The organism is Dyadobacter flavalbus (assembly GCF_006149045.1).
GTDB classification, from domain to species: domain Bacteria; phylum Bacteroidota; class Bacteroidia; order Cytophagales; family Spirosomataceae; genus Dyadobacter; species Dyadobacter flavalbus.
Map to the genome: position 1 here is coordinate 807401 of NZ_VBSN01000027.1, position 226242 is coordinate 1033642.

174 protein-coding genes and 3 tRNA genes (1 of these 177 running past the window's edge) are annotated in these 226242 nt (G+C 44.5%); 83 read left to right on the forward strand and 94 right to left on the reverse strand.

The features are described from left to right. The 5 genes from FEM33_RS08650 to FEM33_RS08670 form a co-directional block, all read left to right on the forward strand. Positions 1–1234: the 3' portion of a T9SS type A sorting domain-containing protein gene (locus tag FEM33_RS08650; protein WP_229214150.1), read on the forward strand. Its footprint begins 1034 nt before the window's first position; 1234 of the gene's 2268 nt are visible here — the last part of the coding sequence; its start codon lies beyond the left edge, outside the window; it ends in the stop codon at positions 1232–1234. Between the two features lie 94 nt (positions 1235–1328). Further along, positions 1329–2411, forward strand: coding sequence for an L-rhamnose/proton symporter RhaT (gene rhaT / locus FEM33_RS08655; RefSeq protein ID WP_139011631.1), 1083 nt, complete (start codon positions 1329–1331; stop codon positions 2409–2411). A 153-nt stretch (positions 2412–2564) separates the two neighbouring features. Further along, positions 2565–3770, forward strand: a complete 1206-nt coding sequence (locus FEM33_RS08660; RefSeq protein WP_139011632.1) for an FG-GAP repeat domain-containing protein — start codon at positions 2565–2567, stop codon at positions 3768–3770. A 42-nt stretch (positions 3771–3812) separates the two neighbouring features. Beyond that, positions 3813–4658: a sugar phosphate isomerase/epimerase family protein gene (locus tag FEM33_RS08665; protein ID WP_139011633.1), complete on the forward strand. Its 846-nt coding sequence runs from the start codon at positions 3813–3815 to the stop codon at positions 4656–4658. 164 nt (positions 4659–4822) lie between these two features. Beyond that, entirely contained in the window at positions 4823–5416 is a 594-nt protein-coding gene (locus FEM33_RS08670) for a Uma2 family endonuclease (protein WP_139011634.1), read from the forward strand. Positions 5417–5452: 36 nt separating this feature from the next. Here FEM33_RS08670 and FEM33_RS08675 read toward each other — a convergent pair whose 3' ends face one another. The 3 genes from FEM33_RS08675 to FEM33_RS08685 all read right to left on the reverse strand — a co-directional run bounded on the left by FEM33_RS08675 (position 5453) and on the right by FEM33_RS08685 (position 11021). Further along, complete coding sequence (locus tag FEM33_RS08675; protein WP_139011635.1) at positions 5453–8377, reverse strand: TonB-dependent receptor; 2925 nt, start codon at positions 8375–8377, stop codon at positions 5453–5455. 243 nt (positions 8378–8620) lie between these two features. Continuing rightward, positions 8621–10147 carry a malate:quinone oxidoreductase gene (locus FEM33_RS08680; RefSeq protein ID WP_139011636.1) on the reverse strand — a complete coding sequence of 509 codons (1527 nt, stop codon included), beginning with the start codon at positions 10145–10147 and terminating at the stop codon, positions 8621–8623. A gap of 325 nt (positions 10148–10472) precedes the next feature. Next, on the reverse strand, positions 10473–11021 hold the full coding sequence (locus tag FEM33_RS08685; RefSeq protein WP_139011637.1) for a collagen-like protein: 549 nt from the start codon (positions 11019–11021) through the stop codon (positions 10473–10475). Positions 11022–11405: 384 nt separating this feature from the next. Here FEM33_RS08685 and porU2 (FEM33_RS08690) point away from each other — a divergent pair, with 384 nt between their 5' ends. Together porU2 (FEM33_RS08690) and porU2 (FEM33_RS08695) are read left to right on the forward strand one after the other, a co-directional pair. Next, positions 11406–14381 (forward strand): putative type IX secretion system sortase PorU2, encoded by a 2976-nt coding sequence (gene porU2, locus FEM33_RS08690; protein ID WP_139011638.1) that lies wholly within the window; start codon positions 11406–11408, stop codon positions 14379–14381. A 71-nt stretch (positions 14382–14452) separates the two neighbouring features. Next, a complete protein-coding gene (gene porU2 / locus FEM33_RS08695; RefSeq protein WP_139011639.1) occupies positions 14453–17770 on the forward strand; it encodes a putative type IX secretion system sortase PorU2 in 3318 nt (1105 codons plus the stop codon). A 24-nt stretch (positions 17771–17794) separates the two neighbouring features. Here porU2 (FEM33_RS08695) and FEM33_RS08700 read toward each other — a convergent pair whose 3' ends face one another. The 8 genes from FEM33_RS08700 to gcvT all read right to left on the reverse strand — a co-directional run bounded on the left by FEM33_RS08700 (position 17795) and on the right by gcvT (position 27249). Then, entirely contained in the window at positions 17795–19732 is a 1938-nt protein-coding gene (locus FEM33_RS08700) for an asparagine synthase-related protein (RefSeq protein ID WP_139011640.1), read from the reverse strand. A 33-nt stretch (positions 19733–19765) separates the two neighbouring features. Beyond that, entirely contained in the window at positions 19766–19918 is a 153-nt protein-coding gene (locus FEM33_RS08705; RefSeq protein WP_139011641.1) for a lasso RiPP family leader peptide-containing protein, read from the reverse strand. Positions 19919–20043: 125 nt separating this feature from the next. Beyond that, entirely contained in the window at positions 20044–20769 is a 726-nt protein-coding gene (locus tag FEM33_RS08710; protein WP_229214152.1) for a hypothetical protein, read from the reverse strand. Between the two features lie 39 nt (positions 20770–20808). Continuing rightward, positions 20809–21456: a uridine kinase family protein gene (locus tag FEM33_RS08715; RefSeq protein ID WP_139011642.1), complete on the reverse strand. Its 648-nt coding sequence runs from the start codon at positions 21454–21456 to the stop codon at positions 20809–20811. 55 nt (positions 21457–21511) lie between these two features. After that, complete coding sequence (locus tag FEM33_RS08720) at positions 21512–23341, reverse strand: PorZ beta-propeller-like domain-containing protein (RefSeq protein ID WP_229214153.1); 1830 nt, start codon at positions 23339–23341, stop codon at positions 21512–21514. An 80-nt stretch (positions 23342–23421) separates the two neighbouring features. Then, positions 23422–25398 carry a hypothetical protein gene (locus tag FEM33_RS08725; RefSeq protein ID WP_139011643.1) on the reverse strand — a complete coding sequence of 659 codons (1977 nt, stop codon included), beginning with the start codon at positions 25396–25398 and terminating at the stop codon, positions 23422–23424. Positions 25399–25420: 22 nt separating this feature from the next. Next, complete coding sequence (locus FEM33_RS08730; RefSeq protein ID WP_139011644.1) at positions 25421–26131, reverse strand: 2-phosphosulfolactate phosphatase; 711 nt, start codon at positions 26129–26131, stop codon at positions 25421–25423. 35 nt (positions 26132–26166) lie between these two features. Next, positions 26167–27249 carry a glycine cleavage system aminomethyltransferase GcvT gene (gcvT, locus tag FEM33_RS08735; RefSeq protein ID WP_139011645.1) on the reverse strand — a complete coding sequence of 361 codons (1083 nt, stop codon included), beginning with the start codon at positions 27247–27249 and terminating at the stop codon, positions 26167–26169. Between the two features lie 161 nt (positions 27250–27410). Between gcvT and FEM33_RS08740 the strand changes: the two genes are divergently transcribed. Beyond that, a complete protein-coding gene (locus FEM33_RS08740) occupies positions 27411–28580 on the forward strand; it encodes an FG-GAP repeat domain-containing protein (RefSeq protein ID WP_139011646.1) in 1170 nt (389 codons plus the stop codon). A gap of 84 nt (positions 28581–28664) precedes the next feature. On the opposite strand, the gene FEM33_RS08745 is transcribed toward FEM33_RS08740, so the two are convergent. The 4 genes from FEM33_RS08745 to panD all read right to left on the reverse strand — a co-directional run bounded on the left by FEM33_RS08745 (position 28665) and on the right by panD (position 31347). After that, entirely contained in the window at positions 28665–29345 is a 681-nt protein-coding gene (locus FEM33_RS08745; protein WP_139011647.1) for a zinc metallopeptidase, read from the reverse strand. A gap of 7 nt (positions 29346–29352) precedes the next feature. Continuing rightward, on the reverse strand, positions 29353–29841 hold the full coding sequence (rfaE2, locus tag FEM33_RS08750; protein WP_139011648.1) for a D-glycero-beta-D-manno-heptose 1-phosphate adenylyltransferase: 489 nt from the start codon (positions 29839–29841) through the stop codon (positions 29353–29355). A 75-nt stretch (positions 29842–29916) separates the two neighbouring features. Beyond that, positions 29917–30951, reverse strand: coding sequence for a lysylphosphatidylglycerol synthase transmembrane domain-containing protein (locus tag FEM33_RS08755; protein WP_139011649.1), 1035 nt, complete (start codon positions 30949–30951; stop codon positions 29917–29919). A gap of 45 nt (positions 30952–30996) precedes the next feature. Next, on the reverse strand, positions 30997–31347 hold the full coding sequence (panD, locus tag FEM33_RS08760; protein ID WP_139011650.1) for an aspartate 1-decarboxylase: 351 nt from the start codon (positions 31345–31347) through the stop codon (positions 30997–30999). Between the two features lie 300 nt (positions 31348–31647). Here panD and FEM33_RS08765 point away from each other — a divergent pair, with 300 nt between their 5' ends. Further along, positions 31648–33120 carry a Gfo/Idh/MocA family protein gene (locus tag FEM33_RS08765; RefSeq protein ID WP_139011651.1) on the forward strand — a complete coding sequence of 491 codons (1473 nt, stop codon included), beginning with the start codon at positions 31648–31650 and terminating at the stop codon, positions 33118–33120. 46 nt (positions 33121–33166) lie between these two features. Here FEM33_RS08765 and panC read toward each other — a convergent pair whose 3' ends face one another. Continuing rightward, on the reverse strand, positions 33167–34009 hold the full coding sequence (panC, locus tag FEM33_RS08770) for a pantoate--beta-alanine ligase (RefSeq protein WP_139011652.1): 843 nt from the start codon (positions 34007–34009) through the stop codon (positions 33167–33169). 205 nt (positions 34010–34214) lie between these two features. On the opposite strand from panC, the gene FEM33_RS08775 reads away from it, so the two are divergent. The 4 genes from FEM33_RS08775 (at position 34215) to FEM33_RS08790 (ending at position 38509) form a co-directional block, all read left to right on the forward strand. Next, entirely contained in the window at positions 34215–35021 is an 807-nt protein-coding gene (locus FEM33_RS08775) for a glycogen/starch synthase (RefSeq protein WP_139011653.1), read from the forward strand. A gap of 202 nt (positions 35022–35223) precedes the next feature. Then, positions 35224–37062, forward strand: a complete 1839-nt coding sequence (glmS, locus tag FEM33_RS08780; protein ID WP_139011654.1) for a glutamine--fructose-6-phosphate transaminase (isomerizing) — start codon at positions 35224–35226, stop codon at positions 37060–37062. Between the two features lie 64 nt (positions 37063–37126). Continuing rightward, positions 37127–37717 (forward strand): gliding motility lipoprotein GldD, encoded by a 591-nt coding sequence (gldD, locus tag FEM33_RS08785; RefSeq protein WP_139011826.1) that lies wholly within the window; start codon positions 37127–37129, stop codon positions 37715–37717. 75 nt (positions 37718–37792) lie between these two features. Then, the gene (locus FEM33_RS08790) at positions 37793–38509 is read left to right on the forward strand and encodes a hypothetical protein (RefSeq protein WP_139011655.1); all 717 of its coding nucleotides are present in this window, start codon (positions 37793–37795) and stop codon (positions 38507–38509) included. Position 38510: 1 nt separating this feature from the next. On the opposite strand, the gene FEM33_RS08795 is transcribed toward FEM33_RS08790, so the two are convergent. Beyond that, a complete protein-coding gene (locus FEM33_RS08795; protein WP_139011656.1) occupies positions 38511–39305 on the reverse strand; it encodes an SDR family NAD(P)-dependent oxidoreductase in 795 nt (264 codons plus the stop codon). A 54-nt stretch (positions 39306–39359) separates the two neighbouring features. Continuing rightward, positions 39360–41078, reverse strand: a complete 1719-nt coding sequence (locus tag FEM33_RS08800; protein ID WP_139011657.1) for an IlvD/Edd family dehydratase — start codon at positions 41076–41078, stop codon at positions 39360–39362. Positions 41079–41192: 114 nt separating this feature from the next. Here FEM33_RS08800 and FEM33_RS08805 point away from each other — a divergent pair, with 114 nt between their 5' ends. Beyond that, a complete protein-coding gene (locus tag FEM33_RS08805) occupies positions 41193–42443 on the forward strand; it encodes a serine hydrolase (RefSeq protein WP_139011658.1) in 1251 nt (416 codons plus the stop codon). A gap of 5 nt (positions 42444–42448) precedes the next feature. Here the strand turns inward: FEM33_RS08805 and FEM33_RS08810 are convergent, their stop codons facing one another. Next, positions 42449–42844, reverse strand: a complete 396-nt coding sequence (locus FEM33_RS08810) for a MerC domain-containing protein (protein ID WP_139011659.1) — start codon at positions 42842–42844, stop codon at positions 42449–42451. 183 nt (positions 42845–43027) lie between these two features. Here FEM33_RS08810 and FEM33_RS08815 point away from each other — a divergent pair, with 183 nt between their 5' ends. Beyond that, positions 43028–43441: a Fur family transcriptional regulator gene (locus tag FEM33_RS08815; RefSeq protein WP_139011660.1), complete on the forward strand. Its 414-nt coding sequence runs from the start codon at positions 43028–43030 to the stop codon at positions 43439–43441. 6 nt (positions 43442–43447) lie between these two features. Here FEM33_RS08815 and FEM33_RS08820 read toward each other — a convergent pair whose 3' ends face one another. Together FEM33_RS08820 and FEM33_RS08825 are read right to left on the reverse strand one after the other, a co-directional pair. Continuing rightward, positions 43448–44002: a hypothetical protein gene (locus FEM33_RS08820; protein ID WP_139011661.1), complete on the reverse strand. Its 555-nt coding sequence runs from the start codon at positions 44000–44002 to the stop codon at positions 43448–43450. Between the two features lie 29 nt (positions 44003–44031). Next, positions 44032–46326 carry a TonB-dependent receptor gene (locus tag FEM33_RS08825; RefSeq protein WP_139011662.1) on the reverse strand — a complete coding sequence of 765 codons (2295 nt, stop codon included), beginning with the start codon at positions 46324–46326 and terminating at the stop codon, positions 44032–44034. A 248-nt stretch (positions 46327–46574) separates the two neighbouring features. On the opposite strand from FEM33_RS08825, the gene FEM33_RS08830 reads away from it, so the two are divergent. Then, positions 46575–47303 (forward strand): hypothetical protein, encoded by a 729-nt coding sequence (locus FEM33_RS08830; RefSeq protein WP_139011663.1) that lies wholly within the window; start codon positions 46575–46577, stop codon positions 47301–47303. A 19-nt stretch (positions 47304–47322) separates the two neighbouring features. On the opposite strand, the gene FEM33_RS08835 is transcribed toward FEM33_RS08830, so the two are convergent. The 4 genes from FEM33_RS08835 to FEM33_RS08850 all read right to left on the reverse strand — a co-directional run bounded on the left by FEM33_RS08835 (position 47323) and on the right by FEM33_RS08850 (position 51883). Next, complete coding sequence (locus FEM33_RS08835) at positions 47323–48384, reverse strand: NHL repeat-containing protein (protein ID WP_139011664.1); 1062 nt, start codon at positions 48382–48384, stop codon at positions 47323–47325. 78 nt (positions 48385–48462) lie between these two features. After that, positions 48463–49422, reverse strand: a complete 960-nt coding sequence (locus FEM33_RS08840; RefSeq protein ID WP_139011665.1) for a 1-phosphofructokinase family hexose kinase — start codon at positions 49420–49422, stop codon at positions 48463–48465. Positions 49423–49618: 196 nt separating this feature from the next. Then, complete coding sequence (clpX, locus tag FEM33_RS08845) at positions 49619–50863, reverse strand: ATP-dependent Clp protease ATP-binding subunit ClpX (protein WP_138282932.1); 1245 nt, start codon at positions 50861–50863, stop codon at positions 49619–49621. A gap of 345 nt (positions 50864–51208) precedes the next feature. After that, positions 51209–51883: a ClpP family protease gene (locus FEM33_RS08850; protein ID WP_139011666.1), complete on the reverse strand. Its 675-nt coding sequence runs from the start codon at positions 51881–51883 to the stop codon at positions 51209–51211. Positions 51884–52123: 240 nt separating this feature from the next. On the opposite strand from FEM33_RS08850, the gene FEM33_RS08855 reads away from it, so the two are divergent. Beyond that, positions 52124–52501 carry a helix-turn-helix domain-containing protein gene (locus FEM33_RS08855; RefSeq protein ID WP_139011667.1) on the forward strand — a complete coding sequence of 126 codons (378 nt, stop codon included), beginning with the start codon at positions 52124–52126 and terminating at the stop codon, positions 52499–52501. 63 nt (positions 52502–52564) lie between these two features. Here FEM33_RS08855 and tig read toward each other — a convergent pair whose 3' ends face one another. Together tig and FEM33_RS08865 are read right to left on the reverse strand one after the other, a co-directional pair. Next, positions 52565–53914, reverse strand: a complete 1350-nt coding sequence (tig, locus tag FEM33_RS08860; RefSeq protein WP_139011668.1) for a trigger factor — start codon at positions 53912–53914, stop codon at positions 52565–52567. 165 nt (positions 53915–54079) lie between these two features. After that, positions 54080–54161, reverse strand: a tRNA-Leu gene (locus FEM33_RS08865). A gap of 169 nt (positions 54162–54330) precedes the next feature. Here FEM33_RS08865 and FEM33_RS08870 point away from each other — a divergent pair. The 3 genes from FEM33_RS08870 (at position 54331) to FEM33_RS08880 (ending at position 58622) form a co-directional block, all read left to right on the forward strand. Next, the gene (locus tag FEM33_RS08870) at positions 54331–56619 is read left to right on the forward strand and encodes a RelA/SpoT family protein (RefSeq protein ID WP_139011669.1); all 2289 of its coding nucleotides are present in this window, start codon (positions 54331–54333) and stop codon (positions 56617–56619) included. Positions 56620–56745: 126 nt separating this feature from the next. After that, the gene (locus tag FEM33_RS08875; RefSeq protein WP_138282937.1) at positions 56746–57249 is read left to right on the forward strand and encodes a Fur family transcriptional regulator; all 504 of its coding nucleotides are present in this window, start codon (positions 56746–56748) and stop codon (positions 57247–57249) included. Between the two features lie 77 nt (positions 57250–57326). Then, a complete protein-coding gene (locus tag FEM33_RS08880) occupies positions 57327–58622 on the forward strand; it encodes an adenylosuccinate synthase (protein WP_139011670.1) in 1296 nt (431 codons plus the stop codon). Positions 58623–58716: 94 nt separating this feature from the next. Here FEM33_RS08880 and FEM33_RS08885 read toward each other — a convergent pair whose 3' ends face one another. After that, positions 58717–61665: a DEAD/DEAH box helicase gene (locus FEM33_RS08885; RefSeq protein ID WP_139011671.1), complete on the reverse strand. Its 2949-nt coding sequence runs from the start codon at positions 61663–61665 to the stop codon at positions 58717–58719. Positions 61666–61985: 320 nt separating this feature from the next. On the opposite strand from FEM33_RS08885, the gene FEM33_RS08890 reads away from it, so the two are divergent. Next, entirely contained in the window at positions 61986–62459 is a 474-nt protein-coding gene (locus tag FEM33_RS08890; protein ID WP_139011672.1) for a hypothetical protein, read from the forward strand. 70 nt (positions 62460–62529) lie between these two features. Here FEM33_RS08890 and glgX read toward each other — a convergent pair whose 3' ends face one another. The 5 genes from glgX to FEM33_RS08915 form a co-directional block, all read right to left on the reverse strand. Continuing rightward, positions 62530–64641, reverse strand: a complete 2112-nt coding sequence (gene glgX / locus FEM33_RS08895) for a glycogen debranching protein GlgX (RefSeq protein ID WP_139011673.1) — start codon at positions 64639–64641, stop codon at positions 62530–62532. A gap of 213 nt (positions 64642–64854) precedes the next feature. Beyond that, the gene (locus FEM33_RS08900) at positions 64855–65526 is read right to left on the reverse strand and encodes a DUF6766 family protein (protein ID WP_139011674.1); all 672 of its coding nucleotides are present in this window, start codon (positions 65524–65526) and stop codon (positions 64855–64857) included. A 185-nt stretch (positions 65527–65711) separates the two neighbouring features. Then, complete coding sequence (locus FEM33_RS08905) at positions 65712–67166, reverse strand: baeRF7 domain-containing protein (protein ID WP_139011675.1); 1455 nt, start codon at positions 67164–67166, stop codon at positions 65712–65714. A 199-nt stretch (positions 67167–67365) separates the two neighbouring features. Continuing rightward, a complete protein-coding gene (locus tag FEM33_RS08910) occupies positions 67366–68385 on the reverse strand; it encodes a chemotaxis protein CheB (RefSeq protein ID WP_139011676.1) in 1020 nt (339 codons plus the stop codon). A 128-nt stretch (positions 68386–68513) separates the two neighbouring features. Then, positions 68514–69305 carry an NIPSNAP family protein gene (locus tag FEM33_RS08915; protein WP_229214154.1) on the reverse strand — a complete coding sequence of 264 codons (792 nt, stop codon included), beginning with the start codon at positions 69303–69305 and terminating at the stop codon, positions 68514–68516. Between the two features lie 240 nt (positions 69306–69545). Between FEM33_RS08915 and FEM33_RS08920 the strand changes: the two genes are divergently transcribed. After that, positions 69546–70823, forward strand: a complete 1278-nt coding sequence (locus FEM33_RS08920) for an MFS transporter (protein WP_139011677.1) — start codon at positions 69546–69548, stop codon at positions 70821–70823. An 84-nt stretch (positions 70824–70907) separates the two neighbouring features. Here the strand turns inward: FEM33_RS08920 and FEM33_RS08925 are convergent. Together FEM33_RS08925 and FEM33_RS08930 are read right to left on the reverse strand one after the other, a co-directional pair. Continuing rightward, a tRNA-Leu gene (locus tag FEM33_RS08925) sits at positions 70908–70996 on the reverse strand. 70 nt (positions 70997–71066) lie between these two features. Next, a tRNA-Gly gene (locus FEM33_RS08930) sits at positions 71067–71139 on the reverse strand. Positions 71140–71499: 360 nt separating this feature from the next. Here FEM33_RS08930 and FEM33_RS08935 point away from each other — a divergent pair. After that, positions 71500–72573: a TerC/Alx family metal homeostasis membrane protein gene (locus tag FEM33_RS08935; RefSeq protein WP_139011678.1), complete on the forward strand. Its 1074-nt coding sequence runs from the start codon at positions 71500–71502 to the stop codon at positions 72571–72573. 25 nt (positions 72574–72598) lie between these two features. After that, positions 72599–76588, forward strand: a complete 3990-nt coding sequence (locus tag FEM33_RS08940) for an AAA domain-containing protein (RefSeq protein ID WP_139011679.1) — start codon at positions 72599–72601, stop codon at positions 76586–76588. On the opposite strand, the gene FEM33_RS08945 is transcribed toward FEM33_RS08940, so the two are convergent. Beyond that, the gene (locus tag FEM33_RS08945) at positions 76583–77293 is read right to left on the reverse strand and encodes a 3-keto-disaccharide hydrolase (RefSeq protein WP_139011680.1); all 711 of its coding nucleotides are present in this window, start codon (positions 77291–77293) and stop codon (positions 76583–76585) included. The two genes, FEM33_RS08940 and FEM33_RS08945, sit on opposite strands and share 6 nt — an antisense overlap. Before the next feature lie 132 nt (positions 77294–77425). On the opposite strand from FEM33_RS08945, the gene FEM33_RS08950 reads away from it, so the two are divergent. Then, positions 77426–77815 (forward strand): HIT family protein, encoded by a 390-nt coding sequence (locus FEM33_RS08950; RefSeq protein WP_139011681.1) that lies wholly within the window; start codon positions 77426–77428, stop codon positions 77813–77815. A gap of 22 nt (positions 77816–77837) precedes the next feature. On the opposite strand, the gene FEM33_RS08955 is transcribed toward FEM33_RS08950, so the two are convergent. From FEM33_RS08955 to aspS, 23 genes are all read right to left on the reverse strand, one after another. Beyond that, positions 77838–79319, reverse strand: coding sequence for a capsule assembly Wzi family protein (locus FEM33_RS08955; RefSeq protein WP_229214155.1), 1482 nt, complete (start codon positions 79317–79319; stop codon positions 77838–77840). A gap of 109 nt (positions 79320–79428) precedes the next feature. Further along, positions 79429–80850, reverse strand: a complete 1422-nt coding sequence (locus tag FEM33_RS08960) for a capsule assembly Wzi family protein (RefSeq protein WP_229214156.1) — start codon at positions 80848–80850, stop codon at positions 79429–79431. Positions 80851–80913: 63 nt separating this feature from the next. Then, positions 80914–82329: a capsule assembly Wzi family protein gene (locus FEM33_RS08965; protein ID WP_139011683.1), complete on the reverse strand. Its 1416-nt coding sequence runs from the start codon at positions 82327–82329 to the stop codon at positions 80914–80916. A gap of 44 nt (positions 82330–82373) precedes the next feature. Next, the gene (locus FEM33_RS08970; protein ID WP_139011684.1) at positions 82374–83375 is read right to left on the reverse strand and encodes a sugar transferase; all 1002 of its coding nucleotides are present in this window, start codon (positions 83373–83375) and stop codon (positions 82374–82376) included. 984 nt (positions 83376–84359) lie between these two features. Then, positions 84360–85448, reverse strand: a complete 1089-nt coding sequence (locus tag FEM33_RS08975; RefSeq protein ID WP_139011685.1) for a glycosyltransferase — start codon at positions 85446–85448, stop codon at positions 84360–84362. A gap of 430 nt (positions 85449–85878) precedes the next feature. Further along, positions 85879–87051 (reverse strand): glycosyltransferase family 4 protein, encoded by a 1173-nt coding sequence (locus tag FEM33_RS08980; protein WP_139011686.1) that lies wholly within the window; start codon positions 87049–87051, stop codon positions 85879–85881. An 84-nt stretch (positions 87052–87135) separates the two neighbouring features. Next, entirely contained in the window at positions 87136–88128 is a 993-nt protein-coding gene (locus FEM33_RS08985) for an SDR family oxidoreductase (RefSeq protein WP_139011687.1), read from the reverse strand. A 73-nt stretch (positions 88129–88201) separates the two neighbouring features. Next, positions 88202–89467, reverse strand: a complete 1266-nt coding sequence (locus FEM33_RS08990; RefSeq protein WP_139011688.1) for a nucleotide sugar dehydrogenase — start codon at positions 89465–89467, stop codon at positions 88202–88204. A gap of 109 nt (positions 89468–89576) precedes the next feature. Next, positions 89577–91730: a glycoside hydrolase family protein gene (locus FEM33_RS08995; protein WP_229214157.1), complete on the reverse strand. Its 2154-nt coding sequence runs from the start codon at positions 91728–91730 to the stop codon at positions 89577–89579. A 202-nt stretch (positions 91731–91932) separates the two neighbouring features. Beyond that, on the reverse strand, positions 91933–93039 hold the full coding sequence (locus tag FEM33_RS09000; RefSeq protein ID WP_139011690.1) for a glycosyltransferase: 1107 nt from the start codon (positions 93037–93039) through the stop codon (positions 91933–91935). A 46-nt stretch (positions 93040–93085) separates the two neighbouring features. Continuing rightward, the gene (locus tag FEM33_RS09005; RefSeq protein ID WP_139011691.1) at positions 93086–94417 is read right to left on the reverse strand and encodes a right-handed parallel beta-helix repeat-containing protein; all 1332 of its coding nucleotides are present in this window, start codon (positions 94415–94417) and stop codon (positions 93086–93088) included. A 171-nt stretch (positions 94418–94588) separates the two neighbouring features. Next, positions 94589–95707 carry a glycosyltransferase gene (locus tag FEM33_RS09010; protein WP_139011692.1) on the reverse strand — a complete coding sequence of 373 codons (1119 nt, stop codon included), beginning with the start codon at positions 95705–95707 and terminating at the stop codon, positions 94589–94591. Then, complete coding sequence (locus tag FEM33_RS09015; protein WP_139011693.1) at positions 95673–96965, reverse strand: hypothetical protein; 1293 nt, start codon at positions 96963–96965, stop codon at positions 95673–95675. Before FEM33_RS09015 ends, FEM33_RS09010 begins: the two co-directional genes overlap by 35 nt. Before the next feature lie 20 nt (positions 96966–96985). Then, positions 96986–98029 (reverse strand): hypothetical protein, encoded by a 1044-nt coding sequence (locus tag FEM33_RS09020; protein WP_139011694.1) that lies wholly within the window; start codon positions 98027–98029, stop codon positions 96986–96988. Between the two features lie 18 nt (positions 98030–98047). Further along, positions 98048–99349, reverse strand: a complete 1302-nt coding sequence (locus FEM33_RS09025) for a lipopolysaccharide biosynthesis protein (RefSeq protein ID WP_161597086.1) — start codon at positions 99347–99349, stop codon at positions 98048–98050. A gap of 87 nt (positions 99350–99436) precedes the next feature. Beyond that, entirely contained in the window at positions 99437–100474 is a 1038-nt protein-coding gene (pseI, locus tag FEM33_RS09030; protein ID WP_139011696.1) for a pseudaminic acid synthase, read from the reverse strand. Continuing rightward, complete coding sequence (pseG, locus tag FEM33_RS09035) at positions 100474–101904, reverse strand: UDP-2,4-diacetamido-2,4,6-trideoxy-beta-L-altropyranose hydrolase (protein ID WP_139011697.1); 1431 nt, start codon at positions 101902–101904, stop codon at positions 100474–100476. Before pseG ends, pseI begins: the two co-directional genes overlap by 1 nt. After that, complete coding sequence (pseF, locus tag FEM33_RS09040) at positions 101894–102583, reverse strand: pseudaminic acid cytidylyltransferase (protein WP_139011698.1); 690 nt, start codon at positions 102581–102583, stop codon at positions 101894–101896. The genes pseG and pseF overlap by 11 nt, the downstream gene beginning before the upstream one ends. Next, positions 102576–103754: a UDP-4-amino-4,6-dideoxy-N-acetyl-beta-L-altrosamine transaminase gene (gene pseC, locus FEM33_RS09045; protein ID WP_139011699.1), complete on the reverse strand. Its 1179-nt coding sequence runs from the start codon at positions 103752–103754 to the stop codon at positions 102576–102578. Before pseC ends, pseF begins: the two co-directional genes overlap by 8 nt. 10 nt (positions 103755–103764) lie before the next feature. Further along, on the reverse strand, positions 103765–104781 hold the full coding sequence (pseB, locus tag FEM33_RS09050) for a UDP-N-acetylglucosamine 4,6-dehydratase (inverting) (RefSeq protein ID WP_139011700.1): 1017 nt from the start codon (positions 104779–104781) through the stop codon (positions 103765–103767). A gap of 42 nt (positions 104782–104823) precedes the next feature. Continuing rightward, positions 104824–105879: a Wzz/FepE/Etk N-terminal domain-containing protein gene (locus tag FEM33_RS09055; protein ID WP_139011701.1), complete on the reverse strand. Its 1056-nt coding sequence runs from the start codon at positions 105877–105879 to the stop codon at positions 104824–104826. A 5-nt stretch (positions 105880–105884) separates the two neighbouring features. After that, positions 105885–108317: an SLBB domain-containing protein gene (locus FEM33_RS09060; protein ID WP_139011702.1), complete on the reverse strand. Its 2433-nt coding sequence runs from the start codon at positions 108315–108317 to the stop codon at positions 105885–105887. 138 nt (positions 108318–108455) lie between these two features. Then, positions 108456–110216 carry an aspartate--tRNA ligase gene (gene aspS / locus FEM33_RS09065; protein ID WP_139011703.1) on the reverse strand — a complete coding sequence of 587 codons (1761 nt, stop codon included), beginning with the start codon at positions 110214–110216 and terminating at the stop codon, positions 108456–108458. Positions 110217–110308: 92 nt separating this feature from the next. Here aspS and FEM33_RS09070 point away from each other — a divergent pair, with 92 nt between their 5' ends. The 5 genes from FEM33_RS09070 (at position 110309) to FEM33_RS09090 (ending at position 118917) form a co-directional block, all read left to right on the forward strand. Continuing rightward, a complete protein-coding gene (locus tag FEM33_RS09070) occupies positions 110309–111226 on the forward strand; it encodes a YjiK family protein (protein WP_139011704.1) in 918 nt (305 codons plus the stop codon). Between the two features lie 10 nt (positions 111227–111236). Further along, the gene (locus FEM33_RS09075) at positions 111237–113126 is read left to right on the forward strand and encodes a CocE/NonD family hydrolase (RefSeq protein ID WP_139011705.1); all 1890 of its coding nucleotides are present in this window, start codon (positions 111237–111239) and stop codon (positions 113124–113126) included. 35 nt (positions 113127–113161) lie between these two features. Beyond that, a complete protein-coding gene (locus FEM33_RS09080; protein ID WP_139011706.1) occupies positions 113162–115252 on the forward strand; it encodes a prolyl oligopeptidase family serine peptidase in 2091 nt (696 codons plus the stop codon). A 209-nt stretch (positions 115253–115461) separates the two neighbouring features. Next, complete coding sequence (locus FEM33_RS09085) at positions 115462–117585, forward strand: bifunctional aldolase/short-chain dehydrogenase (RefSeq protein WP_201747710.1); 2124 nt, start codon at positions 115462–115464, stop codon at positions 117583–117585. 48 nt (positions 117586–117633) lie between these two features. Further along, positions 117634–118917, forward strand: a complete 1284-nt coding sequence (locus FEM33_RS09090) for a sugar isomerase (RefSeq protein WP_139011707.1) — start codon at positions 117634–117636, stop codon at positions 118915–118917. Between the two features lie 60 nt (positions 118918–118977). Here FEM33_RS09090 and FEM33_RS09095 read toward each other — a convergent pair whose 3' ends face one another. After that, positions 118978–119997 carry a GntR family transcriptional regulator gene (locus FEM33_RS09095; RefSeq protein ID WP_139011708.1) on the reverse strand — a complete coding sequence of 340 codons (1020 nt, stop codon included), beginning with the start codon at positions 119995–119997 and terminating at the stop codon, positions 118978–118980. A gap of 152 nt (positions 119998–120149) precedes the next feature. After that, entirely contained in the window at positions 120150–121454 is a 1305-nt protein-coding gene (locus tag FEM33_RS09100) for a DUF6600 domain-containing protein (RefSeq protein ID WP_229214158.1), read from the reverse strand. 261 nt (positions 121455–121715) lie between these two features. Between FEM33_RS09100 and arfB the strand changes: the two genes are divergently transcribed. Both arfB and FEM33_RS09110 read left to right on the forward strand, forming a co-directional pair. Further along, positions 121716–122123 (forward strand): alternative ribosome rescue aminoacyl-tRNA hydrolase ArfB, encoded by a 408-nt coding sequence (arfB, locus tag FEM33_RS09105; protein ID WP_139011709.1) that lies wholly within the window; start codon positions 121716–121718, stop codon positions 122121–122123. Positions 122124–122155: 32 nt separating this feature from the next. Further along, entirely contained in the window at positions 122156–123397 is a 1242-nt protein-coding gene (locus tag FEM33_RS09110) for an MFS transporter (RefSeq protein ID WP_139011710.1), read from the forward strand. Positions 123398–123415: 18 nt separating this feature from the next. On the opposite strand, the gene FEM33_RS09115 is transcribed toward FEM33_RS09110, so the two are convergent. From FEM33_RS09115 to FEM33_RS09125, 3 genes are all read right to left on the reverse strand, one after another. Continuing rightward, complete coding sequence (locus FEM33_RS09115; protein ID WP_139011711.1) at positions 123416–123751, reverse strand: DUF6984 family protein; 336 nt, start codon at positions 123749–123751, stop codon at positions 123416–123418. Continuing rightward, entirely contained in the window at positions 123744–124802 is a 1059-nt protein-coding gene (locus tag FEM33_RS09120) for a hypothetical protein (RefSeq protein WP_139011712.1), read from the reverse strand. The genes FEM33_RS09115 and FEM33_RS09120 overlap by 8 nt, the downstream gene beginning before the upstream one ends. 265 nt (positions 124803–125067) lie before the next feature. Further along, complete coding sequence (locus FEM33_RS09125; RefSeq protein WP_139011713.1) at positions 125068–128496, reverse strand: DUF7133 domain-containing protein; 3429 nt, start codon at positions 128494–128496, stop codon at positions 125068–125070. A 237-nt stretch (positions 128497–128733) separates the two neighbouring features. Here FEM33_RS09125 and FEM33_RS09130 point away from each other — a divergent pair, with 237 nt between their 5' ends. After that, positions 128734–130026: a hemolysin family protein gene (locus FEM33_RS09130; RefSeq protein ID WP_139011714.1), complete on the forward strand. Its 1293-nt coding sequence runs from the start codon at positions 128734–128736 to the stop codon at positions 130024–130026. A gap of 235 nt (positions 130027–130261) precedes the next feature. Here FEM33_RS09130 and galU read toward each other — a convergent pair whose 3' ends face one another. The 7 genes from galU to FEM33_RS26905 all read right to left on the reverse strand — a co-directional run bounded on the left by galU (position 130262) and on the right by FEM33_RS26905 (position 136970). Further along, positions 130262–131125, reverse strand: coding sequence for a UTP--glucose-1-phosphate uridylyltransferase GalU (gene galU, locus FEM33_RS09135; RefSeq protein ID WP_139011715.1), 864 nt, complete (start codon positions 131123–131125; stop codon positions 130262–130264). A 103-nt stretch (positions 131126–131228) separates the two neighbouring features. Further along, the gene (locus tag FEM33_RS09140; protein ID WP_139011716.1) at positions 131229–132224 is read right to left on the reverse strand and encodes a mevalonate kinase family protein; all 996 of its coding nucleotides are present in this window, start codon (positions 132222–132224) and stop codon (positions 131229–131231) included. A gap of 151 nt (positions 132225–132375) precedes the next feature. Then, positions 132376–132906: a YceI family protein gene (locus FEM33_RS09145; RefSeq protein ID WP_139011717.1), complete on the reverse strand. Its 531-nt coding sequence runs from the start codon at positions 132904–132906 to the stop codon at positions 132376–132378. Positions 132907–133046: 140 nt separating this feature from the next. Further along, positions 133047–133778, reverse strand: a complete 732-nt coding sequence (locus FEM33_RS09150; RefSeq protein WP_139011718.1) for an outer membrane lipoprotein-sorting protein — start codon at positions 133776–133778, stop codon at positions 133047–133049. A 131-nt stretch (positions 133779–133909) separates the two neighbouring features. After that, the gene (gene atpG, locus FEM33_RS09155) at positions 133910–134794 is read right to left on the reverse strand and encodes an ATP synthase F1 subunit gamma (RefSeq protein ID WP_139011719.1); all 885 of its coding nucleotides are present in this window, start codon (positions 134792–134794) and stop codon (positions 133910–133912) included. Positions 134795–134931: 137 nt separating this feature from the next. After that, positions 134932–136509 (reverse strand): F0F1 ATP synthase subunit alpha, encoded by a 1578-nt coding sequence (gene atpA / locus FEM33_RS09160; protein WP_139011720.1) that lies wholly within the window; start codon positions 136507–136509, stop codon positions 134932–134934. Positions 136510–136790: 281 nt separating this feature from the next. Next, entirely contained in the window at positions 136791–136970 is a 180-nt protein-coding gene (locus FEM33_RS26905) for a hypothetical protein (RefSeq protein WP_310588816.1), read from the reverse strand. Between the two features lie 7 nt (positions 136971–136977). Here FEM33_RS26905 and bamJ point away from each other — a divergent pair, with 7 nt between their 5' ends. After that, positions 136978–137565: a BamJ family beta-barrel-assembly machinery protein gene (bamJ, locus tag FEM33_RS09165; protein ID WP_310588817.1), complete on the forward strand. Its 588-nt coding sequence runs from the start codon at positions 136978–136980 to the stop codon at positions 137563–137565. 11 nt (positions 137566–137576) lie between these two features. Continuing rightward, positions 137577–139697: a carboxy terminal-processing peptidase gene (locus tag FEM33_RS09170; protein WP_139011722.1), complete on the forward strand. Its 2121-nt coding sequence runs from the start codon at positions 137577–137579 to the stop codon at positions 139695–139697. Between the two features lie 63 nt (positions 139698–139760). On the opposite strand, the gene FEM33_RS09175 is transcribed toward FEM33_RS09170, so the two are convergent. The 6 genes from FEM33_RS09175 to FEM33_RS09200 all read right to left on the reverse strand — a co-directional run bounded on the left by FEM33_RS09175 (position 139761) and on the right by FEM33_RS09200 (position 147860). After that, positions 139761–140795 (reverse strand): nucleoside hydrolase, encoded by a 1035-nt coding sequence (locus FEM33_RS09175; RefSeq protein WP_139011723.1) that lies wholly within the window; start codon positions 140793–140795, stop codon positions 139761–139763. A gap of 16 nt (positions 140796–140811) precedes the next feature. After that, entirely contained in the window at positions 140812–141069 is a 258-nt protein-coding gene (locus tag FEM33_RS09180; protein ID WP_139011724.1) for a helix-turn-helix domain-containing protein, read from the reverse strand. 339 nt (positions 141070–141408) lie between these two features. Beyond that, positions 141409–142851, reverse strand: coding sequence for a TolC family protein (locus FEM33_RS09185; protein WP_139011725.1), 1443 nt, complete (start codon positions 142849–142851; stop codon positions 141409–141411). A 69-nt stretch (positions 142852–142920) separates the two neighbouring features. Next, a complete protein-coding gene (locus FEM33_RS09190; RefSeq protein ID WP_139011726.1) occupies positions 142921–146076 on the reverse strand; it encodes an efflux RND transporter permease subunit in 3156 nt (1051 codons plus the stop codon). A 36-nt stretch (positions 146077–146112) separates the two neighbouring features. Further along, positions 146113–147264, reverse strand: coding sequence for an efflux RND transporter periplasmic adaptor subunit (locus FEM33_RS09195; RefSeq protein WP_139011727.1), 1152 nt, complete (start codon positions 147262–147264; stop codon positions 146113–146115). Between the two features lie 176 nt (positions 147265–147440). Further along, the gene (locus FEM33_RS09200; RefSeq protein ID WP_139011728.1) at positions 147441–147860 is read right to left on the reverse strand and encodes a hypothetical protein; all 420 of its coding nucleotides are present in this window, start codon (positions 147858–147860) and stop codon (positions 147441–147443) included. Between the two features lie 272 nt (positions 147861–148132). Between FEM33_RS09200 and FEM33_RS09205 the strand changes: the two genes are divergently transcribed. Next, positions 148133–148693 (forward strand): GNAT family N-acetyltransferase, encoded by a 561-nt coding sequence (locus tag FEM33_RS09205; protein WP_139011729.1) that lies wholly within the window; start codon positions 148133–148135, stop codon positions 148691–148693. A gap of 29 nt (positions 148694–148722) precedes the next feature. Here FEM33_RS09205 and FEM33_RS09210 read toward each other — a convergent pair whose 3' ends face one another. Continuing rightward, positions 148723–149061, reverse strand: coding sequence for an avidin-fold protein (locus FEM33_RS09210; protein ID WP_139011730.1), 339 nt, complete (start codon positions 149059–149061; stop codon positions 148723–148725). 454 nt (positions 149062–149515) lie between these two features. Between FEM33_RS09210 and FEM33_RS09215 the strand changes: the two genes are divergently transcribed. The 4 genes from FEM33_RS09215 (at position 149516) to FEM33_RS09230 (ending at position 153403) form a co-directional block, all read left to right on the forward strand. After that, positions 149516–150370, forward strand: coding sequence for a cupin-like domain-containing protein (locus FEM33_RS09215; RefSeq protein ID WP_139011731.1), 855 nt, complete (start codon positions 149516–149518; stop codon positions 150368–150370). 440 nt (positions 150371–150810) lie between these two features. Beyond that, positions 150811–152829, forward strand: a complete 2019-nt coding sequence (gene uvrB, locus FEM33_RS09220) for an excinuclease ABC subunit UvrB (protein ID WP_139011732.1) — start codon at positions 150811–150813, stop codon at positions 152827–152829. A 59-nt stretch (positions 152830–152888) separates the two neighbouring features. Continuing rightward, the gene (locus tag FEM33_RS09225; protein ID WP_139011733.1) at positions 152889–153107 is read left to right on the forward strand and encodes a DUF2281 domain-containing protein; all 219 of its coding nucleotides are present in this window, start codon (positions 152889–152891) and stop codon (positions 153105–153107) included. Beyond that, positions 153092–153403 (forward strand): type II toxin-antitoxin system PemK/MazF family toxin, encoded by a 312-nt coding sequence (locus tag FEM33_RS09230; protein ID WP_139011734.1) that lies wholly within the window; start codon positions 153092–153094, stop codon positions 153401–153403. The genes FEM33_RS09225 and FEM33_RS09230 overlap by 16 nt, the downstream gene beginning before the upstream one ends. 17 nt (positions 153404–153420) lie before the next feature. Here FEM33_RS09230 and FEM33_RS09235 read toward each other — a convergent pair whose 3' ends face one another. After that, entirely contained in the window at positions 153421–153951 is a 531-nt protein-coding gene (locus FEM33_RS09235) for a 5' nucleotidase, NT5C type (RefSeq protein WP_139011735.1), read from the reverse strand. Between the two features lie 112 nt (positions 153952–154063). Here FEM33_RS09235 and FEM33_RS09240 point away from each other — a divergent pair, with 112 nt between their 5' ends. Next, entirely contained in the window at positions 154064–154813 is a 750-nt protein-coding gene (locus FEM33_RS09240) for a DeoR/GlpR family DNA-binding transcription regulator (protein WP_139011736.1), read from the forward strand. Here FEM33_RS09240 and FEM33_RS26300 read toward each other — a convergent pair. The 5 genes from FEM33_RS26300 to ileS all read right to left on the reverse strand — a co-directional run bounded on the left by FEM33_RS26300 (position 154810) and on the right by ileS (position 160394). Next, a complete protein-coding gene (locus tag FEM33_RS26300) occupies positions 154810–154962 on the reverse strand; it encodes a hypothetical protein (protein ID WP_161597087.1) in 153 nt (50 codons plus the stop codon). The genes FEM33_RS09240 and FEM33_RS26300 overlap by 4 nt on opposite strands. A 575-nt stretch (positions 154963–155537) precedes the next feature. Continuing rightward, positions 155538–156317, reverse strand: coding sequence for a 3-hydroxyacyl-CoA dehydrogenase (locus FEM33_RS09245; RefSeq protein WP_139011737.1), 780 nt, complete (start codon positions 156315–156317; stop codon positions 155538–155540). An 11-nt stretch (positions 156318–156328) separates the two neighbouring features. Further along, on the reverse strand, positions 156329–156496 hold the full coding sequence (locus FEM33_RS26305; protein ID WP_161597088.1) for a hypothetical protein: 168 nt from the start codon (positions 156494–156496) through the stop codon (positions 156329–156331). Between the two features lie 122 nt (positions 156497–156618). Beyond that, positions 156619–156960: a DUF6934 family protein gene (locus tag FEM33_RS26990; protein WP_374756422.1), complete on the reverse strand. Its 342-nt coding sequence runs from the start codon at positions 156958–156960 to the stop codon at positions 156619–156621. Next, positions 156960–160394: an isoleucine--tRNA ligase gene (gene ileS, locus FEM33_RS09250; protein ID WP_139011831.1), complete on the reverse strand. Its 3435-nt coding sequence runs from the start codon at positions 160392–160394 to the stop codon at positions 156960–156962. The genes FEM33_RS26990 and ileS overlap by 1 nt, the downstream gene beginning before the upstream one ends. Before the next feature lie 312 nt (positions 160395–160706). On the opposite strand from ileS, the gene FEM33_RS09255 reads away from it, so the two are divergent. Then, complete coding sequence (locus FEM33_RS09255) at positions 160707–161873, forward strand: PepSY-associated TM helix domain-containing protein (RefSeq protein ID WP_139011738.1); 1167 nt, start codon at positions 160707–160709, stop codon at positions 161871–161873. Here FEM33_RS09255 and FEM33_RS09260 read toward each other — a convergent pair. Then, a complete protein-coding gene (locus FEM33_RS09260) occupies positions 161870–162664 on the reverse strand; it encodes a glycoside hydrolase family 16 protein (RefSeq protein ID WP_229214159.1) in 795 nt (264 codons plus the stop codon). The genes FEM33_RS09255 and FEM33_RS09260 overlap by 4 nt on opposite strands. Positions 162665–162923: 259 nt before the next feature. On the opposite strand from FEM33_RS09260, the gene FEM33_RS09265 reads away from it, so the two are divergent. From FEM33_RS09265 to FEM33_RS09300, 8 genes are all read left to right on the forward strand, one after another. Then, positions 162924–163943: a bile acid:sodium symporter family protein gene (locus tag FEM33_RS09265; protein ID WP_139011740.1), complete on the forward strand. Its 1020-nt coding sequence runs from the start codon at positions 162924–162926 to the stop codon at positions 163941–163943. Between the two features lie 6 nt (positions 163944–163949). Further along, on the forward strand, positions 163950–164573 hold the full coding sequence (locus FEM33_RS09270) for a DUF4230 domain-containing protein (RefSeq protein WP_139011741.1): 624 nt from the start codon (positions 163950–163952) through the stop codon (positions 164571–164573). Between the two features lie 26 nt (positions 164574–164599). Next, positions 164600–165976, forward strand: coding sequence for a glutamine synthetase family protein (locus FEM33_RS09275; protein WP_139011742.1), 1377 nt, complete (start codon positions 164600–164602; stop codon positions 165974–165976). Positions 165977–166115: 139 nt separating this feature from the next. Continuing rightward, positions 166116–166577 carry an IS200/IS605 family transposase gene (tnpA, locus tag FEM33_RS09280; RefSeq protein ID WP_139011743.1) on the forward strand — a complete coding sequence of 154 codons (462 nt, stop codon included), beginning with the start codon at positions 166116–166118 and terminating at the stop codon, positions 166575–166577. A gap of 592 nt (positions 166578–167169) precedes the next feature. Then, positions 167170–167943 (forward strand): glucose 1-dehydrogenase, encoded by a 774-nt coding sequence (locus FEM33_RS09285; protein ID WP_139011744.1) that lies wholly within the window; start codon positions 167170–167172, stop codon positions 167941–167943. A 160-nt stretch (positions 167944–168103) separates the two neighbouring features. Continuing rightward, a complete protein-coding gene (locus FEM33_RS09290; RefSeq protein WP_139011745.1) occupies positions 168104–169495 on the forward strand; it encodes an aldehyde dehydrogenase family protein in 1392 nt (463 codons plus the stop codon). 8 nt (positions 169496–169503) lie between these two features. After that, on the forward strand, positions 169504–170205 hold the full coding sequence (locus FEM33_RS09295; protein ID WP_229214160.1) for a glutamine amidotransferase-related protein: 702 nt from the start codon (positions 169504–169506) through the stop codon (positions 170203–170205). 59 nt (positions 170206–170264) lie between these two features. After that, entirely contained in the window at positions 170265–170783 is a 519-nt protein-coding gene (locus FEM33_RS09300) for a phosphoribosyltransferase family protein (protein WP_139011747.1), read from the forward strand. A 125-nt stretch (positions 170784–170908) separates the two neighbouring features. Here FEM33_RS09300 and FEM33_RS09305 read toward each other — a convergent pair whose 3' ends face one another. The 3 genes from FEM33_RS09305 to FEM33_RS09315 form a co-directional block, all read right to left on the reverse strand. Beyond that, a complete protein-coding gene (locus tag FEM33_RS09305) occupies positions 170909–173074 on the reverse strand; it encodes an alpha-galactosidase (RefSeq protein ID WP_139011832.1) in 2166 nt (721 codons plus the stop codon). A 61-nt stretch (positions 173075–173135) separates the two neighbouring features. Next, on the reverse strand, positions 173136–175082 hold the full coding sequence (locus FEM33_RS09310) for a KUP/HAK/KT family potassium transporter (protein ID WP_139011748.1): 1947 nt from the start codon (positions 175080–175082) through the stop codon (positions 173136–173138). 87 nt (positions 175083–175169) lie between these two features. Continuing rightward, positions 175170–176522 (reverse strand): Nramp family divalent metal transporter, encoded by a 1353-nt coding sequence (locus FEM33_RS09315; protein ID WP_139011749.1) that lies wholly within the window; start codon positions 176520–176522, stop codon positions 175170–175172. 147 nt (positions 176523–176669) lie between these two features. Here FEM33_RS09315 and FEM33_RS09320 point away from each other — a divergent pair, with 147 nt between their 5' ends. The 11 genes from FEM33_RS09320 to FEM33_RS09370 all read left to right on the forward strand — a co-directional run bounded on the left by FEM33_RS09320 (position 176670) and on the right by FEM33_RS09370 (position 189003). Beyond that, positions 176670–177332, forward strand: a complete 663-nt coding sequence (locus tag FEM33_RS09320) for a metal-dependent transcriptional regulator (protein WP_139011750.1) — start codon at positions 176670–176672, stop codon at positions 177330–177332. Between the two features lie 13 nt (positions 177333–177345). Beyond that, positions 177346–178428 (forward strand): LptF/LptG family permease, encoded by a 1083-nt coding sequence (locus FEM33_RS09325; RefSeq protein WP_229214161.1) that lies wholly within the window; start codon positions 177346–177348, stop codon positions 178426–178428. Between the two features lies 1 nt (position 178429). Then, positions 178430–179347: a DMT family transporter gene (locus FEM33_RS09330; protein WP_139011751.1), complete on the forward strand. Its 918-nt coding sequence runs from the start codon at positions 178430–178432 to the stop codon at positions 179345–179347. A 98-nt stretch (positions 179348–179445) separates the two neighbouring features. Further along, on the forward strand, positions 179446–180405 hold the full coding sequence (locus tag FEM33_RS09335; RefSeq protein ID WP_139011752.1) for a glycosyltransferase family 2 protein: 960 nt from the start codon (positions 179446–179448) through the stop codon (positions 180403–180405). Beyond that, entirely contained in the window at positions 180389–181816 is a 1428-nt protein-coding gene (locus FEM33_RS09340; protein WP_139011753.1) for a DUF6056 family protein, read from the forward strand. The genes FEM33_RS09335 and FEM33_RS09340 overlap by 17 nt, the downstream gene beginning before the upstream one ends. Positions 181817–181844: 28 nt before the next feature. Continuing rightward, positions 181845–183497, forward strand: coding sequence for a glycosyltransferase family protein (locus FEM33_RS09345; protein WP_139011834.1), 1653 nt, complete (start codon positions 181845–181847; stop codon positions 183495–183497). Between the two features lie 72 nt (positions 183498–183569). Next, positions 183570–184514, forward strand: coding sequence for a glycosyltransferase family 2 protein (locus tag FEM33_RS09350; RefSeq protein ID WP_139011754.1), 945 nt, complete (start codon positions 183570–183572; stop codon positions 184512–184514). A 4-nt stretch (positions 184515–184518) separates the two neighbouring features. Next, positions 184519–185988, forward strand: coding sequence for an MBOAT family O-acyltransferase (locus FEM33_RS09355; RefSeq protein WP_139011755.1), 1470 nt, complete (start codon positions 184519–184521; stop codon positions 185986–185988). Positions 185989–186087: 99 nt separating this feature from the next. After that, a complete protein-coding gene (locus FEM33_RS09360) occupies positions 186088–186468 on the forward strand; it encodes a co-chaperone GroES (RefSeq protein WP_139011756.1) in 381 nt (126 codons plus the stop codon). Between the two features lie 92 nt (positions 186469–186560). Then, entirely contained in the window at positions 186561–187583 is a 1023-nt protein-coding gene (locus tag FEM33_RS09365; RefSeq protein WP_139011757.1) for an aldo/keto reductase, read from the forward strand. Between the two features lie 100 nt (positions 187584–187683). Then, on the forward strand, positions 187684–189003 hold the full coding sequence (locus FEM33_RS09370) for a DEAD/DEAH box helicase (protein ID WP_139011758.1): 1320 nt from the start codon (positions 187684–187686) through the stop codon (positions 189001–189003). Between the two features lie 190 nt (positions 189004–189193). On the opposite strand, the gene FEM33_RS09375 is transcribed toward FEM33_RS09370, so the two are convergent. Then, positions 189194–189385, reverse strand: a complete 192-nt coding sequence (locus FEM33_RS09375) for a cold-shock protein (RefSeq protein ID WP_026630672.1) — start codon at positions 189383–189385, stop codon at positions 189194–189196. A gap of 113 nt (positions 189386–189498) precedes the next feature. Here FEM33_RS09375 and FEM33_RS09380 point away from each other — a divergent pair, with 113 nt between their 5' ends. The 13 genes from FEM33_RS09380 to FEM33_RS09440 all read left to right on the forward strand — a co-directional run bounded on the left by FEM33_RS09380 (position 189499) and on the right by FEM33_RS09440 (position 207802). Beyond that, positions 189499–190491 carry a YheT family hydrolase gene (locus FEM33_RS09380; protein ID WP_201747711.1) on the forward strand — a complete coding sequence of 331 codons (993 nt, stop codon included), beginning with the start codon at positions 189499–189501 and terminating at the stop codon, positions 190489–190491. A 295-nt stretch (positions 190492–190786) separates the two neighbouring features. Beyond that, the gene (gene serA, locus FEM33_RS09385) at positions 190787–192694 is read left to right on the forward strand and encodes a phosphoglycerate dehydrogenase (protein WP_139011759.1); all 1908 of its coding nucleotides are present in this window, start codon (positions 190787–190789) and stop codon (positions 192692–192694) included. 32 nt (positions 192695–192726) lie between these two features. Continuing rightward, positions 192727–193800 (forward strand): aminotransferase class V-fold PLP-dependent enzyme, encoded by a 1074-nt coding sequence (locus FEM33_RS09390; protein ID WP_139011760.1) that lies wholly within the window; start codon positions 192727–192729, stop codon positions 193798–193800. A gap of 122 nt (positions 193801–193922) precedes the next feature. Further along, a complete protein-coding gene (locus FEM33_RS09395; protein ID WP_139011761.1) occupies positions 193923–195083 on the forward strand; it encodes a cellulase family glycosylhydrolase in 1161 nt (386 codons plus the stop codon). 172 nt (positions 195084–195255) lie between these two features. Beyond that, positions 195256–196293: a T9SS type A sorting domain-containing protein gene (locus tag FEM33_RS09400; RefSeq protein ID WP_229214163.1), complete on the forward strand. Its 1038-nt coding sequence runs from the start codon at positions 195256–195258 to the stop codon at positions 196291–196293. Positions 196294–196470: 177 nt separating this feature from the next. After that, positions 196471–196956, forward strand: coding sequence for a lipocalin family protein (locus tag FEM33_RS09405; protein WP_161597089.1), 486 nt, complete (start codon positions 196471–196473; stop codon positions 196954–196956). A 142-nt stretch (positions 196957–197098) separates the two neighbouring features. Beyond that, entirely contained in the window at positions 197099–198337 is a 1239-nt protein-coding gene (locus tag FEM33_RS09410) for an MFS transporter (RefSeq protein WP_139011763.1), read from the forward strand. A gap of 158 nt (positions 198338–198495) precedes the next feature. Then, a complete protein-coding gene (locus FEM33_RS09415) occupies positions 198496–199017 on the forward strand; it encodes a gluconate 2-dehydrogenase subunit 3 family protein (RefSeq protein WP_229214164.1) in 522 nt (173 codons plus the stop codon). 66 nt (positions 199018–199083) lie between these two features. Next, positions 199084–200796, forward strand: a complete 1713-nt coding sequence (locus FEM33_RS09420) for a GMC oxidoreductase (RefSeq protein WP_139011764.1) — start codon at positions 199084–199086, stop codon at positions 200794–200796. Positions 200797–201055: 259 nt separating this feature from the next. After that, positions 201056–201730, forward strand: coding sequence for an RNA polymerase sigma-70 factor (locus FEM33_RS09425; RefSeq protein WP_139011765.1), 675 nt, complete (start codon positions 201056–201058; stop codon positions 201728–201730). A gap of 50 nt (positions 201731–201780) precedes the next feature. Then, a complete protein-coding gene (locus FEM33_RS09430; RefSeq protein ID WP_139011766.1) occupies positions 201781–202791 on the forward strand; it encodes a FecR family protein in 1011 nt (336 codons plus the stop codon). A 17-nt stretch (positions 202792–202808) separates the two neighbouring features. Continuing rightward, positions 202809–206273 carry a SusC/RagA family TonB-linked outer membrane protein gene (locus FEM33_RS09435; RefSeq protein WP_139011767.1) on the forward strand — a complete coding sequence of 1155 codons (3465 nt, stop codon included), beginning with the start codon at positions 202809–202811 and terminating at the stop codon, positions 206271–206273. A 26-nt stretch (positions 206274–206299) separates the two neighbouring features. Then, positions 206300–207802: a RagB/SusD family nutrient uptake outer membrane protein gene (locus tag FEM33_RS09440; RefSeq protein ID WP_139011768.1), complete on the forward strand. Its 1503-nt coding sequence runs from the start codon at positions 206300–206302 to the stop codon at positions 207800–207802. 65 nt (positions 207803–207867) lie between these two features. On the opposite strand, the gene xylA is transcribed toward FEM33_RS09440, so the two are convergent. From xylA to FEM33_RS09455, 3 genes are all read right to left on the reverse strand, one after another. Continuing rightward, positions 207868–209196 carry a xylose isomerase gene (xylA, locus tag FEM33_RS09445; protein WP_139011769.1) on the reverse strand — a complete coding sequence of 443 codons (1329 nt, stop codon included), beginning with the start codon at positions 209194–209196 and terminating at the stop codon, positions 207868–207870. Positions 209197–209409: 213 nt separating this feature from the next. Beyond that, the gene (locus FEM33_RS09450) at positions 209410–211530 is read right to left on the reverse strand and encodes a peptidylprolyl isomerase (protein ID WP_139011770.1); all 2121 of its coding nucleotides are present in this window, start codon (positions 211528–211530) and stop codon (positions 209410–209412) included. A 94-nt stretch (positions 211531–211624) separates the two neighbouring features. After that, positions 211625–212107, reverse strand: coding sequence for a hypothetical protein (locus FEM33_RS09455; RefSeq protein WP_229214165.1), 483 nt, complete (start codon positions 212105–212107; stop codon positions 211625–211627). A 155-nt stretch (positions 212108–212262) separates the two neighbouring features. On the opposite strand from FEM33_RS09455, the gene FEM33_RS09460 reads away from it, so the two are divergent. Continuing rightward, the gene (locus FEM33_RS09460; RefSeq protein WP_139011771.1) at positions 212263–212565 is read left to right on the forward strand and encodes an SCP2 sterol-binding domain-containing protein; all 303 of its coding nucleotides are present in this window, start codon (positions 212263–212265) and stop codon (positions 212563–212565) included. 84 nt (positions 212566–212649) lie between these two features. On the opposite strand, the gene FEM33_RS09465 is transcribed toward FEM33_RS09460, so the two are convergent. Further along, positions 212650–213369, reverse strand: a complete 720-nt coding sequence (locus tag FEM33_RS09465) for a pyridoxine 5'-phosphate synthase (protein ID WP_139011772.1) — start codon at positions 213367–213369, stop codon at positions 212650–212652. Between the two features lie 146 nt (positions 213370–213515). On the opposite strand from FEM33_RS09465, the gene FEM33_RS09470 reads away from it, so the two are divergent. From FEM33_RS09470 to nadB, 6 genes are all read left to right on the forward strand, one after another. Next, complete coding sequence (locus FEM33_RS09470) at positions 213516–213965, forward strand: GatB/YqeY domain-containing protein (RefSeq protein WP_139011773.1); 450 nt, start codon at positions 213516–213518, stop codon at positions 213963–213965. Beyond that, positions 213962–214528: a CvpA family protein gene (locus tag FEM33_RS09475; RefSeq protein WP_139011774.1), complete on the forward strand. Its 567-nt coding sequence runs from the start codon at positions 213962–213964 to the stop codon at positions 214526–214528. Before FEM33_RS09470 ends, FEM33_RS09475 begins: the two co-directional genes overlap by 4 nt. A 125-nt stretch (positions 214529–214653) precedes the next feature. Next, the gene (gene rlmN / locus FEM33_RS09480; protein WP_139011775.1) at positions 214654–215706 is read left to right on the forward strand and encodes a dual-specificity RNA methyltransferase RlmN; all 1053 of its coding nucleotides are present in this window, start codon (positions 214654–214656) and stop codon (positions 215704–215706) included. A 162-nt stretch (positions 215707–215868) separates the two neighbouring features. Further along, positions 215869–217290 (forward strand): inorganic phosphate transporter, encoded by a 1422-nt coding sequence (locus tag FEM33_RS09485; protein ID WP_139011776.1) that lies wholly within the window; start codon positions 215869–215871, stop codon positions 217288–217290. Positions 217291–217445: 155 nt separating this feature from the next. Next, complete coding sequence (gene nadA / locus FEM33_RS09490; RefSeq protein ID WP_139011777.1) at positions 217446–218441, forward strand: quinolinate synthase NadA; 996 nt, start codon at positions 217446–217448, stop codon at positions 218439–218441. A 31-nt stretch (positions 218442–218472) separates the two neighbouring features. Next, positions 218473–220047 (forward strand): L-aspartate oxidase, encoded by a 1575-nt coding sequence (gene nadB / locus FEM33_RS09495; protein WP_139011778.1) that lies wholly within the window; start codon positions 218473–218475, stop codon positions 220045–220047. Here nadB and FEM33_RS09500 read toward each other — a convergent pair. After that, the gene (locus FEM33_RS09500) at positions 220026–221393 is read right to left on the reverse strand and encodes a vanadium-dependent haloperoxidase (protein WP_139011779.1); all 1368 of its coding nucleotides are present in this window, start codon (positions 221391–221393) and stop codon (positions 220026–220028) included. The two genes, nadB and FEM33_RS09500, sit on opposite strands and share 22 nt — an antisense overlap. 557 nt (positions 221394–221950) lie before the next feature. Here FEM33_RS09500 and FEM33_RS09505 point away from each other — a divergent pair. Together FEM33_RS09505 and FEM33_RS09510 are read left to right on the forward strand one after the other, a co-directional pair. Next, positions 221951–225163, forward strand: a complete 3213-nt coding sequence (locus FEM33_RS09505) for a SusC/RagA family TonB-linked outer membrane protein (RefSeq protein ID WP_139011780.1) — start codon at positions 221951–221953, stop codon at positions 225161–225163. Further along, a partial coding sequence (locus FEM33_RS09510; RefSeq protein ID WP_229214166.1) for a RagB/SusD family nutrient uptake outer membrane protein occupies positions 225150–226242 on the forward strand: 1093 nt, incomplete at its 3' end. The genes FEM33_RS09505 and FEM33_RS09510, both read left to right, overlap by 14 nt.

A 226242-nucleotide genomic window follows, 5' to 3' on the forward strand; every position in this document is an offset into this window, starting at 1 on the left:
TGTTTCCTCCAATGACGGGAACTTGACCGATTTCAGATCTTCCGGCTGGTTTTACCACAATGCGGGCACAAACGTAAAGCCCGATTTCAAATTACAGCAGAAAAACTTTCTTCAGGATCAGATGATTGATGTGGGGGAAAATGCCGCACCGACGTTTTTTGATGTGGACGGCGACGGCGATATGGATATGGTGATTGGAACCGGCGGCATGCCGGGCGATGCAGGGTTCAGAGGAAGTTTGTGGTTTCTGGAAAATACCGGAACCGCAGCCATGCCGGCGTTTAACCTTGCAACTGAAAATTACCTGAATATCACCGCCGCATTGGCCGTTTACAACCTGAAACCGCAATGGGCTGATTTTAACGGAGACGGCATTACCGATCTAGGATTTGCGGCGACTTCGCCTGCCAGTCAGAAGCTGGAATATCGCTACATTCCCAACAAGGCCGCTGCTGGCGCTGCTCCACAGTTCAATATTGCTGATGCAGTAACCATTGCTTTGCCGTCAGACGTGCAGATCGGCGATTCACCCTACTTTTATGACGGCGATGGCGACGGCGATCTGGACCTGCTCCTGGGAAAGCCGCAGGGAAATATTTATTATTATACAAATTCAGGAAATAGCAAGCAATTTACTTTTAACCTTGAAACAAACGCATTTGCAGGCGTCGGCAATAATGATTTTACAGGCGGTTCGCCGCAGTTTGCTGTAATGGATTTTGATCTGGACGGACAGCCGGATCTGCTTACAGCTGATAATAGCGGAACAATCCGCATTTTTCACGGCGCAGCCTGGGGTAAATGGACCCAAAGAGAAAGCCTGCTTGTGGCCGGCAACGGCAAAGCTACTGCGCCTGTATTCGGGAATTACCTTGCCGTTGCTGCGGGTGATTATAACGGGGACAGAAAAACGGATCTTGCCATCGGGAACAATGCCGGGGGCATAAGGCTGCTGACCAATGTTCTGCCGATTACGGTAACAGGAACAGAGCCGCCTCAAAGCATTGATTTTAAGGTATATCCCAATCCGGTAGCTGATTATGTGAGCGTACATTCTTCCCAAGGCGGATCTTTGCGCATACTGGCTGCCAACGGCAAGCCGGTGCTTGAAAACCTGAATGTAAAAGCAAACAAGACAGCGGAAATCTCTACTTTAAACTGGCCGGCAGGACTTTATTTACTGGAACTGGAAAATGGCAGCAGCCGGAATGTGAAGAAGATAGTTGTTCGCTAAATTGCCTTTTTTAATGATCTGACTGCATTTGGAAGGCAATTTTATTGAGTAGATACCTTTTGATTTTAGCTTAAAAGTATAAAATCCTGTCTTCATGCAAGCTCTTCTAGGTGTTATTTTTCATTTTATCGGCGGTTTTGCTTCCGGTAGTTTCTATATTCCCTACAAACAGGTTAAAGGCTGGGCCTGGGAGTCATACTGGATTGTAGGCGGGCTTTTTTCATGGCTTATTGTGCCGCCGCTTGCTGCTTACCTCACCATTCCGGATTTTACAGAAATCATAGCCCATACCAACGACGGAGTTCTCTTCATTACTTATCTGTTTGGTGTTTTATGGGGAATCGGAGGACTTACTTACGGGCTTGGCGTCCGTTATCTGGGCGTTTCTCTCGGCAGCTCCATTATTCTGGGACTTTGTTCGGTTTTCGGGGCGCTTATACCTTCGGTTTATTATCAATATGCTCCAAAGCCTGGAAAAGACACGATTTCGGATTTAATTACCAATAGCTGGGGCCAGATGGTTCTGCTTGGCCTGCTCGTTTGTGTGATCGGGATTGTCATCTGCGGGAAAGCGGGTGCAATGAAAGAAAACGACCTTAAAAAAAGCGGTTACATGCCGGACGACAAGACAGAGTTCAAGATCGGGCTGGGTCTTACGGTTTCCATTATTTCGGGTATTCTCAGCGCATGTTTCGCCTTCGGGATTGATGCCGGCAAGATTATGGCGGAAGATGCAAACGAGCTGTGGAAAGCCATGAATCCGGGTCAGGGCGAATTTTTATTCCAGAACAACGTCACTTACGTTATCATTCTTTTAGGCGGACTTACAACCAATCTGATCTGGTGCATGATCCTGAATGCACGCAACAAGACTTTCAGCAACTATACCGACAGCAGCACGCCTTTGCTGAACAATTATATTTTTTCTGCCCTGGCCGGAACAACGTGGTTTATGCAGTTTTTCTTTTACGGAATGGGCGAAAGCAAACTTGGAAACGGGCCGAGCTCGTGGATTCTGCATATGGCATTCATTATTCTGGTCGCCAATTCCTGGGGATTGATCCTGAAAGAATGGAACGGGATCAGCAGGAAAACACTCCGGACGATCATCATCGGAATTCTGGTCATTGTGCTTTCCGTACTGATTGTCGGCTATGGAAATTACTTGCGCGAGTGATTTTCAGTAAATAGGATAATTTGACAAGTAATTTCCGGAAATCAGTTGAAATTACCCGTTTTTACAATTTGTTTTTCATTGCATATAACTATTCCTGAGAGCTTGAAGCCAATTGCCAACAGCTGTTTGATAAATTCTTAAACCTTTTACCCGATGAAAAAAATGCATAGTCAAATAAAGGTGCTTTGTTTGTTGCCACTTGTGTTCCTGGGCATGCAGACGGTTCAGGCACAATCCAGACAGAAAAAAGGAAAAGAAGTCACATTTAAAAAGCAGGAGCTTACCACAAAATTCATTTCCGAAGGCGCGGCATTTGGGGATGTGAACAAGGACGGAAAAAAAGATGTGCTCGCCGGCGCTTACTGGTTTGAAGCACCCGACTGGAAAGCACACGAACTGGCCAAACCCGATTCCTTCATCGTAAACGGAAGTTATAGCGATTCTTTTCTGGATTTTGCCATGGATGTAAATCAGGACGGCTGGATTGATCTGATCCGTATTGACTGGCCGGGAAAAGCGGCGGTATGGCATGAAAATCCACAAGGCAAGCCGGGTTATTGGCCAACGCATGTCATTCATTCGTCCGTAGGAAACGAGTCTCCGCAATTTGTGGATATGGACGGCGACAACCGGCTGGATCTGTTATGCAACGATCCGACGGCCAAAAAGGTAATCTGGCTGAAATGCCCTTCCAGAAAAGGCGAAACGGAATGGGAAAAATACATCATCAGCAACGATGAGAAAAATGCAACGCATATGTACACGCACGGCATCGGTTACGGCGACATCAATGGCGACGGCAGGAAAGATGTATTGGTCAAATCGGGCTGGTGGGAAGGCCCGAAAGAAGGCCCGGCAAAGCACCCCAAAGATGCAGACTGGACTTTTCATCCCGCAGATCTTGGCGAGGATTGTTCGCAGATGTACGTTATGGACCTGAATGGCGACGGCCTGAACGACGTGCTGAGTGCATCCGCGCATAATTACGGCATATGGTGGCATGAGCAGGGAAAAGACAATGACGGAAAAGAAACCTGGAAGCACCACGAAATTGACAAGACCTTTTCTCAGACACACGGCCTGGCTCTGGCGGATATCAACGGGGACGGAAACATGGATTTTGTTACCGGAAAAAGATATTTTGCGCACAACGGCAACGACCCGGGCGAATTTGAGCCTGCTGTGATCTGCTGGTATGAGTACAAGCCGGGAAAAACGCCCGAGTGGATCAAACATGAAATTGACAATGATTCCGGCGTCGGGCTGCACGTTACTGTGGAAGACATCAATAATGACAAGCTTCCGGATATAGTGACGGGAAATAAAAAAGGAGTGCGGATTTTTACACAACAAAAATGAATTGTGTTTGTGCAACGGCAATAATCTGTTAAATCCAAAGGAATGAAATTCGGCATCAACACGTACCTGTTTTCTTCACCGTTTACAAACGAAAGCATTTCCTATTTTCCACTTTTTAAAAAATGGGGCTTTGACTTTGTTGAAATTGCATTGGAAGATCCGGCAAACATTGATCCCGAGCTCGTCAGAAAAGCGTTGGATGATAACCAACTGGAATGCCGTTCTGTATGTGCGGCAACCGGCCCGGGCCGTGACCTGCGCGGCAACCGCAAGGAACAGATTACTTCTATGGAGTACGTTCAGGAACTGATCAATATTGCGCCGGTTCTGGGCAGCAGCCTTGTTGCCGGGCCTATCTATTCAGCGGTCGGAAGGGCAGATCTGGTTCCGGAAGAAAAGAAATCAAGACAATGGAACCTGGTGGTTGAAAACCTGAAATCACTGACTTCCTATGCAGAAAAACAAAAGGTGAAACTGGCCATTGAGCCGCTGAACCGCTATGAAACCGATTTTATCAACACCTGCGATCAGGCGCTTCAACTGATTCAGGATGTCGGAAGCGATGCTTTGTTCGTGCATCTGGATTCCTTCCATATGAATCTGGAAGAAAAAGATCCGGCGCTGGCTATCAAAAAAGCAGGCAGAAAACTGGCTTTACTGCATGCGTCGGGCAGCGACAGAGGAACGCCCGGCGGCGATCAGATCAACTGGGAACGGATTTTTGCAGCATTGGACAACATAAATTATCAGGGAGATATTGTCATTGAATCTTTTACGCCGGATGTCAAGATCATCGCAAAAGCAGCTTCCATCTGGCGAAAAATAGAACCTTCAAAGGAAGCCATTGCAATCGACGGCCTGAACTTCCTTCGATCGCTTGCATTCTGACAGATCTTTTTTCTGTTCATTACAACTATGAAAATCTTGTCGGGTCCAGCTTTTCCCAACAATATAACAGAACACAAAGCTTGGCAGGGAACTTTCGGAAACAAGGTATTTAAGCAAAATATACCTATCTTAAATTTGGGTATTATTGTAAAAATAAAATCGGAATGACAATAAACACACTTGAACAACTGGATGTCAGCAAGCAATATTCATATGCTGATTATTTGAAATGGCATTTTAAAGAGCGTCTTGAACTGATACGGGGCTATATATTCAAGATGTCACCAGCCCCGTCGAGGCGGCATCAGTCCATTGTATGGAACCTGAATGGAATAATATGGAATTATCTAAAGAAAATGCCTTGTCAGGCGTATTCTGCGCCTTTTGATGTACGTTTGCCGATCCGGGATAAAAGGAGCAATCAGGAAATTACGACCGTTTTACAGCCGGACATTTGCGTGATCTGTGACATTTCAAAGCTGGACGACCAAGGCTGTGTTGGTGCGCCGGACCTGGTTATTGAGGTGCTTTCTCCCGGAAATTCCAATAAGGAGATGAAGTATAAATATGACGTTTATGAAGAAAGTGGCGTCCGGGAATACTGGGTTGTTTATCCAGATTATGAACATTTTCTGATTTTCACATTAAACGAATCGGGGAAATTTGTAGGGCAGCACCCAAAAGTGAACGGAGACGTTTTGAAATCTGCAATATTCCCGGATTTGATTATAGACTTGTCCGAAGTATTTACAGATTAATGGCGCCAGTGATTTCCGGCGCCATTAATTACAGTTTTAATTCAATAACCCGTCAAATGTAAGTGCAACGTAGTACAAGCCACCCAATGTCGGGCCGCCGGCATACTGTATATAATTTCTGTTGAAGATGTTGCTGCCGCCTACTTTGATATTTGCTTTTATCTGCGGCACCTTGTAAGTAACCTGTGCGTCAAAGGTATGGATTTCAGGAACTTCGCCGTTTACAAGGGGACTTTCCCACATAAAAGCCTGCTGCCATCTGTAAACCACGCTGAACCCAAGATTCTTCACAATCTGGCGGTTTCCAAACTGAACGTTGGCCGTCCATTCCGGCGTATTAAAGCCGGTTACAAATATATCCGTAGTCGCATTGGACTTGATTTTGTTAAAGCTTGTATTTCCTGAAATTGTAAAGTTCTTATAAAAATTGTAAGTCAGGCCAAGTGCCGAGCCGTAATTTCTATATTGGTTTTTTGCATTCGTATAAACCCGGTAACGATCCTGTCCTGCATCGCGGTTTGCATCCAGCATGGCAAGCACTGCGGCATCCGAGCCAACTGTTTGTCCGCGCGGAACATCCACTTGTACCTGGCCGAGAAAACCGTCGTAAGTATTGGTATAAGCGTCAAAGTCCAAAACCAGCGTATTGTTCAGGAAAACACTTTTGTACCCGAACTCGTAAGAATGAATCTGCTCCGGACGGCCTTTGTCAAGCTGTGCTTTTACGAGTAAGTTCCGGTTTGCAAGCGCTGCATCGTTACGGTTTGCACCGGCTGCAACCGCCGCATTGACAGCCGCATTAAAAATAACGCCGGATGCTCTTGTATAGCTGTTATCCAGATACCCCAGACCTTCATTGATATACGATAAGCTGCCGACACGCTTTACACGGCCATTGTTTACGTAAGAAAGTGCTTCAAACAATCCCGGAAAACGGTAACCCTGCTGATAGGTAAAACGGAAATTGTTGTTCGGAGTAGGGGAGTAAACGGCTGCAAGGCGCGGCGTCAGCTTAGGGTCAAATTCAGGATTGTAATCATACCGCAATGAACCGAACAATTTCAGTCTGTCCTTAAAGAACTGCTTTGTAACCTGTGCAAAAGCGCCTACTTTTTTATAATTGATCTTGTCACCAAATGTGCCGTCTTCAAGCTGTTTGCCACGATCTGCAATCGGTCTGGAAAAATCGACAAACGTATTGCCGTCAGGAGTAATGCTGTAATTTCTTGCATCACCACCGATCAGCAGGTCAAAGTATTTGGTGTATTTGGAAAGATCCCATTGTCCTTCAATGTGATACAAATGGCTTTTCTGAATCAGAGCTGCACCGCCGGAAGCCGGAGCATCCGGAATTGTAGACGATTTGATATCCCAGTTATTAATGCTGCGGATCAATGCTTTCTGATCTTCAAATGCCTTTGTGCCCGGAACTGCGCGGTTCGCATCGGCAACGCCACGCGCATACTGCGTTGCAGCGGCAAGATTTGCATCCGTGAGCGCGCCGCCATTTTGTTCGGCATACGTGTTCAATGCTGTTTTGTACGCAGCTCCCCACGTACTTCCGCTTCCGCCTGTGGACAAGTCCATATTATCCGCAAGCGGCTTCACATTGAAAGAATCGCCTGAATTCTCCGATGAAATGTAAGCCCTTACCAGAAAGTTACTGCCTTTCAGGTCCAGTTTATGGTTTTGAACAATTACATTGTCCAGCTGTATTTTGTTTCCGCGCTGAAAAACGCCGTCCATTTTACCCACTCTGTAACTATATGAAATTTCCGCCTGATCGCTTAGTCTGTAATGCAAAGCTGCATCAAATTTCAGGTTGTCCACATGCGGGCTGATCAGGTCTTTTTCCCAGTATCCGGTGCGGGCAACATTCAGCGTTTGATTGGCCTTTCCGTTGATGGTCAATCCGCTTACCGAAACCGTATTACTTCCGGCCAGTACATCGTCACCGTATTTGTTCCAGCCGTCAAAAGCCACGTTGTTGGCTCCGTTCAGCGACGGAAAGCTCGGGTTGGCACTTTTGAGATTGTTCGGGTTTTGATCCAGTCTTGTATCGGCAAGCCAGTCCGTACCTTTCATGTAACCGAAATTCAGCTTGAAGGCAATTTTGTTGTTAAATGCTTTGGCATAGCGAATGGCCGTTTCGGTCAGGATACTTGCATCACGGCCGGTTCCGCCCACATGGTTTACACCCGTTTTCTGATAAACGCTTAAACCTTGGTAAAAAAAAGGACTTTTGGTTAAAAGGTTCGACATTCCATTGATTGCATTCAAACCATAAAGAGCGGAAGCTGCTCCCGGTGTAATTTCAACACTGGCAATATCCAGTTCGGTAGGCCCGATGGAGTTCCCGAGCGGAACGCCGAGTGTAGCTGCCTGCATGTCAATACCGTCAACAAGCTGCATAAACCGGTAATTGCTGGGAATGTTGAAACCGCGTGTGTTGGGGATTTTAAAGGTGAGGCTGGATGTTGTCATCTGCACGCCTTTAACGTTTTCGAGTGCATCGTAAAAGGAAGGAGAAGGAGATTCGCGTATGGCACGGATATCCAGTTTGGCAATAGCAACCGGTGATTTCAGGATGCTTTCTTCTACTCTGGAAGCGGTAACCACTATTTCCTGAGCAAGTTGCGTTTGTGTTACAAGTTCCACATTCAGGTTGGAGCCGGGGCCTGTAACTTCAAATTCCTGCGTCTGGAAACCAACGCTTGAAACAATAATCGTAAACGGATACTTGGCTTTGGACCTTAATTTGAAGCTTCCGTCGGTTTCCGTTGTTGTTCCGGTTACCGTTCCTTTTATAAGAACACTGACGCCGGGAAGGGAAGTTTTATCGTTCTTGTCTACGATTTTACCGGATATTTCAATAAAGTTATTTCCTTGGGAAAATGATAAAACAGGAAGAAGTAAAAGAACGAGGACGAAAAGATTCCTTGCAGTAAAATTGGCTTTCATAAAAACCGGCAGGTGGTTGTTTAAATTGATTTACAAATGTTTAATCTATCGGATTAGTAGACAAAAGTAGTTTAGTTTTGTTAAGGATCAAATTTTTAAAGATCAATTTGTAACAAAAGGGAAAATCGGGAAATGAGTAAAAGCTAATTATAGAGGCAAAATAAACAGATGGAATCACAGACATGCATATGAAAAAAGCCCCTGAATGAATCAGAGGCTTTAAATAGCAAATATGATTTATACTCAGGCAGTAATTCCTTCTTCAAGCTGCGATGCGCTCAGCTGCAGAACTTCGGTTGTTCTTGCACGCGTTTTAGCCGCCAGATTTGCATCCTTGGCCAGTGATTTTCCAACAGACGGAATGATCTTTTTCAATTCTTCCTGCCATTCCTTGGATTTTGCCTCTTTAAAGCATTTGTTAATCAGTTCCAGCATAATGGAAACGGACGTAGAAGCACCCGGAGATGCACCCAGCAGGGCAGCCAGAGAGCCGTCGGCAGCTGTAACCATTTCCGTACCAAATTCCAGCACGCCGCCCACTTTCTTGTCTTTCTTTATTACCTGAACACGCTGGCCGGCCATTTCCAGGTCCCAGTCTTCCAGCTTGGCTTCCGGCAAATAATCTTTCAATGCCATCAAACGATCCTGCGGGGATTGTCTTACCTGATCAATAAGGTACTTTGTCAAAGGTATATTGTGAATACCGGCAGCCAGCATTGGCCGGATATTATTTAACTTAATAGAAAGCGGAAGGTCAAGGAACGATCCGTTTTTCAGGAATTTGGTAGAAAAACCTGCATAGGGCCCGAACAGCAATGCTTTTTTGCCTTCGATCATACGTGTATCCAGGTGCGGTACCGACATCGGAGGAGAGCCGACAGAAGCTTTTCCATACACTTTTGCCTGATGTCTTTCAATGATTTCGGGTTTGTTGCAAACGAGCCACTGGCCGCTCACCGGAAATCCGCCGAATCCCTTGCCTTCCGGAATGCCTGATTTTTCTAGCAGCGGAAGAGAGCCGCCGCCGGCGCCAATGAATACGAATTTGGTTTTGACTTTGGTTTCTTTTCTCGTAGTACGGTCTTTTACCTCAATAATCCACGAACCGTCTTTCTGACGGTCGAAATCATCTACTTCATGATTCAGGTAAAGATTGACCCCTTCCTGTTTTTCAAGGTAAGCAAACATGAATTTGGTAAGTGTCCCGAAGTTCACATCCGTTCCCAGTTCCATTCTGGTTGCTGCCACTTTCTCATTCGGATCTCTTCCATCCATCACAAGCGGAATCCAGTTACTTATTTCCTTGCTGTCTTCACTGAACTCCATTTCCCGGAATAAATGATGCTTTGTAAGCGCTTCGTAGCGTTTTCTCAGATATTCCACATTTTCCTCGCCCCAAACAAAACTCATGTGCGGAATGTTATGAATAAAGGCATCCGGAGATTCAATAATCCCGCTTTCGACAAGAAAAGACCAGAACTCTTTGGAAACTTCGAAAGATTCGGCGATTTTGATGGCCTTTTTTGTTTCAATGGAACCATCTGCAAGTTGCGGCGTGTAGTTCAGTTCGCAGAAGGCAGAGTGTCCGGTTCCGGCATTATTCCAGGGGTCCGAACTTTCGGCAGTAACACGGTCAAGGCGTTCGAAAATGGAAATTGTAATAGAAGGGCTTAATTTTTTAAGCAAAACTCCAAGAGTTGCACTCATGATACCGGCCCCAATCAAAACAACATCAGGGGAGATCGTTTTTGAAGATTTTTTGGTAACCATCAGGAAAAAGTAGATATGTTAAAAGGGCATCAGCCCGGAAAAGTACAAAATACTATCTGATAACAATTTAAACAGCACAATTTGTTTCGAAAATAGTATAATTCTTAAAAATAAAGTCAAGCCAGGCGGCAAGTTCTTTTTTTGTCCCTATTAAAACTTTTTTAGTTGCTATTGTAAATATCCTTTCCTGTTACGAGTAGCATAAAAAAAGGTTACTGTAAAAACAGTAACCTAAATGAAGTTAATAGAAGCAGTTTGCAACTATTTAGTATTTCTAACAGCATGTTTGTGTAACTACAAAATGCCAGATTGTAATTTCATTTTACTATTCCTTCAAACCAAGTGCAGCCATTGTTTCCTTGTAACTGGTCCAGTCAACATTTGCATTTGTGCGTAAGCTCTCGGAAGGAATAATAACGGCTTTTATAGCTTCAAACTGACGTTCTGGTGCTGTTGCTTGATCTGTTTCTGACCAGCTTACAGGACGTATGTCAACATAAAAGTTTGATCCGCGCAAAAGTGTTACAAAGTTAAAGTTTGTGAACTTGCCTTCTCCGAATTCCACTTTGCCCGGTTGTGCCCACCATAGTCCCTGGCTTTTTATAAAAACAACCACAACACTTTTGGAGATCATTACAGAATCTTCAGATGATAAGTTCGCTTTACCAAGGGTGTACCCGCCTTTTGTACTTTGTACAGCACCAGTAACAATTTCTTTAGCCATTATGCCGTCTTCCCCATTTGCTCCTGCAGCTCCAGTTTCTCCTTTGGGACCTTGTGGGCCTGCAGGTCCAACATCACCTTTTGGGCCGTCGCACCCTATTCCTACACCAACAATTGCTATCCATGCAATAATCATTAATTTTTTAATCATAGTAGTACAAGTTTTAGTTAAAAGGTAAAATGGGAAATTGTGAATAATGGATTTAAAGGCAAATTAAGTAGTTATTGTTTCAATTACCTAGGAAATTTAGCCAGGTTTAACTTTGCATATGCAACAAATGATCCAGATAGAACGATATGATTCATATTGTTTAACTAAATTTGAAAGTTGTAAGTTAGCAATTGCCCAGCTGTATCTCAAGGCACTACTTTAGCACTGTAATAAAATGAATAATATTTTATAAGCTAAAATGTGTCAAACCTCGTTAGATATCGTAGTTTTAATTCTAATATGTAAGTAGTAAGGGTATTGGCTAACTGCAAAAAATTAGCTTTATCAATCTAATAAAGAATACACTATATCAAAAACAGTTTTATGAAGACAAAAAATTTTACTAGGTTCATTTTTCTTTTAGCAGTATGTATTCAGGTACAAATAACTGCAGGGAAAGCGCAAACGCCATGGAGTGGTAAGTATGGAAATGAATGGCTGGAAGGAAAATATGGCCAGTCTTGGTTGCGTATTGGTGTTTCTAAAAATGGGATTTACAAAGTAGCCCTGCCAGCCGCTTTTCAGAATAAGCCTAATTTACTACATTTATATCACCGGGGTGTTGAAGTTGCACTGGTGAGTGCAACCAATACAGAAATAGAATTTTACGGTGTGCTCAATGATGGTGCCTCGGATGCTTTGTTGTATCGTTTGCCGACAAGCAGAAAAAATACTAATTTCAGCATTTACTCAGATGAAAGTGCATACTTTCTGACATTTGATTCTACACCCCGTACAGCAACAGTACAGGTTTCTCTTGTTCCTGATCAGACGGTAACTCCACAGCAATTTCATTATGCTACCTATTTTAAAGAGTTTACAATCGAAAACTCGCATATGACCACTTATCCGAGTCGTCCTGCAACCCTTAACAGCTATTTTGAAGAAGGAAAAGCAGGAACCGGAACAAGGATAGCAAATAATTCTGCGGACATTAAAACTTCCAATCCAAAACCTGTTATTTTTTCAAACTCGTATGTAGCCGAACCATTTATTTATCAGCTTAATTCAAGGTTTGGATCTGCTGCGCCGAAAGTTAACGTTCGTCTGAAAGGTCGTGGCTTTTTGTTTAGCGCAACCTCAAATGTTGGCATATATGCCGGTAAAGACAACACTCCGGCTTCTTTGAGGTTAACCGGATCTACAACAGTTACAGGATTCCTTGATCAGGACTATAATTTTGAATTACAGGAAACAGACATAGAAAATGGGCAGGGTACACTTGGTTTCAAATCGACAGGTGGTGCTTCGGACGGGTTTTCTGTGTCTTACTATTCTGTAACATATGAGCAGAAAATTGATATGCAGGGAGCAAATTCTTATGAATTCAACTTTCCGGCTTTTAATTCCAATACAAGATTTACCATACTGAATACACCGGCTGGAAATCTCAGGTTCCTGGATATTACCGACGCAGATCATCCAAGAATCATCAATGGAAATGCTTCTGATCTGATGGTTTCACGAAATGGAGGTGTGATGAAACTGCTTGCTTCAAATGAAAGCACAACAGTTACTCCTTCTTCGGTAACCTTTCAGCAAATAAACCCAGCTGATTTTGATTATCTGATTGTGACGAACGAAACGCTATCGTCAGGAGCTCAAACGTATGCCGATTATCGTAAAAATGAATCGCCAGGTAAAAAGTATAAACCAATTGTCAAAAAAATTACTGATGTCTACAACCAATTCAACTATGGTGAGCCAAGTGCTGTTGCAATCAGAAGGTTTGTTGATTTCATGATTTCCGATGAGAATAAAGACAAGTATCTGCTGCTTTTAGGAAAATCAATAACGTACTACGAAAGAAGTACAAGAGAAATTCCGGATGAAGTTCCGACTGTCGGATTTCCTGCTTCTGATTTGTTGCTCGTTGACGGACTTGGCGGTACGCCTGATGATGTTCCTTCTATTCCTTATGGAAGGATTTCTGCAATTACCAATCAGCAATTAATTGACTATTTAAATAAGGTAAAGACCTATGAAAGCCAGACTGATGTTTCCTGGAGGAAAAATGTACTTCATCTAAGCGGAGGTAAAGGAAACCTGCAGGTTCAGGAATTTGCCAAAAATTTGTCCGACATTGCTTCTGCATCGAACCTGACGAATGCGCCTTATTATGGTAAAGTTATTGCTATGCCGAAAGCTCTTGATTTAGCAACCAATGCAATTCAGGAAATTTCTATAGCACCTTATGTAAACGGAACGATTGATCCGTCTGTAACCGGGATCGGAATGGTTACTTATTTCGGGCACGGAGGTGTGGATGTAACCGATCTTAATTTCGGATATGCTACGGATCCGGCAAAAGGCTATGCAAATACCAATAAGTATCCGATTTTGTTCTATAATGGCTGTGGTGTAAATAACGTGTTCAGTAACCGTTTTAAGTTATTTTCAGAAGCACCTGGAAGTCCATCGTTCAGACGGCCGATGTCTCTGGATTGGTTGCTGGCGGCTGACAAAGGAGCCATAGCTGTATTTGGTAATGACTGGGATGCCTATGCTACTACTTCCAATGAATACTTGGATAAGCTTTATCTGGAAATTTTCCCAAAATCAGATTTGGAAAGAAGATCGATTGGAGGAATTATTCAGGATGTTGCCCTGAAAACAAAGCTTGAAAAAGGGTATTCATACGATCCTATTACAAACGGCAGAGTAGCGTCTTATTATGATTACGACAGAGCGAATATTCATCAGATTATTTTGCAAGGAGATCCGGCACTCCGCATTCTTGTAACAGAGGGACCGTTACCAGTCGGATTAATCTCATTTAATGCAACACTTGCCGGAGAAAGCAAAGTGGATGTAACATGGAAAACAACGTGGGAAAAAAATAACAGCCATTTCATAGTAGAAAGAAGTTACAACGCCAAGAATTTCGAAGAAATTGGATTTGCAGAAGGTAAAGGAGATTCCAATACCGAAAGTACTTATCTATTTAGTGACACAAGCCCTTTAGCTGGCACTAGCTATTACCGTCTGAAGCAAATTGACTTTAAAGGAGATAAGGCATCGGATCAAAAAGTAGAATACTCACAAATCGTTTCGGTTAACAGGCCGGGAACAAGTATGCTGGTTATTTCACCTAATCCTGCAACGGATCTGGTCGAAATTGTTCTTGATGCTCCGGTAAAAATAAAAAACTGGGACATATTAAATCAGCAAGGAAAAGTATTCAAAAGGGCGGGAACAGGAAATAAAGTAAATCTTGCCAATTTCCCTGCCGGAGAGTACATTATTAAAATCCTTACTGAAAATGAAGATATATATTTTAAGAAAATTGTGAAAATGTAATAGAAAAGCACGGACAAACGTTCTAGCAACAATGTCCGTGCTTTCATTATTTCATACTAAATACACACGATTTGAAAACTTTTCTATCTTCCATTCTACTAATTCTTTTACTTTCTGTTAATCAACTGTTTGGGCAGGAAAGCGCTTCTTTCGCAAACAGCTGGATTTCTTATGGCAAACCATATGTGAAAATCGGCATTACTGCCAAAGGATTATATAAGGTACCATTTGCTTCTCTTCCGGCAGGTTTTTCAACCGGCCAACCATCTAATCTACAACTTTGGCATCGTGGAAAACAGGTTGCAATCCTGAGTACGGATAATAATGAAATCCTCTTTTTTGGTGTGCCAAATGACGGATCAAGCGATTCCGTATTTTACCAGCCAACAAGCTCCCGATTGAATCCGTATTTCAGCATGTATTCCGATGAAAGTTCTTACTTTCTGACAAATGGAGAAACAGCAGGATTACGGGCGGAAGTCATTAACAAACCGGCAGATACCAGCATTCCTGTACAAACTTATTTCAGAAAAACCAATCTGAATGTATTCAAGGATGTATATTCGATGACAACAGAAGATCCGAATGCTCCTAATTTACGAAACAGCTTTTTTGAATTTTCTGCGAGCAAAACAGGACCTGCCATTATTGATGGTAAAACAGCAGTTTACCCTTTTGAGCTTTCAGGTATAAAAAAAACTGAATCAGAGAAAGCTACGGTTAAGTTGCTTTTACATGGAAGAAGCAGCAATTCCCGGAATATTGAGATTTCAGTAGGAAAAAATGAACAATCATTAAGGCTTGTGAAATCCCTTTCCAGTGCAGGTTTTGGGGCAACAGAATACACCTTTGAACTTGAAGAAGGTGACACAGATGAGAACGGAAAGGGCGTATTTACATTCAAGTCGGGAAGTACAGAAGATAAACTAAAAAGATTTTCACTCACTTATTTCCGTATTTCTTATCCGGCATCTCCGGCCATTCAGGGAAAGACCAGCTACTTTGATCTGCCTCCTGTTTCGCAGCCTTTTAGCCGTATTTCGTTGTCCGGCAATCCTGCAAATGCTAAGTTTCTTGACATTACGGATTCCGACAAGCCCAAGATTATTCTGGGCAAAGCAGATGATCTAGTAATTTCAAGAACATCCGGAAAGGTGGCGAATATGCTGGTTACCGATGAAATAAGCCTTGTAAATCCAGCCAAAATCAGTAATGTACAATTTAACAAACAAGATGTAAATTCAGCCAATTACATTATTGTTTCCAGTGAAAATTTACTGCAAGGAGCAAACAGTTATGCAGCTTACCGTTCATCTGTTAGCGGAGGGGGCTTTAAAACGGCTGTCGTAAATATTAAAGATATTTACAATCAATTTAACTATGGAGAACCAAGCCCTGTTGCCATTCGTAATTTTGTAGATTTTGCACTGTCGTCGGGATCAAAAGATAAGTACCTTTTACTCTTAGGGAAATCGGTCACACACAATGAGAGAATGGTAAGAGAATTACCGGATGAAGTTCCGACAGTAGGCTATCCGGCATCTGATATACTGCTTGTTGAAGGACTTGCCGGAGCACCCAAGAACGTTCAGGCAATTCCTGTTGGAAGAGTATCTGCAATTACTAACCAAAATGTTCTGGATTACCTTCAAAAGGTTAAAGATTATGAATCAAATATTTCCGGAGAATACGGATGGCGTAAAGAAGTGCTTCATCTGAATGGCGGTAAATCAACCGAAGAGATAACGCAGTTGAAAAATGAACTGGCATCTCTTGAACCTTTTGTCATTAACGGAAGTATTGGCGGTAAAGTAACACCATTTGCCAAGCAGCAGGCAATGGCTGAAGTCGAATCAGTAAATATAACGCCTCAGGTAAATGAAGGTGTAGGACTGATTACTTACTTCGGACATGGATCAACGATACGTACAGACCTGAATATGGGATATATTACGGATGGAGACCGCGGGTATAACAATTCCGGTAAATATCCGATGATGTACTTTAATGGTTGCGGAGTAGGAAATATTTTCAGTGCGCGCTTTAATCCAAACCCGAACGCTACTGACCGTTATGCTTTATCGCTCGACTGGTTACTTGCAAAGAATAGAGGCTCGGTAGCAATTGTTGCAAATTCCTTTGAAAGCTTTGTCAGTCCGTCAGCCAAATATCTGCAGGTTCTTTATGAGAAAATGTTTTCAGATCCAGCAACTGTTAACTTGTCAATAGGTAAGATATTGACTGCAGTATCCAACCAGGTACTTACGTCAGATAATGGTGTGTACGCTATTGCCAATATTCATCAGTCCATACTTCAGGGTGATCCGGCATTAAAGCTTATAACAGTAAGCAAGCCTGATTATTCTCTTGATGTTAACAATAGCATAAAGATCTATTCAAAATCTCCTGACAAAACCATTGGATCTTCTGATACATTAAAACTACAGATTGATATTTTCAATCAGGGAAGGTTTTTGAAAGATGATAAATTACCAGTTAAAATAACTTTTCACTTTAAGGAGGGAATCAGTTCTCAAACAGAAAATATTGCAGCTTTTCCTTACCAAAGTACATTGGATATTATATTTCCAAATAAAAATCAAAATATTCAGAGAGTGGAAGTGCAATTGGATCCGGACAACATGCTGGATGAACTGAATGAAAAGAATAATCTGGCCGAGCTGGAAATCAACTGGGAAATAGCAGCGAACGAAACATTGTATCCAGTTGAAACGATAAAGGACATTATTCCTCCATTACTTAATGTCGAGGTAAATAACAGAATGATCAGGAATGAGGAAATATTACTGCAAAATCCACTGCTAAATGTTACAGTGAATGATGATCGTCTGATTGTCGGGGATACGGCGTTGGTAGATATTTTTATAAAACCCTGCTGGAATGGAAACTGCGAGTTTGAACCGGTAAATTATACTGCCGGTAAATATGATATTCAGTCCTTAACTGCTCGTTCTTTTCAGATCAACTACTATTTTGATAACCTTATAAAAGGAAAGTATGAACTGCTGATTAATGTTCGGGATCAGTCAGGAAATTCATCCTTACAGCCTTACAGAATACGTTTTGAAATTAGTGAAGAGGTATCACAATGGAGTGTTACAAGTAGTCCTAATCCATCTTCATCTTACATTCGGTTTGAAGCTAGAACAGTTGATTTTGAACAGATCCAATCTCTGGAGTATTCGGTTTACAATCTGAAAGGAATCAAGGTTGGGGAAAAGATTATTGATAAAGTGCAAGCAGATGTAAATGAGTGGTACTGGCAGCCTGATGATCAGCCTTCCGGATTATACATTTATAAAGTTATCCGAAAAGGAAAGGACTCAACAAGTAAGCAGTTGACCGGAAAAATTCTGATTGTTAAATAACTTTAACAATCAGAATATCCTGCCTTAAGATAGTTTTTTCTCATTAAACCATTCCAGCCAAAGTGCAAGTGATATGGTTCTGGTAATATGAAACCACGGCCTGACTTTATGCGTATAAGGAATACGGTCATTTTCAAGAATGACAGTTTGCTCATTGAACTTTTTCCTGTCTACATATTCCCAAACTAGCTTCGTATCATTCAGGAACTCTTCGGCTTGTTTGTAAAGCCGTAGCGTAATCTCCTGTCCATGCGATGATGCTAATGTAGCTTTGCTGCTGCGGCCAAGTACCTCATCGGACAACAATCCTTTCATTGCTTCCCGGAAGTGTTCACGGCCTTTGCCGCTTCCATATTTAATGACATTCGGCACTGCCATGCATACTTCAAACAAGTCTTTATCAAGAAAAGGAGATCTGTTGCTTATTCCGTAATGTTCACCAAGTACAAACTGTTGCTCTATTGCTGTAACTGCTCTTGGCGTAAATACATCTTCAAACAACGGTTGAAGATGTTCTGGTAAATTGCTGCGCAAGGATGTAGGTAATACAGGCTCTCCTGAAGAAAGAAACCTTTTTTGTAAATGCTCATCTCTTAAAATGGATAATGGCGCATTTACTGCCTGTTGCCGCAATCTGCTAATGAAGTTGCCAACACCGCGTTTTAAAAAATAGGAATTTGAAATTCCCAATGCATTATGTACTTCTTTGTATACCGAAAATATATCTTTCCAGGACAGATTCCTTACCTCTGAAATACGGTTATAAAGAAAATTTTGAAGAACAAGATTATACTTCTGTTCAAAGGAGTATTTATTCCACTCTGGATATTGTTCAGTCAAAGAAAAGTAAGGTACTCTTTTACGTAAAAGGTTTTCAAATTCATTCCATCTTTTTTCTTTAAAAGTCTCCGATAATACTTCCATTCCACTACCAATTACAGAATCACCGCCACTCCCACGTAAAAGTATTTTGCAATTGAGATCTCTTGCATAAGGCATCATGGTTGTAATCAATGCAGGAGAAAGTGTAGAAACTTCCGGTTCACCGTATAATGCAGTATGTATTTTGATCAAATCAAAATCTTCTTTTGACTGATATACTTCGTGATGTATAGATCCTATTTTGTTTACAACACTTTTGGAATAATAACTTTCATCCATTTCCTTGCTTGCACTTTTGTGATATAGAGTATGCAAAGGCCGGGATGGAAAAATATGTTTAAACATTGTACTTACTGACGAAGAGTCCAGTCCGCCACTCAAATGAGAAGCAACATTCAATGACTCATTTAAAGCAGATGATCGTACTGAATCTTTAAAGGTATTGTAAACCGCATCGCCATAATCTTTTAATGATGATAAATGAGACCATTTTTCAGGATTAAAGGTTACGTAAGGCTCCGCAACAACTTTGTTTTCAAATACCGTTAGTATATGGCCGGGAAGAACGGACTTTATCTGATCATAAAATGAATCATAGGAGTGCTTGGTCGTAAGATCCATCCTGAAACGATGGTACGAGGTAATTGCACTGTCATTAATGTTTAAATACGGCTGAACTTCTTTATTTGAAACAAGCGAAGCAAGGCTTGTTGAAAAAGCAAAGAACTTTTTAGGAATGTGCAGGTAAAATAAGGGAATTGTGCCGAACAATTCACGAGCCAACAGTATTTTGTTGTTGACTTCATCATAACAAATGGCGAGCCTTAATTTGTTATCACAATTTTTTAAGATTTTACGGCAAAAATCAAAAGAGAGTACTTCATCATGTAAAAAATTACTTAATGAAGTACTCTCTTTATTATTAATATCGAAACTTGCTACAAGAAATTTATTGAAGGGATCATGGTTTAAGTGCTGAGTGCGGATTAGACCATTGTTAAATTCAATTGTTTTTTCAAAAAAAGGCTTGTTATTATTATAAGTTACAAATTGATAATTTATAAAGCCTTCAATCAGCAAAACTCAAATCTTTAAGCAAATCAAAATTATTTTTCAACCTTCAGAAGAAAAGTCATCAGGAGGAGTAAGGTCAGGAAGACTTCCCAATTTTCCTTTTGTTAACTTACTTACATTGCCATGTTTTTTTAAAACCGGCTTGCGGTAAGCCTTTTTGGTCTGTGTAGAGTGCGAAGTCACTGTTCTCATTTTCAAATGTTGTTAATATGATTAATTGCAGTATCCAGCGTAAATTTAGTTAGATAAACTTAATTAACAAATAATTTGAGCCCGGATGAGAAAAATCAAAGTTGTATTTTACTTCTGATGGGCTGCTATTTACTTCCGTACTCAATTATCTTCCTGATTTTGTGCATTCCCGATTCAATCTTGCCTGATCCGATGCAGTTTTCACTCTGACAAAGTTCCAGTGCTGTCTGATCATCCGAGATTAATCCCACGCCAAGCGCATATTGCTTTACACCAATGTATTTGTTGATAATGGATGTGTCTCTGCGCTCTTCAATGGTAAGGGTTTTGGCAAAAGACTGCGCATCTATGCTCGCAGGCTGGCTGATATTCTGATAATGATAATTTTCTTCGTCCAGGTCATTATAGCTGTTGCCGTTCCATTCCAGGTTTGCGTCCACCGGAAACGCCATGGAAAAATAAGTCCGGTTATCGATGTTGGTCAGGATCTTGTCCGGATATTTCTGTACCGTAAATTCCTTTACTTTCTGCCAGTAATCTGCTGCGGTGTTCCGGGTAGAACGGGAAAAGGTGTAAGTCGAAATGCCTTCACTGGTTTCTACTCTGATTACTTCATCTTTTTCCTGCCATGCTTTTATCACCGGATCTTTCTGGCTTGTGGAATAGGTTTCTTCCCGAACCTGATAAACGGAATACCTTCCTGCTTCCAGTGGAAAATAGTTGTAATCATCAACAGGCTCCGTCGTTTTTGAATCACACGAAAAAGCCGCAATCGTAATCAGCAGCAGCACTGCGTTCCTGAAATTGGTTATTCTATGCAATTGATTATTAATGTGTGTACCGGTTTTCATAATCGGAATAAATGATGTTTGCTTATGTAAAATAGAAAATTAGTCCAGCGCTTTTCGCTCTTCAAGTTTCCCTTTGAGGAAACCGATTAACACCTGAAGGCCGGTATCAAAACGTGAATTGTTGTTGATAATTACATCTGCTTCAGAACGCAGCGGCAAAATAAATTTATCATAAGTCGGTGCAACGTGATGTTCCCATCTGTACAAAACGTCATTCAGATCATACCCGCGTTCATTATTGTCACGGATAATCCTTCTTTTTATTTTCACATGCTCCTTGGCGTCCACAAAAATTTTCAGATCAATCAGTCTGGAAATTTCCGGAAAATAGAAAACAAAAATCCCTTCTACAATGATGATCGGCCTTGGCTCAAAAACCAGGATTTCGGGCTGGATGAGCGGATTATTAAAGGTATATTCTTTTTGATGGACTTCTCTGCCGGCGCGGAGAACGGCAATGTGTTCCGCAAATAAATGATGATCTATGGTTTCGGGCAAATCAAAATTTTCGACGCCGTTTTCATCTTTGGGTATTTCATGAATCGGACGGTAATAATTGTCCTGCGAAATGCGTGTGATTTCATCTCTGCCAAAAGCGTCGATCAGGCTTTTCATGAAAAAAGTTTTTCCGGACGCGCTGCCGCCGGTAATTCCTATAATATAAGGTAGTTTTTCGGGGGTTATCATAAAGGTTGAGCATGAAATCTGGTTTTGTCTCAGATTTCATAAATTTTATATATACTTATTCAATAACGGCGAGTTTACCGGCAAATTTTTCGCTTCCATCATTTGAAACAATGAAAACCATATAAATTCCTCCTCTGGCCCGGCGCCCGGTGTAATCATTCAGGTTCCAGGAAGCTGTTCCGCCCTGTGAAGCGGTTTCATAAATTAATCGCCCGGAAAGTTCGGTAATTTTAACAATGGATTTATCCAGAAGCCCTTTTATTCCAACCAACCCCGCAAAACCCGGTCTGACGGGATTCGGAAAAATGGTTACAGCAGAAAGGTTTTCCGCTGAAGCAGATGCGTTGCTCCGGTAAGAGACCATGCCGTTGGGCGTATCTATAAAAACAATTCCGTTTTCAGGATCAAACCGCAATGCATTGATGTGATCCGACGGAAGAGGAGAGTCCGCTGCTGTAAATTGCCGGATCAGTTCCGTTCCGTCGGCACTGAAAAGGTATAATCCGTTCGTAGTTCCAATCCATTTTCTGTTTCCGGGTTCAACGGCTATCGCTGTACATTTTTCATTGGCAAAAAGCCTGCGTTGGCCATAAACCGGCAATACGGCATCTGCACGGCTTGTATTCAGAATATCATCCGTCATAAAATAGCCGACTCCCTTGTCACTGGCAAACCAAACGTAGCCGTCCTGATCCAAAGCAAGGCTGCGGATGGAAGATGACGGCAAACTTCCATTTCCAACCGAAGCAGAAAGAACGCGCTGTTTATTGTTTTCTTTATTTTCAACCAGAATGCCGCCGCCAAGATAATCCGGAAGCCGTGCCCAACTGATTCCGTTGTAATCCATTATAACGGAATCGGGACGTGGTGAAATAATCGTGTCTTTTTGCTCCGGAACAAAAGATGTGAAATCCGGGCCCGAGTTACGGATCAGGCCATTTTTATAATCTGCAATCCATAATGTTCCGTCAGCAGTTTGTAATGCTTCAGCCGGCGATTGGATTAAAGTGTTGTTCGTAATGGTTGCATTGTTGTTTTCATCAATCGTAAGGATTTTATCATCCAGTGCGACAATCAGGGACTTTTCATGCTTCCTTATCGAGTAACGTTTGCTTTCGGAAGAATAAACCTTATTCCATGCTCCGCTGGCTCTTTCATAAATTCCTTTTCCGGGAAATCCTGCATAAATTTTATTGTTGAACTGGCATATGGCCACAGCGTTGGCCGGCGTTCCGACCGGTTTCCAGTTGGCAAAATACTGGCGGTTAACAGCAGGCTGCATGGATGCAGCAAGGACTCCGTTTGAAGTGACTGCATAAATGGAATCATCGGAAAAGGCAATGTTACTGACTGCTGCTTCCGAGCCGTTTGAGCCGATATAACGGTACGTTTCTTCAACCTGGCGCAGTTCTGTATCAAGAACAATAATTCCGAATGTTGTGGATAAATAAGCAAGTTCCTGATGAAAAGTAACTTGTCTTACTTCTTTATTGTCGGGAAGCCCGGCGGCATTCTGAAGAACAGGCCATGGAATGATTTCTTTTGGTTCTGCATTTTTGTCCAGATACACAAGATCAATAAAGCCGCTGCGGTAAGCAACAAACAGCAGGCTGTCTTCGGAATTGTAAGCCATGCTGCTGACTCCGTTCTCACTTAATCCGTCCGATTTCGACCATATTCTGATCTTTTTATCCGCAAGGTTTACGCTGAAAAGGCCGTTGTAAGTGGAACAGAAAATATGGTCGTTAACCTGAACAACATGTTTTGCAGAAAGATAACTGAAATACGTTTCCCATGATCCGAGCGGCACATGCTGTGCTTGGATAGGGCCTTTTACAGTCATAAAAAGAAAAGCAAGCGCCACAAACCGTCCCATTTTTATCATTTAACTTTTTCTTTTATTCCTGTTTCAAACCAGAAATGAAAAATTGGTGTTTCCCGAATCGGTTAGGCCAGTGCTGTCTTTCAGTTTTCTACGGTCACCAACGCAGATCCTTTTCCAGTACCTGTTCCGCAGCCGCTTTTCAGGGAACTGATCTTGAATTCCGTTGTGGATGCAGGTGAAACCGAGATCAGGTATGGATTGAGAAATGTTCCGTTAATGGCCGTTCCGTCGGATAATGTAAATGACCATGGCGGCATTCCGTTCCTGAATTTCAGCTGGATACGGGTCGATCTTCCTGCGGAAACGGTACTCTTTCCGGATACTTCGCCCACTGCTTTGTCCGGTGCCACGACGTCAATTTCCTGAATTGCGCTGGAAACGGCAGGAGAGGAAGAAATGATGCGTATTTTCTGTGTACGGATTGTGTCTTCCGACGAAGAACCGCCGATCTTTACTTTCATCGTAGCGGGCGTTACAGTAGTGGGCAGGTCTACGAATCTTCCCGTTTTATCTGTTATCTGCACTACAAAACGGTTACCCGGATTATAGCGTCCTTCTGTTTTGTACGGTATTTCAATGGAAGAGCCGGAGCAAACCATATTCTGGGGAAGTTTTTCGAGCGTAATGCTTGCCGGCGCACTTTTCACCGTAATCTTTGCCGATCCTGAAAACTTGCCGACGCCGCATAATCCGCCCGCAGACGTAATCTGGTAATTGGTGTCATATATGGGCTTGACCTTGATCTTGTAAACCGGTTCCTGAATATTGTTTTCATAAGTTCCGTCGGATAGCAGCACAAACCATGGGCCGCCGCCGGTGAATTTTACCGTCAGTTCGCCGGATTCATTTTCTCCGAGGTGCAAAGAATCTCTTTGTAAAATGGCCGTAGCAGGTGAAACAATCGTTACGTTGGTTGTCTGGCTTACAAGGTACGGCGCTGAGGAAATTACCCTGAGCTTGTATTCGCCGGGCTTGTAACTGTTCGGGATCTGCGTAACGATCTGGCCGGTTGTATCGGGTGTGGAAATGGTTTTGAAAGCGCCGGTTCTTTCCGCGATCTGCACTACAAAATGATTGCCTTCCTTGTACTTTCCGGTTGCATTGAACGGCACCTGAAAAGGTACTCCGCTGCAAAGTCTGGCAATTTTCTCAGCTTCTTTCAATTCCAGTTTCGGCTCCGGATTGTTGTTGACATTCACAATGGCTTCGCCGGACGTTGTTCCGCTTCCGCAGGCATTGGCGACAGCCGTCAGCTTGTATGCTCTTACGTCTTTTGGTCTGACCGAAATATAATGCGGATTGGACAATGTTTGTAAAACCGTGGTGCTGTCCGAAAGCCGAAAAGACCACGGCGCTGCGCCGGTGAGATTTACTTTAAGCAAAGCTTCCTGTCCGGGCATAATCCGTACTGACTGCGTTCCGTCGGCAATTTCAAGGCGGGCAGCGGGCAATTGCAGCAAGCGAAGCGGCACTTCCTGACTTTTGATAATCGGCTGCGTACTTACAATTTGTATACGGTATACTTCTCCACCAATTTTGTATGACGGAATTACTGCTTTTACCGGACTCTTTTTTACGGGTAGTGAAATGGGAACAGACTTTCCGTTCGCATCAATCATATGCGCAACAAAAGTATTTTCTTCATCAAACGGCCCGACTGTCGAGAACGGAATGGTGATGGCCGTTCCGGGGCAAACCGTGAGAAAAGAAATATCGTCAACTATTATTTTATAGGATTGGATGCTGTCTGCAAGTGTCTTTGCCGGTTTTCCAAGTTTTTCTTCGGCTGCCTGCTCCGTCAATGTATCCTGTGAGGCGCCGGATACATGCTCCGGTTGCTGCATTCTGCCTGAAGAATCAATCCGGGCCGAATCAGCAGCTTCGGCAGTGTTCAGCCGGTTTGTGTCTGGTCTGGCCCGTGGCGATTGTTTTGCAGGAGCATTTACAGCACGCTTTGCTGAAGACTGTTTTTTGGGCGTTGTGCTTCTTTTCTGTGCAATTGCAGCATTCGAATAAAACAGCAGTCCGAAAAAAATGAAAAAGACGAATCTTGACATGTACGATTTTAATTAAAGAAAATTAATGCATTGCCACCAGCTGGCTTCCCCGCAAAACGGGAACAATATCGTAAAGGTCGGTCTGTAAGCAATAGGAAATATCTTTCTGGATTCCGAGCCGCTGCAAACGCCTTACGTGCGAAGAGTTGGAAACGCTTGCCAGCAGGTTGTTACGGCTTTGTTCATACAAGCGTTGAGCCATAAGCGTGCCGTCTTCCAAAAGCATATACTGATCTTTCAAAGCATGTGCGAGCGCGCCTGCAAAAAGCGTATCTTCCAGGTTGGGCCTTCCTTTCCAGCCGGCACAGAGAACGAGTACGTCATACGGTTCGGACCTCAGATGATTGGCCAGTGCGCCGAGATTCAGGAAGGATCCGACCATTACTTTTACTGCCGAGATTTTTGCTTTGGCAATAGATAACGTTCCGTTGGTTGTAGTCATTGCAATTTCAGCACCGATCAGGCGCTCGTTCATATAACTGAACGGCGAATTGTCAAGGTCAAAACCTTCCACTTTGCGTGCATCACGTTCAGCCGCCGCAAAATAACCTTTGTCCTGTAAAAATTTACATTCTTCAATCGTGGCAACAGGCGTGATGCTTTTTACGCCATAAGCCAAGCCGGTAACCATACATGAAGTTGCTCTGAAAACATCGGCGACAACAACAATAGAATTATCAAGTTTATGTAAATGAAGTAAATCAGGTGTCAGACAAATATCAAGGTGTTTCATAAATGCAATCGGAACGATGGAAAACGGTTGAGGGGTTAGTTTTTGACAAAAGGCAATTTTACTACTTTGGCTTTCAGTAATCTGTCACGGACTTTTACAAAAATTTCCGTGTCAGGCTTGCTGTACGCGGCTGGAACATATCCCATACCGATGCCTTTCTGTAAAGTAGGCGATTGGGTGCCGGAAGTAACTTCGCCCAGTTTGTGGCCGTCTGCATCGCACAGTTCATAATGGCCTCTCGGGATTCCTCTGTCGATCATTTCAAAACCGATGAGTTTTCTTTTCAGACCGGCTTCTTTCTGTTGTTTCAATGCAGCCGAACTGATGAAATCTTTGTTGAATTTGGTAACCCAGCCCAATCCGGCTTCCAGCGGAGAAGTCGTATCGTCAATGTCATTTCCATAAAGGCAAAACCCTTTTTCCAGCCTCAAAGTATCCCTTGCACCCAATCCGACGGGCTTGATCCCGAATTCTTCCCCGGCTTCAAAAATGGCATTCCACATTTTTTCAGCATCCTTTTTATCCACATATATTTCGAAACCGCCGGAGCCAGTATACCCCGTTGCCGAAATAATAACATTTTCAATTCCGGCCATTTCTCCGATTTTAAACGTATAATATTCCATGGCAGCCAGGTTTTCACTTGTCAGTTTTTGCAGCGTAGCCGTTGCATCCGGACCCTGAACCGCAAGCAGGCAAAGATCATCGGAAAGGTTATCCATTGCTGCGCCTTCCGTATTCTGGCTCTGGATCCAGTTCCAGTCTTTTTCTATATTGGAAGCATTTACGACCAGAAAATATTCATCGTCACTGACTTTATAAACCAGCAGGTCATCTACAATTCCGCCGGCAGCATTGGGCAGATAACTGTACTGTACTTTTCCGTTATACAAAGCCGAGGCATCATTGGAAGTAACTTTCTGCACAAGAGCGGTTGCATTCGGCCCTTTGATGCTGAATTCGCCCATATGCGATACGTCAAAAACGCCGACATTATTTCTTACAGTGTGGTGTTCATCAAGATCCGAGGAATAGCGCACAGGCATTTCAAAACCGGCAAAAGGAACCATTTTGGCACCAAGCCGGACATGGACATGATGTAGCGGGACAGTTTTCATGAATGATTAATTGGTTCACATTAATTTACAAAAGTAGGTAAAGCCGGTCAAAGCGACACAAAAAACTCTTTTTTCAGAAACAAGGATGTGGTTTTTTGAAGTATATTGTGAAAATATAGGTTAAAAGGTTTATTTATGAGCATTGATTACATTTCGGAAATATGAAGAAATACTTGTTGATCCTTTCGGTTATTTGCATGGCCGGAAAGTTGTATGCGCAGACTGCCACTTTCAGCGGTGAAGTTATTGATGACAACATCAGCATTGGATACGGCGTAACGACAGGCGATGTGGACGGTGACGGAAAGCAGGATATTTTGCTGGCTGACAAAAAGGAAATTGTCTGGTATAAAAACCCGGGTAAAAAAAGTGAAAAATGGGTCCGGTATATCATTGCAAAAGACCTTACCGATCAGGATAATGTATGCATTGCGGCCAGAGATATTGACGGCGACGGAAAAGTGGAGGTAGCGGTCGGGGCGCAATGGAACCCTTCGGAAACCAAGGATGCAAAAAAATCCGGAGCCGTATTTTACATGGTTTCTCCCGATGACAGAACGCAGCTTTGGGAACCTGTGCGCCTGCACCACGAAGTGACGATTCACCGCATGCAATGGTTGAAAAAAGCAGACGGCGGATTTCAGCTGGCCGTACTGCCGTTGCACGGTGAAGGAAATACCGGCGGACAGGGCGCTGGCGTAAAGCTCATAACATTTGACGTGCCTGAAAACCGGAAAGGCATCTGGAGCTACGAATTGCTGGAAACCAATATGCATATGACGCATAACATGAATCCGATGGAAGTGCCGGGAAGGATTCTCGGACTTGCCGTTGCAGGAAAAGAAGGCGTGCAGGTTTTTCTGAACGGGGCGGATGGATGGGCTGCATCTGGAAACTGGATGGTTCCAAACAAGGGCGTCGGGGAAATCAGAACGGGAAGTCTGAGTAAAAACCAGCTTTTTACGGCAACGATTGAGCCCATGCATGGGAATTCTGTTGTCGTTTATTCCAAAGACAACCGGACGGTGCTTACAGACAAAATAAAAGAAGGCCACGCCTTACTGTGTGCCGATTTTTTCGGACAGGGAAGGGATCAGATCGTTATGGGATGGCGGAATCCGGACGAAGGCGGCCGCACAGGCGTTCGCATCTTTGTCGGTTCTGATGCTGAGGGCAAAAAATGGCAGGAATATGTACTGGATGAAAAAATAAAGATTGCCTGTGAAGATATTTCATCCGACGACCTTGACGGCGACGGTGATCTGGACATTATTGCTTCCGGACGAGCCACAAAAAACGTAGCGGTTTACTGGAACCAGCTTAAAAAGTAACCGGATTATAGTTGTCATAATAAAAAAGGGACCGCAGTTGTATGCAGTCCCTTTTTTATTGTATTCAAAGTTTCTTTTCAGGTCTTAATCCCTGCGGCCCATCAAAATGCTTACATAATAAAGCAAAGTAGCCAGCGAACCGATTGCGGCAACGAGATACGTACGTGCTGCCCATTTCAATGCATCGGCAGACATGATGTATTCTCTTTCATTTACAATCCGGTTGCTTTTGATCCAGGCCAGCGCGCGGTTACTTGCATCGTATTCCACCGGCAGTGTAATAAAGCTGAACAATGTAGTCGCTGCAAACAGTGCAACACCAATTGTTAAAGGAATCACTGTTGTATTGATCAAAAGGATTCCGGCCAGAATGACCCACTGCATGTAGCTGGAAGCTATGCTCAGAAACGGTACCATTTGCGAACGGAACTGCAGCCATTTGTAAGCCGTCGCATGCTGCACGGCATGTCCGCATTCGTGCGAAGCAACTGCCGCCGCCGACACACTGCGTCCGTGATACACATCCGGGCTTAGGTTGACTGTTTTATCCTGTGGATTGTAATGGTCAGTGAGTCTTCCTTCAACTGACAATACTCTTACATCGTAAATTCCGTTTTCACGAAGCATTGTTTCGGCAATTTCCCTGCCGCTCATTCCGTTGCTCAAACCAACTTGTGAGTATTCTTCAAATTTACTCTTCAGACGCCATTGCACATAAAAGCTAATGCCCATGACGAGTATACCAATCAAATATATGCCGCCCATAATTTTTCTAGTTATATCCCTGTTTTATTTTTTCAATCAGTGAACTGGTCGAGTAACCCTGTACAAGGGCAATCGTTTTAACTTCACCTCCATTACTTAAAACAAAATCCGCGCCAGCAATGTTTTCAATCGAATAATCATCTCCTTTTACCAAAATGTCAGGTTTTACTGCCTCAATAAGCTGACTTGGCGTCGGGTCGTCGAACAAAATGACAGCATCAACGAATGAAAGTGCTGCCATCAGGCGTGCTCTTGCATATTCGTTCACAACGGGACGCGAAGGCCCTTTCAGGCGGCTTACGGATGCGTCTGTGTTCAAACCTAAAATCAGTCTGTCGCCCAGAGCGCGTGCTTTTTCGAGATAATCAATGTGCCCGAGATGGACAATATCAAAGCATCCGTTCGTAAAAACAACTTTCTGTCCTGCCCGCTGCCAGTCTCCGATTGTGGTAATTGCTTCTTCCAGTCTTAAGATTTTGCTTTCGGTATGATTCATGGATAAGTTGGTTTTCAGAAGTCGGAAATCTGTCAAAAATTAAAATTTGCCGTTAATGCCAATATCAGAAATAATCTAGCTTTTGGCGGTAACATGTGCTTCCTGTTCCACAGGTTTCTTGCTTTTGGTCAGCACATACAGGAATGCCAGCGCGCCTGTAATCAGCATAAAAATCATTTGTGCGCCGTGAATGAAAGTCGCAAGCGTAATTCCGTCATTCTGGGAAAGTCCGTAAAGCACCATGACGTTGCCAACCAGAAGATGATAGGCGCCGATTCCTCCCTGCGTAGGAGCCGTCATGCCAATGGCACCGACTACAAGCAAAGTAAGACCGGCAAGCGGACCCAGATCCGAAGTTTCCGGAATGCAGAAAAAAAGCACGTAAGAAACCAGATAATACATGACCCAGATGGCAATGGTGCTCAGAATGAACAATCCGGGACTACGCAGCTTTCTGATGCTCAGTAATCCTTCAAGCATTCCTTTCACAAAAAGCAGTATTTTCTGAATAATAGCATGCTGCTGAAGTTTGTTCCGGAAAGCCAGGTTCCTGTAAATAAATACGGCAGCAGCTGAAATCAGCACAATTCCTGCGAGCAGAACGATCAGCAGCATACTGCTGCCTGAGCTTCCTTGTCCGCCGGCAACTTTACTCTGAAAAAAATCGGTGAAAAAAGTACTCAGGCGATTGAATTCAAGAACAAAGTTCAGGCCGATCATGACGAGCAGAACAAGCACATCAAAAATTCTTTCGGCCACGACCGTACCAAAACTCAGGTTTACAGGAATGCGTTCAAGTCGGTACAATGTGCCGCATCGGGTAACTTCGCCCATTCTGGGAACAATGTAATTGGCAAAATAACCCGTAAGAACGGAAATGATGCTGTTCCAGAGCCCGGGTTTATGTCCGAGCGGTTCCATCAGCATTCCCCAGCGCCACGCCCGTATCATATGTGCACAGAGCAGAAAAAAACAGGAAACAGCAATCCATCTCCAGTCCGACTCCGCAAATCTGTCCAGCATTTCTGCAAGGTTGATATCTTTGAATACAAACCAGATCAGACCGCCTGCAAGCAAGAGCGATACCGCATAGCGTAGTATATTTTTCATTGGCTATAAAATAGTGAATGTTAGTGCAATAAAAATAAATCTACATTAGACTACCAAACGGTTGTTATGATCCGGGAAAACAATCATGGGTTTAAAGGTTTTTGCTTCTTCCTGCGATATGGAACCATAGGCTATAATGATAATAATGTCGCCGATCTGGACTCTTCTTGCTGCTGCGCCGTTAAGGCAAATCATGCCGCTGCCGCGCTCGCCTTTGATGACATAGGTTACAAAACGTTCGCCGTTGTTGTTGTTTACAATATGCACCTGTTCATTTTCAACTAATCCGGCGGCATCTATAAGATCTTCATCAATAGTGATGCTTCCTACATAATTCAATTCAGCCTGGGTTACTTTTACCCGGTGAATCTTCGATTTCATGATTGTTATTTGCATTCCCTTTTAGGTCGAGATTCTGATTGATTCGCATTAATTCCCAAAGTTACAGGAATAATATGCAGCCTTCAAAACATCAGTATGCTGCTTAGGGTTCCAATCCGTTCTCTGCCGGCATCCGGTATGGAGATGTGAAATAAAAACGGGCACAGCCATGCGGGATCAGCCGCTATTCATTCATACAGTGCCTTTGGCCCTGCCAAGACATTATTATATTCCGGCGCTGATCCATAGCATAAGTAATAATTCGAATATGGATGCTTTATCCTTATTATCAACTTTTTTCCATTAAAAGATCCAATGAGTACAGAAAATAAACCGAAGGATGTTTCTCGCCGTGACTTTTTACAAAAGAGTACGGCAGCGGCAATTGGCAGTTTTTTTATAGTTCCCCGTCATGTTTTAGGTAAAGGATATCGTGCACCGAGTGATAAACTGAATATTGCCGGAGTCGGGGTTGGAGGTAAAGGTTTTTCGGATACAAATAACGCATGGAACAAAGGAGCTGAAAATCTGGTCGCATTGTGCGATGTGGACTGGGGACAGGCTAAAAAGAATTTTGAACTGCATCCGGACGCCAAAAAATACAAGGATTTCCGCAAGATGTTTGATGAAATGGAAAAGGACATCGACGCGGTTACGGTTTCAACCACAGACCATATGCATGCCATTATTGCCATGGCAGCCATGCAGAGAGGAAAACACGTTTATGTTCAGAAACCTTTAACGCACGATATTTACGAAGCGCGCATGCTGACCGAAGCTGCACGGAAATACAAGGTTGTAACACAAATGGGAAATCAGGGCGCGTCAAACCCTGCACAAACCCAGATGAAAGAATGGTTTAACAAAGGCCTCATCGGAAATGTACATGAAGCGCACGTATGGACAAACCGTCCCGTGTGGCCGCAGGGCATTCCGGTTCCTACGGGCAAGTTTGACGTGCCTTCGGACATTGACTGGGAACTTTGGGTCGGCTCGGCAGAATGGGTGGATTACAACCCGGCATGGCATCCTTTCAAATGGCGCGGCTGGTGGAATTTCGGAACGGGCGCTCTGGGCGATATGGGCTGTCACCTGATCGATCCGGCTTTCCGTACGCTCGGACTTGGTTATCCAACGGAACTGGAATGCAGCGTAGGCCAGGTTTTCATTAAAGACTGGACTCCGGAATATATTCCTGAAGGCTGCCCGCCGTCTTCACGTGTACAGCTGAAATTTCCTGCCAACAAAATAAACAAGTCGGAAGTTACGCTTACATGGCACGACGGCGGTCTGCGTCCTTTCCATCCGGAACTGATCCCGGCAAACGATCCGCTCGGAGAACCGGACAGCAGCAACGGCGTTCTGTTAATTGGTGAAAAAGGCGTGATGACCTGCGGTACGTATGGAATTGACCCGAAAGTATATCTGAAAGACGGTACCAAGCTGGAATACAAACAAGGTGATTTCGGTAACAAGTATACCGTTATGCCGGAGTTTGGCCATCATGTTTCCTGGTCCGATGCCTGCAAAGCCGGTTTTAACAGCAAGGAGCACAAGGCACTTACATCTTCTTTCGACTACGCAGGTCCTTTGACTGAAACCGTTATCATGGGAAATCTTGGTATCCGCAGTTATAACCTGCGTGAAGCGAAAGCAGACGGAAAAGGGTTTAACTATCCGGGCCGCAAGAAGCTGTTATGGGACGGCAACAACATGAAGATAACCAACTTCGACGGTGCAAACCAGTTTGTAAAACGCAAATACAGAGGCGACTGGAAATTGTCCTAAATATAGAACATCCGTAACGTTGCAGCTTTTGCAGCGTTACGGATGTTTAAAAAACGATGTTGTCAATCAATCGTACCGGGCCGAGGAAAACGGCGATGCAAATGGCATTGCTTCCTTCCGGGCCAATGCGCTCTGCAGACTGCAGCGTTTTAAGGTCAACAACCTCTATATAATCAAGTGTAAATCCGCTGGTTGCAAGCAATTCATTTTTTGCGAGTTCAGTAACGTCATCAACCGGTTTGCCTGCAAGCAGGTTTTCTTTTGCTGATGTCAGCACTTTGTAAATGGCCGGAGCAATATTTCTTTCACTTTCATTGAGCCGCCTGTTTCTGGAAGACATGGCCAGTCCGTCCTGCTCGCGTACAGTCGGGCATACGACGAGTTCCAGATCAAACGAAAGGTCCGCTACAAGCCTTTTAATAATGGAAACCTGCTGCAGATCTTTCTGCCCGAAATAAGCCTTATGCGGCCGGACGATATTAAAGAGCTTTGAAACCACAATTCCGACCCCATTGAAGTGACCCGGCCGGGAAGCGCCTTCCATAACCGTTTCAAGCGTTCCGAAATTGATTTTCAGCACAGCTGCTTCGGGATACATTTCTTCGACGGACGGGGCAAAAACAGCCGAGCAGCCGGCTTTTTCAAGCATGGCATAATCTTCTTCGGGCGTTCTGGGATATTTCAGAAGATCTTCGGGATTATTGAACTGCGTGGGATTGACAAAGATGCTGCAAACCGTAATGTCCGTCTGCCGGATAGCGCTTTCGATCAGTGAAATATGTCCTTCGTGCAAGGCGCCCATGGTAGGAACAAGGCCGACGGTACGTTGCTTTAAAAGCTGCTGATCGAGATAATTTCTGAGGCTTTTGACTGAAGTAAATACTTCCATTTAAAATATAAATCAGGGGCAGTAAGCAAATCCTTTCCTGTGCTTTTTAACCTGGGCAGGAACAACAGGCAGGATTCAAGAATATCTGAGGCAGGCAATCCCAATCTGAACGCAATATTACATTTAGTTTGGAATATCTTTTGAAAATGCGATTTTTTTTGTATAATTTTGCAAAACTTTTTTTCACAAACTGCTAAAAGGATCTATGGAGAAACTACGAATTTTGTATGTAGCCAGTGAAATCAATCCCTTCCTTCAAACCACAGATGTTGCCGATTACGTAAGAAAACTTCCTCAGGCAATGCAAGAACTAGGTGCAGAAATCAGAATTCTGGTTCCCCGTTTTGGTTTAATCAATGAGCGCAAAAACCGGCTTCATGAAGTAGTTCGACTGTCTGGAATAAATATTACTGTAGGAGATGAAGAAAAGCCGTTGATCATTAAAGTAGCTTCCATTCCGAATGCCAAGTTACAAGTCTATTTCATAGATAATGATGATTACTTTCACAGAAAATCAGTATTCTTTGATAAAGAGAATAACTTTTTTGATGATAACGATGAGCGTGCCATTTTCTTTTGCAAGGGGGTGTTGGAAACCGTAAAGAAACTGGGATGGGCTCCGGATGTTGTACATTGTAATGACTGGATGACTGCTCTGATTCCGTTATATTTAAAAACCACTTATCGCAACGATCCGATGTTCAAGGATACGAAAAGTGTGTTTACTGTGCATAATAATGCTTTTGATTACAAATTTGATGCTGATCTGCAAAGCAAGGCCAAGGCAATGGATGTAAGTGACGAAGCTTTGTCACATCTGCATTCGGCGGATTTTGAAGGCTTTGTTAAAATCGGCTGTGCTTATGCGGATGCCGTTATCAAAGCGGACGATCACTGCAGCGAAAGCCTGAACCAGATTTTCAATAATGCTCCGAAGCGTGTCGAGCTGGACGAGCACAATGAGAAATTCTCCGAATCGTATTACAATCTGTATACGGACCTGATGAATTGATTCAGATAAAAATTTACTAAAAACGGCGGCTTCATCAAGTCGCCTTTTTTTTGTGCCGGATTTTTTATGCTGATGTGTTCGAACACTCTTGAAGGAATAAACCAATTTCATTTTTCCGGGAAAATATAGTTTGTGAAGCAAGGCTGATTTCTATTTATTTGCACATTCTTATTTACATACACTTAAACTTGAAACTTCTGATATGTGTGGAATTGTAGCTTACACCGGCAGCAGAGAAGCATGCCCGTTGATCCTGAAAGGCCTGAAAAGACTTGAATACCGCGGTTATGACAGTTCGGGAATTGCGCTGCTCGAAAATGGCAACTTGAATATTTACAAGAAAAAAGGAAAGGTTGGTGATCTGGAAAACCAGCTTACCGAAAAGCAATTTTCTGCAACAACCGGAATCGGCCATACCCGCTGGGCCACACACGGCGAACCCAATGATGCCAATGCGCATCCTCATTTTTCCAACAACCGCAGACTTGCCATTATCCACAACGGGATTATTGAAAATTATGCAGCCATCAGGCAGAACCTGACGCAGAAAGGACACGTATTTCACAGCGACACGGATACAGAGGTTCTCATACATTTTATTGAAGACATTCAACAGGAAACCGGCCATTCCCTTGACGCAGCAGTTCGTCTGGCTTTAAAGGAAGTGGTAGGCGCTTATGCGATTGTTGTCATGTCTGCGGATCATCCCGGGCAGCTGATCGCAGCCAGAAAAGGCAGTCCGCTGGTGATCGGCATCGGAGAAAACGAATACTTTTTAGCTTCTGACGCTACACCGATTATTGAATACACCAAAAACGTGGTTTATCTCGATGATTATGAAGTGGCAATCGTAAGTAAAGGAAAACTGAGCATTCAGAATCTGGACAGTACAGAAACAGTACCTTACATCCAGATGCTTGAAATGGAGCTGGATACCATTGAAAAAGGCGGTTATGACCATTTCATGATCAAAGAAATTTTTGAACAGCCCCGTTCCATTGCGGACAGCATGCGCGGAAGACTTCGTGCAGCGGACCTGCATCTGCAACTGGGCGGACTGGACAGTTATCTTGACAAACTTGCCTGTGCCGAGCGGATTATCATTGTAGGCTGCGGAACTTCGTGGCATGCCGGGCTTGTGGCCGAATATCTGTTTGAAGAGCTTGCACGCATCAATGTGGAAGTGGAGTACGCTTCGGAATTTCGTTACCGCAATCCCGTTATCAGGGAAAACGACATGGTAATAGCCATTTCGCAATCCGGAGAAACGGCGGATACACTGGCTGCCATTGAACTTGCGAAGTCGAGAGGAGCTTCGATATTTGGCGTATGCAATGTTGTAGGATCTTCGATTGCACGTGCTACGCATGCGGGCGCTTATACGCATGCCGGCCCGGAAATAGGCGTTGCAAGTACAAAAGCTTTTACGGCACAGGTTACGGTACTGACCTTGATTGCCATTGCCGTCGCCAGAAAGAAAAACACGATCACAGAAGAAAGTTACCGCCAGCTGCTGACGGCACTTGAAGCCATGCCCGGCAAGGTTGAAAAAGTGTTTGAACATGCTTCCAGGATCAAGGAAATTGCCTATATATTCACATATGCGCGAAATTTTATTTATCTCGGACGCGGCCTTAACTTTCCTGTTGCGCTGGAAGGAGCCCTTAAGCTGAAAGAAATTTCCTACATACATGCAGAAGGTTATCCCGCAGCTGAAATGAAACACGGGCCGATCGCATTGATTGACGAAGACATGCCGGTTGTATTTCTGGCAACCCGGGACAGTTCCTATGAAAAAATTGTCTCCAACATTCAGGAAGTGAAGGCAAGAAAAGGACGGGTTATTGCGATTGTGACGGAAGGAGATACTTTGATTCCGGAAATGGTCGATTTTGTAATTGAAGTTCCCGAAGTACATGAAAGTCTGACACCGCTGGTTTCGGTGATTCCCTTGCAGCTGCTTTCCTATTACATTGCGGTCATGCGCGGAAGAAATGTAGACCAGCCCAGAAATCTTGCAAAATCGGTTACAGTAGAGTAGGCGGGAAATATTGTTGCAGGCTTTTCGTTAATTTTGGACGCTCATTTACCGGTTACTCAGCATGATGTTAAAGCATTCCGTTTTGTTGCTTGTCCTTTTTGTTTCTGTTGCCATTTTTTCTTGTGGAAAAGAGGAGCAAAGTTATGCCCCGAAGCCAAAAGGTTATAACCGGATTGAACTTCCCGGCCATCGGTACCAAAAGCTTTTACAGGAACATCCTTACAGCTTCGAATTTTCGAAATATGCAGTTGTAGTGCCGGATACTTTTCCAATGGCAGAAAAAGACTGGGTATTTATCAATTATCCGCAGTTCAAAGCCAGTATACAGCTTACTTACAAAACGATCCGGAACGATCCGAAGCGTTTGAGCGACTTTATAAACGATACGTACAAACTGACAAGCAAGCACCAGATCCGGGCTTCATCCATTCAGGAACAGCGGGTTTTAACACAAAGCGGAAAAACGGCGATGCTGTTTAAAATAGAAGGAGACGTCCCGAGCCCTTATCAGTTTTACACAACCGACAGTACGACGCATTTTTTAAGAGGCGCCATTTATTTTCCTACTGCAACGAAAAATGATTCGCTGGCTCCGGTTATCGATTACCTGCAGAAAGATATGCTTCAGCTTTTAAATACACTGGAATGGAGATAAAATCCGGAACGATATTGCAGTGAAAATTGTAAGCATGTATCTTTGATATCATGCATCTCAGCTTCCTTACAGATTATGCCAAGAAAACCGCCAAAAAACCAGCTGCCTCTCGATTATTCGGTTCGTGGTGACAGGATTGTCCTGCATCTTGGAGAAACTGAAGGCCGGAAAGTGGCAGACCGGCTTTTTGAAGGTTTGGTAAATGGCAACTGGATGATTGAGCCGGCTGGCGAAGCTGCGGATATTTCCTATGCACAGGATATCGTAAATCAGATCGGGCATAAACTTCCTTATCCAGAGGTGGTCAAAATAGCTCAGATGCGCAATGCTGATCCGGTATTTAAAGGGTTTTCTGCCATTTTTGATCAGAAAGGCTGGATTTTTGTAAATGCGGCAGCGGATATCAATGAACGGAATTATCACATTCATCTGCTGGCTGTGTCACTTGGACTGCATGCTTCTTATGCCAATCCGGAAACGCTGCTGCAACGTTCCGAAAAACTGATTTTTGATGTAATGCTTCCGTTCAAAGAAGTAGAAAGTTTTTTTCGTACAGGTATTTCCAGAATTCCGGCAAGTTTGGCCGCAGAAATTGCCGGATTCTTTAAAGTACCCTTCGCAATCGTTTTGAAAAGAGCTTTGGCACTGGAAATCATAACGAACGAACAATACAGCAGTTTCATAACTGTAAAGCCTGCCGTTCCTTCCAGACAGCGTGAACTCTTTGTTTCCAAAGAAGGAAATATGGACGATCTTGAAACACAGCTATTTTCCCGGGGGCTGGAAGAATAAGCTATTTGACCGACTCCAGATTACTCAAATCTGGCAAAGGACTAACGGAAGTCCAGCCGCCGTCTACAACAAGGCTTTGTCCGGTAATATGCCCTGAAAACGGTGAAAGCAGAAACAGCGCTGCGTTGGCAATATCTTCACAAATTGCTGGCCGGCCCATGGGCGTTATGGCTGACCATATTTTTGGATAGGACGGATCTTCGGAAAGCGTTCTTTCTGTAAGCGTTGCACCCGGAGCAACTGTGTTTATGGTGATTCCATGCGGGGAAAGTTCCAGCACCAGATTTTTGGCAAGCATTTCCAGACCCGCTTTCGTCATCGCATAAGCACCCAGAAACTGATGCGCCTGATGCCCGACCACTGAGGACATCAGCAGAATTCTTCCGCCTGATTTTTGTGATCGCATTTGCCTTGCTGCTGCTTGCGTAAGCAGGAATGAACCCATCAGATTTACTTCGAGCACTTTTTTCAGGTTTTCCGCAGGGTATTCAAAAAAATCTCCGAACAAGGTGATGCCGGCATTGGCAACGGTAATGGTCAGTTTTCCAAAACAGTGAATTGCTTCATCCACCATTCCGTCAATTACATCCTGTTTTGATGCGTCACCGGCAAAAGCAATGCATTCACCTCCCTTGTCACGGATCTTGCGTGCAGCGTCCGCTGCAAGTGTCTCGTTGGCATCATTCAGGATTACACATGCGCCCTGACAGGAAAGTTGCTTGGCAATCTCGAATCCAATTCCCTGGCCGGCACCGGTAACAATGGCAGCCTGATTGTCAAATAAGTGGCTATTCATCTTTGCTTTATGTTTTAAACTTTCCGGGATGCCGTATGCATCCCGGAAAGCCTGCTAGTGTGAATCTCTTGTAACTTTATCGCCCGAACCGCCCCGCAGGAAGTCCAGATCTGCGCCTTCGTGCGCCTGCATCACGTGATTTATATGAAGGTTAACGTAACCGCGGTTGTATCCCATATCCAGTGGTTTCCAGTATGCCCGCCGATTATTCAGTTCTTCATCGGAGACTTCCAGATTCAGTTTTCTGTTTTCAACATCCAGCTCAATGATATCTCCATCCTGTACAAGCGCGAGCGTTCCGCCTACGGCTGCCTCCGGAGAAACATGCAAAACAACTGTTCCAAAACCTGTTCCGCTCATGCGTCCGTCCGAAATACGGATCATGTCCACAATTCCTTTTGCAAGGATTTTCTTGGGAAGCGACATATTTCCGACTTCCGGCATTCCGGGATAACCTTTCGGGCCTACGTTCTTAAGTACGAGAATGCAGTTTTCGTCCACATCAAGGTCCGGATCGTCAAGCCGGTGTTTGTAATCATCAATATCTTCAAAAACAACCGCTCTTCCGCGGTGCTTCATCAACGCAGGATTTAACGACGCAGAAGGTTTGATAACGGCTCCGTGCTCACAAAGATTTCCTCTTACAACCGCCAAACCCGTCAGGTTTTTAACGGGTTCTTCCAGTGTTGCAATTACTTCCGGATTGTAGCATTCTGCCGTACTGCTGTTTTCGGCCATGGTTTTCCCATTTACCGTAATGACATCTTTATGCAGAAGACTGATCATTTCCTTGATCACAACGGGCAGGCCGCCGGCATAGTAAAAGTCTTCCATAAAATATCCGCCCGACGGCTGAAGGTTCAGCAGCAGCGGTATTTTGGCGCAAAGGTCATTGAAATGATCCAGCGAAAGATCCACGCCGATCCTTCCGGCAATGGCCAGCAAATGGATTACAAAATTCGTAGAACCTCCGATTGCCGCATTCAGCATAATGGCATTTTCGAAAGCTTCTTTGGTCAGGATCTGCGACATGCGCAGATCTTCATTCACCATCTGGACAATCCTTCTTCCGGACAAATGGGCAATTACTTTCCGGCGCGAATCAGCAGCGGGAATTGCTGCATTTTCGGGCAAAGTGAGTCCGAGCGATTCCACCATGCAAGCCATTGTGGAGGCCGTTCCCATCACGGCACAATGGCCGTTGCTTCTGCACATGCAGGCTTCTGCCGTTGTCAGTTCTTCCTGCGATATTTCACCTTTCCGGTACATTTCACTGAACCGCCAGACATCGCTTGTGCCGATGTTTGTTCCGCGGTATCTTCCGGTGAGCATCGGGCCGCCCGAAACGACAATCGTCGGAATGTCTACGCTTGCGGCGCCCATCACGAGCGAAGGAGTCGTTTTGTCACATCCGCAAAGCAGCACAACGCCGTCGATCGGATTGGCGCGGATGGATTCTTCTACATCCATACTGGCCAGGTTGCGGTAAAGCATGGCCGTTGGTTTGATCAAGGTTTCTCCCAGTGACATAACAGGAAATTCGAGCGGAAAACCGCCGGCTTCCCAAACGCCGCGCTTTACAGATTCTGCAAGTTCACGAAAATGCCCGTTACAAGGCGTAAGCTCTGAAAAAGTATTGCATATTCCGATTACGGGCCTTCCGTCAAATTCATCAGCCGGATAACCCTGATTTTTCATCCATGCCCTGTATATGAATCCGTCTTTCCCTGATTTGCCAAACCAGCCGCGGCTGCGTAACTTATTTTCTCCCATTATTTGCCATTGTTTACATGTAAATAAGTAAAGGCCGGCAGCAGTAAAATATAATTCCGGCAACCCTTTAAAATAAATATTGTATATTCGTTTTGCACGTGCCCGGGATTGTCCATGATTTTGAAGAGAGATTATAAATTGTTGCTTTACTTGCTTTTACAGCTGATTGCATTGCCTACATTTGCTCAGTACCAGAATGACAATTTCATTGAAAGGCTGTTAAAAAAACATCCTGAAAGGTTCTCCGAAATTCTTGATCATCCTGAAAAATATCAGATTCAGGTCCTTTATACCCGCATTGACCGTAACCGGAAGAATGAACCGCATTTAACGACGCATGGCTATCAGGTCAGCAGCTCCAACTATTTTTATCCGGCCAGTACGGTGAAGCTGTCGGCGGTGGTTCTGGCACTTGACAAGTTGAACCGTCTTGGAATTGACAAGTATACGCCGATGATTACACTGGCCGACAGGCCTGAACAAACGGCAGTTTCAAAGGATACGTCATCAGAAAACGGCCTGCCTTCAGTAGCGCATTATGCAAAGAAAATACTGCTGGCAAGCGATAACGATGCCTTTAACCGGCTGTATGAATTTATCGGACAGGAAGAGTTCAATGAATCCATGCATAAAAAAGGCTACACGCATGTGAGAATTCTGCACCGGCTGGAATCGCCGCTTAGTGCCGAAAATAACAGATACACCAATCCGGTCCGGTTTGAAAAGGATGGAAAAGTAGTTTATGAGCAGCCGGCTCAGTATTGCAGTAAGGATTACAAATCTGAAAAACCCATCCTGAGAGGAAAAGGATTTATTAAAGACGGAGAACTGATCAATGAACCTTTTGACTTTTCCACTAAAAACTATTTTGCACTGGAAGATCAGCACCGGCTTTTGCAGGCCATTATTTTTCCGGAACAGGTTCCCGTTGAACAGCGGTTCAATTTAACCCGTGAAGATTACCGTTTTATTTACCAGTATATGTCTCAATTTCCGGTGGAAACCAGCTTTCCTGCGAGCTACACGGATGATTACTACGACGGATATGTAAAATTCCTGCTTTTTGGCGCAACAAAAACGCGTTTGCCAAGGCATATCCGGTTATTTAACAAATCAGGTGATGCATACGGCTATTTGCTCGACAATGCTTATATCGCTGATTTTGAAAAAGGAATCGAATTCATGCTGACAGCCGTTATTTACTGCAATGAAGATCAGATTTTCAATGACGATAAATATGAGTACGACAGCAAAGGTTTTCCTTTTATGGTCAATCTGGGGAAAACGATTTTTGAATACGAACTTAACCGCAAAAGAACAGTGAGGCCCGATTTAAGCCGGTATGAAGTGGAATATGATAAATAAAAATTTCAGGAAACCCTGAATTTCAGCCTCGGCGCAATCTGGCAAATGTAGATATTGATAAGATGGCCGATAATCAGTAAAGCCGAACCTGCATAGCTGAGCCACGTAAAAACCGGGCTATAACTTTCCAGTATCAGCGAAACGGAGAACAAGGCCAAAGCGCCCCAGAGCAGTATGCGTACCGACAAGGATTTGTGATCACGCGTAGCATAATAAACTGCAATGCCGTTTACGATTATAAACAGGTAATCCAGAGAAAGCAGGCCTTCATGCGTGTGAAACTTCTGCAGAAAACCGGAGCCGAATGCCAGCGCAGGCATAATCAGGCAATGTATGATGCACAATACAGAACCCAGAATTCCAAAATAGTCGGCCTTGCCATGTGAGTGTGTTGCTTTCATACCAGATACAATCATGTTGCAAAAATAGGGTTATCGACATCAACATGCAACAGGGTTGCAAAATATTTTATTTTTGCCTTTACTTTTAACCTTTGTTAAAGATCCGAAAGTTCCGAACTTAGAACTTAACTTTGGCAGGAAAGGTTTTATAGTCACCACACAAATAACGATCTGTTTTAAGCAATGGAACAATTAAGAGAAATGCTGAAAGGACATCAACTTCGCACGACAACATGCCGGGAAGACGTACTTTCAACATTTATAAGCAAAAAGAATGCCCTTTCGCACGGTGACCTTGAAGGAATGCTGGGCGAGAATTATGATCGTGTGACGATTTACCGTACGCTGAAAACTTTTCTGGAAAAAGGAATCATTCATAAAGTCCTTGATGACGAAGGCCTGCGTTATGCCCTTTGTTCGCAGAATTGTTCCGAGGAAAAGCATCAGCACGATCATATTCATTTCAAATGCAATGAATGCGGCGAAACCAACTGCATTGAAAACCTGCACATTCCTGCCGTGAAACTGCCGGAAGGTTACATGCCGGAAAACTTTAATTTGCTGATTCAGGGAATTTGCCCGAAATGCAAATCGTAGTGACAATCATTTGATCGTCAACGTGAAATCAAGGTTTACGTCATCGCTTCCCGGCGCAGCTGAACCGTTTTTGGTGCCCGGCTGATGACGGAGCTGTACTTTTAGCACGCCGGTCCCGGCTGCGCCCGTAAGCGCCTCGCCTTTCAGTCCGATGTTGAAGTTGTTGGCATCTTTATCGCCGTAGGTATAAGTAAGCAGGGTAGCAGGAGCAGGCGTGTAAATCAGCAGGTGCTCCTCCGCTTTTTCCTGAATTTCTTCGGTAACGTCTTCGGCCGGCGTTTTACTTTCATCCTTCATTTCTACGGTCAGCGTGTAAGCTGTATTCGGTTTCAGCAAAATGGCGTCAAATTGTACCGGAGCATTGCCCCCGTCGCCGTCTGTATCCTTGTAGGAAAATGAATTTACCGTAGTCGTTCCTTTTTCTGCAAATTTTAGTGTAACCGTTGTAATCAGTTCATTTTCATCATCCGGTTCCACGTCTTCTCCTGCATCCTTGCACTGGGTAAAAGTCAATGCTGTAAATAGGAGCAAAGCCAGCGTCAGTTTTTGGTTTATTTTCATAATCAAGGTTTATGGTTGGTTAATGTTTTTTAGGCTCCGAAACTGTATTTGAAGCGTACGGAAATATTCCGGCCCATTTCGTCGGCATAGTAACGGAAGCGGTTCAGATAATCTCGATAAGCGGTATTGAACAGATTCTGAACTGTAATGCCCGTTTCAAGCTGATGTTTATTTGAAAGCCGTATGGACGAGCCTGCCTGAACGGTCCAGATCGAATAAGCTTTGGGCGGGGGCGCAAAATCACTTTCCGGAGGAACCCGCTTTTGCCTTGCTACAAATAAATTTCCTGCTGAAATGTAAGTCTGATGCCAGTTTCCAAAATCCGGCAAATCGTATTTCAGCTGATTATCAATCCTGTTTGCAGGGATCATGACAAGATAATTGTCATTGCGGCGGTCATATGCCTGAAGATAACTCAGCTTGCTGCTGAAAGTCGTCGTTTTAACAAATTTCCAGCTTGCGGAAACATCCACTCCTTTGAATGTTGCGTCTGTTTGCGTGTATTTGAAATAAGGAAAAGAACCTCTGATCGTCAGGATCGGCTCCGGCTGCGGTTTCAGGTAAATGTAATCCGAGATGAAATTGTAATAGCCACCAACTTCAAAAGTCAGTCTTTCGCCAGCATACTTGACACTTCCGATTGTATTAATTGCCGTTTCAGGCTGTAAGGAAGCATCGCCTTTTTCATAAGCTGCGGCTCCGTGATGCACGCCGTCACTGAAAAGTTCGCTTACATTCGGTGCCCGCCAGGCCGTTCCGACGTTTAATCTTGCAGAAAGCCGTCCTGAAAAATTCTTTGTTGCGCCGAGCGTTCCTGAAAAGTTTTTGAAATTAAAATCATCCGCCAGTTTTTCCTTGCTGACAATCCGGTATGTTTTCAGCTTGCGGTAATCGTACCGTACGCCTGCTTCCAGTTCCCAGCTGTTTCTGACGTACCGTTCCATCCAGAAAATACCGACATTGAACTGGTTAAAGTTGGGAATCAACGGTCTTCCGCTCATCAGGTTATACTGATACAATGTACTTACGCCCACTTGCCCGGCCAGTTTTCCGGCAATGGGTTTATGGTCCCAAACGACATCATTGGTCAGCGTGGATAATTTGAATGTGAGCTCCGGATGGTTTAAAGCAGCTATGGAATCATTTCTGGACCGGTGCAGATCATATTCGTTCCGGTTATTGATCTGCCGTGCAGCAGTCCACTGAAGTTTGTTGCCATTCTGAAAATGATAATGCGTTTCTGCTTTGATGAGGTCGTGTGTAACATTCTGGTTTGGCCTTGCAATGGCGTAGCTGAAACCGGATTTTATAAACGGTTCTCCATTTCTGATAACGTTCAGCAAATCAGTTACACTGCCAATATGAGAACCGGAAAAAATACCGATTTTCGTATCAAAACGGCTGTAAAACAAATCAATTCCAAAACCTTTATTGCGGTAACCGGCTGCCAGTGAGAAGTTCTTTTCATTGGTTCCGGTATTATCCAGATAATAATCCGGCGTTCTGATGTTTCCGCTTTTCTTGATTGTTCCCTGCGCTCTCCAGCCAAAACCTTTGAGCATTTTTATGCCGCCCTGCACAGTTCCCGACAAAACGCCCTGACGGCCGTTTGAAAAACCGACAGTATTCAATTCGCTGCTCAGCGGTTTGTCAAAAGGAAGTTCTTCCGGTTCCACCAGAATGACGCCTCCGATTGCATCCGAACCATAGCGTACGCCGGCAGCACCTTTTACAACCGAAAGCCGGGTTGCAATGAACGGATCAATTTCGGGTGCATGTTCCGATCCCCATTGCTGGCCTTCCTGCCGCACGCCGTTGTTCATGATCAGGACGCGGTTGCTGTGCAATCCATGAATAACCGGTTTGGAAATGGAAGAGCCTGTTTGCAGAGAAGTTACGCCGGGCAACCCTTTCAGGCTTTCGGCCAAGCTTCTGCCTCTTGTATTCTCAAGCTCGTTTCCGCTGATCGTGCTTAATGGCTGTGAGGAAGGTTCCTGCGAGCGGTGCGCTGTTATTTCAACATCTTTCAGGTGAATTTCCTGTTCCTGCAGGCTGAAATCTTCGATATGTCCTGATGTAAGGTCAAGTGTCTGCCTGAATGAATTGTAACCGACAATCCTGCACTCGAGCGTATAAGTTCCGGGGCACAGATTGCGGAGTTCATAGCGGCCTTTTTCATCTGTAAAAACCCCGCTGTTTTGTCCGATGATCAGAACGGTCGCGCCGACAACTGGCTGACTGGAATGTTTGTCTCTGACAATGCCTTTTACAAAACAGGCGCAGTTGCTGTTTTGTCCGAAAACAGATATCGAAAATGCAGTCATTAACAAGCCGAATATCAACTTGCTGAATAGGTTATATTTAGTCTTTGCACTTGAAAACCCGGAAAAACTCATTATCCTGTATGTTACAACGTTGCAAACTTACAATTACTGCAACTATGTTGCAAGAAGTATTTTCAAGTATTTTGTTATTTTAAGGCCAATCTGATGCCTGGAACTTAACTTTGTTCTTTATTCAGCGTTTCCTTTTTCCTGCTTTGTCTGATCTTCTTGTTGCAAAAATCGTTTTAATGCCGCCACTGATTGCAGGCGTAACGCTGGCGGTCCGAAAATGGGGCGAGGGAATCGGCGGATTGATCGGTGGATTTCCGTGGGTTGCAGGTCCGATTTCCTTTTTTATTGCCTTGGAGCACGGGGCATTGTTTGCTGCGTCTACAGTTACTTCTGCATTGCTCGGCTCAATCGGAACTACTTTGTTTGCACTTGTTTATGCGCTAGTAGCTTCCAGATTTTCCTGGCTGCCAACGGTTTTGATCAGTTATGCGGCATTTTTTGCCGTTGCTTTTTTATCCTTGGGACGTACGGTTTCACTGCCCGCAGCTGCCGGCCTGAATTTGCTTGTGCTTACACTTGTCCTTTATTTCTTTCCGAAATCCCGGTCTATAACAGAAACAAAAAAGCAGCCTTTATACGACATTCCGTTAAGGATGCTTGTGGCTACGTTTTTTGTCGTTTTGCTTACACAGGCCGCGGATTATCTCGGCCCGACATGGAGCGGGATTTTAACGCCTTTCCCAATCATGACTTCTACGCTGGCCGTTTTTACACATGCACAGCGCGGTGCAGACGCGGCAAGCAGGATACTGCACGGACTTTTACTGGCGAGTTACGGATTTGTAGTTTTTCTGATAGGCGTTTCCTGGCTGGTTCCTCAGATTCCGATCGGCCCGGCATATTCAATTCTGATGATCGTTACAATGCTCGTTAACTTTGTAACAATAAGGGTTGTAAAGAATTAATCAGGAATTTCAAACAGAATCAAACTCTTTCCAGTTTTACGGGATATGTTTTCTTTGCATTCCACTGGCAAACGTAGATGTTTTCGTCTGTATCGACACAGACGTCATGGCAGTGCATGAAAATAGGCTTTTCCTGAAGCATGAGCTGTAATTTCCCGTTTCTGTATTCCGGTTTGGTTCCGCCGGGGTTAGAAATAACTTTATTGTTTTTGTCCAGAATCGTTACAAAGCCTGAATTTGGCGTCTGATTTAAATAACGCAGTCTGGACCAGCAGACACCGGCAAAAAGCTGTTCTCCTTTAAAAACCGGACGGCATACAAAAGCGCCCGGCAGGAAAATGGTACTCAGATATTTGCCGTCCAGCGTAAACCGCTTGAAAGCATTGTGTGCTCTTGAAGTGATTAAAAGCGTGGGATTGGATTTGTCGCGGTAATCAATAGCTATTCCGTGCGCTGTTGAAAACTGTGCATCCAGATCGCCCGAACCGCCGAACTTGTCTATAAATTCACCTTTTGGCGTATATCTTAAAATCCACTGGGAACCATAACCGTCGGCAACATAAATGGTTCCGTCCGGCCCGATCGCACTCTCCGTAGGCTTGAAAGCATCACTTTCCTTGTATGCACCCACTTTTGAAGGATGTTCGATGGTCAGCAGAACTTTACCTTTAAGGTCTGTTTTAAATACTTTTCCGATATTCGGATCGCAGATAAACAAAAATTCTTCGCCGTTTGCATTCCATAATGTAAGTCCGTGGCCGCCCGGAAATTCATGTCCCCAGGATTCGAGCAGCTTGCCCGAACGATCGTAAATCAGAATATTGTTTTTGATCTCGTCGCCCACCATAATCAGCCTTCCCTTGCTGTCCTGAACCATTTCATGACAATTATTGACCGGGAATTTGGAAGCGTCCAGATTGCCCCAACCCTGATGAACCTTATATTGATAAGATCCGTGGCCAATGGTTTCGCCGTCCGGTTTCGGTTTTGCTTTCAGTATATAGAATGGCTTGAACGTTATGGCGGCAGCGGTAAGGGCTGCCATTTTGGAAAAATGACGACGGGATTGTTTTTCTGCCATAAAAAATCTTTTTTACAAAAGACATGACATACTTTTTCTTACTATTTACATTAAGCCGGAATTTTCATTATTCCGGTTTTAACTTGCAGAATAACGTTTTCCGTAACGGTTCAGCCAATCCATCAATCTGTTTACATCCTGCATTTTAAACAGTTCACTGCCGGCATTCATGGTTGCAGCCGTTCCGCAGGCAACGCCCATACGCACAGCTTCCCGGAAAGATTTGCCCTGATAAAGCGTCCAGATTATGCCTGCAAGCATGCTGTCGCCGGCACCCACAGTACTTTTGGGCTGCACCGGAGGTGCAGGAATGTGTTCCACCTGATCTTCGGTTACGAGCATGGCGCCCATGGCACCCATGGAAACCACAACAACTTCACACTGGCCTCTGATAATCAATGCGCGGGCAGCATCGTCCACTTCGTCCATTTCCAGCTTGTCAACGCCTACGAGTTCGCTAAGTTCTGTAATGTTCGGTTTCAGCAAGTATACGCCCGCTTCTGTTGCATACCTCAGTGCATCTCCGGAAGTGTCAGCAATGAATTTTGCTCCCTGTTTATGCGCGATTTTGGCAATTTCTCCATAAAAATCCACAGGTACGCCGGGCGGAAGGCTTCCGCTGGCAATGATATATGCGGGCTTTGGGTCCAGTTCTTCCATCGTTTCCAGAATGGAGCGCACTTCGGTCGGCATCATTTCGGTACCGGGCATTCCAAAACGGTATTGAAAACCGGTGCTGGTTTCCAGTACATGAAAGTTTTCTCTTGTCCATTGTTTGGTTTCAATCACCATCGTGCCGACGCCTTCGGCTTTAACGAGCTTGTGAAGCCTGTGACCGGTCGGGCCGCCGATGGTAAAAATGGCCACAGGATTTCCGCCCAGCCGGTGAATTGCTTTGGCAACATTGATCCCGCCGCCGCCAGCTTCAAAGTTTGGTGCGTCGCAGCGAAGTTTATTGTCAGGCACAATGCGTGCTACATTGGAACTTTTGTCAAGAGCAGGATTTATTGTAAGCGTTACAATGGGTCCGGTTGCCATAAAAATATATTTATCTGTTCGCAGGTTAATAGGATGAAATTACGCTAATAAAATAAAAAAAACTGTTTTTACAGCTTTCATTACGAATTCTTCACGGAACAATGCAACTGGTAATCCGGAAAACTGTGGCGTAAAATAAAAGCCCTCTGCATTTACTTTACAAATACAGAGGGCCTTTTATGAAAAAACGGCTTGATTAAGCAACAGACCGGAGAAGAGACATGGACGACTTTTCAAACTTGTCTTTTGCGTAATCCAGTGAAAGCGTAAATTCTTTAATGTCTTTCTGAGAAGGAAGGTCAAACATGGCATCCGTCATAATGGATTCGCAGATGGAACGCAAACCGCGCGCGCCCAGTTTGTAGCTCATTGCCTGATCTACAATAAAGTCCAGAACTTCCTCTTCAAAATGTAAAGTAATTCCTTCCATTGCAAACAGCTTGCTGTATTGTTTTACCAGAGCATTTTTGGGCTCGGTAAGGATACGACGCAGCGTTTCACGATCCAGCGGGTTCAAATGCGTAAGTACCGGAAGACGGCCGATCAGCTCAGGAATCAATCCGAAAGATTTAAGGTCCATAGCCGTTACATAGCGCATCAGATTGCCTTTGTCAAATATTTCAATGATTCTGTTATCGCCGGAAAAACCAATCGGACGCGTATTGATCCGTTTTCCGATATGGCGCTCGATTCCGTCAAAAGCACCGCCGCAGATAAAAAGAATGTTTTCGGTGTTCAGCGTGATCATTTTCTGGTCCGGATGCTTGCGGCCACCCTGAGGCGGAACGTTCACAATCGAACCTTCCAGTAATTTCAGCAGCGCCTGCTGCACACCTTCACCGCTGACGTCACGCGTAATCGAAGGATTATCCGATTTACGGGCGATTTTATCAATTTCATCAATGTAAACGATTCCTCTTTCAGCTGCTTCCACGTTGTAATCTGCGGCCTGCAGCAAACGCGTAAGAATGGTTTCAACATCTTCTCCGACATAACCGGCCTCCGTTACAACCGTTGCATCCGCAACACAGAACGGAACCTGAAGAATGCGTGCGATGGATTTGGCAAGGTACGTTTTCCCGGTTCCGGTTTCGCCTACCATAATGATGTTTGATTTTTCAATCACCACATCGTCATCCGTATGAAGCTGGTTCAGTCGTTTGTAGTGATTATAAACCGCAACCGCCAGCGAACGCTTTGCTTCGTCCTGTCCGATTACATATTGTTCAAGAAAATGCTTGATTTCAGCAGGCGGAATTGGTTTAAGCTTGGGCAGCTTTGTTTTCTTTTCTTTTTTATCCTCCTTCGATCCTAATTCCTCACTGATTACCTGATGTCCCTGTGCAATGCAGTGATTACAAATATGTGCATCTATTCCGGAGAGTAATAAATCTACTTCGTTTTTCTTACGTCCGCAGAACGAACAACTTACTTGTGCCATTGATTCGATATAAACAGTTATTAATTTTTCCGTTTCACCTTTGCAGTAAAATCGCCTGGCCGGAAAATCATGTTAACAAGAAGACGAAAATTAATGTTTCAAAATCCGCCTCAATCGTTTTGATTTATATTAAAATGATTCTTAAAGCCAGTTTGATACAGATCATTTTTGATGCCTTAACTGAAAACAGAATAACTTTTGGGTTATTGTAATGTGCTATAACTTAATTTGCCTTTGTACAAATTTCCAACTTTTTGACCGGCTTACCAAATACCGCATAGGCCACAAAATAAAAACCGTCCTGTTCAAAGCAACAGAACGGTTTTTTACTTTTATAAATCCGGATTATTTGTCTCTTGTCAAAACTTCATCAATCAATCCGTATTCTTTGGCTTCAGTAGCGCGCAGCCATTTGTCGCGGTCCGAATCCAGAGCGATCTGCTCGGGCGTTTGTCCGGTATGATGAGCCAGGATTTCGTACAGTTCATGACGCAGTTTTACGATCTCACGTGTTGTGATTTCAATGTCCACCGAAGTTCCCTGAGCTCCGCCGGATGGCTGGTGAATCATGACGCGGGCATGCGGAAGCGCGGAACGCTTGCCGGCAGCACCGCCCGCCAGCAATACGGCACCCATGGAAGCCGCAAGGCTTGTGCAAACCGTTGCAACGTCCGGACGTACATACTGCATGGTATCATAAATTCCCAAACCGGCATAAACGGAGCCGCCCGGGCTGTTGATATACATCAGGATATCTTTTTTGGCATCTGCAGATTCGAGGAAAAGAAGCTGTGCAACAATGATATTGGCAATATTATCATCAACGCCGGTTCCCATAAATATAATGCGGTCGGCCATAAGGCGGGAAAATACGTCCACTTCGCGGAAGTTCATCGGACGCTCTTCAATGACCGAGCGGGTCATATTTTCAACTGTGTGGTTTACGTAGCCGTCAACTGTAAGACCGTTCATACCAAGGTGATGAACGGCGTATTTTCTAAATTCATTTCCGTAGTTCATGAATAAACTTTAATTTAATTTACATTTAATAGGTAAATGACTGAAAGAACAAAAAGCAATATAGGTTAGTTTCTATAGATCATGATGCGCATTTATTCTTTGACTTTTACAAATTTGACTAAATCATTGAATAATCCTTGTCAATGCTGGTGATAAATTATCGAAAATTGCGACAGTCACCTGTAAAAGATGTCATTACATTGGTAACAAATTGTTCTGAACAGTAAAAATATATACACTATGAATATTGCATCTCATTTATCTGAAAAAATACGTCAGATCAGACTGCAAAAGGGCCTTTCTCAGGAAAACATGGCCGATATGCTCGGACTGTCCACAACGGCATACGGTGATCTGGAAAGAGGCCGCACGGAATTGTCCGTTTCCCGTCTTGAAAATATTGCCCGGTTACTGGATGTTCCGTTGGCCGGACTGCTCGGCCTGGAATCCGCAACAATGTCGGAAACCGAATGGCTGCGCCAGGAAAATACAAGGCTTCTGGCTGCAAATAGCCGGTTACAGCATGAGCTGGAACAATGGAAGCTGAAATTCAGGCAATGGTTCGGAGAAGGAATGATACGGGAAATAGGGCAGCAGCGCGAACGGATCGGCTTCTAAAATAAAACACCGCCCCGAGTTTGAATCCGGGACGGTGAAAAAATGCTTTTATAACGGTTTGAATCAGGCTTCTGTACTTTCTCCTTTGGCCAGTTTCTCAAATTCACTGATTTCGATCGTCTGCTCATCGGTAGCAACCTGACTGCGGATCAGATCCAGAATTTTATTGTCAAAAACCTGATTGAAAACGTTTGTATAATTATCACGTTCCTTGTCGGCCAGATAGCCCTGCGCAACGCGGTCAATGGTTTCTTTCATGTTGTCGTCGTCGCCGTAAATGCCAAACTGACCTTTAACCATTTCGCGTGTAAAGTCCAGAATTTCAGGATATTCCACTTTTACGCTTTCCTTATCGGCAATCTTGTTTTTGATTAGGCTCAGTTTCAGTGATTTCTGGAAATCTTCAAACTGTTCTTCAATTTGCTCACGGGTAAATTTGCCTTCGTTGGTACGTTCCAGCCAGTCTTTCAGGAATTCGCCCGGAAGATCAATGGAAATGCTGTCCAGCAACGCCTGCTCGATGTCGCGGCGCAAAAGTGCTTCCGTTTCACGTTCGTAATTGCTTTTTATAATTTCCAGCACTTTCTCGTTGAACTGCTCTTCGTTTTCAACCTGGCCCGGGCCCAGCACTTTGTCAAAGAATTCCTGGTTGATTTCTGCCGGCTCCTGACGTGTGATATCTTCAACGATCAGAGTATATTCTCCCGAAAGCGTTCCGATATCTTCTTTCTTCTTTCCGGTTACGTGTGCAATCGCCGCTTCGTCCACGAAAGTATCCTGAATGTCAAAAGTAACAACGTCGCCTTTTTTGATTCCGATAAATTTGGCCTGAACGTCTTCTTTAACCTGTTTTACAGGAATTGCCGTGCGTGTCGTAAATTCGGTCGATTCCTGTTTCAGTTCACCAAATACCATATCGCCTGCTTCGCTTGTTTCCGGATGGGCGTTTTCGGCAAATCTTTCACGCAGACTGGCGATTGTTTTTGTCAGTTCGTTATCGTCAACATTGATTGTGTAACGCTTTACCGCCGGAAGTTCGCTCAGGTTTACTTCAAAATCGGAAGCAACGCCCAGGTTATAGCTGAACTCAAAGCCGTTCGGATTATCCCAGTTTACGGCTTCGGCCTTGTCGCGGTCTGGAACCGGATCGCCTACAACCTGCAATTTGTTTTCTCTGATGTAGTTGCTTACCGCGTTGCTCAGAAGGCTGTTGACCTCATCAACCAGAATGCTTTTTCCATACATGCGCTGAATGACATGCGATGGTACTTTTCCAGGGCGAAAACCTTTCAAATTAACGCGTTTAGAATAATCCTTTATGGTTTTATCAACTTTTGACTGATAATCATCCTTGGTTAGCGTTACTTTGAGAGAGGCTAATGTAGGTGAATTTTTTTCTAACAAAACTTCCATGAGTCGCTTATGATATTTGGTAAGTACCTTTTAGATTAATAGAAAAGAAAAAATAAAAATGCCCTCAAAACGATGTCCTGAGGGCATTTGACGGGTTTTACTACGGAGCAATCCATTTTTCTGAAAAAACAGGAATCTGACGCCCCGTCATTCCCTTGTTATTTGTACGGGCGGAGGGAATCGAACCCCCACGCCTTGCGGCACTAGATCCTAAGTCTAGCACGTCTACCAGTTCCGCCACGCCCGCTTGCTTATCTCCTTTTTGCAACGCCTATCGTTGAATTGGGAGTGCAAAGGTATTTTAATTTTTTATATACATGCAAGTTTTTTTAAAAATTTTATCTTTTGGTAAAATGATATTGAAGAATGTCACTAAAATTTGTTATTTTGGTGAAGCATACTAATTAAATATAGCAGTGGAGCAACTCGTTGAATCCCTCACCATTGATCTGGAGCAGGAGCGAAAGGATATTCTTAAGAAATACCGTAGATTGCTACGGACAGCAAAACCTTTTTTAAAGGATAATGATGCGAAACTAATCAAAAAAGCTTTTTACACTTCCGTGGATGCGCATAAGGACATGCGCCGCCGGTCGGGAGAACCCTATATTTATCACCCGCTTGCCGTTGCCCAGATTGTCGTGGAAGAAATCGGGCTGGGTACGACGGGCATTGTGGCGGCATTGCTTCATGACGTTGTCGAGGATACCGACATGCGCATTGAAGATATCGAACGCCTTTTTGGCAAGAAAGTAGCCAAGATCATTGACGGACTGACCAAAATTTCGGGCCGGTTTGAATACGGAACTTCGCAGCAGGCGGAAAATTTCCGTAAAATGCTGCTTACGCTTTCGGACGACGTACGGGTTATTCTGGTAAAACTGGCAGACAGGCTGCATAACATGCGGACACTGGACAGCATGCCGCGCGACAAGCAGCTTAAAATCGCTTCCGAAACGATTTTTATCTATGCTCCGCTTGCGCACAGGCTTGGATTGTACAGCATCAAATCCGAACTGGAAGAGCTATACCTGAAATACACCGAACCGCAGGAATACCGTGCAATTGCAAGGAAACTACGGGAAACAAAAGGCATTCGTGACCGGTTTATCGCCAAATTCATGGAGCCGATTGCGCAGGATCTGGAATCGGCCGGACTGAATTTTATTCTGAAAGGCCGTCCGAAATCCATTTATTCCATCTGGAACAAAATGCGCAAGCAGAACAAGCCTTTTGAGGAAATATATGACCTTTTTGCGATCCGTATCGTGCTGGAATCCACGGCTGAAAATGACCGTGAAAAGGCGATCTGCTGGCAGGCGTATTCGATTGTGACGGATCATTACAAGCCCAATCCGGACCGGTTGAAAGACTTTCTGAGCACGCCGCGCGCCAATGGGTATCAATCGCTGCATTCCACGGTGATGAGCAAGAGCGGGCAGTGGGTGGAAGTCCAGATCCGGACGACGCGGATGGACGAAATTGCGGAAAAAGGCTACGCGGCGCACTGGAAATACAAAGGCAACGATACCAAAGTGCGCGGCAATATCGAGCAGTGGATTACGCAGGTCAGGGAAACGCTGGAAAACGGTTTTGGCGACAAAACGGCAGCCATTGAATTTCTGGATGAATTCAGGAGCAATCTGTTCAATGAAGAGGTTTTTGTTTTTACACCCAAAGGAGAGCTGAAAGTACTTCAGAGCGGCTCAACGGCGCTGGATTTTGCATTCGATATTCACTCGGAAGTTGGCGCGCACTGCATGGCGGCAAAAGTCGGCGGGATTCTGGTCCCGATCAGCTATGTGCTGAACAACGGCGACCAGATCGAGATCATTACGAGCAGCAAGCAGAAACCCAATGAAGACTGGCTCCGTATCGTTGTAACTTCAAAGGCAAGGGCCAGAATAAAGGATTTTCTGAAAGAAGACAACCGCCGTCACGAAACGGACGGCCGGCAGATGGTTGAGAAAAAGCTGAAAGTGCTCGGAATAGACCTTAATGCCGAAGTAACCAATCAGCTGCGTGCTTTTTTTGAGTGTAAAACGGCTGCGGACTTTTTTTACCGGATCGGAAAAGGGTATATACATCTTGACGAATTAAAAAAGTTCAAAAAGGACAAAGAGGCAAAAGAACGCAAGGCTACGGATAACAATGCGGCAAATGCTGCGCAGGTGCCTGCAAGCGACGGAAAGACGTTGACCAAATACCTGAAACACATTCATGGCGACCGTGCCGACAGCGATACGCTCCTGATCGGCGACGATATGGACAAGATTGACTATAAACTGGCGCAATGCTGTAATCCGATTGCCGGTGACGACGTTTTCGGTTTTGTAACGATCAACGAAGGCATTAAAATTCACAGGACCACTTGTCCGAACGCTGCGGAACTGATGTCCAAGCATGGCAACCGCATTATCAAGGCAAAATGGGAATCCGGAAAAGAAGAAGCATTTCTGGCTGGCCTTTACCTTTCCGGAACGGACCGCGTGGGACTTGTCAATGACGTGACAAGAATTATTTCCAATGAACTGCATATCAACATGCGGGGACTGACCATTGATACCAAAGACGGCGTTTTTAAAGGCGATATCAAGCTTTATGTGCAGGATACCATGCACCTGGACATGCTGATCAATAAACTGGAAGAAGTAGAGGGCGTGTACAATGTGCAGCGTTTTGATACGAATCTGAACGCCAAGTAGCTTCTTTGAACGATTCTGTTTCTGCTGTGTTTATAAATTGTTATTTGTAAGGCAGTAACAGGAAGACTGTCGAAGTAACTGTGATTTAAGTAAAAAAGCGTATTTTCGCGCAAGAATATTAAAGATATGCCACAAGCCAGCAAACCGAATTTTGAAGCCGCAAAGAAAATCCTGACGGCTTACCTGGAAAACAAGGGACTTCGTAAAACGCCTGAGCGTTTTGCGATATTGGAGGAGATTTATACCAGGGAAGATCATTTTGATGTGGATGAACTTTACATCAGCATGAAAAACAAACGCTACCGGGTCAGTCGTGCAACTGTTTACAATACGCTTGACGTTCTGGTGGATTGTGATCTGGTTACCAAACACCAGTTTGGCAAAAACCTGGCACAGTTTGAAAAATCATACGGCAACAAGCAGCACGATCACCTGATTTGTACGGATTGTCATAAAGTAATGGAATTCTGCGATCCAAGAATTCAGTCTATTCAGAATATGGTTGGTGAAATGCTGAATTTCAGCGTTATGCACCATTCTCTGATTTTTTACGGAAACTGCACTAAAGAAAACTGCCAGAACCGGAATGAAATTTCCAAGGAACCGACGGCAGTTTACGAGGACAGATAAACGGATTCATACCGGAACAGGCTGCTTATTTAGGTCGTTCCAACCTTACCATATTTATTTCAGTAATCAAAAATTGAATGAAAGTTGACGTATTACTTGGTCTTCAGTGGGGAGACGAGGGAAAAGGTAAAATTGTGGATGTCCTGGCACCACGCTATCAGGTTGTAGCCCGTTTTCAGGGTGGCCCGAATGCAGGGCATACGCTTGAATTCGACGGTATCAAGCATGTTTTACACCAGATTCCTTCCGGGATTTTTCGTAGCGATATCCAGAATATCATCGGAAACGGTGTTGTGCTGGATCCCATTGTGTTCAAAAAGGAAATCGATAATCTTGCCAAATATAATCTGGACCTGATCAGCAATCTTTTTGTGTCAAAAAAGGCATCGCTGATCCTTCCCACGCATGCTTTGCTGGACGCTGCCTACGAACGCTCCAAAGGCGATTCCAAAATCGGATCGACCCTGCGCGGCATCGGGCCGACTTATCAGGATAAAATTGCAAGACTGGGCCTCAGAGTCGGTGATATTTTATCGCCGAGATTTGCAGACAAGTACAAAAAACTCGTTGACGCACATAAAGTAATTCTGGATTTTTATTCTTTTGATTACGCTGATCTGTTACCGGCAGCAGAAGAAAACTTTTTCGCAGCAATTGAATTCATGAAGCAGTTTACGCTTGTAGACAGCGAATATGTAGTCAATGACGCACTGACGGAAGGTAAAACGGTTCTGGCCGAAGGCGCTCAGGGCTCGTTGCTGGATATTGATTTCGGCTCATATCCGTTTGTGACCAGTTCCACAACCATGACGGCAGGCGCATGTACAGGTCTTGGAATTGCGCCAAGTCAGGTAGGGGAGGTTTTCGGGATTTTCAAAGCTTACTGCACCCGTGTCGGAAGCGGCCCTTTTCCAACGGAGCTTCTGGAAGAAACCGGTGAGAAAATGCGTCAGGAAGGACGTGAGTTCGGTGCTACAACGGGTCGTCCACGCCGCTGCGGATGGCTGGATCTTCCGGCACTGAAATATGCCATTATGATCAACGGCGTTACGCAGCTGATTATGATGAAAGTGGACGTTCTTACCATTTTTGATTCCATCAAGGTTTGTACAGATTACCGCTTGCCGGACGGATCGCTCACGAATCATCTTCCATATGATTTGTGCGACGAAACCGTTACGCCTGTTTACAAAGAATTTGCAGGATGGCAGCAATCACTGGACGGCATTCATGATTTCGAAGCAATTCCCGATGAACTAATGGCTTACGTGAAATTTCTGGAAGAAGAACTTAAACTGCCGATTACGTTTATTTCTACCGGCCCGGACAGAGAAGCGCTCATCAGCCGCGAAACTTCTGCACTTTTAAGTTAAGTATTGGAGTAAATACTGGAACGGATTCATATTCCATTTGTCAGTCTGAACGGAGCCGAAAATATTCAGCGTTCCATTCAGACTGACAATTTTTTTAGGTCAGCAAGTTCAGAACATCTTCCCTGGAAAGTGATTTTATAAACCCGTCTTCATTGGAAATCAGGTCGTCTGCAAGCTGCTTTTTGGTTTTCTGCAAAGCCAGGATTTTTTCCTCTACCGAATTCTTTGTTATAAACTTGTACGTAAAAACCGTCTTGTCCTGCCCGATCCGGTGCGCCCTGTCAACGGCCTGCGCTTCAATGGCCGGATTCCACCATGGGTCCAGAATAAAAACATAATCGGCAGCAGTCAGGTTGAGGCCCAGACCGCCGGCTTTCAGTGAAATCAGGAATACTTTGATAGCATCATTTTCCTGAAAAGTTTCCACTTGTTCCTGGCGGTTTTTTGTCGAGCCGTCCAGATAGGCAAAAGGGATGTCTTTCTCCTCAAGGTAATTCCTGAACAAATCCAGATGTTTGATGTATTGGCTGAAAATCAGAATCTTATGTTTTTCGGCCATTACGGTCTGCAACTTGTAAATAACGTCTTCAAATTTACCCGAGCCATGTTCGTATTCCGGATTCACCATTAAAGGATGATTGGCCAGTTGCCGCAATTTGGTCAGGCCTTGCAAAACGACAAGCTGCGATTTGGAAATTCCTTCTTTGTCAATGCTTTGCAATATAAGATTGCGGTAATATGCCTTTGCTTCTTCATATGCTTTTTCCTGTTCTTCAGACATGTCGCAGTATTGTACACTTTCTACTTTTTCCGGCAGATCCGTTGCAACCTGTGATTTTAAGCGCCTGAGAATAAATGGCTTGATCAGGTTATACAACCTTTTCGTTTTCTCTTCATCACCGCGCTTTTCAATCGGAACCTGAAATTCGTCCCGAAAAAACGACTGGCTACCCAGAAGGCCCGGATTCACAAACGACATTTGCGACCACAGGTCCAGGGTATTGTTCTCGACCGGCGTACCCGTCAGTATCAGCCGGTAAGCGGCATTCAGGTTTTTTACCGCTTTGGTAATAATCGAAGCAGGATTTTTAATGGCCTGCGATTCGTCCAGAATGACATAATGAAAGCGGTATAAACGGAGCAAATCAATGTCAAGCCGTACAATACCGTATGAAGTCAGAATCAGGTCGTACCCGTCAAACTGGGCTGTATCTTTTTCCCGGTTTGTTCCGGTGTAAACGAGCACTTTCAATTCCGGCGTAAAGCGTTTTGCTTCAAGCTGCCAGTTATAAAGCAGCGAAGTGGGCATGATCAGCATGGAAGGCTCGGTCGTACCGGATTCTTTTTGAGATTGCAAGAGCGCAAGTGTCTGCACCGTTTTACCCAACCCCATATCGTCTGCAAGACAGCCTCCAAAACGATACTGTTTCAGAAACTGCAGCCAGTCATAACCTGCTTTTTGATAGGGGCGCAACGTTCCGTTGAAATGGACCGGCGGTTCGGCTGGATCAATGTGATTGAAATTCCTCAGATTTTCCAGTTTTCTGCTGATAATGGCCGTTGCAAGATTTTCTTCCTTTAGTTCCTGAATCAAAGCAAGATGATGCATGTGCAATCGAAGATGGCCATCGTCATTTCCATTTTCGGTAAACGAGAAGAATTCAGAATATTTTGTAAACCACCATTCAGGAATAACCGCAGTTTCTCCGTTTGGCAGCAAAAATTCTTTTTTCCGGTTCAGAATGTAATTCCTGAGCTGAATAAACGGGATTTCAAACTCTCCGAACCACACTTTTGCATTAATATCAAACCAGTCACGGCCTTCCTGAATGGAAATGTCGAGCGAGGAATAGCCCAGAAAATAACGTTTGGCGTCGCTTGTATTTTGTCTTACGGCAATGCCTTTTTCCGTAAGCAATGCTGCATTGATCTGAAGCCAGCCAAAAGCCTGCGATTTCGGCATCTGTATTTTGCCGTTTTTAAGTTCAAGACCGTGTTCCCGCAGCAGATTCGCAGTAGCATTTTCAACGTCGATTCTGCGCCTTACTTTATTGAAAAAATAGTCGTTTCCTTTTTTTTCCATGTACACGCTGGACGCATGTGCCACATTGTCATAGTTGAAGCTGAAATTTGCATACTGGAATGAAAGCTCGAATGCGACGTCATTGTCGTCTTCTTCCATGGTGACAACTTCGTCATTGTCCGAATTTGCAAACAGCAATGGCGCTTTTTTGGGAGCGGAGCTGAATTCAGAAATGGTCAGAACCGTTTTCGGCTGTGAAGACACATTCCGGATTTCAAACCCGCGGGCTACAACATCGTAGGAAGCAATCAGCGGAGCAACAAAACGTTCATAATACTGCTCTTCAACCTGTCCGGGAATGGCGATGAATTTTTTGGCAAGAAACGGCTTTATTTTTTTTCCGTCCACATGGCCTTCAAACTGGTATAAATGGCCTTCCAGTACAAGCCAGGCGGGTTCTTCGCAAACCAGAAACGCATTTTTATACTGAAAATCAAGCTTCTGGAGTTTATGGCGGATGGCAGGAAAATAATGCGTGTTGTCTGCATTGCGTATAAAATGGAAGCGGATGGTTGCTTTTTCATTTTCCAGAATAACCGGTTTCCACAACGGGTTCCCATCGTTGCCCATAATGAATAAATCCTTGTCCGTCAGCCTTTCCAGAATTTTTTTCTTGCAACTTTCCACATAGCCCGCAATGGATTCCTGAACTGTTTTATCGCCTTTGTTGGGATCGTAAACTTTAAGGAAAAAATCTACAGTGCCCAGTTTCTTGGGGTTAAACTTGCGTAGAATATTATCCTGCTGAATATCATCGATCAATTTTACAAGCTCGAAATCCCTCGCATCCAGTCCTGTCCTGAATTCTTTAACGTTTTTGGAAGAAATACTCTGAACCTGAAATGTAAATTCTCCCTGCGCATTGAGCTGCACTGCAAACGATTCAAATATATATCCCAAATACTCATGATTCAGAATAGAATAGACAATTTTAAAGGGTTCGGCAGGAGAAACTTTCATTGTATGATCTTGGACTGGAAATGAAGCTTTTACTTGAAATAGATCACTATTCAAATAAAAAACTGTCTTTTTTAATTTTAAGAACTTTAAATATAATTCAAAGCCCGTCAATAAAAAAGTTTCTTGCCTGGAAGTAGCTTCACCTGCGCCGATTCAGCAGATAAAACAATCACGTTTAAAGCCATGTTGTAGGGAAATTTCCACGTATGTAAATGGTCTTATATTTGCTTGGGTATAAATGACAATAAGTCAGTCGCTTGGTAAAGAATATCTGCTGGAATGGATTTTAATACAAATGGAGCCTCACAATTTTAGGAATCATGGAAACCAACCAGAATTTATTAGTGAATGTTGCAAGACTATGGAGAATGCTCAACAAAAGCGAATTGTTCTACAAAACGGTTATGAGCATAGAAGAACTGGGATCGATAAGAAAGCTGTGCAGTCAGGGACATATGACTTCCGTCCTTTTTAAAAAGGAATTGTGTTCAGTTTATGACTACAACAAATGTTACCTTCACGATCCCGACCTGAGCCACGTTACTGTGGATGTAAACGTTGATCACCTGTTAAGCAACCGAAAAAATCCCGGCCTTGTTATCTCTTTGATTATTGAGCAGTACGACAAGATTCTGGAAAGTTATAAAAACGTTCTGATTCATCTGGACGAGCATAGTAATCTGGCCAAATTACTCAATGAACATATGGATGTAATAAGCAGCAGGAAGGCGTTGCTGTATAATGAAATCAGTAATCTGGGAAGCCAGGAACTGTCCGAACTGAATGTCGCATAAAAGACATTACGGACCGGCATTCCTGACAAAAAAACAGAGCGGTGCACAGCCGCTCTGTTTTTTATAAATCTTAAATCCGGCATTTCAGCACCATTACGGAACGTGCCTGAACTTCAATGTTTTCTCCCGGCTTGAATTCCTGTTCATCTTCGCCTAGAAATCCGTCACTCGTATCAATGACTTTGTGCCATGCATTATCGTTGACATCAACCGGAAGTGTGTATTTATAAGCATCTTCATGTGCATTGAAAATGATGAAAAAACTGTCGTCATAAATTCTTTCACCATCATAATTCACACATCGTATTCCTTTGCCGTTCAGGTAAACACTCAAAGATTTGGCCATGTCATGCTGCCAGTTTTCTTCGGTCATCTGGCTTCCGTCGGGCATAAACCACATGATATCGTCGCGGCCTGCGCCGGTAACAGGCAATCCCTGAAACCATCGTCTGCGCCGGAAAGACGGATGTTTTTTAATGAAGCGGATAATGCCCTTTGTAAACTCCAGTAATTCACGGTCAGCAGACTGCCAGTTCAGCCATGAAATCTCATTATCCTGGCAGTATGCATTGTTGTTTCCGTTCTGGGTCCTGCCAAGTTCATCGCCGGCAACCAGCATGGGAACGCCCTGTGATAAAAACAAGGTAGTGAGCAAGTTGCGTTTCTGTCTGTTGCGGAGTGCAACAATTTCCGCCAGATCCGTTGCACCTTCCACACCGCAGTTCCAGCTGTTGTTATCATTTGCGCCGTCGTTATTGTCCTCGCCGTTTGCTTCATTATGCTTGTCATTATAGCTCACAAGGTCATTTAGTGTAAAACCATCGTGTGCCGTAATCAGGTTTATACTGGCTGTCGGCCTGCGGTAACCGCCTTTGTAAAGATCAGGGCTTCCTGTAAACCGCATGGCAAAGTCAGCAAGCATACTTTCGGATCCACGCCAGTAATTACGGATACAGTCGCGGTACATGCCGTTCCATTCCGCCCAGCCCCCCGGAAATTTGCCTACCATATAGCCGTCGGCGTTAATGTCCCAGGGTTCAGCAATCAGTTTTACCTGAGAAATTACAGGGTCCTGATGAATAATGTTGAAAAAGGAGCTCAATGTATCCGTATCGTGCAGTACCCTGGCAAGCGCCGAAGCAAGGTCAAACCGGAACCCGTCCACATGCATTTCTGTAATCCAGTAACGCAGGCTGTCCATGATTAAAGCCAGTGCATTGGGCAACCGGGCATTGATGGTATTGCCGGTTCCGGTATAATCCATGTAATATCGCGGTTCATCGTCTTTCAGGCGGTAATAGGATGCATTGTCCAGACCTTTGTATGACAGCGTTGGGCCCATGTGATTTCCTTCTGCGGTATGGTTGTACACCACATCCACTATGACTTCAATACCTGCTTTATGCAGCTCTTTCACCATATTTTTGAACTCCGCAACTTCTGCTCCTCTACCTTTTGTACTGCTGTAACGATTGTCCGGGGCAAAAAAGCAGAGCGAGTTGTAACCCCAGTAATTGGTCAGTCCTTTTTCAAGCAAATGCCTGTCCGCAATAAAGTAATGGACAGGCAAAAGTTCTATGGCCGTAATGCCAAGTTCTTTCAGATATTTGATGGTTGCCGGATGCGCCAGTGCGGCGTAAGTTCCGCGTATTTCTTCGGGTATTTCATTGTTCAGTATGGTGAAACCTTTTACATGCGCTTCATAAATAATGGTGTCATGATAAGGAATATTTGGCCGGCTGTCATTTTCCCAGTCAAAGGAATAATCCACAACGACGGACTTTGGAATAAAAAACGCGCTGTCCGTTTCACTGAAACTCAGGTCCTCTGCTTCGTGACCTACTTCATAACCAAACAATGCATCGTCCCACTTGATCGTCCCGGCGAGTGATTTGGTGTAAGGATCAATCAACAGTTTATGATGATTGAAACGATGTCCGTTTTCCGGTTCATACGGCCCGAATACACGATAGCCGTAAAGCTGGCCGGGTTTCAGATCAGGAACATAAACATGCCATATATGATGGCTGACTTCTTCAATTTTGATCTTGACGTATTCTTCTGCATCATTTTCATCATTGAAAAGACAAAGCTGAACACTTTCTGCATTCTCGGAAAAGACTGCAAAATTCACTCCTTTTCCGTCCCAGGTTGCGCCCAGCGGATAGGGGTGGCCGGGCATTACTTACAGACTTGATGATTCGGGATAATCCAGTAACTCATTTTCGATATGCTGATCCATTAGTGCGTAGTATTTTTTTGTTTAACAATTCGGATACGGTGCACTTTTAAATTTGTGCCAGATGTTTCAAAAACCGGTTCTGATCATTATTCAGGTATAATTCTGAAATTAAAAACTGAAATGGATGCTGTTTCTGTTTGTGAAAAATCTTGATCATTTTCCCGTCTGCATATCCGGCGCATCCACAGGCTTGGATTCAGGAGAACCTTTCTGGCGCAGGAATATGGTGAAAATCACAATAGAGGCAATGGAAAGAAATTCGCTTTGCCAGTTCTGAAAGGACTCAAACCAGAAATTGGCCTGCATCAGATAATCTGTCATACTGTCCGGCGGCTGGTTGTTAATGGCATTCTGGTCATTATGATCCAGCCAGCTTCCGTACAAATGTAGGTACCAGCTTACAAGAAACAGAAGGATAAAAGTAAGCGATAAGGAACCTTCATATAATTTCAGGATCCAGCCTCCTTTTTTTACTGCCCATGGCGCATCCTTATGTGGCTCAGGTTCTTTGTCAACATCTTCGGGTTCATCCAGTGATTTGGATTCGGCAGAACCGATTTGTCTGAGCTTGATTGTAAGAAGAACATACAATGCCATTTGCAGAAATTCACTTTCGAAGTTTTCAAAGGTGGCTGAAATAAAATGGCCGCTTTGAAGGTAAGTTGTAAAATCGATCGGAGGAACTTTGTCTTGCTTGCGCTCTGCATTGTTTTCATACCAGCCGGTAACAGCTTGCGCCAGCAGGGTTAAAACAAACAGCGATGTAAATACAATGCTTAGGCCGTTTCTGTAAAAAAATGTCTGCTTTGGTTTGGATGGGTTCATATTTGTGGAAAAAGCTTTGCCGTTAATGTTCAATATGGTTACTACGGTAATCTTGTGCCAGTCTTTATGTATATACGAAACGGGATGTGGAATTTAACTTGTTGATCAAAATATACGAATGCCTCAGGCCAAAAAAAGGCAGAAACCCTATGCGGTTCCTGCCCTTTTTATAGAATTTCCGTTTATTAATATCTGAAAACGCCGGCGATTACAGAATCAGCTGGCATTTCTTCTTTTTCCAGCAGAAAAACTTCACCTCCGGTCATCAGGGTTTTGATCAGTGCCTGTCCTGCAAGATCTTCCGCTTCTTCGGATTCACTTTCATGAAGTGCCAGTTCGGTTGTATTTTCATCAAAAGTACCCCAGATATGTGAAGCCTTCTGTACAAAAATATGAGATAGCCTGCCATAGTAGGCCGCCGGAATTACATCGGCGGGAATGGAAGAAGTAAGCTCCGTTGCCGACTGGTTTGCATAAATGGTAAGTGCCTTGTCCTGTGCCTGAAGGAAAAACGGCTGCATGACTTCTTTCGCAAGCTTGTAAAGCTCACTCTTGACGTCGTGCTCATGGCTTCCTGTAAGCGCCTCGCTGTAAACGTTGTGATAATCGCATACAGATCTGTAAATCGGAATGAGGTATTCAACGCCGGCCAAGAGCAAAGGTGCGTTTTCCTTGTTGAATATCTCCTTGAACAACACATCGTCCACTGCTTCAAAATAGGCAGCGATCAAATCCTTTTCTTCTGGATTGCCGCCACCGATTCCGTGGAAATTGGCGCCTCCGTTTCCGCCTCTACCGCCGGCACGGAAAGTACTGGCGTCTTTGTCAGGGAAATCCTTTACATCTTCCATGCTGCCGGGAAGGCCGGGAACGTCAATGTATTCCATTCCGAATGCATCGGCACGGAACAGTTTGCAATGATGTTTTGTAATCACCAGCAAATAGAAATACTCTTTGCGGGCAAGAATTGGAACCAGAGGAGTTACATAAAACGACGTATTGCAGATGATCTCATTTTCAGCAGGAGCAACAGGCATTTTGATATACTTGAAATAGCCTTCTGAAATAAAGACCGCCAGTCCCGGCGTAAGGCTTGCCCAGAAATCGTCCTGGTTCAGCAATTCATAGCCAGGCGTAAGCATGTTTTCAATCAGGCTTTCAGGAATTTCCTTTTCAACAAGCGTTGCCCTTAATTCCTGAAGCATGTTCTTGAAGCGGATGGCGTCTTTTTTTTCATTCACTTCCACGCCCGACTCGTGTGTGCCGAAATATAAGGATGCTGCGCAGGAAGATCTGAAGTTGGCCAGCTCTACAAACAATTCTTTTTCAAGAACACCGGGCAGTTCTTCCGGTTCCGTTTTGACTTCCTCATCTATGGCCAGTTCCACAGTTTTGTCACTCTCCGGTTTATTATCCTTGTTTTTAAAAGTCTGTTCTTTTTTTGAAACGTTCCGGTTAGGATGCCTTACCGGTATGGAAGCTGAAATTGTCTGATCGTCATCTGTATAAGTATCGGACAGTTCCAGAAATTCTTCTACTTTATCGGATGGAGATGTAGGAATCCCTAAACCTTCTTCCTTGTTGATCGCCGTTGGCTTTCCTTTCGCGGGGTGAAACCCTCCAGATTTATCTTTTCCCATAATCGTAATAAATTTTTTTTTAGCAGGGCAGGCAATTAACATGCCGGAGAAGTTTTTCTATCTCAATTAAAGCAAAGATTTTTTGAGAATAAAAGGATTATGATTTCAGAATGGTACCGGCTTTTCAGCATGCGCCCGCTTGTGGATATTTTTCTACTATGGGCATGAACGACGGTTCACAACGGAATTTTACAAAAAGTTACAGCCCGGAGTTTCCTGTGCCTTTGTCAAGCTGTTCAAATATAAAACCCCGCAGCAGGTTTGTTGCTTCCCGGGTTTTTTCGGCTTTCTGAAGAAAATTTCCTGCTGTATCTTCATTTCCTGCTTCCTTCGATTTTTCTGCGGACTTTTGCAGCAGCATAATGCGTTCTTCAAGGCTTCTGATGGCCTGCCACACTTTTACTTCTGCTGTTTCGGATACTTCTTCCAGCAGGGACTCCGAACTGTAAGCATGGCCCGTATGACATCGGTAGCGCGTAATTTTGCCTTCGGTCAGAGCATTGAGTGCTCCTCCGCATTCCGGGCATGTTAACAAAGATGGTGTGCCCATGCTGATTATTCCTTTGTCAAAAGAATTCTGCTGGGCGGCAATGTCAATTTCCATTTTCATCAACTCCTTGTTATGATCCTCTTCAACGGGCAGTTCTTCCATCTCGATAGTTGTTAACCCAATCAGCAGCTCAGGAATATAAGCCAGCGGAACAATATAATCTACATTAACGTGTTCCAGAACATTCTGAGGCATGCTCTGGTACATGGCATCCAGCGGGTCCTGTACAATGGTAATTCCTTTCATCTGGTTTATTGCCCACATACCGGAAGTGCCGTCATCCAGCATACCCGTCAGAACCACACCTATAACTCCGTTTTTATAAGTATAGGCAGCCGAACGGAAAAGCGCATCAACAGAAGGGCGGAAACGGTTTTCCTTGGGCCCTTTTTTAACAAGTATATGGTCGTCTTCAATAAGCATGTGATGGTCCGGCGGTGCGATGTAGATATGCCCGTTCCGGATCTGTTCTCCGTCGTCCGGATGTTTGGCTTTCAAATGGCCCGCATGGTTCAGGATCTCGGGCAAATAGCTGTGTACTTGCGGAGCAATATGCTGGACAATAAACACCGGCACTTCAAAATCAGCCGGTAAAGAAGCGACCAGTGCTTTAAGTGCAATCACACCGCCTGCCGAAGATCCGATTACGATAACTCTGCTTTTTTTCATTCAGGTAAGGATCAGACAATTCTTGGATAATTATATAAATAACAAGGCCGGAGCTACTTCTCATGATCATCATTCAGTAACTCCGGCCCGCCTGGATTTATGACAGTATACAGCGCTTCAAAATACGGTTATATATCGGAAAATGCCGTTGGATGAAGAAGGTATATATCTGCCCGCAGAAAATTATGCGCATATTCAGGCTGTGCATTCAGCTTTGTCCATGCAGGATCGCTGCCGAAAGCTTTCCAGTGCGCATCGCGTTCCGCCTTGTTTTCAAATGAAGACATGTACATCAGGCTCGGCATTTTTCCGCCTGCTTTTACCTGACCGCAAAATACGACATTGAAACCCAGCCTGCTGAAAATGTCAAGTTCTCCGTTATTGAACTGACTGATTTTATTTTCATGCAGTTTCTCACTGGCGGCTTCATACCTGCGCAGTTCATAAATCCTTTCGGAATGGCCCGATTGCAGTGCCGGTACTTTCAGGGCAGGCATTCCTGCAAATGCTTCCATAAAAATGGATTCAAAACCCGCGTGCACCGGATTGTTATATTCGGTTTCAATGTAATCTTTTCCGGCAGCCACATATTGCTTATCCTTCGAAATGGTTTCCGGCAAGGAAAGAAACTGGTCTGCCGATTTGAAAGGAATCAGCACATACAACAGTGAATCTTTATCATCGGCAGGCTCAAATACACCTACTTTTTTAATACCCGCGCGGTGCAATGCAGGCAGGTAAGCTTCTTTCAGATATGTTTCCAGCCGCTGACGTTGGCTGTCTTCCTTAAAATGATAGATTTTAATCTGATAAAATTCACGTTTCGCAGCAAAGCCGAACGCGGTATTTTTACAGATGATCAGGATGAAAAGTAAGCTGAGCAAACGGAATCTGGAACTGGAAAAGGTACAGGACATCATGCATTTTTAGGTTAGTGTAAAACTTCTGAAACTTTATCTGAAAATCAGGTAGCAGAAAGTACGTATAATAAACGCGATCGTTTACAGCTAATATTATGCCACCGGAAATGGCAAATAGCAAACCTTGAACATAGCCGGCTGCAAAATGCAGTATGAAAGCGGGTAAAATGTGTTTAGTAATTATATCCGATCCTATTTCTAAATCAGCAAGACAATCCTTTTGTCTGTTAACACTGCATAATGAAGCCGAAACTAGCTCCCGCCCGTTGGTACCGTATTATTCCAATTGTATTTGTTACTTACAGCCTGGCTTATCTCGACCGTGCCAATTTCGGTTTTGCCGTAGCCGGAGGAATGGCGGAGGATCTGAATATCACCAAAGGCATTTCTTCATTGCTGAGTTCGCTGTTTTTTCTGGGCTACTTTTTCTTTCAGATACCCGGCGCGCATTATGCCGCGCATAAAAGTGCAAAAAAGCTGATTTTTATTTCGCTGATCTGCTGGGGCGCACTGGCCGCTGCATCCGGAATGGTCAGCAACGTCAGCGTGCTCATTGCCGTACGCTTTATGCTCGGTGTCGTGGAAAGTGCCGTCATGCCGGCGATGCTTATATTGTTAAGCCAATGGTTTACAAAAAAGGAGCGTTCCCGGGCCAATACTTTCCTGATACTGGGAAATCCGGTAACGGTATTGTGGATGTCTGTTCTGTCGGGTTATCTGATTGATTCCATGGGCTGGCGCTGGATGTTTATTGTGCAGGGATTACCGGGAATTGCCTGGGCTTTCGTATGGTGGAAAATGATCGATGAAAAACCGGAAGATGCCGGCTGGCTTTCGGATACAGAAAAAGAAGAAGTAAGAAATGAGCTTCTGGAAGAGCAGGCGGGCATCCGGCCGGTAAAGAATTATGCTGAGGCTTTCAGGTCTGTTCCGGTTATCCTTCTTTGTCTGCAGTATTTGTTGTGGAGCCTGGGTGTTTACGGATTTGTCATGTGGCTGCCGTCTATCATAAAAGCAGCGCCGGATGTGGACATTGTAACCACCGGCTGGCTTTCGGCTGTTCCGTATGTGCTCGCGGTCATCGGAATGCTTGCCGCTTCGTACTTTTCGGATAAAACCCTTGACCGGAAAATCTTTATCTGGCCGTTTCTTCTGGTTGCTTCTGTTGCATTTTTCGGAGCATACTGGCTTGGAACGAGTAACTTCTGGGCGTCGTTTGTGCTTCTGGTCATTGCCGGCGGTGCTTTGTATGCGCCTTATGGTCCTTTCTTTGCGGTAATCACTGAAATTCTGCCAAAAAACGTTGTCGGCGGAGCGATTGGACTTATCAATAGCCTGGGCGCTTTGGGTTCTTTTGTCGGTTCTTATCTGGTCGGTTACCTGAATGCCAGTTCCGGCGGTTTTGAAGCTTCCTATATTTTAATGGCAGTTGCATTGCTGCTTGCTGCCTTGCTGACAATAATTGTTGTAAAGTCGCCGGACCGTTCGCCCAGAAAACCGGTTTCGTTGGCCGGTTAATGGCAGCACCCGGATTCCGGATATAAAGGATCAGGCCGGATGCAAACAAAAAGAGGATGCACATGGAAATGTACATCCTCTTTTTGGTACCGGGGACGGGAATCGAACCCGTACGAGCGTTTCGGCTCACAGGATTTTAAGTCCTGCGTGTCTACCAGTTCCACCACCCCGGCATTGGCTATTGTCAAAAAACGATAGCACCTATGAGAAAAAAAGCACCGTTTCCGGTGCTTGAACTCTCTGAGCGAAAGACGGGGTTCGAACCCGCGACCTCGACCTTGGCAAGGTCGCGCTCTACCAGCTGAGCTACTTTCGCATAACCATTTTCGATTATCGTGGTGCAAATGTATGCACCCGTATTATTCAACGCAAGTGTTTGAATGAAATATTTGATAAAAAATCTTCGAGTTTTAATTAACAAATTGTTAATCAGGGAAATGATTTGGACAATTTTTTTTGAAACTTGTTCATGCAGGTTACAGGAACGATATTTTATCAACACTTCTGAAAAATGCCTGAACCGGAACGTGGACGCTTCTGCCATCCATCCCAAAAAATCGCAGCACTTTATATTTTGCTTAACTTTACCTTCATGACAGGGAATATGATTAGTTTAACAGCGTACAAACCGTTTTCCTTGATTCTTAACTTTACTACTCATTAACTATTTAATTACATGTTTTCCAACGAGGTTTTATTTTTTGGAGGGTTTATTCTGGTCATCAGCATCATGCTGCTGCTGGACCTTGGCGTTTTTAATAAAAAAGATCACGTTGTAAAGTTTGGTGAAGCTGCCGCCTGGACCGTTGCCTGGATTGCCCTTGCCATGGTTTTTTACTTTGTGATCCGGACGCATGGCGATCTGGTGCACGGCATGGACAATTATGCTGAACTGGAAACGATAAAAAACAAGTATGCGCCCGGCTTGCAGCTTGTTGCAGGAAACTATGCTGAAAGCGTCGAAATTTACAGAAAGAACATGTCACTGGAGTTCATTACCGGTTACCTGCTCGAATATGCGCTTTCCGTTGACAATATTTTTGTCATTATCCTTATATTTTCTTCGTTCGGCGTAAGGCCGATCTATTATAAAAAAGTGCTTTTCTGGGGCGTACTCGGCGCGATCATCATGCGTTTTGTATTCATTTTTCTGGGTTCGGCGTTGATGCAGCGTTTTGAATGGATTATTTATATATTCGGTCTCCTGCTGGTTTATCAGGGCGGAAAAATATTCTTTGAAGGCGGTGAAGACGAAAAAATCGATCCTTCCAAACATCCTGTTGTCCGCTTTACTTCCAGATATCTGCCTGTTTTTCCACGGTACGTACGAGAACATTTTTTTGTTCTGAAAAAAGGAAAATGGCTGCTTACTCCTTTGTTCGTCGTCGTCCTCATTATTGAATTTACAGATCTGATATTTGCCGTCGATTCGGTTCCGGCTGTTTTCTCGGTGACCAAAGATCCGTATGTTGTCTTCTTTTCGAACATTTTTGCCATCATGGGGTTGCGGTCCATGTTCTTCTTTCTGAGCAATATCATGGGACTTTTCCGTTTCCTGAAATACGGACTTGGCGTTCTGCTTGTGTTTATCGGAGGCAAAATGCTGTTCCATACACAGCTGGAAGCCATCGGATTTGAAACGGTTTATTCGCTGTACGTAATTCTTGGCATTCTGGCTGTGAGCATTCTTGCATCAGTCGTTATTCCGGAAAAGAAAAAGGAACTTACGCGTGTTCCTTCCAATAGTTAAGTAATCAGAACCGTTTTAAGTGTCTATGAACCGGATTCTGAAAGCTTATTTAAAAAGACTGACCAATTTAAGTACCCGTAACAAGTCATTGCTGCTGACCAATTTATCTGCAGAGCAGTTTCTGGATTTAAACGACGCGGATTTTTTGCTGGAAAAACCTTCCATTGAACTGATCCGGCAGATTGTCCAGAAAAAATCGCGCATTGCGCTTTGCGACGTAGCAGATTCGCGTTTTGAAAAAGTCAATGAAACCAGTAAAAGGCTGAGAAAAATTGCGAGAACCGAACATTTCATTGAAGAGGAGCGGGGTTCACGCGATTTGTACGTTGGTTACCCGTTTGTAAAAGGGAAATTTTCTGACGGCACGCCCATTCACGCACCGTTGCTTTTCTTTCCGTTTACCCTGAAAATGGATAAAGAGCAATGGTGCCTTTTTGAAAGGGAAGAAACCGCCGTTACTCTAAACCAGAGCTTTGCGCTTGCTTATGCGCATTTCAATGAATCGCCGGTTGCGGATGAAGTTCTGGAAAAATCGTTTGAGGATTTTTCCAGAGATTTCCTGGAATTCCGTACGCAGCTTTACGAATGGCTGAAAACCACTTCGCTGAAAATCAATTTCAATCAGGAGTTGTTTGAAGACAAACTTGCTGCTTTCAGTGCTCAGAAAAGTTCGGATCTGCAAAGCAGTGAACGAAACGGTGAACTGAAACTTTATCCGGAAGCCGTTCTCGGGATTTTTCCGCAGGCCGGTTCCTATCTCGTTCCTGATTACAATAATCTGCTTGAAAATTTTGAGGAAAACCCTTTTGCATTTCCGCTGATCGGAATCGAACAGGATGAAAATCGGTCTCCGGAAAGTTCTGAAAACCTCGTTTCCAATATAACAGAAGTTAAAGAAGAAGAAATCCTGACGCCGTTTGCCATTGATGAATCGCAGGAAGAAATCATTCTTTCGGTAAAATCGGGCAAATCCGTTGTTGTGCAGGGACCGCCCGGAAGCGGCAAGTCGCAGCTGATCTGTAACCTGATGGCGGATTTTGCTTCCAGAGGAAAACGCGTTTTGCTGGTTTGCCAGAAAAGGGCTGCACTGGATGTCGTTTATCAGCGTCTGGAAACAATCGGAATGAGCAATTTCGTTGGCCTGATCCATGATTTCAAAAATGACCGGCCCGGATTATACCGCCAGATTGCCTCACAAGCAGAAAATGTGGATGCTTACCGACAGCAGAATTACAGTCTGGATGCCGTTATTCTGGAAAGACAGTTTACGCAGGAAAGCCGGGCAATCGACCGTATTGTAGACGATCTTGATATTTTCCGCAAGGCGCTTTTTGAAGAAAGTGAATGCGGGATCAGCATCAAGGAACTTTACCTTACGAGCGATCCGGACGCGCCGCATGTGAACGCCAATGAATTTTTCAGGCATTTCCGGATGGATAACTGGGATCATTTCAGGAGGCGGCTGAATGTTTTCAGCCAGTATTCGCTGTATTTCAAAACGGATCATGCATGGGCGAAACGCGTCAGTTTTGCGGATTTCGGCATAACCGAACTGCGTAAAATGGAAAGTATGCTGACCGACTGGCCGGATGCTTTTTCCAGGCATCAGAGTGCCTTTTCGGATTTGACCGGAGTTATGTTTTCCAGTGATTTTCTGGAAAACCGTAAAGAAGTTCTGGAACGGCTGAACGACATACATGCGCTTGTTCAGGAGAATACAAGCTTTGCTTTATTTAAAAAATACTTGTCTTCAGGCACCAATCATGAAAGACTGGCATTTATCCGACAGACTGCGGATGCACTCGAAGGATTTCTGAAAGAAGACGGAATTGAATTTTCGCTTGGACGGGAACAACTTACGGCATTCGCAAAATCGCTCAGAAAAGCGATCAGCGCAAAGCAATCCAGCGTTTCAGGATTATGGTGGAATATGTTTGGAGATGAGCGCAAAGAGATTGAAAAAACAGCTTCTGAAAACAATCTGGGCACTTCCTTTGAAGATCTGACCAAACTTGAAATCCGGCTTAAAAACAGAATCGAGCTGGAAAGCTGGCTTGAAAACCCGAATCTGGGATTCAGCCGGAAATACATGGAAGGTGCTTCTTTGCAATTTGGTGAACAGTATACTGCCTTTTTCAGGAATGCAGAAGAGGCAGCGGACGCAGCCGTAAGGGCTTCATTGAAACCATGGTCGGCAGTTTTGACCGCATTGGCTTCTGAAACAGATGAAGTAAGCTCATTTCAGAATAAAGTTGCCGGATTGATCCAGTGGCTGGAAAAATGGGACCGGATCGAGCATGTAATGGCTCCGTTTCTTTTGCCTGAACAAATCAAAATGCTGATCAGTGAGCCGGAAAATTACAGCCAGAAATTGCTCGAACCGCTGAGCAAGGATTTTGATTCCATTGTGGATATGGACAAACTGGCCAAAGAAATGACGCCTGCGGAGCGATCGGTAACAAAATCCGTTATCCATGAAGGCAGGAAATTGGGTCTAAAAAGTTCAGCAGAAATAGTCAGTCTGTTTGAAAACAGCATACGGCTGGCCTGGATCGAGCATATTGAAGCCAAATATCCGCATCTGAGATCGGTGACTTCACTGAAAATGAAGCAATGGGAAGAGCAGCTTCAGGATAGCATTAAAATCAAGCGGAAACTAAGCACGGACATTACCGGAATCAAGTTACGGGAAGCTACTTATGCCGATATTGAAAAAAACCGTTTGGGAAACCGCGTAACGTACCGGGAACTGGAACATCAGGTTACGAAAAAAAGAAAGATATGGCCGATCCGGAAACTGCTGGAAAACTATACCGATGAAGTTTTTTCACTGATTCCTTGCTGGATGGCGTCGCCGGAAGCAGTATCGGCCATTTTTCCCATGCAGCAGGCAATTTTTGACCTTGTGATTTTTGACGAAGCATCTCAATGTTATGCGGAATACGGGCTGCCGGCGGCTTATCGGGGCAAACAAATTGTTGTGACCGGCGACAGCAAACAGCTTTCTCCAAGCGACTTATACCGCGTCCGTTACGAGGACAAAGCCGAGGAAGAAGATTATTCGGCTGCCATTGAAATAGAATCTTTGCTCGATCTTGCAGCCCAGTCACTTGATCAATATCAGCTTACCGGCCATTACAGAAGCTTGTCGCTGGATCTGATTGATTTTTCAAACCGTAACTTTTATAATGATACGCTGCGTTTGCTTCCTGATTTCAGGTATGTAAATGGTGCGGTCCCGGGAATCCAGTATATAAAAACAGAAGGTATCTGGAAAAACAATACCAATGCCGTGGAAGTGGAAAAAGTAACCGAACTCGTAAAAGAGCTTAGTGCAACAGGCAGCAGCATCGGGGTGGTCACGTTCAACTTCTATCAGCAGCAGGCCATTCAGGATAGTTTGGAAAAGGAAAAAATCGTAGTTAAGGATTTGTTTGTCAAAAATATCGAGAACGTTCAGGGCGATGAACGCGATATTATTATTTTTTCGATGGGTTATGCGCCGGATGAAAAAGGCAAAATTTCGATGCAGTTTGGAAGCCTGAATATGCAGGGCGGGGAAAACAGGCTCAATGTAGCTGTGACAAGGGCAAGGGAACGCATTTATTTTGTAACCAGCTTATGGCCTGCGCAGTTGCAGACGGACCAAACTGCAAATACCGGCCCGAAAATGCTGAAACAATATCTTCAGTACGCACTGGACGTTTCTGAAGGCAAATTCCGGCCTGTTCCGTTTTATTCAGGAAAATTCAGGACCGACTGGCTTTTGAAAGATCGTCTGCTGAAAGCTGCTCCGGAATATGAAAAAGAACTTCCGTTCGGCGACATTACCATAAAAGAAGAAGGGGTTTACAAGGGCTTGATCCTGACCGACGATGATCTGTATCATAACAGCAAATCGTCAAAAGAACCTCACGCTTATTTACCCCTTCTGCTCCGACAGAAAAACTGGCCTTTCAGGCGTGTTTACAGTCGTGAATACTGGTGCAATGTGCTGAATTCAGCAGTACTATAATTCTTTGATACGGATATTTCTGAAAGAAACCTTGTCGCCGTGATCCTGTAAAGCGATTTTGCCTTTTGAAGCAGCGCCAAATCCTTCCCAGGTTTTGAATTTGCTGTCGGCAACCAGTTTTTCCCATTCAGCGCCCTGAGTCGGGAAATCAACTACTTTTTTGCCGTTCAGCCAGCTTTCGCCTTTGCCGCCTTTGATAACAATTCTGGCTTTGTTCCATTCACCTGCAGGTTTTACCGCGTTGAAGTCATTTGCCGGAATCATATCATACAGCGAGCCGGATTTGTGGTTTCCGTTTTTACCCGCTTTGGAATCAGGGTGCTTTACATCGTCCAGAACCTGGATTTCAGGGCCGGTTGAATAAGGGCAGCAATATTTTTTGTCTTCAATCACATGGTAAATAATGCCGCTGTTTCCGCCTTCGGCTATTTTCCATTCCAGTTCCAGTTCAAAATCGCCGTACTCTTTATCCGTAACCAGGTCTTTTCCTCCTTTTTCGGAAAGAACAATGGCATTGTCCTCGATTTTCCATTGAGGTGAAACCTTGTCTGACTGCCAGCTATGCCAACCGTTCAGGCTTTTTCCGTCAAATAAAGTAACCCATTTTCCTTTACTCTGGGCGTCAGCATTGTTTGCGGAGGATGTAACAGCGATAAGGGCAATAAAAGCGGCTTTTAAAAAAGATAGCCTTCCTGTGCAATTCATGTCTTGTTTGTTAAAAGTTTTGGATCGCAATATTAAGTACTTTTAGGTTTCCAATTACTTATTTTGGCTGAAACTTCGGAACGGTTGTTTTCAGTCTTTCATCAAACGAAAACTTGTATCTGATCTTGTAAAATGGCTTCTATATTCTCAAAAATCGTAAACGGTGAAATCCCGAGTCATAAAATTGCTGAAAATGATGAATTTCTGGCATTTCTGGACGCTTTCCCGATTGTACTCGGACATACGCTGGTGATTCCGAAAAAGGAAATTGATTATATTTTTGATCTGGACGATACACTTTATTCCGGATTGTTTCTTTTCGCAAAAAGCATTGTTCCCGCGCTTCAAAAGACAGTACCGTGTGTGAAAGTCGGATTGAGTGTAATCGGGCTGGAAGTTCCGCATGCACATGTTCATTTGCTGCCGATCAACAGCATGAAAGACGCAGATTTTGGCAACAAGCTGAAAATATCGCAGGACGAGCTTGCAGAATTAGCCGAAAGGATCAGAAGTAATATGTAACTGATTGATGTCATGTCGGGAATCAGAAGCTGGAAAAATCCTTTCTGATTCCAAGCATGAATCCATGCGTTTTGGGGTATAAATCGCCTATATCGGCAGCATAAGAACCTTTTAAAGTCATTCCGCCAAGCAAATTAACTTTGGTATGAAGCGCCAGCAAGCCGGAAAATTGTTTTGGCGTACCTATAAAAGGTTCGTTATAAGCACCCGCATTGCTGGAATAGGAAAGTTTGGTTTGCCAAAGAACTTTACGGAATAACGATCCTTTTAATCCTAGATGCCAAACCATTACGCGGTTATTGCTTGTAAAGTTATTGGAATAATTCGGCCATTTCCATTTTGTCTGGGAAGTTGGCGGTATAAAAGGAGTTCCAATCGTGCGGTCAAAATAGGACCAGCCGTCACGTACTTGCTGATTGTTAAAGTAATCATCAATCCCGCGTTTTTTGCCATCGCCGATCACAAAGACATTTCCGCCCTGATTTTTGGTATAAAGCAGTTCCAGCACTCCTTCCGTAATTTCAAAATTGGAACCGTAGGAATTTTTCCGGCGGATACGTACTCCGGTCAGACCGTCAGAGAGCGTGGTCAGATAAAACAAAGATCCGTCTTCATAGATAAATTGCCTGTAAAGTAAAATACTGCTGGCGAAGGTTTCAATTTCAAGTGCAATATCAATGGATCCCAGATGGTTACCAATGCGGCTTGTGCTGTCAAAAAATGTAACGGCGTCCCCGCTGCCGCCGATAGTACCAAATACGGCATGCACATAATTACTAAATCCATCGGGTAATTTGCCGCTTTGAGTCAGGTATGGCGATTTTCCACCCCATTGAACCTGATGATTGAAACCGCCGTATAATTTTACTTTCGAATCTGCTTTCCCGAGACGCGCATACAATGCTTTCTGATGAAATTTCAGCCCGCTTGTAACCGGCCGGTTTTTTTCAAACAATCCGTCCGAATAAAATGCATTGAATGAAAGCCAGCCTTTGGTAAACGGCACCGGTACAAAGCGGGTCGTTCCGATGAAAATCTTGGGAATCGGAAGTGCATTTCCGGACCATGCATAAGAACCCGATCCCATTGTGGAATCTGCCAGACCAAGCCATTGCTTTTTTCGTCCTACATATAATTCCCAGTTTTTAAAACGAAGCGTTCCATGCAGTTGCGGAAGAAGCACTTTGGTGTTGTCATAAAAATTGGCAACAGCTTCAACGCCTATGCCGGCCCGCCATTTATTGTCTGTTTTTCCGCTTTGTGAAATGGACCAATATTTTTCAAATCCGCCGCGTACACTGCCGGAAGGGCTTGTTAAAGGTACTGTACCGAACTGATTGGCCTGCATCCAGAACGGCGTACGTGAACCGGTGCTTCCAATGCCCGACACTTCTATATAATTGGAAACGGAATCGGAAAACGTTTCCTGCTGCTCAGATTCTGATTGTGCGTAACAAACACATGACATTGCAAGCAGTAAAATAATATTAAAAATAAATTTCATAAATACGTCCTCAAATTTTTTCGTCATGTGTATAATGTAATACTCCCAATAGCTGAATAGTAATTGTTTGCTTGTGTTCAAACTGTTTCAAGGCAGCTATCCACACTATTTAATCCAGAAAACCTGCTTTCCGAAAACCAATCAGCAAACCGTAGGAATTTGGATACAATTCTCCAATATCGCACGATATACTTGAATAAATGCTGCATTCTTTCAATATTTTTAATTTTTTTTCTGCCGATAGTATGAGCGATATCTGTTGCTTTGTTGAATCAAACTTGCCAAGCAGCGAGCCGTTATTACGCGAATATGTACCTTTAAAACGCAGGCTGGTACGCAGCCAAATTGCCGTAAAACCCGAATGAAATGCCCATAAATGATTGTTGTTTGTAAATTCTGAATCGTTACGAGGCAAATTTTTTTTTGTTGTTCCGGATTCCGGAATTAACGGCGTTCCGATTTCTTTTCCTTTATACGACCAGCCACGACGGTAAATATAACTGTTGTAATAATCCCCGTTTTCATAAACGGACTGATCTTCAAATGGCGATCTGTTAATCTGATTATTGGTGCCCAATACTTCAAGCAGAAAGCCGGTAAATACAAAGTGCCTGTTTTGTTTATCATAAGGTTTGTTTCTCCGGATTCGCAGACCGTTAAGCCCATCCTGGTAATTGATGATCCTGAACAAGGAACCCGTTTCATAAATATTTTGACGATATACAAAATAGGACCAGTTTCTGCCTTTCCATTCTCCCGCAATATCTACGGTTCCAAAATGATTTCCGATCTTTTTAAAGTGGAAAGTTTTTCCGGTAACGGTGTACCAGTATGCTTTAAGCGGTGCAAGATTATACAAAGGCGTAATTTTCGCTTCTCCGCCCCACATGGCCTGATGATTGAATCCGGTATATACATGAAGCCGGCTGGCGGCATTGCCAAACTTCAGATAAAAAGTTTTCTGATGAAAATAAGTGCGGGGAATCTGGCTGGCAATTCCGTAATTTATTTCACTTGGGCCGATAAAACCATCTGAGTAAGACAACTTGAAGGAAACAAGATCCTTTGTAAAATGAAGCGGATAATAATCCGGAACCGCAAGCTGCAATCTCGGGAAAGGACGTGCATTTCCTGCCACGGATAGTGAGCCGGACGTCAAAGTTGTATCCATTAATCCGGTAACTCCATTTTTTTGTCCTGCCAGAACTTCCAGTATTCCGATTTTACCAGTAACATAAAGGTCTGAAAAAAACAGGTTGGTTTGTGTGGAATAGCTTGCTGCAACTTCCGCCCCTGCACTCCATTGAAGCAGTTTTGAATGATTGGAATCGTATCTTTTGTAAATTCCGAGATTGGCAAATGCAAAATTTCCTTCCAGCGGAATATTGCCGTTCTGATTGGCTCGTACCCAGAAGGGGGTCTGGTCCGTAGCGCCGGACAAAGCGAATGAAGTTTTATAAAATACAGTAGAATCCTGAGCGTAGGAACCAGACGCGAGACATAGCATAAGAAAGATCAAACAGACTCGCATCTGACAGGTTAAAGCTCCTTTATGTGTTGAATAATATCTTGTTAATTTCGGGTTTGAAACCATTTATTTTGTAAAGCCGGCCTTCTTCCAACCAATCATGACAGCAGCATTGTTGGGATACAGTCCGCCAATATCGGCTGCCAGGCTTACATTTACAAAATCTTTTTTTCTTGAAGGCAGCGGGGTTTCCGCTCTGATTAAAAAGGAAGTTTGATGTATTGTATGCCTGAAACCAGAACCATAAGTGCCATAGTTGGCAGAATAGCTTCCTTTGAATGTCAGATTTATTTCATGGATGCTGGCACTGCTCCCGATATGGTATGCAATGATCCTGTTATTCAAAGTGTAATTGGATGTAGCAGTATTCCATTTGTCCCTTAACAGCTGTTTAGGTCCAATAAACGGCGTTCCCAACGACCTGTTTCTGTATGACCAGCCTTGACTGTATACATAATGGTTGAAATAATTATCCTGGCCGAATGTGCCTGTTGCAAAGTCAAATACTGTTCCGCCCTGGTTTTTGGTGTAAAGCAATTCGAATAAAAACGTTTTAAACTTGAAAGGCGTAGATTGGTAACCCGTTCTTTTCAGCCTGAAACCGTTCAGGCCGTCTGCAATGTTGGAAAAGTTGCTTAAAGAGCCGTCTTCGTAAATATTCTGCCGGTAAAGAAAAGCAGTCCAGTTTGTGAATTTCCACTCTACGGCCAGATCAATGGTTCCAAAGTGGTTCCCGACCCGGCTAAATTGCCACGGCTTTCCAAAAACCACATAGCGGTAAGCCTCCGGTCTTTTCAAGCCGGAACTGAAAATCTTGTCTTCTCCGCCCCACATGGCCTGATGGTTAAAACCGGCAAACAGGTTCAGTTTTTGTTTACGTCCGCCAAAACGGAAGTAAATGGATTTATGATGAAGATAAATGTCAGGAACCCTCTTTACATTCCCGTAATGTACTTGTGCAGAGCCAAGTAACCCGTCGGAATAAGCGAATTTCAGTGATATTATATCATTGGCCGGTATAATACTGAAGTAATCCGGTGTTGAGATCCGGATTTTGGGATACGGGCGGAAATTGGCAGACATCGCGATGGGTCCGCTGGTTAAAGTGCTGTCGGATAGGCCTGTAAATTCTTTTTGCTGCCCGATGCTTACTTCAACAGGGCCGGCTTTGCCGGCCAGGTACAGATCAGTAAAAAAGAAAGAAGAATTTTTTCCGGCATTTGCTATCAGTTCAGCACCGGCAGACCATTGAAAAAAGCGCGGATTATTTATGTTGTAAATCTTATGGATTCCGCCTTTTGCCAGCAGGAATGATCCGTTAACAGGAATTACACCATATTGATTTGCATTTAACCAGAATGGCGTGTTTTCTGTAGAAGCAGCAGCTTGCAGTTCAGCAGAATAAGTTAAAGTTGAATCCTGTGAAAGCGCGTCAGAATGATAAATGAAGCATATGGATAACGCAAGAATTAAGTTCCTCATTCAGTATGGGTTACTGATTCCTATAAAGATTTCCGGAATTGGTCTTAGCGTCCTCTTCTACCAAAAATGACAAAGGCAGTTCTCAGAATAATCTTGAGTTCCAAAAGCAGGCTCCAATTTTTGATATAGTACAAGTCATACATAAGTTTGTGCCGCGCATCGAACACGCCTGCACCATATGTATACATTACCTGAGCGTATCCTGTAATACCGGGTTTGATGTTATGCCGCATATTGTAATACGGAATCAATTCATCAAATGTTTCCGTAAAAACCTGACGTTCCGGCCTTGGCCCGATCAGTGACAAGTCTCTCTTGAAAATGTTAATGATTTGCGGAAGTTCATCAATCCGGCTCAGACGCATGTACGAACCGTATGAAAAGGTTCTGGAATCATTCTTTTTCGAAAATGAAGCGCCGTTAAGTTCCGCATCAAGTCCCATAGACCGGAATTTGATGCAATTAAAAGAAACGTTATTCATGCCGACCCTTTCCTGAAAGTAAAAGACAGGTCCGGGTGACTGTATTTTAATTTTGAAGTAACTCAGTATCCAGAGCGGAAAAGTAAAAAGAAAGAGAATGATAGAAATCGTGACATCAATAATTTTCTTGGGGTATCGGATTCTCCGTCCGAATGTCGGGATCGTAAGAAGATTGGGATTTATCTCGGAAACGTTGTCAGGAATGTAAACCTTTTTAAGACTTTTTTCGCAGAAGTCATAAACTGTTGTTATCCGGATTGATTTGTTTTTTTGTACTACGAGTTCATATATAATCCTGTTACGCTTGTCATATTGCGGATTCGTAACAAGGTGGATTTTTTCAAATTTGTCCAGCAGCGGTCTGACAGTATGGTTGAGAAGATAATCGTCGTCGTTGGAATGCGGTATGAGAATCACCTCCTTGTATTTCTTCAGAAGCAGGGCAAGATCGTGCTTCTGAAGAAAGTAATCATAGCTTGTTACTATCAAAACCTCCTTTGAAGTTGCCGTTTTACTTAAAAGCCGGTGTATATACCTGCGGTTCGTTACGTAAGTGTTGTTCATATGTGTGTATTAAGATGAATAAAATAGTGTGGTTTTTTAGGGAATTTTGCATTGTAATCGCAAGTTTAGGTATAAACTTTTATAATATAAAATATTAATTTAACTGAAGCGGATCACCGTAATTTTTATAAAAATACAATCATTACTATTTGGAGCAGATTATGTAAAGTTACAAGTACAATGCACGTATAAGTATTTTATTAAACTAAATTCCGGTTTTCGATCATTTAACAATACTTTTTATTCATGTTTTAGAACCAAACCGGAAAATTTTAAAACCTTAAGTCAGGAATAAATTTAATTCTTCAGGGAAGGCTTTTTTAAAATTTGTGCGTGATCAGATTGGCGCTGCAAACTTTAATAAATATAATAACAGGTTCAAGGGTTAAATGAAAAAGCAGCCTGATTTAATAAGCATATGAAACGTATAAGCATATAAATAACTAATGGATGTCCCTGATACAATTTATTTCCAGATTGATCAAAAAGTTCTGAATTCTGTTATCCGGCCTGATCTTTCTTTCTGATCAGACATGAATTTTTTAAAAAAAGAAAAAATTTCTGTTTTAATCAGTCTGTCATAGTGCCAGTATTCACTAGTATATACCGCAAAAGGAAACAATGTAATATTCAGAATTGATTCTATTGCTAATTGATAATGGTTTTAGCATGATTATTGTAATTTTTTAGAAGTAATAATGCATTGATTCTAGTATAAATTCTATATCAATACATTGGCTGAAGAAATGAAGAATGTAATCATTCAATTTTAATTATGTAAGTGTGTTTATAATTAATATTAAGCTTGTTTGGCATGCAGGAATAATTCGTTTTTGACTGCATTACATTATACGTAAGAATGGTATAAAACAGAAGAACGTTTTCAGTTTTAAAATCCGTTCCGGTGATAAAATATAGACGCATTTTCCGGTTACATAAGGAATTAAAGTGTACAATTTATCAGGAAAGCAGTGTTTCTGATATTCAGCTTTTACTGTTCTTTAATACATGAGTTGAATGATATAAATCCAGATATGCATTGTACATGGATTGAATAGTAAAATACTTTTCGTACGATTTCCTTGCTTCTCTTTTTGCCAGTACAAGTTCGTCTCTGTTATTTATATATTTTAATATTGCTTCTGCAAAATACGAAACCTGGTTATCAACTGCCTTTCCGTTGGAGCCATTCAGTACTTCTGAAATTCCGCCTACATCCGATGCAATTACGGGCACTGAATAGCACAAAGCTTCCAGAATTGACATCGGCATTCCTTCGTAATCGGACGGCAGCATAAAAACGTCGGCATGTTCCAATAATCTGTGTGCTTCTTCTGCTTCACCCAGGCAAAATACATTGTCCGGAACATCTGATAATTTTTCTTTATTGCCAATCCAGAAAAAATTTGCACCATGTATTTTAAGCTTTTCTGCAACTTCACAAAATAAGTCAAACCGCTTTGGCGGTGAAATACGAGCAATGCAGATTACCTTGAAACCCGGTTTTGCCTGTATTATGCTTTTCAATCGATTGTGGTTTTCAGATTCAGGTTTGTCGTAAGATGTATGGTAATCTATTATGCCGTTATAGACAAACCCTGTGTTGTCCCGGATGCCTTCCTTACGCAGATTGTTGTAATCATACTGGCTGACACCTACAATATGCCGTGCTCTTTTCTTTAAAAGCTTTTCTAAAAATAAAAACTTGCGGTATGCAACGCGAATGGAATCAAACCCGTGAACGGTGTATATGATCTTGGAACTTGGAAAAGCAAGACGTCCCAGGATTCCAATCTTGGAGGAGTGTAAATGCACAATATCAGGGTTGAAGGCCGCATCTATTTTGCCTAGTTCTTTCACTACCTTGATTTCTTTGAGCAAACTTATACTTCTTTGCAGATATGGTATTTTCCATTGTTTTACTTCTTTCGGCAAAGTATTCCACAGCTCGCCACCGGCTGATGATGCAACCATAACCTCATGTCCGTTCCGAATAGACTCTGCTGCCAGATTTAACACAACTGACTGTGCCCCTCCAAGTTCGGCAAGGGTTATAACGTGTAATATTTTCATAGATACTGAAGGCACATATCAACCATATTATCAATTAACCTGTTTAAAAGAGTCAAATTATTCCATGTTTCTATATTTACCTTTAAAGATTACGGCTTATTGTAGTTTACGAGCTTCAATATAATTCAAAATTTTCTCTAATGTACGCTCAATCTATTACTACTGTCAACATGAATATCAGGAACTACATTCTATTCACTTGCCAGTAAGTGATAAATCTTGTTTGCGGTCAAAGGTAAATTTTTGGCACAGTTAAATATTATCCACAAACATGAATCGAACAGGTTTTTTTACCGAATGGCCTTATCCGATTTTTCAGCGGTGCATATTGGGTAAAAGAGAAATTCTTTAATGTATGCAAGGAAGCAAAGAGTTGAAGTATCCTGAAAAGCAGATTTACTGAATTTATACGGAAATATTGTTTTGTACTTTATTCCAGCTTCTTTTTCGGCAGATGTGAATGGTAAAAAGTGTGAATCGCTTTCCATAACTGCTGCTGCTCAAAATTTTCAAGCACAAACTGCTGTGCCAATTTCCCCATCTTTTCGCTGGCCTGACGATCTTCGATCAACCTTTCGCATGCTTCAACAATTGCTTCAACATTCTTGGGCTGAATAAGAATTCCTGTTTTGCCGTTCTCGATCATTTCATTGCAGCCGTTAATGTTCGTAGCAACGCAGGGAATACCCATGGCATTGGCTTGTAACAGTGCCTGCGGAAAACCTTCCCGGTAACTTGGAAACACAAATATGTTGGAAGCAACCAGGAATTTCCGCACATCATTCTGATGTCCGACTGCAATGATGGATGGATTGTTAATGATCTCACGATCCGTATCTTCTTCAAGCGGATTCAGGTCTTCGGGCGCACCGATCAACACCAGTTTGAGATGCTGATGGCGCTTTTGGAGGACTTTAAATGCTCTCACCAGCTCATTGATGCCTTTGTAATTGGCAAGCCTGCCCATGAAAGCAAGTACGATATCCTTCTCACTGATGTTATGACGCTTTTTAAAATCCTTGCTCTCAGCCAGTAATTGCGGATTGATGGAGAAGTAATTGAGGTCGATGCCATTGCTGCTGCCATTTCCCAAAACCTTCACTTTCGACTTGTTTGAACTCAGATTGTTGTCCAGAATAAATTGTTTGAGCTCCTGGGAATTGGGCAGGACCCAGTCTGAACACCAGTAAGTAAGGGATTCTACAAAATTGAGCAACTTCCTTTTCGGGCCGGTAACTTCCATGAGCGGCAAGCCGGCAACGGTGTGCATTTTTAGCGGGACATTGCAGATGTAAGCCGCCAGCATTCCGATAATTCCAGCCTTTGGTGAATGTGTATGCACAATTTCAGGTTTGATCCGCCTGATTAGTTTGATGGTATCAAACAGCGCAATCAGATCTTTGAAGGGCGTCAGCTCCCGGGAAAGATGCAGCGGGTAGAAATGCGCATTCTGACTTTCCACCATTTCCGGGACATGCTCATCAGGAGTGCTGGCCATATACACATCCATCCCGTTTTCTGACATATATCTCAGTTGTCCTCTAAGCAATATACGTAGCGAATAAGTTTCAGTAGTAATCCTAAGTAATTTGATTTTGTTCATCGAAATAAAGCGCCTGTGACGTTCAGAAGTGTCAGTTATTATGGCTGAATGTTCACGATTATGTCAGTTTTAAATGATCATTGATCAGGAAGCGCCGATTAGTTCCTGAAAATAAGTTATGGTTTCCTTCAAACCGTCTTTAAACAAAACCTCGGGTTGGTAATGCAACTGATTGCCGGCTTTGGAAATATCGGCAAGGCTGTGCTTCACGTCTCCTTTTCTTTCCGGCTTGTAAACGGGTTCCAGCGAGCTTCCCAGATTTTCAGTAATTGCAGATACAAGTTGGGTCAGTGACGTTTGCTCATTGCAGGCAACATTGAAAACTTCATGCTTTACAAGATTATCCGCCAGCAATGCTTTGATATTCGCCTGGACTACATTGGACACAAATGTAAAATCCCTTGAAGTAAGCCCGTCACCATTAATAACCGGCCGCTCGCCGTTCAGAATTTGTGTAATAAACAGGGGAATAACAGCAGCATAAGGCCCGTTGACATTTTGCTTTGGCCCGAAAACATTGAAATACCTCAGGCCGATGCTGTGAAACTGATAAGTACGCGAGAAAACATCGGCATAAAGCTCATTCACATATTTGGTGACAGCGTAAGGCGACAAAGGATTTCCTATAACAGCTTCCTGCTTTGGCAGCAAAGGACTGTCGCCGTAAGTCGAGGACGAAGCGGCATATACCATTCGTTTTACGCCTGCTTCTTTGGCTGCCTGCAGAACATTCAGGAAACCGCTGATATTGACTTCATTGGTTGTGATCGGGTCATTGATACTTCTCGGAACCGAACCCAGTGCCGCTTCATGCAGGACATAGTCAATTCCCTGCATGGCTTCCGTGCAGGTTTTGTAATTCCGGATATCGCCTTCAATAAACCGAACCTGTCCGTTACTGATAAATTCTGCAATGTTTTCCAGATAGCCAGTGGATAAATTATCCAGAACTACAATCTCTGCGGCTTGATACTGCGCCAGATATGCAACAAGATTTGAACCGATAAATCCGGCACCTCCGGTAACCAGAAACTTGGAGGATGATATATCCTGCTGATGATATTTATTGAAATTCATGATATTCAGGGCAGCAAAATAAGTGCTGCGAAAAGCAGTTTGAAATGGATATAAGACTGACAGTCAAAGCTTTTTACAGCCTTGCGTACATTTTTTCTCTGGGAAATATTCCTTTTACATCGTAAACGATCGGGCCGTTTTCTCCGGATGGAATGGGCAGATCAAGCAACTGGTCATGCCCTACAGCGGCAATAATTCCCTGGTATTTTTCAATTTCCTCCAGATGATCGATTAAAGTAATCCCGTATTCGTGCTCGACTTCCTTTTTGTCGGCCCAGGGATCATATACATGAACATTCATCTCGTACGATTCCAGTTCCCGGATAATGTCGATCACCCGGCTGTTGCGAATGTCGGGGCAGTTTTCCTTGAAAGTAATCCCGAGCACGAGCACATCCTGGCCCTTTATCTTACGTTCGCTCTGAATCAGCAATTTGATGAACTGGGTAGCAACGTAGGGCCCCATGGAATCATTTAACCTGCGGCCGGCAAGAATAATTTCCGGATGATAACCTACTTCCTTGGCCTTTTGCGCCAGATAAAAAGGGTCTACGCCGATGCAGTGCCCGCCTACAAGCCCGGGTTTGAACGGAAGGAAATTCCATTTGGTCCCGGCTGCTTCCAAAACCTCGCTCGTATCGATTTTCAGCAGGTTAAAGATTTTTGCAAGCTCATTTACAAAGGCAATGTTGATGTCGCGCTGTGCATTTTCGATCACTTTGGCAGATTCGGCAACTTTTATGCTCGAAGCTTTGAATGTGCCTGCGGCGATAATTGAGCTGTATAATTCATCCACTTCCTCCGCAATCTCCGGCGTTGATCCGGAAGTTACTTTCCTGATTTTTGTCAGCGTATGATGCTTGTCACCCGGATTGATCCGCTCCGGAGAATAGCCGCAGAAGAAATCCTGATTGAATGTCAGCCCGGAAATCTTTTCCAGGATCGGAACACAGTAATCTTCCGTAACACCGGGATAAACCGTTGATTCATAGATAACCAGGTCGCCAGCTTTCAAATTGCGTGCAACCGTTTCCGTCGCTTTCCGGACAGGCGTAAGATCGGGATTATTGAACTGGTCAACCGGGGTAGGGACAGTGATGATGAAGATGGAGGCTTGTCGAATATCGTCGGGATCTGAGGTAAATCTCAGTTTGTCGGCCGATTTTAGTCCTGCCGCATCCACTTCAAGCGTTCTGTCGAACTGATTGTTTAATTCGTTTATTCTCTGCTGATCAATGTCAAGCCCGATTGTTTTAAAAATTTTACCAAATTCAACTGCGAGAGGCAGCCCTACGTAACCCAGACCAATGACGCAAATTATCTTATTTTGTAGGTGCATATAGTTGTTTATAATTGTCAGTGATTGACAAAAATAGTCGATGTGCACAAAATAAGGTTGCTCCGATCTGAAATCTTGCGGAAATGTTCCCTCTCGCAGCTGATAAAAGTTAAGGCTGAACGGTCCAGGTTCCTACCATTCCGTCCACTTGCCAGGTGTTCGTTGCAATTTTCCGAAGTGTGATTTTGCTTCCCACTACATTACTTTGGATGTACTTTCCCTTGGTTGCGGAAATAGGCAGGATCGTGTCATTAATTAATGGTATGAGCCTCAATATCTGTCCAGTACGTACTTCGAAAGTTATTGCAGGATAGTTAGGCGGCAGCCCGTTAAGCGAAATTGTTCTTAAACCTGTTGAAGTGGCATTGTGAAACACTTTTTTAAAGAAGCCGTAAGTCAGTAACCGGTTTGCCTGCGCAATATCAAAAGTCAGTTTTTCATGCCTGTCGGATAAAGCAAAATTATCCACAACCGCCATGTGCACATATTTCAGAGCATCCAGTCCTTCCAGCACGGCAGGATCGATCAGACTGCAGTTTTTAACGGTTCCTTTTTTGGACACATCTTCAAATGCAAATGCCGAAACCATCTTTTTGACACTTCTTGTATCGTAAACTTTTGGACGGACAATGTGGACATTGCCGATATTGGCATCACCTATCGCACTTGCTTCACGATAAACCAGCATAGCGGAGCCAAACAGCGCATGCGTCGAGCCGGCATTATTGCAATCGATCACCGTGGGATCATTGATCTGAACAGCGCATGCACTGGAACTGTAGTTGCTGGCGCAGAAGCCGTTGGCTTTATTGTTTTTCCAGATCGGATTCTGAAAGGTGATCGTTCCCGTAATAGCTCCCGTGGCTCTGGAAATATATGCGCCGTAAAAGCTGCCATCATCTATATGATTGGTAATGGCAATGTCCACAACACGGTTTGTGCCTTTGAAATCATCAATAAGAATGACGATACCGGCTCCAATATTGTTTTTCGTAATCGGATTGGTGATGCGGATGCCTTCCAGAAATTCGTCAGGGTAGTTTGGCTCAATGTCGATTCCGGCGCTCGGAGCCGTTCCGTTTGTGTTGGAGAAGACGGGACTGATTACCTCAATGTTTTTACCGGATATAATGGAAAGGCCTTGTCTTCTGTTATTGTCCGCACTGATGTTGATCAGTTTTACATTTTCCGAAAATTTCTGAGTCGGGCTGGAACCGATGTAAAATCCGTCACCGCCGCTGTTGTTGGCCGCAATTCCTTCGATCGTTACATTTTTGACACCAAGCATGATGAAAATATGCCGTTGTTCTCCGCTTGTGTATTTTGCCTTCTGATCTTTGAATACAACGTTGTTCCCCTTAATGGAGACATTCTGAACATTGTACATCATGATCATTCTTTCTTCCAGACCCAGTGTACCAAACCCTTCTACAACGGTGCCTTCTTCAAGGGTAAGCGTTTTGTTGGAGCGCATATTCAGATTTTTAATCCGGTAAGAAACAGCCGGTTTTGGAAAATAAATGCTGCTGATATCCGCCCGGTCAAGCATTTTCTGCAATGTTGCCGTATGATCTGTTGCGCCATCGCCGACAACCCCAAACCATTCTACATTCACCGGGCCTGAAAACACGCGCTCATATCGTTTGCCGGAAGCAACTATGGTCAGCGCTCCGTCGTCTGCCTTGGTGGAAGACGGATTATGCTTGAATATTCCCGCACGGGCCGGATCTGTGATAAAAACAGTTGTGGCTGTATCAGTAATTGATCTTAATTCCGCCATACTCAGGTACGGAACATATGAAATCTTTCCTGCCAGTGCGATACGGGCATTGGATGATCCTTCCTGTACGCCTTCACTCATACCAAATGAAAGCCTGTCCACCTCGATAAAGTCGCTTGCACTATTTGCAGACTTGTGGCTTCTTAGTAACTGAAAGACACCGGCTCGTTCGGCACTGACGAACTTTCCCCTGAGCGTGTAAAATGCTGTTGGCTTGCTGCCGCTTAGTTCACCTTCGATAAAGTCATGGTAAGATCCTCCGGTTTGTTGAAATCCGTCAGGAAAGATTACCTTCAGGCGAAATGCACGGGCAGTTTCAAAAACATAAACAGTGTTGGCGGGTATGTTCAGAAGATCGGCCTTTATCTTGATTTCAAACTCTTCGTTAACCGAAACCTCTTCTGCAGATGTACTGATGGAAAAACGGATGGGATCAATGGCGTTGGTGTGTGCGGATAATAGTGTCAGAATTCCAACTAACACGAGGCAAAGGAATTTTGTTGACCAAGTTGTCATGCTGTAATGTTTGATTAAAATTGTTTTACAAAAAAACAGAACTAGTTTTAGTTTTCGTAAAACAATTCTAATCATAAAACAGTTGCATTCAGCAAAAAGTGTAGCATTCCGGCGGTAGGTTTTACCGAGTAATTTTGGCCGCTGCGGCAGATTACAGCATAAAAAATTTTTACTGATCCAGTAATTTTTTGTAAAGTAGAATGTATTTATCTACCATATTTTCCATACTGAAGCTTTTTACAAATATGACTGCTTCTGTGGCCATTTTTTCAGACAAGCCCGGTTCCTGAAAAACAGGTCTGATTTTATTTGCCAGATCAACTTCGTCGCCGGGAACAAACAGAAAGGACTTGTCCGGTACGATTTCACGAATTCCGGCAACATCGGAACCCAGAAACGGAACGCCGGCTGCAAGTGATTCGAGTGTAACCCCGGACATGCCCTCATAAGATGAAGAAAGGACATTCAGATCAACGGTCTTCATCAACGAAGAAATATCGGTACGAAAGCCCAGGTAATGGACCTGATTTTCCACGCCGCATTCAACGGCCAGTGCCTTCGTTTTTTCCTTCAGTTCGCCTTCACCGGCAAGTAACACATGATACTCTTTTCCCAGGATTGCACAAGCCTTGATCAGCGCGCCCTGATCCTTCGGATACCTGAAACTGGCCGCCATGAGTATTAATCGGGCATTAAGCGGAATATTTAGTTGCGCGCGTAATGCTGATCTGTCAAGCTTTGGAGCATCAGCAATGCCTGTAAGGTCTACGCCGTTATGGATTGTATGGATTTTTTCGCCCTGGCCGATCCACGCAACCAGTTTGGTATTGACGCTATCCGTAATGGCGATGATGGCCGAATAGGGTTTGTATGCAGCGCGCTCTATTCCTTGCAGATACTTTTTCTCCCGCCTTTTGTTATGGTTACTGTGTTCCGTAAAAATCAAAACCGGCCTGACCATCATGGAAGAGACAGCCAGACTAGCCCAGTATTGGGCCGGAAACAAGTGAACATGAACGACATCGAAGGTATTAGCTGTAAGAAACGTCCGTATTTTCCATGCGCACAACGGATTGTAAAAACTATTTATGCCAAGGTCGTGAATGGTGATTCCGGCTTTTTTAATGTCTGACAAGAATGAAGGCACAGATGCTTTTCCATTAAGTAGCAACAGCGCAATATCGATGCCTTTTTTTTTGAAAAACGGAAGAGAAGAGGCTAAGAGCTTTTCTCCACCGCCCTGGGATACGTCATTGATAATTACTAAAACTCTCATTATAAAATTTGGTACCAGTTACTGCTTGTAGTAAAGATGCAATAGATCAGTCTACGAGCACATTGTTTTCAAAGACATTGGAATCAGGAGCGGTTCTTAACGACTTTTCATTTTTTGATGCGCCCGGCGTTCTGGTGCTTTTTGGCAAGGCTTTATCCCGGATATCAATCTGTTTATCTTCGACAACAACGATTTTGGAGCCGCTAATTTTATTATTTACGAATCTGTAACCCTTATTTTTTCTGCCCAGATTAATTGCGCGGCTGCTGCTTTTAATATCACACCCTTCGAAAGTAACGTTGGAAGAGCCCAGCCCGAATTTGGCCAGAATTTCACCGGAACTGTTGTTGCTGAAACTACAGTTGGTGAATTTGACATTGGTAACCAATTTTTCTTTCCGTTTCGCGTCAACCTCTGCTTCAATGTCTACCCCGGTTCCGGTAGCAGCGTACAAACACCGTCCGGTATTCGTCAGTGACGTACCGGTAATCTCCATTTTATCGCCGCCCGTCAGGGCCAATGCCGTTCTGGCGTTGAAGTCAAGTTTGCACTGAATGATCCTGACATTCTTCTGACCCGGCTCGGTATGGGAATTTGCTATCTGCATGCCATCCAGGCCAAAACGCTGAACAGTTACTTTCCGCAGGGTGACATTCCCGGAATGCGAAACGTAAACGCCATAATGCGCCAGCTGAATGCCGCAGTCGCCATAGCCGCCGCCTATATTGATCTTCTTCGGGTTAAAGGACGGGCTTTTCTCATCCATACACTTCATTTTGTACGTATTCATGTTATTCAGTGTTTCTGTATAGAAATTGCCATCCAGTTCCAGGTTTTCAACGGTAACATTGCTGCTGTTCACGATCAGGATGCATCTTCCCAGATCAGCCCTTTTATCGGAAGTTGTTTTGGTTTTCGGAGTGCATTCCATCGTAATGTTCGTACTGGAACCGTCCTGCGGATTAAAAGTGCCGAATCTGAAGCCGGTGTCATATTTCAGTAAGCTGCCGGCCACGCCCTTGATCTTTACGTTTTTGGCATTGATAATCTGGATAACATCCATTCCGCGGTAGTAATAGTCCCGGTTACCCAGCTTCTCCTGTTTACCGACGATGTATTTTCCTGCTGGTATGATCAGTTCACAATAGCCTTTCCGACGATTGATAAAGTCCGATGCAGCCTGAAAAGCGGCGTGATCATTGATGGTGTCATTCGGAATGGCGCCGAAATCCTTTTGAATATCTAATTTAAGAATGGTTTTGCTGACCCTGCTGGAATGTCTGGTCGAATCGTAGGAAAGGACTTTATGTTGAGAATAGGCGGCTGAACTTAAAAATGACAAGCCGATAAACGTTGCCCAAAGTGCTAGTACTTTCATAAAAGAATGTTTCGGTTTTCAATGCGACAGATGAATGCTTTGCTGATTTTTGAAAATCAAGGCAGTTGCAGACGTTTAGCCATGCAGCGAGTATATGATTTTGTGCCTGATTTTATGCTTAAAACGATAACAATCGTGCCAAATTGGCCCGTTTTGCTATGCCGGTTTCCTTCACTGCAGCTTCATTTTTTGTTTATACAATCCGAGGTATTTTTCAGCAGTTGAACGAATGTGGTATTTTTGAAGAAATGTATCAACGCAATTCTCTGCCATTTTCTGCTTATCAATAAAGTAATGAAATGCCTTGATGGCTTCGAAAAACGCTGTTTCTGTTACATCCTTACTTAAAAATCCATTTACCTGATCCGTAATCATTTCGGGTATGCCTCCTACGGGCGTGCAGATCGGAATACATCCCAGAGACAATGCCTCAATCAGCGAAATGGGCATTCCCTCATAAAGGCTTGACATGCAAAAAGCATCGGCAACAGACAGATAATCTACGATATTATCTTTTGCGCCAATCAGCTCTATGTAAGGATCACCTTCTGCAAGGTTTTGCAGGCGGGCTGCAACCTTTTGTTCTCTCAAATCACCGATAATCAGAAGCCGGCACTTTTTATCCGTCATTTGCTGATTAAACATCTGAACGGCTCTGACCAGCATTTCCTGATTCTTGACTTCAACCACACGGCCGACATTAAGCAGCAGGTATTCATTCTCTTTTACACTGAATCTCTTTTGTATTTCAGGAAATTCCGGCGTTGTTTCTAGCACAGGGCGGCCATTTACAATCGTAATGTCGTTGCCCAGACCGTAATATTCCTTGAAAGTTCTTTTTCCGTCCTCAGAGATCGTAACCGGAGTTACCCGTTCTTTTTTATAGTAATGGCTGCGGGCTATTTTAAGTATGCCGATAGGACATTCCTGAGCTGCCTGCGAATGGAGTGTATGAAAATACTTTGTACGGGAAGGGAATTGAAAGAATACATTAAGGTTGATATATTCAAATGCATTTATATGTGTATTTACAATATCCGGTTTGATCTTGTTTATCCATTTGGAAACGCTTAGTAAAGTCTTTGGGTCAAACCCGCTTTTCTTTTTAAAAGAAATATAATGAACCTCATTGGCAAGTTCCGACAGGAATGAATCCGAAACACTATTGTCCTTCAGTGAGAGCAGGTATACATCGACGCCTGGAATCCTGGCCATTTCATTACATAAATCGACGACAAATCTTTCTGCGCCACCCCTACTGAGTGATGGAGTAATGTGTGCTATCTTCATTCTTGGAATCTAGTTTTTTAGAATTAAATCGGGCCTGCATTTCAAACAGTTCAAGACCGACATACACCAGTAAAAAATAATTGATTGAGTACAGCATGGGTCTTTGGAAGAAAACAAGCATTAAAAGCAGCATGGAAATGCAGCTGAAAATGAAATATCTTCGCCACGGGTGGAAATAGGCAAAGAGAAAAATCAGATAAAAAAGGATGAGAATACCACGTTCCAGAACAAAAACCCTGTATGATAATGTAGAACCGCCGTATACCTTCAGCATATAATCTTTTCCTTTTCCTGTAAGCAAATCCGTGTTGCTTTCCGAAAGAAAACCCTGATACAGGGACTCGAATCCCCGGATCGCTGTATCTCTGTTATTAACGATACCCACAATCCAGCCGTTTTGCCATTCAAAACGATTGTATATTTTGAGAGATAATATCGGGTCATCTTTAGTGCTTCTTGCTGCAAAAACAAATAAAATATAGGAAATGCAAATGAAGACTACAGAGAAGGCCAGACGGAAGATAAGTTCTTTCGCCTTTAACAGCCGGGTATTCGAAAAGTATAGGATGGGTAGAAATGTAATAAGGAAAAAGAGCGATAAAGAGAGAATTCCCGATATAACCAGAACCCAGTATTCAAACCGGCTTAACATCCGCCGGTAATAAAACAGAATGATCGGAATGATGGTGCCCACTACGCCGGGCTCATCAAAAACCGAGCTGAACCGATTCTTGACACCAAGTCTGGTCCAGTAAAAAAAGAAATAGTTGTCGTAAATCCTGCCTCTTCCAGCTTCGCCGCGCTGAATAGAGAATAGCGGAGGAATATTGACCAGGTTGATAAGAAAGTAAATGGGTAATCCGACAATGAGCAGAAAAATGAAAAATTTGATATACCAATGGGCAACCTTGAAACGCTCTTCGTCTCTTAACAGCGTGAATGTCAGCACCGGAAGAATACCGGAATACAGCAACTGAATGGAAATAAGTATCGAGCCTTCATTATAATAAGCCCACCACACAGGCAATATCAGGGCCGCAAGAATGTAATTCTTGTAATTGTTCTTGATCAGCAGTGCGAGGAAAGCATATAAGTTCAGAAATTTCAAACCATACACAAACACACGAACCGGCACAATGGTACTATATACTGGATATGAATCAAAAAATGCAATCAGGACAAGGTTAATACATATCAGTTTCCGGATATCGATTTTGCGATCCTTCTGAACTGAAATATGCAATGCCGGTATTTTCATACATCAAATGTCGATGAAAATTAATGAAGTAAGACTGATTTTAATTCCTCAGGGCTTTTGATCTGATCGAATCCCCAAATGTAATTGGCCAGCTTGTACTGATCTGATGTAATTCTTTCCTCAAATACACTGAATGCATCGTAAAGTAGCTGATTGTCCCGTTCTTTCGTACTTGTTACTTCCGGCTGATAGTGGATGTTCAACAAGTTGTCCCCGCTTTTGGATTTCGATACAAGGGCTACGTGCTGCTTGAACAGATAATTGGGTTTGTTCAGGAAAAGGCTGTAACCAATATGCGTGCCGGGGCTATTGGATATGACCATATCGGAAAGCGAGATAATTGACTTCAACCGGTTCAGAAAATACAGATCGTCCCGATGCCCGGCAGTTGTAAGTTTGTACCCCATGTTCCGGTAATATTCATGGTCGCCGTTTTGTGTATCTTTCCAGTACATACAAACCAGCACGGTATCGTATCCGGTTTTCCTCTTTTCAATCTCGGTACAAAACTGCTTTTTATCGTATTCTGACGCAACCGCGCCAATGGAATGACTCGGAAAAACGAGCAGAACTCTGCCCAGGTCCTTTTTGATTTCTGACAAAGCCTTTGCATCAAGAAGCCCTTCGCAATAATGAATGTAAGGTCCAACCTGAATGGGTACTTTGCCTGTTTTCTCCTGGATGAATTTTGCCCTGTAACTGCTGTAAGTCAGCGTTTTCTTTGCAAGCATGACCGAATCGGCACGAACAAGGTTGCCTATGACAATGCCGTGTTCCAGGTAAATTTCATGCAAAGGAAGATTTTTGTCATCGATTTCAATATTTGCATATTTCAGGAATTGAAAGAGGATGCCGTAATAATTGCAATCTTCAAAATAAAATTGTGGAAAATATGGCAGTGGAGCACTCAGCTTTGAAAGATCAAAAATATCGGCTGACTGCCGCGACTTCACCTGAGCAGGAAAATCTGTGGCTCCGGATCTTTTGTAAGCGCAATATATGCTCCGAAAAATTTTCGTTTTTTCGGCTAGCACTACAATCTGTCTTTTAAGGTCGTTAATCATAGCAAGTTCAATGAAATTCTAGTTGGTCTGGGAATTGCGAAAGCTGAACCAGGGCATTGGATAAACCTTTGAGCTGAGCATCATAACGACGAGACAATTGAGCAGACTGATTGCAAAATTTGAATAAGCAGCGCCAAGCGGCCCGATGCTGCTTACCAGATAATAGGACAAGGCAACTTGCAGCGCAGAACATAAAAAAGTTACAATTGCCAGTGAAGCAGATCTTTTTACATAAAAAATGTACGTAACATACATCAGATAAATACCTTGAAACGCTTGTGAAAACAAGGCCCAGCCTACATACATTTTTGCATCACTGTATTTTTCCGACAGAAAGTGATCAATCAGGATATCCGATGCCAGGGTTGCAGCGAATGTAAGCAGCAGCAAAGACACAATGTACAAATAGGTGAGCTTAACCAGCTTCCGCTTCTTTACCGCAAGGACTTTCGGATCAGAAATGGAAAGTGTCTTGTAAACAAACGGTGTAAATGCATTGTTGAATGCCAGTGTCAAAAAAGAAATAATCAGGCTGAACTGAAATCCGGCTGCATAAATACCGCTTTCGGAAACACCCGCCAGATTGGATATGATGAGTCTGTCGGCGCCGGCGCGGGCCCAGATGCTGATGGCATGCGGTATTAACGGAAGGCAAAACCTGAAAATATCTTTAATGTACTGCTTGTTATACGAGATATTCAGATAGCCGCGCTTCCATAAAAGGATCACACTGATCAATGCATAAAGAACGGAACTGGTGCCGATCCCGATGATTCTGCCCTGCCAGCTCAACTGAAAAAGTATGATCAGGATAAGTGAAAGTGTGACGTCACAAACGGTTTGTGAAATCTGATAACTTCCAAAATACAGCGGTTGCTCTTCAAGTCTCCAGATGATCAGATTGATATTACTGATTACCTGAGCAGTTGCAATGATCAGGCCGCTGACTACAAAAGCTGTATTGACTGAAAGGTAGCTCCTGATTGGTTCGATAAACCAGAAAACGATCAGCCCGCAAACTGCAAGCGTGATAGCCAGTACAAACAAAATATTGAAAATATACTTCCCGATTTCAACCTTGTCCAGTCGGTAGAAGTTGACTGAAACAATACTCTGAACGTTGATTCCTATGAAAATGACGAGAAGATTAAGATAAACATTGTAATTGGCAACTTTACCATAATCCTCAGGTAGCAGATAATGAGTAAGTAACGGAAGAATTAAAAAAGGAACCGCCTTGTTTACAGCGTCAGTAATAACGTAAAGTACGCTGTTCCTGACAAGTGGATGTTTTCTTAAATTTTCAATTTTACTCCTCAAAACCGGCTTTCCAATTAGTAATCCAATATGATCTTTTCAATGTACTCTCTTGCATGTATTTCATTTGAGAGTGTATAGCAGATAGAGCTATGCGATTTTATCCAGCGTCATCCGGGACCCTTTCTTAAGATCCTCTTTGGCCGGCTTTCCGATAATGTCTTTCAGATATTTGGGATGCAGACCGAAGCCCGGGCGAATGGAACGTACATTCGATTCCGTTATGATTTCTCCTGCTGCAATGTCCTCAACCACATATAAGGATCTTGAAAAGTCTTTGCCTTTTGCCTGCTTTTCGGTCAGTTTATAATCCACTATGCCGATGGCCTGTTCAGCTTCTCTCACCGATTTCACCATTTCCGAGAATTCCGCTTCATTCATGGAAAAGGATGCATCGGGGCCGCCGATGGCTCGGTCCAGAATGAAATGCTTTTCAATGATTTTGGCACCAAGAACCGTGGCAACAACCGGAACGGTACTGCCAATGGTGTGATCGGAAAGGCCGCTGATTACATGGAACCGCTCTGCAAAATCTTTAACCATCGTCATGTTTGCCTCACCAATCGGAGCCGGATAGCTCGATGTGCATTTCAGCAAAGCAATCTGATCGTTGCCCTGCCTTGCGCAGGCATCCAGGGCGAGCCTGATATCTTCTTCGGTGGCGATGCCGGTGGAAATAATGACGGGCTTTCCTTTGGAGGCAACAAGCTCGATCAAAGGGATGTCAGTAATTTCGAACGAGGCAATTTTATAGGCGGGCACATCCAGCGTCTCCAGAAACGCAACGGCTGTTGGATCAAACGGAGAAGAAAAGCAAATCAAGCCTTCTTCCTCCGCTACACGGAATAATTCCGCATGCCATTCCCACGGCGTATAAGCCTCTTGATATAAGTCAAATAAATATTGTCCGTCCCAGATCGTCCCGCCGATACGAAAATCGTCCATGCGGGAATCGATGGTGATTGTTTCGGCCGTATAAGTCTGCAGTTTGATACAATCCGCGCCAGCTCTTTTAGCAGCTCTGATCGTTTCTATCGCTGTTTCCAGACTGCCATTATGATTGGCCGACAGTTCTGCAATGATAAATACAGGACTGTTTTTATTTATTTCAAATGTTCCTATTCTCATCAGATATTCATAGTGTATTTGTAGTTCTCACCTTCCATTTCTTTCGTAAAACCAAATCGCTCGAATGTCTTACACGACGAAATGTTATCAGGCATTACAATTCCTGAGATTCGTGTTATCATTTGCCCTGTATTTTCACAAAGCGATAAAATTCCCTTTTTCAGCAATACGGCGCCCAGGCCCTGGCCATGATAGTCCGGATCCAGCAGATAACTTATAACCGCTTCTTCGCCATGCAGGTCAAACCGGATCGAACCGACAGGCTTGCCATAATACAATGCAATATAGAATATACATTCAGGATCCGTTGATTTTCGTGAAAGCCAGTCAACATGGTCTGCAAAGTGTATGGTACTTTTATTAAGGGAATACCTCCGAACCTGCTGATCCGAAGCCCAGTGATAAGTTATTTCTGCATCGTTATTTGTTAATCTGCGCAGTTGAAAATTTTGCTCGGAAACCAGCTGCTGAAAAAGTTTTTTTATCCGTTCTCCCGATTTTCCATCAACCAGTTTAGCATTTTCAGAACTTTGCTGAGAAAAATATTTCTCTACTGCGGAAAGAATGTTTTCTTCTGAAAAATCTTCAGCGCTGATAAAGGCATTTGCCTTTTTATAGTTTTCAAAAACAAACCTCTGATTATCAACGTACATTCCGGAAATAATTTTTGCTCCCGACGTAAGTGCTTCCGTCAGGATCCCGCTTGCCGGAACAATGCATAATTCAGCTTCAGACATTTGTCCGGCCATATCCTCGGCACTGATGTTACTGTAATGAATTACGTTGTCGTGTTCATTTAGAATGGCCGCCAAAGATTCCTGATGACTGTATGCAGCACCGGTTACGATGCATATTTTGCTAAACTGACTGAAGGTCAAGACAACATTCAGTGCCGTTCTGGTTAAGTTCCGGCTGTCCGAGCCGCCGAAACAGATCAGAACCGAGCCACTTGCAGTTTGCTGTTTTTTCATCCTGGCCAATTCGAGAAATGCCGGACGGATCAATGCATAATCGGGGCCAAGCGCGAACTGCGTGTACGGCTGTGCGTCGTATTCATTCGGAGAAACGCAGGGTGTATGATTTAAAATCAAATCTGCAAAGCTGGGCTTTTCATGCAAGTCGTCTATACTCACTAGCTGACAGCCTATTTTCTTGACAGCAAGTTGATAATCACTTTCAAGTTCATAGCTGTCCACGACAACCAGGTCTTTTGGTGACAAAACAGCCAGGAGTGCTTCGTCATTTTGAAGGCGCATAAAGGCAAAACCGGCATGCCGTATTTCGTCGATGATGCTATCCGGAATTTGTTTACAGGCAAAATGAATGTCAAAGTTTTCAACAAGCATTTTTGCCAAAGCTATACACCTGACAAGATGGCCGAGGCCAATGCTGGAACTTCCATCCGTCCTGATATATAGTTTACTTTTCATAAAGCAGTTTGTATTTCATTTCCGCCATCAGCCAGTCAGAGGCCGTATCGATATCCTGCACTTCTTCTTCCGACAAGATGATGGATGCCGTGTTTGACGTAAAAAGAGAATCCGTAATTTTTGCTGGATTGTACCAGTACCATTGGCCGGCATCATGATAAACCGGTTTCAGGTCCTGCGACCTGACATTCCGATTTTCCGGCCAAACCATCTGTACTTTTCCGTCCGTTATTTCCAAACCCCGCCAGATCGGATAGGAGAAAGGAACAACCGGAAACACGGAGTCAAAGCCGGATTCGCTCATCATTGACATTCCGGCCCGCAAATGCTCGGTTTTAATTAAAGGTGCTGTGGGGTAAATGCAGCAGATCTTATCGTATATAACCGAAAAACGAGTTTCATATTCCTTTTCTACTTCCTTGATAACGTCCACGGTGGATGCGAAATCGTTTGCATTGCCTTCGCTTCTCAGAAACGGGACAGATGCACCATGATTTTTTGCGATTCCAGCAATTTCAGGATCATCCGTTGAAACCATTACGTCACTGAATAAGCCGGATTTCAGTGCGGTTTCGATGGCATAGGCAATAATCGGTTTTCCCAGAAAATCCCTGATGTTTTTTCTTGGAATACGCTTGCTGCCGCCCCTTGCCGGAATAATTGCCAGGGTTTTATCCATGATGGTAATAACTGTTAACAGCGTCAATGACAAACGACTGTTCCTCTTCGGTCAGTGTCGGGTACATCGGCAGGCTGATACATCCCCGGTAGTACGCTTCCGCATGGGGCATATCACCCGCTTTCCAGCCAAGATTTTGATAATAGGGCATCAAATGGCACGGAATGTAATGGATCTGGGCAAAAATGTCTTTGCTTCGCAGGTGATTATACAAGCCCAGGCGATCCTCCACTTCTATAATATAAAGATGATATGCATGGCCTGTGACTACGCCACTTTGTCCATATACAAATGCCTTGTCAGAAAACCCGGCCTGATAAGCAGCCGCAATCGCCCGGCGTTTTTCAAGGCCGGCATCCGCTCTTTTTAACTGACTGACGCCTAGTGCAGCCTGAAAATCCGTCAATCGGTAATTATAACCCAAAGTCTGCATTTCCATATACCAGCCCGGATACTGCTCGGCTCCACCGGCCAGCTCGATGCTGTTTACATACAGGTCATTTGATTTTACAATCCCGTGCGTCCGGAGTGCAAGCAATTTTTGATACAACTCGGCATCATTGGTTGTAATCATTCCGCCTTCCCCGCATGCAATATGCTTTACAGGATGGAAGCTGAAAATCGCAAGATCCGCAAAGTTGCTGTTTCCGCAAAGCTGTTCATTGCCAGCCGAATCTGTAAAAAAGCCCCCGGGTGCATGGCAGGCGTCTTCAATCATCCACAGACCGTATTCATCAGCCAGTTCTTTAAAAGCTTCCAGATTGACTGTATTGCCTGCAAAATCGACCGGAATAATTCCTTTATATGTTCCTTTCGGGGCACTTTCCAGCAAGTTGCGTACCGAATGAATATCAATCAGATAGGTTGACGGGTCAATGTCGGCAAATACAACTTCTCCTCCGCAGTAACGGATGCAGTTTGCCGATGCTGCAAATGTAATGGGTGTTGTTATTACTTTATCGCCCGGGTTCACGCCTAACGCAAGCGTACACAAATGCAGCGCCGCTGTTCCATTTGCCACCGCAACAGCATATTTTGAACCCACATATTCTGCAAAAGCAACTTCAAATTGCCGGATATTAGGTCCTTGGGTGAGATAGTCAGACTTCAATACGTCTGTCACGGCCTTAATGTCCTCCTCGGTTATGTTCTGCCTTCCGTACGGTATCATTCAAGAAAAATTAAACTGTGAAGTCGGGATCTACGTGCTCAACGATTAAAGCCCGCAGACTTTCAACTGTTTCCCATTCTGTATTGTTTCCGGAATTATAGGAGAAACCGTCCGGCACTTTTTTGGCATTGAAGTGACTGACAAAATCAGAAATGCTCCATGTCGGTGTCTGAGGCACGATTGCATAATATTTGCCCAGATCATAAGTGAAGAATGAATCGGATGTTGTGATCATTTCCTCGTGAATCTTTTCGCCCGGACGGATGCCGATCACCCGGTGCTCACATTCCGGTCCGATCGCCTTTGCGATATCGAGAATATTGTACGATGGGATTTTCGGGACAAAAAGTTCTCCGCCCCACGCTGTTTCCAGCGCATGCAGCACCATGTCCACACCACCCTGCAGAGAAATGTTAAACCGGGTCATGCTTTCGACTGTTATCGGCAGTACGCCTTCTTTTTTCTTATTGATAAAAAAAGGAATAACCGAACCGTTGGAACCCATTACATTTCCATATCTGACAACAGAAAATTTGATAGGATTCTGTCCGCGAATGTTATTGGCTGCAATAAAGAGCTTGTCCGAAGTGAGTTTTGTGGCACCATACAAATTGATCGGAGCTGCTGCCTTGTCCGTCGAAAGTGCAACTACATGGCTTACTTCGGTGTCCAGCGCTGCATTAATAACATTTTGTGCTCCGTTGATATTGGTCTTGACACACTCGCTGGGGTTGTACTCAGCGATAGGCACATGCTTCATTGCAGCCGCATGTATCACAAAATCAATTCCTTTAAAAGCTCTCCGCAAACGTTCTTCATCTCTTACATCACCAATAAAAAAGCGGATCTGCGGATACTTCTCTGGTGTGTATTCCTGTGCCATCTGAAATTGCTTCTGTTCATCTCTCGACAAGATGACGAGCCTTTTCACGTTTGGCCATCTTTTAAAAATAGTTGCAGTTAATGCTTTACCTAAAGAACCAGTTCCTCCGGTTATAAGTATTGATTTACCGGTCAAATCTAGCATGTTCATTTATTTTAGTTGAAAATAATTTACAGATGTATAGTGCTAAACAAGTTGCTTGTGAAGTTTCTCTTTAAAGAAAATGATGTAGGTGAGTGTCAGGAATATTCCCAGAACCGAGAAGATAACACCGATAAAAAGGCGCTTCGGGCTGCTTTTCGCCAGTGGAACCCGGACCGGCTCCAGAACTTTAAAAACAGGTTTCTCTTCCTTTTCACGTATTTTGGATTGTTCCAGCTTGATAGACAAATCCGAATGTATTGCCTCCGAAAGAACGTATTCAGCTTGTAGCCTTTGTTCTTCGATCCTCGCTACGTTCAAAAAGGTGTTTCTGTGCGTATCCCTGTATGTTTGCAGGGCATATTCTGCTTTCTGCTGTCTTTTTCGGGCTTCCGCCACTCTTTTCTGAAGGAACTCAACCTGCTGGGTCGTTTTGGATATGGTGTAATTGCTGACGTAATTGATCAAGTATTTCTCACCTGCATCAACAAGCATCGCTGCAACTACCGGGTCAGTCATTTCGCTTTCAATTGTAATAATTCCATCTGTGGTCCCGACCGTAGCATGCACGAGATTTTTTGCAGCCATTACCATTTTTTCCTGTTTGGGATCAAATGAAAGAATTTTGATTTTGGGGTTAGGTAATTTGGGCTTGGTTTCTTTCTTTTCCGTTTTTCCAAATGAAAACAGGCCCGACAGGAAAGATTGTGAGCTCTTTCTTGTCAGGTAACTTTCCAGCGTAGGGTATGATACATTATTTATATCAACAACCGGCGTCTTTAGCAAATACTGTCCGAAAGGAATTGTTGAAAGGATGTTCGGGTATAGCTCTGGCACCAGTTTACCGTTGGGATCAGCACCAGCGCCCAGTGCCATGCTGAAAAATGAATTGTTTCTGCTGGATCCCAGTTCGGGCAGCAGGATTGTCTGAGCGGTATATCTCTTGGCAAGCAGGAAACTGAATGCAACTCCGATCATGGCGGACAGCACGGCAGCAGCTATAAGAACCGGTAAATATTTCTTGAAAAACCCTACAACTTCAAAAATGCTTATCTCAAGTGTGTCGGTGTTTTTATCAGCTTGTATTTCGGGATTAGTCATTGATGTTATCTGCTCAAAGTAATGATAGCGATGGATAATGTGCTCACCATAGATGCAATGAATGAAAACAGCGCTATACGTTCACCGGGTGTCCTTTCACGGTCAGGTTGTTCTGCTTTTACCGGGATTGTGACTACTGAGCCGGGTGCAATTGCCGGATAGGAGCGGAAAAACAGAAAGTTTTTGGTTCGGTAGGTCCGTCCGTTCGGATGCGACACGTAAACGCGTTTTTTCCAGCCCTGCTCCGTATAACCGCCCGCCTGTGAAATGTAATCTTCATATTCATATTTCGGATCGTAATTCATCACTGAAGGATTATGTACCCCGCCCTGAATCCGTACCGTTTCAGACCTTCTTGGAATCATCAATGTATCTCCGTCTAACAGTAACAGGTTGGATGGCAGTGACGGTTTTTTCATAATGGTTTCAATATCCACTGCAAGCAATTCCCTGTTCCGGTAAAAACGCACACCCGGCAGATAAGCTTCCGGTTTAACGCCGCCAGATTTTGTAAACAGATCGGATATGCGTTCGAAGTTGCTGATGATGGTGTAATTTCCGGGAAACTTCACTTCCCCCATAATCGTTACCGTTTTCTGAGCTTCATAACGCGGGGATTTGCGTACGATTACCATATCGCTCGGTTCCAGTTTGAACTTCTGGTCTTCCGGATTAAGAATCAGATTGTCCGCAACATCCATGGTGTAAATGCGCACGTTCTGTGATGTTGGCAAGTCAAGCGTATCATTTTTGACACGTCTGGAAACTTCAATCCGGTACGGAACACCGCCTTCTGTATAGCCGCCAGCCTGAAATATCAAATCCGCAATTGAAATATCCTTGTAATAGAAGTAATTACCCGGATTGATAATAGAACCTGATATCGACAAAAATGTAAATTCTTTAAGATCTTCAACGGATTTTACAGTCAGGATATCACCCGGAAGCAGTTCGATATCTGCAATCTCGCCATTGATGAGTTTACGCAGGTCAAACGCCACAATTCCGGTCTGGGTGTCACCGCTGGATCTTTCGAGAAGTGCACGGTTCAGAAAGGCACGCGGGCTGAGTCCCTGAGACATCTGAATAAGTTTCAGTACGGTATTGCAGCGTTCTTCCAGTGCATAAATGCCCGGCAAAGTCACAGCACCTTTTACTTCAACCTGATTGCTTACGATGTCAAGAATTTTCTTGATGTTGAAAATATCTCCGTTTTTAGGTGTAAAAGAGGCAATCTGTGCAGAATCAAGACTTCCGATTACATAATTGGTTCCGGTATTTCTCTGGTACGTTAATGTTCGGGTATAAGCTTCGGGCGTGAATCCGCCTGCATACCGGATCAGGCTGGAAATGGATTCGCCTGTTCTGGCTTCAAAAATGCCGGGCCGTTTCACTTGCCCGACCAGCTCAATCCTGCTTTCAAAAGGTCGTATCAGGATGATATCCTGATCCTGCAAAGCGATGTTGTCTTTAAGGTCCGCATCCACCAGGAAGCGGTAAAGGTCGATTTTCCTGATTACATTATTGTTTCGTATAACCTCGATATTTCGGTATGACCCGTTTTTGTTGGGGCCGCCGGATAAGGACAAAGCGTTAAAGGCAGTCGCAAGTGAAGAAACAGTGTAAGTTCCCGGACGCGTTGCTTCGCCTGTTATCATGACGCGGATGCTCCGGACATTTCCAAGCGTAATGGAAGAGTAAGTGCCTGATCCCGGCCGGTTTAATGTAGAATAGGCTTGCCTGAGCCGGTTTACAATGCGCTCATTGGCCTGCTCGATTGTAAGGCCATTTACATACACAGGTGCCAGATTAAGCATTTTTACAGTTCCTTCCGGACTGATCTTCATTTTGAAATTGTCCACCGCATTGCCATAGATATCCACTACAATTTCATCTTCCGGGCCGAGAATGTAATTTCTGGGTGTTGCGATACGCAGGTTTGGCTCGAAAGTGGATGAAGGCTGTGCGAAAAACGAAGAGCCGAAAGTACGGTTAATGCGTCTTCTCGTAACTTTTCTTGCGTTCGTTGAATCCCTTTCGTTATTGGTCTCATCTTCAAGTTCGTCCAGCTCATCCTGTTCATCCTGATCCCGGGTTTCATCCAGTTCATCACGGTTCGGATCAGCAACTTCTTTCTCCTGAGTCTTTTGCGCCACACGCTTACGCATGGCTGAAATCTGGTCCAGCGTATAACCTCTTTGCAAGGCCGCTTTCTCAATGTCCATATCAGACATGCCCGTTGATTTGGCCTGGTTGTAAAAATCTGTTGCCTGCTGATTGGTGATCTGCGAAGGATCTACCTTTTGCGTTGGGGCTGGCAATACAGTTGCAGGCTTGGATGGATCAGTGTTTTGAGCAGAACCGGAAATGCTTACAAAGAAGAACAGCGTAAAAGATATAACACTTAAGTATAACCTCGAAAAGAAATGATAATGCATGCAGTGTTTTTTAATTACAATCAACAACTACTCGGTGAAAAGCAGCGTCGGGTTCAAATTAGGATTTTTAAATCGGGGTAAAACTACTAAAACTAACTGTTAAACTCTTGACTTATTGAAATATAGCCAATGCATAATCTATAATGCAGTCTGGATTGAAAGTTCTTTTAACTGCCCTTCTGAAATAGTAGACGGAGAATCGATCATTACGTCACGTCCTGAATTATTTTTCGGGAAAGCAATGAAATCCCGGATGGAATCCGCGCCGCCGAAAATGGAGCACAGCCTGTCAAAACCAAATGCGATTCCGGCATGCGGAGGCGCTCCGAATTCAAAGGCATTCATTAGAAAACCAAATTGTTCCTGTGCTTCCTGTGGAGAAAATCCCAGAATCTCAAACATTTTCTGCTGCAGCTCTTTTTCAAAAATCCTTACGGAACCGCCGCCCACTTCAACGCCGTTAATAACCATATCATATGCATTTGCCCTGATCTGACCCAAATTGCCGTCCAGCAGCGCAATATCTTCAGGTTTCGGACTGGTGAACGGATGATGCATGGCAAACCATCTGTTTTCAGCCTCTCCGTATTCCAGCAGCGGAAAATCAAGAACCCATAAAACCCGGTATTCGTCCGGATTCCGTAAGCCGAGCCGCGAACCCATTTCAAGGCGCAGTTCATTCAGTTGCTTGCGCGTTTTATCCGCCTGGCCGGACATCAACAAAATCAAATCTCCGGGCTTAGCGTTAAACGCATCAACCCATTTTTTAATATCCGGTTCAGAGTAGAATTTGTCAACGGACGATTTGATTGAACCATCGGCATTGTAACGGACATACACCAATCCCTTCGCACCGATTTGCGGACGTTTGATCCAGTCCGTCAGTTCATCAATTTGCTTGCGTGTGTAAACGGCACAACCCGGCGCACAAATTCCGACAACCAGTTCCGCGTCATCAAAAACACCGAATCCCTTGCCGGAAGTCAGGTCCTGATTTTCGCCTTTCAGTTCCGCAAACTGCATATCAAAGCGGATATCCGGCTTGTCCGATCCGTAAAGGCGCATGGCGTCCGCATAAGTCATGCGTGGAACTTCGGGAAGTTCTATTCCTTTCACCTTGCTGAACAGATTGCGTATCAGTCCTTCAAACGTATTCAGTACATCTTCCTGCGTCACAAATGACATTTCACAGTCAATTTGGGTAAATTCCGGCTGGCGGTCTGCACGAAGGTCTTCATCACGGAAACATTTTACAATCTGGTAGTAACGGTCAAATCCGGCCACCATCAGCAACTGTTTGAACGTTTGCGGCGATTGCGGAAGCGCATAGAATTCGCCCGGGTTCATGCGGCTTGGAACCACAAAATCACGTGCGCCTTCCGGCGTTGACTTGATCAGAACCGGCGTTTCCACTTCAATGAAGTCCAGTTCGTCCAGATATGCCCGGGTATAGCGCGCCACCTGATGCCGTAACTGCAGGTTTTTGCGTACATTGTTTCTTCTTAAATCAAGATAGCGGTATTTCATTCGGATGTCATCGCCGCCGTCGGTTTCATCTTCAATCAGGAACGGAGGCAATTTGGCTGCATTCAGAACCGTAAGTTCGGAAACACGTATTTCAATGGCGCCGGTGGCTATTTTATCATTCTTGGCAATCCTTTCAATGACGATGCCCTTGGCGGAAATGACAAATTCCCTGCCCAGCGAACGTGCCGTTTCCAATACTTGCGAAGGTGTTTTCCCTTCTTCAAAAAGAAGTTGTGTCAAGCCATAGCGGTCACGCAGATCCAGCCAAATCATTCCGCCTTTATCCCGAATGCGCTGTACCCAGCCGCATAATACAACTTCCTGATTTACATGTTCTAAGCTTAACTCCCCGCAGGTATTTGTACGTAACATATAATTATTTTAATACGGATATAAAGAAAGTGCCTGATAATAAATGGCGCAAAAGTACGTATTTTTAGCAAATCTAACATGAAGTGTTTTTTATGAAATTATATAAAAGGCCTGGAAGACAGATTGGTCGCGTGCTTTCTTCATTGATATTGTTGACACTCTGCAGCTGCGATCCCGATCCGGATCCTGAAACCGGAAGTTCAGAGTCATTTGAATCCACACCGCAGCAATACGCCATTACACCCGGCAGGATCGATGAAGCATCCGGGCTTGCACCCGGCAAAAATCTGGATGGATTTCTATGGACTTTACAAGATTCCGGAGCGCCCAATTCGCTTTATCTGATCAGCAGCGACGGAAAAGAAATCAGGGAATATCCTGTTCCCGGAACGGCCAATCACGACTGGGAAGATATGGCCATCGGTCCCGGCCCGAAAGACGGTACCCATTACCTTTACATTGGCGATATCGGCAATAACAACAAACCGGTTACTTTGACCAATACCATTTACCGCGTTCCTGAAATCGGTGGCACAAACGACAGCTTTTCACAAAATTCCGTTGAGAAAATAACTTTCAGCTATCCGGACGGTGCCCGTGATGCCGAAACACTGCTGCTTGATGCCGTCACAAAAGATCTGTTCATTCTTTCAAAGGAAATCGGAAGCACCGGAATTTACCGTCTGCCGTTTCCGCAGTCCACTTCGGAAACCATGATTGCCGAAAAAGTCGGGACTGTTCCTTCGGTTTCACTTGCAACCGGCGGCAGTATTTCGGCAGACGGAACTGAAATCCTGATCCGTACTTACCTATCCGTTCATTACTGGAAAAGAAAACAGGATAAAACCATCGGGCAAACTTTGTCGGAATCTGCATTGAAACAGCTTTCTGTTGCGCCGGAACCGCAGGGAGAAGCAATCTGCTTTGATCGCGAAAGTGCCGGCTTTTATACGCTTAGCGAAAAATCAAATTCCCCAGGCGTAAGCTTAAATTATTATAAAAGAAAATAATACAATTCCAATGCTTAAAAAACTCCTGTTTCTAACGATCGCTTTTTTTTCCTTAAAAGCAAATGCCCAGAATAATACCGACGAACAGTTTATCAGGGATAATTATTCCAAAACCGAGTACGACATTCCGGTCAGGGACGGCGTAAAATTGCATACTATCGTGTACGTCCCAAAGGATGCGTCAAACGATAAAAAGTATCCTTTTCTCATGCAACGTACGTGTTACAGCGTGGCGCCGTACGGAAAAGATACTTACCCGCCGCGCCTGGGGCCGAGCCCTGCTTTGATGCGCGACAAGTTTATTTTTGTTTATCAGGATGTTCGCGGCCGTTATATGAGCGAAGGCGAATGGACGAACATGACGCCGCATATTGCGCAGAAAAAAGGCAAAACGGATGTGGACGAAGCTTCCGATACGTATGATACCATTGAATGGCTTTTGAAAAATATCCCTTCAAACAACGGCAGAGTGGGGCAGTGGGGAATTTCCTATCCCGGATTTTATACAACGGCAAGCGCACTTTCCAATCACCCGGCGCTGAAAGCTTCTTCCCCGCAGGCACCGATTTCGGATTTTTTCTTCGATGATTTTCATCACAACGGCGCGTTTACGCAAGGTTATTATCTGACTTTTCCGGTGTTCGGCATCAAGCCGCAGCAGCCGGGTGCCGCTTCGTGGTTTGCCAATGATTTTATCAAGCCTGAGCCGGACGGTTATACTTTCAACCTGAAAATGGGTTCACTGAAAAACTTTGACAAATATTACTCCAAAAACTTTTTCTGGCAGGAAACCATTGCGCACCCGAACAAAGACGAATTCTGGCAAAAAAGAGACATTCTGCCGCACTTGAAAGGTTTGAAACATGCATTCATGACCGTTGGCGGATGGTTTGATGCCGAAGATCTTTACGGCCCGCTGAATACGTATAAAACCATTGAAAAAAACAATCCTTCCATTTACAATACGCTGGTCGTAGGGCCTTTCGGGCATGGCCGGTGGAGCCGTGAAACCGGGCATACACTGCATAACGACATTTATTTCGGCGACAGCATTGCTACATTTTACCAGAATAATATTGAAGCAAAGTTCTTCAGGCATTTCCTGAAAGAATCGGGCGACGGCAAAACCGGCCTGCCGGAAGCTTACTTGTTTGATACCGGTAAAAAAGAATGGAAAACCTTTGATAAATGGCCGGCAGCAACGGCGCAAAAAGTAAAACTGTACTTTCATCCGAACGGCAAACTGGATTTCTCCGAGCCGAAAGAATCAAAATCAACGTCTGCATACGTGAGCGATCCCGCCAAACCGGTTCCATATACAGCCAATGTAAAGCAAATGTCGGGTTTTACGCCTTTTGAATATATGTCAGAAGATCAGCGCTTTGCGGCTTCGCGGCCGGATGTACTGGTTTTTAAAACGGATGTTCTGCAGGAAGATGTGACGCTGGGCGGTGAAATCACGGCATTGTTAAAGATCAGCAGCACAGGAACGGACGCCGATTTCTTTGTAAAGCTGATTGATGTTTATCCCGATGATGAAAAAAACCATGAGTTCATGCCCGACCCGAAAACGGTTATGGCCGGTTATCAGCAAATGGTCAGAAGTGAAATTATGCGGGCCCGGTTCCGGAACAGTTTTGAAAAACCCGAAGCGCTCGTTGCAGGCAAAATGACCGACATCAAATTCCGTCTTCAGGATGTGCTTCACACTTTCAAAAAAGGGCACAGTATCATGATTCAGGTTCAGAGTACTGCTTTCCCGCTTTTCGACCGCAATCCGCAGAAATACGTGGATAATATTTACAAAGCCGCGGATTCTGATTTTATTCAGGCTACACAAACCATTTATCATCAGGCCGGCGCTGCAAGTATGATCGAGGCGGATGTCATTAAGCAGTAACTTTCCAAAACAGAATGAATTTAAAACTAATTGTAATGAACATAATTTCGGCAACGATACTGGCTTCAAACGGTTCTGCCCAGCAACTGAATTATCCTGCAACCCTGAAAATTGATCATACCGATGAATATCACGGCGTAAAAGTGCCCGATCCGTACCGCTGGCTGGAAGATGACCGTTCCGATGAAACGGCTGCGTGGGTAAAAGCGCAGAATGAAGTCACATTCGGTTATCTGGACAAAATTCCTTTTAAAAACAGAATTTTCACCGATCTTGAAAAAGCATATAATTATCCCAAGTACTCCGCTCCGGGCAAAAAAGGCGAATATTTCTATTTTTATAAAAACGACGGACTTCAGAACCAATCCGTACTGTACCGGCAGAAAGGGCTGAACGGCAATCCCGAAGTGGTACTCGATCCTAACAAACTTTCTGCGGACGGCACCACAAGGCTTACGGTTTTCAGTTTGTCCAAAAACGGCGACCATGCGGTCCTGGGTTTTTCCAAAGGCGGCTCCGACTGGCAGGAATATCAGATTATGGATATGAAAAATTTATCCATGCTGCCGGATAAAGTGGAATGGGTGAAAATTTCAGGCGCTGCGTGGCAGGACGACGGATTTTATTACAGCCGTTATCCGAAGCCGGAAGGAAGTGAACTGGCTGCAAAGAATGAAAATCATCAGGTTTTTTACCACAAGATCGGAACCTTGCAGCAGGACGATAAACTGGTTTTTGAAGATCCGGCGAATCCGCAGCGTTTCCATATTGTAAGCACAACCGAAGACGAGCAATATGCATTTCTGAGCGTAAGTGACCGGGGAAAAGGAAAGGACGGAAACGGACTTTGGGTTCTGAAAAAAGGAACCTCGCAATTTATTCCCGTAAAGGAAGAAATTACGGATTTCAGCTATAGCGTGATCGAGAATGTCGGCAACGATTTTCTGATTGAGACCAATGAGAACGCGCCGAACAGCAAAGTGCTGCGCTATGAATCTGCATCGAAAACGTGGAAAACACTTATTCCCGAAAAACCGGAACCTTTGCAGTCTGCGGGCATGGCCGGCAGTAAATTGTTTGTTTCTTACTCCAAAGATGTTACAACGCGTGCTTATGTTTATGATCTGAAGGGAAAGCTGGAAAATGAAATCCGTCTCCCGGGGCTTGGAACTGCAACGGGTTTTGGCGGGGAAAAGGAAGATACTTTCGTTTTTTACACGTACACCTCATTCAGCTATCCGCCGACTATTTTCCGGTATGACATTGATATGCAGAAAAGTGCCGTGTTCCGTTCGCCGGAAGTTTCTTTTAATCCCGAAGATTATGAAACAAAACAGGTTTTTTATCCAAGTAAAGACGGCACAAAAATCCCTGCTTTTATCACTTATAAAAAAGGACTGAAACGGGACGGCTCCAATCCGACCATTTTGTACGGATACGGCGGTTTCAACATCAGCCTGACGCCATCTTTCAGCCCGACAAGAATCCCGTTTTTTGATCAGGGCGGCGTTTACGTGCAGGCCAATCTGCGCGGCGGAAGCGAATACGGGGAAAAATGGCATGAACAGGGCATGAAGCTCAAAAAGCAGAATGTATTTGACGATTTCATTGCCGCCGCCGAATTCCTGATCCGTGAAAAATATACTTCGCCGGAACGTCTTGCCATTCAGGGCGGCTCGAACGGCGGCTTGCTCGTCGGGGCGGTTATGAACCAGCGGCCGGAGCTGTTCAAGGTTGCTTTTCCGGCTGTGGGCGTCATGGATATGCTGCGGTTTCACAAATTCACGATCGGCTGGAACTGGATTGCCGATTACGGAAGCAGCGATAATGCGGACGAATTTAAGGTGCTGTTTGGCTATTCTCCGTTGCATAATATCAAAGAAGGCGGAAAATACCCGGCGACCATGATCACAACTGCAGACCACGACGACAGGGTAGTGCCCGCACATTCATTCAAGTACGCGGCCGAACTTCAGGCAAAGGCCGGGGCAAGTTCCACAAACCCTTTGCTGATCCGCATTGACACTAATTCCGGGCACGGTGCCAGCAATACAAAAAAAGCGCTTGAAACACAGGCGGATATCTATGCTTTTATGTTTGAGAATATGGGTTTGGCTTGGAAGTAAATTTAAAGTTTCCGGAAATTACTTTGATAAAAATAACTTCATTATCTCACATTATTTCTTATTTTATTTCAACATGCAGGATACAACAGGACGGTGCGTATAGCTAAGTTTTCTAATCTTGTGTCCGGTTCCAGCGTATTGATCCTTGCAGCTTGTCCTTTCTGGAGCCGGTTCTTTTACCTCGAAATGATAATCAATCAACTTAAAATATGAGCAGCATTACAACAAGCCAATACAAGTACGTAAGCTATTTATGGGATGATGAAAAAGCCGCTTCGCTCGGAGACGATCAGGTGGCGCTTTTGTTGTACCGTTCCAATTTATTAGGTGCTGACCTTCGCCTGACGAACTATGCGGGCGGAAATACCAGTTGTAAAACAGTTGAAAAAGACCCTTTGACGGGAAATCCAGTAGAGGTAATGTGGATTAAAGGTTCCGGCGGAGACATTGGAACGCTGACAAGAAGCGGACTGGCCGGACTGTATCAGGACCGTCTGCATAACCTGAAAAATATATACAGAGGGCTGGAATTTGAAGATGAAATGGTGGAGCTTTTTAACCATTGCATTTACGACCTCAAATCAAAAGCACCTTCCATTGATACGCCGCTGCACGGCTTGCTGCCTTTCAAACATATAGATCATTTGCATCCCGATGCATTGATTGCCATTGCTGCTTCCAAAGAAGGAGAAGCCATTACAAAAGAGCTGTTTAACGGAGAGCTGGCGTGGGTTCCTTGGCAGCGTCCGGGTTTCGACCTTGGTTTGAAGCTTGAAAAAGCACTTGCCGACAATCCGGGCATCCGCGGGATCGTACTCGGCGGACACGGGCTTTTCACATGGGGCGATACGGCTTATGAATCGTATATCAATACGCTGGATACCATTGAAAAGGCTTCTGCTTATTTACACGAAAATTTTGGTAAAAACCGTCCGGTGTTCGGCGGGCAGCGTCTGGAAAATGAGTCCCAAAGCCGCCGTTCGGAAATTGCGGGAAAACTGGCGCCTTACCTGCGCGGACTTGCTTCCGAGCAGCAGGCCATGATCGGGCATTTTACCGATGACGAAAGAGTACTTGAATTTATCGGCAGCAATGATCTGGATAAACTGGCTCCGTTGGGAACAAGTTGCCCGGATCACTTTCTGCGTACCAAAATCCGCCCGCTCGTTCTGGATTTGCCTTTTGAAAAACTGGAACTGACCGATCAGGAAATTCTGGATCATATCCGTCCGCAGTTTGAAGCCTATCGCCAGGATTATCAGGCTTATTATGACCGTTGCAGGCATGACAACAGTCCTGCTGTGCGCGACCGTAATCCGGTGATTATATTGTTGCCGGGTGTGGGCATGTTCTCGTTTGCCAAAGACAAACAGACTGCACGCGTTGCAGCCGAATTTTATATCAATGCCATTAACGTAATGAAAGGCGCAGAAGCCATTTCTTCCTACGTTTCCCTTCCCGAACAGGAAGCGTTTGACATTGAGTACTGGCTGCTGGAAGAAGCAAAGCTTCAGCGTATGCCGAAAGAAAAGTCGGTTTCGCGCAAGGTCGCTTTTGTTACCGGCGGATCAGGCGGAATAGGAAAAGCCATTGCGCAGAAATTACTGCAGGAAGGCGCCTGCGTGGTTATTTCCGATATTGACGAAAAAGCACTGGCGGAAACCAAAGCAGAATTTGACGGAAAATACGGAAAGGATTTTTCGGATACAACCATCGCCAATGTGCTCGAAGTGGATCAGATCAAGGCTGCGCTTCATGCCACAAAATTGAAATACGGCGGCGTCGATATTGTTGTAAACTGCGCCGGGTTGTCCATTTCCAAACCATTGGCGGAAACAACCATCAAAGACTGGGATATATTGCAGGATGTTCTGGTTAAAGGACAGTTCCTCGTTTCCCAGGAAGCCGTTGCCATCATGCGCCAGCAGGGATTGGGCGGCGATATCATCAATATTGCCAGCAAAAACGGTATTGTTTCAGGCCCTAACAACGTTGCCTACGGAACGGCCAAAGCTGCACAGCAGCATATGTCGCGTTTGCTGGCGGCGGAGCTTGGAGCAGATAAAATCCGCGTAAATGTGGTGAATCCGGATGCAGTTATTTCCGGAAGCAAGATCTGGGAAAGCGGCTGGGCTGCGGGCCGGGCCAAAGCATACGGTATCAAAGTGGAAGAACTGCCTGCATACTATGCCAAAAGAACCGTTCTGAATGCGGAGATCCATACCGAGGACATTGCAAACGGCGTATACATTTTTGTAAGCGGGCTGTTGAGCAAAAGCACCGGAAACGTAATCAATGTAGACGGCGGCGTTCCTGCTGCATTCCTGAGATAAATTTCAGATCGGGCAGCATTGTTTTTTGCCTGTTTAAACCTGTTAATTATGAAAATCGAGCAATATCAGATTGATCAGCATAATGATAGCCTGCTGTCAAGGCATCAGAAACAGTTGCGCTATACCAATGAGCAACTGGGAGAACAGGACATTCATGCACAGGGAATTATAAATGAACTGGCGGCGTTTCAGGTGGCTATTCCCAGCTGGGCGCTTGGAACCGGCGGAACCCGCTTCGGAAGGTTTTCCGGCGGCGGTGAACCGCGCTCGCTGGAAGAGAAAGTGGAAGATGTCGGCCTGCTGCATGCACTGAACCGTTCCAGCGGCTCCATTTCGCTGCATATTCCGTGGGATATTCCGGAACAGGCGAATTCCATTATCAGCCTCGCCACTTCGCTTGACCTGAAATTTGACGCCGTTAATTCCAATACTTTCCAGGATCAGAAAAATCAGGAGCAATCCTATAAATTCGGCTCGCTTTCACACGTTGACCCGAAAGTTAGAAAGCAGGCCGTTGAGCATAATATCGAAGTGATCAGATACGGAAAAGATCTGGGTTCCAAAGCTTTGTCGATCTGGCTTTCAGATGGTTCTTGCTTTCCGGGACAGTCCAGCTTTGTGAAATCTTTTCAGTATACGCTGGAATCTCTTCAGGAAATCTATGCTGCACTGCCCGACGACTGGAAGGTATTTGTAGAATACAAGGCTTACGAGCCGAACTTTTATTCCACCGTTATTCAGGACTGGGGAAGTTCCCTTCTGTTTTGCCAGAAACTGGGCCCGAAAGCGGATGTACTGGTCGATCTCGGCCATCATTTGCCCAATGCAAACATCGAACAGATCGTGGCAACGCTGATGATGGAAGGGCGTCTGGCAGGATTTCACTTCAATGATTCCAAGTACGGCGATGACGATCTTACCGTCGGAAGTATCCGGCCGTATATGCTGTTCCTGATCTTTGTGGAACTGGTGGACGGCATGAAACGCGCCGGAAAAGGCAGCGACGGATATGCGTGGATGATCGATGCGAGCCATAACGTAAAAGATCCGCTGGAAGATCTGCTGCAATCCGTGGAAGCTATTCTGCTGGCCTATGCGCAGGCGCTGATCGTGGACAGAAAAAAACTGGAACAGGCCCGGAACGAAAACGATGTAGTGCTTGCACAGCAGATTCTCCAGAATGCATTCAGAACGGATGTGCGTCCGCTTGTACGGGAATCCATGCGCATAAACGGCGGTTGCATTGATCCAATCGGCCTTTTCAGGAACCTGAATGTACGCTCGGAACTGATGAACGAACGCGGAAAACTGACGGTTGCAACCGGATTATAAAACTTTACATTAACAATTAATTCTATTAGGTCTGAATTCGATCGCTTTAAACAATTTTGTTTAAAGCGATTTTCTTTTTATCAGCGTGAAAGGATTCTTGATAATGGCCCGGCGGTTTTCCCTGATCAGCTCGGCAGCGGTTTTGCCCATTTGTTCGTGATCGGTCGAAATCGTGGTGATGCCGTCCAGCAGGATTTCTTTCAGCGGCGTTTCATTGTAGGAAATAATGCCGATGTCTTTACCGATTGCAAGCTGCTGTTCACGGCATTTTTTAATCAGGTTAACCAGATCATTATCTTCAATAACGACATAGGCCGTATCCGTCACCGCCATGCTGTTTTCATGAAAATCGTAGATAATCTCGTGCTGCAGTTCATGCTGGATGCAGAAGATGCGGAAACCTTTGATGATTTCTTTCGGGTACGGGATCAGCGTCGGAAATATCAGAATAAGCTTTTTATAACCTTTGATCAAATCCAGCGCTTCGTTCAGTGCGTGCACAATGTCTTTTTCAAAATTCTGAAAAACAGAAGAATGTTTCTTGCTGTTCAGCTCAATGTCCTTGTCGAGCAGGATCAGTTTTTCTGAAGGAATCATTTTCAGCGTTTCAATCGCTTCTTCCGCCTTTTCATAAAAATGAGGCATGATAACGTAAAAGTCGTATTCGCCGATACTGTTTTTGATCAGGTTTTTAAAGATATTGACATTGGAATGATGAATATGCAAATCAACATTCACGTTCCTTCCGATGTTTTCTACAAAGGCGTTGTAAATCTGCTTTTTATAATTGCTTATTTTGTTGAAGACCAGAAGGATTCTCAGCGAAGTTTCAATATCGACACGATTGATAAAATAGCCTTTTCCACGTACGGAAATCAGCACGCCGTCTTTGATCAGATGTTTGTACGCCTTTTCCACCGTATCCCGTGACAACAGATATTCTTCGCTCAGCTGGTTTATGGAAGGGATTTTGTCGCCTCTTTTCAGCTTTCCCTTGCTGATCGCCTGCAAAAGCGATTTGATGATCTGCATGTACTTCGGGGCACTTTCCTTGAATTCGATGTCAAATTGTATTTCCATTAATAAAAGCAGGTTAGGGATTTTGGCGGCAACCTTTCAGAAATTACAGAACAGCAAGCTTTGTAAACGGCAGCTGTATTCCATATAAACAAAACAATCCGTTGAGAATAACTACTATTCCCAACGGATTGTTTTGTTATAAAATCACTGTATTATCTTGGCGACCGGCTGCTTCTTTCAGTAGCGCCGCCGGAACCTCTGCCCGGATTGTCATTGCCGGATCTGTTGTTTGGTACACTGATCCTTGATTCCGAAGAGCCTCTTTCCGACCGGCTTGAACGCGGTGACGACATATTGTCCGGCATTCTTTCCTGGCTGCGGTATACAGGCTCGGCAGAACGTTCCGATCTGTTGCTTCTTTCTGAGCCGTATGACGGCACGCTTTGTTCTCTCGAAGGAAAAGTGGAACGCGGTGCTTCATAGCCGCGGCTGCTTCTGTTTTCCGAAGGATACGCCGGTTCTGCTGTTCTTCCGCGGTTGTAATCGTTATTATTTCTATCCGCATTTTCGTAGCGCGTTGCCGGTGCATTGTCTCTTCTGCTGTTTTCGGTGCTTTCATTAATCCGGCTGTTTCCTGACTGATAATCCCGGTTTCCGTTGTACGGATTGTAATTGCCATTTCCACGGCTGCCGCCGGCATCAATGGTTGAATTACGATTATTGTAACCATTGTTTCTGCTGTTGCCGGAAGGTTCATAGCGGTCGTTGCCGCGGCTGTTACCGGCTACTATGACGCGTCCGCGTCCGCTCGGGCTGGCATCAATCGTACGCACCGGAACTTCTCTTCTCGTTACGCGTTCGATTTCATCACGTCTCGGGCCGTAAACATACGTTCTGTTATTGTTTTCATAATAATTATTGATGATGACGGTCTGATTGTAATAATGCGAAACCCGGTTGCGGGGCGCACAGTAATTATACCAGCGCGGACTTGTTATGTAACGCTGCGGGATGAAAACCCACCAGAATGACGGAATATTGACGGAAACGTTGAAATTCATGCCGGGACCAAGCGGCGCCCAGCCGTAATATCCGCCTCCCGAACGCCAGTTAACCCATGCAGGTCCCCATTCGTAATCCGGAATCCAGAACCAGCCAACGTAATCGTCAAAAGACCAGCGTCCGTAGTGGAAAGGCGCCCAGCCCCATTCGTAATCCGAAACCCACGTATTGCCGTATTCGGTAACTTCCCAGTATCCTTGGGTAGAATAAGGCTGAAAGCCCCGAGGTACGTCGGGAATCCATACGGAACCATACTGCGGATTGCGGGTCCATCTTCCGTAAGGCGACAGCTCATCATAGAAAGTCTGAAAGGAAATCCTGAATCCGGGTTGTGCCTGAACTTGATCCGGAACTGAAATACCGGCAAGCATTAACAGGAATAAGCCGAAAATCCGAAGTGAACGCATGCTGTTCATGGCTATATAGATTAATTGTTTTCTGTTTATTAAAATCATTTGTTTGACATTCTTTTTTGCAATTGGTTTAACGACATTTACAAGATGCTTGAAAACCGGATTTGGTTGTTTACAAATGAATGAATATTATTAAAATCACAGATAAGATAATTTATAGCATAAGTGTTTGATAATTAATAATATGCATTCTGATGTTTTGTTAAATCCGACGTTGCTTTTCATTAATTTGCAGATCCGGCTTGCGTGAGGCTCCTTTTTTGAGGCAAAGCATTAACAAGCATTAACAATATTTGAATCCAAATGATAAATCCTGAAATACTGCACACTGAACTTGTTTTCCAGACGGCCCGAAGCGGCGGCAAAGGCGGACAGAACGTGAACAAAGTCGAATCAAAAGTGGAGCTGCGTTTTGATATCAGAAATTCCGGACTGTTGACTGAAGAACAGAAGCAAACGCTTTACGATAAATTATCGACCAGACTGACCAACACGAAAGTGCTGGTTTTGTATCATCAGACCGAAAGATCGCAGCTGGCCAATAAAGACAAGGTTGTTGAAAAGTTTGATAACCTTATACGAAAAGCATTTTTTCAGGAAAAAAGCCGGACACCTTCCCGGCCGACGCTTGCCTCAAAACTGAAAAGGCTGCAAACCAAGCAGCACAATGCAGCGATCAAATCCATGCGCAGAAAAACATTTGAAGAATAAACCGTTTAATCTGAAATCCTTTACTCAGCCTCATGCCTTCTGTTACTACTGTTCAGCCTAAAATCAGTTCTGTACTTACACTTCCCGTTATCGTTGCATCGCTGGGTTATTTTGTGGATGTTTATGACCTTCTGCTTTTTAATATTGTACGCGTTCCCAGTCTGAAAGACCTAGGTTTATCGGAAGCTGAAATTTCCAGAATAGGGGCGGAGATTTACAACTGGCAGCAGGCGGGTTTGCTGATCGGCGGATTTATGTGGGGAATACTGGGCGATAAACTTGGCAGAAGGTCGGTGCTTTTCGGCTCCATTCTTACTTATTCACTGGCCAATATTGCCTGCGGTTTTACGAATAATGTGGAGGTTTATTCCATGCTCCGATTTATTGCCGGACTCGGGTTGGCCGGAGAACTGGGCGCAGGCATTACGTTAATTGCCGAAATTTTGCCGAAGGAGCTAAGAGGGTACGGCGCTTCAGTAGTCGCAAGCGTTGGCCTGGCCGGAGCCATAGCCGCGTTTTTTGCCGTTAAACTCACCGACTGGCGCGTTGCCTATTTTATTGGCGGAGGCATGGGTGTCATTTTACTGATCCTGCGTATAAACGTGCTGGAATCCATTATTTTTAATAAGAGCCTTGAAAAAAGAGGAAGGAAATCAGTCCCGTGGTGGACTTTATTTACCCGTTTTCCAAGACTGGTGCGTTACCTGCGCTGTATGGGAATCGGGTTGCCGACTTACATGGTCATCGGGATTTATGCGACGTTCGGCAATGAATTTGCAAAAGCACTCAACATTCCCGGCGAAGTGCAGGCGGGAACATGCGTCCTTTATACTTACATCGGCATTGTTACAGGAGATTTTTTCAGCGGGATTCTAAGTCAGTGGCTTCGTTCACGTAAAAAAGCCATTCTGCTGATGATTGCAATGACCTTGACCGGCGTACTCTGGCTTATTTACGGCGGAATAAAGTCTGAAACTGCACTTTACATTTGCTATGTATGGCTTGGGTTTTCAATTGGTTACATTGCCATGTTCCTGACGACTACCGCCGAGCAGTTCGGGACCAACCTGAGAGCTACGGTAACCACTTCCGTTGCCAATAATGTAAGGGCCACGGTGTTGCTTACACTGCCGTTTTTTCAATTTCTGAAACCGGAATGGGGCGTTTTGAATGCAGGCGCAATCGTCGGGGCGATCTGCTTTCTGCTTGCATTGCTGTCGCTCTGGAAAATGGAAGAAACGTACGGAAAGGATCTTGATTACGAAGAAATATAAAGAAAGCTGAAAATCGCTTCAGCTTTTCTTTACAATGATTTTATCCGGAGTTGGATATTCAATCAGTTTTGAAAAATCAATTTTCCAGAAATCCAGATCGAGCAACTGGCCTTTATTGTCTTTGGTCAAAGTAATCACAACCGGCGTTCCGTCCGCATCCACATATTCCACCTGAATCAGATCTCCGTCATAAGCCGACACGTCGCCGCCGAGACTGATGCTGCCCATTTTGCCGCCTTCATATTCATCCACTTCCGCACTGAAAGGATAATTTTCAGGATCGAGATTCAGTAATTTAAGTAAATACTGAATCAGTTCTATTTCATTTTGCCTGATTGGCCGGATGTTATTCATTGGTCAGTTTGTCAGTAGCCGGGATTTTTTTCTTGTTACGCCATTGTTCCGCTTTACGGCCCACAAGCCAGAAAGAAAGTGCCAGTACGGCGAAGAAAATGCCTTTGTTGGTTCTGTCCCAGAAATATTCAAAATATCTTGTATAAATGTTCAGCAGGAAAAACACGAGGCAAAGATCGCGTAACGTATCCTGTTTGTTGTTGAATGCATAAAACAGCAAACTCGCCAGCACAAGACTGAACCCAACTGCCCAATACCAGAAATGACTTTGTTTGATCACTGTCCATCCGCTCAGATCGTCGTAATTTCCAAAAATGGATAGTGTCCAGCCTGCAAGCAGAAACAGGAAAAGTCCGATTGTATAAGTCACTTCGCCAAACTTGATCAAAGGTTTGACTCTGGAAACAATCCCGGAAGCCGCCCACACAAACAAGCCGAAAACGGTCATGCGCAGCGGGTAATTCATGCCCATAAAACGATAGCTTCCTCCCGACCAGTAATGAGTTTGTGCGCCCCACCAACCCGCGAAGGAAATAATCATAACTGTCCACAAGAGTGAAGACTTAAGATAGACAGCAACGGCGCCATACGCCAGCGTGGCAATAAAAAGCGGCAAAGCATAATTGCCGTTAAAGTTCGCAAAGCTTCGCGTCCAGTAAGTAATTGCAATTGCAACCGTAAGTATGATGGCTATATTGTAAGTTTCGGTGCTGGTGCGTGCTTCGGGATATTTTTTCCGGTTCCTTTTTGCCAGGACTACAAACAACACAGCGGCAAGCGTAAACACAACGCCGAAAATGGTTTCTGAAAATCCCCATTTTTTGCGCAGCAATTCAATCCATTTTTCGTCAATTACCAGTGCGCCGAATGCAAGCAGGCCGCAGGAAATAGCGGCAATCAGCGCATATATAGCAATCGCATTGACATTTTCATTCCTTAACTGATAGCTGTTATGAAGTGCTTTGGCCTGCTCGGGCGAAATCTTGTTGGTACTTTCCCAAAAACGGATTGCTTTATCAATTACAGCAGCTTCTTTCTTGTCTAGTTCCATGTGTTCGATAAGCTTTGTAGTAATAATTCCTGATCATTTCAAAAGTAATGGAATTATCAACACAAACGGTATGTGTTAATAAGTGTTATTATTAATTAAAAAAGGAATTGTCGGATATAAAAAATAGTCCAGGCATATACTGCCCGGACTATTCTTAGCTGCCAGCGGTTGGCTGCAAGCTATTGGAAAGATAAAATATTTAATAAAGAACAAATTATAAAAGCAGAAACCATGACCGGTTTTCGTCAACTAACCGATTGGATGATTACTGTTTTTTCAATCCGGATAAAAATTCCACGACATCGCGGATTTCTCTTTTGGTCATAATCGTACCCATTGGCGGCATGCTGGAAGGAACATTGTCCCGTTTCGCAATACGTGCCACCGGAATTTTCAAAGGTTCTGCTTCGGAAGTTTTCAGGATCAGTTCGTGGTCATTCTCTTCGCTGAGAATACCGGCTGCGCTGGTTCCGTCTTTCAACGTCAGTACGACCATACCGAAGCCGGGCGACAAACGGGCACTTGGCTCGATAAGTGCCTGCAGAATCTGCTCACGCGAAAGTACATTGCCGATATTGGACAAATTCGGGCCTACTTCGCCGCCCTGTCCGCCGATGGAATGACATCTTACGCATTCCGCAGCAGAACTGGTCATGAAATAACGACGGCCCAACTGTGCATTTCCGCCAAAAAGTGCATCCTGGAAATCTGCAACCGTAGCGCCGTTGGAGCGCATCGGAGCCAGTTTGGCGATCAATGTGCTTGATTTTGTAGAATCCACGGCTTCGCCAAGATCCAGCGCAAGGCTTTGCGGCAGTTTCTTGTCATTCATCTGACCGATCAGATCATTGAAGATACTTTCCGTTTTGGCAACCGGCAAACTTCCGAGTACGCGAAGCATCTGCTGCTGTTCTTTAACACTTCCTTTGTCAAAAATGGTTTTGGAAATATCCGCCAAAGTTGCTGCGGACATGTTTACACTTCCGGCCATTCCCAAAGCCGCTGTTCTTACATCCGCATCGGAATCAGTCATTCCCTTTTTCATCACCGTTTCCATGTCCGTGTATTTCAGATTGTTCAGTGCTGTAAGCATCGCCGTTCTTACCTTTGGGTCGGAATGGTTTGACAATATGCCGGCCAACGCAGCATTGTTTTCTGTAATACCCAGACTTGTGAGCATCTGCGCGGAAGCAATCAGGATTTCAGAATCGTTATCTTTCAGGAATTCAGCAACCAGCGGCTGAACTTTTGATTTTACAGTTTCAGCATTATGCTTTACAGCGCCGCGGTACCGGCCATCCACGCGGTCCATAACAGACGGATTCGCCCAGGTTCCCAAGGTTGCCAGCGCTTCGGCTCTTATGCTTTTATCAACGTCTTTTCTTTTTGCAAATGCAATCAGATTATCCAGCTGCTCATCCGTTCCGACCCTTAATGAAGCATTGATCGCACGTCTTAAAAGCGGTTCGGAAGTAAACCGGCTTTCTTTTAATGTAGCGGCAAGTGCCGGAAGTGCGCCGGGAATGGATGTGTCATCGTTAATGGCGCGTGCGGCTTCGGCAACAATGTATTCATCTTTATCCTGTAAAAACAAACTCACTTTTTCATTATGCATTCTGCGCAGCACCAGTACGGCTGCAATCCGCAGTGACTTTTCAGGGCTACTGGATAAAGCAGCAATCGGTTCCACTTCGCCGATGCGCGACAAAGCCAGCACGGCAGCATGACGCAGATATACATCCGAATCGTTATTGGCCTGAATCATATCCAGCAATGGCTTCACTGCTTCCTTATGGCGGATACGGCCCAGCGCCTGTGCCCCGAAGAACTGAACGCGCGGGTTTTTACTGGAAAGCATCGGGATCAGCATCGGGCCTGCTTCTGCAATTCTTGCATCGCCAAGCACTTTGGCAGCCTGTGCGGTGATTTCTTCATCCGAATCTTTCAGCAGCGTCATCAGAACATTTGCATAGGATTTATCCTGACGAGCCAATTGTCCCATTCCCCATATTGCGTGAATCCTTTCCAGCTGTTTTTCTTTTTGTTCGATGGCCTTGCTAAAAACGGCAGCGCCTTTTGCACCTCTGGAAGCCAGCTCAAACTGCGATTTCAGACGAATACGCATATCATCATTGGAAAGCAGCGACAGCAGCATATCATCGCTTTGTCTTTCATAATTGAGCTGCATCAGCGTTTTAGTCGTTGCTCTTACTTCCTTCAGGTCGTTTTTGTCGTCCGTCACATTCAGTTTCCAGACCCTTCCGTAATTTTTTGTATCCCAGCCGTTGATCCAGTCAGCCACATACAATGCGCCGTCCGGGCCGAAACGGATGCCTGTCGGCAGGATTCCGGTCAGGATGTTTTTTTCGCCATCCAGCACAAAAGATGCACCTTTCGGTTTCAAACCAAAAGACCAGATCGGAGAGCGCGTCGGGTTTCCTACAAATTCAACGAGGAAAAATTTGTTTTTCCAAGCCGAACCTAATGCTGTTCCCGGATTATACTGCATGCCGGTAGGGCCATTGTGGAAATTCTGGATAGGAGGAATGATGTAAGCAGCCTGTCCGTCCCAGCGCGGTTTGTAAAGTTTTTCGTCCATCCATACTTTGTAGCTGTTGTTTTTCGGATCAGTGTATTTTCCATATTGCCAGTTGGAACGCCAGCCGGCATCAGAACCTTCTACAACGTGCACAAGCCTTTCGCTTTCGCCTGGATGGTCGCCGTCGTTATCGGAACTGATCAGATTGCCGTATTCATCAAAAACAAACTCGTGTGTATTGCGCAGACCGTGGGCATACACTTCAAAATCGCTTCCGTCCGGATTGGAACGTGCAATGATTCCGGAGTTTGGATGCTCGTGTTTTACACCTTCGGCCGTAGTAATGTTGGCACCGATGTCTCCGATATTCCAGTAAATTTTACCGTCCGGACCTTCAATCGGATTGGACATGCCGTGTCCGCTGAAACCAATATGCACGCCGTATCCGTGGCTTATGGACGTTTTTTCATCATAAATTCCGTCGCCGTTGCTGTCTTTCAGTCTCCATACATCGGGCGCAATTGTGACAAATGCATCATGTGCGCGGATCAGCAAACCACCGGCAACGTCTGTAACTTCATCAAAAAAGTCATTCAGAACGCGTGTGGAAATATCGGCAATGCCGTCGTTATCGGTATCTTCTATTTTCCAAACCTCGTCTTTTTCAACGGCAAGGTCTTTCCAGTCGTGCACGCCGTCGCCGTTTACGTCTTTCAGCCATTGGTTTTCCTTGCTTTTTTCAGGGGCAAACGTGCTGTGCAGAAAAGCGCGGCGCTCTTCAACAGTCTGCAGGCCAATCGAAGCCGTCATCCAGTTCTGGTGCCCTCGGATATCAAATTCCGAGTTTTTCTGACGGTTTGTGCGGTTCAGGTAAACATTTCCTTTATCATCCATTGCAATCGCCACCGGGTCCGGCGCGAGTGAATCCGAAGCCCAAAGATCCAGTTTCAGGCCGTCCGCCAGTTTGACCGAAACTTTGTCACGTATTTCTTTTGCTCTGGCTTTGCCCGTTGCAGCATCTTCCTTTACAACCAGCGGCGTACTGTTGGTTTTGGAGGTAGAACTTGTGGGCGATAATTTCATGCATGATACAACAACAGCCGTGGTGACGGTGAGCAGCACCAGCGGCTTTTTAAAAAATTTTCTGGAAGTCATTGAGATAGTGCCTTGGGCAGAATTTGGGTTAGTCCTAGTCAGCAATAATAAATTATAGACAAGATAAGAAAAAGTGTAAAATAAATGATTTTTTACTGTTGGAACCAGCAGGATTGGTGCATTTTGCGGACATTATCGCATAGCTTGCGCAAGCTGCATTGCAGCAGCCTTTCTGAATGGAATAATTTTTTGTTAAAATGCATTTTCACCCTGTTAATCTAAACATACTTTAACTGAATGGCTATCCAGGTTTTAATAACACTAGTGCTTGTTCTTCTGAATGGTTTTTTTGTGGCCGCTGAATTTGCAATCGTAAAGATCAGGGCCTCGCAACTGGAACAAAAAGCGCAGGATGGCAACAAAATGGCAATTTTATCCAAACAAATCGTATCAAATCTGGACGGTTATCTTGCTGCAACACAATTCGGGATTACACTTGCAAGTCTTGGGCTCGGATGGATCGGCGAACCTGTTGTTTCGAAAGTTCTTATTGCCGGAATGGAACTTGTCGGAATTTCCCTTGATCCCGAACTGGCTCATCAGATTGCCTTGCCAGCTGCATTTGCCATTATTACGGTTCTCCATATTGTATTCGGCGAACTTGCCCCAAAATCCATTGCGATACAGCGCCCGGAAGCTACAACCTTGCTGTTGTCGTACCCGCTGCACGGGTTTTTTCTGATTTTCAAGCCCATCGTCTGGATCCTGAACGGAATTGCCAATTTCATTCTGAAAGGTGTCGGTATCACGCCTTCACATGGAAGCGAAGTGCACAGCAGCGATGAACTGCGTTATCTCGTTCAGCAGCAGAAGGAAAGCGGCATGATTGAAGCTGCGGATTACGATCTGATCAAGAATGCCTTTAATTTTTCAGAAAGGATTGCAAGACAAATCATGATCCCGCGTCCGCAGGTGACGGGTATTGATATCAATGATTTTAACGAGGAAAAACTGGAAAAGATCATTGAGGAAGGTTACTCCAGAATGCCCGTTTATGAAGATACACTGGATCAGATCGTCGGTGTACTGCACTTGAAAGATCTGCTTCTGAAAATGCGGCAGGGTAAAAAAATCGTACTTACGGAATTGATCAGACCTGTTTCTACGGTACACGGTTCCAAACCGATTGGTGCGCTGCTGCGTGATTTTCAGGTAAATCGTCAGCAAATGGCCATTATCATTGATGAATACGGCGGTGTTGACGGCATTGTAACGATGGAAGACATTCTGGAAGAACTTGTCGGTGAAATTCAGGATGAGTATGACAATGAAGTTCCTTTCGTCAAGAATGAAAATGACAATACTTTCACCGTTTTAGGCTCGGCTTCCATTACGGATATCAATGACAAACTGCCTCACGACATTTCCAGAGAAAGCGACTACGAAACGCTCGCAGGCTATCTGATCTGGAAGTTCGGGCGCATTCCGTCAGTAGGAGAACGGCTTAAAACCAGGCATTATGAATTTACAATCCTGAAAAAACAGCGCAGCACCATTGCACTAGTGAAAATTACGGTACTGGATTCCTGAAACAAGGCTTCCGTTATGGCAGCTATTGGATATTATTGAAATGTATAAGTTCAGTGAACAGCAGAAGGTATCACGGAATAAATGGTATTCCAGGTAAAATCAGGCTTTTGAAAAATTCTTTTGCTTTATAATTCATTAAATCGGCCAAAGCTCGAATCAAGATTCAAATTACAAGTGTGATTTTAATTTCTTATTGCAAAAGTCTGCAATAGCCTGATTTTACATTTAGTAATGCTTATTTGTTCAAGATATCAATGAGGAATTTCCTGAAAGGTTCTGCAAATTCTTTCCGGTTCAGCGCAAATTCAACGGTTGTTTTCAGATAATCGAGCTTGTCACCGATATCGTGGCGTTTTCCTTCAATCCGGTGCGCGTAGATATTTTCGCGTTTCAGCAGAAGCAACATGGAATCGGTCAGCTGAATTTCATTGTTTTTTCCTTTTGGCGTCTGCTCGATGGTCTGGAAAATTTCAGGTGTCAGAATATATCTTCCCGCAATGGCCAGGTTCGAAGGAGCCGATTCAACAGCCGGTTTTTCGACCAAAGTACTTAGCTCCATAATGGAATCGCTGAGTGAATTTCCGCCGACAATTCCGTAACGGTTTACCTTATTGGCCGGAACTTCCTCCACTGCAATGACAGACCCGCCGTATTGTTCGTAAGTATCCATCAATTGCTGCGTTACAGGAATGACAGAATCCATGATGGTATCGCCGAGTAAAACAGCAAAAGGTTCATTGCCAACATGATGGCGTGCGTAATAAATGGCGTCGCCCAGTCCGTTGGCTTCTTTCTGACGTACAAAATGGACATTGGCCATATCGGCAAGCCTGCGCATTTCATTGAACCACATCAGATCTTCCTTTTCTTCCAGGCGGCTTTCCAGTTCCACATTGCGGTCAAAATGATCTTCAATGGCACGCTTTCCTTTTCCTGAAATAATCAGAATATCTTCAATTCCGGAATCCACAGCTTCCTGCACTACGTACTGGATCGTCGGAATGTCAATAATAGGAAGCATTTCTTTGGGCATTGATTTGGTTGCCGGCAAAAACCGGGTTCCAAGTCCGGCGGCAGGAATTACAGCTTTACGAATCATAAGTTTGACTTCTGCTTCCGGCTTTTCGCCATCCGCTTTAATGTATTTGGTTAATAAATATATTTTTTAAATGACCCTCATTTGCAGGCAAGCACAGGAAATTTTAAACCACAAACGGCTTGATTACCCTTGCATTATGTTTTTTAAGGTGTACAAACAGCTTGTTCAGCATGTCATCATCGTGATAAATACCGATAATTGTACCGCCGGAGCCTGCAAATTTCGCTGATGCACCGCACGATCTGGCAGCGTTGATCAGCCTTTTGTTGGATTCCGGAACATTGTAGATTTTGCAGCGCAGGTCAAAATTTTCATTCATAAGTGCATGCAAATCGTCTGCCCGGCCTTCCAGAAGGGCTTTTTTTCCGTCTTCGGCCTTTTGTGCGATTTGTCCAAGCACATCAATGACGTCTTGTTCTCCACGGTCGTAACGTGTCCGCACGTCGCTGTGCACCTTTCCCGAAACCTTGCTGAGATTGGTATTGTAGGCTACGTACAATTTGGGAAGCAGTGCCGGATTGATGCGTTCGTACAAGCCATGTCCTTTCTGCTCGATCATGGCTTTATCGAAATCCATATAAACACAGCCTTCGTAGCACTGAATGACGCGGTCTTGTAACCCGGCGGTAATTCCGAGTTCTTCAGTTTCGGTAATCATGACAAGCTGGGGAAGAAATTCAAGCGGAATTTCAACCTTGTAAAACTGCATCAATGCCCTGAACAGCGCAACGACAATCGCACTGGATCCGGACATGCCCACCTGGCGCGGAATAGACGAACGGTAACGTACCGTAAAATTCCGGTTTGGCAGCCGTATTCCCTGTTCTTCGCAGTAGTCGCCGAATTTTTTTATACCCGCCTTGATCAGCGGAATTCCGCCGTTATAGCCAAGCATGCTAACCGAATCGCGCAGATGAAAAATGCTTCTGAATGTACTTACATCCTGAGGCTGAGATTCAATATGAAGTTCCGGCGATTCATAAAGCGAAATGGAAGCACCAAAATTCCTGACAGAAATGGAGATCGTTTTTCCGTAAAAACCATCCGATGGATTGCCTAATAACCCGGCCCGGGCATAAGCACGTGTTTCAATAATCAAGGTGAAGTCTTTTTTGATCAAAAGTAATAAACTAAAGGACGACACAATCTGCTTTTGCCCTTACTGCAAAGGAAAATATCCTTGCAGACATAAAAAAAGCGCAGACGTAGTGTCCGCGCTTTATATTTTAGGAGGAGGTTTAACGATGTATTTATTGTTTGACAACCTGTATGTTGGCAATCAGCTTTACTTCGTCACCGACAACAACGCCGCCTGCTTCAGTTACTGCACTCCATTCCAGACCAAATTCCTTGCGGTTGATTTTTCCTGTGATTTCAAAACCTGATTTGTTGTTGCCGTAAAAGTCCGTCATGTTTCCGCCGTATTCGACAGCAAATTCAAACGGTTTGGTAACATGCTTCACAGTAAGATCACCTTTCAAAGTATAGCTGTCACCGCTTTTCTTCTGAAGTTTTCCTGCAAATGAAATTTTAGGATATGTTTCTGCATCAAAAAAGTCTGCTGATTTTAAATGCTCGTCGCGTTGTGCCTGATTGGTATCAATTGTCGCAACATCTGCGGAAAATTGAACAGTTGCACCGTCAAAGTCTTCTTTTTCGGATTCCACGCTTCCTTCAAATGATTTGAACGAACCTGTAACCGTAGATATTACAAGGTGCTTTACTTTAAACTGGATTTCGGAATGTGTCGGGTCAATTGCCCAGGTTGTTGTAGTTGCCATAGCTTGAAATTTTTTATGTAATAACATTTAATGTATATACATGTAAATTTAGGAAATAGTTCAGCTTTTAAAAAAGTTTTTAAATAAAAAAATCCGGCGACCAGGCCGGATCAAAAATGATGTTCTATCTGAAAGTGTGCTCAGTTCGGCATTGCGAAAATGCTTTCATCAATTTTGGGGTTAACTTCCAGCGTGTTGATCCTGATGGCCATTGTGGCACCGGGCATGGCCGAAGTTGTGACTTCTGAATTAAAAGGATAATAAATGCCGTCTACCTGACGGAAATCCGATTGCGTATTTTCAGATTTGATTTCCTGGCCGTTGATGCTGGTCTGAACGATAATCTTGAGAATGTAAAAAGTATCTTTCGAGATGTAATTGATTCTTCTTATACCGTTTTTCAAAGTCATTGTTACTTTATAAACTTTCGCGCCGGCCAGATCTTCTTCACCATACAGCGCGAGCGTATAACCTTTTTCCTTGTAATTGTACAACCCGGTCAGATCCGTTTCCGAGATCATGGATTTTACCGCTTCTTCGGGCAAGGCAACTGCTTTTGTCTGGCCCGACATCGGGTTTATTGCCCAGCCGCTGGTTCCGTTGATTGCCTGCACAATCGTCATGCCCTGAATGACCGTTTCGCTGCGAAAACCTTTATTCTGAACGATTGTAGTTGTAATCGGAACTTTCATGTTCATAATGTCCATTTCAGCCGTAATTCTCATGCTGGACAATTTGGAAAGTTTCTCGGCTCCGCCCATGGCAGCAATGTGCTTGGAAACGATTTCATCCAGATTCTGGGCGGAAACTGCATTTATGATTCCCAGAAAAACGAGAAACAGCAGTAATCCTGAACGATTGATTTTTTGCATAAGGTTTGATTGTTTTAGAATTGAAACTTCGAAGTGGTACAATATATTGCAGCAAACCGGTGATAAGCCGAAAAACAAAAAGGCGAGCAAATATGGAAATCTGCTCGCCTGAATATATTCGATCCTGTTCGTTAGTTTTTCAAAGCTTCTGCTCCGCCAACAATTTCAAGGATTTCCGTCGTAATTGCTGCCTGACGGGTACGGTTATAAATCAGTTTAAGTTCTTTCAAAAGTTCCTGCGCATTTTCAGTTGCTTTGTCCATAGCTGTCATCCGCGCGCCCTGTTCAGAAGCATTGGATTCCAGAACGGATCTGTACAATTGAATTTTCAGCGATTTCGGAATCAGTTCGGAAAGAATTTCTTCTTCTGTGGGCTCAAAAATGTAATTGATTTCGGTCTTTCTTGCACTCGTTGATTTATCTTCGGATCTGATCGGAAGATACGGATCTGCATGAATGATCTGCGTGGCTACATTCTTGAATTCGTTATAAATAAGATCTACTGCATCATATCGTCCTTCCGAAAAATCTTTCATAATTTCTTCGGCAGCCTGTTTTACGGCTACAAAGTTCAGCCTTCCGAAAAGATCGGCGTAGGCGGTATGAACGGTAAAGCCGCGGCGGGACAGGGATTCAGCGCCTTTCTTGCCGATTGCAAATATTTCAACATTGCCTCTGAGAGCCTGCTGCGCATATTTTTGTTCAATCAGCTGTAAAGTCGCCTTGATAACGTTGGTATTGAATGCACCGCAAAGTCCGCGATCAGATGTTACAACGACCAACAGCACTTTTTCAACGGGGCGAACCGCTTTCAAAGGACTATCGGATGAACTTTCTGAGCCTGCTGAAACGGTGGAAAGCATTTCACCCAGCTTCTGGGCATAAGGACGCATCTGCATGATATTGTCCTGAGCTCTGCGCAACTTTGCTGCAGCCACCATTTTCATGGCTTTTGTGATCTGCTGGGTGGAATTAACCGATACGATACGGTTACGTACTTCTTTTAAGCTTGCCATTATTTGGAAGTTTAAAGCGTTCCGACGCTGCGATTTAGTTGATAAGGTATAAAGAGAATAAAACTGGCAAAACTAAACGGTTTGAAACAAAGCATTTTGTTTTGCTCAGTCGTATTTCTTTTTTAGACAATCTTGAATTAACGGTATTTTACAGCAACCTCTCTGGCTACTTTCTCAATCACATCTGTAACGCTGTTATCCAGTTTGCCGGCGCGCAAAGCTGACAAAGTTTCTTTGTGCTGTCCGCTGAGAACAGTAAGGAAATCTTTTTCAAACTCTTTAACGCGGGTAACATCGACAAGGTCAAGCAATCCTTTTGTAGATGCGTAAACGGTTGCAACCTGTTGTTCAACAGGAACCGGTGCGTACTGTGGCTGCTTCAAAACTTCCTGGTTGCGGCGTCCTCTGTCAATGGCCAATTTTGTAGCGGCATCCAGATCCGAACCGAATTTTGCAAAAGCTTCCAGTTCGCGGAATTGTGCCTGATCCAGTTTAAGTGTTCCCGAAACCTTCTTCATCGACTTGATCTGGGCATTACCTCCTACACGTGATACCGAAATACCCACGTTAATGGCCGGGCGGATACCGGAGTTGAACAAGTTCGATTCAAGGAAAATCTGTCCGTCCGTAATCGAAATTACGTTCGTAGGAATATAGGCAGAAACGTCACCAGCCTGCGTTTCGATAATCGGAAGGGCTGTCAGCGAGCCGCCGCCTTTTACTACGCCCTGCAGTGATGGCGGAAGATCGTTCATGTTTTTTGCAATCGTATCATCTGCAATGATTTTTGCAGCACGTTCCAGAAGACGGCTGTGCAGGTAAAATACGTCACCAGGATATGCTTCACGTCCCGGCGGGCGGCGAAGAAGCAGGGAAACTTCACGGTAAGATACAGCCTGTTTGGAAAGGTCATCATAAATAACCAGTGCGGGACGGCCGGTATCACGGAAGAATTCACCGATCGCAGCACCTGTAAATGGCGCATAGAACTGCATAGGTGATGGGTCGGAAGCACTTGCTGCAACGATAACGGTATAGTCCATTGCACCGTAACGGCGAAGCGTTGCTTCTATTCCTTTGATTGTTGAGGCTTTCTGACCACAGGCTACATAGATACAGAATACCGGTTCGCCTTTTTCAAAATATTCTCTCTGATTGATGATTGTATCAATAGCAACAGCCGTTTTGCCGGTCTGTCTGTCACCGATAATTAATTCACGCTGTCCACGTCCGATCGGGATCATTGCATCAATCGCTTTGATTCCGGTCTGGAGCGGCTCTGTTACCGGCTGGCGGAAAATTACACCCGGCGCTTTACGCTCAAGTGGCATTTCGTAAAGTGTACCGGAAATAGGTCCGTTTCCGTCGATAGGTTCAGCAAGTGTGTTGACAACACGTCCAACAATTCCGTCGCCAACCTTAACCGAAGCAATTTCTTTTGTACGCTTCACAGTGGCGCCTTCCTTGATGTCGCTGAAATCGCCAAGCAATACTGCTCCGACATTATCTTCTTCAAGGTTCAGGGCAAGGGCTTTAAGGCCAGTTTCGAAGACAAGCAGCTCACCTGCCTGTACCTGGGAAAGGCCGTAAATGCGGGCAACACCGTCACCAACCTGAAGGACTGTTCCTACTTCTTCGAGTTCTGCTTCTGATCGAGCGCCTGCAAGTTGTTCGCGCAGGATGGCCGAAACTTCATCCGGTCTAACAGATACCATAGTATAATTGACTTATTTAGAGTATAGTAGTAAGTTTTTGAAAACTGCCGCAAAGGTAGAGTTTTATTTTGGTTAATAAAGAATGTTTTAACTAAAACCTGTGAGATAAAATTAGATTTTTCCAAGGTTTTGCAAGGAATCACTTACCTGTCAGGCAAATAATGATTTCTTCTATATTACCGAATATTTTTAAAACTTTTTTAGGTACTAATTGTGTTTTTGTTGTAATTGAGTTCGTTAATATCATTTACGTATTCGAAATAATTTTCTTGACCATCCATTTACAGAATGTACAAATTAGAAAAAACCATCTTAGCTGCCGTCATATTAGGATTTTTAGCAACAGCAGAAAGTAAAGCACAGACTATCAAAAAAACAGTAAAACCTGCCTCGACAGTAAAAAAGACAACAAAGGCAGCAGCCTCACCGGTAAAAGCAGCAACATCGTCAAGTGTACTCAAAAATCAGATGGATTCTTTGTCTGCTGCAATCGGCGTAAGCTTTTCAAATTCCCTTACTTCTCAGGGAATCAATGAAATTAACTCTGAAGTACTTACCAAAACGATCAATGCATCGCTCAAAGGCGATAAAACAGCTTTTACTCCGGAAGATGCAAACAAGTTTATCGGTGAATATTTTCATAAAATAAGTGCGGAAAAAGGAGCGACAGTGAGGGTGGAAGGTGAAAAGTTTTTGGAAGAAAACAAGAAAAGAGCGGGCGTAACCACAACAGAAAGCGGATTGCAGTACGAAGTAATAAAAACAGGCGATGGCCCCAAGCCAGCGGAAACCGACAAAGTCAAAACACATTATCACGGCACCCTTACCAATGGAACGGTTTTTGACAGTTCGGTAGACCGAGGAGAACCTGTTGAATTCCCGGTTAACGGTGTGATTAAAGGATGGACAGAAGCCCTTCAGCTGATGCCCGTAGGTTCCAAATGGAAGTTGTTTATTCCTTACCAGCTGGCTTACGGAGAACGGGCTGCAGGCCCTCAGATACCGGCTTATTCAGCTTTGGTCTTTGAGGTTGAATTATTAGAAATTGTTAAATAGGACGTTCAACAATGAAAAAGTACTTAATCACTCTCATTCCGGTTGTATTGCTGGGTTGGCAACGTGGCCCGGTTCAGGAAAAAGCGCTGGTGAAAACCGGGACTGAAACTTCTGTCGATGAAGACATCAAGCCGGTTGCATCCCAGTATAAGGCTGAAGAGCTGACAACCCGGATTTTGTCCAGTTATCATTACAGAAAAACCAAGCTCAATGATTCCTTGTCAGCAGCAATTTACGACAAGTACATTGATGCAATCGATCACGGGAAGCTGTATTACCTTGCTTCCGACATTAATGAGTTTGACAAGTACAAAGATTCTTTTGACGATTATCTTCAGAAAAGAGAGTTGGATGTTCCTTTTCAGATTTATAACGTGTTCAGAAAACGCTTCAAGGAAAGAAGCGAATACATTCAGACATTGCTGAAAAAGCCGGAACCTTTCGACTATACGGTGGACGAATCCATGAACACCGATCGTGAAAAAGCGGCCTGGGCAAAAAGTGCAGATGAGCTGAACGATACATGGCGCAAGTACCTGAAAAGCGAAGCGCTTGACCTGAAACTGTCCGGAAAAGCGGATACTGCAGTTGTTTCAACATTGCGTGACCGTTACAAAAACCGTGACCGCGCGCTCGGAAGAATTCGTACGGAACAGGTTTTCCAGATGTTTATGAATGCTTATGCGGAATCCATGGACCCGCATACAAGTTATATGGCACCTACTTCGGCTGATCGTTTCAAGCAGGAAATAAGCCAGTCGCTGGAAGGAATCGGGGCAATTCTGCGTGAAGAAGACAATTACATCAAAATCGTAGAGGTAATTCCCGGCGGTCCGGCTTTCAAAGGCAAGCAGCTTAAGAAAGAAGACAAGATTGTGGCCGTTGCACAGGGTGATGAGGGTAAAATGGTTGATATCATCGGATGGTTTGTCGATGATGCCGTTAAGCTGATCAAAGGCCCGAAATCAACCGTAGTTCGTTTGCAGGTTATTTCTGCCGATGCAATTCCCGGATCTACGCCGAAAGAATACCGCCTGGTCCGTGAAAAAATCAAACTGGAAGAACAGCGTGCCAAAAGCGAGATCGTTTCAGTTACCAATGCCAACAAAGTTTACAAAATCGGTGTAATTGATGTTCCGTTGTTCTATCGTGATTTTGAAGGCGCACAGCATAAAGAAAAAGAATTTTCAAGCACGACGCGTGATGTTCAGAAACTGATCACGGAATTGCAGGCTTCCAACGTGGAAGGCATTGTCATTGACCTTCGTAACAACGGCGGCGGTTCTTTGACAGAAGCGGTTTCGCTTACCGGTTTGTTTATTAACAGAGGCCCGGTTGTTCAGGTAAAAGAAGGTCCCGGCGAAGTGGAAGTGCAATCCGATAACGATCCGAGTATTGCTTACGACGGCCCGCTGGCTGTTATGGTAAACCGTTTCAGTGCATCTGCATCCGAAATATTTGCAGCTGCCATTCAGGATTACAAACGCGGCATCATTGTTGGTGAACAGACTTACGGAAAAGGAACGGTACAAACGCTGATTGATCTGAATCAATGGGTTCCGAAAGAAACCGAACAGCTTGGACAAGTGAAGCTGACCGTTGCGAAATTTTACCGTATCAATGGAAGCAGCACCCAATTAAAAGGCGTGATGCCGGATATGGAACTGCCGACTGCTTTTAAAGTGAACGAGTATGGTGAAGGTTCGCAGCCAAGTGCATTGCCTTGGGATCAGATTGCTTCATCCAAGTACGAGCTGACCAATAACGTTAATCCGAAAATTGTTGATCAGCTTCGTGACAAATACAAGCAACGCCTAAAAACGGACGAAGAATTGAAAACGCTTGTAAAAACACTGGATGAGTTTAAGGAAGCGCGTGAAAACAAGGTTGTTTCTCTTCAGGAATCCAAGCGTAAGCTGGAACGTGACGAAGCCGAGAAAAAAAGAGCGGCGATGAAGCAGCTTGGTGAAGATACAACGGATGGAGACGAAGAAGAGACAGATTCCAAAACTGCCGAAGCACCTAAGGATAAAAAGAAGAAAGACGTTTATCTGACGGAAACTGGCCGTATTCTTGCGGATCTGATCGTATTGTCCAAGGAACCAAGTCTGGCCGGAGCCAAGAAAAAATAGTTAGTAACAAATAGGAATAAAAGCACGGGTTGGTTTCTGATCCGTGCTTTTTTATTTCCCGGTTTATTTATTGTTCAGTTCCAGCTTTGCAAAAAAGTCGTTGAACATGAGTTGAATATCCAGCTTGTCATACACCCGGATATTTCTTCCCGTATTATTGAACTGATACAAACCCTGATCATTGATTTTCGGTGCCGCTTTAAGAACATAATAACTCGAAGACGGATCGGCCTCAAAAGACGACTGCAGTGCAGTCAGCAGAACAAGCGGACTGTCGCCGAGAATGTAAGTTTCCCCGGTATTTACATATTTCACAATCCTCTGCATCAGGTTTTCAATAGCGCCGGCCAGGTATTTTCCGGTTTCTCCCTTGGGTTTTATCTTAAAAAGCAATTCCGAATAAGGTAAAAGCGCCTGTCTGTAAGCATTCCGCGGGACCTGCCACAATGCGATAGACGACTTGTTGAAAATAACTTTGGCTGCATGAATATCAATGCCGAGATTATATTCCAGCGGCGTATAGTTTGGCGGAGGATAGGCGAGGTCTGTATATTCCGGGCCACCGATCCAGACAAGCGTGATCTTTTTGGCAATTTCCGGATTCGTCAGGACGGCACTTGCAATTTCTGTCAGCCCGGCACCGCAAACAACGTATAACGGCAGTTTGGTGTCGGTTCTCAATGCTTCTTTGATAATGACATCGACGGCTTTGCTTTTCACAGGCACGCTGTCGGACGTCATGCCCGTATTTGATCCTGCAATGACCTGAATTTTGCTGCCGGGTTTAAGCATTTTAAGCAATTCAGAAGCTTTCGCGGCTGCATTGTCGGCCTGGGTTTTGGAGTTGTCAAAACCGTCGTCCGGCCTCAGGTGCGAGCCGATAATTGCACTGATTTCCACAGACGGAGAAAGCAAATGATGCGCAAGCTGGAACAAACCGTCCGGATCTCCGCTGAAATCATTGTCTATAATGACCCGCATGCGCGGTTGAACGAGTTCATTGTTAAAGACATTTCTGTTCTGGGCAAATCCCGTACAGGAAAATATGGCAGTAGTAATGATCAGGTTGAGAGCCGTTCTGATGTAAAGTTTTTTCATGCTTTACATTTCAGGGCTACGTAAATTCTCTTTTCTGATTTGCTTTTCGGGAACTTTGGCATATGTTCTTTTCATAAAAAATTTCCATTTCTTCCTTGCTTGCAAAGCCGAAGTGATTTGCAATTTTGTTCGCGGTATCTTTTGAAATATGAATTTTGCCGCTTTCAATTTTGCTGACGGATTGCTGTTTTACATTCAGCAGTTCGGCGATTTCATTTTGCTTGATGCCTCTCATCATCCGGATTGACCGCATTTTTTCATTAAATCCTGCCATTTAACAAGATAACTTTAAGTGTGTGAATGAACTTTTTGCAAAATAGGGTAAATACTTTCCAGCAGCAAGTTGTAAAATACAACTACTATTTATTCATCATGCAACTTAGCTGTTTTACAAAAAAATAAACCCACTCATAAAGCCGCCAGCAGCAAAAAAATAAATTAAAGATAAAATTTTAAATAAAGAATTGCTTGGACAGAATAAGGTAAGATTTTCAGCTCCTGAATTTTGCTCTTGATCAAATACTTATGTCAGAAAAGCTAACCGCCAAAAGCTAAACAGCTTTCAGGCAACATACACCGCTACAATCCGGAATACATTGCCTGAAACCCTGCATTATTCCCAGCCGCCGCCTAGTGAACGGTACAATTCAACCAAAGCGAGAAACTGTTCTTTCTGCACATTGGTGAGGTTAAGTTCTGCTTCCAGAACGCTTCGCTGCGCCGTAATTACTTCTAAGTAAGATGCATAGCCTGTAAGAAAAAGATCTTTGGACGTCGTTACGGCCTGTTGCAGCACATCTACTTCCTGTGTTTTCAGCGCTGCAATGCTTTTCGTATTATCAAGTTTTTTCAGACTGGTGCTTACTTCTTCAAACCCTCTTAATACGGTCATATTGTAGGCATACAATGCTTCCAGACTTGCTGCCTCCGATCTTCTTTGTGCTGCTTTGAGTGCTTTTCTGTTAAAAATAGGTGCTGCAAAGCCGCCAAGCGCATTGTAGGCAACCGAACCCGGCGAAAACAGCAATCTGCTTTTAAATGCATTGAAACCCAGCATGGCCGTAATGTTCAGCGAAGGTAAAAATGCCAGCTGCGCAGCCTGCTGATCCGAGTAATAAGCCATCATTTCCAGTTGTGCCTGCTGAATATCCGGCCGTCTTTTCAGCATGCCGGCAGGGATTCCGGCCTGTACGGATTCCGGGATAACCTGTTCAGCAACTTTATTTCTGGTTATTTTTTGAGGAAAACGGCCTAAAAGCAGGTTAAGATTGTTTTCGTATTCAACGATTCTTTGCTGCGTATTGAATTCAAGGCTTTGTGTATTCAGCAGCTGGGCGGCTAATTGTTGTACGCCGAGTTCATTGGCCCTTCCGCCTTCTTTCTGTATCCTGATTGTTTCCACCGCCGATTGCTGCAATGCAATGTTTTTACGAATGATATCCAGTTCAGTGTCGAGCGCTGTCAGTTCAAAATAAATACTTGCAATTTGCGCTATAAGTCCGGTTGTGATGGCATGTCTTGCCTTTTCTGTTGCCAGAAGGCGGTTGTAGGCAGCTTTTTTCTGCGTCTTCAGTTTACCCCAGATGTCAATTTCCCAGGTGCTCCGGAATCCTGCGAAGTAATCCGGCAGAAAAGGAGCGGGCAGCCGCCGGTCATTATCAATGTTTTCCGAAAAATTGGTATCATAATTTCCGACGCCGTCCATGGTGTAATCACCGAATTTTCTGCCTCCGCCGGAAACTTCTCCCGCAACTACGGGAAGCAAGGCGCCTTGTGCAAAAAGCATATTGGACCTTGCCATTTCAATCCGCTGAACAGCCATTTTCAGATCAAGATTGTTCTGAATAGCCGTATCGATCAGCGCAACCAAATGCGGATCGGTAAAAAACGATTTCCATGGTATGGAGCCAATGCCCGTTGAATCCGTCTGGCCGGAAAAAGATTTTGGCGTACTTATTCTGGAAGCATGCTCTACGGGCCGCATCAGTTTGCAGCCGGACATTGCAAGAAGCATTCCGAATAAAAGAATAGGATAAGTCCTTTTACAGGTTTTCATGATTATAAATCTGTTTGAAATAGGGCAGCCGGCTGTAATCCGGCCGGCTGCCTTGAAAAAAATCCCGAATCAGTCCAGCACGACTTCTTCTTCTTTCGCAACGGTTTGCTCTGCTTTTTTCCGATTTGCAAGGCCGGCAAAAAGAACGTATAACCCGGGAATGATAATCACACCGAACAAAGTGCCGATGAGCATTCCGCCGGCAGCAGCAGTTCCGATGGAGCGGTTTCCCATAGCACCGGCACCCGAAGCAATACAAAGCGGGATCAATCCGGCAATAAACGCAAAGGAAGTCATCAGGATCGGGCGCAAACGTTCTGTGGCGCCTTCCAGCGCAGCTTCCAGTATGGAGCGGCCTTCTTTCCGGCGTATGATGGCATATTCAACAATGAGAATTGCATTTTTACCCAGCAAACCAATCAGCATCACCAGCGAAACCTGTGCATAAATGTTATTTTCAAGGCCAAGAAGTTTCAGGGAAAGGAATGCGCCGAACACACCCGTAGGAAGCGACAGAATTACCGGTAACGGCAGCAAAAAGCTTTCATATTGTGCAGAAAGCAGTAAATACACGAAAATAAGGCATATCGCAAAGATGAATACTGCCTGGTTTCCGGACAGGATTTCTTCACGCGTCATTCCCGACCAGTCGTAAGTAAATCCTCTGGGCAGTTTTTCCTTTGCCACCCTTTCCACCGCTTTGATCGCATCACCGCTGCTGTAACCCGGCGCAGCATCACCGTTGATCATGGCAGAAGTGAACATGTTGTAACGTGTCAGCAATTCAGGGCCGTAAACTCTTTCCAGACGGATAAAAGTGGAGAAAGGAACCATTTCGTCCCGGTCATTTTTGACATAAAGTTTCAGGATGTCTTCCGGGTTTTTTCTCGATTCCGGGTCCGCCTGCACCATGACTTTATACATTTGCCCGAAACGGATAAAATTGGAAGCGTAAAAACTTCCGACAAGCGTCTGCAGCGTACTCATGGCTTTATCAATGGAAACGCCTTTCTTGGCCGCAATGTCCGAATCCACATGGATCAGATACTGAGGAAAATTGGCGTCGAAGCTGCTGAACGCACTTCCGATTTCAGGTGCATCCGACAATGCCTTGACGAACTCGTTTGTGATGGCTGCCGTTTTCTGAAGATCATCGCTTCCCGTTCTGTCCTGAACCCTTAATTCAAAACCGCTTGAATTTCCGAATCCGGGAACTGTCGGCGGAGGAAAAAACTGGATATCAGCATCCGTAATGTGTTTCGTTTTCTCTTCCAGCTCCTTGATAAGGTCATTAACGGAAACAGTACGTTTATCCCAAGGTTTCAGGTTCACCATAGCCATTCCGTACGATGCACCGGCCGATTCGGTCATCAGACTGTAACCGGACAAAGTAGTTACGGATTCTACAGGTTCCAGCTTCTGCGCCACTTTCTGAATATCATCCAGAACCGTTTCCGTACGTTCAACCGTTGCGCCGACAGGCGTTGTTACGTTCACATAAAGCATTCCCTGATCTTCCGTCGGGATAAAACCCGTTGGCAGGATTGTGTTTATGCCCCATGTTCCAATGCAAAAGGCAAGTAGCAGGCCAATTGTAATCGCTCTGCGGTTTGCAATGACGGAAAGCAGGTTTCTGTATTTTGATGAAACCGTATCATAACCATTATTGAACTTTCGGAAAAAACGGTTGAGAAATGTATCTTTAACAGGCTGGCCATGCGTATTTTTCAGCATCAGCGCGCACAATGCCGGCGTAAGCGTAAGCGCGTTGATACCCGAAATAACAATGGAAATAGCGAGTGTTACAGAAAACTGTCTGTAAAAAATCCCGACCGGCCCGGACATGAAGGCCACGGGTACAAACACTGCAGACATAACGAGCGTGATGGCAACAATGGCGCCGCTCATTTCTTTCATGGCTTCAATCGTTGCGGGCATGGCATCCAGATGCTTTTCGGCCATTTTTGCATGCACAGCCTCCACGACGACAATGGCATTATCCACTACAATTCCGATGGCGAGTACCAATGCAAAAAGCGTAAGCAAGTTGATTGAAAACCCGAAAAGCTGCATGAAAGCAAAGGTTCCTACCAATGCAACCGGAACGGCAAGCGCCGGGATGAGCGTGGAGCGGAAATCCTGTAAAAACAGGTATACAATAAGAATTACAAGGATAAATGCTTCAATCAAAGTTCTTACCACTTCATGAATGGAAGCATCCAGAAAGCGGGAAACGTCGTAGGAAATGGTGTAATCCATCCCCGGCGGAAAAGCCGACTCTTTCAGCTCGGCGACTCTTTTCTTGACATTGGCAATCACATCCTGTGCGTTGGAGCCCGGCCGCTGCTTCATCATAATCGATGCCGAAGGCCGTCCGTCCGACTTGGAGCTCATGTTATAGTTCAGCGTTCCGAATTCAACGTCGGCCACATCTTTGAGTTTAAGCATGGAACCGTCGGCATTGGCGCGGATGACAATGTTTTCATACTGCGCCGGCTCGAAAAGCTTTCCGGTGTATTTCAGTACATATTGCAGCATCTGCGTGCTTTTTCCCGAACTTACACCCGTTTTGCCCGGTGCTGCTTCCACATTCTGATCGCGGATCGCCTGCACGACTTCATCTGCAGACACGTTGTAACTGATCATTCTTTCGGGTTTCAGCCAAACGCGCATGGAGTAATCCTTGCTGCCCATGATTTCGGCGCGGCCTACGCCGTCAATCCTTTTTAATTCTGCAAGAATGTTGATATCGGCAAAGTTGTATACGAAATCTTCACCGACGGTTGTATCCGAACTCATAATATCCAGATACATCAGCATGCTGTTTACTTCCTTTTCCGTCGTAACGCCGGCTTTGATTACTTCTTCCGGAAGTTCGTCAATGACAGTTTGTACACGGTTTTGTACGTTCACCGCTGCAAGGTCCGGATCGGTACCGACTTCGAATGAAATATTGATCAGCGTAACGCCGTCATTGCTTGAAACGGAGGACATGTAAGTCATTCCGGGAACCCCGTTGATGGCTCTTTCCAGCGGAATGGCAACGGCTTTTGCACATACTTCGGCATTTGCACCGGTATAGCGGGCCGTTACGACAACGGATGGCGGAACGATATCGGGAAACTGCGAAACGGGTAGGCCGACAAGCGCGAAAAGCCCTAAAAGTGTTATAAAAAGAGATATGACCAGTGACAGCACCGGCCTTTCAATGAAAGTCTTGAACATGATTTTAATTTCAGGTGAACACTGAGATAAAGGCTTTTACCGTGCGCTGAGCGCCACTTTTTCATTTACAGCGCCAAGGCTGTCCATGGAAATGGCTTTCGGTGAAATGGTAGCGCCGTCTTTAAGCCCCTGAACGCCTTCACAAACAATGGTTTCACCGGATTTCAGTCCCGACTTTACGATATAGAAATTGTCAAATCGGGATCGCGGAACAAAGCTTCTGGTTTTGACTTTGTTGTTTTTATCCATGACATAAACAAAGCTTTTATCCTGAATTTCAAACGTTGCTTTCTGCGGGATCAGAATGGCGTTGTCAACCGTGTTCGTCAGGCGAATGGTGCCGGTGGAACCGTGTTTAAGCAGCTTTTCAGGATTGGAAAAGCGCGCGCGGAATGCAATGGAACCCGTTCCTTCGTCAAAAGCGCCTTCCATTGTCTCAATCGTACCTTTGTGTTTGAAAAAAGAGCCGTCTGCAAGTTCCAGCTCAACGACCGTATGGCCATTGCTGGCTTTTCCTCGGGCCTTTACATATTCAAGGTATTCGTTTTCGGAAACATTGAAGTAAGCAAATACATTTTTGGTATCAGAAAGCGTCGTCAGCAGCGTTCCTTCATCAATAAGGCTTCCTGCTTTATACGGAATGCGGTCGATAATGCCGTCAAAAGGCGCCTTGATCTGGGTTTGGGCAAGATGAATGGAAGCTTTGGACTTTTCGGAACGGGCTTCTTCAATCCTTGCATTTACGGCCGCCAGCTTGGCTTCCGCCACTTCCACTTCGGTTTTGGAAATCACATTTTTTTCAGCGAGCAATCTGACCCTTTTCAGTTCCAGTTCTGCGCCTTTGGCTTCTGCAATGGCGCTCTGAAGATTGGCTTTTGCCTTTGCCAGTTGTGCCTCGTATTCTTCATTGTTGATCCGGAACAATGTCTGCCCTTTTTTAACTTCCTTGCCTTCGTCCACATATACTTCCTCCAGATAACCTTTTACTCTGGCATATATCTCAACGTTCTTGATGGCATGGATATCGCCGACATATTCTCTGTGCAGTTCCGTTTTCTGAGGTTTCAGCTCTGTAACCGGAATGGTCAGAATACTGTCTTGTTTGGCGGATGTACTTTCATTTTTTGATGCGCAGCCATAAGCCAGCATACTGATCGCAGCTAACAGCGACCAAGGAAGATTTTTCATAAATAAGTAGATAACAGGGTGGTTATTGGCAACTGGATACATGCTTGTTCTCTCGATCCTGCCAAACGAATCGATTGCATAGGAAAATTCGAAAGACTGTCATGCCGAAAAGCCATGAAAATCTTTGCCGTTGTCTTTCAGGAAAACGGGATTCAGAAGTATATGAAGGAAATTGATTAAAAGGGGCAGAGGCGATGAAGAAAGCTGTAATAATCCGGAAGCGTCAGCAGTCCTTTATTTACAACAGTCAGCTTTACCGATTCCCGGATGATTCTGGAAATGCGGGCAAAATTGTAGTTCAGGCAATAATGGGAAACAATGCTCTGAAACCTGTAAGTAGCATGCCGGTGACGAAGCAGATCCGACAGGCTTTCTTTCCACTCGAATTCGTCGGCCCTGACAATTGCATTTTTCTTGCAAATTGTCTCGTCAACGATGATAATGCACTCCGGAGATTCTGCTGTTTCAACGGTAAAAGGTGAAAATCCGTTTAATTTCGAATCCAGCATACACGCGGCCTGCGACTGTTGCGAAAACAGCGAAACGGCCAGGATTTGTGCAAGGCAGAAAAACAATACAAAAGTTCTTTTTATCATGATACTGACTAAAATCAGGTCATTAAAAATTCATACTTTTATAATGAATTCAAGAATGAATGGAATTATTGGAACGAAATTGTGATATTAAACCGTAATAATCCAAATGTAACAATTCAAATGTAAAATCCAAATTCCGTTACTTGTTAATAACTGTTAACCAATTTCATTCTGTACTGGTTTGTATCAAATTCCAAAGCTCTTTTATTGCACGTTTTTATAAAGCATTTTTACATTTCCGGCAACATCGGTATTTGAAAAATAATAAATGCATGGGTATTGAACCGATAAGAACAAAAAGGTTTGTCCTGACCAAAATGACAGCGGCGGATGGCGACAAGTATTTCAGGATCAGCAACAATGCCAACGTAATGAAATATGTGACCGGTTATTCGCTCAGCCGCAGCGAATCCGATGAAATGCTGAAAGGTTTTCTGGCAGAGTATGGAAGCGATACGTATCTGGGAAGATATCTGATCGAAAGTCTGGAAAATGGTGAACTGATCGGCGCGGCAAAGCTCGACAGGATCGGTTCGGAAATTGAAATCGGTTACAGGGTGGTGGAAGAGCAGTGGGGAAAGGGAATTGCGACGGAAATAGCAGGCGGACTGATCCGTTTTGCAAGAAAAAAACTGAATCCCAGCAAAGTCATTGCATTTGTCAATGTTCATAATTCCGCTTCCATCCGCGTTCTTGAAAAGGCCGGAATGATGAACGTGGAAACGATTGAAGATCTGGACGAGGTGAAATACAAGTTTGTTTATTTTCCCCGGATCAGTAAGCTGCTGAGGAAAATAGCCGGCGTTTTTTCAGGGTTGTTGCCAGGTGCGTAATTTGGAAAATCAATTTCAGCAAAGTCATTTTACTGTTCTTCCAGAAGCGATTCCCCTTCGGAAAAATCGCCGGATGTCCACTGCCACTTTTCATGCATTCGCAATTTTCCGTCCGCAAGCTGCTCCGGAGTTGAGCGGCAGATGCCGGTTGTAATTTCACCTTTGTCGTTTACCTGATGATAACGCATGTCCAGGTTCCCGTTTTCGTCTGCAATGGCAATCAGGTGTCCGGTCTTTATTCTTCCGCCCGAGTAAGTTGAAGTAACGATATTGCCGCTTTGCTTATAAACAAAATGCATTTCAAGATCCACTTCTCCGTTTTCGGAATTGGAAAGCGGCCTGAAAACCCTGTTGTTGTAATTGATCATCCGTTATTGTTTAAAGTTGGTTTATGGTATAATTTTCTTCCCGGCAAATATTCAGGATTCTGAAAGCCAGTAGCTAAAAGCCAGCAGCCAAAAGCTATTGGGCATTTTTACAGTGCTCATGTGTTTTTGGTTGAAAGGTTGTAAATTTAAGCGAGTGCGGCAGTCATATACAAACAAATTCTCCTGAACGGCTTCAATGACTAACACATCTTTTCATCATTGCGGCGGATCATTAAAGTTCAAGGTAATATTTTATGAAATTTATATTTTTGAATTCTCTTTAATACATTTGAGTTAATATATAATTAATAAAAATTTCAGAATGCCGGCTGTGTTCAGCGTTGCAGCAGTGCATTAAAAAAGACAGCATTTGTTCAGATGTATTGGAACAGGCTTTATCAGCGTTGAATTCAGGAATCCATTATAGTCGCTTACTTTTTACTTAGTTTCTGACATGAAATTAGTACCCATAGAGAAACGCAGCGGACTTACCCGCGAAGAGTTTATTGAAAATTATCTGAAGCCAAGTCGTCCCGTTGTTTTTACCGATCTGGCAAAAGACTGGCCGGCGGTTCAGAAATGGACTTTTGAGTGGCTTCGCGAAAACCACGGGAATATTGACGTCCCTCTGGTGGATAACCATATGCATGATGCGGACAAATATTTCCAGATTGCCAAGACGATGAAGTTCGGGGATTATCTGAACCTTATTCAGGGCGGCCCGACCGACCTGCGCATTTTTCTTTTTGATATTTTCAAAAAAGCGCCGGAGCTTGTCAATGACATTCGTTTTCCGACCATTATGGACGGCTTTTTGAAATCGTACAAGTTTGTCTTTTTCGGCGGCCAGGGTTCCATTACAAGCCTGCATTATGACATGGATTGCTCCAATGTGTTCCTGACGCAGTTTCAGACGCGCAAGCAGGTCATTCTGTTTTCGCCCGAAGAAAGCCGTCGTTTGTATCATCACCCGTTCACGGTCATGAGCAAAGTGGATCCGATCAATCCGGATTATGAACGTTTTCCTGCACTGAAAGGAGCAGTCGGCCATGAGACAACGCTTTTCCACGGAGAAACCATTTTTATTCCTTCATTGTGGTGGCATTACATCCGGTATATAGACGGCGGTTTCAGCCTTGCATTGCGGGCGAACAATTCCATATTTACGGCTGTACGCGGCGGAATGAACCTTGTTCGCCATACCTTCGTGGATAAAAGCATGACCAAACTTCTTGGCCTGGACTGGCAGCACTGGAAAGAAAGAAAAGCAGTTGAAAATGCAAAGGAAGTTCTGACGGAACAGGCGTAAAGCATTTTTATTTATACATTGAAATAGCCTTGTACACTGCGTACAAGGCTATTTTGCTATTGTATAAATAATTTTTTCTGATCAATTCTTTTCTGTTGATCCTGAAAATGAAAGTCGATGCTTGCCGATGTAATGATTTGCAAATACGGCTTTCGGGTTGATGTTGGCAAGGGTTTTATATTTACTTTCCTGTCGGTTTTATACGAACTTGTTTTGGAGGAACTGTTGTTAACAACAGATACCAAAATGCCTGTTGCGCAGACCAATGTTTTTAGCTAAATGATCCGTTATAAATCGAGGTTTCAGGTTTTGAAAGATCAGGCAAATTCTATCTGCAAAATGAGCAAAGGGCCGGTTTGTAAAAAAGAACGGCCCGGTTTCTGCCTTGAAAAAGAATTGCTGCCTGCAATGCGTTATATATTGAATGCTTTATAATTACTATGGATTTCGAACTTACTTCTGAATATAAACCGACCGGAGATCAGCCGGAAGCAATCAGCCAGCTTGTACTGGGCATTGAATCCGGCGAGCCTGCACAGACTTTGCTGGGTGTAACGGGTTCCGGAAAGACATTTACGGTTGCAAATGTAGTTGCGCAGGTCAAAAGGCCGACCTTGGTTTTAAGTCATAATAAAACGCTGGCCGCTCAGCTTTACGGCGAGTTCAAACAGTTTTTTCCCAAGAATGCCGTAGAATATTTTATCAGTTACTACGATTATTACCAGCCGGAAGCATTTATTTCGACTACAAACACGTACATAGAAAAAGACCTGCTGATCAATCAGGAAATTGATAAGTTACGTTTGCACACCGTTTCTTCTTTAATGAGCGGCAGGCGCGATGTGCTTGTCGTTGCTTCTGTCTCCTGTATATACGGTGCAGGAAATCCGAATGAGTATAAAAAGAGCATTGTCAGTACCAAAGTCGGCGATGTTGTAAGCAGAAACCAGTTTTTGTTCAGGCTGGTTGAAATCCTTTACAGTCGTACCGAAGTGGAATTTAACCGCGGAACTTTCCGTGTAAAAGGGGATACCGTTGATATTTATCCGGGTTATGCGGATTTTGCTTACCGGATTGTATTCTTCGGAGACGAGATCGAGGAAATACAGCGGATAGAGCCCGAAACGGGGAAAAAGATTTCTTCCGAGCGTGCAGTCGCCATTTTTCCTGCAAACCTTTTTGTAACCGGAAGAGATGTTCTGACACAGTCAATCAAGGAAATTCAGGATGATCTTGCACTGCAGATCGAATATTTTATAAAAGAAGGAAGGCTTGCCGAAGCCGAACGCGTTAAAGAGCGTACGGAATTTGACATGGAAATGATGCGGGAACTGGGTTACTGCTCCGGAATCGAAAACTACTCACGTTACTTTGACCGCCGTCTGCCGGGACAACGTCCTTTTTGTCTGCTTGATTATTTTCCTGAAGATTTCCTGATGGTTGTGGATGAAAGTCATGTAACTATGCCGCAGATCCGGGCCATGTGGGGCGGAGACAGATCCAGAAAAGAATCGCTTGTGGAATACGGGTTCCGTCTGCCTTCCGCCTTAGACAATCGCCCGCTTACTTTTCAGGAATTTGAAGATATGACGCCGCAGACCATATTTGTAAGCGCAACGCCGGCTGATTACGAACTGAGAAAGTCCGAAGGTGTAGTTGTAGAACAGATTATCCGGCCGACAGGCTTGCTTGATCCGGAAATTGAAGTGCGGCCAAGTCTGAACCAGATCGATGATCTGCTGGATGAAACCACTCAGCGGATCAAACAGGGCGACCGGGTGCTGATTACGACCTTGACCAAAAGAATGGCCGAGGAATTGAGCAAATATCTGGATAAGGTAGGGATCAAATGCCGTTACATACATTCGGAAGTAAAAGCGCTTGACCGGGTCGAGATCCTTCGTGAACTTCGTCTGGGCGTTTTTGATGTACTTGTCGGTGTGAATTTGCTTCGTGAAGGGCTTGATTTGCCGGAAGTCTCGCTTGTGGCCATTATGGATGCTGATAAAGAAGGTTTTCTGAGAGATACAAGATCCATGATCCAGACTATCGGCCGTGCTGCCCGGAATGACCGTGGAAAAGTAATCATGTATGCCGATGTCATTACAGGATCCATGCAGCAGGCCATAGATGAAACCAATCGCCGCCGCAGAATTCAGATGGAGTATAACGCAGAAAATGGCATTACGCCAAAAACCATCCTGAAGTCTCGAGAGGCGATTATGGAACAGACTTCGGTTGCAGATTCCAAAGTCCGCAAAGTGTATGTGGAGCCGGAAGAAGTAAGGATTGCCGCAGATCCAGTGGTTCAGTATATGGGCAAAAACGACCTGCAGAAGCTGATTTCGGAAACACAGCGGAAAATGGAAGCAGCCGCAAGAGAACTCGACTTCCTGGAAGCAGCAAGGTTAAGGGATGAATTGCTGCAGCTAAAAGACCGCGTGAAGGAGAAGGTGTAAGGTAATTGGAACCGGAAATCGTTATTATCTTTTATCTTTATTAAAATTTAAAACATGCTATGATCAGAACATTAATGGTGCCGGACAATCAGGATATTTCGATTCAACTTCCTGAACCTTATATTGGTAAGCAAGTAGAAATTATCGCCTTTACCATTAATGATGCAACAGAGGAATTACGGGTACAGGATAAAACCTTAACACATTATGCAAGCCAGAAAGCATTGGCAAAAGATTGGCTGAATACTGAAGAAGATCAGGCATGGCAAAATTTGTAAAAGGTGAAGTTGTAATCATTCCATTTCCGTTCTCTGACTTAACCGGTTCTAAAAAAAGGCCGGCTCTTGTACTTTCTGATCTGGATGGAGATGATACTTCACAAAATTCCAGAGATAAATTTGCCGTTTCGCTGACTTCATCGGATTTTGTTTCGGGTTCGTTGCCTGTCGACAGCTTTATCCGGCCAAGTTGTACTTTTACGGCGGATAAAGATATTATTATCCGTAAAGCAGGATTGATAAATTCATCTAAAATCAATGCTGTAATTCAGAAAATCATAGATATAATTAAATAGCAAGAGCTGTTAATTGCTTAGTTCGCAGCAATTAACAGCTCCAATGCTTCTTGCCAGTTATTCACCCGTTTGTGCCTGTCAACATTAACATTATGGCTTGCGGTAAATAGTATGGGTGTTCCTTTGCAAAAATCCAGATTTTTTAAATGATCGTCTATCAGATAATCCGTGTCAATGATTCTTTTGTCGCCGCAGAAAACAATATTTTTCCAGGAAATAGACGGGAAATGTTCATGAAGCCAGTCATATTTTTCCGGAAGCGAATTAGGGAATTCCATGGCAGCAGATACAATGTAAATATCAAAGTTTTCCTGCAGTTTGATGAGTGCTTCCTGCGCGCCGGGTACAATGGGCGCATGCCGGAAAAATCCCGGCTGATATAACAGCCTCCGCGCTGCAACCGGATCCGGGAAAGCTTCATCTTCCGGCTTTCCATGCAAATCCTGCTTTGTGACTTTTACTCCGTATTCCTTGTAATACAAGTTAATCCAGTTGCTTTCAATGTCAGCAATGACATTGTCCATATCAATGGCAATTGACTTCCGCATATGTTTATAACAGTTATTGTGCTGTAATTTGCAGTAAATGTATGTAAGTTTTGCAATATCCTGCAATATTTATTTGCAATTAATTACTAATTTTGCATAAAACAGAATATTTATGCTGAAAGAAGAACGATTCCGGTTAATTTTGGACAGGCTGGTGCATGATCAAAAAGTATACCTGGCAGGATTAAGCACATTACTGAATGTTTCGGAAGATACAATCCGTCGGGATATAAAGGAGCTGGCGGAACAGGGACTTTTAAAATCTGTAAGAGGAGGAGCTGTTCCGCATTCGCCTGGCCCTCATCGCTTTAAAGACAGGATATTGCATGATACCGAGCAAAAACAGATTATCGCAAAAAAAGCACTTGAATTTCTGAAAGACGACCAGGTTGTAATTTTTGATGGAGGAACTTCAGCCGTACTTGTTGCACAACTGTTGCCAAAAGACGTTCATCTTACGGTAGTTACGAACAGCTTTCCCGTCGCCACTTTGCTGGAAGAACATGAGCATGTGGAAGTTTTGTTTGCAGGCGGACGCTTGTTGAAAAATTCCTTTGTCACGATCGGAAATGATACGATCCAGTTTCTTAAAAAGTTCAGGGCGGATATTTGTCTCCTCGGAATTTGCAGCATCCATGCCGAGTTAGGCGTCACCAGCCCGAATTTCGAAGAAAGCGAAGTAAAAAGAGTGATGATCGAATCTTCAAAGGAAATCATCGCGCTGGCTACCGTTGAAAAACTGGAAACAGCAGAAGCCTATTATGTATGTCCGACTGATCGATTATCTGTCATTATAACCGACCAGCTAGCTGAGGATGAAGCATTTAAAGTATATACTGAACTGGGAATAAAGATGGCTTAAAGCTTTTTATCTGTTTCTTCAATCTTAAACAAACTTTCATCCACCGATTTTACATCCATATTGATAGCATTTGCAAAGCCAAGCATAAAAGCAATAATTAGTCTTCGCAGCCATTTTTTTGTGTATTGCAATATTTTAATGTAGTTCATTTTCCTTGATTTATAGTATAAAATCCAACTTCGGATATTGTAAACAAGATTTTGAAGCGCGCAGGATAATCTGTTTTCCGGCAGGATTGCAGGGAAATAAAGCCATTGATTATCAGGCGAATTTTATATTAAATAAGGAAAATAGAAGTGTCTTTCTGTGAAAGAGATCTGCTGCGGAAATGCTGATTGCAAATGGATTTTAAGGAAATAATGAAGTTGGGATAAATACTGCTTTTCGGAGGAAAGTAGTTATGAAGCTTTAATGAAAATTGCTTTAATGCAAGTAACTGCGTGTTTTTGCAATAAAACGAAATGATTGCTGCCGCCTTTGAGGTAAATCCGGAAAGTTGCGGTTTGTATTTTAAGTGCTTAGAGGAAGTGGTGAATATATGAACTTCTTCAATTCTATAAGTATAGCGCAAATCGTTATTTTCCCGGGGTAGTGCGATTCCGGTAAGTAACAAAGCCATAAACAACCAATTGAAAATGGTTTTTTGGCCAGTTATATGTTGTATTAAGTTCATCCTTGAATATAAGCCAAATATCTTGCAATAAAGTGATTACAAGAAGTTCAGTTATCTAGCGTTCATCCGTATTGCACCGTCGAGCCGGATTACTTCTCCGTTGAGCATCGGATTTTCAACGATGGATTTTACAAGCAATGCATATTCGGATGGGCGGCCAAGGCGGGAAGGAAACGGAATTTGTTGACCGAGTGAAATGCGGGCTTCTTCCGGCAATCCAAGCAACAATGGCGTTTCAAATAATCCCGGCGCAATGGCCATTACGCGGATGCCGGATTTTGCAAGATCTCGTGCGACAGGCAAAGTCATGCTGACAATTCCACCTTTGCTCGCAGCGTAGGCAACTTGTCCCATTTGTCCGTCGTAGGCTGCTATGGAAGCTGTATTGATGATTATGCCGCGTTCGCCGTTTTCATTGGGTTCATTCTTTTCCATGGCAAATGCAGTCAGGCGCATGACGTTGAATGTTCCGGTCAGATTTATGCGGATTGTTTTTTCGAAAATGGCTAAGGAATGCGGACCGTAAACACCATCGTTCTTTCCGATGATTTTGCGGGCAGGAGCAATGCCGGCGCAGTTGACCGTTATATGAAGCGCACCAAAGATTTCAATTGTTTTTTCAACAGCCTGCTGAACATCCTGCTCGGAAGATACATCTGTTTTAAAAAATTTTAACTGGCCTGAAAATTCAGCTTCCAGCTTTTCACCTGCTTCCTGATTAACATCCAGAATGGCAACTTTGGCACCTTCCTGTATAAACAACCTTGCAGTGGCTTCTCCCAGGCCGGAAGCGCCGCCGGTAATCAGGGCTGTGGCGTTCTGAAGTTGCATGCGGGAAAGTGTTATTTTCTCAAAAGATGTTCAGGAAGCGGATGTTTTTCAAAAAACGCACGTGCTTTTTCCGTTTTCTTTAATACGACCGGATGTTGCGACAAATCCGGAATAGAGTCATCTATTATAACTTTATGTAACAGGTTTTCGATTAATGTTTTTTTGTCCGCTATTTTCATGTTTCCTGGCTTTTTTTACTAATCTATAAAATTTCTTGATATCAAAAAACCTTCAAAATTCATGTTTGTTTCAAATGGAACCCACAAGTCATTGTAGTAGCCAGAAACAGTAATACAATGATTCAGTGAAAATAAAACTTTGTTATTGCAATCTGGTATAAACGTGTTCGGGAAGAGGTATTGCCGGTAAGAAAAATTCGGCGATCAGGATAATCGTTAAGAAATTCAATCATAATTCTCATTACAGTTGCCAGAATTTCAGGCATATCCCCGTTGTCTGTAACTGAATCATCCACGTAATCTTGCGTTAAAGGATCAAAGTCCAGTAACGCAAGATTGTAGATGTTATCTGTAATCAAAGAAAAAGCAACTGCCTTTTCGAACGTACCACGTTTTACGGTACTTTGAAAATGAAAACTGTTATTCTGTTCATTCCGACTGAAAGTATAAGCCTCATAATGCATTACGAAACCACTTCGATCTTTACTTTCAGAAGGAATTCGTCCATTTCAATTTCGGTTGCTTCGCCGTTCAGATCGCTTGTCAGATTCAGGTCCAGTGCCTGTACTTCCTGACAAATATATTCCTTGTTGGCGTTTACAGCACTGGCAAGCAAGCCGTCATTGTTTTGTAAAGTAATCTTTATTTTGTCTGTTACTTCAAAACCGCTGTCTTTACGTAGATTTTGAACGCGGTTAACGAAATCACGGGCGATTCCTTCCAGACGAAGTTCATCTGTTACAGTAATATCTAGTGCAACGGTCAACCCGCCTTCGCTGGCAACCAGCCATCCCGGAACGTCTTCTGCAATGATTTCAACATCAGATACAGCAATGTCAACCGGCGAAGAAGCAGTATTCAGACTGATTGATCCGTTTCTTTCGATTTCCTTTATTTCGGTTTCCGTCATTGCAGAAATGGCAGCGGCAACTTCTTTCATTTTAGGCCCGAACTTGGGTCCGAGCGTTTTGAAATTCGGCTTTATTTTCTTTTTCAGGATTCCGCTGTCGTCATGAACAAACTCGATGTTCTTCACATTGACTTCCGTTAAAATAATGGAAGTAACCTGTTCAATCTGACGCTTTGTATTGTCATTTAAAACCGGGATCAGAATTTTGGATAAAGGCTGACGCACTTTGATCTTGTGTCCTTTGCGGATGGAGTGAACCAGAGAACTGATTGTCTGCGCCAGTTCCATGGATGTTTCAAGATCCAGATCTATTGCTTCTTCCTCGATTTTCGGCCAGTAAGTAAGGTGTACCGAATCAAATTTATAAGCAGTATTATTTGCAACTGACGCCTGACGATCTCCGTCCGTCAGGTTTTTATACAGCCATTCGCCAAAAAACGGTGCAATCGGCGACATCAGCTGCGCAACGGTTACAAGGCAATGCTCCAGAGTTTCGTACGCTGCCTGTTTGTCTTCAGTCAATCCGCTGCCTTGTCCCTGCGACGGGTTCCAGAAACGGCGGCGGTTTAGCCGGATATACCAGTTTGAAAGCTGATCCGTAACAAAATCCTGCACAAGCCGTCCTGCTTTTGTCGGATTGTAATCATCGAATTGTTCACCGACTTCTTTAACCAGCGTATTCAGTTTGGATAAAATCCAGCGGTCCAGCTCCGTACGTTTTTCAAGCGCAACGGTTTCATTGCCCGAACCAAATTCATATCCGTCCAGATTGGCGTATAAAGCAAAGAAATTATAGGTATTCACCAGCGTTCCGAAAAATTTCCGCTGAACTTCACCGATTCCGTCAATATTGAATTTAAGGTTATCCCAGGGTTCGGCATTGGTAATCATATACCATCTTGTCGCATCAGGGCCGTACTGAGAAAGCGTTGAGAACGGATCCACTGCGTTTCCCAGACGTTTTGACATCTTATTGCCGTTCTTGTCCAGAACAAGGCCGGTCGAAACTACATTTTTAAATGCCACGGAATCAAACAGCATACCGGCAATGGCGTGCAAAGTAAAAAACCAGCCCCGGGTTTGATCCACACCTTCAGAAATAAAATCGGCCGGAAAACTTTGATTGAACGTATCCTGACTTTCAAACGGATAATGCCATTGTGCATAAGGCATGGCGCCCGAGTCAAACCATACGTCGATCAGATCCGGCTCGCGGTGCATGACGTTGCCTTTTTTGGAAACCAGTACAATATCATCCACATACGGACGGTGCAAATCAAAATCGCCGTTCTCCAGTTTCAGCAGATAATCGGAGTTTCTGGCTGACTGCTCCCTGTTCAGATGGCCGGAAAGCAGTGCTTCTTCCAGCAGATCTTTCAATTCTTCGATAGAACCGACACAAACTTCATCGCCGTGTTCGCTGCGCCAGATCGGCAGAGGCGTGCCCCAGTAACGTGAGCGTGACAAGTTCCAGTCCACCAGATTTTCAAGCCAGTTTCCGAAACGGCCGGTTCCGGTACTTTCCGGTTTCCAGTTAATGGTTTTGTTCAGTTCAACAAGCTTGTCTTTAACCGCAGTCGTTTTTATAAACCAGCTGTCCAGCGGGTAATACAAAACCGGCTTGTCCGTACGCCAGCAATGCGGGTAAGGGTGCTCATATTTCTCAACCTTGAAAGCTTTTCCTTCTTCTTTCAGCTTGATGGCGATCATTACGTCCGTTGCCCTGAATTCCGGGTCATTCTGTTCTTCTTCGGAGTAATATTCCGGTTTTACAAAACGGCCTGCATAGTCTGTTATTTCTTTTACAAAACGTCCGCGGCGATCTACGATAGGCACTTCTTTGCCCGAATCATCCTTTACCATAATGGCAGGAATTCCGTTGGCCTGCGCTACCCGGAAGTCGTCTGCACCGAAAGTAGGCGACGTATGCACAACACCCGTTCCGTCTTCTGTCGTTACAAAATCACCCAGAATGACCCGGAAAGCAGGTTTTTCAGGCTGGATATAAGGCATCAGCTGTTCGTATTGAACGCCTTCCAGTTCTTTTCCTTTGAACTCTTCCAGAATAGTCCACGGAAGCAGTTTTTTGTCGCTCGCTTCATACTCTTCAAAACCGTTGTCCTTGCCTTTGTCCGAAAAGTATTTTCCGATCAGATCTTTTGCAAGAACTACTGCAACCGGCTCGTGCGTGTACGGATTAAATGTTTTTACCAGTACATAAGTGATGTTTCCGCCCACTGTCAGCGCGGAGTTCGCAGGAAGCGTCCACGGCGTTGTCGTCCATGCAAGAATGCGGATATCCAGATCGGAATATTTTTCAAAAATCGTGTAAGTTCCGGCAGATTGCACCTTGAACATGGCCACGATTGTGGTATCCTTTACATCCTTGTAAGTTCCCGGCATGTTCAGCTCATGCGACGAAAGTCCTGTTCCGGCGGCCGGCGAATAGGGCTGAATCGTATAGCCTTTGTAAAGCAAGCCTTTGTCGTACAGCTTTTTAAGCAGGTTCCATAAACTTTCTATGTACTCGCTTTTATAGGTTATATACGGATCGTCGAGATCTACCCAGTAACCCATTTTTTCAGTCAGGTCATTCCACTGATCTGTGAATTTCATGACCGTCTGGCGGCATCTTTCATTGTATTCGGCAACGGTAATGGTCCTGCCGATATCTTCTTTTGTAATGCCCAGTTCTTTTTCAACCTGCAGTTCCACAGGCAGTCCGTGCGTATCCCAGCCGCCTTTGCGTTTTACCTGAAATCCCTGTAAAGTTTTATAGCGGCAGAAAATATCCTTGATTGCACGTGCCATCACATGGTGAATGCCAGGCGCGCCGTTAGCCGATGGCGGACCTTCATAAAAGGTAAATGTCGGAGCACCTTCGCGCGTTTCGACCGATGCTTCGAATATCTTTTTATCTTTCCAGAACTGCAGTACTTCGTCTCCGATTTTAGGATAACTCAGATTTTTATATTCGTTGTATTTCATATTGCTTTTGGCCTCCAGCTTCTGGCTTTTAGCCCTGTAATGTAATTTCAATATATAGATAAAACCCGTTTTGGATTTCAAGAGTGCAAAATTACGCATTTTTTTTCTGCCAAAAGGATGCTATGCACTTCATGCATGTAAAAGCTAATTTCCTGTTTCAGCGGCAGTACCTTGCAGCTTGTGGGCCGGAATGTATTTTCAACTTTGCAGCAGTTCGTATATAAACCGTCAGAATTTCTTGTTTTTATAAATGTTCGCGTTACCTTAGTATTTTAATTAAGTCTAAATAAGCTAGCACGAACAGAACAGTCGATGAAAAAACTGATTGGTAAACTGCATCTTTATCTCGGCCTTTCGTCGGGGCTTATCGTATTTGTAATTTCCATAACAGGCTGTATTCTTGCTTTTGAGCAGGAAATAAAAAGTTTTACGCAGCCTTACATGTTTACAGAACCGGTTGCAGGCGCAAAAGTTTTGCCGCCATCTGTTTTGCAGGAAAGTGCAGAAAAGGCACTTCCGGGAAAAAAAGCAAACGGCGTTCTTTACGGCCTTTCGGACCGGAATGCGCAGGTTGGTTTCTACAATATCGATCCTGAATATTATTATGTGGTTTATGTCAATCCTTATACGGCCAAGGTTGTAAAAGTCTGGAATGAAGATGAGGATTTCTTTCACTTTATACTGCACGGGCATTATTATCTATGGCTGCCTGCCAGCATCGGCCAGCCCGTTGTAGCGTCGGCTACGCTTGTTTTTCTTGTGATGCTCATCAGCGGACTTGTACTTTGGTGGCCCAAAAACAAATCGGCAAGAAAACAGCGTTTTTCCATTAAATGGAATGCTGCATGGAGACGAAAAAACTACGACCTGCATAACGTATTCGGCTTTTATGTCATGTCTGTCGGAGTGATTCTTGCGATTACAGGACTTGTATGGGGATTTCAGTGGTTTTCACAATCCTTGTACACAGCAACAGGCGGCACCGGTTCCGACCAGTATTACAATCCCGTTTCAGATACCACGGCCGTAGCTGCAGAATTCAAGCCGATGACCGCTGTGGATCGGGCATGGCATACTTTGCAGCAGGAATATCCGCAGCATCAGGGAATGAACATTTCCTTTCCGCATCTGAAATCCGAATCCATTTATTCTTATGTGAATTTCCGCCATGGCACTTATTACCATGTGGATTACAATTATTTTGATCAGCATACATTGAAGAAAATAAAAGCGGAAGGGCCGTATACCGGAAAATACAGCGAAGCCAATTTCGGGAAAAAGCTGCGCAGAATGAATTACGACATTCATACGGGTGCAATTCTGGGTCTTCCGGGAAAAATCCTGGCCTTTTTCGCCAGCCTGATCTGCGCAACTTTGCCTGTTACCGGATTTATAATCTGGTGGGGAAGAAGAAACAAGAGCCAGAAAAGAGTAAAGAAAAACCTGCAGAAACTGAAACCGGATCTGGTCAGCCGTTAGTTGTCTGTTTTCTGATAAATCCTTACGTAATCGACTTCAAATCTGGCCGGAAATTCAGTTACGGAAGGATCGCCGCCGTTGTCACCACCGATTGCAAGGGTCAGTAACAAATAGTGCGGCTGGGCAAACGGCCTGATATCCGTATTTTTGGCATTAAGCGCTTTTTCAAGGTCCTGCGAATTGATCAGCTGATCGTCAACGTATAAACGGATGCTTTTTTCGTCCCAGTCCATTCGCCAGGTATGAAACTTTGAAGACCATTCAGGATCATTGAATTCACTGACTGGTTTTTTTACAGAATTCCAGACGGGCTTGTATCGTTCCGCTGAGCCCCAGGCCACATTGGCGAGCAGCATATTTCTGTAAAATTCCATGATGTCGATTTCTCCGTTATCCGGCCATTCGCCTTTTTCGCCCAGCGTCCAGAACGCGGGCCATAATCCGGATCGGGTATCAATTCTGGCCTTTATTTCAAAACGGCCGTATTGAAAGCTTTTTTTGCCGCGCGTAACAATGCTTGCAGATGTATATTCGGCATATTCCCGGTTCTGTTTCCAGCTTTTGCTATTTGCATTGTAATCCGGATTTTTGACCCGTTCTTTTTTTGCCTCAAGAATCAGGAACCCGTCTTTGCAGTACGCATTTTTTCCCTGAAACCATTGCGCTTCATTATTTCTGACAAATCCCGTTTCCGGCTGCCATATCTCAGGATTGGGCGGGCCGTTCTGTTCAAATTCATCAGACCAGACCAGTTTCCATTGTGCCTCGGCAACCGAAGTTGTTAGTGCCATTGTTAAAATCAAAAGTAAGTTTTTCAATACAAAATGCATGTTGAAAGTATTAGCTGTTTTTTGCCGGAATGATTGTTTGGCTAAAAACAGAAAGTACATAGCAGGATTTTTCTAACCAGCCTGATCATTCCGTAACAAGGAAGTCAAAGCATATTTCAAAAGCTTGTATTATTTAAAATACTTTCCCTTTTGTTTGTAAATACAGCCGGTAAGATCGTTTTTTAAGCTGAAAAGCATATTACGCAGTTAAATTTTAAGAATGAACAGAATAGTAGAAACAGCCAGAAAAGCAGGATTGGACGGGTTTATGCTGGGATTGATCAGTATGATTTTTCTGGCCTGGCTGTGGCCGTACCCCGGGATGAAAGAAAGTCCGGTGCCGCTTTCCGAAATTTCCACGTATGCCGTTTCCATCATTTTCTTTTTTTACGGACTGCGTCTCAGCGCCGAAAAGCTGCGCGCGGGTCTAGTGAATTGGAAACTGCATGTGACGGTGCATTTTTCCACTTTTGTTTTGTTTCCGCTGCTTGCTCTTGCCTGTCGCTCTTTGTTTAAAACCGAAGAAAGTCAGTCGCTATGGCTTGCTATATTCTTCTTGACTGCTTTGCCTTCAACGGTTTCTTCTTCCGTCGTCATGGTTTCACTTGCAAAGGGAAATATTCCTGCGGCTATATTCAACGCAAGCATTTCCAGTCTTTTGGGCGTTTTTATAACACCTTTCTGGATGGGACTGGTAATGGAATCGGGCAATACCGATTTTGATATGTTGTCGGTCGTTATCAAACTGTCACTTCAGGTTTTACTGCCGGTATTTGCAGGAATACTTTTGAACAAGAAATACGGTCATTTTGCCGAAAGCAAGAAAAAGTACATCCGCTATTTTGATCAGTCTTCCATTCTGCTGATCGTGTACACATCCTTTTGCGAATCTTTCGGCGAGCATCTGTTTAGTTCGCTGGGATGGGAAGAAATCGTATTTTTAGCAATAGGAATGCTTGCGCTGTTTTTCGGGATTTATTACTTGCTGACTTTCATCAGCGACTTGCTGAAATTTGATCGGGAAGACAAGGTTACGGCGGTATTTTGCGGCTCGAAAAAGTCGCTTGTGCAAGGCGCGGTGATGTCCAAAGTCCTGTTTTCCGGAGCGCAGGCCGGACTGATGCTGCTGCCCATTATGATTTATCACGCATTGCAGCTGATTGCCGCCAGTATCATCGCGCAGCGCATGGCCGCAGAAGTAAAAGATGAAGCGGTAGATGAACGAGTTTTCAATAAATAGTAAGTTATGCGTCTGTTTTCCTGGTTATTCAAAATACTGGTTTTATTATTGTTACTCGCCGGAATCCAATCTTTATGGACCAGTTTTCGTACCGGAAAATGGGTTCCCGACTGGATGAGCGGCAAGGATCAGACTGAGACGATGCATACGCTGGTACTGCAGGAAATAAGCGCGATGGGAAAACTGGAACTTGTAAAATACAACTTCAAGGATGTTGTAGAACAGGAAATTGTCAAAACTTTCCTGCCCAATGCAAAAGCTGTGCTGATCGTGCAGGGTGAAGCCATCGGCTGCGTGGATCTTACGCAGCTTGAAATGGCGGATATTACTTCCGACGATTCCGTTCTGGTCGTCAATATGCCCGAACCCGAGCTTTGTGTTTTTAAAATAGATCACAGCAAATCGAAAGTTTACAACACCGAATACGCCTTTACGGAAGAAGCCAAACTGGTTCAGGATGCATATAAGCAAGCTGAAAAGCAAATTCAGAAATCGGCACTGGATATGGGTATTCTGGACCAGACAAGGCAAAATGCAAGAAAGATCCTGACGCCCGTTCTGGAAAAAGCCTCTGGCAAAAAAGTGCTTTTGAAATTTCCGATGAATGCCAAAATTGATAAGTTGCGCTGATATAAACCTGTTAACTGACTCTTCTGATGAATAAAAAAGGATTTCTGACACAAGATGAACTGGCAAGTAAAATAGGAGAGGGGCTGATTGAAACCATTGTTGTAGCTTTTACGGATCATTACGGCCGGTTAATGGGCAAACGTGTTGACGCGGATTATTTCATGGATTCCGTACTGAAATCCGGAACGCACGGCTGCAATTATTTGCTGACAACCGATATGGCCATGGAACCGGTGCCCGGCTACAAATATGCAAACTGGGAACTGGGTTACGGCGATTTCCATCTTGTCCCGGATCTGCAAACACTGCGTATCGCCGACTGGCTGGAAAAAACGGCATTGATCCTTTGTGATCTGCATAATGAAAAAACGCACGAACTGGAAACCATCGCACCAAGATCCATTCTGAAAAAGCAGCTTGAAAAGCTCGAAACTGACGGTTTAAAATGCTTTGCTGCTTCCGAGCTTGAATATTACCTGCTGGAAAACAGCTATAAGCAGGCTTTTCAGCAAAATTATCAGAACCTTACGCCCGCCGGATACTATCTGGAAGATTACCATATCATGCAGGGTACACGGAATGAAAAATACACGTCGGTTGTACGTCGTCATTTGAAAAATTCAGGAATTGAAGTGGAAACTTCCAAAGGAGAATGGGGACTCGGGCAGCATGAACTGAATGTAAAGTACTCGGAAGTCCTTCCCATGGCCGACAACCATATTGTTTATAAACAATGCATGAAAGAAGTAGCCGACGCCATGGGTTTTTCGGTCACTTTTATGGCAAAGTTCGCTTCTGATCAGGCGGGTTCCAGCAGTCATATCCACATGAGCCTCTGGAAAGACGGGAAAAATGCATTTGCCGGTGATCAGGAATTTGGTCCTGTAAAAGGTTCGGATCTGTTTCGCTGGTTTTTAGGCGGCTGGATAAAACATGTTCCGGACGTTATGCCTTTTTATGCACCAACGATCAATTCCTACAAACGATTTGTGGACGGTTCCTGGGCGCCTACCCGGCTTGCATGGAGTTATGATAACCGGACTGCGGGTTTCAGGGTGGTGGGCAGCGGCGCCAGTCTGAGAATCGAGTGCCGGATTCCGGGTGCAGACTGCAATCCTTATCTTGCCTTTGCAGCTTCACTCGCCTCTGGACTGGAAGGAATCAAGAATAAAACCGAACCGCCGGAATGTTTCGTCGGTGACATATACGCCGCGGCGCATCTGCCCAGGGTTCCTTACACGCTTGCAGAAGCCATAGCAATGTTCGAAAGCAGTGAATTTGCCAAAAATGCATTTGGCGTAGAGGTCGTAGAACATTACACGCATTTTTTTAAAACGGAACAGCGCGCTTATGATACATCGGTAACGGATTGGGAAAGAAAACGGTATTTTGAGCAGATTTAGCTTTACATTTCGGGCCGCAGAGCGGCCTCCTGTTTGTAGTACAATACAAATTAAAATTGTTTGGCTCCGGAGGAGCCCCTGCCATATTTCAAGAAAAAAATACTTTATTTTACAAAGTACAAACACACACACTTTTTTAATGGCAGATACCTATTCACAAATTTACCTGCAATTTGTTTTCACAGTAAAAAACCGTCATAGCCTGATACCAAGAGAAAACAAAGAGGAATTGCATAAATACATCAGCGGCCTGGTCCGAAACAGGAAGGCCAAAATGCTGGCAATCCATTGTATGCCGGACCATGTTCATCTTTTTGTCGGTTTTCGTCCGGTACTTTCAATTTTTGATTTTATTAAAGAACTGAAAGTGGAAAGCAACGAGTTTGTAAATGCTAAGAAATGGACAAAGCAAAAATTTGCATGGCAGGAAGGTTACGGTGTTTTTTCTTACTCCCATTCACATATTAATTCAGTAATTCAGTATATTTTGAATCAGGAAGAACATCATCAAAAACGTACGTTCAGGGAAGAGTATCATGATTTTTTAAAGAAATTTGAAATTCAGTTTGATGAAAAGCATATGTTTGAATTTTTTGAATAAAACAGGAAGCTCCTCCGGAGCAAAGCGAAAAGCTATGGAATGGCCTCCTGCTTGTAGGAAGCTCCTTCGGAGCGGAATGGAAAGCTATGGAATGGCTCCCTGTTTGTAGAAAAAGGTAAAAACATATATTTTACGTCTCCGGAGGAGACTCCTGGCAAACTTTTCCGAGGCGATGTATAATGTATTTAAATAATTGATTTTCTATAAATAGGAAGCTCCTTCGGAGCGAAACGGAAAGCATGGAAATGGCCTCCTGCTTGTAGGAAGCTCCTCCGGAGCTGATGTATTGTACATTTAAACTTATTTTCTATAAACAGGGAGCTTCTCCGGAGCGGAATGGAAAGTCATAGAATGGCTTCCTGCTTGTAGGGGGCTCCTCCGGAGCTAGGATATTATATATTTTAAATTCGTTTTCTATAAACAGAATGCTCCTCCGGAGCGAAACGGAAAGCTATGGGAATGGCTCCCTGTTTGTAGAAAAACACTAATAACATACATTATACGTCTCCGGAGGAGACTCCTGACGAGCAGCAATGCAATCTAATTACAAAAAATAACTCAATTACTAAATCAAACATTAACAAAAAGCCCGATGCGCTTAGAAAACAAAGTAGCCCTCATAACCGGAGGAAGCGGAGGAATTGGCAGGGAAAGTGCTCTCTTATTTGCTAAAGAAGGAGCCAAAATTGTGGTAACGGACGTAAATGACCAGGCCGGACAGGAAACTGCTGATGAAATTATCAAAAATGGCGGAGAAGCATTCTTCATACATTCGGATGTGTCCAAAGCTGCCGATTGCAAAGCCGCAGTAGCTTTTGCAGAAGAAAAATTCGGGAAGCTGAACATCATTTTCAACAATGCCGGCATTATGCACAGCGATGATGACAATGCAATGACTACCGAAGAATCTATCTGGGATCTTACGATGAATGTTAATGCCAAAGGCGTTTTTCTTGGTTGCAAATACGGCATACCGGCACTTCAGAGAGCAGGCGGAGGATCTATTATCAATACAGCATCATTCGTGGCCATTCTTGGCGCGGCCACTCCGCAGGTTGCTTACACAGCCAGCAAAGGAGCTGTTCTGGCTCTGACACGCGAGCTTGCCATTATTCATGCACGTGAGAATATTCGTGTAAATGCGCTTTGTCCCGGCCCGCTCAGAACGGAATTGTTAATGAAATTTTTAAATACAGAAGAAAAAAAGCAGCGCCGTCTTGTTCACATTCCAATGGGAAGATTCGGGGAAGCCAAGGAAATGGCTTATGCAGCACTGTTTCTGGCATCCGACGAATCATCTTTTGTAACCGGGACAGATTTCCTTGTAGACGGAGGAATAACCTCAGCTTACGTAACACCTGTTTGATAAAGCAGGAAAGGAGTGAAGGGAAAAAAGGAGGAAAGGGAAATAAGGAGGGAAGGAAAAAGATTAAGAAAAACCTTCCTCCTTCCTCCATTTTCCTTTCTCCATTTTCCTTCCTCCTTCCCCATTTTCCTTTCTCCGATTCCATATTCTAATTGTAAAAATGTCTGTACAAAAAACGATAAGTCCTGTTGATGGTTCCGTTTACGTTGAACGCACGCTGGCTGATGCTGATGCCATTGAGACAGCATTAGAATTGGCCGTGGTTGCTCAAAAGGAATGGCGTAAAACCACGCTTTCTGAAAGGGAAGCCATTTGCCGCAAAGCAGTTGAATATTTTCTGAACAATGCGGATGAAATCGGATTGGAACTGACCTGGCAAATGGGCCGGCCGATCCGCTACACAGCCAATGAAATCAGAAAAGGATTTCAGGAGCGTGCCAATTACATGATTTCCATAGCAGGAAAAGCACTGGCAGACGTTGAGGTTGAAGAAATTTCCGGATTCAGAAGGTTCATCCGCCGCGATCCGCTCGGCGTCGTCTTTGTGGTTGCGCCGTGGAATTACCCGTATCTTACTTCCGTCAACTCGGTGATACCGGCTATTATGGCGGGTAATTCGGTCATATTGAAACATGCGCAGCAAACGCCGCTTTGCGCAGAACGTTATGCAAGAGCATTTGAGTACGCCGGTTTGCCCGAAGGTGTTTTTCAGTATTTGCATGTCAGTCATGAACAGGTTGCACAAATCATTGGTGACAACCGTATTGACTATGTCGCATTTACCGGATCCGTAGAAGGCGGTCATGCTGTTCAGAAAGCAATTAACGAAAGATTTATTGTAGGCGGGCTGGAACTTGGCGGTAAAGATCCTGCGTATGTGCGGGCGGATGCCAATCTGGCGGATGCTGTTGAAAATCTGGTGGACGGCTCTTTCTTCAATTCCGGCCAGTCCTGCTGCGGAATCGAGCGCATTTATGTGCACAGGAATGTTTATGAACAATTTGTAAATGCATTTGCTGAGCTTACCAAAACATATACGCTGGGCGATCCTACAAACGGAGAAACCACGTTGGGCCCGATGGTAAGAACGGCGGCTGCCGAGTTTGCACAGAAACAGATTGATGAAGCGCTTTCGCAAGGGGCAACGGCATTGATTGATGCCAGCCTTTTTCCTCCGCACCAATCAGGAACGCCTTATATGGCACCGCAGGTTTTGGTCAATGTAAATCATTCCATGCAGATCATGACCGAAGAAACTTTTGCACCGGTCGTCGGCATTATGCCTGTGGAAAGTGACGAAGAGGCAATTCGGCTGATGAACGACAGTCAGTACGGACTTACCGCTTCAATATGGACAGCGGATATGGATGCCGCACTGAAAATCGGTGAACAGGTGGAAACCGGAACCTGGTTTATGAATCGCTGTGATTATCTGGATCCCGCTTTGGCATGGACCGGCGTAAAGAATTCAGGGCGCGGCTGCACTTTGTCAACAATCGGTTACGAGGCACTGACCAGACCAAAATCTTTCCATCTGAAAATTAACGCATAATTTCGATCATGAAAGTCGGATTGCTGGAATGTGATCATGTAAGGGAAGATTTGCTGCATATTACCGGAGACTATCGGCAGATGTTTCCGGCTTTGTTTTCAAAGGTAGCTCCTGACTGGGAATTTGTTTTTTACGATGTCTGTAACAGCCATTTTCCGGCCACTGCGGAAGAATGCGATGTTTATATCTGTTCCGGTTCCAAAAGTTCTGTTTACGATCAGGATGAATGGATTCTGCAGTTAAAGCAGTTTGTAAAAGACATTTATCAGTCTGAAAAACAGTATATCGGTGTTTGCTTCGGACATCAGATGCTTGGGGAAGCACTCGGCGGAAAAGTCCAAAAGTCGGATTCCGGCTGGTGCGTAGGCGTTCATTCTTTTCAGATCATTAAAAAGGAAAACTGGATGCAGCCGGAGCAGGATGCTCTGAATCTTTTGATGATGTGTCAGGATCAGGTTGTAGAATTGCCGCCTGAAAGCACTTTGCTTGCCCAATCCGAAAACTGTCCGAATGCCATGTTCCGCGTCGGCGAACGTATGCTCGGCATTCAGGCGCATCCGGAATTTCCCAAAATTTATGACCAAGCATTAATGGAACTTCGAACGGAAAGAATCGGGCAGGCCAAAGTTGATTCGGGCATCGCAAGCCTGGAATTGCCCACGCACGAAACCATAGCCGCGGAATGGATCAGGAATTTTGCGAAAGTATAAATCAGAGATATGTTTCTTACTTTTATCTTTACCTGATTTTAAACGGAATAACAGCCCAAATGACAGATAACAGCACTATTTCCCGGCGTCAGATACTCAGTTCCCATCAGACAGGCCAGAAAATCCGCAGAATTGCCTTTGAAATATATGAACATAATTTTGAGGAAACCGGAATCATCATTGCCGGCATTGCAGGCGAAGGTTTTGCCTTTGCAAAACGCCTTGCAGCAGAATTGACTGATATTTCGCCGCTTCATGTGCAACTGGTCGAGTTGCTTTTTGATAAAAACGTTCATCACCAAAGCCCTATTTTGTTTGATAAAGAAATCCATATTGAAAATCAGGTGGTGATTGTGGCGGACGATGTACTGAATACCGGAAGAACGCTGGCGTTCGCACTGGAACCTTTCCTGAAAGTAAGGATGAAAAAAGTACAGGTTGCCGTTATTGTTGACAGAAGCCATCATATGTTTCCCGTACATGCCGATTATGTCGGGTATTCACTGAGTACAACGCTTACCGAGCACGTGGAAGTGGTTTTGAGCAATTCTGAGGAAGAAGGCGTTTATCTGAAATAAAAAATTCGGTTTGTACTTTTAAAAGCGTTACGGAAGCAGATTTGTATGCATCCGTAACGCTTTGTGAGTTATAATAGAATCAGTTTCTTTACTTCAATATAATAATTAAAGCGCATCGAGTCAGCTTACTGTGCCGCAGAAATCTCCACAATTACGCTTGTACGCCTAGCATTTACAGCCGGGTTAAAGCCGACCGTCATCAGAAATTCACCCGAGTAAGTCTGGTTTTCCTGAATGACCGTTTTGGTTTCCGGATACAGGTTCAGTTCTTTTACTTTATACTTTTTAGCCGGGTCTAGTCCCTGCAGCCTGAACGGAACGTCGGAACCGTCACCATTGCGGTTGCCGGTCAGATAAGAGAAAAGTACGGCTTTTTCCTTGTTTTTGGAGGCAAACATCAGCGAAGCAAAATCATTTTTCTTCGGGTCCACAAGCCGGTAAAGATCGCCGTGCCAGACTACATCCTTAATGGAATTATAAGTGGAAACCGCCTGCTGACTGAATTGAAGGTCTTTTTCATTCAAATGACTTACAACAATGTCATAACCCAGTTTTCCCATCATCGCAACGTCCGTACGGAATTTCAACGGCTGTTTTCCCCAGTCTGTAACGTGTGCGCTCTGCGCAAGCGCCGGAAAAAAGTAAGAATATTCCCACTGCATGAATATCCTTTCCAGCGGATCGGTATTGTCACTCGGCCAGAATTCTGTAAAATACTTTAAAGCTTCGTAATCAACGCGTCCGCCGCCGCCGGAACAAAGCATCATCGGAACTTTCGGATATTTGGCGCGCAGCTTTTCCAGCACTTTATACAATCCTTTTACATAATCGACATAAAGCTGCGACTGCTTTTGCTTGCTTTTTTCAAGGTATGCCGAGTACGCATTGAAAGTAATGGCATTGCAATCCCATTTGATATACGCTATTTCCGGGTTTTCTGTAAAAAGCTTGTCCAGAATGCCAAATACAAAATTCTGAACTTCCGGGTTGGAAAGGTCCAGCGGAAGCTGGTTGCGCATGTAGTGTTCAGGCCGTTGCGGTTGCTTGATAACCCAGTCCGGATGCTTTTCATACAGTTCGCTTTTCGGGTTCACCATTTCCGGCTCCACCCATATTCCGAACTTGATGCCTGCATTCTTTGCTTCTTTTACAAGGTAACCGATTCCGTGCGGCAGTTTTTTAACGTTTTCCTGCCAGTCGCCAAGCCCGGCCTGGTCGCTATTGCGCGGATATTTGTTTGCAAACCAGCCGTCGTCCAGCAGAAAAAGATCTACACCCAGCTTTTTGCCATCCTTGAAAAGCCCCGAAAGTTTTTCTTCGTTAAAATCAAAATAAGTAGCTTCCCAGTTGTTCAGCAAAGTCAGGCGTGAGCCTTCACCATCCAGAATCCTGTATTTTCTTGCCCAGTTGTGCAGGTTGCGGCTTGCTTCTCCTTTTCCGTTTTCTGAAAACGTATAAATGAAAGAAGGCGTTTTGAATTCCTGATTGGCATTCAGCGGATATTCAGAAGCATAATTGTTGATCCCGGCGATCAGACGCAGGTTATGATAGGAGTCAACCTCAAAATCCATCCGGAAATTTCCCGACCATGCAAGCGTTCCGAGCAGCACTTTTCCTTCGGTTTCAGTTGCAGGCTTGTCGAAAGAAACCGAAAAGCTGGGCGGCTGAAACAGGTTTGCACGTGTTCCCAGTTTGGAATCCAGCACCCGTATACCGGCTGTAAGCTGCTCTTCCTCCGGGTTCATTTCCCGGGCCCAGCTTCCGTTATAATGCGTGAGAAAATAATCTTTTGCAATCAAATACAGGTTTGCAGAAGCGTATTTCTGTAACATAACCGGCCCTTTTTCCGCGTTTCTGATCACACTCCATTGCTCCGTAACGTTTTCCTGCACGTAGGTTTTGTAAAAAAGCGTTACTTCCACAGCATAAACCGGGTCTTTCAATACAATGCTCGTTAAAGTAACATTGTCGTTTTCATTCACCGTTTTATGGCTTACATAAACGAGATCCAGCGATTTATTCCCATCTGAATGCGTAACCTGCAACGCAGGCTCCGAAATATTCCATGAGCCGGCCGGCGTATAAACCGAATTGTAAATGCCCGCATTGCTGTCGCTCTGGCGGCTTTGCAGCGGAACAGACTGATATTCATTGGCATTACTCAGCTTTTTGCCAAAATAAATAATGCCAAGATGCTTGTCTTTATCCGTTTGAAGTACCAGAGCATTCTGCTTGGATTCAATCGGGATCGTTACCGTATTTTGGGCATACGCGGAAAAGCCATTTATCATCGTCAGAATGGCGGAAATAAAAATAAAGCGCACAGTGTAATGAATTAAGGATCAGGAAATATCAGGTATAAACGCGTCTCAGTTTTACATTTTCCACCGGACGGATAATCAGTGGTACTTTTTCTGTTTTGACGGAACTGCTGTCCAGTCCGAACCATTTGTCTTCAGGCGTCGTAAAGTCCTTGACAAAAAAGTAGGTTTTCATTACAAGCTGTTCAATGATCGGAAGGTCGTTTTCAAAGGACAAAAAGCGTTCGAGAACGACAAACCGGAAATCGCCCGTAATATTCTGTCTGCTCAAAGATTCGTAACGGCTTGTAATATCCACTTCCTTGTTCATCACCATATCTTCTACCACTTTCCTGAAAAACATATTGATCCGCTGATCAACCCGGAAGCCGAGCCGGAAATTGATTTTGATTACATTGTCATTATTGTCTTCATCGGAGAGCACCTTGTATTCCATGGTGTACGGATCATCGGTCGTATCCACGTGAATAAACCAGTAAACATCAGCGCGTTTGGGCCGTTTCTGAAAAATGGAATAAATAACCTTTGTCTCAATTTCGGAAGCACGCGAAGCGTTGGTCATAAAAACAAGGTGCGTCGTGTATTTCGGAATGCTGATGTCGCGGCTGAGTTCATGCAGCGCCGGCAGATACTTTTCCAGTTTGGTATATTCCGTCAGACGCAGTTTGATGTAAAAAGCTTTGAGCCAGACCGTCATCAAGCCCGCCACAAGTGCTCCGACCATGATTGTAAACCAGCCGCCGTGTGTAAATTTCAGGAGATTGGCGCCGAGGAAAAGCCCTTCAATAAACAGGTACAAAAGCATGAAAACAATCACGATCCAGAGATTGACCCGCTTTATATAAAGGTAATAGGAGAATAAAATCGTTGTCATGATCATGGTCAGCGTAATGGCCAGACCATAAGCCGCTTCCATGTTGGACGACTGTCGGAAGTACAGAACAACGCCCATGCAGCCAACCCATAAAAGCCAGTTGATGCTCGGAACATACAGTTGTCCTTTCTGGTCACTCGGGTAATTCAGGCGTACTTTCGGCCAGAAATTGAGGCGTATGGCTTCGGAAATCAGGGTAAAAGATCCTGTTATAACGGCTTGGCTGGCAATAATAGCCGCAAGTGTAGCGATAACAACGCCCGGAAGCAGCCACCATTCCGGCATGATTTCGTAAAAAGGCTTTCGGGCATTCAGCAGATTTCCCAGCTCAGAAATCAGCCATGCGCCTTGCCCGAAATAATTGAGCAGCAAACAGATTTTTACAAAAACCCAGCTCACGCGGATATTTTCTCGTCCGCAGTGGCCAAGATCGGAATACAATGCTTCTGCGCCGGTCGTACACAGAAACACGGCGCCGAGCATCCAGAAACCGCCGGGATGTTTGGTAATCAGTTCGTAACCGTACAAAGGATTGATTGCTTTCAGGATTTCAGGATGTTCCAGAATCTGAAAAAGACCGAGCGTTCCCAGCATGACAAACCATGTGATCATCAGCGGACCAAAAGCACGTCCGACCACTTTTGTCCCGAATGCCTGAATGATAAAAATCAGCGTCAGAATGCTGATGACAATCGGAATCGTCTGAATATTGGGATATAAAAGCTGCAAACCTTCCACGGCGGAAGAAACGGAAATGGGCGGCGTAATAATGCCGTCGGCAAGCAGCGTACTGCCGCCGATAATGGCCGGGACCGTAAGCCATCTCGCATGTTTCCGGACGAGTGCATACAATGCAAAAATCCCGCCTTCACCTCTGTTGTCTGCCCGGAGTATCAGAATTACGTACTTGACCGTAGTCTGCAGTGTCAGTGTCCAGAAAATGCAGGATATGGACCCGAAAATGATTTCTTCAGTAATGATTTCGTTCAGAATAATCGCCTGCATTACATAAAGCGGAGAGGTGCCGATATCCCCGTAAATGATACCAAATGCAACCAGTACTCCCGCAGCTGATACCTTATCGATTTTGTGCTTTGATTCCATTCACTTTTTTATGAAAAACAACGAAAGTTAGGAAACCGTGTGCAAAGAAGGTAACGCGAACGTCAATTTTATCTCAAGGAAAACAAATTAGGAGGTAAAAGTATTAATAAGCAAGTATGCATTTAGACATATTATAGTCAGCGTAATGGCCCAGCTGATTATGGTAAGCAATTTTGAGTTGGCAAATCGGCCCATAATCTCGCTTTTGGAGGTAAATAGTACGAGCGGTACAACTGCAAAACTAAGCTGCAGAGACAAAATGACCTGGCTGAGCACAAGCAACTGCGCCGTTCCTTTTTCCCCGTAATAGTAAGAAACGATCAGTGCCGGAATAATGGCAATGCTGCGTGTGATCATGCGGCGGAGCCAGGGTTTGAGACGGATGTTAAGAAATCCTTCCATGACGATCTGGCCGGCGAGCGTTCCGGTCAGTGTCGAGCTTTGTCCGGAAGCCAGCAAAGCCAGTGCAAAGAAAATTCCCGCCATGCTGACGCCCAGAACCGGATCGAGCAAATGATAGGCATCCGTAATGTCTGCAATTTCAAAGTGGCCGTTTGCATGAAAAGCCGTAGCGGCAAGGATCAGAATGGAAGCATTGATAAAAAATGCAAGCGCCAGCGAGACGGTCGAATCAATGGTTGCAAACTTGATCGCCGTTTTTTTACCTTCCTCGTCCCGGTTAAATGCGCGCGTCTGTACAATGCTGGAATGCAGGTATAAATTATGCGGCATTACCGTTGCACCCAGAATCCCGATGGCAATGTAAAGCATTCCGGAATTGGTGACGATTTCCGTTTTAGGAAACAACCCGTCCACGATTCCTGCAACAGATGGCTGTGAAACAACCATTTCGTACATAAAGCTCAGCAGAATGATACCCATCAGTCCGGCCACAATGCTCTCGATAATCCGGAAGCCTTTCTGCTGAAAATACAGGACAAGCAGCACATCAAATGCAGTAAACAAAACGCCCAGCGGAAGCGGCAGGCCGAATAAAAGGTTCAGCGCAATGGCCGAGCCGATGACTTCGGCAAGATCCGTAGCGGCAATCGCAATTTCGGAAAGCACCCATAAAACGAAAGAAACCGGTCTGGAATAATAATCCCGGCATGCCTGCGCAAGGTCACGGCCGGAAGCAATGCCGAGTTTCAGCGAAAGATGCTGCAGCAGCATGGCAAAAAGATTGGAAATCAGAATGACGGAAAGCAGTGCATATCCAAACCGCGAGCCGCCTTCAATATCCGTTGCCCAGTTTCCCGGATCTATATAACCCACGGCGACCATCAGCCCCGGTCCGGTAAAAGCCATCAGTTTTTTCCAGAATCCCGCACCTTCTGGAATAGTTATTGAAGCATGCACTTCCGACAGCGAGGCCGTCTCATTGGTATCGTCCAATATTTTTTTCCGCAAAGCGCCCTTTGATCTTAAACTGTCTATCATTTTATGAAGTGTAATATAGATTTAGTTTACTAAAAACAAAGATATAGAATTTTGTAAATATATTTTTAGGGTAATCTAAATTTTTTATATTCCGACTAGTAAATTGTACTTTTGCGAAAAGCAACAGGCAAAATGGTGTCAACCGACATGCAAAATTCTTTCACAGAAGAAAATTACTTAAAGATAATCCATTCACTTTCAGGGCGAGAAGGGCTGGAAGTCAGTACCAATGCATTGGCAGAAAGTACTGCAACGCGTGCGGCTTCAGTTACCGATATGCTGCGCAAACTGGCCGATAAAGGATTGATCCACTATAAAAAATATCAGGGCGTACGGCTGACCGATCTGGGTGAAAAAGTAGCGATCAAGGTAATCAGGAAACACCGGCTGTGGGAAGTCTTTCTGGTTGAAAAGCTGGGATTCGGCTGGGACGAAGTACACGATATTGCCGAGGAACTGGAACATATTCCGTCCGAAGTACTTGTGGAAAAACTGGATGCATTTCTGGGCCATCCGCGTTTTGATCCGCACGGCGATCCCATTCCGGATTCAAAAGGAAACCTGACCGAACCGGATTATCTGATCCTGACCGACGTGCACATAAGTGAAAAAGTGTTAATGATGGGCGTTCTGGATCATGCTCCGGCTTTTCTTCAGTATCTTGACCGGTCAAACATTACATTGGGCTGTATTATTGAAGTAAAGGAAATAAACGACTACGACAAGTCTGCTTTTGTACAGATTAACGGCGCTCATACGTTGTTCATCAGTCTCGAAGTATCCAAAAATTTACTGGTACAGCGCTTATGAGACTTAATCAGCCATGAGATTGAAAATACTGGATCGTTACCTCATTAAAAATTTCCTGATAACGTACGTTTTTGTTGCATTTGTGATCGTACTGATCATCTGCATGATCGACTATACGGAAAAAGTGGACGACTTTCTGGACAAAAAAGCGCCGCTCAAAGAGATCATCATTGATTATTACCTCAATCTCATTCCTTACTGGATCAATTACATCAGCCCGCTGATGGTTTTTATTGCGACGGTGTTTTTTACATCGCGCATTGCAGCGCGGACGGAAGTGATTGCCATCCTGAGCAGCGGGATCAGTTTTGGACGTATGCTTTTACCTTACATGATCGGTGCAACGGTGCTGGGAATTGTGACATTCATTCAGGTTGGCTGGGTTTTGCCGAAAGCCAATAAAATCCGTAACAGCTTTGAAAAAACGTACGTAAAGCAGGAATTCTATTTCAGCGGCCACAATGTGCATATCACGATTGCGCCGGACGTGTACGCTTATCTGGAAAGTTACAATACTTCCACGCAGACCGGAAATAAATTCACGATGGAGACCATCAAAGGAAACAAGCTTCTGCAGAAGTTTTATGCGGATAAAATCGTTTGGCAGCCTAAAAAGAAAAAATGGACTTTGCTGAATTATCAGGTACGGACGCTGGACAGCCTCGGTGAAAAGCTGAGCAGCGGAGTGGAAATCGATACGACGATTAATCTGGCTCCAAAGGATTTTGAAAGTGATTACAATCTTTTTGAAACCTTCACACTTCCTGAACTGAACGCTTATATTGATCTGCTTAAAAGCCGCGGGGCCGACGGGCTGGAAGTATATCTGATTGAAAAATACATTCGCTTTACGCAGCCTTTCGCCATTCTGATCCTGACGGCAATCGGCGTAATCGTGTCTGCCCGGAAGAGCAGGAGAGGCGTAGGCTGGCAAATCGCGCTCGGGTTTATGCTTGCCTTTATTTACATACTGTTTTTTCTCCTGTCCAAAGGCGTTGCAGAAGCAGGAACGATCAATACGTTGTTTGCCGTCTGGCTGCCCAATATTGTTTTTTCTGTAATCGGCGTAATCCTTTATAAAACGCTGCCGCGATAATATGTTTCCAGCCACTGCCTTGCGGTCCTATCTGCATCTTCATTTTCTGGTCCTGATCTGGGGTTTTACGGCCATTGTCGGATTAATGGTTTCCGTTTCCCCGGTTGCGCTTGTTTTTTACCGTACGCTGTTTGCGGCGGCCGGCCTGGGTGCAATCATTTTTTTCAGGCAAAAATCATTTAAAGCGCCGAAGAGTGATTTGTTCCGGATGCTTGCCGTAGGTTTTATACTGTCTGCTCACTGGATGCTGTTTTTTGCTTCCGCGCGCGTTTCAACGGCTTCGGTTTGCCTAGCCGGCATGGCGACAACATCGTTATGGACGAGCCTGATCGAGCCGCTTGTCAACAAAAGAAGCATACGGCCGCTGGAAGTAGGGCTCGGCATTCTGGCCTTTGCAGGACTGTATGTCGTTTTCAGCTTTGAGTTTGATCACGCACTGGGACTAATGCTTGCGCTGGCTTCCGCTTTGCTTGCGGCGATGTTCACCGTAGCCAACAGCAGACTCGTTCAGCGGATCGATGCCTACATCATTACTTTTTACGAAATGATCGGGGCTACTTTCTTTTCCTTTGTATTTCTGGGCATTTCCGAATGGCTGGGCTGGACCGGAAATGCATCTTACCTGCCGGCGGGAAAAGACTGGATCTGGATCTTGTTTCTGGCGCTGATCTGCACGGTTTATGCGAGTACAATGGCCACGCAGCTCATGAAACAGTTTTCCGCTTATCTGATCAATCTTACGATTAACCTCGAACCGGTTTACGGCATTGCGCTTGCTTTTTTCTTTTTTGGCGAAAAAGAACGCATGACAAAAGAGTTTTACCTGGGCACGCTGCTGATCCTGCTTGCCGTTTTACTTTACCCGTTACTGCTCAGCACCGTTACCTCTGGAAAGAAAAAAAGGAACTTGGTCTCCTGAAACCGCCCGTAAGATCATAATCCAGTGAGCAAACGGCGCAGAAGGAGCATATTAATTTATTACTGCTATTTTTGTCGATTCAATCAATCGGGTGTTCTATGAATCCAGCGCGTTTACTTTTAGTCATACCCTGTTACAATGAGGAAGCGATATTGTATATGACCTATGCTAAATTAAACACTTATTACAACAGCATAAAGCAGCAGGGATTGATAGCCGGAGACAGCAGGATCTGTTTTGTAAACGACGGAAGCAGGGACAAAACCTGGAACATCATCGAAGAACTTTGCAGCCGCGACCCGGACGTTACCGGCGTTGCCTTGTCCAGAAATTTCGGGCATCAGAGTGCGATTATGGCGGGTTTGGAACAGCATATGGATCATTTTGACTGCTTTATTACGATTGATGCAGACTTGCAGGACGACCTCAATGCCATTACGGGCATGATCGAAAAACACCGCGAAGGCGCAATGGTCGTGTATGGCGTAAGAAGTGACAGAAGCTCGGATACTTGGTTTAAACGTTCCACAGCAGAAGGATTTTACGTGCTGATGCAGAAAATGGGCGTACCGGTTATTTTCAACCATGCCGATTTCAGGCTGATGGACAGGCGCGTGCTTCAGGAACTCGGGAATTTCAAGGAAATCAATCTGTTTCTGCGCGGGGTTGTTCCGCTGATTGGCTTCCGGAATGAAAAGGTATTTTACAACCGTCTGGAACGGCAGGCCGGAGAAACGAAATATCCGATCAGCAAAATGTTGCTTTTTGCATGGAACGGGATTACTTCTTTCTCCACTTTTCCGATGCGACTCGTGCTTTACTTCGGCTTTTTCAACTTTTTGATTGCCATGGGAATTGTGGCTTACATCCTGTTTTCCTACTTGTTCGGTTACACCGTTCCGGGCTGGACTTCAACGATGCTACCGCTTACATTTTTCAGCGGGTCCAATATGATGGCACTCGGGCTGATCGGGGAGTACATCGGGAAAATTTACGAAGAGGTAAAAGGCCGTCCCCGTTATATTATTGAAAAAACAATCAATGAACAAATTTTATAAAAAATACAGAATAGTCGGCAACTGGATCAATATTGCGCTGATGCTGAGTGTGCTGATTCCTTTGCTTGCGCTTTCCTTTTACAATCATCCTTCCCCGGCAGACGATTACTGCTACATTGATACCGTTTTCAAATTCGGCTGGCTGGAAGCCATGAATTATTATTACTCGGGCTGGACGGGCCGTTACTTCGGTATTTTTCTGAATCATTCCAATCCGCTGCTCTTTCACTGGATCAATGGTTTCAAAATCCTTCCCGTTATTTTGCTGGCCGGACTGATCTATGCCTTGTACAGCCTCTTCCGGCACCTGACGCCTACCTTGTCACGCCTGGCGCATCTGGGCTTTGCCGGTGTTGTTTTCTTTCTGTATGTTCTGAAAATGGGCAGTATCTCGGAGGCGTTTTACTGGATGGCAGCATTTGTAACTTACACCATCCCGAATATTTTTACCTTGCTCTGGACCGTACTCGCCTTGCGATGGTACCGGCAGGATACGCAGCCCGCCCGAACGATTGTCGGGATTTTAGCCGGATTCCTGATTTTTGCGGTGATCGGCAGCAGCGAAACCAACTTGCTCATTATGGTTTTGCTGATCGGCGGCTGGTGGTTTTACCGCCTGCTTTTTTACCGGAAAGTGGATGGTTTTATGGTTGCCATGCTATTGGTTACGGTCGTTTCGTGTTACTTTTATTTCAGTTCGCCGGGAAATCAGGCGCGTATCGGCGGCAATCCGTTGGGCGGGAACATTCCTTTTTCTGTTATTTCTTCGTTCAAAAAACTGGCTGCTTTAAGTTTTGACTGGCTGTTCCGCACGCCGCTCATTTTCTTTTCAACAGCATGGCTTATTGTGCTTTCCCGGCTTTCAGAAGGAGCCAGGAACTATTTTTCGGTTCCGGTCTGGTATGCGGTGCTGCTGTTTATCGGCGTACTTTCCGCGCAACTTTTTCCTTCCTATTACGGCGTCGGGATTGAGCCTGCGCCCCGTGTAATCAACTGTGTTTACTTTTTCTTTCTGATCGGATGGTTTTATGTTATCGGCGTTATATACCATCATTTCAGGACAGCCAGTTCTTTCCAGTTCCAGTTTTCAGTATTAAGGTATGGAATCCTGATTGCGATTCTGGTTGCATCCGTTGCGTTGTCTTTTTTCCGCAGTACAAATGTGCGTCAGCTTTACAGCGATCTGCTGAACGGAACGGCTTCTGCTTTTGACAAGGAAATGTTTCAGCGGTACGCCACTCTGAAAAACGCAGAAGAAGATGTTGTTTACCTTACGCCGCTAAAAGCCAAACCATTGTCTATTTTCTATGATGATGATGTAAAGGCCGATAAAAATCACTGGTGGAACAAATGCATGGCAGGTTACTTCGGTAAAAAGGCCATTTATCTGAAAGAAGTTGAACGTGAATAAAGAAAACAGGCTGCTTCCGGGCATTTTAATGATGTTACCTGTTTTGCTATGGGTTACCGTGCTGCTGTATTATTCCGTCAATGTGCCGTGGTTTGACGATTATGATCCTTTTCCGGATTTTCTTGACAAATGGATTTCCGGCAGTTCTTTCTCCGGGCGCTTAAAGCTCTTGTTCCAGCCCAACAATGAGCACCGGATGGTGATCGGCAAAATGATTACGCTTGTTTATTACCGGCTGACCGGACATCTTGATTTCACATTTCTGCATATTGCCGGCGCTTGTTTTACATTAGGCACGCTGACTGTATTCTGGAATGCATTCCGAAATAGCAGGCTGAAATGGTGGTTTTTCCTGCCGGTTCCTTTTTTGCTTTTCCAGCTTCAGTATCATCTCGTTTTTTTGTGGGCCATATGCAGTTTGCAGCATCAGCCGGTGATTTTCTTTGTTTGTCTTTCCATGTTTTTGCTGGCCAAAAGGCAGTTTGCATGGGCAGTGCTGGCTGCATTGTGTGCTACTTACGCCATGAGCAACGGCATTTTCGTGTGGGTTTCAGGAGCCGCAGTTCTGATATTAAGATCGGATTACCGGAAACTGGCATTCTGGCTGGCAGCAGGTGCTGTTGCTGTCGGATTTTATTTTTACGGACTTTCCGCGCAGGGAAACGAGGCGAGCATTGATTTCTTTCTGAAAAATCCGCATTTGTCCGTACTTGGTTTTTTTGCTTTTCTGGGCGGGCTATTTGATCTTTTTCCGGAAAAAAGCATTGTTACGCGTTCTGTTTTGCCCGTTTTGGCCGGGTTTGTAACCATGGTCTGGATCGTAATCTGGCTTTTACGGCAGCTGAATCCGTTCTGGAAAAAAACATTTTCCCGGTCTGCAGAAAACACATTTCATCCACTGGGAAAAACAGCCGTCTTAAACAGCTTTTTACTCGGGATTCTGGTTTTTTTACTTGTCAATGCGTTGGTTATTGGATTGTTAAGGCCGCGTTTCGGTTTTTTTGTAATGATCGTCAGCAATTACAAAATGTATCCCGCCTTGTTTCTGATCGTTGCATATCTTTCCTTTATTACATCCGATACAGCCGGAAACATCCGGAAACGAGGGTTTCAGCTGGCCTTGGTGATCAGTGTCCTGATCTGGGGCATTTCGGTTTATACTTATCTGCCCGGCATAGCCGAACGTCGCAAATATCTGATGATCAACGGTTATAATCAGGAGCACAATGCATTTGGATTGGGCCATATTCCGTTTTCGCAAAGTGCGGCATATGTGGATTCACTGATGAAAAAAATGACGGCATCCCATGTTTACAATTATCCCGATGAGCCGGAACGGATTGCAGAACAGATTTTATTACTGCAGAACAAAATGGGGCCGAGGAATATCTCAGTCTTTGTACGCGACAAAATCCTGTATGTGGACGAGCCGGATTACAGAATTTCACTTGCCCGGAATGACGGACAATATGTATACCTGAAGAATGAAAAACACCTTTATTTTTTCAAATCGAATGCACATCTGTATACCGGGCGCAATTTGTTCCGCCAGTATGATACAGGCTCAAACACGACAATCCCGTTCAGTTTTATAGAGCAAGGTACTTATGATCTGGGCATCATCCGTTTCAGCAATGAAAAGGCCGGAGGCGGCCTTCTTAGAAAAATTACAATCCCTTGAATAAATGAATGCCCTTTAATATACCGAATGGTGTATTTTTGCCATTGGTAAAACTTCAAAAAATCAGGAATATTGAAAAACCCTCAGATATCTATTGTCGCCCCGCTTTATAATGAGTCCGAATCTTTTCCGCTGCTTGTTCAGCGTATAAACGCATTAATGGACTCCAGTCCGCTGGCAATAGAAGTCGTCTTGATCGATGATGGGAGCAAAGACGATACTGCATTGCGGATACGTCAGCTCGCGCTTACCGACGAACGGTATCACGGCGTATTTTTATCCAGAAACCACGGCCACCAGCTTGCGCTGACCGCCGGGATTTCTGCGGCGCGCGGAACGGAAGCATTGTTTGTCATTGATGGCGACCTGCAGGACCCGCCGGAACTGCTGCCGGAATTTTACAAGCTCCTGAAAGAAGGAAACGACGTGGTGTATGCAGTCCGGAAAAAGCGCAAGGAAGGATTCGTGAAACGTACGGGTTACCATTTGTTTTACAGACTTTTACGCTCTATTTCGTATGTTGAGATTCCGTTGGACAGCGGCGACTTTGCGCTTATAAGCCGGCGCGTTGTGGACGTGCTCAACAAAATGCCGGAAGAAAGCCGTTACCTGCGCGGCATGCGTTCATGGATCGGGTTCAAGCAGATCGGCTTTGAATATGAAAGAGATGCAAGAGCAGCCGGCGAGTCCAAATATTCGTTCAAACAGCTTTTCGGGCTTGCTTACAACGGTATTTTCAATTTCAGCGAATTTCCGGTCAAATTCATGAGCCGGATGGGTGTCATGGCCATCCTGATTTCGCTTGTCTATTTTTTGACTGTTGTCATCAAAAAAATGTTTTTCACACACGTAATTGAAGGTTTTACTTCCCTGCTTTTTGTGATCATTCTGTTCAGCGGCGTACAGTTGCTGGCGCTCGGCATCATTGGAGAATATGTCCTGCGGATATTTTTTCAATCCAAAAACCGCCCTTTGTTCATCATAAAAGAGGAGATAGTTAACCGCGAGTATATCTGATCACATGCTGTTTAACTCTGTTCAATTTGTAATTTTCTTTATAGTCGTTACGCTGGCTTATTTTAGCTTGTCGTGGCGCGGGCGGTGGATGCTTTTGCTGGCAACCAGCTGCTATTTTTACATGGTTTTCAAGCCGGTATTTATCCTTATACTATTTGGAACCATTCTTATCGATTATTACGCAGGCATCTGTATTGAGAAGTCGCCGGATCAGAAACAGAAGAAACTGCTGCTCATCATCAGTCTGATTTCCAACATCGGCATTCTGGCTTTTTTCAAATATTACGATTTTTTACAGGATTCTGTTAATCAGCTTCTGAATACCGTTCATATTCGCCCGCTCGTTCCGCCGCTTACAAGACTGATTCCCGGAACGGTTTCGGAATGGATGGTGAGCGGGAACGGCCGTATTTTGCTGCCGATTGGCTTGTCTTTTCATACTTTTCAGGCCATGAGCTACACGATTGAAGTATTCCGGGGCAATCAGCCGGCGGAAAGGCATTTTGGCATTTATGCATTGTACGTCATGTTTTATCCGCAGCTTGTGGCCGGACCCATTGAAAGGCCGCAGAATATGCTGTTTCAATATCATTCCTATTTCAAATATGATTTTGAACAGGTCAAGCAAGGTCTGATGCAAATGGCTTTCGGCATGTTCAAGAAAATTGTGATTGCCGACCGGCTGGCCGAAGTAGTGGATTATGCGTATAATGACGTCAATGCGCATAACGGCCTTACTTTGCTGGTGGCAACCGTATTTTTTGCATTCCAGATTTACTGCGACTTTTCGGGTTACTCGGATATCGCCATTGGCGCGGCACGGGTAATGGGATTTACGTTAATGGATAATTTCAGGACGCCGTACGAATCGAAATCCATTTCCGAATTCTGGGGAAGATGGCACATTTCGCTTTCATCGTGGTTCCGGGATTATCTGTACATTCCGCTGGGCGGGAACCGCAAAGGCGAATACCGGAAATACATGAATCAGTTTATCGTATTTCTGGTCAGCGGATTATGGCACGGCGCAAGCTGGAATTATGTAATCTGGGGCGGTCTGCACGGCACATATCAGGTTTCTGCTTCGCTGCGGGACAAATGGCTGAAAAAAGCCGGAATAAAGATTCCGGAAAATGGTTTTACCCGAATACTGGGAATTGCTTTCACTTTTATTCTGGTAACGCTGGCATGGGTATTTTTCAGAAATAAGGAAGCGCCGGTAAAAAGATCATTTACAATCCTGGGCAAAATAGCCAACCTGTCGTGGACAGAAACGCTGCATACGCCGTTTAACCAGACTGAAATGGGATTTTGTGTGTTCCTGATTATTTTTCTGCTCGTCAAGGAACATTATTATGAAAAAATCCCGACTTCCAACACGACGGTTTTTTTCTTTCTTTTTCCCTTAATTGCCTTTCTCACCTATTTTCTGGGCGTGGTCACGGAAAACCAGTTTATCTACTTTCAATTCTGAAAAGGTTGAAGAAGGCATAAACATTTGCCGACTAATATTTGTTTGCCTTTTTACAAAGGCCAATTTTACCGTTTAATTCAAGAAAAAGTATTCAATAAAATGTACGAAGTAACATCTGACAACCGATTAAAAAGTCTTATCGTCGTGGGCGACAGGGTTCTGATCAGGCCGAAAAGCCCGAACGACCGGACAAACAGCGGATTATTCCTGCCTCCGACCGTTACCGAGAGAGAACAGGTGCAAAGCGGATACGTCATTAAAGTCGGGCCGGGCTATCCGATTCCCGTGGCTGCCGAAGACGAGCCGTGGAAGGAAACCGAAGAAAAAGTGAAATACATGCCATTACAGTCCAAAGAAGGCGACGTGGCGATTTACCTGCAGCGCAATGCAATCGATCTGGAATACGACGGTCAGAAATATGTGATTGTGCCGCAGTCCTCGATTCTGATGCTGGAACGTTCGGAAGATCTGTTTGACTGAGCATAAATTTTGTAAGTTAAAAGCTGATTGATTTTCCTGGATATTCAAATACCGGAAATCATAAAAATCCAAACCTGTAAACTTGCACTTTCATGAAATACAAATTTTTGAGTAACACCGGCGTGCTCGTTTCCGAGCTTTGTTTCGGAACCATGACGTTCGGAGGAGAAGGATACTGGGAAGCCATCGGCCGATTGCAGCAGGAAGAATCAAGTGCACTGGTGAAAACGGCTCTGGACAGCGGAATCAATTTTTTCGATACAGCCAATGTCTATTCTTACGGAAAGTCGGAAACAATTCTCGGACAGGCACTAAAAGATCTGGGTATCAAGCGGAGTGATGTCGTCATTGCCACAAAAGCAAGAGGACGCATGGCACCCGGTCCGAACAATATCGGTTTGTCGCGGCTGCATATCATGGATTCTGTCAATGAAAGCCTTTCACGTTTGGGTACGGATCACATTGATTTGTTTTATGTTCACGGCGTGGATGCTGAAACGGCGCTGGAAGAAACCATGCGCGGACTGGAAGATGTGGTGCGTTCCGGAAAAGTAAGGTATCTCGGCGTGAGTAACCATGCTGCATGGCAGATTATGAAAGCCAACGGCATTGCGGACAAAAACGGATGGACACGCTTTGTGGCTTGTCAGCATTATTATACGATTGCAGGCCGTGACTTGGAACGCGAACTGATTCCCATGATGCAGGACCAGAACCTTGCACTGATGCCGTGGAGTCCGCTTGCCGGCGGATTCCTTTCCGGAAAATACAGCCGTGACACGGAATCTTCTGGCGAGAACCGCCGCGATAATTTCGATTTTCCGCCGATTGACAAGGAAAAAGCGTATGATATTATCGATGTAATCCGCCCGATTGCCGAGGCGCATGGCGTTTCCGTTGCACAAATTGCCTTATCCTGGCTCTTGCATCAGAAAAGCGTCACAAGCGTCATTATCGGAGCGAAAAAACCGGATCAGCTCAAAGAAAACATTGCTGCAACTTCCGTCGCGCTGACCGAAGACGATCTTGCGAAATTAAACGAGATCAGCGCATTGAAAACCGAATATCCGCAATGGATGTTTGAACGCCAGGGAAGAGACCGGGTTCCGGAATAAGAATATTCAACCAGTTTGATCAGAATGCACTATTTCGGAATAGTGCATTCTTTTTATCCGGACTTCTGTCTCGGTCTGTTAATGTAGCGTATCTTTGGATATGATAAATCATGAAAATAGTGCTGCCATCATTCAGGGACTGGGCATTACAGCTCTGAATGAAATGCAAAAGGAAGCAAATGAAGCGATTCTGCAGAACAACGAAACCGTTCTGCTGGCGCCAACCGGTTCGGGCAAGACGCTCGCTTTTCTGCTGCCCGTTGCTGCCGTTCTGAAACCGGACGCTGATCTTGTTCAATGCCTTGTGATTGTTCCGACCAGAGAACTGGCCCTGCAGATTGAGCAGGTCTGGAGAAAAATGGCAACCGGATTCAAGGTAACTTGCTGTTACGGCGGCCATGATATGCAGACGGAAATACGCAGTCTTGTGGAAGCGCCGGCCATTGTTATCGGAACTCCGGGCCGTATTCTGGACCATTTACACAGAAATTCGTTTTCTGGAAAACATGTGGAAACGCTTGTTCTGGACGAATTTGACAAGTCGCTTGAAATGGGTTTTCAGGAAGAAATGACGGAAATTATCCGGAACCTGCGAAATCTTAAAAAGAAAGTGCTGGTTTCGGCAACGAACACGAAAATACCTTCATTTACAGGTGTCCGCGCGCCGGCAACCGTTGATTTTATATCGGAAAAAAGCCAGAAAAGCAGCCTGACGCTTGTACGCGTGATTTCCGAGAAAAAGGATAAAATGGATGTGCTGATCCGTTTAATCAGCTTTCTAGGCGCAGAATCTACCATGATTTTTTGCAATCAGCGGGATTCGGTCGAGCGGATCAGTACAATACTGAAAGAAGAAGGCATTGACTGCGCCTTTTTTCATGGCAAACTGGAACAGGAAGACCGTGAAAGGACTTTGATCCGTTTTCGGAACGGTTCGGTGCTTTATCTGGCGGCAACGGACCTTGCTGCACGCGGACTGGATATTCCGGATATGAAGCATGTAATCCATTATGAACTTCCGATGAAAGGCGATGAATTTACGCATCGCAACGGACGCACGGCCCGCATGCTCGCCGAAGGAACGGCTTATATTCTGATGGAAAAAGAAGAAAAATTGCCGGATTACATCAAACCTGAGCCGAAAATCCTTAACCTTCCGGCAAAATTGTCCAGACCTGCGCCTTCGGAATGGGTAACGGTTTACATCAGCGGAGGGAAAAAAAACAAGCTGAACAAAATGGACATTGTGGGTTTTCTGCTGCAGAAAGGAAATCTGGAAAAACAGGATCTGGGATTGATAGAAGTAAAAGATAACATATCATTTGCAGCCGTAAAGCGCAATGCAGTTAAGTCAATGCTGGCGCTTGTTGCGGCAGAAAAGATGAAGGGCAAGAAATACAAGATTGAAATAGCAAGGTGAAATTCAGAATAACCGATGAGGAAATGAATGGATTAATTCCGGGAAGCCGTATTCTGAAAAAGGATATTAAAGCCCGTAAGCATGCATTTTCTCATTTAAGGAATGCCTAATTTGAAGAAAGTAAAACTGTAAGGCAACAAAAAAAGCATGCGGTTCAGCATGCTTTCGAAATGTCTTATTATGACCAGACTTAGATAACTCTTACGTTAACTGCGTTTAGACCTTTTTTACCATTTTCTACGTCGTAAGAAACTTTGTCGTTTTCACGGATATCGTCCTGAAGACCTGAAACGTGAACGAAAATGTCCTTCTCACCAGTTGACGGCTGGATGAATCCAAATCCTTTGGAATCATTGAAAAACTTAACTGTACCTTCTGCCATTAGTATTGATCTTATATATTTTAAAAACCAAATGTAAATATAAATAAATGGATAAACAAGATTAAATTTGAGATCACTTAGAATAGTTCTATTTAACAAATAAGTAAAATTGCGTGCCTTTCATTCATAATAACTCGCTTACTTCGCCTTACTGGCTTCCCAATGGGCATTTACAGAGTATTTACCCGGCACTGTTCCGGAAGGTGTACGGCGTGCAATATTCCCGGGAAAAGATAGTTACGGAAGATCATGATTTTCTGGATCTGGACTGGTCTTTTGCACAGGGTACAAAGGCGGCAGAGACGCTTGTCATTCTTTCGCACGGGCTGGAAGGAAGCAGTTCGGGGCAGTATATTCTGGGAATGGTGAAATTGCTGAACGGCAACGGATATGATTGTCTGGCCTGGAACTTCCGCGGCTGCGGCGGCGAAATGAACCAGACGGCACGGTTTTACCACAGTGGTGCCACCGAAGATCTGGACGCGATTGTAAAACATGCATTGGCAAAAGGATACAGCCGGATTCATATGATGGGATTCAGTCTTGGCGGGAACCTCACACTGAAATACCTGGGCGAATCGGAAAGCAAGCTGGATAAAAGCATTGAAAGTGCCGTTGTGTTCAGTGTTCCAATGGATTTGCTGGCCTGCAGCCGGGCCATGATCCTGCCGAAAAACATCATTTACATGCAGCGCTTTTTACAGACGCTGAAACCCAAAATCACAAAAAAGTCGAAGCTGTTTCCGGAAGCGTTCAATAGGAACCATAACCGTTATGTGCGAACGCTTTATGATTTTGATGATGTGTATACCGCGCCGCTGCACGGATTTGACAATGCCGATCATTATTACGAAGCATGCAGTTCCAGGAATTTTGTAAGCGGAATTTCCATTCCGACGCTGATCGTCAATGCATTGAACGATCCGATTGTTCCGTTTGAAAGTCTGCCGGTGGAAGCCATCCGTCACCATGCAAAAGTCTGGCTGGAAGCTGTGGGTGAAGGCGGCCATTGCGGGTTCCGGCCTGCGGTTTTGCATGACGGCGTTTACTGGTCGGAGTACAGGGCACTGACTTTTCTTAAAAACGGAATGAATGACGATTTATAAGCTGAAAATGCATCTGCATGCAGGAACAACCGGCTTTGTATGCTTGTTCCGGCTCATGCTTCCGGATTCCGGCAATCAACTTCATCAATATTAAACTGACATCCGCAATTTTTTGTTAGTGTCATATCTAAACAGATTTGTAATTTTGTGCCTTAATTCCGGTGCGGCAGTAAAATTGCCACAATGGAGTTATCAAAATTTCATTTCTGCAATGGAATTGCCTTTGTTTAAGAAAAACGGACCCTTAGAGACAAAATAACTTTTACGCTATTTTTATTCAGTTACATCCCGCTTCATGTCCACATTAACGCTTAATCCGCCACCGTACATTATTATTGATTTTGACAGCACTTTTACCAAGGTAGAAGGGCTTGACGAACTTGCAGCCATTGCTTTGAAAGGTCATCCGGAACGTGATTTCATTGTCAGTCAGATTGTGGATCTGACTAATAAGGGCATGAACGGAGAAATGTCTTTTGCCGAAGGGCTGCGTCAGCGGATTGCGCTGCTGAGAGCCAATCGTACCCATATTGCAGAACTGGTTTCGTTTTTACGGACCAAGGTTTCGGATTCATTCCGGAGAAACAAACAGTTCCTGACCGAAAATACCGATCAGATATTTATCGTTTCCAGCGGGTTTAAGGAATTCATTGTGCCGGTTGCAAGTGAAATGGGCATTCGTCCTGATCATGTTTATGCCAATGAATTTGTTTTTGATGAGGAAGGAAATATCATCGGGATTGATGAGGAAAATGTTCTTTCCATGGACGGCGGCAAAATCAAAATGCTTTCTGCGCTGAACCTCACAGGCGATGTGTATGCAATCGGCGACGGCTATACCGATTATGAACTGAAAGCGTCCGGACTTGCCAGTCGTTTTTATGCATTTACAGAAAACATTGAACGCCCGCGCGTAATTGCCGTTGCAGACCACGTGGCTACTTCCTTTGATGATTTTCTGTACGATAATAAAATGAGCCGCAGCCAGTCTTACCCGAAAAGCCGTATCAAGGTTTTGTTGCTGGAAAATGTGCATCCGGCTGCTTTGCGGGCTTTTGAAGAGGAAGGTTTTAATGTGGAGTTTGTAAAAGGCGCGCTGGACGAAGACGAACTTTGCGAAAGGATCAAGGACGTTTCCATTATCGGAATCCGTTCCAAAACCAATATTACCAAACGTGTGCTGGAAAATGCCAACCGGTTGATGGCAATCGGCGCTTTTTGCATCGGAACCAATCAGATTGATCTGGAAGAAGCAGCAAACCGTGGAATTGCTGTATTCAATGCGCCGTACAGCAACACGCGTTCGGTTGTGGAACTTGCCGTAGGAGAAATGATTCTGCTGATCCGGAATATTGTCGGAAAAAGCAATCAGCTGCATAAAGGAATCTGGGACAAATCGGCGAACGGCAGTTTTGAAATACGCGGCAAAAAGCTCGGTATGGTCGGTTACGGAAGCATCGGCACGCAGTTGTCCGTTGTGGCGGAAGCGCTGGGAATGGAAGTTTATTTTTACGATTCCGTGGAAAAGCTGTCGCTGGGAAATGCAAGAAAAGTAAATTCACTGGAAGAACTGCTCGCCATTTCGGATGTAATCAGCATGCATGTGGACGGCCGCAAGGAAAATACAAACCTGATCGGCAAACGGGAATTTGACCTGATGAAAGACGGCGTGATTTTCCTTAACCTGTCGCGCGGGCATGTTGTGGATATTCATGCGCTGGCCGAAGCCGTTAAAAGCGGCAAGGTTGCAGGCGCCGGCGTGGACGTTTTCCCGAAAGAACCCAAAACCAATGACGAGCCTTTTGAAAGTGAATTGCTGGGACTGCCAAATGTGATCCTGACGCCGCATATCGGCGGAAGCACGGAAGAAGCGCAGGAAAACATCGGACATTTTGTGCCTGCCAAACTGCTGGAATTTATGAATAACGGAAGCTCTTACGGAAGTGTGAATTTCCCGGAAGTTCAGCTGCCGAAACTGAAAGACTCGCACCGTCTGCTGCACATTCATGCAAACGTTCCGGGCGTATTGGCTCAGCTGAACCAGATATTTGGCAAAAACAATATCAATATTACGGGACAATACCTGAAAACGAACGAACACATCGGTTATGTGATCGTGGATATAGCAAAAGGCTATACGGAAGAATTTATTCAGGAAGTAAAGGAAATAGAAGGTACGATCAGGTTCAGAATGCTCTATTAAATCTTTTTCGTAACCTGAACTTTATCAATTATATGTCACTGACTTTTTTTACGCCGGGTCCGGCCCAGCTTTATCCTACTTTTGAAACGCATCTGCAGACTTTCGTGAATAATCAGCTGGGCTCCATTTCACACCGGAGCCAGCAATACCGCGATTTGCATAAATTTACAGTCGATCAGCTGCGCGTTTTGCTGAATGTGCCTGAAACGCATGCCATTATGTTTCTGGGTTCTGCTTCGGAAGCCTGGGAACGCATTATATTCAGCTGCGTGGAACTGGAAAGCTTTCACCTTGTGAACGGCTCTTTTTCCAAAAAATTCTGTGAGTATTCCACCGCACTGAACAAGTATGCGCACAACATGGAAAAACCCATGGGAAGCGGCTTTACAGCAGCGGAAATTACGGTTCCGGAATATGCCGAGCTGATTTGTACAACGCATAATGAAACCAGTTCCGGCGTGCAGATGCCGGTTGCCGAAATCCACAAGCTTAAACAGAAAAATCCGGACAAGCTGATTGCCGTGGACATCGTTTCATCGGCTCCTTACCCCGATCTGGATTATAGTCTGATCGATACAGCATTTTTTTCCGTGCAAAAAGCGTTCGGCCTGCCTGCGGGTCTGGGTGTCTGGATCGTGAATGAAAAATGCCTGCATAAAGCGGAATACATCCGTAATCAGTATTCCATCGGCGCGCACAACGACTTGCCGACGCTCTGGAAAAATGCGCTGAACAATGAAACGCCTTCGACGCCCAATGTGATGGGAATTTATCTTTTGGGAAAAATTGTCGAGGATTTTAATAAAATCGGGGTGAAAACAATCCGGAAAGAAACGGAGCAGAAAGCGGCTCTGATTTATAAATTTCTTGAAAAAACCAGCGGATTTACTCCTTTTGTAAAAGAGAAGCCAAACCGTTCGCAAACCGTTATTGTTACCGACACTGAAATTAATTCTGCGGATATTATCAAAAAAGTCAAGGAAAAAGGAATGGTGATCGGAAGCGGTTACGGGCAGTTTAAAGCAACTCAGCTACGAATCGCCAATTTTCCGGCAACGTCCACGGAACAGGTTGAAAAGCTGATTTTCGAGCTGGGGAAAGTGTAACAGTTTGCTGTTCTGATGCTGTTTTTTTATGAATGAATATAATTTAAAGTCATTTTAGCGTAGAATCACTGATTCTGCGCTTTTTTAGTTTTGAAATATAGTCCTCATTTAAATCTTGCTGAATGAATTTTCTAAAAACGACACTTTGTATTCTGGCAGTTTGCCTTTCATTGCAAAACTGTACCAAAAAGGCTGAAGATAAAAAAGAAGTAAACGAAACAGCACAGGATTCCGGACGTAAGATCTGGACAAAAGAACAGGCAAACGACTGGTACAAAAAACAGGAATGGCCCGTTGGAGCCGATTTTCTGCCGAGTACCGCCATTAATCAGCTGGAAATGTTTCAGCAGGAGTCGTTTGATACGGCTACCATAAACCGGGAGCTCGGCTGGGCAGAGGAAATCGGAATGAACACAATGCGTGTTTACCTGCACGATCTGTTGTTTCAGCAGGATTCGGCAGGATTTATCAAACGGCTTGACGTATTTCTGGATATTTCTGAAAAGCATGGCATCAAGCCCGTACTCGTATTGTTCGATTCATGCTGGGACCCGTTTCCGAAACTGGGAAAACAGCGCGCGCCAAAGCCCGGCGTTCACAATTCAGGCTGGGTACAAAGTCCGGGGCTTAATGCACTGAAAGACAGTGCGCAATACGGACGTCTTGAAAAATACGTAAAAGGAACCGTTGCTGCTTTCGCCAATGATAACCGTATACTGGCATGGGATATCTGGAACGAACCGGACAACCCGAATACGAGCTCGTACGGAAAAGTGGAGCTTCCCAATAAAGTGGATTATGTAATGCCGCTGATGTCCAAAGCTTTTGCATGGGCTAGATCGGTGAATCCTTCGCAGCCGCTGACTGCCGGCGTTTGGGCCGGTGACTGGACGTCGCATGAAACGCTGAAACCGGTCGAAAAAATAATGATTGATGAATCGGATATTATTTCTTTTCACAATTATGAAGGTGCTGCCAGTTTTGAAAAATCAATCAAACAGTTACAGCAATATGGCCGTCCTATCATTTGTACCGAATATATGTCGCGCGGTAACGGCAGTTTCTTCAAAACTTCGCTGCCCGTTGCAAAAAAATACAACGTTGGCGCTATTAACTGGGGCCTGGTAAGCGGAAAATCACAGACTATTTATCCGTGGGACAGCTGGAAAAAAACGTACACGAGCGAACCCGAACTCTGGTTCCATGATATTTTCAGAAAAGACGGCACGCCTTACAAAAAGGAAGAAACCGATCTGATCAAAAGTCTGACTGCTTCAAAGTAACGAAATGAACTGCTCTTTGCAGCTTTGATTCGTGTTCATTCGGGTATTTGTGGCTTTAAAATCACGGAGTTCCTGCATAACTGTGCAGAACTCCGTTTTGTTTATAAGAAAGCAGCAAATACTAAGTGACGATTACAAGCAAATGACGTCTAAATCAAAACCGTCATCTGCTATGCCGTTATTTTACAGTCGTTTGCTTTTCAATGTTCAGGCACTTTGTCTGTTGTTTCTGTTTTCACAAAACCTTTTTGCACAGACAACCTATTTTCATCAGGATTTTCTGAAGGCAGAACCGTACGTAAATCCGGTCCCCGATACGGGGCAGTTCAGCCATGTCGTTCAGACAGTTCCTGCGCTTTCATACTGCAAGTTCCAGCATGGATTTATGGACCTTGTCCGGACACTGCAGGATTCCGCAACCGGCGGTATCATCAGAGCCATGCGCGCAAGTCCATTTAAACCAAACCCCAAGTCCCTTTTTATCCAGATTCGGTTAAGCGCCGAAAATATCCAGTCTTCGACGGTAAATGCGGCATATTTTTATGTGGGCGAAAACTTCAATCCGGAAAACAATTCATTTCCCGGCAATGCGCTGATGTTTGGCAAATTCTCGCTCAATTTTGCCGGTTCGGCATTTACAGTTAAAGACCTGGAAACGCAGTTGAGCAGCAAGCCGGTAAAGACAAAAATGCCGGTTGTTATAACCTGGATACTCAATAATTCCGCCAGGTCATTCAAATACAAGCTGTTTTCCAAAGACGCTATGGAATATGAGGCATTTCCGGGAAGTTACGATTTATGGGTAAATAATGAACCCGTAAGCCGCAACAGTAAAGCTTATCCGGGCAATTCAGGTTTTTCGGAGTCAAAACTGTCCAATTTCGAGATCCGGTTCCGGAATGGAATCGGCAGAATCAGAATACATGACATGCTGATCCGCGAAGCAGTTTCTGAATTAAACCCGTCCGATGCAATTGTTGCGCCAAACCCGTCGTCCGGGAAAATAATAGGACTGAAATCAGTTCATATTGATTCGGCTTCCCTGAGACTGGTCAGCATGAACGGCAAAGAAATTCCTTTCAGAAAGCAATTCCTTTCTGCTGATCATTTCCTGATCTTTCCTGTAAAAACACTCGCTTCCGGAATGTATGTACTGTTTTTTAACGGACCTGACAGAAAAAGAAAATCTGTAAGGGTTATGGTTCAATGACAGATCATGGATTTTAAGGTATTGATTACTTGTAATTGCAAGCTGATACAGCCTTTTGAGATTGGGAATAACTCAATAAAATGACCGTTCACACAATGTGTAACCGTTCACTGGTTAATACTTTTTGCATAGATGTTACGCTTGTACTTTCGGGATTATTTACAAAAAACAAAATCCATGAAAAATTTAAATCGTAAAAATTTAGGCAGCATTGTTTTATTTCTGTTTATGGCAGCAGGCATCGTGTCCTGTAACAAGGATTCAAATGATCCGAAGCCTGAGGAGCCCGTTAAGGAAAATTCCGTACAAGGTTCCTGGAAAATATCCGCCATGAATATAGATCCTGCCCAGGACGGAATTACGGATATTCTGGAATACATCGAATCCATGACCGGAAATCATTGCATCTCAGAAACAGTTTTCAAATTTGAAGGCAATGGTAAAATTGATGGGACGGTGCCCGCCGGCTGTACAGTTGACGATACGGAAGTAATCGAAGACAATGCCACGTGGAAAGTGACAGGAAATAAAATCCAGATTATAGAAGGTTCAGAAACAAGTGAGTACGATCTGGAAGTTGGCAAAACGGAGATGAAATGGACAACGCAGGAAGTAGAGGACGGCGTTACGTATAAGCTGACGATCGTATTCAAAAAAGCATAATATAGTAATCAGGAAAATTCAGTACGCTTCAAACAGAAGATTCTTAATTAAATTTTTTAGATTTGCGATCAGATAGCCGGATTTTTGTCCGGCTATTTGCATAATATTGCATTAATTCTGCTCAAACCCATATTAAGTACAAATGACAACCCTTTCAGCACCTCGTTCAGATGCTTCTCACCTTTTTAGTGCCCCGGTTATAGTTGCTGCCCTCGGTTATTTCGTTGATATTTATGATCTGCTTCTCTTCGGTATCGTACGTCTGCCAAGCCTGGCTTCTCTTGGATTGAATGATGCGGAAATTTCCCTGACCGGCGCAAGCATTCTGAACTGGCAAATGACCGGTTTGCTGCTCGGAGGGATTTTATGGGGCGTTTTGGGTGATAAAAAAGGCCGCTTGTCTGTTTTGTTCGGATCAATACTTACTTATTCTCTGGCTAACATTGCCTGTGGTTTTGTACAGGATGCCGACACGTATAAAGTGCTGCGCTTTATTGCAGGAGTGGGGCTTGCCGGTGAACTTGGTGCCGGAATAACGCTGGTTTCCGAGATCCTGCCAAAGCATCTTCGTGCAATTGGTACTTCGCTTGTGGCCGGTATTGGTTTGCTTGGTGCCGTCGTCGCATATTTTACCGTGGAATATTTTAGCTGGCGCTATGCCTATTTTATTGGCGGCGGACTGGGAATTTCCTTGCTGCTGCTTCGTCTCGGTGTTTTTGAATCCGGCATCTTTAAAGATCTGAAAAATCAGGAACACGTTCAGAAAGGCAATTTCTTCTCCTTGTTCAATAACAGAAGCCGGCTGAGCAGATACCTTAAATGCATCGGAATCGGTCTTCCGACGTGGTTTGTGATCGGGATCCTTTCCACTTTCAGCAATGAATTCGGAAGTGCACTCGGCATTCCGGATATAAAACCGGGCCTGTCAATTATGTGGTGTTATGTCGGACTTTCCATCGGAGATTTGTGCAGCGGTTTTTTAAGTCATTGGTTAAAATCGCGGAAGAAAGCTGTATTATATCTCATGATTTTTACGTTAATATTCAGCGGAATCTTTTTATACGCAGGAATTAACACGGCTTCCCAGCTTTACGCAATTGCAGGGTTCCTGGGATTCGGCATCGGATACTGGGCCATGTTCGTGACCATCGGAGCTGAACAGTTCGGGACAAATCTGAGAGCAACTGCCGCAACAACCATTCCAAACATGGTAAGAGGAACCGTCGTACTGATGACAACTTTGTTTGCAGTTTTCAAGGATTCATTCTCGGTTATTAATTCAGGAGCTCTGGTTGGATTAATCTGCTTTGTTATTGGCATTTTCTGCGTTATAACCATCCCGGAAACACATGGAAGGGACCTGAACTTTTTGGAAGAATAATATAATTTGTTGCACTTGTTCGGAGTAACTTTTGTTTCGTTATAATACTTGCAAAATCATTTACAATGATCCGCCGTACTGTTTCGTCCAGATTTTACAGTGCTGTGTATCATACAGCTTACAATAATTTACATTTTCACTATCAACTGACAAATTAAATGGAAAGACGCGTAGCGCTTAAAAGTATGGCGATTGCCATGGGCGCAATGGCGAATTTGCCGGCATGGGCATCGGGATGGAGCAAAAAAGCGTTGGAAAACGGAACTTTGCTCGCAGCAGACCAATCGAAAATACTGGCAGGAATGGTCGAAGCAATTATTCCGAAAACAGATACACCCGGAGCCGCTGAACTTGGCGTTGGCAATTTTGTGCAGAAAATGGTTAAAGACTGTTATGATAAAAAAGCACAGGATACTTTGTCAAATGGCCTTGATGCGCTGGAATCCGCAAGTAAAAAAACCTTTGGCAAGTCATTCACGGAAATTGCCCGGCCTCAGCAAACCCAGCTTCTGAAAGAAATGGAAAACAGCTCCGATGCCGGTCTGAAAGCATTTTTCGGAATGGTTAAGAACCTTACAATTCAGGGATATATGTCTTCTGAGTATGTAATGACCAATATTACACATTATGAATTGATTCCGGCTCGTTACCACGGCTGTGTACCCGTAAAAAAAGGATAAAGAAAGAAGCGGGACGAGGAAATGTAAAATGCCTTTCTTTTTCCTCATTCTTCTTTAAAACAAACTATGGCAAATTTCAATATAGATAGTAAAAAAGCCCGCACTTATGATGCCATCGTAATTGGCTCTGGAATAAGCGGCGGCTGGTCGGCAAAAGAGCTGACTGAAAGAGGTCTTAAAACGCTCGTTCTGGAACGCGGACGGGATGTGCAGCATATAAAGGATTATCCTACGACGAACATGATGCCGTGGGAATTTGAACACCGTGACAGACTGCCGAAGGAAATCACGGATGCCAACCCGATTGCAAGCAGATGCTATAATTTCAAGGAATCTTCGGCGCACTTTTTTGCAAAGGACAATGAGCATCCGTATGTTCAGGAAAAGCCTTTCGACTGGATCCGTGGATATCAGGTTGGTGGAAAATCGTTGCTTTGGGCACGCCAGACGCAACGCTGGAGCAAATACGATTTTGAAGGGCCGGCACGTGACAAGTTTGCCGTGGAATGGCCGATCGGTTATGACGATATCGCTCCGTGGTACAGCCATGTTGAAAAATTTGCCGGCATTACGGGCAACAAAGACGGCCTGGATACCTTGCCGGACGGCGAATTCCTGGCACCGCATGAACTTAACTGTGTAGAGAAATATTTCAAAGAACAGGTTTCCAAGCAGTACAAAGACCGTCATTTTATCATCGGACGTGCAGCGCATATTACGGACCCTCAGCAAATACACCTGGATCAGGGTCGTGCAAAATGCCAGAGCCGAACCATTTGTGAAAGAGGCTGTCCGTTCGGAGGTTATTTCAGCAGCAATGCTTCTACGATTCCATGGGCAATGAAAACAGGAAATATGACGCTGCGTCCGCATTCTGTTGTTCATTCCGTGATCTACGACGATAAAAAGCAAAAAGCGACAGGCGTACGTGTGATTGACGCAAATACGAAGCAAATGATGGAGTTTTATGCCGACATCATTTTTGTAAATGCTGCTGCGCTTAATACAAACCTGATTCTTCTGAATTCCATTTCATCCCGTTTTCCGAACGGACTTGGAAATGACAGTGGCGTGTTAGGTCAATATATTGCTTTTCACAATTACCGGGCACATGTTTCGGCGGAGTATGAAGGGTTTCTGGATTCTACCGATGATGGCCGTCGCCCCAACGGCGGATATATTCCCAGATTCCGTAATGTCTACAAGCAGGAAACGGATTTTCTGAGAGGATATGCTGCGGGATTTGGTGCAAGCCGTGATACGTATTCAGACCAGGATGGAATCGGAGAATCGTTGAAGGCAAGTCTGCATGAAACCAAATACGGCAACTGGAGCGTAGGTTCGCATATGATGGGCGAAACCATTCCGAAGGAAAGCAATTATGTTGCGCTGGATAAAGATTTGAAAGATCCGTTCGGAATACCGCAGCTGAAAATTTCAGTGGATTATGACGACAATGATGAAAAGATGATCAAGGATTACGTGGAGCAGGTTACCGAAATGTTTACGAATGCCGGATTTAAAAATATCAAGGCACACGACGGACACAGAAACCCGGGCAATGATATTCATGAAATGGGCGGCGTGCGCATGGGAAAAGATCCGAAAACTTCCATGCTTAACAAATGGAACCAGCTGCATGCGTGCAAAAACGTATTTGTAACGGACGGCGCTTCCATGACTTCTACTTCCACTCAGAATCCTTCCCTGACTTACATGGCATTTTCTGCCAGAGCAGTGGATTACGCTGTGAAGCAAATGAAAGCGAAGAGTTTGTAAAAAGCAGCACATCAGATTCTGATAAACAAATTTCAGTGAAAGCCGGAGCAGTGATTTGCTCTGGCTTTTGTTGTTTATGGCCTTCTCATCCTTACAAACGCCAATAATCCGTTGTGTACAAGTATTTCTTCCAAAGGCAGGAATAATGCTGCAATGACGTTTAAGAGTATAATTAATAAAAGTTTTTATTTTTTTTAATCAAGAGTAAGGGAAACGGAGTGCAAGAAAGTCTTCTAATTATTACATAAACAAAGACTCAATGCACGATCCTTTACCTAACCATGAAATTAAGCGGACCAATCCGTTTGTGACGCCTCTGCACGAAGGGAAAGTAGATGCCCGTGAAATTGATTCGGCCTTATTTCTGAAAACTACTTTTGAGCAAAATCCGGAAAAGGGCCTGGAATTGCTGTTCCGGCGCTTTTACAATCCGCTTTGCAGCCATGCAGTCAGATTTGTTTATTCCAAGCAAATAGCTGAGGATCTGGTTAGCGAAGTATTTTTTCAGTTTTACCGGACAAAAGCTTACGAAAACATCAATTCATCTTATACAAGCTATTTGTTCAGGTCTGTAAGAAATGAATGCTATACGTATATGCGTAGAGAGTTTGGTAAAACGGATACGCTGGAAATTACGGGAGAAGAGCATTTCCTGTATACATACTATCAGCAACCCGACGCTGAAATCCATTACAATCATCTTTTCCTGAAAGTCAATGAAGTAATTGCAAAACTTCCCGTGCAATGTCAGAAAGTGTTTTTGCTCAGCCGTTTTGAAAACAAGAAATACCACGAAATAGCTGATGAGCTGCATATTTCGCCCAAAACAGTGGAAGTGCATATTTCCAAAGCGCTTAAACAACTGCGGTCTGCACTGAAAGGGGAATGGATGCTTTCATTCGGGCTTACCGTCCTGAGTGCAATTGAAATCTGATTGAATACCGCATTTCCAAAGGTGGTATTGTACGCCGAACTGAATCAACGATGAAAACACCTGTATCTAAATATGCTCTTTTTGAATATTTGTCGGGCAGAGCAAATCTACTTGAAAAACAACTGATTGAAGACTGGATTACAGCCAATGAAAATACGGAAACCTTTTACGAATGGCTGCTGGAATACGAAGCACGATGCCCTCAATTCGTTCCCGATGAGGACGCTGCTGTAAAGTCACTTTTTCAGCGTATTGATTCGGATGATTATATTCAAACAAACAGACATAGAACCATAACAGGCGGCGGGCATTCATCTTTATTTTTAAAAAGGATCAACAGATCGTGGCTGGTTGCGGCTTCTGTTACACTTTTGCTGGGTTGCTGCTGGCTGCTCCGGGAATCACTGCTTTACAAATCTTACCAGACTTCTTTCGGCCAGATTACAAACGTATATCTTGAAGACGGTAGCAAAGTAGCGTTGAATTCCAATTCCAAACTGAAAGTCCCGCGCTTCGGCTTTGATCAGGATGTAAGGGAAGTAATGCTGGAAGGGGAAGCTGAATTTTCGGTCAGTCATACCATTGATAACAAACGCTTTATTGTAAAAACTTCCGATCAGTTCAAGGTTGAAGTGCTCGGAACCACATTCTCGGTTTTTGCCCGGCCGCGCGGTACAAAGGTCGCGCTTACATGCGGCAGTATCAGGCTGGATTATTCGCAGAACGATCAGCATAAGGAAATGATAATGGAACCGGGTGACATGGCGACGCTTGGCCGTGCCGGTGAAGTACAGCTTCAAAAACAGCAGGATACAAAAACACTGGTTTCCTGGAAAGAACAGCGATATGTCTTCAATTCCACAGCAGTAAAGGATATTGTTTCCATGATTGAAGAAAATTTCGGTCAGAAAGTAAGGCTGGAAGATCCTGAAATTACAAGCCGCACGATAACCGGAAATTTTAAAACAAAGAATGCAGACGAGCTTTTGAGAACGGTCTCAGAAGTGCTCAACATCAGAATGGAGCAGGACGGGCCCACAATTATTTTAACCAACAAGTAATCCTAAATCTTTTTATTATGAATCTAACATTATCAGCCAGGCAATGGGTGGGAATCGGAATTGTGTTGATGACTCCGTTATCTCAGCCCGCCCGCTCTCAGACCATTGCATTTGCTGCTTTGCCGGCAAGTCAGCATACTTCTGTACGGCAGGAAATGAAACTGAAAAGCATACTGCTGGATATGCAGAAGCATTACGGTGTTGAAATTATCTTTGAAGACCGTCTTGTGGGCTCCATTCAGATTACATCCGGAATGCTTGATCTGAACCAGCCCGTTGAGAAAAACCTGAACCTTATTCTTCAGAACAGCGGACTGAAATACAGGCAGACAAGAAAAAACACATTTGTCATCGTTGAAAATAAAGAAGAAAGCAACAGAACAAACAAGGCAGAAAGGAAAGAATCCGCCGCATTGCTGACGGAGCAGGCACTCGCAATGAATATTGCTTCGGTGAAAACCACTCCGGCTATTGTTGATAGAACGATTAGCGGCAAGGTTTCTGACGAATCCGGTGCGGGATTGCCGGGCGTGAGCGTAGTGCTGAAAGGAACGCAACGCGGAACTTCAACGGGAGCAGACGGAAATTTTACCATTGATATTCCCGAAGCCGGGCAGAACATGCTTGTATTCAGCTTTGTAGGGTATAAGTCGCAGGAAATAACCATTGGCAACGAGTCCAATATTTCTGTCAGCCTTGTACAGGATGAAAATGCGCTGGACGAGATCGTCGTTGTTGGATATGGTTCGGTACGGAAATCGGACCTTACGGGGGCGGTTGGTACCATTAAAGGCGATGTGTTGCAGGAACGTCCCGCTTCTTCGCTCAATCAGGGGCTTTCGGGCCGGATTACAGGTGTGAATGTTTCTTCCAACTCGGGACGTCCGGGCGGTCGTGCCAATATCCGTATCCGCGGCGCCAGTTCCATCAGTGTTTCCAATAATCCATTGTATGTCATTGACGGCGTAATTTTGAATGCCGTGGATCTGGCTAACGGAAGTACGCCGATTGATTACCTTAACCCGAATGACATTGCTTCCATTGAAGTACTGAAAGATGCTTCTTCCACAGCAATATACGGAGCACGCGGTGCAAACGGCGTTATTCTGGTTACGACCAAAAGAGGAACTTCCGGTGCAGGCAAAGTTACTTACGATACGGATTTCAGCATCGGAATAGCACCGCGGAAGTTGCCGGTACTGAATTCAAGGGAGTTTCTGGCAGTGGAAGAAACCGCTTATGCGAATGCGGCCAAATACGATCCCGTTGGCTGGGCAACAGGCACCAAATACACCGATCCCAAGCTTAAACGTACAAACCCGCTTTTGTTTGATGCAAATGGAAATCCGTTATACGATACGGACTGGCAGAAAGAAGCGTTCCGGAAAGCATTTACACAAAATCATCAGCTCGGCTTCACCGGCGGAAGTGAAAAAGGCAGTTACGGCGCATTTCTGAATTACCGCAATGAAAACGGAGTTGTACGCGGCTCCTGGCAGAAAAGGTTTGCCGGACGGTTTGTATTTGACAGTCAGGTAAAAACCTGGCTGAAAGTCGGAGGTACACTGGGTTACACGGATCAGAATGAAAAACAGATTGATCAGCTTGGCGGCGGGGGAATTACAGCCATGCGTCAGGTGCTGGAAGCATTGCCGATTATTCCTGTCAAATACCCGGATGGAAAATGGGCAAGTAACCGCGATTATCCCGGAATGGAAGGCGGCGACAGCCCGCTCCGGGTAGCCGAAGAAAGGCTTTCCTATCTGAGAACACAAACGATGCTGGGCAATATATACGCTTCCATAAGGTTTGCAGAAGGTCTGGAATTCAGGTCAACAATCGGTACAAACGTGATTAATCAGCGCAATGATTATTTCGCGGCAGCCGGTCTGCAGTATATTTCCAACAATGGCGATGCTTCCGTTGCGAGCAGCCGGTTCAATTCCTGGCAGTTTGAAAATTACCTTACCTATAACAAGCAATTTGCCAAAATACATTCCCTTAACGCCATGCTGGGTTTATCGTGGCAGCATATGGACCGTTTTGACAATACAGCCAGAAGCCAGAATTTTACGGATACCTATTTTCAGTTTAATAACCTTGGTGCCGGTGCCACGGCGCTTGCTCCTTCTTCCGGTGCTTCCGCCTATGGTCTGAATTCGTACTTCGCGCGTCTGAATTATGGATTGATGGATAAATATCTGATCACATTTACAGGCCGTATCGACGGTTCTTCCAAATTCGGTGCTGCCAACCGTTATGCTTTTTTCCCGTCAGCGGCTGTTGCATGGAGAGTTACGGAAGAAGAATTTATGAAAGGCATCCCCGCCATTTCCAACCTGAAAATCAGGGCAAGTTACGGTGCTACCGGAAACTCCGAAATCCCGGCATATCGCGCATTGGCAGGAATGTCCAGTTATGATGCCATTTTCGGCGGTTCGCGCAACATTGGTATTGGCGTCGGACGTATGTCCAATTCCAGTCTTCAGTGGGAAAAAACACAGCAGGTTGACATGGGTATAGAGCTCGGATTGTTTTCTAACCGACTGAATTTGGAACTGGATTTGTACCGCAGAAAAGTAAACGATATGCTTCTGGATGCACCTTTGCCACTGAGCAGCGGATACAGCAGTATTTTTACCAATATAGGAAGCATGGAAAACAAAGGGGTTGAATTTGCCGTAAATTCCACCAACATCAAGGCCGGAGACTTTTCATGGAGTACAACATTCAATATTTCGGTAAATAAAAACAAAGTGCTTGCACTTTCGGGCGGAAGCGACATTTACTCCGGTGCAACGGTAATCAGAGTAGGCGAGCCGGTTGGTTCGTTCTTCGGAAGAGTGCATCAGGGTACATGGTCAACAGCGGAGGCGGAAGTTGCCAAACGCTACAACATGCTTCCGGGCGATGTCAAATACCAGGATCTAAACAACGACGGTACCATCAATGACAACGACCGGACCATTATCGGAAAAGGTATTCCGGACGGATTCGGAACGTTCCTGAACACATTCCAGTACAAGGCATGGTCACTGACTGTAGACTTGCAGTACATGTACGGAAATGATGTGCTGGACAGAAGTATTCACTCGGCGGAAGACAGACAGGGAATTGCCAACAGTTATAAAACAGTACTGAATGCCTGGACAGAAACCAACCAGAACACGCCGATTGCGCAGATCCGTCCGATCAATGCTTACTATACGACCAATAATGACAGCCACAAGGTTACAGATGCATCTTTCATAAGAGGACGCAATTTGCTGTTGGCTTATACTTTCCCGTCCGACCTTGTTTCCAGACTGAAACTTGATCGCCTGCGTGCATATGCTTCGGTTCAGAACTTCTTTGTAACAACCAAATACAAAGGTTATGACCCGGAAGTTTCCAATTCAGGATCACCTTTCGATCAGGGATTCGGCTTGTACGATTACCCGAAACCAAGGGTATTTATGCTGGGCTTGAACATAGGTTTATAACAATACTGACTCTTACCTGAAGTAAAATGAACAAAATATCTAAAAATATCAGCTTGCTCACAACGGTTCTGAGCATGTTTTGCGCAACGGGCTGTTCCGACTTTCTTGAAGAATCCGATCCCAGCAACTTTACAGTAGAGAATTATTTTACGCAGCCTGCACACGCCAGAAGTTCCGTAAATGCAATATATGCCCCTTTGCGTGAACCGCTCAACAGCGGCTTCGGCGGCGGCGCATGGATGATGCCGGAGTTTGCAACAGGACTTGCGGCTACGGATCTGGGCCAGGCTGTCAACAGCTATTTTATAAAAGATTTAAGAAACACGTCCGACAATGGCTACGGCCAGACTTACTGGACTTCTTACTATCGCGGAATTGCCAATGCGAATCTTTCCATTCAGAAGATCCCGACCATTACGATGAACGAAGCGGAAGCGAAGGCATTGATGGGAGAAGCATATTTTCTGAGAGCGTGGTATTATTTCAATCTGGTTCGCATGTTCGGCAGTATCCCATTGGTTACCGAACCCGTTAATCTTGAGTCTGAACAGCTGAGGCCGGCGCAGGCAGCTCCGGAAGAAGTTTACAATCTGATTGTACAGGATCTTCAGACTGCCGAAGCATCCGGATTGCCATGGACCGACGCGTCAGGAAAAGTAAGTATGGGCGCTGTAAAATCGTTGCTTTCCCAGGTTTATCTGACAATGGCCGGATTTCCCTTGCAGAAAGGAGCATCACATTATCAGCTGGCTGCGAAAAAAGCGGAAGAAGTTATTGATTCCAAGCAGTTCAAACTGTTTGCGTCCTATAACGATTTTCATGATCCGTCCAAAAAGAACATCGAGGAAAACATATTCATGATCCAGTTCCGGACGCAAATTCTTCCGTCCAACTGGCAGGTTTCCATTATTCCTTACAACAAGAATATTTCCCAGTATTCCGATGAAACCGGAGGTATTTATGCAACCGGGGATTTTGTAAAATCGTATGATCCGGCCGATTTGCGCGCTAAGGAAAAGCAATTTTTCTTTACCAAATTTACCAATGAAGCGAACCGGAATCAGGAAGTGGACCTTGGCGGATATTTTATTTACAAGCATTTTGATATGGTTGCACAGACAAGTTCAGCAAACAGCGATCTGAACTGGCCGGTAATCCGGTATGCAGAAGTGCTGCTGACTTATGCGGAAGCATCCAATGAAGTGAGCGGCCCGACTGCAAAAGCGTACGAAGCAGTAAACGCGATCAGAACCAGGGCACAGCTGCCAAATCTGACCGGTTTGTCAAAAGATATGTTCCGGGAAGCGGTATGGCGCGAACGCTGGTATGAACTGTGTTTTGAAAATATAACGTGGTTTGATATGGTTCGCTTGCGCAAGGCATTCAATGTCAAAACAAAGACGTTCGATAATTATGTAGGGCATAAATTTTCTTACGGCCCGACGCTGACGGAAAGAGAGCTGCTTTTCCCGATTCCAACGTCTGAAATGAGAAACAATACGAATCTTAGACAGAATAACGGCTATTAAAACCAGCTTTTTAAATAAAAAAAACCGCCCTGTAAAGGCGGTTTTTTTATTTATACCATAAGAGATCAGAAAAACCGGTTGATCAGATTTTCAAGATATTCCTGCTTTCCGGAAATAGTTGCCGGTTCGCCTTTTGTAGCGGCAAGTTCGAAAAGATCTTCCAGACGAAGTGCTCCGCTTTCATATTCTGCACCTTTTCCGCTGTCGAAACTTGCATAACGCTCCGTACGGATTTTGTCGTATTCGCCGTTCTGGATGATCTTGTCAGCAATGACCAAAGCTCTTGCAACTGTGTCCATCCCGCCGATGTGCGCGTAGAATACATCTTCCACGTCCGTTGAGTTACGGCGGCGTTTGGCATCAAAGTTGATTCCGCCGCCTTTCAGGCCGCCTGCTTTCTGGATAACAAGAAATGCTTTGGTCCATTCAGCAATATCCGTCGGGAACTGGTCTGTATCCCATCCGTTCTGATAGTCGCCGCGGTTTGCATCAATAGATCCGAGAATGCCGGCATCAGCCGCAACCTGCAATTCATGCTCGAATGTGTGACCAGCCAAAGTAGCATGGTTAACTTCAAGGTTCAGTGCAAAATCATCCAGCAGATTGTGCTGGCGAAGGAAGCCGATGCAAGTTGCAGAATCATAATCATACTGGTGTTTTGTAGGCTCGCAAGGCTTTGGTTCCAGGAAGAATTTACCTTTGAAACCTTTGCCGCGTGCATATTCAACAGCCATTTTCAGAATTTGTGCAAAATGTTCCTGCTCGCGTTTCATGTCCGTATTAAGCAGTGTCATGTAGCCTTCGCGTCCGCCCCAGAATACATAATTTTCACCGCCAAGCGCGATTGTGGCATCCAGCGCCGTTTTGATCTGGGCACCGGCATGGGCAACCACGTCAAAGTCAGGATTCGTTGAAGCGCCGTTCATATAACGGTGGTGACTAAAAAGATTCGCCGTTCCCCAAAGCAGCTTTACGCCTGAATCCTGCTGTTTTTTGGCAAGATATTCCGTCATGGTCTGAAGGCGTTTTTCATTGTCGCGTACGTCATCTGTATAATCAACAACGTCGATATCATGAAAGCAGTAATAAGGCGCGCCCAGCTTGGTAATCAGCTCGAATGCAGCATCCGCCTTGTCTTTTGCACGTTCGATGGCATCGCTTTTGTTATCCCATGGATAAAACAGGGTAGGCCCGCCAAATGGATCCAGCCCTGATCCGTTGAATGAATGCCAGTAAGCAATGGCAAAGCGAAGGTGATCTTTCATGCTTTTGCCTGCAATCATGCGGTTTTCATCATACCAGCGGTAAGCCAGCGGGTTGTCCGATTCAGGGCCTTCGTATGCAATTTTCCCGATTCCTTTGAAATACTCCTGTTCTCCGAGTAAGATGCTCATTGTTTTCTGATTATTGTTTTATAAATGTTCTTAAGATATTCGCGTGAAAGGCATGACAATACCTGATCGTTCTGAAAGCAATCTTTTATTATTAAGTGTAGAATTGACATTTCATACTGCAATACTATTGTTTTTTTTTGAAAATATTGCAGTATAAATAAAAAGAGGAGCAGAAATGATTTCTGCTCCTCTTTTCAGGAAAATATTATGGTCTTAGAAGAATTTGGCGCGACGGTCTTCAATTTTCGCGTTTTCACGGATTGCCTCGTTTACAAGGTAAGACATCCGGCTTTCAAGCGACTGTGTCAACTGCGTTTTGTACTGCGTGTAATCCGCAATTTTCGGAGCTTCTGTTTTGCTCACCAGTTCCATGATAAACACGCCGTTTTCACCCGTAAATACGCCGGTTTTCTGGCCGGGTTTCAGGCTGAATGCTTTTCCGAGTGCAATCGGATCAAATCCTGCGCTGGTCAGGAAGCCGGTTGCCAGTGTTATATCCGTTGCCGATTCCACCAACGCGCCTGCACCGTATTTCTTGGCAATCGTCGGAAGGTCACCCGTTGCACCTTTCAGCTTGGCGGTAATCTGTTCCGCTTTGATCTGATTACGAACTTTCGTTGTAAGCTCGTCACGGAAGTCGTCCACTTTAACGTCTTTCTGATCCGATTTGCCCGTAAGAACGGCAACAATGTACTGTTCTTCTGTTTCAAAAACCTGCGATACCGAATTGATTTTGGAATCATCCTTGAACGCCCATCTTACGATTTCACGTCCGTTCTGGATTGCATTGATGTTTGTTGCTGATTCCGGAATGCGGTTGGCAGTGGCTACTACCAGCGATTTGTTCTTTTTGACAGCTTCGTCAAATTGTTCTTTCGTTTTTACAGAATTTGCAAACTCATCCGCTTTTCTGTAAGCTTCGTCACGCGTTGCCTGGCTCGGTGCGATTGTTTTACCGATGGCAGCAATGCGGTAAAGCGTATTTGATTTCGGCGCTGTTACTTTGATGATATGGAAGCCAAACTGGCTTTCAACTAGTCTCGGGATTAAGCCCGGAGCCGATGCCGAGAAAACCGCTTCTTCAAAAGGCTTGACCATGGCTCCGTTATTCTGAAAATAACCAAGGTCACCGCCACGCTGTGCCGAACCCGGATCTGCGCTGGAAGTTGCAGCCAGTGCTTCAAAGTTTGCGCCTGCACGGATTTGGGCAAGAACGCCTTCTGCTTTGGTACGTGCCGCAGCTTTTGCAGAATCAGACTGGTTTTCTGCACGGATCAGGATGTGGCTTGCTCTTGCAGAATAAGCTGTATCCACTTTGGTACCGCCGTATTTATAGATGTAATATGTGTTTCCTTCCCGGTACGGACCATAAACGCCGCCCGGAACAAACGTCTTAACTGCTTCTTTCAATTGATCCGACATCGTAGCATACGACATATTGATCGGCAAAGGAATATCAGAGTTCATGCTGGCAAATGCCGAGTCGTTCGGAGCCGTTGCAAGCCCTCTGGCAAGTTCCTTGATTTCATTGTAAAGCGCAGCGCTGTCATCTTTGGCAGGCTGAACCGGGAAAGTTACATATTCAATAGAACGGGTATCGGTTCCTTTGTATTCCTTGCGGTGCGCACTCAGGTATTCTTCCAATTGTGAATCCGTAACTTTGATCGTTGTGTCTACAACCGAGAAATAAGGAACATAAAGGTAACGCAGGTTGGCTTTGGTACTTTGCGCGATATATTCCTTTTCGGCCTGTGCTTTCGGGGTGTAAGTAGAAAGTTTCAGAAGGTTTTCATATTTGGTGCGTGTACGTTCTTCGCGAAGGCTTTTCTCAAAATTCTCCCATGATCTTTGTTGGTCAATCGGAAGCGTTTTAAGGTTTTTCAGATAATTGACAACTGCATTTTTGTCAAATTTCCCCGTTGTAGGATCAGAAAATGCCTGAAGAATGGAAGGGCTGATGTGATTTCCCTGAACCATGTCAACAAGTTCGTCATCCGTAACGGTCAGTCCGAGATCGTCAAATTCTTTTTTATAGGCAATATCCACAACGTACTGGTTCCACGCCTGATCTCTGAGAGAAGCAAGTTCATTTTCGCTCAGGCTGCGGCCGGATTGTGCTTCATAATTCTGGCGGAAACCGTCCACCCGGCTCTGAAAATCCTTGATATTGATTTCCTTGCCTGCAATTTCTCCAACCGTCTGACTGTTACCTCCTCCGAGTATGGAAGAATTAGGGCCAAGCAGGTCGCCTCCAACCATAAAAAGAATTAAACTGATAGCGATTACCGTCACGGCAATCCCGGATTTTTCTCTGATTTTGTTAATTAAAGCCATTTTCTCGATTCAAATTTGTGCGCAAAATAAAATCTTTTCTTCATGGAATGCAAGGACTTACAAGCCATTTTCAAATAATTGGATGCTTAAAGCATTATTCCATGTGTTTCAGGTTGAAAGCGTACAAAATCAGCATAAACATACTGAGCAAAACGCCTGCTATGGAGTTGATCGTGCCGAGCCAGCCGCCAATGATCAGCATGGGTGCAAGAAATGCAATGGCAATTCCGGCCAGATACAGATAAAAGCCTTTTTTCTGCAGGTTCCACATCAGATAAGCGGCATACAGCGAGATGGATTCAAAAATGAGCATAATGATTGCACCCGTCTTGATGGTTTCCGGGGTAGTCTGTTCGATAATGGATTCAAACATGCTTTCCATTGTCCTGGCATCTGCACTTCCGGCTTGCTGATCCAGTTTTTCCCTTACCGTTTCAAACCGTTCACGCGTTTCGTCCGCCATAATGCCCGGGTTCCATAGTCTTTCAGACTGAGTCCACAGCCCGAATACAGAACTTATAAAGGTAAGGTAACATAAAAAGGTAAGGAAAGGGGGACGATCGATAGTTTCGTTCATTATTAATAAAATAATTCAGCAGGTTTTTCCGATGAAGAGTGTAAAAATTGTCGTTTTCAGTGAAAACACCAAAGGCATTTGAATATTCTTGTCCGGGAACATACATTTGTCAATTGGAGTCCCACAATTATTTCAACAACGTAAAAACGTTACTTATGAGTTTGCAAATTCTTACCGACCGCGTTAAAAATATGCTTGGAACCGACAGCGGGCTGGATGCTACCGTAAAGTTCAAAACCGAAGAAGGTACCTTGTTTATTGACGGTAAATCGGTTCCCAACGCTGTGTCTGATCAGGATCTTGAAGCGGACTGTACTTTTGATATTTCAACCAAAAATGCGCTGAAACTCATGGACGGCGAGCTGAACGCCATGATGGCTTACATGACCGGAAAGCTGAAAATTCACGGCGATATGAGTGTAGCCATGAGAATAGCTGAAAAATTCGGGAACCGTTAATCGCCGGAATCGAAGGTTTTTCTCTTTAAATAAAACCTGATCATTTGCTGCCCGGCCTGTTACGGCAGCGGGCAGTAATAGTTATTAGAGTTCCAGTTCTCGCAGGTACATCTGGATCGTATTTTCCAGTCCGAGATAAAGCGCATCCGAAATCAGTGCATGGCCGATGGAAACTTCGTCAAGCCAGGGAATGCTCTGTTTCAGAAAACGCAGATTGTCCAGACTGAGATCATGGCCGGCATTAAGGCCAAGTCCGACTTCCCTTGCTTTTTCCGCGGCTATGATAAAAGGAAGAACTGCTTTACGGCGGTTTTCAAAATAGTGCGCAGCGTAAGGTTCCGTATAAAGTTCAACACGGTCTGCACCGCATAGCTTGGCACCTTCCACCATTTTCGGGTCCGGATCCACAAAAACAGAGACACGGATGCCGGCTGCCTTGAATGTCTGGATAAGCATGCTGAGTTCCGTCCGGTTGGTAACCGTATCCCAGCCGGCATTGGATGTAATGGCGTGAAGTGCGTCCGGCACAAGCGTCACCTGCTCCGGCTTGTTGGCAAGCACCAGTTCCACAAACTTTTTTTCGGAAGGGTTTCCTTCGATATTGAATTCCGTTGTAACGACTTCTTTCAGGTCGTAAACGTCCTGATACCGAATATGCCGTTCATCGGGACGCGGGTGCACCGTAATTCCCTGTGCCCCGAAACGTTCACAATCCAGCGCTACTTTCAAAACATTGGGATTGTCTCCGCCGCGCGAGTTCCGGAGTGTTGCTATTTTATTGATGTTAACGCTAAGCCGGGTCATGGAGTGAATGGGAATAGGGTGAATAAAAAATGACTTGATGACCTGATGACTGCAATTTGTAACGATTGCTGTAACTTTGCAGACTCATGGACAAATTTAGCATTCACACATTCACAATTAACAATTCATTCATTTAATTACATACCATGTCACTTAAAAGTCAGGTTGAATCAGGCATTAAAGATGCCATGCGGGCCAAAGATCAGGATACTTTACGTGCGTTACGCGCCATAAAGTCGCTTATATTACTGGAAGAAACAAAAGGAGGCGGAAGCGGCGAACTCACTGCGGATGATGAACTTAAACTGTTGACCAAAGCAGCCAAGCAGCGCCGCGAATCTGCCGATATTTACAAAGCCCAGAACCGTGCGGACCTGCTGGAAAAAGAAGAAGCAGAACTGGCCATCATCGAGCAGTTCCTTCCAAAGCAATTGACAGAAGATGAAATCAAGGCCAAATTGCAGGAAATAATCACGCGCGTAGGCGCTTCTGGCCCTGCCGATATGGGGAAAGTAATGGGCGCTGCTACAAAAGAACTGGCCGGACAAGCCGACGGTCGCGTAGTATCCACTTTGGTGAAGGGATTGCTGGCATGAAGTTACTGGATGTGCTCATCCTCGTTCCGCTGCTATGGGGCGCATTGCATGGTTACCGCAAAGGACTTCTGATTGAAATAATCGGTATTGCAGGTCTGGTGGTAGCCATGATCCTTGGCTTTAAATTTCTGGGGCTGGGCATGGAAATCCTGACGCCGCATGTCAGTGCAGGCGTAGCCCGGCGAATTCTTCCTTATGTCGGGTTTTCAGCCATCTTTTTTCCTACTGTTTTTCTTTTAAATCAATTCGGTTACAAGATTCGGAGGTCATTGCGGTATTCCATTCTAGGCACTTTCGACAGCTTTGCCGGAGCCATGGTTGGCGTTTTTACCTGGGTTTTCGGCATCAGCGTATTTTTCTGGCTGGTCAATACAATCGGCGTCAAAATTCCGGCACACCGCACCGAAGACACCTGGCTTTATCCGCTCGTTGTGCCCATTGCCCCTTCGGTTATTACGAAAGCATTGTCCATTATGCCGGAAGGTACGGACCTGATCCGCGAATGGAAACGGGATTATCTTGATGATGAAAACGCTTCTTTGCTGAACCGAATAACGTATTGATAATGAAAGGAAGCTGAACTGATTGAACTTTCAAAACAGCAGAACAGTTACGTTTTCATGACCGGGTTTAAATACCTTTACACTTGAGAAAATCGGATACAGCCGATTTGATATACAGAAAAATAATGACCGAATTACAGAACAAACAGGATATAAGGAAACTGACCATTGAACAGATCAAAACCTGGATGGCTGCGCATGGCGAAAAGGCTTTTCGTGCCAAACAGATTTATGAATGGATATGGAAAAAATCCGCTCATTCTTTTGATGAAATGACCAATCTTTCGCTTGCTACGCGCCAGCTGATGAACGATCATTTCGTGATCCATTCTCTTGAAATTGCCAAGCAGCAGCAAAGCAACGACGGAACCATCAAATCGGCATTCCGCCTTTTTGACGGCAATCTGGTGGAAGGTGTGCTGATTCCTGCCGCCGACCGCATGACAGCCTGCGTAAGCAGTCAGGTCGGATGCTCGCTGACTTGCAAATTCTGCGCGACCGGCTATATGGACCGAAAACGCAATCTGGAAGCAAGCGAGATTTATGATCAGGTTGTAACCATTGCACGTCAGGCAGAAGGCAGTTTCAAAACGCCATTGACCAACATTGTATACATGGGAATGGGCGAACCCTTGCTGAATTATGCCAACGTTTTGCAGTCCATCGAGCACATTACTTCTCCGGAAGGCCTGAACATGTCGCCAAAACGCATTACGGTTTCAACGGCGGGTATTGCAAAAATGATTAAAAAACTGGGCGATGATCAGGTTCGTTTCCGCCTTGCTTTGTCGCTGCATGCAGCCAATGATGAAAAGCGGAACCAGATCATGCCGATCAATGAATCCAACTCGCTGGATAACCTTGCCGAAGCACTGAATTACTTTTATGCAAAAACCAGCAACCGCATTACTTTTGAATACATTGTTTTTAACAACTTTAATGATACTTTGCAGGACGCAAAAGAGCTTTGGGATTTTACCCGCCGCGTTCCGGCCAGAGTAAATATTATTGAATACAACCCGATTGCAGAAGCGGATTTTAAAAATACCGAAGCAGACCGGCTCGACAAATTTGCTGCATTTCTGGAAGACAGAGGCGTTTCTGTACATGTGAGAAGGAGTAGAGGAAAGGATATTGATGCTGCCTGCGGACAGCTGGCAAACAAGGAAGTGGCATAATCCGCGCTGAAAATTATCCAGATTTAACAATTTAATAATATTGCATCTGATTAGAATAACTAGTTTTGTGCCCAAAATCAGTTTTCGCAAGCGTGTAAAAACCTTAATTCACATTGCAATCATTAGCTGAAAGTTCTTTTAAATAACTTATATTCTGCCTTTATGTTTGGTCTTGAAACCGACATTTTTCTCCTCCTTGCTTTTAGTATTCTGGCGGCTTGTGCATTTGAATTTGTAAATGGTTTTCACGATACTGCCAACGCGGTGGCTACTGTGATTTATACCAATTCCCTGAAACCCAACATTGCCGTTATCTGGTCAGGATTTATGAATTTCCTGGGTGTTTTTTTCGGGGGAATTGCGGTTGCGATGGGTATCGTAAACCTGCTTCCCGTCGAGCTGCTCATTGACCAGAATGTATATCACAGTGCCGCCATGGTGTTTGCATTGTTGCTGAGCGCCATTATCTGGAACCTTGGGACGTGGTATTTCGGACTTCCGAGTTCCAGTTCGCATACGCTCATTGGTTCCATTCTGGGTGTCGGGCTGGCATTTACCTTCATGCCGGAAAACTCTTACGGAGCAGGCGTAAACTGGTCAAAGGCAAAAGAACTGTTTATGTCGCTGCTCACTTCACCGATATTCGGGTTTGCGCTTGCCATTATCATTATGTTCATTATCCGGCGTACACTTTCCAAGCCGTTGCGCGAAGTGGTGTTCAGCGAGCCCAAAAAAAATCAGCCGCCGCCCATCTGGATCCGTGCCATTCTGATTACAACCTGTACGCTGGTGAGTTTCTTTCACGGCTCCAACGACGGGCAAAAAGGCGTTGGGCTTGTCATGCTTATTCTGATCAGCATCGTGCCGGCTCATTTTGCCATGGACAGCAGCAAAAATCCGGTGGAAATGAAAAGTGAACTGATACAGATCGGGCAAATTGTAAACCGTATTGATTCTACCAGACTTTCTATTTCGGACCGCGGCCATTTACAGACCATAAAAGATGAAATTGTCGGCCTGACTGCTCAGATCAGCAAGCCATTAGTTGATAACCAGCTTCCTCTGGAACAGCGTATGAACGCCCGCCGTTCTCTGTTGCTGATCAGCCGGAACATGAAAACAATCCTGGACAACGGACACGCCAATCTGGGCGCAAGCGACGAAGCATTTCTGAAAAATCAGTCTGCCGGTGAAAGTGGGATCAGACGCTATACGGATTATGCGCCGGACTGGGTAATCCTGATGATTTCTCTTTCGCTCGGCCTCGGAACAATGGTCGGCTGGAAAAGAATCGTGGTTACAATCGGTGAAAAAATCGGGAAGCAGCATCTTACATACGCACAGGGCGCCTCGGCTGAACTTGTTGCGGCAAGCACCATCGGCGTTTCATCTTATATGGGACTTCCTGTAAGTACAACCCACGTGCTTTCTTCCGGAATTGCCGGCTCCATGGTGGCCAGTAAAGGGGTCAAAAACCTGCAGGGCGGAACGATCCGGAACATCGTGATCGCATGGATTCTCACACTTCCCGTTACAATGGTTTTATCCGGCACCTTGTATGTGTTCTTCCGCTGGATATTGTAAAAAAATCTGAATCAAAATATTCTTAAAAACGGCTAAATGCCAGAAAGTGTGGTACCGTATGGAAAGGTGCCGCACTTTCTTTGCTTTTCATTGGTTTAATATTGTAAATTGAGCGTGGATTTTTAAGAATAACTAAAAGCCAATAATTCATTATAATGACAACCATTGAAGAGCAGGTAAACCGTTACGGCTACGTGACCGAAGCAGTTGCAGAGGATATTGATTTGATTGCCGAAATAAACCGTTTGAAAAAAGAGAAAAATGCAGTCATTCTGGCGCATTATTATGTTGATGCTGAAATTCAGGATATAGCCGATTACATTGGTGACAGTCTGGGCCTTTCGCAGCAGGCTGCAGCTACTGAAGCGGATATGATCGTTTTTTGCGGCGTTCATTTTATGGGCGAAACAGCAAAGGTTTTAAGCCCGAATAAAAAAGTAGTCATTCCGGATCTGAATGCCGGCTGTTCACTGGCCGATTCGGCACCGGCAGACAAGTTTGCGGCTTTCAAGGCGCAGTATCCGGATCATCTTGTAATCAGTTACATCAATTGCTCTGCTGAAATAAAAGCATTGACAGACATTGTCTGTACTTCTTCCAATGCGTTGCAGATTGTAGACAGTCTTCCGAAAGATCAGAAAATCATTTTTGCGCCGGATGCAAACCTGGGCCGGTACGTTGCGCATAAAACAGGCCGCGATATGGTTTTGTGGGACGGCGCCTGCATTGTACATATTGATATTTCAAGAGAAAAACTTCAGAAGCTCAGAGAAGAAAACCCGGATGCACTGCTCATCGCACATCCCGAATGCAAGGAAGATATTCTGTTACAGGCCGATTTTGTAAGTTCCACAACCGGGCTTCTGAAATTTGTCAAAGAATCGCAGCATGATAAATTCATTGTGGCAACGGAAGCAGGCATTCTGCATAAAATGAAACAATCGGTTCCAGATAAAAAGCTGATTCCTGCACCCGGATCTGACAATAATACCTGCGCGTGCTCCGAATGCCCTTATATGAAAATGAACACGCTTGAAAAAGTGTATAATGCGCTTTATTACGAGCAGCCCGAAATTTTTGTTCCGGAAAATATCAGGCTTAAAGCTTATGAATCTGTTGCACGCATGCTGGAACTGAGCAAAGGCATCTAGATTTGTAAACAACCCCTAATTGATTTAATTTATGCCCCAATTTGATTTTCTGATTATCGGTTCGGGAATTGCCGGACTAAGTTATGCTGCCAAACTTGCGCGCTATTTTGACGGTCTGAAGCAGGAAGTTTCCATTGCTGTCATTACAAAAGTGCAGGCGGACGAAACCAACACCAAATATGCGCAAGGCGGAATCGCCGTGGTTTGGGCGGAATCGGATTCTTTTGAAAAGCATATTCAGGACACAATGGATGCGGGGGATGAAGTAAATAAACGAAACATTGTTGAAATTGTAGTCCGTGAAGCACCGCAAAGAATTCAGGAGCTGATTGATTACGGCACCCGGTTCGACAAGGAAATCGGAGGTGAATACGATCTGGCCAAAGAAGGCGGGCATTCCGACCATCGTATTTTGCATTTCAAGGATATAACCGGCGCTGAAATCGAGCGGGCGCTGCTGGAAGAAGTAAACCGCCATAAAAGCATTCAGATTTTTACGCATTATTATGCAGTTGAACTGATTACGCAGCATCATTTGGGCGAGACCGTATACCGTTACCGTGAAGATATTCAGTGCTTTGGCGCATACGTTCTGAACCGGGAAACGGGTCAGGTTGAGAAATTTCTGGCAAAAACAACTTTGCTGGCAACCGGCGGCATCGGGAATATTTACCAGAGTACAACCAACCCGACGATTGCAACCGGCGACGGCATTGCCATGGCTTACCGCGCAAAGGGCATTTGCGATAACATGGAATTTATCCAGTTTCATCCGACCAGTTTTTACCAGCCCGGGCAAAAGCCTTCCTTTCTGATTTCAGAAGCCGTACGCGGCTTTGGAGGTATCCTGAAAAGAGCGGATGGCAGTACTTTCATGGAGAATTATGACAGCCGGCTTTCTTTGGCGCCGAGAGATATCGTAGCCCGCGCCATCGACTCGGAAATGAAGAAAAACGGCGTGGATCATGTTTATCTTGACGTGCGCCATTGCGATTACGACAAGTTTCTTGAACATTTTCCAAACATTACCGAATACTGCCTGCACGCCGGAATCGACATCAGAAGAGATATGATTCCGGTGGTGCCCGCACAGCATTATCTATGCGGCGGCGTGAAGGTAAATGAATGGGGAAAAACAAACATTAACTTTCTGTATGCAGTCGGGGAATGTTCCTGTACGGGGCTGCACGGCTCAAACCGGCTGGCGTCCAATTCCTTGCTGGAAGCCGTTGTTTTCGGACACAGAGCTTATGAAGACACTATCTTAAGCTATAAAAATGCCAGCATTCCGTCAAATATCCCGGAATGGGACGATTCCGGTACAACGCATCCCGAAGAACAGGTTCTGGTTACTGAAATGACGCGTGAACTGAACAGCATTATGTCCAATTACGTGGGCATTGTACGTACAGACCGTCGTATGAAACGCGCTTACAGCCGGCTGGAACTGTTGCATCAGGAACATGAACAATTGTACAGAGAGTCCAAGGTTTCAGTTGCAATCTGTGAGCTCCGCAATATGATTTCGGTTTCTTACCTGATTATCAAAATGGCCATGGCACGAAGAGAAAATATCGGTTTGCATTACAATCTGGACAATGCCTGATTTTTTGCAAGAACGTTACGGCTTTTGCGCGTAATGGCTCTTCTAAGGACGTTGCTGCCTACCTTCTGACCAAGATGCGTTCCTTCCTCAACGCCGTCTCGGTAATGGATTCCGCCATAAACACGGCTTATGGAAGCGTCCCAATATGCATCTTCAAATGATTTGAAAGACTTGACGCCGTGCCCGTATTTCTTTTCAGTCGTGTCGGTAAAAGCAACATTATCTCCGATGAGCTGCGTAAGCACTGTTCCGCAGGCAGCTGAAATGGAGCTGTGCCCGCTTACATATTCAGGAAAAGCCGGTGTTTCCAGAAATGGCCTCCAGTTCGGGTCCCAGTTGTTATTGATAACCGTTTCCGGCCGGATCCTCACCGTTCTGTATTTTTCGTCCCAGCAGGCTACAAAAGCGTCAAATATGGCCAGTGCGCTTAATGTATAGGCTTCTGTCGCTTGTATAAGGTTCAGTTTTTTATCAATTGAAACCGTTTTTACAATGGCAAGCCAGTGACCGGCCGGCGTCATCTTTTTATTGGCAAACATGGCATGGCCTACGACATTGGTTACAAATGCATTGTCATCCCAGAAGTAAGCCGTTGCTTTCTGTTCTTCAGTCAGCGTTTTCCCCATGTTGTAAACTTCCATGGCGAGCCCCATGAACTTACTGTTTTTGTCCAGGTCATATTTGGCAGGCGGCGGGCACAAAAACTGTGTTACGGAATCCAGTGCAAATGTCCGGACGGTATTCCACATCGGTTCGCAGGCATCGGCGTATGTGGGCGGAGTCGGTACCCATGTTCCGGGCTTGTTGGTTACCGTATAGCGATAACCGCGTATTTCTTTGTAATGGTCTTTTGCCGCATGCGCCAGCACATGTTTTGCCACCGTATCACCGTAAGCCATTGAACGTTCATATACGTCGTCGGGAATACCCATTTTCCGGTACTTTTCAAACAGGTCTTTTTCGTAGTTATCCCACATGTCACCGGAGAAAGTAAGCGTTCTTCCAACCTGTGTAAAAGCCTTTATACTGGCAAGCGGAAAGCAGTAAGCAACTCCGGAATCCGGTTTGGGCGGTGTGTTGAACTTTACAAGTTGATTTCCAAGTGACTGGTATTCAGGGTAACCGGGAGCCAGCGCTTCGTATGCAGCCAGAAAAGAATAGCTGTAAATCCGGCTTGCAACCGGCGGTTTGAAAATATCATGGATAATCACATCGGTAAGATGCGTGGTTGTTTCATGAAATAATCCCGGATCAGCGGCTTTTGCATTGTACTCCTCGGGAGTAACATTTTTTTTGCAAGCGTACAGTGAACCGATGAAGATCAAAAAAAGTAAGCGGAATTTCATTCGTGTATGCAAAGGTGTTGGAAGTAATCAAAAAACATCGCGAATATAAGCACAAATTTACAACTGACTTCATTGATTTTTCAACAGGGCAATTGTACAGATCTGCTTTTGTCAATTATATACCGATTTATTCCATAAGTAAACTTATGGCTACAAAAATCAGAATTGTCCTTTTATTTATAAAATTATTGTTATTTTTTTAGAATGCATATTCCAAAAACAGGAATGCTTTTATTTGTTAAAATTTTAATATCTTTTTGCATAATTAACCGGGTAAATTTTAAAACTTGGTACTTATCCATCAAGTTCCTGTAATTAGTAAATACGGGTAATTTTTTGCCTGGTTAAAACTTTGTTGTTTAAGTAATGGATGCCTGAATTATTTTAATAACCCACTTAACTTTAACATATGTAAAAATTCTCCTTTTCAAAAACTTCATTCTTAATATGCCGGACAGGCCTTCGCTTGGGTCCGATGAGCGTTTATGTGCACTCCGGTGTACCAAATGACGCAATCCAGATTTTACAAATTTTTATCTCAACCTAACAATTTATTTATGAGATTTTCTACTGAACGGGTATTCCGTAATCTGATGCGGAGTATTTTTTCTCTTTCCATGGTCATGGCTTCTCTGGCAGGTGTATATGCTCAGAACGTCATCAAAGGGAAGGTTCAAGATGATACGGGCGTGGCACTGCCCGGTGTAAGTGTGGTCGTAAAAGGAACCACGGCTGGTACCGTTACGGATAATGATGGGCTTTATTCCATTGCCGCTGAAAAGAACGGAACACTGGTTTTTTCTTTTATCGGTTATTTAACAAAGGAGATAAGCATTGGAAATCAGTCCAATCTGGATGTTACGCTGATTTCCGATACCAAAGCTTTGACTGAAGTAGTGGTTGTGGGTTACGGTACAGCCAAGAAAGCAACGCTTACCGGCTCGGTTACAGCTGTGAAAGGAGCGGAGCTTCAGAAAGCGCCTGCCGCCAACCTTTCCAACACGCTGGGCGGCCGTCTTCCGGGCGTTTCTGCCGTACAGTCCAGCGGTGAGCCGGGTTATGACGGATCGGCGATCCGCATCCGGGGAACCAACTCGCTGGGTAACAGCAATGCACTGATCGTTGTGGATGGTGTTCCCAACCGGAGCGGCGGTCTGGACCGGATCAATCCGGCCGACATTGAAAGTATTTCCGTTCTGAAAGATGCTGCGGCTGCAATTTACGGTTCGCGTGCAGGAAACGGGGTCATCCTGATCACCACCAAGCGTGGAAAATCAGGCAAGCCGCAATTGGCCTATGATTTTAATATGGGTATGTCAAGGCCAACACGTACGCCTGAAATGTCTAACGCTTCGGAATATGCAACGATCCGTAACGAATTGCAGATTTATGATAACCTCCCTGTCGGACAATGGGGTAATGCTTTGCAGGGTTTCAATACGACCGGATCTTATACAAGAACAGACAATGGAAATGTACTGACAGCTACTTTCAGTCCTGAAGACATGCAGAAATTCCGTGACGGGTCTGATCCTTTGCTGCACCCGAACACAGACTGGTACAAATCGGTAATCCGTAACTGGGCTCCGCAGCAACGTCATAACGTGCAATTGACAGGAGGAAGCGAAAACATCAAATACCTTGCTTCATTGGGTTATATCAATCAGGACGGATATTACGTGAACTCGGCAACAGGTTACAAGCAATATGACATGCGTATCAATCTGGATACCAAAATCAACAAATATGTAAGCGCAAACCTTGGTGTTGCACTGCGCGAAGAGTTCAGGCATTTCCCGAACGGCGGTGGCGCGGGTGATATCTTTCGTATGCTGATGCGCGGTAAACCGACTGAAATCGCCATCTGGCCGGACGGACGTCCGGGTCCGGATATCGAAAACGGTCAGAACCCGGCTGTAATTACGACCAATACAACCGGTTATAACAATGACAAAAGAGATTTCATCCAGACAAACGGATCCCTAGATATTCTTATTCCGGGCGTAAACGGACTGAAAGTAACTGCCATGGCTGCTGTAGATAAGCAGATTCGCCGTCAGAAATCGTTCCAGAAACCATGGACATTGTATTACTGGGACAAAAAATCCTTTGAAGCAGATGGGACCAGCCCTTTGCTGACAGGTTCTGTACGTTCTACTTTCAATGACCCGCGTTTAACGGAAAGTTCGTTTCAGGAATTGTCCATACAGCTTACCGGCCAGGTTTCTTACGAGAAATCAATCGGATCGCACAATTTCAATGTAATGGCAGGTATCCAGCGTGAAAAAGTGGATGCAGACGGTTTCTTTGCTTACCGACGCTATTTCCTTTCACCGGTTGTTGATCAGTTATTTGCCGGTGGAACGCCTGAGCAGAACATCGGAAACTACGATTTGTTCAAACGTGCGCGTTTGAGCTATTTCGGCCGTGCGGGTTACAACTTCAAAGAAAAATACCTGGCTGAATTCCTCTGGCGTGCTGATGGCTCCTATGTATTTCCAAAAGATGGCCGTTTCGGTTTCTTCCCGGGTATTTCTGCCGGATGGAGAATTTCGGAAGAAGAGTTCTGGAAAAACAATGTCCGTTTCGTAAACAACGTTAAGCTGCGCGGATCGTGGGGACAAATGGGAGCAGAGCCTTATTTCCTTGGAACCGAAACACTTGCTGAATACCAGTATCTTTCCACAATGGGATTTGGCCAGTACGTGATCAACGATCAGGTTGCCAAGACGCTTCTTGAATCGCGAGTTGCAAACAACAGCTTTACATGGGAAGTAGCAAACAACAGCAACTTCGGTATCGAGGGTACATTGTTCCGCGATAAAGTAGCCTTTGAATTTGATTACTTTGTGAACAATCGTTCCAATATCCTGATCCCGAAAGCCGGTTCTACGCCTTCATCTGCGGGTATCGACGGCAAGCTTCCTCCCCAAAACCTTGGAAAACTGCAGAACAAAGGATGGGAGTTTAAAGTTAGCTACGACGGAAGCATCAACGATTTTACATATTCCGTAAGTGTAAACGGAGGTTATGCCAAAAACCAGATCAAATACTGGGATGAAACACCGGGCGCACCATCGTATCAAAGATCAACAGGCATGCCTTACGGATCGTTTCTGGTGTATCAATTCGACGGTGTTTTCAAAGATCAGGCTGAAATCGATGCCAATACAATTGACTATACGCCAATTACCGGAACACTTCGCCCGGGCGACATGAAATTCCAGGATGTTAATAATGACAACAAGATCAATGCAGACGACCGTATCCGCAGCGAAAAAGTACAGCGTCCATGGTTTACAGGCGGTGCTTCCATCAATCTGGGTTACAAAGCATTTGACTTGTCTGTGTTATTCCAGGGAGCAACCGGCGGTCTTCAGCTGGTGGGTCTGACAGAATCCGGCGATATCGGTAACTATCTGAAATACGACTACGATCACCGCTGGACCATCGATAATCCTACAAACGATTATCCGCGCCTTACTAACCGGAACAATGCTTATTATACCAATACCGGTAATGCTGGTTTCAATAATTACTTTCTGAAAAGCAACAATTACCTGCGTCTTAAAAACATTGAGCTGGGTTACAATCTGCCTTCTGAAATCGGTTCCAAACTGGGATTGAGCAGGTTCCGGGTTTATGTAAACGGACTTAACCTTTTCACTATCGACAAGATCAAAATCTGGGATCCGGAAGCGACTACAACAAGTGGTCAATACTATCCTCAGTCAAAAATCGTTAACGCTGGTGTTCGTGTATCATTCTAAGATAAAAATCATGAAATTGAATTTTAAAAATATAATTGTCATTGCTGCACTGCTTACCGGAGGCTTATCTTCCTGCGACACGGATTTTCTGGACGTAACGCCTCCGAGCGAGATTGCAAGCGAGCAGGTCTGGACGGACGGCGCACTTTCAGAGGCATTTGTTACCGGCATTTACTCCGGTCTTCAGCAGGGTGGTTTCAGCGAGCAGATGCTGGCCTCGCTCTCGGACGAAGCCGTCTTCACGCATACGGGCCGCAACATCAACACGGTCAACGAAGGAAGTCTGAGCCCTTCCAACCTGGGCTGGGTGGACGATACCTACGGATGGAGCCCGATGTACCAGCGCATACGTGCGACCAACATCGCGATCCAGAACCTGAAAACGGCCACTTTCACCGATGAGACGCTGAAAAGCAGGCTGATGGGCGAAGCTTATTTCCTTCGTGCCTACTATTATCACCAGCTGGTGCGCTACTACGGTTCTGTTCCGCTGATCACCAAGGTATACGATTTGAACGAGGACTATGCCGTGGCCCGCAACACCTTTGAGGAATGCGTCAGCTTCATTGTGACCAATGCCGACAGTGCGGCCATGCTGCTGGAAGGCAAGACGCTGGTCAAAGGCCGTGCTACGAAAGAAGCTGCGCTGGCGCTTAAATCCCGTATCCTTCTGTATGCGGCCAGTGATTTGCACGACATCCCGACCGCAAAGGCCAAGTCCAGCGTAATTGCTGCTTATGCCAAGCCTGAGTTCCTGGGGTATCTTTCCGGTGACCGCAAGGCACGCTGGAAAGCGGCACAGACCGCAGCCAAGACGGTGCTGGACCTGACGGCAAGCCGCGGCTACAAGCTCAACCTGACCGCGCCGGTAAGTGCTGCGGAAGGCAAGCTGAACTACATCTCGATCTCGATGGGCGGCGGAAGTGCAGACAAGACCCTGGATGCATCAGCGGGCAGCGAGATCATCTTCGGCCGCTACTTTACGCCGAGTTTAAGTGAAGGCGCTCGCCAGACCGGATTGAACAACGGTCCGAACGGCTACCACAACTGGGCAGGCAACACGCCGATCGGCCTTCTGG

Bases quoted from the DNA above. Each gene is read 5' to 3' on its own strand.
- rhaT (WP_139011631.1), top strand. From the start codon at position 1,329: ATGCAAGCTCTTCTAGGTGTTATTTTTCATTTTATCGGCGGTTTTGCT.
- FEM33_RS08660 (WP_139011632.1), top strand. From the start codon at position 2,565: ATGAAAAAAATGCATAGTCAAATAAAGGTGCTTTGTTTGTTGCCACTT.
- FEM33_RS08665 (WP_139011633.1), top strand. From the start codon at position 3,813: ATGAAATTCGGCATCAACACGTACCTGTTTTCTTCACCGTTTACAAAC.
- FEM33_RS08670 (WP_139011634.1), top strand. From the start codon at position 4,823: ATGACAATAAACACACTTGAACAACTGGATGTCAGCAAGCAATATTCA.
- FEM33_RS08675 (WP_139011635.1), bottom strand. From the start codon at position 8,377: ATGAAAGCCAATTTTACTGCAAGGAATCTTTTCGTCCTCGTTCTTTTA.
- FEM33_RS08680 (WP_139011636.1), bottom strand. From the start codon at position 10,147: ATGGTTACCAAAAAATCTTCAAAAACGATCTCCCCTGATGTTGTTTTG.
- FEM33_RS08685 (WP_139011637.1), bottom strand. From the start codon at position 11,021: ATGATTAAAAAATTAATGATTATTGCATGGATAGCAATTGTTGGTGTA.
- porU2 (WP_139011638.1), top strand. From the start codon at position 11,406: ATGAAGACAAAAAATTTTACTAGGTTCATTTTTCTTTTAGCAGTATGT.
- FEM33_RS08705 (WP_139011641.1), bottom strand. From the start codon at position 19,918: ATGAGAACAGTGACTTCGCACTCTACACAGACCAAAAAGGCTTACCGC.
- FEM33_RS08710 (WP_229214152.1), bottom strand. From the start codon at position 20,769: ATGAAAACCGGTACACACATTAATAATCAATTGCATAGAATAACCAAT.
- FEM33_RS08715 (WP_139011642.1), bottom strand. From the start codon at position 21,456: ATGATAACCCCCGAAAAACTACCTTATATTATAGGAATTACCGGCGGC.
- FEM33_RS08720 (WP_229214153.1), bottom strand. From the start codon at position 23,341: ATGATAAAAATGGGACGGTTTGTGGCGCTTGCTTTTCTTTTTATGACT.
- FEM33_RS08725 (WP_139011643.1), bottom strand. From the start codon at position 25,398: ATGTCAAGATTCGTCTTTTTCATTTTTTTCGGACTGCTGTTTTATTCG.
- FEM33_RS08730 (WP_139011644.1), bottom strand. From the start codon at position 26,131: ATGAAACACCTTGATATTTGTCTGACACCTGATTTACTTCATTTACAT.
- gcvT (WP_139011645.1), bottom strand. From the start codon at position 27,249: ATGAAAACTGTCCCGCTACATCATGTCCATGTCCGGCTTGGTGCCAAA.
- FEM33_RS08740 (WP_139011646.1), top strand. From the start codon at position 27,411: ATGAAGAAATACTTGTTGATCCTTTCGGTTATTTGCATGGCCGGAAAG.
- FEM33_RS08745 (WP_139011647.1), bottom strand. From the start codon at position 29,345: ATGGGCGGCATATATTTGATTGGTATACTCGTCATGGGCATTAGCTTT.
- rfaE2 (WP_139011648.1), bottom strand. From the start codon at position 29,841: ATGAATCATACCGAAAGCAAAATCTTAAGACTGGAAGAAGCAATTACC.
- FEM33_RS08755 (WP_139011649.1), bottom strand. From the start codon at position 30,951: ATGAAAAATATACTACGCTATGCGGTATCGCTCTTGCTTGCAGGCGGT.
- panD (WP_139011650.1), bottom strand. From the start codon at position 31,347: ATGCAAATAACAATCATGAAATCGAAGATTCACCGGGTAAAAGTAACC.
- FEM33_RS08765 (WP_139011651.1), top strand. From the start codon at position 31,648: ATGAGTACAGAAAATAAACCGAAGGATGTTTCTCGCCGTGACTTTTTA.
- panC (WP_139011652.1), bottom strand. From the start codon at position 34,009: ATGGAAGTATTTACTTCAGTCAAAAGCCTCAGAAATTATCTCGATCAG.
- FEM33_RS08775 (WP_139011653.1), top strand. From the start codon at position 34,215: ATGGAGAAACTACGAATTTTGTATGTAGCCAGTGAAATCAATCCCTTC.
- glmS (WP_139011654.1), top strand. From the start codon at position 35,224: ATGTGTGGAATTGTAGCTTACACCGGCAGCAGAGAAGCATGCCCGTTG.
- gldD (WP_139011826.1), top strand. From the start codon at position 37,127: ATGTTAAAGCATTCCGTTTTGTTGCTTGTCCTTTTTGTTTCTGTTGCC.
- FEM33_RS08790 (WP_139011655.1), top strand. From the start codon at position 37,793: ATGCCAAGAAAACCGCCAAAAAACCAGCTGCCTCTCGATTATTCGGTT.
- FEM33_RS08795 (WP_139011656.1), bottom strand. From the start codon at position 39,305: ATGAATAGCCACTTATTTGACAATCAGGCTGCCATTGTTACCGGTGCC.
- FEM33_RS08800 (WP_139011657.1), bottom strand. From the start codon at position 41,078: ATGGGAGAAAATAAGTTACGCAGCCGCGGCTGGTTTGGCAAATCAGGG.
- FEM33_RS08805 (WP_139011658.1), top strand. From the start codon at position 41,193: ATGATTTTGAAGAGAGATTATAAATTGTTGCTTTACTTGCTTTTACAG.
- FEM33_RS08810 (WP_139011659.1), bottom strand. From the start codon at position 42,844: ATGAAAGCAACACACTCACATGGCAAGGCCGACTATTTTGGAATTCTG.
- FEM33_RS08815 (WP_139011660.1), top strand. From the start codon at position 43,028: ATGGAACAATTAAGAGAAATGCTGAAAGGACATCAACTTCGCACGACA.
- FEM33_RS08820 (WP_139011661.1), bottom strand. From the start codon at position 44,002: ATGAAAATAAACCAAAAACTGACGCTGGCTTTGCTCCTATTTACAGCA.
- FEM33_RS08825 (WP_139011662.1), bottom strand. From the start codon at position 46,326: ATGACTGCATTTTCGATATCTGTTTTCGGACAAAACAGCAACTGCGCC.
- FEM33_RS08830 (WP_139011663.1), top strand. From the start codon at position 46,575: ATGCCGCCACTGATTGCAGGCGTAACGCTGGCGGTCCGAAAATGGGGC.
- FEM33_RS08835 (WP_139011664.1), bottom strand. From the start codon at position 48,384: ATGGCAGAAAAACAATCCCGTCGTCATTTTTCCAAAATGGCAGCCCTT.
- FEM33_RS08840 (WP_139011665.1), bottom strand. From the start codon at position 49,422: ATGGCAACCGGACCCATTGTAACGCTTACAATAAATCCTGCTCTTGAC.
- clpX (WP_138282932.1), bottom strand. From the start codon at position 50,863: ATGGCACAAGTAAGTTGTTCGTTCTGCGGACGTAAGAAAAACGAAGTA.
- FEM33_RS08850 (WP_139011666.1), bottom strand. From the start codon at position 51,883: ATGAACTACGGAAATGAATTTAGAAAATACGCCGTTCATCACCTTGGT.
- FEM33_RS08855 (WP_139011667.1), top strand. From the start codon at position 52,124: ATGAATATTGCATCTCATTTATCTGAAAAAATACGTCAGATCAGACTG.
- tig (WP_139011668.1), bottom strand. From the start codon at position 53,914: ATGGAAGTTTTGTTAGAAAAAAATTCACCTACATTAGCCTCTCTCAAA.
- FEM33_RS08875 (WP_138282937.1), top strand. From the start codon at position 56,746: ATGCCACAAGCCAGCAAACCGAATTTTGAAGCCGCAAAGAAAATCCTG.
- FEM33_RS08880 (WP_139011670.1), top strand. From the start codon at position 57,327: ATGAAAGTTGACGTATTACTTGGTCTTCAGTGGGGAGACGAGGGAAAA.
- FEM33_RS08885 (WP_139011671.1), bottom strand. From the start codon at position 61,665: ATGAAAGTTTCTCCTGCCGAACCCTTTAAAATTGTCTATTCTATTCTG.
- FEM33_RS08890 (WP_139011672.1), top strand. From the start codon at position 61,986: ATGGAAACCAACCAGAATTTATTAGTGAATGTTGCAAGACTATGGAGA.
- glgX (WP_139011673.1), bottom strand. From the start codon at position 64,641: ATGCCCGGCCACCCCTATCCGCTGGGCGCAACCTGGGACGGAAAAGGA.
- FEM33_RS08900 (WP_139011674.1), bottom strand. From the start codon at position 65,526: ATGAACCCATCCAAACCAAAGCAGACATTTTTTTACAGAAACGGCCTA.
- FEM33_RS08905 (WP_139011675.1), bottom strand. From the start codon at position 67,166: ATGGGAAAAGATAAATCTGGAGGGTTTCACCCCGCGAAAGGAAAGCCA.
- FEM33_RS08910 (WP_139011676.1), bottom strand. From the start codon at position 68,385: ATGAAAAAAAGCAGAGTTATCGTAATCGGATCTTCGGCAGGCGGTGTG.
- FEM33_RS08915 (WP_229214154.1), bottom strand. From the start codon at position 69,305: ATGATGTCCTGTACCTTTTCCAGTTCCAGATTCCGTTTGCTCAGCTTA.
- FEM33_RS08920 (WP_139011677.1), top strand. From the start codon at position 69,546: ATGAAGCCGAAACTAGCTCCCGCCCGTTGGTACCGTATTATTCCAATT.
- FEM33_RS08935 (WP_139011678.1), top strand. From the start codon at position 71,500: ATGTTTTCCAACGAGGTTTTATTTTTTGGAGGGTTTATTCTGGTCATC.
- FEM33_RS08940 (WP_139011679.1), top strand. From the start codon at position 72,599: ATGAACCGGATTCTGAAAGCTTATTTAAAAAGACTGACCAATTTAAGT.
- FEM33_RS08945 (WP_139011680.1), bottom strand. From the start codon at position 77,293: ATGAATTGCACAGGAAGGCTATCTTTTTTAAAAGCCGCTTTTATTGCC.
- FEM33_RS08950 (WP_139011681.1), top strand. From the start codon at position 77,426: ATGGCTTCTATATTCTCAAAAATCGTAAACGGTGAAATCCCGAGTCAT.
- FEM33_RS08955 (WP_229214155.1), bottom strand. From the start codon at position 79,319: ATGAAATTTATTTTTAATATTATTTTACTGCTTGCAATGTCATGTGTT.
- FEM33_RS08960 (WP_229214156.1), bottom strand. From the start codon at position 80,850: ATGCGAGTCTGTTTGATCTTTCTTATGCTATGTCTCGCGTCTGGTTCC.
- FEM33_RS08965 (WP_139011683.1), bottom strand. From the start codon at position 82,329: ATGAGGAACTTAATTCTTGCGTTATCCATATGCTTCATTTATCATTCT.
- FEM33_RS08970 (WP_139011684.1), bottom strand. From the start codon at position 83,375: ATGAACAACACTTACGTAACGAACCGCAGGTATATACACCGGCTTTTA.
- FEM33_RS08975 (WP_139011685.1), bottom strand. From the start codon at position 85,448: ATGAAAATATTACACGTTATAACCCTTGCCGAACTTGGAGGGGCACAG.
- FEM33_RS08980 (WP_139011686.1), bottom strand. From the start codon at position 87,051: ATGAACAAAATCAAATTACTTAGGATTACTACTGAAACTTATTCGCTA.
- FEM33_RS08985 (WP_139011687.1), bottom strand. From the start codon at position 88,128: ATGAATTTCAATAAATATCATCAGCAGGATATATCATCCTCCAAGTTT.
- FEM33_RS08990 (WP_139011688.1), bottom strand. From the start codon at position 89,467: ATGCACCTACAAAATAAGATAATTTGCGTCATTGGTCTGGGTTACGTA.
- FEM33_RS09000 (WP_139011690.1), bottom strand. From the start codon at position 93,039: ATGAGAGTTTTAGTAATTATCAATGACGTATCCCAGGGCGGTGGAGAA.
- FEM33_RS09005 (WP_139011691.1), bottom strand. From the start codon at position 94,417: ATGAAAGTACTAGCACTTTGGGCAACGTTTATCGGCTTGTCATTTTTA.
- FEM33_RS09010 (WP_139011692.1), bottom strand. From the start codon at position 95,707: ATGAAGATAGCACACATTACTCCATCACTCAGTAGGGGTGGCGCAGAA.
- FEM33_RS09015 (WP_139011693.1), bottom strand. From the start codon at position 96,965: ATGAAAATACCGGCATTGCATATTTCAGTTCAGAAGGATCGCAAAATC.
- FEM33_RS09020 (WP_139011694.1), bottom strand. From the start codon at position 98,029: ATGATTAACGACCTTAAAAGACAGATTGTAGTGCTAGCCGAAAAAACG.
- pseI (WP_139011696.1), bottom strand. From the start codon at position 100,474: ATGAGAATAGGAACATTTGAAATAAATAAAAACAGTCCTGTATTTATC.
- pseG (WP_139011697.1), bottom strand. From the start codon at position 101,904: ATGAAAAGTAAACTATATATCAGGACGGATGGAAGTTCCAGCATTGGC.
- pseF (WP_139011698.1), bottom strand. From the start codon at position 102,583: ATGGATAAAACCCTGGCAATTATTCCGGCAAGGGGCGGCAGCAAGCGT.
- pseC (WP_139011699.1), bottom strand. From the start codon at position 103,754: ATGATACCGTACGGAAGGCAGAACATAACCGAGGAGGACATTAAGGCC.
- pseB (WP_139011700.1), bottom strand. From the start codon at position 104,781: ATGCTAGATTTGACCGGTAAATCAATACTTATAACCGGAGGAACTGGT.
- FEM33_RS09055 (WP_139011701.1), bottom strand. From the start codon at position 105,879: ATGACTAATCCCGAAATACAAGCTGATAAAAACACCGACACACTTGAG.
- FEM33_RS09060 (WP_139011702.1), bottom strand. From the start codon at position 108,317: ATGCATTATCATTTCTTTTCGAGGTTATACTTAAGTGTTATATCTTTT.
- aspS (WP_139011703.1), bottom strand. From the start codon at position 110,216: ATGTTACGTACAAATACCTGCGGGGAGTTAAGCTTAGAACATGTAAAT.
- FEM33_RS09070 (WP_139011704.1), top strand. From the start codon at position 110,309: ATGAAATTATATAAAAGGCCTGGAAGACAGATTGGTCGCGTGCTTTCT.
- FEM33_RS09075 (WP_139011705.1), top strand. From the start codon at position 111,237: ATGCTTAAAAAACTCCTGTTTCTAACGATCGCTTTTTTTTCCTTAAAA.
- FEM33_RS09080 (WP_139011706.1), top strand. From the start codon at position 113,162: ATGAACATAATTTCGGCAACGATACTGGCTTCAAACGGTTCTGCCCAG.
- FEM33_RS09085 (WP_201747710.1), top strand. From the start codon at position 115,462: ATGAGCAGCATTACAACAAGCCAATACAAGTACGTAAGCTATTTATGG.
- FEM33_RS09090 (WP_139011707.1), top strand. From the start codon at position 117,634: ATGAAAATCGAGCAATATCAGATTGATCAGCATAATGATAGCCTGCTG.
- FEM33_RS09095 (WP_139011708.1), bottom strand. From the start codon at position 119,997: ATGGAAATACAATTTGACATCGAATTCAAGGAAAGTGCCCCGAAGTAC.
- FEM33_RS09100 (WP_229214158.1), bottom strand. From the start codon at position 121,454: ATGATTTTAATAAACAGAAAACAATTAATCTATATAGCCATGAACAGC.
- arfB (WP_139011709.1), top strand. From the start codon at position 121,716: ATGATAAATCCTGAAATACTGCACACTGAACTTGTTTTCCAGACGGCC.
- FEM33_RS09110 (WP_139011710.1), top strand. From the start codon at position 122,156: ATGCCTTCTGTTACTACTGTTCAGCCTAAAATCAGTTCTGTACTTACA.
- FEM33_RS09115 (WP_139011711.1), bottom strand. From the start codon at position 123,751: ATGAATAACATCCGGCCAATCAGGCAAAATGAAATAGAACTGATTCAG.
- FEM33_RS09120 (WP_139011712.1), bottom strand. From the start codon at position 124,802: ATGGAACTAGACAAGAAAGAAGCTGCTGTAATTGATAAAGCAATCCGT.
- FEM33_RS09125 (WP_139011713.1), bottom strand. From the start codon at position 128,496: ATGACTTCCAGAAAATTTTTTAAAAAGCCGCTGGTGCTGCTCACCGTC.
- FEM33_RS09130 (WP_139011714.1), top strand. From the start codon at position 128,734: ATGGCTATCCAGGTTTTAATAACACTAGTGCTTGTTCTTCTGAATGGT.
- galU (WP_139011715.1), bottom strand. From the start codon at position 131,125: ATGATTCGTAAAGCTGTAATTCCTGCCGCCGGACTTGGAACCCGGTTT.
- FEM33_RS09145 (WP_139011717.1), bottom strand. From the start codon at position 132,906: ATGGCAACTACAACAACCTGGGCAATTGACCCGACACATTCCGAAATC.
- FEM33_RS09150 (WP_139011718.1), bottom strand. From the start codon at position 133,778: ATGCAAAAAATCAATCGTTCAGGATTACTGCTGTTTCTCGTTTTTCTG.
- atpG (WP_139011719.1), bottom strand. From the start codon at position 134,794: ATGGCAAGCTTAAAAGAAGTACGTAACCGTATCGTATCGGTTAATTCC.
- atpA (WP_139011720.1), bottom strand. From the start codon at position 136,509: ATGGTATCTGTTAGACCGGATGAAGTTTCGGCCATCCTGCGCGAACAA.
- bamJ (WP_310588817.1), top strand. From the start codon at position 136,978: ATGGATTCTTTGTCTGCTGCAATCGGCGTAAGCTTTTCAAATTCCCTT.
- FEM33_RS09170 (WP_139011722.1), top strand. From the start codon at position 137,577: ATGAAAAAGTACTTAATCACTCTCATTCCGGTTGTATTGCTGGGTTGG.
- FEM33_RS09175 (WP_139011723.1), bottom strand. From the start codon at position 140,795: ATGAAAAAACTTTACATCAGAACGGCTCTCAACCTGATCATTACTACT.
- FEM33_RS09180 (WP_139011724.1), bottom strand. From the start codon at position 141,069: ATGGCAGGATTTAATGAAAAAATGCGGTCAATCCGGATGATGAGAGGC.
- FEM33_RS09185 (WP_139011725.1), bottom strand. From the start codon at position 142,851: ATGAAAACCTGTAAAAGGACTTATCCTATTCTTTTATTCGGAATGCTT.
- FEM33_RS09190 (WP_139011726.1), bottom strand. From the start codon at position 146,076: ATGTTCAAGACTTTCATTGAAAGGCCGGTGCTGTCACTGGTCATATCT.
- FEM33_RS09195 (WP_139011727.1), bottom strand. From the start codon at position 147,264: ATGAAAAATCTTCCTTGGTCGCTGTTAGCTGCGATCAGTATGCTGGCT.
- FEM33_RS09200 (WP_139011728.1), bottom strand. From the start codon at position 147,860: ATGATAAAAAGAACTTTTGTATTGTTTTTCTGCCTTGCACAAATCCTG.
- FEM33_RS09205 (WP_139011729.1), top strand. From the start codon at position 148,133: ATGGGTATTGAACCGATAAGAACAAAAAGGTTTGTCCTGACCAAAATG.
- FEM33_RS09210 (WP_139011730.1), bottom strand. From the start codon at position 149,061: ATGATCAATTACAACAACAGGGTTTTCAGGCCGCTTTCCAATTCCGAA.
- FEM33_RS09215 (WP_139011731.1), top strand. From the start codon at position 149,516: ATGAAATTAGTACCCATAGAGAAACGCAGCGGACTTACCCGCGAAGAG.
- uvrB (WP_139011732.1), top strand. From the start codon at position 150,811: ATGGATTTCGAACTTACTTCTGAATATAAACCGACCGGAGATCAGCCG.
- FEM33_RS09225 (WP_139011733.1), top strand. From the start codon at position 152,889: ATGATCAGAACATTAATGGTGCCGGACAATCAGGATATTTCGATTCAA.
- FEM33_RS09230 (WP_139011734.1), top strand. From the start codon at position 153,092: ATGGCAAAATTTGTAAAAGGTGAAGTTGTAATCATTCCATTTCCGTTC.
- FEM33_RS09235 (WP_139011735.1), bottom strand. From the start codon at position 153,951: ATGCGGAAGTCAATTGCCATTGATATGGACAATGTCATTGCTGACATT.
- FEM33_RS09240 (WP_139011736.1), top strand. From the start codon at position 154,064: ATGCTGAAAGAAGAACGATTCCGGTTAATTTTGGACAGGCTGGTGCAT.
- FEM33_RS26300 (WP_161597087.1), bottom strand. From the start codon at position 154,962: ATGAACTACATTAAAATATTGCAATACACAAAAAAATGGCTGCGAAGA.
- FEM33_RS09245 (WP_139011737.1), bottom strand. From the start codon at position 156,317: ATGCAACTTCAGAACGCCACAGCCCTGATTACCGGCGGCGCTTCCGGC.
- FEM33_RS26305 (WP_161597088.1), bottom strand. From the start codon at position 156,496: ATGAAAATAGCGGACAAAAAAACATTAATCGAAAACCTGTTACATAAA.
- FEM33_RS26990 (WP_374756422.1), bottom strand. From the start codon at position 156,960: ATGCATTATGAGGCTTATACTTTCAGTCGGAATGAACAGAATAACAGT.
- ileS (WP_139011831.1), bottom strand. From the start codon at position 160,394: ATGAAATACAACGAATATAAAAATCTGAGTTATCCTAAAATCGGAGAC.
- FEM33_RS09255 (WP_139011738.1), top strand. From the start codon at position 160,707: ATGAAAAAACTGATTGGTAAACTGCATCTTTATCTCGGCCTTTCGTCG.
- FEM33_RS09260 (WP_229214159.1), bottom strand. From the start codon at position 162,664: ATGGCACTAACAACTTCGGTTGCCGAGGCACAATGGAAACTGGTCTGG.
- FEM33_RS09265 (WP_139011740.1), top strand. From the start codon at position 162,924: ATGAACAGAATAGTAGAAACAGCCAGAAAAGCAGGATTGGACGGGTTT.
- FEM33_RS09270 (WP_139011741.1), top strand. From the start codon at position 163,950: ATGCGTCTGTTTTCCTGGTTATTCAAAATACTGGTTTTATTATTGTTA.
- FEM33_RS09275 (WP_139011742.1), top strand. From the start codon at position 164,600: ATGAATAAAAAAGGATTTCTGACACAAGATGAACTGGCAAGTAAAATA.
- tnpA (WP_139011743.1), top strand. From the start codon at position 166,116: ATGGCAGATACCTATTCACAAATTTACCTGCAATTTGTTTTCACAGTA.
- FEM33_RS09285 (WP_139011744.1), top strand. From the start codon at position 167,170: ATGCGCTTAGAAAACAAAGTAGCCCTCATAACCGGAGGAAGCGGAGGA.
- FEM33_RS09290 (WP_139011745.1), top strand. From the start codon at position 168,104: ATGTCTGTACAAAAAACGATAAGTCCTGTTGATGGTTCCGTTTACGTT.
- FEM33_RS09295 (WP_229214160.1), top strand. From the start codon at position 169,504: ATGAAAGTCGGATTGCTGGAATGTGATCATGTAAGGGAAGATTTGCTG.
- FEM33_RS09300 (WP_139011747.1), top strand. From the start codon at position 170,265: ATGACAGATAACAGCACTATTTCCCGGCGTCAGATACTCAGTTCCCAT.
- FEM33_RS09305 (WP_139011832.1), bottom strand. From the start codon at position 173,074: ATGATAAATGGCTTTTCCGCGTATGCCCAAAATACGGTAACGATCCCG.
- FEM33_RS09310 (WP_139011748.1), bottom strand. From the start codon at position 175,082: ATGGAATCAAAGCACAAAATCGATAAGGTATCAGCTGCGGGAGTACTG.
- FEM33_RS09315 (WP_139011749.1), bottom strand. From the start codon at position 176,522: ATGATAGACAGTTTAAGATCAAAGGGCGCTTTGCGGAAAAAAATATTG.
- FEM33_RS09320 (WP_139011750.1), top strand. From the start codon at position 176,670: ATGCAAAATTCTTTCACAGAAGAAAATTACTTAAAGATAATCCATTCA.
- FEM33_RS09325 (WP_229214161.1), top strand. From the start codon at position 177,346: ATGAGATTGAAAATACTGGATCGTTACCTCATTAAAAATTTCCTGATA.
- FEM33_RS09330 (WP_139011751.1), top strand. From the start codon at position 178,430: ATGTTTCCAGCCACTGCCTTGCGGTCCTATCTGCATCTTCATTTTCTG.
- FEM33_RS09335 (WP_139011752.1), top strand. From the start codon at position 179,446: ATGAATCCAGCGCGTTTACTTTTAGTCATACCCTGTTACAATGAGGAA.
- FEM33_RS09340 (WP_139011753.1), top strand. From the start codon at position 180,389: ATGAACAAATTTTATAAAAAATACAGAATAGTCGGCAACTGGATCAAT.
- FEM33_RS09345 (WP_139011834.1), top strand. From the start codon at position 181,845: ATGATGTTACCTGTTTTGCTATGGGTTACCGTGCTGCTGTATTATTCC.
- FEM33_RS09355 (WP_139011755.1), top strand. From the start codon at position 184,519: ATGCTGTTTAACTCTGTTCAATTTGTAATTTTCTTTATAGTCGTTACG.
- FEM33_RS09360 (WP_139011756.1), top strand. From the start codon at position 186,088: ATGTACGAAGTAACATCTGACAACCGATTAAAAAGTCTTATCGTCGTG.
- FEM33_RS09365 (WP_139011757.1), top strand. From the start codon at position 186,561: ATGAAATACAAATTTTTGAGTAACACCGGCGTGCTCGTTTCCGAGCTT.
- FEM33_RS09370 (WP_139011758.1), top strand. From the start codon at position 187,684: ATGATAAATCATGAAAATAGTGCTGCCATCATTCAGGGACTGGGCATT.
- FEM33_RS09375 (WP_026630672.1), bottom strand. From the start codon at position 189,385: ATGGCAGAAGGTACAGTTAAGTTTTTCAATGATTCCAAAGGATTTGGA.
- serA (WP_139011759.1), top strand. From the start codon at position 190,787: ATGTCCACATTAACGCTTAATCCGCCACCGTACATTATTATTGATTTT.
- FEM33_RS09390 (WP_139011760.1), top strand. From the start codon at position 192,727: ATGTCACTGACTTTTTTTACGCCGGGTCCGGCCCAGCTTTATCCTACT.
- FEM33_RS09395 (WP_139011761.1), top strand. From the start codon at position 193,923: ATGAATTTTCTAAAAACGACACTTTGTATTCTGGCAGTTTGCCTTTCA.
- FEM33_RS09400 (WP_229214163.1), top strand. From the start codon at position 195,256: ATGCCGTTATTTTACAGTCGTTTGCTTTTCAATGTTCAGGCACTTTGT.
- FEM33_RS09405 (WP_161597089.1), top strand. From the start codon at position 196,471: ATGAAAAATTTAAATCGTAAAAATTTAGGCAGCATTGTTTTATTTCTG.
- FEM33_RS09410 (WP_139011763.1), top strand. From the start codon at position 197,099: ATGACAACCCTTTCAGCACCTCGTTCAGATGCTTCTCACCTTTTTAGT.
- FEM33_RS09415 (WP_229214164.1), top strand. From the start codon at position 198,496: ATGGAAAGACGCGTAGCGCTTAAAAGTATGGCGATTGCCATGGGCGCA.
- FEM33_RS09420 (WP_139011764.1), top strand. From the start codon at position 199,084: ATGGCAAATTTCAATATAGATAGTAAAAAAGCCCGCACTTATGATGCC.
- FEM33_RS09425 (WP_139011765.1), top strand. From the start codon at position 201,056: ATGCACGATCCTTTACCTAACCATGAAATTAAGCGGACCAATCCGTTT.
- FEM33_RS09430 (WP_139011766.1), top strand. From the start codon at position 201,781: ATGAAAACACCTGTATCTAAATATGCTCTTTTTGAATATTTGTCGGGC.
- FEM33_RS09435 (WP_139011767.1), top strand. From the start codon at position 202,809: ATGAATCTAACATTATCAGCCAGGCAATGGGTGGGAATCGGAATTGTG.
- FEM33_RS09440 (WP_139011768.1), top strand. From the start codon at position 206,300: ATGAACAAAATATCTAAAAATATCAGCTTGCTCACAACGGTTCTGAGC.
- xylA (WP_139011769.1), bottom strand. From the start codon at position 209,196: ATGAGCATCTTACTCGGAGAACAGGAGTATTTCAAAGGAATCGGGAAA.
- FEM33_RS09450 (WP_139011770.1), bottom strand. From the start codon at position 211,530: ATGGCTTTAATTAACAAAATCAGAGAAAAATCCGGGATTGCCGTGACG.
- FEM33_RS09455 (WP_229214165.1), bottom strand. From the start codon at position 212,107: ATGAACGAAACTATCGATCGTCCCCCTTTCCTTACCTTTTTATGTTAC.
- FEM33_RS09460 (WP_139011771.1), top strand. From the start codon at position 212,263: ATGAGTTTGCAAATTCTTACCGACCGCGTTAAAAATATGCTTGGAACC.
- FEM33_RS09465 (WP_139011772.1), bottom strand. From the start codon at position 213,369: ATGACCCGGCTTAGCGTTAACATCAATAAAATAGCAACACTCCGGAAC.
- FEM33_RS09470 (WP_139011773.1), top strand. From the start codon at position 213,516: ATGTCACTTAAAAGTCAGGTTGAATCAGGCATTAAAGATGCCATGCGG.
- FEM33_RS09475 (WP_139011774.1), top strand. From the start codon at position 213,962: ATGAAGTTACTGGATGTGCTCATCCTCGTTCCGCTGCTATGGGGCGCA.
- rlmN (WP_139011775.1), top strand. From the start codon at position 214,654: ATGACCGAATTACAGAACAAACAGGATATAAGGAAACTGACCATTGAA.
- FEM33_RS09485 (WP_139011776.1), top strand. From the start codon at position 215,869: ATGTTTGGTCTTGAAACCGACATTTTTCTCCTCCTTGCTTTTAGTATT.
- nadA (WP_139011777.1), top strand. From the start codon at position 217,446: ATGACAACCATTGAAGAGCAGGTAAACCGTTACGGCTACGTGACCGAA.
- nadB (WP_139011778.1), top strand. From the start codon at position 218,473: ATGCCCCAATTTGATTTTCTGATTATCGGTTCGGGAATTGCCGGACTA.
- FEM33_RS09500 (WP_139011779.1), bottom strand. From the start codon at position 221,393: ATGAAATTCCGCTTACTTTTTTTGATCTTCATCGGTTCACTGTACGCT.
- FEM33_RS09505 (WP_139011780.1), top strand. From the start codon at position 221,951: ATGAGATTTTCTACTGAACGGGTATTCCGTAATCTGATGCGGAGTATT.